This window comes from Nonomuraea polychroma (genome assembly GCF_004011505.1).
In the GTDB taxonomy this organism is placed as follows: domain Bacteria; phylum Actinomycetota; class Actinomycetes; order Streptosporangiales; family Streptosporangiaceae; genus Nonomuraea; species Nonomuraea polychroma.
This window is the reverse complement of sequence record NZ_SAUN01000001.1, coordinates 1,028,725-1,259,410: the sequence shown is the minus strand read 5'-3', so window position 1 is coordinate 1,259,410 and position 230,686 is coordinate 1,028,725. Positions and strand designations below refer to the sequence as shown.

At 70.7% G+C, this 230,686-nt stretch carries 180 protein-coding genes and 1 pseudogene (2 of these 181 running past the window's edge); 89 read left to right on the top strand and 92 right to left on the bottom strand.

Annotated features, from left to right (window positions below; translation table 11 throughout):
• The 4 genes in view from EDD27_RS05520 to EDD27_RS05505 are tightly spaced (at most 45 nt apart) and all read left to right on the top strand, a layout consistent with a single transcriptional unit that may run on beyond the window.
• Positions 1–1,304, top strand: the 3' portion of a protein-coding gene (locus tag EDD27_RS05520) for a class I adenylate-forming enzyme family protein (protein ID WP_127931373.1). Its footprint begins 250 nt before the window's first position; the window shows 1,304 of its 1,554 coding nt (coding positions 251–1,554); its start codon lies off the left edge, out of view; it ends in the stop codon at positions 1,302–1,304.
• Positions 1,294–2,886, top strand: a complete 1,593-nt coding sequence (locus tag EDD27_RS05515) for an amidase (protein ID WP_127931372.1) — start codon at positions 1,294–1,296, stop codon at positions 2,884–2,886. Before EDD27_RS05520 ends, EDD27_RS05515 begins: the two co-directional genes overlap by 11 nt.
• A gap of 45 nt (positions 2,887–2,931) precedes the next feature.
• Positions 2,932–3,729, top strand: coding sequence for an SDR family oxidoreductase (locus EDD27_RS05510; RefSeq protein ID WP_127931371.1), 798 nt, complete (start codon positions 2,932–2,934; stop codon positions 3,727–3,729).
• Positions 3,729–4,442 carry an SRPBCC family protein gene (locus EDD27_RS05505; RefSeq protein WP_127931370.1) on the top strand — a complete coding sequence of 238 codons (714 nt, stop codon included), beginning with the start codon at positions 3,729–3,731 and terminating at the stop codon, positions 4,440–4,442. The genes EDD27_RS05510 and EDD27_RS05505 overlap by 1 nt, the downstream gene beginning before the upstream one ends.
• Here EDD27_RS05505 and EDD27_RS05500 read toward each other — a convergent pair.
• Both EDD27_RS05500 and EDD27_RS05495 read right to left on the bottom strand, forming a co-directional pair.
• Positions 4,411–6,252, bottom strand: a complete 1,842-nt coding sequence (locus EDD27_RS05500; RefSeq protein ID WP_127931369.1) for an alpha/beta fold hydrolase — start codon at positions 6,250–6,252, stop codon at positions 4,411–4,413. The genes EDD27_RS05505 and EDD27_RS05500 overlap by 32 nt on opposite strands.
• Positions 6,249–6,848, bottom strand: coding sequence for a TetR/AcrR family transcriptional regulator (locus EDD27_RS05495; RefSeq protein ID WP_127931368.1), 600 nt, complete (start codon positions 6,846–6,848; stop codon positions 6,249–6,251). The genes EDD27_RS05500 and EDD27_RS05495 overlap by 4 nt, the downstream gene beginning before the upstream one ends.
• A 171-nt stretch (positions 6,849–7,019) precedes the next feature.
• Between EDD27_RS05495 and EDD27_RS57630 the strand changes: the two genes are divergently transcribed.
• Complete coding sequence (locus EDD27_RS57630; protein ID WP_277750693.1) at positions 7,020–7,142, top strand: hypothetical protein; 123 nt, start codon at positions 7,020–7,022, stop codon at positions 7,140–7,142.
• Here EDD27_RS57630 and EDD27_RS05490 read toward each other — a convergent pair.
• The 6 genes from EDD27_RS05490 to EDD27_RS05460 form a co-directional block, all read right to left on the bottom strand.
• Complete coding sequence (locus EDD27_RS05490) at positions 7,132–7,917, bottom strand: ATP-binding cassette domain-containing protein (RefSeq protein WP_127931367.1); 786 nt, start codon at positions 7,915–7,917, stop codon at positions 7,132–7,134. The two genes, EDD27_RS57630 and EDD27_RS05490, sit on opposite strands and share 11 nt — an antisense overlap.
• Positions 7,918–7,948: 31 nt before the next feature.
• Positions 7,949–9,037, bottom strand: coding sequence for an ABC transporter ATP-binding protein (locus tag EDD27_RS05485; protein ID WP_127931366.1), 1,089 nt, complete (start codon positions 9,035–9,037; stop codon positions 7,949–7,951).
• On the bottom strand, positions 9,034–10,767 hold the full coding sequence (locus tag EDD27_RS05480) for an ABC transporter permease subunit (protein WP_241563881.1): 1,734 nt from the start codon (positions 10,765–10,767) through the stop codon (positions 9,034–9,036). Before EDD27_RS05480 ends, EDD27_RS05485 begins: the two co-directional genes overlap by 4 nt.
• A gap of 11 nt (positions 10,768–10,778) precedes the next feature.
• The gene (locus EDD27_RS05475) at positions 10,779–12,149 is read right to left on the bottom strand and encodes an ABC transporter substrate-binding protein (protein WP_241563880.1); all 1,371 of its coding nucleotides are present in this window, start codon (positions 12,147–12,149) and stop codon (positions 10,779–10,781) included.
• 772 nt (positions 12,150–12,921) lie between these two features.
• Complete coding sequence (locus EDD27_RS05465; RefSeq protein WP_127931363.1) at positions 12,922–13,383, bottom strand: Clp protease N-terminal domain-containing protein; 462 nt, start codon at positions 13,381–13,383, stop codon at positions 12,922–12,924.
• A gap of 6 nt (positions 13,384–13,389) precedes the next feature.
• On the bottom strand, positions 13,390–13,566 hold the full coding sequence (locus EDD27_RS05460; protein WP_421914777.1) for a hypothetical protein: 177 nt from the start codon (positions 13,564–13,566) through the stop codon (positions 13,390–13,392).
• A gap of 324 nt (positions 13,567–13,890) precedes the next feature.
• On the opposite strand from EDD27_RS05460, the gene EDD27_RS05455 reads away from it, so the two are divergent.
• Both EDD27_RS05455 and EDD27_RS05450 read left to right on the top strand, forming a co-directional pair.
• Positions 13,891–14,733, top strand: coding sequence for a 2-oxo acid dehydrogenase subunit E2 (locus EDD27_RS05455; protein ID WP_127931361.1), 843 nt, complete (start codon positions 13,891–13,893; stop codon positions 14,731–14,733).
• A complete protein-coding gene (locus tag EDD27_RS05450; RefSeq protein ID WP_206641264.1) occupies positions 14,730–15,806 on the top strand; it encodes an alpha/beta fold hydrolase in 1,077 nt (358 codons plus the stop codon). The genes EDD27_RS05455 and EDD27_RS05450 overlap by 4 nt, the downstream gene beginning before the upstream one ends.
• Before the next feature lie 89 nt (positions 15,807–15,895).
• Here EDD27_RS05450 and ltrA read toward each other — a convergent pair whose 3' ends face one another.
• The 6 genes from ltrA to EDD27_RS05420 all read right to left on the bottom strand — a co-directional run bounded on the left by ltrA (position 15,896) and on the right by EDD27_RS05420 (position 22,632).
• Positions 15,896–17,146 carry a group II intron reverse transcriptase/maturase gene (gene ltrA / locus EDD27_RS05445; RefSeq protein ID WP_277750825.1) on the bottom strand — a complete coding sequence of 417 codons (1,251 nt, stop codon included), beginning with the start codon at positions 17,144–17,146 and terminating at the stop codon, positions 15,896–15,898.
• A gap of 637 nt (positions 17,147–17,783) precedes the next feature.
• A complete protein-coding gene (locus EDD27_RS05440; protein WP_127931360.1) occupies positions 17,784–18,569 on the bottom strand; it encodes an AfsR/SARP family transcriptional regulator in 786 nt (261 codons plus the stop codon).
• Positions 18,570–19,248: 679 nt separating this feature from the next.
• Positions 19,249–19,821: an allene oxide cyclase barrel-like domain-containing protein gene (locus tag EDD27_RS05435; RefSeq protein WP_127931359.1), complete on the bottom strand. Its 573-nt coding sequence runs from the start codon at positions 19,819–19,821 to the stop codon at positions 19,249–19,251.
• Between the two features lie 31 nt (positions 19,822–19,852).
• Positions 19,853–21,070, bottom strand: coding sequence for a class I SAM-dependent methyltransferase (locus tag EDD27_RS05430; RefSeq protein ID WP_127931358.1), 1,218 nt, complete (start codon positions 21,068–21,070; stop codon positions 19,853–19,855).
• A gap of 47 nt (positions 21,071–21,117) precedes the next feature.
• Positions 21,118–21,783, bottom strand: a complete 666-nt coding sequence (locus tag EDD27_RS05425) for a 4'-phosphopantetheinyl transferase family protein (RefSeq protein ID WP_127931357.1) — start codon at positions 21,781–21,783, stop codon at positions 21,118–21,120.
• A 12-nt stretch (positions 21,784–21,795) separates the two neighbouring features.
• Complete coding sequence (locus tag EDD27_RS05420; protein ID WP_127931356.1) at positions 21,796–22,632, bottom strand: metallophosphoesterase family protein; 837 nt, start codon at positions 22,630–22,632, stop codon at positions 21,796–21,798.
• A 123-nt stretch (positions 22,633–22,755) separates the two neighbouring features.
• Here EDD27_RS05420 and EDD27_RS05415 point away from each other — a divergent pair, with 123 nt between their 5' ends.
• Both EDD27_RS05415 and rffA read left to right on the top strand, forming a co-directional pair.
• Positions 22,756–23,976: a nucleotide disphospho-sugar-binding domain-containing protein gene (locus EDD27_RS05415; RefSeq protein WP_127931355.1), complete on the top strand. Its 1,221-nt coding sequence runs from the start codon at positions 22,756–22,758 to the stop codon at positions 23,974–23,976.
• Entirely contained in the window at positions 23,973–25,133 is a 1,161-nt protein-coding gene (rffA, locus tag EDD27_RS05410; RefSeq protein ID WP_127931354.1) for a dTDP-4-amino-4,6-dideoxygalactose transaminase, read from the top strand. The genes EDD27_RS05415 and rffA overlap by 4 nt, the downstream gene beginning before the upstream one ends.
• Here the strand turns inward: rffA and EDD27_RS05405 are convergent.
• Genes EDD27_RS05405 through EDD27_RS05395 form a run of 3 tightly spaced genes read right to left on the bottom strand, consistent with a single transcriptional unit; the run spans position 25,123 to position 28,410 of the window.
• Positions 25,123–25,884 carry a thioesterase II family protein gene (locus EDD27_RS05405; RefSeq protein ID WP_241563877.1) on the bottom strand — a complete coding sequence of 254 codons (762 nt, stop codon included), beginning with the start codon at positions 25,882–25,884 and terminating at the stop codon, positions 25,123–25,125. The genes rffA and EDD27_RS05405 overlap by 11 nt on opposite strands.
• A 14-nt stretch (positions 25,885–25,898) precedes the next feature.
• Complete coding sequence (gene ccrA / locus EDD27_RS05400) at positions 25,899–27,242, bottom strand: crotonyl-CoA carboxylase/reductase (RefSeq protein ID WP_127931352.1); 1,344 nt, start codon at positions 27,240–27,242, stop codon at positions 25,899–25,901.
• A gap of 46 nt (positions 27,243–27,288) precedes the next feature.
• Positions 27,289–28,410 carry a DegT/DnrJ/EryC1/StrS family aminotransferase gene (locus EDD27_RS05395; protein ID WP_127931351.1) on the bottom strand — a complete coding sequence of 374 codons (1,122 nt, stop codon included), beginning with the start codon at positions 28,408–28,410 and terminating at the stop codon, positions 27,289–27,291.
• 308 nt (positions 28,411–28,718) lie between these two features.
• Here EDD27_RS05395 and EDD27_RS05390 point away from each other — a divergent pair, with 308 nt between their 5' ends.
• Positions 28,719–29,951, top strand: coding sequence for a cytochrome P450 family protein (locus EDD27_RS05390; RefSeq protein ID WP_206641261.1), 1,233 nt, complete (start codon positions 28,719–28,721; stop codon positions 29,949–29,951).
• A 95-nt stretch (positions 29,952–30,046) separates the two neighbouring features.
• Here the strand turns inward: EDD27_RS05390 and EDD27_RS05385 are convergent, their stop codons facing one another.
• Both EDD27_RS05385 and EDD27_RS05380 read right to left on the bottom strand, forming a co-directional pair.
• On the bottom strand, positions 30,047–32,920 hold the full coding sequence (locus EDD27_RS05385; RefSeq protein WP_277750824.1) for a helix-turn-helix transcriptional regulator: 2,874 nt from the start codon (positions 32,918–32,920) through the stop codon (positions 30,047–30,049).
• 167 nt (positions 32,921–33,087) lie between these two features.
• Positions 33,088–33,459 (bottom strand): hypothetical protein, encoded by a 372-nt coding sequence (locus EDD27_RS05380; RefSeq protein WP_127931349.1) that lies wholly within the window; start codon positions 33,457–33,459, stop codon positions 33,088–33,090.
• 168 nt (positions 33,460–33,627) lie between these two features.
• Between EDD27_RS05380 and EDD27_RS05375 the strand changes: the two genes are divergently transcribed.
• The 3 genes from EDD27_RS05375 to EDD27_RS05365 all read left to right on the top strand — a co-directional run bounded on the left by EDD27_RS05375 (position 33,628) and on the right by EDD27_RS05365 (position 36,629).
• Positions 33,628–34,602, top strand: coding sequence for an NAD-dependent epimerase/dehydratase family protein (locus EDD27_RS05375; RefSeq protein WP_127931348.1), 975 nt, complete (start codon positions 33,628–33,630; stop codon positions 34,600–34,602).
• Between the two features lie 13 nt (positions 34,603–34,615).
• Positions 34,616–35,338: a class I SAM-dependent methyltransferase gene (locus tag EDD27_RS05370; protein WP_127931347.1), complete on the top strand. Its 723-nt coding sequence runs from the start codon at positions 34,616–34,618 to the stop codon at positions 35,336–35,338.
• Between the two features lie 67 nt (positions 35,339–35,405).
• Positions 35,406–36,629, top strand: a complete 1,224-nt coding sequence (locus EDD27_RS05365; protein ID WP_127931346.1) for a nucleotide disphospho-sugar-binding domain-containing protein — start codon at positions 35,406–35,408, stop codon at positions 36,627–36,629.
• A 99-nt stretch (positions 36,630–36,728) separates the two neighbouring features.
• On the opposite strand, the gene rfbB is transcribed toward EDD27_RS05365, so the two are convergent.
• The 5 genes from rfbB to EDD27_RS05340 all read right to left on the bottom strand — a co-directional run bounded on the left by rfbB (position 36,729) and on the right by EDD27_RS05340 (position 44,661).
• A complete protein-coding gene (gene rfbB / locus EDD27_RS05360; RefSeq protein WP_127931345.1) occupies positions 36,729–37,712 on the bottom strand; it encodes a dTDP-glucose 4,6-dehydratase in 984 nt (327 codons plus the stop codon).
• Positions 37,709–38,776 (bottom strand): glucose-1-phosphate thymidylyltransferase, encoded by a 1,068-nt coding sequence (locus tag EDD27_RS05355; protein WP_127931344.1) that lies wholly within the window; start codon positions 38,774–38,776, stop codon positions 37,709–37,711. Before EDD27_RS05355 ends, rfbB begins: the two co-directional genes overlap by 4 nt.
• 9 nt (positions 38,777–38,785) lie before the next feature.
• The gene (locus tag EDD27_RS05350; RefSeq protein WP_127931343.1) at positions 38,786–40,003 is read right to left on the bottom strand and encodes a nucleotide disphospho-sugar-binding domain-containing protein; all 1,218 of its coding nucleotides are present in this window, start codon (positions 40,001–40,003) and stop codon (positions 38,786–38,788) included.
• A gap of 61 nt (positions 40,004–40,064) precedes the next feature.
• On the bottom strand, positions 40,065–41,480 hold the full coding sequence (locus EDD27_RS05345; RefSeq protein WP_277750692.1) for an NDP-hexose 2,3-dehydratase family protein: 1,416 nt from the start codon (positions 41,478–41,480) through the stop codon (positions 40,065–40,067).
• Between the two features lie 79 nt (positions 41,481–41,559).
• Positions 41,560–44,661 carry a non-ribosomal peptide synthetase gene (locus tag EDD27_RS05340; protein ID WP_127931342.1) on the bottom strand — a complete coding sequence of 1,034 codons (3,102 nt, stop codon included), beginning with the start codon at positions 44,659–44,661 and terminating at the stop codon, positions 41,560–41,562.
• Between the two features lie 188 nt (positions 44,662–44,849).
• Here EDD27_RS05340 and EDD27_RS05335 point away from each other — a divergent pair, with 188 nt between their 5' ends.
• From EDD27_RS05335 to EDD27_RS05225, 10 genes are all read left to right on the top strand, one after another.
• Complete coding sequence (locus EDD27_RS05335; RefSeq protein WP_127931341.1) at positions 44,850–45,650, top strand: hypothetical protein; 801 nt, start codon at positions 44,850–44,852, stop codon at positions 45,648–45,650.
• A gap of 87 nt (positions 45,651–45,737) precedes the next feature.
• A complete protein-coding gene (locus EDD27_RS05330) occupies positions 45,738–46,724 on the top strand; it encodes a Gfo/Idh/MocA family protein (RefSeq protein WP_241563873.1) in 987 nt (328 codons plus the stop codon).
• Between the two features lie 214 nt (positions 46,725–46,938).
• Positions 46,939–60,828: a type I polyketide synthase gene (locus EDD27_RS56320; protein WP_164903489.1), complete on the top strand. Its 13,890-nt coding sequence runs from the start codon at positions 46,939–46,941 to the stop codon at positions 60,826–60,828.
• A 13-nt stretch (positions 60,829–60,841) separates the two neighbouring features.
• Positions 60,842–67,300: a type I polyketide synthase gene (locus tag EDD27_RS05275; protein ID WP_206641260.1), complete on the top strand. Its 6,459-nt coding sequence runs from the start codon at positions 60,842–60,844 to the stop codon at positions 67,298–67,300.
• A 42-nt stretch (positions 67,301–67,342) separates the two neighbouring features.
• Positions 67,343–72,073 (top strand): type I polyketide synthase, encoded by a 4,731-nt coding sequence (locus EDD27_RS58235; protein WP_164903488.1) that lies wholly within the window; start codon positions 67,343–67,345, stop codon positions 72,071–72,073.
• A complete protein-coding gene (locus EDD27_RS05245) occupies positions 72,066–74,405 on the top strand; it encodes a type I polyketide synthase (protein WP_127931340.1) in 2,340 nt (779 codons plus the stop codon). The genes EDD27_RS58235 and EDD27_RS05245 overlap by 8 nt, the downstream gene beginning before the upstream one ends.
• A gap of 802 nt (positions 74,406–75,207) precedes the next feature.
• Complete coding sequence (locus EDD27_RS05240; RefSeq protein ID WP_127931339.1) at positions 75,208–75,861, top strand: acyl carrier protein; 654 nt, start codon at positions 75,208–75,210, stop codon at positions 75,859–75,861.
• 12 nt (positions 75,862–75,873) lie between these two features.
• Positions 75,874–77,427 (top strand): FAD-dependent monooxygenase, encoded by a 1,554-nt coding sequence (locus tag EDD27_RS05235; RefSeq protein WP_127931338.1) that lies wholly within the window; start codon positions 75,874–75,876, stop codon positions 77,425–77,427.
• Positions 77,424–78,836: an acyl-CoA carboxylase subunit beta gene (locus EDD27_RS05230; protein WP_127931337.1), complete on the top strand. Its 1,413-nt coding sequence runs from the start codon at positions 77,424–77,426 to the stop codon at positions 78,834–78,836. Before EDD27_RS05235 ends, EDD27_RS05230 begins: the two co-directional genes overlap by 4 nt.
• A 27-nt stretch (positions 78,837–78,863) precedes the next feature.
• A complete protein-coding gene (locus EDD27_RS05225; RefSeq protein WP_127931336.1) occupies positions 78,864–79,727 on the top strand; it encodes an SAM-dependent methyltransferase in 864 nt (287 codons plus the stop codon).
• 58 nt (positions 79,728–79,785) lie between these two features.
• Here the strand turns inward: EDD27_RS05225 and EDD27_RS05220 are convergent, their stop codons facing one another.
• Genes EDD27_RS05220 through EDD27_RS05210 form a run of 3 tightly spaced genes read right to left on the bottom strand, consistent with a single transcriptional unit; the run spans position 79,786 to position 81,845 of the window.
• The gene (locus EDD27_RS05220; RefSeq protein WP_127931335.1) at positions 79,786–80,019 is read right to left on the bottom strand and encodes a helix-turn-helix transcriptional regulator; all 234 of its coding nucleotides are present in this window, start codon (positions 80,017–80,019) and stop codon (positions 79,786–79,788) included.
• 15 nt (positions 80,020–80,034) lie between these two features.
• Positions 80,035–80,889: an ABC transporter permease gene (locus tag EDD27_RS05215; protein ID WP_127931334.1), complete on the bottom strand. Its 855-nt coding sequence runs from the start codon at positions 80,887–80,889 to the stop codon at positions 80,035–80,037.
• Positions 80,886–81,845, bottom strand: coding sequence for an ABC transporter ATP-binding protein (locus EDD27_RS05210; RefSeq protein ID WP_164903487.1), 960 nt, complete (start codon positions 81,843–81,845; stop codon positions 80,886–80,888). The genes EDD27_RS05215 and EDD27_RS05210 overlap by 4 nt, the downstream gene beginning before the upstream one ends.
• 200 nt (positions 81,846–82,045) lie before the next feature.
• Here EDD27_RS05210 and EDD27_RS05205 point away from each other — a divergent pair, with 200 nt between their 5' ends.
• The 6 genes from EDD27_RS05205 to EDD27_RS05180 are packed head-to-tail and all read left to right on the top strand — an operon-like array spanning position 82,046 to position 90,716.
• Positions 82,046–83,116: a ketoacyl-ACP synthase III family protein gene (locus EDD27_RS05205; RefSeq protein ID WP_127931333.1), complete on the top strand. Its 1,071-nt coding sequence runs from the start codon at positions 82,046–82,048 to the stop codon at positions 83,114–83,116.
• Positions 83,113–85,524 carry a non-ribosomal peptide synthetase gene (locus tag EDD27_RS05200; protein WP_127931332.1) on the top strand — a complete coding sequence of 804 codons (2,412 nt, stop codon included), beginning with the start codon at positions 83,113–83,115 and terminating at the stop codon, positions 85,522–85,524. The genes EDD27_RS05205 and EDD27_RS05200 overlap by 4 nt, the downstream gene beginning before the upstream one ends.
• A 5-nt stretch (positions 85,525–85,529) precedes the next feature.
• Complete coding sequence (locus EDD27_RS05195) at positions 85,530–87,008, top strand: aldehyde dehydrogenase family protein (protein ID WP_206641259.1); 1,479 nt, start codon at positions 85,530–85,532, stop codon at positions 87,006–87,008.
• Complete coding sequence (locus tag EDD27_RS05190; RefSeq protein ID WP_127931330.1) at positions 87,005–88,744, top strand: non-ribosomal peptide synthetase; 1,740 nt, start codon at positions 87,005–87,007, stop codon at positions 88,742–88,744. Before EDD27_RS05195 ends, EDD27_RS05190 begins: the two co-directional genes overlap by 4 nt.
• Positions 88,741–89,511, top strand: coding sequence for a thioesterase II family protein (locus EDD27_RS05185; protein WP_164903486.1), 771 nt, complete (start codon positions 88,741–88,743; stop codon positions 89,509–89,511). The genes EDD27_RS05190 and EDD27_RS05185 overlap by 4 nt, the downstream gene beginning before the upstream one ends.
• Positions 89,511–90,716, top strand: a complete 1,206-nt coding sequence (locus EDD27_RS05180) for a cytochrome P450 (RefSeq protein WP_127931328.1) — start codon at positions 89,511–89,513, stop codon at positions 90,714–90,716. The genes EDD27_RS05185 and EDD27_RS05180 overlap by 1 nt, the downstream gene beginning before the upstream one ends.
• Before the next feature lie 12 nt (positions 90,717–90,728).
• Here EDD27_RS05180 and EDD27_RS05175 read toward each other — a convergent pair whose 3' ends face one another.
• On the bottom strand, positions 90,729–91,889 hold the full coding sequence (locus EDD27_RS05175; RefSeq protein ID WP_127931327.1) for a DUF711 family protein: 1,161 nt from the start codon (positions 91,887–91,889) through the stop codon (positions 90,729–90,731).
• A 214-nt stretch (positions 91,890–92,103) separates the two neighbouring features.
• On the opposite strand from EDD27_RS05175, the gene EDD27_RS05170 reads away from it, so the two are divergent.
• From EDD27_RS05170 to EDD27_RS05160, 3 genes are all read left to right on the top strand, one after another.
• Positions 92,104–93,633: an alpha-N-arabinofuranosidase gene (locus EDD27_RS05170; RefSeq protein ID WP_127931326.1), complete on the top strand. Its 1,530-nt coding sequence runs from the start codon at positions 92,104–92,106 to the stop codon at positions 93,631–93,633.
• Positions 93,634–93,756: 123 nt separating this feature from the next.
• Positions 93,757–94,755: a LacI family DNA-binding transcriptional regulator gene (locus EDD27_RS05165; RefSeq protein WP_206641258.1), complete on the top strand. Its 999-nt coding sequence runs from the start codon at positions 93,757–93,759 to the stop codon at positions 94,753–94,755.
• 107 nt (positions 94,756–94,862) lie between these two features.
• Positions 94,863–95,558, top strand: a complete 696-nt coding sequence (locus tag EDD27_RS05160) for an enoyl-CoA hydratase/isomerase family protein (protein WP_338324634.1) — start codon at positions 94,863–94,865, stop codon at positions 95,556–95,558.
• A gap of 3 nt (positions 95,559–95,561) precedes the next feature.
• Here the strand turns inward: EDD27_RS05160 and EDD27_RS05155 are convergent, their stop codons facing one another.
• The 6 genes from EDD27_RS05155 to boxC are packed head-to-tail and all read right to left on the bottom strand — an operon-like array spanning position 95,562 to position 101,485.
• Positions 95,562–96,089 carry a gamma carbonic anhydrase family protein gene (locus EDD27_RS05155; protein ID WP_127931324.1) on the bottom strand — a complete coding sequence of 176 codons (528 nt, stop codon included), beginning with the start codon at positions 96,087–96,089 and terminating at the stop codon, positions 95,562–95,564.
• 3 nt (positions 96,090–96,092) lie between these two features.
• Positions 96,093–96,929: an amidohydrolase family protein gene (locus tag EDD27_RS05150; protein WP_206641257.1), complete on the bottom strand. Its 837-nt coding sequence runs from the start codon at positions 96,927–96,929 to the stop codon at positions 96,093–96,095.
• Positions 96,930–96,937: 8 nt separating this feature from the next.
• Positions 96,938–97,270 (bottom strand): ferredoxin, encoded by a 333-nt coding sequence (fdxA, locus tag EDD27_RS05145; RefSeq protein WP_127931322.1) that lies wholly within the window; start codon positions 97,268–97,270, stop codon positions 96,938–96,940.
• A 14-nt stretch (positions 97,271–97,284) separates the two neighbouring features.
• Positions 97,285–98,262, bottom strand: coding sequence for an NAD(P)/FAD-dependent oxidoreductase (locus EDD27_RS05140; protein WP_206641256.1), 978 nt, complete (start codon positions 98,260–98,262; stop codon positions 97,285–97,287).
• Positions 98,259–99,800 (bottom strand): benzoate-CoA ligase family protein, encoded by a 1,542-nt coding sequence (locus EDD27_RS05135; RefSeq protein WP_127931321.1) that lies wholly within the window; start codon positions 99,798–99,800, stop codon positions 98,259–98,261. The genes EDD27_RS05140 and EDD27_RS05135 overlap by 4 nt, the downstream gene beginning before the upstream one ends.
• A gap of 2 nt (positions 99,801–99,802) precedes the next feature.
• A complete protein-coding gene (boxC, locus tag EDD27_RS05130; protein ID WP_241563872.1) occupies positions 99,803–101,485 on the bottom strand; it encodes a 2,3-epoxybenzoyl-CoA dihydrolase in 1,683 nt (560 codons plus the stop codon).
• A gap of 159 nt (positions 101,486–101,644) precedes the next feature.
• Here boxC and EDD27_RS05125 point away from each other — a divergent pair, with 159 nt between their 5' ends.
• The gene (locus EDD27_RS05125) at positions 101,645–102,550 is read left to right on the top strand and encodes a PaaX family transcriptional regulator (protein ID WP_127931319.1); all 906 of its coding nucleotides are present in this window, start codon (positions 101,645–101,647) and stop codon (positions 102,548–102,550) included.
• A 79-nt stretch (positions 102,551–102,629) separates the two neighbouring features.
• Here the strand turns inward: EDD27_RS05125 and boxB are convergent, their stop codons facing one another.
• From boxB to EDD27_RS05110, 3 genes are read right to left on the bottom strand one after another with little or no spacing between them, the layout of a single operon-like run.
• The gene (gene boxB / locus EDD27_RS05120; protein ID WP_127931318.1) at positions 102,630–104,108 is read right to left on the bottom strand and encodes a benzoyl-CoA 2,3-epoxidase subunit BoxB; all 1,479 of its coding nucleotides are present in this window, start codon (positions 104,106–104,108) and stop codon (positions 102,630–102,632) included.
• Complete coding sequence (gene paaZ, locus EDD27_RS05115; protein WP_127931317.1) at positions 104,105–105,679, bottom strand: phenylacetic acid degradation bifunctional protein PaaZ; 1,575 nt, start codon at positions 105,677–105,679, stop codon at positions 104,105–104,107. Before paaZ ends, boxB begins: the two co-directional genes overlap by 4 nt.
• Positions 105,676–106,533, bottom strand: a complete 858-nt coding sequence (locus tag EDD27_RS05110; RefSeq protein ID WP_127931316.1) for a 3-hydroxyacyl-CoA dehydrogenase family protein — start codon at positions 106,531–106,533, stop codon at positions 105,676–105,678. The genes paaZ and EDD27_RS05110 overlap by 4 nt, the downstream gene beginning before the upstream one ends.
• Before the next feature lie 294 nt (positions 106,534–106,827).
• Here EDD27_RS05110 and EDD27_RS05105 point away from each other — a divergent pair, with 294 nt between their 5' ends.
• From EDD27_RS05105 to EDD27_RS05070, 8 genes are all read left to right on the top strand, one after another.
• Entirely contained in the window at positions 106,828–108,021 is a 1,194-nt protein-coding gene (locus EDD27_RS05105; RefSeq protein ID WP_127931315.1) for an ABC transporter substrate-binding protein, read from the top strand.
• Entirely contained in the window at positions 108,018–108,890 is an 873-nt protein-coding gene (locus tag EDD27_RS05100) for a branched-chain amino acid ABC transporter permease (RefSeq protein WP_127931314.1), read from the top strand. The genes EDD27_RS05105 and EDD27_RS05100 overlap by 4 nt, the downstream gene beginning before the upstream one ends.
• Before the next feature lie 14 nt (positions 108,891–108,904).
• Complete coding sequence (locus EDD27_RS05095) at positions 108,905–109,879, top strand: branched-chain amino acid ABC transporter permease (protein WP_127931313.1); 975 nt, start codon at positions 108,905–108,907, stop codon at positions 109,877–109,879.
• Positions 109,876–110,649 carry an ABC transporter ATP-binding protein gene (locus EDD27_RS05090; protein WP_127931312.1) on the top strand — a complete coding sequence of 258 codons (774 nt, stop codon included), beginning with the start codon at positions 109,876–109,878 and terminating at the stop codon, positions 110,647–110,649. The genes EDD27_RS05095 and EDD27_RS05090 overlap by 4 nt, the downstream gene beginning before the upstream one ends.
• Positions 110,649–111,353, top strand: coding sequence for an ABC transporter ATP-binding protein (locus EDD27_RS05085; protein WP_206641255.1), 705 nt, complete (start codon positions 110,649–110,651; stop codon positions 111,351–111,353). The genes EDD27_RS05090 and EDD27_RS05085 overlap by 1 nt, the downstream gene beginning before the upstream one ends.
• Before the next feature lie 32 nt (positions 111,354–111,385).
• Positions 111,386–113,038: a sigma-54-dependent Fis family transcriptional regulator gene (locus EDD27_RS05080; protein WP_206641254.1), complete on the top strand. Its 1,653-nt coding sequence runs from the start codon at positions 111,386–111,388 to the stop codon at positions 113,036–113,038.
• Between the two features lie 66 nt (positions 113,039–113,104).
• Positions 113,105–114,211 carry an NAD(P)-dependent alcohol dehydrogenase gene (locus EDD27_RS05075; RefSeq protein ID WP_127931311.1) on the top strand — a complete coding sequence of 369 codons (1,107 nt, stop codon included), beginning with the start codon at positions 113,105–113,107 and terminating at the stop codon, positions 114,209–114,211.
• Entirely contained in the window at positions 114,211–115,656 is a 1,446-nt protein-coding gene (locus EDD27_RS05070; protein WP_127931310.1) for an aldehyde dehydrogenase, read from the top strand. The genes EDD27_RS05075 and EDD27_RS05070 overlap by 1 nt, the downstream gene beginning before the upstream one ends.
• A gap of 421 nt (positions 115,657–116,077) precedes the next feature.
• On the opposite strand, the gene EDD27_RS05065 is transcribed toward EDD27_RS05070, so the two are convergent.
• From EDD27_RS05065 to EDD27_RS05050, 4 genes are read right to left on the bottom strand one after another with little or no spacing between them, the layout of a single operon-like run.
• Positions 116,078–117,298, bottom strand: coding sequence for a type 1 periplasmic-binding domain-containing protein (locus tag EDD27_RS05065; RefSeq protein WP_127931309.1), 1,221 nt, complete (start codon positions 117,296–117,298; stop codon positions 116,078–116,080).
• 5 nt (positions 117,299–117,303) lie between these two features.
• Positions 117,304–118,569, bottom strand: a complete 1,266-nt coding sequence (locus tag EDD27_RS05060) for an ABC transporter substrate-binding protein (RefSeq protein ID WP_127931308.1) — start codon at positions 118,567–118,569, stop codon at positions 117,304–117,306.
• 34 nt (positions 118,570–118,603) lie between these two features.
• The gene (locus EDD27_RS05055) at positions 118,604–119,428 is read right to left on the bottom strand and encodes a carbohydrate ABC transporter permease (protein ID WP_127931307.1); all 825 of its coding nucleotides are present in this window, start codon (positions 119,426–119,428) and stop codon (positions 118,604–118,606) included.
• A complete protein-coding gene (locus tag EDD27_RS05050; protein ID WP_206641253.1) occupies positions 119,428–120,375 on the bottom strand; it encodes a carbohydrate ABC transporter permease in 948 nt (315 codons plus the stop codon). Before EDD27_RS05050 ends, EDD27_RS05055 begins: the two co-directional genes overlap by 1 nt.
• Positions 120,376–120,628: 253 nt before the next feature.
• Between EDD27_RS05050 and EDD27_RS05045 the strand changes: the two genes are divergently transcribed.
• On the top strand, positions 120,629–121,717 hold the full coding sequence (locus EDD27_RS05045; RefSeq protein WP_127931306.1) for a LacI family DNA-binding transcriptional regulator: 1,089 nt from the start codon (positions 120,629–120,631) through the stop codon (positions 121,715–121,717).
• Between the two features lie 119 nt (positions 121,718–121,836).
• The gene (locus tag EDD27_RS05040; RefSeq protein ID WP_127931305.1) at positions 121,837–124,899 is read left to right on the top strand and encodes a prenyltransferase/squalene oxidase repeat-containing protein; all 3,063 of its coding nucleotides are present in this window, start codon (positions 121,837–121,839) and stop codon (positions 124,897–124,899) included.
• Between the two features lie 62 nt (positions 124,900–124,961).
• Here EDD27_RS05040 and EDD27_RS05035 read toward each other — a convergent pair.
• Positions 124,962–125,090: pseudogene (locus EDD27_RS05035) on the bottom strand (SDR family oxidoreductase); the annotation flags it as partial.
• Between the two features lie 65 nt (positions 125,091–125,155).
• Between EDD27_RS05035 and EDD27_RS53945 the strand changes: the two are divergent.
• The 5 genes from EDD27_RS53945 to EDD27_RS05015 all read left to right on the top strand — a co-directional run bounded on the left by EDD27_RS53945 (position 125,156) and on the right by EDD27_RS05015 (position 129,973).
• Complete coding sequence (locus EDD27_RS53945) at positions 125,156–125,293, top strand: hypothetical protein (RefSeq protein ID WP_164903485.1); 138 nt, start codon at positions 125,156–125,158, stop codon at positions 125,291–125,293.
• Between the two features lie 415 nt (positions 125,294–125,708).
• Complete coding sequence (locus tag EDD27_RS05030) at positions 125,709–127,034, top strand: ABC transporter substrate-binding protein (RefSeq protein ID WP_164903484.1); 1,326 nt, start codon at positions 125,709–125,711, stop codon at positions 127,032–127,034.
• A gap of 4 nt (positions 127,035–127,038) precedes the next feature.
• Complete coding sequence (locus tag EDD27_RS05025) at positions 127,039–127,950, top strand: carbohydrate ABC transporter permease (protein ID WP_206641252.1); 912 nt, start codon at positions 127,039–127,041, stop codon at positions 127,948–127,950.
• The gene (locus EDD27_RS05020) at positions 127,947–128,846 is read left to right on the top strand and encodes a carbohydrate ABC transporter permease (RefSeq protein WP_127931302.1); all 900 of its coding nucleotides are present in this window, start codon (positions 127,947–127,949) and stop codon (positions 128,844–128,846) included. The genes EDD27_RS05025 and EDD27_RS05020 overlap by 4 nt, the downstream gene beginning before the upstream one ends.
• A gap of 35 nt (positions 128,847–128,881) precedes the next feature.
• Positions 128,882–129,973, top strand: a complete 1,092-nt coding sequence (locus EDD27_RS05015) for a LacI family DNA-binding transcriptional regulator (RefSeq protein ID WP_127931301.1) — start codon at positions 128,882–128,884, stop codon at positions 129,971–129,973.
• Here the strand turns inward: EDD27_RS05015 and EDD27_RS05010 are convergent.
• Together EDD27_RS05010 and EDD27_RS05005 are read right to left on the bottom strand one after the other, a co-directional pair.
• Positions 129,957–131,606, bottom strand: a complete 1,650-nt coding sequence (locus tag EDD27_RS05010) for an AbfB domain-containing protein (protein WP_164903483.1) — start codon at positions 131,604–131,606, stop codon at positions 129,957–129,959. The two genes, EDD27_RS05015 and EDD27_RS05010, sit on opposite strands and share 17 nt — an antisense overlap.
• Positions 131,607–131,667: 61 nt before the next feature.
• On the bottom strand, positions 131,668–136,140 hold the full coding sequence (locus EDD27_RS05005) for a fibronectin type III domain-containing protein (protein ID WP_127931300.1): 4,473 nt from the start codon (positions 136,138–136,140) through the stop codon (positions 131,668–131,670).
• A 378-nt stretch (positions 136,141–136,518) separates the two neighbouring features.
• Between EDD27_RS05005 and EDD27_RS05000 the strand changes: the two genes are divergently transcribed.
• The 3 genes from EDD27_RS05000 (at position 136,519) to EDD27_RS04990 (ending at position 139,926) form a co-directional block, all read left to right on the top strand.
• On the top strand, positions 136,519–138,105 hold the full coding sequence (locus EDD27_RS05000) for a flavin monoamine oxidase family protein (RefSeq protein WP_421914756.1): 1,587 nt from the start codon (positions 136,519–136,521) through the stop codon (positions 138,103–138,105).
• A gap of 17 nt (positions 138,106–138,122) precedes the next feature.
• The gene (locus EDD27_RS04995; RefSeq protein ID WP_127931299.1) at positions 138,123–138,752 is read left to right on the top strand and encodes a Rid family hydrolase; all 630 of its coding nucleotides are present in this window, start codon (positions 138,123–138,125) and stop codon (positions 138,750–138,752) included.
• 193 nt (positions 138,753–138,945) lie between these two features.
• Complete coding sequence (locus EDD27_RS04990) at positions 138,946–139,926, top strand: C40 family peptidase (RefSeq protein WP_241563870.1); 981 nt, start codon at positions 138,946–138,948, stop codon at positions 139,924–139,926.
• Positions 139,927–139,947: 21 nt separating this feature from the next.
• On the opposite strand, the gene EDD27_RS04985 is transcribed toward EDD27_RS04990, so the two are convergent.
• Complete coding sequence (locus EDD27_RS04985) at positions 139,948–140,799, bottom strand: serine hydrolase (RefSeq protein ID WP_164903482.1); 852 nt, start codon at positions 140,797–140,799, stop codon at positions 139,948–139,950.
• On the opposite strand from EDD27_RS04985, the gene EDD27_RS04980 reads away from it, so the two are divergent.
• Positions 140,786–141,652, top strand: coding sequence for an aldo/keto reductase (locus EDD27_RS04980; RefSeq protein WP_241563869.1), 867 nt, complete (start codon positions 140,786–140,788; stop codon positions 141,650–141,652). The two genes, EDD27_RS04985 and EDD27_RS04980, sit on opposite strands and share 14 nt — an antisense overlap.
• 165 nt (positions 141,653–141,817) lie before the next feature.
• Here EDD27_RS04980 and EDD27_RS04975 read toward each other — a convergent pair whose 3' ends face one another.
• The 4 genes from EDD27_RS04975 to EDD27_RS04960 form a co-directional block, all read right to left on the bottom strand.
• Entirely contained in the window at positions 141,818–143,134 is a 1,317-nt protein-coding gene (locus EDD27_RS04975; protein WP_127931295.1) for an acyltransferase family protein, read from the bottom strand.
• 105 nt (positions 143,135–143,239) lie between these two features.
• Positions 143,240–143,395: a zinc ribbon-containing protein gene (locus EDD27_RS04970; protein ID WP_127931294.1), complete on the bottom strand. Its 156-nt coding sequence runs from the start codon at positions 143,393–143,395 to the stop codon at positions 143,240–143,242.
• Positions 143,396–143,401: 6 nt separating this feature from the next.
• Entirely contained in the window at positions 143,402–144,256 is an 855-nt protein-coding gene (gene htpX / locus EDD27_RS04965) for a zinc metalloprotease HtpX (RefSeq protein ID WP_127931293.1), read from the bottom strand.
• A gap of 99 nt (positions 144,257–144,355) precedes the next feature.
• A complete protein-coding gene (locus tag EDD27_RS04960; RefSeq protein WP_127931292.1) occupies positions 144,356–146,773 on the bottom strand; it encodes a glycoside hydrolase family 95 protein in 2,418 nt (805 codons plus the stop codon).
• Between the two features lie 551 nt (positions 146,774–147,324).
• On the opposite strand from EDD27_RS04960, the gene EDD27_RS04955 reads away from it, so the two are divergent.
• Genes EDD27_RS04955 through EDD27_RS04935 form a run of 5 tightly spaced genes read left to right on the top strand, consistent with a single transcriptional unit; the run spans position 147,325 to position 153,584 of the window.
• On the top strand, positions 147,325–149,058 hold the full coding sequence (locus EDD27_RS04955; RefSeq protein WP_206641251.1) for an ABC transporter ATP-binding protein: 1,734 nt from the start codon (positions 147,325–147,327) through the stop codon (positions 149,056–149,058).
• On the top strand, positions 149,058–150,806 hold the full coding sequence (locus tag EDD27_RS04950; protein ID WP_127931291.1) for an ABC transporter ATP-binding protein: 1,749 nt from the start codon (positions 149,058–149,060) through the stop codon (positions 150,804–150,806). Before EDD27_RS04955 ends, EDD27_RS04950 begins: the two co-directional genes overlap by 1 nt.
• An 11-nt stretch (positions 150,807–150,817) precedes the next feature.
• Positions 150,818–151,429, top strand: coding sequence for an MptD family putative ECF transporter S component (locus tag EDD27_RS04945; RefSeq protein WP_206641250.1), 612 nt, complete (start codon positions 150,818–150,820; stop codon positions 151,427–151,429).
• On the top strand, positions 151,426–152,163 hold the full coding sequence (locus EDD27_RS04940; protein WP_206641249.1) for an energy-coupling factor transporter transmembrane component T family protein: 738 nt from the start codon (positions 151,426–151,428) through the stop codon (positions 152,161–152,163). Before EDD27_RS04945 ends, EDD27_RS04940 begins: the two co-directional genes overlap by 4 nt.
• Positions 152,160–153,584, top strand: coding sequence for an ABC transporter ATP-binding protein (locus EDD27_RS04935; protein ID WP_127931289.1), 1,425 nt, complete (start codon positions 152,160–152,162; stop codon positions 153,582–153,584). The genes EDD27_RS04940 and EDD27_RS04935 overlap by 4 nt, the downstream gene beginning before the upstream one ends.
• Here EDD27_RS04935 and EDD27_RS04930 read toward each other — a convergent pair.
• The 6 genes from EDD27_RS04930 to EDD27_RS04905 all read right to left on the bottom strand — a co-directional run bounded on the left by EDD27_RS04930 (position 153,570) and on the right by EDD27_RS04905 (position 159,230).
• Complete coding sequence (locus EDD27_RS04930) at positions 153,570–154,334, bottom strand: IclR family transcriptional regulator (RefSeq protein ID WP_127931288.1); 765 nt, start codon at positions 154,332–154,334, stop codon at positions 153,570–153,572. The two genes, EDD27_RS04935 and EDD27_RS04930, sit on opposite strands and share 15 nt — an antisense overlap.
• A gap of 13 nt (positions 154,335–154,347) precedes the next feature.
• A complete protein-coding gene (locus EDD27_RS04925; protein ID WP_127931287.1) occupies positions 154,348–155,298 on the bottom strand; it encodes a PDR/VanB family oxidoreductase in 951 nt (316 codons plus the stop codon).
• Positions 155,295–155,510: a hypothetical protein gene (locus tag EDD27_RS04920; protein ID WP_127931286.1), complete on the bottom strand. Its 216-nt coding sequence runs from the start codon at positions 155,508–155,510 to the stop codon at positions 155,295–155,297. The genes EDD27_RS04925 and EDD27_RS04920 overlap by 4 nt, the downstream gene beginning before the upstream one ends.
• A gap of 5 nt (positions 155,511–155,515) precedes the next feature.
• Positions 155,516–156,568 (bottom strand): aromatic ring-hydroxylating oxygenase subunit alpha, encoded by a 1,053-nt coding sequence (locus tag EDD27_RS04915; protein ID WP_127931285.1) that lies wholly within the window; start codon positions 156,566–156,568, stop codon positions 155,516–155,518.
• Between the two features lie 87 nt (positions 156,569–156,655).
• On the bottom strand, positions 156,656–157,762 hold the full coding sequence (locus EDD27_RS04910) for an NAD(P)-dependent alcohol dehydrogenase (RefSeq protein WP_127931284.1): 1,107 nt from the start codon (positions 157,760–157,762) through the stop codon (positions 156,656–156,658).
• Between the two features lie 10 nt (positions 157,763–157,772).
• On the bottom strand, positions 157,773–159,230 hold the full coding sequence (locus tag EDD27_RS04905; RefSeq protein WP_127931283.1) for an aldehyde dehydrogenase family protein: 1,458 nt from the start codon (positions 159,228–159,230) through the stop codon (positions 157,773–157,775).
• A 152-nt stretch (positions 159,231–159,382) separates the two neighbouring features.
• On the opposite strand from EDD27_RS04905, the gene EDD27_RS04900 reads away from it, so the two are divergent.
• Positions 159,383–159,856, top strand: a complete 474-nt coding sequence (locus EDD27_RS04900) for a MarR family winged helix-turn-helix transcriptional regulator (protein WP_241563868.1) — start codon at positions 159,383–159,385, stop codon at positions 159,854–159,856.
• Between the two features lie 4 nt (positions 159,857–159,860).
• Here the strand turns inward: EDD27_RS04900 and EDD27_RS04895 are convergent, their stop codons facing one another.
• From EDD27_RS04895 to EDD27_RS04875, 5 genes are read right to left on the bottom strand one after another with little or no spacing between them, the layout of a single operon-like run.
• Positions 159,861–161,378: an acyl-CoA synthetase gene (locus tag EDD27_RS04895; protein WP_127931281.1), complete on the bottom strand. Its 1,518-nt coding sequence runs from the start codon at positions 161,376–161,378 to the stop codon at positions 159,861–159,863.
• Positions 161,379–161,394: 16 nt separating this feature from the next.
• On the bottom strand, positions 161,395–162,702 hold the full coding sequence (locus tag EDD27_RS04890) for an MFS transporter (protein WP_127931280.1): 1,308 nt from the start codon (positions 162,700–162,702) through the stop codon (positions 161,395–161,397).
• Positions 162,703–162,733: 31 nt separating this feature from the next.
• Positions 162,734–163,192: a MaoC family dehydratase gene (locus EDD27_RS04885; protein WP_127931279.1), complete on the bottom strand. Its 459-nt coding sequence runs from the start codon at positions 163,190–163,192 to the stop codon at positions 162,734–162,736.
• Positions 163,189–164,067, bottom strand: a complete 879-nt coding sequence (locus EDD27_RS04880) for an amidohydrolase family protein (protein WP_127931278.1) — start codon at positions 164,065–164,067, stop codon at positions 163,189–163,191. Before EDD27_RS04880 ends, EDD27_RS04885 begins: the two co-directional genes overlap by 4 nt.
• An 11-nt stretch (positions 164,068–164,078) precedes the next feature.
• Entirely contained in the window at positions 164,079–164,990 is a 912-nt protein-coding gene (locus EDD27_RS04875; protein ID WP_127931277.1) for an SDR family oxidoreductase, read from the bottom strand.
• Between the two features lie 181 nt (positions 164,991–165,171).
• Between EDD27_RS04875 and EDD27_RS04870 the strand changes: the two genes are divergently transcribed.
• The 4 genes from EDD27_RS04870 (at position 165,172) to EDD27_RS04855 (ending at position 168,863) form a co-directional block, all read left to right on the top strand.
• Positions 165,172–166,014, top strand: a complete 843-nt coding sequence (locus tag EDD27_RS04870) for a PaaX family transcriptional regulator (protein ID WP_241563867.1) — start codon at positions 165,172–165,174, stop codon at positions 166,012–166,014.
• A 73-nt stretch (positions 166,015–166,087) separates the two neighbouring features.
• Positions 166,088–166,660: a TetR/AcrR family transcriptional regulator gene (locus tag EDD27_RS04865; protein WP_127931276.1), complete on the top strand. Its 573-nt coding sequence runs from the start codon at positions 166,088–166,090 to the stop codon at positions 166,658–166,660.
• 7 nt (positions 166,661–166,667) lie between these two features.
• Complete coding sequence (locus EDD27_RS04860) at positions 166,668–167,873, top strand: FAD-dependent oxidoreductase (RefSeq protein WP_127931275.1); 1,206 nt, start codon at positions 166,668–166,670, stop codon at positions 167,871–167,873.
• A 15-nt stretch (positions 167,874–167,888) separates the two neighbouring features.
• Positions 167,889–168,863: a phosphotransferase enzyme family protein gene (locus tag EDD27_RS04855; protein ID WP_164903481.1), complete on the top strand. Its 975-nt coding sequence runs from the start codon at positions 167,889–167,891 to the stop codon at positions 168,861–168,863.
• On the opposite strand, the gene EDD27_RS04850 is transcribed toward EDD27_RS04855, so the two are convergent.
• From EDD27_RS04850 to EDD27_RS04825, 6 genes are read right to left on the bottom strand one after another with little or no spacing between them, the layout of a single operon-like run.
• Positions 168,850–169,221, bottom strand: coding sequence for a universal stress protein (locus EDD27_RS04850; protein ID WP_127931273.1), 372 nt, complete (start codon positions 169,219–169,221; stop codon positions 168,850–168,852). The two genes, EDD27_RS04855 and EDD27_RS04850, sit on opposite strands and share 14 nt — an antisense overlap.
• A complete protein-coding gene (locus EDD27_RS04845) occupies positions 169,218–170,738 on the bottom strand; it encodes a tripartite tricarboxylate transporter permease (RefSeq protein WP_338324632.1) in 1,521 nt (506 codons plus the stop codon). Before EDD27_RS04845 ends, EDD27_RS04850 begins: the two co-directional genes overlap by 4 nt.
• Positions 170,735–171,181 (bottom strand): tripartite tricarboxylate transporter TctB family protein, encoded by a 447-nt coding sequence (locus EDD27_RS04840; protein WP_127931272.1) that lies wholly within the window; start codon positions 171,179–171,181, stop codon positions 170,735–170,737. Before EDD27_RS04840 ends, EDD27_RS04845 begins: the two co-directional genes overlap by 4 nt.
• Entirely contained in the window at positions 171,178–172,164 is a 987-nt protein-coding gene (locus EDD27_RS04835; RefSeq protein ID WP_127931271.1) for a Bug family tripartite tricarboxylate transporter substrate binding protein, read from the bottom strand. Before EDD27_RS04835 ends, EDD27_RS04840 begins: the two co-directional genes overlap by 4 nt.
• Before the next feature lie 37 nt (positions 172,165–172,201).
• A complete protein-coding gene (locus EDD27_RS04830) occupies positions 172,202–173,479 on the bottom strand; it encodes an enolase C-terminal domain-like protein (RefSeq protein ID WP_127931270.1) in 1,278 nt (425 codons plus the stop codon).
• Positions 173,480–173,492: 13 nt separating this feature from the next.
• A complete protein-coding gene (locus tag EDD27_RS04825; RefSeq protein WP_277750691.1) occupies positions 173,493–174,434 on the bottom strand; it encodes a 5-dehydro-4-deoxyglucarate dehydratase in 942 nt (313 codons plus the stop codon).
• A 104-nt stretch (positions 174,435–174,538) separates the two neighbouring features.
• Between EDD27_RS04825 and EDD27_RS04820 the strand changes: the two genes are divergently transcribed.
• Both EDD27_RS04820 and EDD27_RS04815 read left to right on the top strand, forming a co-directional pair.
• The gene (locus EDD27_RS04820) at positions 174,539–175,333 is read left to right on the top strand and encodes an IclR family transcriptional regulator (RefSeq protein ID WP_127931268.1); all 795 of its coding nucleotides are present in this window, start codon (positions 174,539–174,541) and stop codon (positions 175,331–175,333) included.
• 3 nt (positions 175,334–175,336) lie between these two features.
• Positions 175,337–176,086, top strand: coding sequence for a sulfite exporter TauE/SafE family protein (locus tag EDD27_RS04815; RefSeq protein ID WP_127931267.1), 750 nt, complete (start codon positions 175,337–175,339; stop codon positions 176,084–176,086).
• Here EDD27_RS04815 and EDD27_RS04810 read toward each other — a convergent pair whose 3' ends face one another.
• The 8 genes from EDD27_RS04810 to EDD27_RS04775 form a co-directional block, all read right to left on the bottom strand.
• Complete coding sequence (locus tag EDD27_RS04810; protein ID WP_206641247.1) at positions 176,087–176,962, bottom strand: carbohydrate ABC transporter permease; 876 nt, start codon at positions 176,960–176,962, stop codon at positions 176,087–176,089. It lies immediately after the preceding gene.
• Complete coding sequence (locus tag EDD27_RS04805) at positions 176,959–177,888, bottom strand: carbohydrate ABC transporter permease (RefSeq protein WP_206641246.1); 930 nt, start codon at positions 177,886–177,888, stop codon at positions 176,959–176,961. The genes EDD27_RS04810 and EDD27_RS04805 overlap by 4 nt, the downstream gene beginning before the upstream one ends.
• Before the next feature lie 60 nt (positions 177,889–177,948).
• A complete protein-coding gene (locus tag EDD27_RS04800) occupies positions 177,949–179,271 on the bottom strand; it encodes an ABC transporter substrate-binding protein (protein ID WP_127931266.1) in 1,323 nt (440 codons plus the stop codon).
• Positions 179,272–179,289: 18 nt separating this feature from the next.
• Positions 179,290–181,389: an alpha-galactosidase gene (locus EDD27_RS04795; protein WP_164903480.1), complete on the bottom strand. Its 2,100-nt coding sequence runs from the start codon at positions 181,387–181,389 to the stop codon at positions 179,290–179,292.
• Positions 181,390–181,510: 121 nt separating this feature from the next.
• Entirely contained in the window at positions 181,511–182,530 is a 1,020-nt protein-coding gene (locus EDD27_RS04790) for a LacI family DNA-binding transcriptional regulator (protein WP_164903479.1), read from the bottom strand.
• A gap of 52 nt (positions 182,531–182,582) precedes the next feature.
• On the bottom strand, positions 182,583–183,404 hold the full coding sequence (locus EDD27_RS04785; RefSeq protein WP_127931264.1) for a carbohydrate ABC transporter permease: 822 nt from the start codon (positions 183,402–183,404) through the stop codon (positions 182,583–182,585).
• Entirely contained in the window at positions 183,401–184,357 is a 957-nt protein-coding gene (locus tag EDD27_RS04780; protein ID WP_127931263.1) for a carbohydrate ABC transporter permease, read from the bottom strand. Before EDD27_RS04780 ends, EDD27_RS04785 begins: the two co-directional genes overlap by 4 nt.
• Positions 184,358–184,364: 7 nt before the next feature.
• Positions 184,365–185,633, bottom strand: coding sequence for an ABC transporter substrate-binding protein (locus tag EDD27_RS04775; RefSeq protein ID WP_127931262.1), 1,269 nt, complete (start codon positions 185,631–185,633; stop codon positions 184,365–184,367).
• A gap of 218 nt (positions 185,634–185,851) precedes the next feature.
• Between EDD27_RS04775 and EDD27_RS04770 the strand changes: the two genes are divergently transcribed.
• Together EDD27_RS04770 and EDD27_RS04765 are read left to right on the top strand one after the other, a co-directional pair.
• On the top strand, positions 185,852–186,895 hold the full coding sequence (locus tag EDD27_RS04770) for a LacI family DNA-binding transcriptional regulator (RefSeq protein ID WP_127931261.1): 1,044 nt from the start codon (positions 185,852–185,854) through the stop codon (positions 186,893–186,895).
• A 341-nt stretch (positions 186,896–187,236) separates the two neighbouring features.
• Positions 187,237–187,848 carry a flavin reductase family protein gene (locus EDD27_RS04765; RefSeq protein WP_127931260.1) on the top strand — a complete coding sequence of 204 codons (612 nt, stop codon included), beginning with the start codon at positions 187,237–187,239 and terminating at the stop codon, positions 187,846–187,848.
• A 4-nt stretch (positions 187,849–187,852) separates the two neighbouring features.
• On the opposite strand, the gene EDD27_RS04760 is transcribed toward EDD27_RS04765, so the two are convergent.
• The gene (locus EDD27_RS04760; protein ID WP_127931259.1) at positions 187,853–188,914 is read right to left on the bottom strand and encodes a trypsin-like serine peptidase; all 1,062 of its coding nucleotides are present in this window, start codon (positions 188,912–188,914) and stop codon (positions 187,853–187,855) included.
• Between the two features lie 129 nt (positions 188,915–189,043).
• On the opposite strand from EDD27_RS04760, the gene EDD27_RS04755 reads away from it, so the two are divergent.
• The gene (locus EDD27_RS04755; RefSeq protein WP_127931258.1) at positions 189,044–189,778 is read left to right on the top strand and encodes a maleylpyruvate isomerase family mycothiol-dependent enzyme; all 735 of its coding nucleotides are present in this window, start codon (positions 189,044–189,046) and stop codon (positions 189,776–189,778) included.
• Between the two features lie 81 nt (positions 189,779–189,859).
• Here EDD27_RS04755 and EDD27_RS04750 read toward each other — a convergent pair whose 3' ends face one another.
• Positions 189,860–190,450 carry a TetR/AcrR family transcriptional regulator gene (locus tag EDD27_RS04750; RefSeq protein ID WP_127931257.1) on the bottom strand — a complete coding sequence of 197 codons (591 nt, stop codon included), beginning with the start codon at positions 190,448–190,450 and terminating at the stop codon, positions 189,860–189,862.
• 79 nt (positions 190,451–190,529) lie between these two features.
• On the opposite strand from EDD27_RS04750, the gene EDD27_RS04745 reads away from it, so the two are divergent.
• The 4 genes from EDD27_RS04745 (at position 190,530) to EDD27_RS04735 (ending at position 194,127) form a co-directional block, all read left to right on the top strand.
• Positions 190,530–191,360, top strand: a complete 831-nt coding sequence (locus EDD27_RS04745) for an alpha/beta hydrolase family protein (protein ID WP_127931256.1) — start codon at positions 190,530–190,532, stop codon at positions 191,358–191,360.
• The gene (locus EDD27_RS53940; protein WP_241564779.1) at positions 191,357–192,544 is read left to right on the top strand and encodes a YbfB/YjiJ family MFS transporter; all 1,188 of its coding nucleotides are present in this window, start codon (positions 191,357–191,359) and stop codon (positions 192,542–192,544) included. The genes EDD27_RS04745 and EDD27_RS53940 overlap by 4 nt, the downstream gene beginning before the upstream one ends.
• Complete coding sequence (locus EDD27_RS53935; RefSeq protein ID WP_164903478.1) at positions 192,541–193,215, top strand: alpha/beta fold hydrolase; 675 nt, start codon at positions 192,541–192,543, stop codon at positions 193,213–193,215. Before EDD27_RS53940 ends, EDD27_RS53935 begins: the two co-directional genes overlap by 4 nt.
• Before the next feature lie 312 nt (positions 193,216–193,527).
• On the top strand, positions 193,528–194,127 hold the full coding sequence (locus EDD27_RS04735) for a hypothetical protein (RefSeq protein ID WP_127931255.1): 600 nt from the start codon (positions 193,528–193,530) through the stop codon (positions 194,125–194,127).
• 256 nt (positions 194,128–194,383) lie between these two features.
• Here EDD27_RS04735 and EDD27_RS04730 read toward each other — a convergent pair whose 3' ends face one another.
• From EDD27_RS04730 to EDD27_RS04720, 3 genes are all read right to left on the bottom strand, one after another.
• Complete coding sequence (locus tag EDD27_RS04730) at positions 194,384–194,803, bottom strand: CoA-binding protein (RefSeq protein WP_127931254.1); 420 nt, start codon at positions 194,801–194,803, stop codon at positions 194,384–194,386.
• A gap of 55 nt (positions 194,804–194,858) precedes the next feature.
• Positions 194,859–195,746 (bottom strand): DNA-3-methyladenine glycosylase family protein, encoded by an 888-nt coding sequence (locus EDD27_RS04725; RefSeq protein ID WP_127931253.1) that lies wholly within the window; start codon positions 195,744–195,746, stop codon positions 194,859–194,861.
• 118 nt (positions 195,747–195,864) lie between these two features.
• A complete protein-coding gene (locus EDD27_RS04720) occupies positions 195,865–197,517 on the bottom strand; it encodes an FAD-binding dehydrogenase (protein ID WP_127931252.1) in 1,653 nt (550 codons plus the stop codon).
• A gap of 85 nt (positions 197,518–197,602) precedes the next feature.
• Between EDD27_RS04720 and EDD27_RS04715 the strand changes: the two genes are divergently transcribed.
• The gene (locus tag EDD27_RS04715; protein ID WP_127931251.1) at positions 197,603–197,839 is read left to right on the top strand and encodes a hypothetical protein; all 237 of its coding nucleotides are present in this window, start codon (positions 197,603–197,605) and stop codon (positions 197,837–197,839) included.
• Position 197,840: 1 nt separating this feature from the next.
• Entirely contained in the window at positions 197,841–198,641 is an 801-nt protein-coding gene (locus tag EDD27_RS04710; RefSeq protein ID WP_127931250.1) for an SDR family oxidoreductase, read from the top strand.
• 5 nt (positions 198,642–198,646) lie between these two features.
• Here the strand turns inward: EDD27_RS04710 and EDD27_RS04705 are convergent, their stop codons facing one another.
• Complete coding sequence (locus EDD27_RS04705; protein WP_127931249.1) at positions 198,647–199,417, bottom strand: SigB/SigF/SigG family RNA polymerase sigma factor; 771 nt, start codon at positions 199,415–199,417, stop codon at positions 198,647–198,649.
• A gap of 282 nt (positions 199,418–199,699) precedes the next feature.
• Here EDD27_RS04705 and EDD27_RS04700 point away from each other — a divergent pair, with 282 nt between their 5' ends.
• Entirely contained in the window at positions 199,700–200,818 is a 1,119-nt protein-coding gene (locus tag EDD27_RS04700) for a uroporphyrinogen decarboxylase/cobalamine-independent methonine synthase family protein (RefSeq protein WP_127931248.1), read from the top strand.
• 128 nt (positions 200,819–200,946) lie between these two features.
• Here EDD27_RS04700 and EDD27_RS04695 read toward each other — a convergent pair whose 3' ends face one another.
• A complete protein-coding gene (locus EDD27_RS04695; RefSeq protein WP_127931247.1) occupies positions 200,947–201,279 on the bottom strand; it encodes a helix-turn-helix transcriptional regulator in 333 nt (110 codons plus the stop codon).
• A 216-nt stretch (positions 201,280–201,495) separates the two neighbouring features.
• On the opposite strand from EDD27_RS04695, the gene EDD27_RS04690 reads away from it, so the two are divergent.
• Positions 201,496–201,774, top strand: coding sequence for a hypothetical protein (locus EDD27_RS04690; protein ID WP_127931246.1), 279 nt, complete (start codon positions 201,496–201,498; stop codon positions 201,772–201,774).
• Between the two features lies 1 nt (position 201,775).
• On the opposite strand, the gene EDD27_RS04685 is transcribed toward EDD27_RS04690, so the two are convergent.
• Positions 201,776–202,147: an STAS domain-containing protein gene (locus EDD27_RS04685; protein ID WP_127931245.1), complete on the bottom strand. Its 372-nt coding sequence runs from the start codon at positions 202,145–202,147 to the stop codon at positions 201,776–201,778.
• Between the two features lie 198 nt (positions 202,148–202,345).
• Between EDD27_RS04685 and EDD27_RS04680 the strand changes: the two genes are divergently transcribed.
• A complete protein-coding gene (locus EDD27_RS04680) occupies positions 202,346–204,247 on the top strand; it encodes a primary-amine oxidase (protein WP_127931244.1) in 1,902 nt (633 codons plus the stop codon).
• Between the two features lie 173 nt (positions 204,248–204,420).
• Here EDD27_RS04680 and EDD27_RS04675 read toward each other — a convergent pair whose 3' ends face one another.
• Complete coding sequence (locus EDD27_RS04675; RefSeq protein WP_127931243.1) at positions 204,421–205,752, bottom strand: MFS transporter; 1,332 nt, start codon at positions 205,750–205,752, stop codon at positions 204,421–204,423.
• A 193-nt stretch (positions 205,753–205,945) separates the two neighbouring features.
• Between EDD27_RS04675 and EDD27_RS04670 the strand changes: the two genes are divergently transcribed.
• From EDD27_RS04670 to EDD27_RS04650, 5 genes are all read left to right on the top strand, one after another.
• Positions 205,946–206,506, top strand: a complete 561-nt coding sequence (locus tag EDD27_RS04670) for a hypothetical protein (protein WP_127931242.1) — start codon at positions 205,946–205,948, stop codon at positions 206,504–206,506.
• Positions 206,507–206,588: 82 nt separating this feature from the next.
• A complete protein-coding gene (locus EDD27_RS04665; protein ID WP_127931241.1) occupies positions 206,589–207,668 on the top strand; it encodes an NAD(P)H-dependent amine dehydrogenase family protein in 1,080 nt (359 codons plus the stop codon).
• Positions 207,665–208,171, top strand: a complete 507-nt coding sequence (locus EDD27_RS04660) for a carboxymuconolactone decarboxylase family protein (protein WP_127931240.1) — start codon at positions 207,665–207,667, stop codon at positions 208,169–208,171. Before EDD27_RS04665 ends, EDD27_RS04660 begins: the two co-directional genes overlap by 4 nt.
• A 16-nt stretch (positions 208,172–208,187) precedes the next feature.
• Entirely contained in the window at positions 208,188–209,780 is a 1,593-nt protein-coding gene (locus EDD27_RS04655; RefSeq protein WP_127931239.1) for a GMC oxidoreductase, read from the top strand.
• A gap of 261 nt (positions 209,781–210,041) precedes the next feature.
• The gene (locus EDD27_RS04650; RefSeq protein WP_127931238.1) at positions 210,042–210,845 is read left to right on the top strand and encodes an IclR family transcriptional regulator domain-containing protein; all 804 of its coding nucleotides are present in this window, start codon (positions 210,042–210,044) and stop codon (positions 210,843–210,845) included.
• 209 nt (positions 210,846–211,054) lie between these two features.
• Here the strand turns inward: EDD27_RS04650 and EDD27_RS04645 are convergent, their stop codons facing one another.
• The 5 genes from EDD27_RS04645 to EDD27_RS04625 are packed head-to-tail and all read right to left on the bottom strand — an operon-like array spanning position 211,055 to position 215,374.
• Positions 211,055–212,020 (bottom strand): quinone oxidoreductase family protein, encoded by a 966-nt coding sequence (locus tag EDD27_RS04645; RefSeq protein WP_127931237.1) that lies wholly within the window; start codon positions 212,018–212,020, stop codon positions 211,055–211,057.
• 25 nt (positions 212,021–212,045) lie between these two features.
• Positions 212,046–212,408, bottom strand: a complete 363-nt coding sequence (locus EDD27_RS04640) for a hypothetical protein (RefSeq protein ID WP_127931236.1) — start codon at positions 212,406–212,408, stop codon at positions 212,046–212,048.
• Positions 212,405–213,271: a DODA-type extradiol aromatic ring-opening family dioxygenase gene (locus tag EDD27_RS04635; RefSeq protein WP_127931235.1), complete on the bottom strand. Its 867-nt coding sequence runs from the start codon at positions 213,269–213,271 to the stop codon at positions 212,405–212,407. Before EDD27_RS04635 ends, EDD27_RS04640 begins: the two co-directional genes overlap by 4 nt.
• Positions 213,264–214,184, bottom strand: coding sequence for a citryl-CoA lyase (locus EDD27_RS04630; RefSeq protein ID WP_241563866.1), 921 nt, complete (start codon positions 214,182–214,184; stop codon positions 213,264–213,266). The genes EDD27_RS04635 and EDD27_RS04630 overlap by 8 nt, the downstream gene beginning before the upstream one ends.
• The gene (locus EDD27_RS04625; protein ID WP_127931234.1) at positions 214,181–215,374 is read right to left on the bottom strand and encodes a CaiB/BaiF CoA transferase family protein; all 1,194 of its coding nucleotides are present in this window, start codon (positions 215,372–215,374) and stop codon (positions 214,181–214,183) included. Before EDD27_RS04625 ends, EDD27_RS04630 begins: the two co-directional genes overlap by 4 nt.
• A gap of 183 nt (positions 215,375–215,557) precedes the next feature.
• Here EDD27_RS04625 and EDD27_RS04620 point away from each other — a divergent pair, with 183 nt between their 5' ends.
• Positions 215,558–217,003: an amidohydrolase family protein gene (locus EDD27_RS04620; protein WP_127931233.1), complete on the top strand. Its 1,446-nt coding sequence runs from the start codon at positions 215,558–215,560 to the stop codon at positions 217,001–217,003.
• A gap of 134 nt (positions 217,004–217,137) precedes the next feature.
• Here EDD27_RS04620 and EDD27_RS04615 read toward each other — a convergent pair whose 3' ends face one another.
• Positions 217,138–218,214, bottom strand: a complete 1,077-nt coding sequence (locus tag EDD27_RS04615) for a LacI family DNA-binding transcriptional regulator (protein WP_127931232.1) — start codon at positions 218,212–218,214, stop codon at positions 217,138–217,140.
• 229 nt (positions 218,215–218,443) lie between these two features.
• Here EDD27_RS04615 and EDD27_RS04610 point away from each other — a divergent pair, with 229 nt between their 5' ends.
• From EDD27_RS04610 to EDD27_RS04585, 6 genes are all read left to right on the top strand, one after another.
• Positions 218,444–219,751, top strand: a complete 1,308-nt coding sequence (locus EDD27_RS04610; RefSeq protein ID WP_206641245.1) for an ABC transporter substrate-binding protein — start codon at positions 218,444–218,446, stop codon at positions 219,749–219,751.
• Positions 219,745–220,677, top strand: coding sequence for a carbohydrate ABC transporter permease (locus EDD27_RS04605; RefSeq protein WP_206641244.1), 933 nt, complete (start codon positions 219,745–219,747; stop codon positions 220,675–220,677). The genes EDD27_RS04610 and EDD27_RS04605 overlap by 7 nt, the downstream gene beginning before the upstream one ends.
• Positions 220,674–221,501 (top strand): carbohydrate ABC transporter permease, encoded by an 828-nt coding sequence (locus EDD27_RS04600; RefSeq protein WP_127931231.1) that lies wholly within the window; start codon positions 220,674–220,676, stop codon positions 221,499–221,501. The genes EDD27_RS04605 and EDD27_RS04600 overlap by 4 nt, the downstream gene beginning before the upstream one ends.
• 1 nt (position 221,502) lies before the next feature.
• A complete protein-coding gene (locus tag EDD27_RS04595) occupies positions 221,503–224,127 on the top strand; it encodes an alpha-L-rhamnosidase (RefSeq protein WP_127931230.1) in 2,625 nt (874 codons plus the stop codon).
• Between the two features lie 23 nt (positions 224,128–224,150).
• On the top strand, positions 224,151–225,140 hold the full coding sequence (locus tag EDD27_RS04590; RefSeq protein ID WP_127931229.1) for an endonuclease/exonuclease/phosphatase family protein: 990 nt from the start codon (positions 224,151–224,153) through the stop codon (positions 225,138–225,140).
• A 101-nt stretch (positions 225,141–225,241) separates the two neighbouring features.
• Entirely contained in the window at positions 225,242–226,606 is a 1,365-nt protein-coding gene (locus EDD27_RS04585) for a glycoside hydrolase family protein (RefSeq protein WP_127931228.1), read from the top strand.
• On the opposite strand, the gene EDD27_RS04580 is transcribed toward EDD27_RS04585, so the two are convergent.
• Genes EDD27_RS04580 through EDD27_RS04570 form a run of 3 tightly spaced genes read right to left on the bottom strand, consistent with a single transcriptional unit; the run spans position 226,587 to position 229,601 of the window.
• A complete protein-coding gene (locus EDD27_RS04580; protein ID WP_127931227.1) occupies positions 226,587–227,693 on the bottom strand; it encodes a LacI family DNA-binding transcriptional regulator in 1,107 nt (368 codons plus the stop codon). The genes EDD27_RS04585 and EDD27_RS04580 overlap by 20 nt on opposite strands.
• A 30-nt stretch (positions 227,694–227,723) precedes the next feature.
• Entirely contained in the window at positions 227,724–228,596 is an 873-nt protein-coding gene (locus EDD27_RS04575) for a PfkB family carbohydrate kinase (protein ID WP_127931226.1), read from the bottom strand.
• A 3-nt stretch (positions 228,597–228,599) separates the two neighbouring features.
• Positions 228,600–229,601 (bottom strand): SIS domain-containing protein, encoded by a 1,002-nt coding sequence (locus EDD27_RS04570; RefSeq protein WP_127931225.1) that lies wholly within the window; start codon positions 229,599–229,601, stop codon positions 228,600–228,602.
• Positions 229,602–229,785: 184 nt separating this feature from the next.
• Here EDD27_RS04570 and EDD27_RS04565 point away from each other — a divergent pair, with 184 nt between their 5' ends.
• Positions 229,786–230,686, top strand: partial view of an ABC transporter substrate-binding protein gene (locus EDD27_RS04565; protein WP_127931224.1) — the 5' portion only. 413 nt of this gene lie beyond the right edge of the window; 901 of the gene's 1,314 nt are visible here — the first part of the coding sequence; the start codon lies at positions 229,786–229,788; its stop codon lies beyond the right edge, outside the window.

The following is a 230,686-nucleotide window of genomic DNA, read 5'->3' as shown; positions in this document are numbered from 1 at the left end:
CCAACGGCGTCGCCCTCGTCACCGCCTACGCCGGCGTCGTGCGGGCCGGATGCGTGGCCGTCCTCGCGAGCCCCGCGCTGACCGAACGGGAGCTGCGCCACCTGGTCGCGGATGCGGGGGCGGAGGCGGCCTTCGCCACCGGGGCGTCCCACGAGGCGCTCGCCCGCATCGGCCCTCCCCTGCGTGTGCTGGTGGCGCTGGACGGCACGGGCTTCCATGACGTCCTCGCCTGCGGGCTCGCGCGGGATCCTGAGCCGATCCCGTCCTCCTCACCCGCGCTGCTCGCCTACACCTCGGGCACCACCGGAACGCCCAAGGGGGTGCCGCTGAGCCATGCCAACCTGCTGTCGTCGATCCGCGCGGCCCTCGCCGCCTGGCGGTGGACCGCTGACGACGTCCTCGTCCACGCGCTGCCGCTGACCCACCAGCACGGGCTCGGCGGGGTGCACGCCGCCCTGCTCACCGGCTCCCGGACGCGGGTGCTCGCGCGCTTCGACGCGCGGCGGCTCGTCGAGACCGTCGCCGAGGAGGGGGCCAGCGTGCTGTTCGCCGTGCCCGCGATGTACGAGCGGCTGGCCGAGTTGCCGGGGGTTACCGATCTTCGGCGGCTGCGGCTGGCGGTGTGCGGGTCGGCGCCGCTCTCGCCGGAGCTGGCCCGCCGGGCGGCCGCCGTGATCGGCCAGGTGCCGCTGGAGCGGTACGGGACCACGGAGAGCGGCCTGAACGTCTCGAATCCGCTCGGCGGGCCGAGGGTGCCCGGCACCGTCGGGCTGCCGTTGCCCGGGGTGGAGCTGCGGATCTGTGATGCCGCGGGCCGGGACGTGGCCGAAGGCGAGATCGTGTTGCGCGGCCCTCAGGTGTTCACGGGCTACTGGAACCGTCCCGAGGCCACCGCCGAGGCGTTCCACCCGGGCGGGTGGTTCCGCACCGGCGACCTCGGCCGCATCGACCCGGCCACCGGCCATCTGATGATCAACGGCAGATCCAAGGAGCTCGTCATCACCGGAGGGCTGAATGTGTACCCGCGCGAGGTGGAGCTGGTGCTGGAGAAACATCCCGGCGTGGCGGAGGCCGCGGTCGCGGGCCTGCCGTCACCGCGATGGGGAGAGGAGGTGACCGCCTGGGTGGTGACGGCCGGCCACTCCCCCGCCGTCACCGGAGACGCGCTCATCGCCTTCGCCCGCACCCGGCTGGCTCCCTACAAGTGCCCCAAGCGGGTGTTCTTCGTCGAGGCGCTGCCCCGCAACGCCATGGGCAAGATCGTCCGCCGCGACCTGCCGGCTCCCTCGGCCCATGACAGCTGACCAGCCGCCGGGCCACGGATCGGCATCGCCGTGGTCCGCAACGCTGGAGCACGCGGTCGCCCGGCTGCGATCGGTACGCCTGCCCGATACCCAACCGGACGCCGGCGACCGGGGGGACCGTGGGATCGGGGTGGAAGGTAGCGCGGGTCGGGAGCCGGTCGGTGGTATCCGGGCGGGAGGCGGCGCAGGTCGATGGCAGGTTCACGGCGACGAGACGGACGGCCCGGCAGGCCTGTGGGGGCCCGGTGGGGTCGACGAGCTGGGGGCGCGGTTGCGCTCGGGTGCGGTGACGGCGGTCGAGCTCGTGGAGGCGGCCCTGGCCGCCGCCGAAGCGGACGCCTCCGGCGCGTTCGTCGCCCTGCTGCCGGACCGGGCGATCGCCGCCGCGCGCCGGGCGGACGCCGAGCGGCGGCGCGGCCTGGTGCGCGGGCCGCTCCACGGCGTGCCGGTCGCGGTCAAGGACAACATCGACGTGGCCGGGGTCGCCACCCGGAACGGCACCGCGGGCCTGGGACACCGCGTCCCCGTACGGGACGCCGCCGTCGTCCGGCTTCTGGAGGAGGCCGGAGCCGTCGTCATCGGCAAGACCCGGATGCACGAGCTCGCCTGGGGCATGATGACGCCCGGCTGCCGCAACCCCCGGGACCTCTCGCGCTCGGCCGGTGGGTCGAGCGGCGGATCGGCGGCGGCGGTGGCGTCGGGCATCGTCGAGATCTCACTGGGCACCGACACCGGCGGCTCGATCCGCAACCCCGCGGCCCTGTGCGGGGTCGCCGGGTTGCGGCCGACCTGGGGAAGCCTTCCGATGACGGGCATCACCCCGCTCGCCCCCACCCAGGACACCGTGGGACCGATCGCCCGGTCCGCGGCCGACTGCGCCGCCGTGTTCGCCGTGCTCACGGGAGCGCTCGCGCACCGGCCGCCTGAGACCGTCACCGCATCGCCCGCGCCAGGGCCGCCCGCCCTTCCCGGCCGCCGGGTCGCGATGCCCGACGGCCTCTGGCGTGGCAGGGTCGGTGAGGGGATCGCCGACCGCATGGCCGCCGCGCGGGGCGCGCTCCTCGACGCCGGCGCCGAGGTCGTCGAGGTGGATCTGCCCGGCGTCATCGCGGCCGCGCCGGCGGTGACGCTGGTGGTGATGCTCGCCGAGTCCGCCGAGCTGTGGGCCGACGCGCCGGGCGCGGCCTCGGCGGAGCTGCGCGCGACCCTGCAGGCCGGAGCCGAGGTCAGGGCGACGGACTATGTACGTGCCCGCCGCGTGGCCGCCCACCTGCGTGACCTCGTCACCGCGAGCCTGCGATCCGCGGGCGCGGACCTGCTGCTCCTGCCCACCGTGCCGGTCACGGCGGCGCCTGCCGGAGCGGACACGGTCGAGGTCTCCGGCCGACTGGAGGCCACGGGCGCAGCCTTCGCGCGGCTCACCGCGCTCGCCTCCGTGACCGGCCTGCCCGCGCTGTCCGTGCCCGCCGGCACCGATGCGACGGGACTTCCCGTCGGTGCGCAGCTCGTCGGCCCGCCCAGGACCGAGATGCTGCTGTGCGCCGCAGGTGCCGTCATCGCGGGTCTAGCGTCGAGCGATTGATAGATGGTATATCAAATATCAAGAGTCGACCTTAAGGAGACGTTCGTGGACCTCAATCTGGAGGGGCAGGTCGCCTTCATCACCGGGGCGAGCAAGGGGATCGGCCGAGCGGTGGCCGAACAGCTCGCCGCAGAAGGATGTGACGTGGTCATCACGGCCCGCACGGCCGACGAACTCGAAAGAACGGCCAAGAAGATCTCCGAGGCCAGCGGGCGCACCGTCCTGCCGCTGGCGGGCGACATGAGCGTGACCGAGGACGTACGACGCTGCGTGGACGAGACCCTGGAGCGGTTCGGCCGGATCGACGTCCTGGTCACCTGCGCGGGCAGCTCGCCCGGCGGCCTGCTCGAGGACCTCACCGAAGAGCAGTGGATGAGCAGCCTCAACCTGAAGTTCATGGGATACGTGCGGACGGTCCGGGCGGTCATCCCCCACATGCGGGAGCGGGGCAGCGGATCCATCGTGCTCGTGGTCGGCAACGACGGTCTCAAGCCCAGCTACTGGGAGATGACGGCAGGCGTCGCCAACGCCGCCGACATCAACTTCGCCTCGTCGGTCGCCGAGCAGTACGGCCGGTACGGCGTGCGCATCAACACCGTCAACCCCGGCCCGGTCAACACCGACCGCTGGGACACGCTGGAGAAGGCGTTCGCCCGCGACAAGGGGTGCACGCAGGAGCGCGCGCACGAGCTGGCGGTCGCGTCGATCCCGCTCGGCCGCATCTGCGAGCCCGAGGAGGTCGCCTCGGTCGTCGCCTTCCTCGCCTCGCCGCGGGCGAGTTTCGTCAACGGCGCCCATCTGCCGCTCGACGGCGCCCAGCGCAAGGGCATCATGGACACCTGATGCGACTACGGCACACCTTCACCCTCGCCGAAGAGCCGGCCCGCGTCTTCGACCTCCTCCTCGACGTCGAACGGATCGCCGCGTGCATGCCGGGCAGTCGCCTGCTCGGCCGCACGGGCGACGCTTACGAGGGAGAGGTGAAGGTCAAGGTGGGCCCGCTCGGCGTCGCGTACCAGGGCAAAGTCCGCTTCCTGGAGGCGGACGAGGCGAGCCGGCGCGTGGTCCTCAGGGCCTCCGGCGCGGAGCGGAACGGCAACGGCAACGCCGACGCCCACGTCGTGGCGGAGCTCGCGCCGGACCCGGCCGGCACCAAGGTCTCCCTCGACACCGACCTGATGATCCGCGGCAGGGTCGCCCAGTTCGGCCGGGGGGTCATCGCGGACGTGTCCCAACGGCTGATCGACGAATTCGCCACGAACCTCGCGACCCTGCTCACCCAACCAGGCCCCGTCCCGGCATCGGCCGACGCCGGGACGCCCGCCCACCCCGCCACGGGCCACCCGGAGAGGCCCGCCGGCCCCGCCGTGGCCTACGCGAGGAGATCCGCCGATCCCGCGGCGGCTCCGCCGGCCGAGCCGGAGGCTCCGGCGCTCGACGGGCTGCGGCTGATCGCCCTGCCGCTCCTGCGGCGTGCTGCCCCGGCGCTCGTGGCATTCACCGCCGGGGTCGTCGTGGGGGTGGTCACCACCCGCCTTCGCCGCCGTCGCCCCTGACAGGCGGCAGGGCGGAGACCGGGGCGTGCTCCCGGATCGACCGGGCCAGCTCCTCACCGTGGGTGAGCTGAGGATGGTGACCGGCCCCGCCGATCGTGGACACGCTCGCCCGCGCGCCGAGCGTGTCCACCAGCGCCCGGCCTTCGTCGGTCAGCGGGTCCTCGGATCCCACGATCACATGGACGCGGCCCGGGTAACGCCCGAGCTTGGCCCGGAGGTCCCGGCGCCATCGTCGGCTGCCCGCGGTGGACAGGAGCTGCGCCACGTGAGCGGCGACCCGCCCTCGCCGCAGGTCCTCTGCGCTGGACTCGAGCTCTCCCGCCTGGGCCGTGTCCCCGGTGAGCAGGCGCGACAGGGCATCGGGACGTACCCGGCGGAGATACAGGCGGGTCAGCGGGGCCAGCCGCGTGGCGAATCCAGCGCGGGCTTGGAGGAAGAAGGGCGACACCAGCGTGAGCCGCTCGACACGATCCGGGCGTGCCAAAGCGGCTTCGAGGGCCGCGGCGGCCCCGATGGAGTGGCCGACCAGGTGCGCAGGGCCGCTCTCCTCGACCAGAGCGGCCAGCCAGGCGGACAGGTCGCGTGGACGGCCCCCGCTGAGCCCGAGGCCGGGAAGGTCCACAACGCGCGCGTGGCCGAGCGTGGCGGCGACCGGAGCCCAGGTGTCGGCGTTGACAGGAAGACCGGGCAGCACCAGGACCGGCGCGCCCGGCTCGCCGATTCCGAACGTCCGCACGCCCGCGTGCCGGGTGAACCGCCGTACCGGTCCCTCGGCCGGTGCGGCCCCGAACCGGTGGGCGGCCAGGTGGTCGGCCCATCGCAGGATCGACTCGACGGTGTCGGGGAGCTCGAGTCCGTGACGTCCGGCGAACTCGCGGGCCGGGCCCGTGGGGTAGCGGTCGGAGGACATGAAGGTCAGCGTCTCCGGGTCCGCCTTGGTCAGCGCGGCCGGCAGCCGCCGCACCACCGGCACGGGGACCTTCAGCCGCGGAACCTTGACCTGATAATGCCGCCCCACGAGCGAGAGAAGATCCGGCAGCGGCGGAGTGTCGTCGTCGAGGATCCAGTACGCGGCGCGCGCGGCGGCCGGGTCCTCCGGGAGCAGCGTCATGAACCGCGCCAGGTAGTCCACGGCGATCACGGGGACGAACGTCCGCGCGTTTCCCGGTAGTGCCGCGATCGAGCCCCGCCAGATCTCCTTCAGGCTCGCGGCGAGACCGAGCTGCTGGTCGGACTCGCCGCTCGTGCTCACCCCGATCACGCTGGCCGGGTTGACGATGGACCAGGGCACGCCGAGCTGGTCGGCGGTGGCCTGCAGGACGGCGTCCGACTCCACCTTGGACCCCTCGTAGGCGCCGACACGCCGGTAGACCCGCCGTACCAGCTCGTCACTCCACGGCATCGTCGCAGGGTCCAGGCCTCCCACGCGGTAGCCCGAGACGTGCACGAGCCGCCGCAGCCGCGGAAGCCGCGCGGCGAAGGACACGATCGCCCTGACGCTGAAGACGTTGGCGCGGCGTGCCTCCTGGACCGTCATCCCGAACCGGTAGGCCCCCGCGCAGTTGTAGATCTCGGTGACGTCCTCCAGACCGACGGCGTCGCCCTCGACCAACGACGGCGCGTCGAAGTCCACGCGCACACCGGCCGGGGCGGCCCGGCACCCGTGCTCGGCGAGCCAGCCGCTCAGCCTGGTGAAGGACGCGCTGTCCCGGGTCGCCGCGGTGACCCGGACACCGGCCTGGTCCAGAGCGAGGATGAGGTGCCGGCCGATGAACCCGGAGGCCCCGAACACGAGCGCGTGCCGGCTCACGAGGTCTCCTCCGCAGCCGGCGGCTGGTCCAGAAGAGCACCGAGAACCAGTGCGGCGTTGCGCAACGCCGCCACGTCGCGCCTGGCTCTGGACATGATCACCGCACCTTCCAGTGTGGAGACGACGGTCATGGCCATGGCGCGTGCCGTCTCTCGCGCGTGGCCCCGGCCGACGAGGTGATCGGTCATCGGGCCGATCCATGACTCGAAGGCGGCCGCGCAGGCGGTGCGCAGGCGTTCGCTGTGCGCGCCCATCTCCAACGTGACCACGGACACCGGGCAGCCGAGCCGGTAGTCGTTGTCGGAGAGGATGCCCGCCAGCACGTCGGCGACGTGCCGGAGAACGTCTCCTGGGCTCGCGGCGTCTGCCGCGAGCTCGGCCACGAGGCTGTGGAAGTGGCCGGCGGCCAGCTCGACGGCCTTCTCGCCCAGCGCCTCCTTGCCCTCGGGGAAGTGGAAGTAGAGCGACCCCTTCGGGGCCCCGGCGTGCTCCACCACCGTGTTGAGGCCCGTGCCGCTGTAGCCGCGGTCCTGGATCAGTTCGAGCATCGACTCCACCAGGCGCGCGGTCGTCCGCGCTCCCTTGTCAGTGACCATGGAGAGCAAAATAGACCGGTCTATATATTTCTGCAACCTGAGCGGGCCCGGTTCCCCGTGGTGCACGTCTCCGGCGTGCACGCGCCTGCCTTCGTCGAAGCGTTGGTTGGACCGATCCAATAGGTGCCGTCGCGGCGCGCGTCACGAACCCTACGACAAGGTGATCCTGTCATGAGGCTCGACGACCAGGGCATCCCGAAGCCCGAGGTCCGCTGCGGAAAGCTCGACGACGCCCCAGAGCCGGACAAGGAATGCGAGGGCTTGCGCGAGTCCTCCACATCGTTCACGCCGTGAGGCGGGCGGCGGCGAGGAGCTCGCGTGTGTAGGGGTGGCCGGGCGCGTCCCAGAGCCGATCGGCCGGGCCGGTCTCGACGATCCGCCCGTGGTGCAGCACCGCGACCTGGTGACGAGCCACATGCCGGACGAGGGCCAGGTCGTGGGCGATGAACAACTGGCTGAGGCCCAGCTCGTCCCGCAGGTCGGCGAGGAGGTTGACGATCCCGGCCCGTACGGAGGGATCGAGCGCGGACACGGGCTCGTCCAGCACCAGGAGCCTGGGGTCACAGGCGAGCGCGCGGGCGATGCCGACGCGCTGGCACTGGCCGCCGGACAGCTCGTGCGGTCTGCGGCGGGCGAGCGAGCCGTCCAGTCGGACGAGGTCGAGCAGCTCCCGGACGCGGGCCGGGCCCGTGAGCGGATCCCAGCGTCCGTGGACGCGCAGCGGTTCGGCGATCGTGTCGTGCACGCGCAGGCGCGGGCTGAGCGAGCCGTACGGGTCCTGGAAGACGGGCTGCAGCGCGGGTCGCAGCCGGCGCAGGGCGCGCTCGTCGAGCCCGGTCAGCTCCTGGCCGTCGAACCGCACCGACCCGCTCTCCGGTCTGCGCAGCATGAGGACGGCCGCGGCGATGCTCGACTTGCCCGACCCCGACCCGCCGACCAGGGCGAGGGTCTCGCCTTGCCGTACGGTGAACGAGACCTGGTCCACCGCGAGGACCGGCGGGGTACGGCGGCCGCGCGCCGGATAGCGGACGGTGAGGTCGCGGACCTCCAGCAGGGGCGGCGAGGTCATGCGGGCTCCCTCCGGCGGCGGACCGCCAGCGTCATACGCGCTCCTTGAACAGGCCGGTCACCGGATCCGGCAGGTCGACGAGCCGATGGCAGGCGACCAACCGCCCGTCACCGGCCTCGCGCGGCTGCGGCTCCCGCACACGGCATTCGTCGGCGGCGGCCGGGCAGCGGGGCGCGAAGGCGCATCCGCTCGGCAGCGCGCCAGGTCGTGGTGGCGAGCCGCCGATCGACGGCAGCCGCCTGCCCGTCGCCAGCTGCCCCGGCAGGGAGGCGACGAGCCCGCCCGTGTAGGGGGCACGGGGACGGCGCAGCACCGGGCCGACCGGGCCGGATTCGACGAACCGCCCCGCGTACATGACGAGCACCCGGTCCGCGTGCGCGGCGGCCACCGCCAGATCGTGCGTGACCAGCAGCATGGCCGGCCGTGTGCCCTCGCGCGGCTCCACCAGCATGCGCAGGATGCGGTCCTGCGTCACCGGATCCAGCGCGGTGGTCGGCTCGTCGGCGACGATGAGGGCGGGATCGTTGACGGTGGCCATGGCGATCACCACTCGCTGGCGCATCCCGCCGGAGAACTCGTGCGGGTAGGCACGCGCGCGCCGGGCCGCGTCGGGGATGCCGGCCCGCTCCAGCGCGGCGACCGCGCGTTCGCCGGCGGCCCTGCGGCTCAGCCGCCGCACGGACCTCGCGGCGAGGGCGAGCTGGTCGCCGACGGTGTGCACCGGGCTGAGCACCGACAGCGCGTCCTGCGGCACGAACGCGACGAGCCGGCCTCGTATCCGGCGGTAGAGGCGCTCGGGGGCGCCGCGGAACTCCTGCCCGTCCATGCGTACGCTGCCGGAGACGCGCAGACCCGGCGGCGTCAATCCGAGCACGGCGCGCGCGGTGAGCGACTTGCCGGCGCCGGACTCGCCGACGACGGCGAGCGTCTCGCCGCGGTCGACCTCGAAGGACAGCCCGCGGACGAGTTCGGTGTCCTGGCCGGCGATGCGCAGGTCGCGCACGCGCAGCAGCGGTTCCGCGCCTGTCACGTCCGCGCCTGTCACGTCCGCGCCTGTCACGTCCGCGCCTGTCACGTCCGCGCCTGTCACGTCCGGGCCTGTCACGTCCGGACCCGTCATGCCGGCCGTCCCCGCGTACCGGGGAGAGTGGACAACGAGACCGCCAGGGCGGACAGGAGCAGCAGCATCCCCGCCGGGACGAGCGCCGCCCACGGCGCGCGTTCGACGTACGGCAGCGACTCGGCCAGCGTCAGCCCCCACTCCGGAGCGGGCGGCTGCGCCCCCAGCCCCAGGAAGCCGAGGGAGGCCACGGCCAGGGCGATGCCGGGCAGGCGCAGCACCGCGTGCCGGGCGAGCGGACCGGCGACCGCGGGGAGGACGTGACGGGTCAGGATCCAGGCGGGTGGCGAGCCGATCGCGCGCTGGGACACCAGGTGAGCGGCGGCACGGGTCTCGGAGACCAGCGCGGCCGCGTGGGCGGCGAGCATGGGCCAGGACACCAGAGCGACCGCGACGGACGCGCCGAGCGTGCTGGGACCCAGCAACGCCGCGACCAGGATTCCGGCGATCGCCGGCGGCACGGCGTTGGCGATGTCGGCGGCCCCGGAGGTGAGGCCGGGCAGGAAGCCGATGGCCAGGGAGACGACATAGGAGGCCGCGCAGACCAGCGCCGCCACCCCGACCGTGGCCGCCGCCCCGTGACCGGCCCTGGCCAGCACGTCCCGGCCGAGCGCGTCCGTGCCGAGCGGATGGTCCCAGCTCGGCCCCGCGAGCCTGGCGGCCAGGTCCACGGCCAGCGGGTCGAGGAGCAGCCCCCAGCCGATGGCGGCCGCAAGCACGGCGGCGCAGGCGGCGGGGACCAGGCGGCGTGCCCGGCCGTCACCGGTCACCGGCGCGGGCAGCGACAGGGCGGCGTCACTCAGCCCGGGGCCGAGCATCCAGCGCCGTGCGGCGTTCGCCAGGATCCCGGCGAGCACGCCGAGCAGGACGAGGGCGAGCACCGCGGCCTGCAGCAGCGGCAGGTCCTGCGATTCCGCCGCGCCCAGGGCGGTACGCCCGATGCCGGGCACCGCGAACACCGTCTCGACGGCCACCGCGCCGCCCGTCAGCCCCACCGCGACCAGCCCGAACTGCGGCACGAGAGCCGGCAGCGCACGCCGCAGCACCGCCCGCGCGAGCACGCCGGGACCGCAGCCGGCCGAACGCCACAAGCCCACCCACGGCTCGGCGAACACCTCAGGCAGCGCGTCGTCCACCAGCCGCCCCAGCGCCCCGCCCGCCGGGATGCCGAGCGCGAGCGCGGGCAACACCATGTCCTGCGGGTTGCGCCAGCCGTAGGGCGGCAGCCAGCCCAGCCACACCGACAGCGTGATCAGCAGCAACGTCGCGACGAGGAACTCGGGCAGCGCGGCGAGCACGGCGGCCGCGGCCCCCGTGCCGCGGCCGCCGCGCAGGGTGCCGCGAGCGCCGCGCACCAGCGTCGGCGCGCACAACACGCAGGCCAGGACCAGCGTCACGACCAGCGCCGCGCCCATCAGCGTGAGCGAGACGCCGAGCCCCGACACCACCGAGGGCAGCACCGGGCCGCCGTTCGCCCAGGAGCGGCCGAAATCGCCGCGCAGCACGCCTGCCAGCCACTCGCCGAGCACCGGCAGGGGACCGCCGTCCAGGCCCAGGTCCCGCCGGATGGCCTCCAGGACCTCCGGCGTCGGCTCCTGCTCGCCCGACCGGGCGCGCAGCAGCGACAGCGCCGCGTCACGGCCGGACAACCAGGGCAGCAGCCCGACCGCGGCGATGATCGCGACGAGGGCGACGGCGCGGGAGACCAGCACGCCGGCGCGCTCACCCATTCCCGCCGCCGTCATTTCAGCCGGGTGTCGGTGGTGATCAGGATGCGCTCGCGCGGGTCCTTCGCCGAGTCCACCACCGTGGTGGCGTCACCCTGGATGACGCGCTCGTGCAACATCGGGATCGCGGCGTCGGTGCGCAGGATCGCCGCCTCGGCCTCCATGATCGCCGCGCGCCTCGCGGCGCCGGCATCCGTCGCCGCGGCCTTCTTCACGGCCCGGTCGACGTCCTCGTCGCACAGCTTGGCCAGGTTGAAGGAGCCGTCGCAGGTGAAGTCGGCCTGCATGTACGCCACCGGGTCGCCCGAGTCGAGCACGGTCGCGCGGGAGAGGATGAACGCGTCGAACTCGCCGGCCAGCGCGTCGTCCTCGATGTGCGCGTACTCGCGGACCACGAGCTTGACGGCGAACCCGGCGGCCTGGAGTTGTTGCTGCAGCACCGAGGCGACCTCCGGCAACTCCGCCCGATCGGAGTAGGTGGCCAGGGTGATCGACACGCCCTTGGCGTCCGTGGCCGCCGGGCGCTCGGCCAGAGGGCGGCGGCCCTCGGCGGCCCACGCCAGAGCGGGTCCCAGGAGGCCGCGCGCGATGTCGGCGCGGCCCTCGTACACGCCGGTGACCAGTTGCGCGGGGTCGATGGCCGTGCGTGCGGCGGCACGTACCGCCGGGTCCTTGAAGGGGCCGGTCTTGGTGTTCAGGTAGAGGGTGTTGGTGCGCGGCATCGGCACCTCGCTGATCGTCTCCTTCTGCAGCAGCGCGGCCTGCGAGACCGGCACCGCCTCGGCGATGTGCGCCTCACCGCTGCGGATGGCGGCGGCGCGCGCGGTGCCGTCCGGCACGAAGGCGACGTCGATGCCGCCGGCCTTGGCCTTCTCGCCCCAGTAGCCGTCGTAACGGTCGAGGGTGGCGGTCGTGGTGCCGTTGACCCGGGTCAGCTTGAAGGGGCCGCTGCCGGCGCCGACCGGGTTCACCGTGCCGTCCGGGCGATAGGCGCTTTCCGCCAGGATCGACAACTGCGGCGAGGACAGGCGCTGCGGTACGAGCGGATCGGGCTCGCCCGTGGTCACCACGACCTTGTCGCCCTCCGCCTTGGCGGTCAGCTCGACGCCGTCGAGGATACGGGGCTTGGGAGTGGCCTGGGTGGCGCGGGTCAGCGTGTTGGCGGCGACCTGGGCGGTCAGCGGGGTGCCGTCATGGAAGGTCACACCAGGGCGCACGGTGAACTCCCAGGTCCGTGCGGAGGTCCGCGCCCACGCGGTGGCGAGCGCCGGTTGCGCGTCGCCGTTCTCGTCCAGGTTGATCAGGGTCTCGGCGGTGGACCAGCGCGACAGCTTGAAGGCGTCGTCGCTGAACGGGGACAGGCCCGTGCGCGGGGGCTGGAGCATCGCCAGCTTGATGCGCCCGCCGGTCGAAACGGGGTCCGTGCTCTGCCCACCCGCCGGGACAGAACAGGCGGCCAGGGAAAGGACACAGACAGCCGCGAGGGCATGCGTAAGGCTGGGATAACGCACGGAATGTCCAGAGTTCAAGGGGATTGGGGCGATCGCGACATTAGCATATGAAAACCGTTTCCATAGTCGCCCGGAACCCACCTTGTAGTCATGAATACCCCCCGAGGGTTTTATCCAGGCATGGAGTTGACTCGAGGGCATGGCGGGTGACGCGCTGACACGGCTGCAAGCTCGCGCACGGCCGGCTGGCCGGGGTGATCTCGGTGATCGCGGCGCGCGCCCGCACGCTGGCCCGCCCTCAGCACGACTCGCTGCGCCGGCCGGCCGCGCTGCCGGCCTGTACCCCACGCACGGCGAGGGCTCGTTCTGCACGGCCACGGGCGTGGGCCGGCACACCTCCAGCATCTGCGGGGAGGCGGCGGACAACCCGTTGCCGGCCATCGGCGACACCGGCGAGTGCGCCGGCCGGCTGCCGGCCTCGCCCATCCCGGCCCACTATCAGCACATCGGCCCGTCCAACACGCTGGCCGCCCATGCCTCCGGTACGGGTGCCCGAACTCGACGCTCCGGCCGCCAGGGCCTGAGGGGCCGCCGGCAGCGCGCGCAAGTCCCCGCGTTCAGCCGCTGTCCCCCTGTGGGCCGCAGCTGCTCCGACGGCGGAGCGGGCCGCGATCGACGATGCGGCCCGCTCCGCCGTCGCGGGGAGTCAGCGCAGGCGGTTGCGCACTGCGGTGCGATCGACCGCGAGCTGGTCCAGCACGGCCGAGGCCAGGTCGGGACGCCTGCTCTCCAGGATGCCGAGCAGGATGTGCTTCGGCTCCAGAGACCGGCCGCGCCTGTGCACCATCTCCTCGGCGGCGTGCTTGATGACCCCGCGAGCGGCGTAGGTCCACGGGATTCCCTTGGTCGCGGGCGGCGGCGTGCCGCCCAGCCGGACCCTGCTGATGTCGATCTGGATGACCGCCAGCGCCGAGCGGTCGATCTCGTCCAGAGTCCTGCGGGCCGTGGCGAGGGAGACCCCCAGGGCACGCGCCCAGGGCGAGACGGGGACGTGCAGCAGGCCGAGGAGCAGGTGTTCGGTGCCGAGGCGTTGATCACCACGCTGCCCCACCTCCACCAGCGCCGAGTCGATCACCGCGCGCGTGTCCTCGGCAAACTCTTCGAACATGGGCGCTCACTTTCCGTGCTTGACACGCGCCGCCTGCCGGGACATCCCCAGCGCGTCGCCAATCTGCTCCCAGGTGAAACCCTGACGGCGGGCCAGGTCGACCGAAATCCATTCCACCCGTTCAGCCAGCCGGTGCAGCGCGCCCACGGCCTGCAATCCGATGAGGGGATCGTTCGATTCCAAGATGTCACAAAGGTCTCTCCCTTTCATTCGGGCAACATAACGTGGCAGCCTGAAGCGCGGCAAAAGTCGCTCTGGAAATGCGGATGGCCACCCTCCGAAAGCGCCGCGCCGAATGGGCGGCATTTCCGGGCCGTGCGCTCCAGGTCAGGGCAAGACGCGCTTTAGCCCAGTCGGTGACGATGACCGCCAGGCTGGCGGATAACCCAGCCGACGTTCGTCTCCGGCCGGAGGTGCGGTCATGAATGCACTTGACAACATTTACAGATTCCGTCACGGAAGCGACCGCCACACCCCCGGCGCCGCCACGCAGCCGGCGGTGGCGTCATGACGGAGCGCGCCTTCAGGCAAGCGCCCATCCCGCGTGAGCGCCGCCACACGCTGATCTTCCTGGACGAGACACGCGCCATCCAGCCGGTCTTCCTCGGCACGGGCGTCGACGTGACCGAGGTGCGGGCGCACCAGGCGGCCGCACGCGCCCACGGCCGCAGGTACTCGATGGTCTCGTACGTCCTGCACACGGCCGCGCGCGTGCTGGCCCTGCACCCGGAGGCGAACGCCGCGGTGCGGGGACGCCGCCGGCCGCGGGTCGCCTGGTACCAGTCGGTCAACGGGAAGCTGACCCTGGACAAGAGCGTGAACGGCCAGCGGGTTGTGGTCTCGACGGTCCTGCGCGACCTGCACAAGGCCGATCTCGACGAGATCCAGCGCCAGGTGGACCATTTCCGCGACGGCGACCCGGCCACCATGCCGGAGTTCGCTCCGATGCGCCTGCTGCAGCGCCTGCCGTGGTCGCTGGCCAGGCTCGCCTACCGGCTCGGCGTGCGCCCGCTGGCCCGGCGCTCCGAGACCATGGGGACGTTCGCGGTCACCTCGCTCGGCCACCGACCAGTGGAGGACTTCTACTCGGTCGGCGGCGCGACGGTCACCCTCGGCCTCGGCGCGGCCCAGGACAGCGCCGTCGTACGCGACGGAGAGGTGGCAGTGGCGCCGATCATGCGGCTCAGCCTGACCTTCGACCATCGCGTCATCGACGGCGCGGAGGCGGCCGACGTGCTCGCCGAGATCAAGGAGGGTCTGGAGACCTGCCGGGCGCTGGAGTCGCCCGTGCCCGCCGGCCACCCGGCCGGCCGTGACGCCGACCGTGACCAAGTGGAGGCAGAGCAGTGAACGACGTGGCGGAGCTCAAGGCGTACATCGGGGTGCACGCCCGGGGTCAGCGGATGCGCGGATTCCAGGAGATCCTCGACCGCATAGAGACCGACGAGGGGTTGGGGGCCGGCTCGTGGGTCGGGGAGTGGTGCCGCGCAGGTGAGGCGCTGGAGCGGCAGGGCCAGGACCTCGAGGCCAGTCGGCATTACGCCATGGCCAGGTTCCCCTACGTGGACGGGCCCGCCCGCCAGGAGGCCCTGGACAGGTGCATCACGGCGCTGGACCGGTGGAGGTCGGCGCACCGGGCGATCGAGCAACTGGAGGTGCAGCTCAAAGGGGGTCGTGTGCGCTGCTGGACCGCCGGGCTGTCCACCGCGGACCGCAAGCCGCTGCTGGTGATGATGGGCGGCAACATGACGGTCAAGGAGCAGTGGGCACCTCTTCTCGTGCACGCGCAACGGCTCGGGATGGCGGTCATCGTCACCGAGATGCCCTCTACCGGGGAGAACACGCTGCCCTACGACCCGGACAGCTGGCAGATGATCTCGGGCCTGCTCGACGACGTCGCCGACCGGGCGGACGTGTCGCGTACGCATCTGACGGCCCTGAGCTTCAGCGGCCACCTGGCGCTGCGCTGCGCGGTGGACGACGCGCGTATCAGGGGCGTGGTCACCGTGGGCGCCCCGGTCAGCGCGTTCTTCACCGACCTCGTCTGGCAAGGCGCGCTACCCAAGATCACCCAGGACACCCTGGCCCACATGACGGCCAGACCGGAGGGCGTCGTCGGGGCGGACGGCTGGGCGCTGACCCCCGCGCAGCTCGCGGCGCTCGACGTCCCCGTCGCCTACACCGCGAGCCTGCGTGACGAGGTGATTCCGTACGACGACGTACGACTGCTGAAGGAGCACGTGCGCAGGCTCGACCTGATCGAACACGACGACGTGCACGCCTCCCCGAACCACGTGCAGGAGACGCAGCTGTGGTCCACGGTCTCGCTCCTGCGCGCCCGCGGCATCCGCAACCTGCAGACGGCGGTCCTGGGGCTGATGCTGCGCCTGACGCGCGTCCGTCAACGCCTCTCGTCGGCGTGATGCAGGCCGGAGGACGAATCGAGTAGGGGACGGGGTTGACCCGTCCCCTCTCACACCACCGGACATGCGGGCCCGCATCCGGCGGTTCGTCAGGCCGTGGTTTTGAGCCTGTGCCAGGTCGGATAGAGACCCTTCAGGCCAAGGTCGGTCCAGTGGATGTTGGGCAGTGCCCGCGCCAGGATGGGTGAGCCCGCGATGCGCCAGTAGCCCTTGCCGCTCGATGCCCATTCCCTGGCCTTGTGGTCAGGGATGCCGAGCTTGCGCAGGTTGCGGCGTCGGGTCTTGGGCTTCTTCCATTCTTTCCAGCGGATCTGCCGCATCCGACGGCGAAACCACTCATCCAGATCCTTGAACACCCTGGGGGTGTCGGCCAGATGGAAGTAGGCCATCCACCCGGTGACATAGGCGTTGAGCTTGCCGATCCTGCAGGGCATCGACACGCTCCACCTGCGACTGGTCAACTCCCGGATGCGGTCCTTCAGGCGGCTGACCGCCTTTGGATCGACCCGGATCTTGACCCCGGACCGAGTGAAGAAGAACCCGAACCCCAGCAACGTCGCCTCGCGAGCGTGCCGGACCGAGGACTTCTCGGTGTTGACCTTGAGTTTCAACCGCTGCTCGATCATCGTGGTCACCGAGTCGAGCACCCGGTGCGCGGCCCGTCTGCTGCGCACGAAGACACGGATGTCATCAGCGAAGCGGACGAACCGGTGACCGCGTTTCCACAACTCCCGGTCCAGATCATCCAGCATGATGTTCGACAAGATCGGCGACAGCGGGGAACCCTGAGGAGTCCCCTCCACCGTGGCCTGGACGATCCCATCGACCATCACTCCGGCCTCCAGATACGCCCGGATGAGTTTGAGGATCTTGCGGTCGTCGACCTTGCGCGCCACCCGTGCCATCAGCACGTCGAACTGGACCCGGTCAAAGAACCGTTCAAGATCGACATCTACCACCCATCGCAGCCCATCCTCCACACATCGCCGCGCGACCCGCACCGCCTGATGGGCGGACTTGCCAGGGCGAAACCCGAAGCTGGAACCGGAAAAGAACGGGTCGAAGATCGGCACGAGCACTTGCGCAATCGCCTGCTGGATCAACCTGTCCAGCACAGTGGGCACTCCCAGCATCCGCTGACCGCCCCCGGGTTTGGGGATCACCACCCGGCGGACCGGCAACGGCCGATACGTGCCCGCATCCAACGCCTCCCGCACGCTCGCCCAGTGCTCGCGGATCCACGGACGAAGTTCTTCCGTGCTCATTCCGTCCACGCCAGGCGCGCCCCGGTTGGCCTCCACACGCCTCAACGCCCGGCCCAGATTCCCCGGCGAAAGCATCTGCTCCCACAACGAGACCCCCAGGCCCGGGATCACGGACTCCGGTAAGGGCGCCGACCTGCCGCTACGCTCCGTCGTGGTACTCACCGGATGCACCGGCCCCTCCCACCACGGGCCCGCACACGCGAGATGGCTGCGATCACCGCGACCGGCACGAGCACCTCACCCTCACCCGCTCTACCTGACGTTCGGTCCTTCCCGGCTGATTGTCCGTTCCCCTCACCGGTACTACGACCTCTGCTGACTTCTGCCCGGTCAGTGCCCACCTCACGATGACCACCGTCGGCGCGGCGACAACGACAGCACAACCGACACCCGGACAGACCTCCCCGGATAAGAACGATCACTTTCCCCCTGCAACCGCCGCGTTTACACACCAGCCGTCTTGGCAGTGACGGGCTTCGCCGTAGCATGCAGGCTCACCCCAGCTGGCATGCCTCATACGCGGTTCGCGTTCCTCGGTGCAGGGTTTCGCCTCGGGCTTCCTCCCCACCTCGCCTCACGACGACGCAGTTGCCTCCGGCTCGGAGTTAGCACTACCTCTTCCTCCAGGGGACTTTCACCCCCAAGCAATCGCCCATGCCGGGCGTACACGCGCGTGGGCCGGACCCTTGAGGGTCCGGCCCATTTTGGTGTGTCACGAAGCGGCGGCGAAGGATGATCCGTGGAGGTGGAGCTGGTCGTCGGCGGCGAGGATCGCCGCCTGCAGGTCCCTGAGCGCCTGGCATGGTTCGAGGCCGAGTTCCTCGTTCAGCGTCCGCCGCGCGGTTTGGTAGACCTCCAGCGCATCGGCCTGACGCTCCGAGCGGTACAACGCCAGCATGAGCTGGCGGTAGAACGCCTCGCACAGGGGGTGCTCCGCGACGAGCGAGTAGAGCCTGCCCACCAGCTCGCGGTGGCGGCCCATCTCCAGCTGCGCGTCGGCCAGCATCTCCAGGCATTCCAGGCGCGACTCCATCATGCGGGTCGCGAAGCCCTCGAGGATCGGCCCACCGCGCGGGTCGCCCAGCGCGGGGCCGCGCCAGAGTCCGATCGCCCGTTCCAGGAGCGCCGAGGCCTCCTCGGGGCGGCGTTGCCGCATCAGCGTGCGCCCCTGCTCGATCAGCTCCAGGAACAACTGGTAGTCGACTTCGTCCGCACCCTGGCGTAGCAGATAGCCGGGCGGCCTTGTGACGATGGGGTTCTCCGTCTGCCACGGACGGTGCAGGAATTTCCTGACCTGAGAAATGTAGACGTGCAGACCCGCCGTGGCCCGGCGCGGTGGATTGTAACCCCAGATTTCTTCCATGAGTTGATCGGGCGTGACGATCTGGCCAGAACGAATCAGCAGAGTGGTGAGAACAATCTCGATTTTCCGTGCGCTGATAAAGGTCTGCCTGCCTTCATCTACTACCCTGAGCGGCCCCAATATCTCATATCTCACGATCGCTGATCCTCACTGTTAACCGGTTTGGCCTGGGACGGCCGCCGGCCGTCATCAAGAAATGCGAGGAGCGTCGAGAATGCGGGTGACCTCGTGTTTCTTCGCCGCCCGGACTGCGCAACACCACGTGAGTACGGGCAGAGTAAGGTCGGCTCGTCATCGGATAGTCCGCTTAGCTGAGCGCCAGCAGGTAACGTCATGATCGTGTCCCTTCCCCCGGTCTAGCGCCGTTAGGATCATTTGGAGATTCGATCCGAGTTCCCTCACGGAGAGTCTAGGAAGAGGCTTGGCGGTCGTATACCCCTACGAACCCCTACCCCCATGAATACGCAGTGCTAAAAGGCCATGACTCTCCAGAGTTAGGCCTGATTGACTCTGCCCCGAACACGCGGAATACGATTTCAGCGCGGCGGGGTTTTCCGCCCGAGTGTCTTATTCATACGGCGGATGGCGAGCGGCGCCGTCCCGGACGGCGCGCGCAGGCCGCGATCACCCCCGGTGCGCCGACTACCTGGTGCTCCAGCGTTTCGAGGTGCCCCTGTGAATAGGGGTCGCCATCCGTCCTTCGGTCATGACCTGTCCTTGCCACGGCTCGCCGGCCGGGTCGGCGGAACCCCCGCCGCAATTGCAGAGCCCGCCACGGCACCAGCCGTGACGGGCTCTTCCCGGGGTCCGCTTGTCAGCAGAGAACGAAGGTGACGGAGAACAGGGGCGGTCGCTTGTGCGGGTCGCTCAGCTCGAACGCCATGAATCCGGTCTTGCCCTCGTACACGCCGCTGGTCCCGACGATGGAGTGAATCTGCGTCATACGACGCATCAACGCCGTGCAGTCCACCAGGCCGACGTGCTCGATGGTCCCGTCGTCGAACTCCGTCGTGCTGCGATGGAACTGCCACATGTGCGGAGCCATGGCCACCACCACAGCATTACCCGTCATCGTGCCCACTCGCTTGCCGTTCTCATCGGAGAAGGCGTCCACGTATTCGACGGTGGTTCCCACGCCTGCCGTGTCGCTGTCGTCGCTGACTGTCAGCTTCTCGACCACCTCGGTCACCGTCCGCACGATGCAGGCGGCCAGGGCGTCTTCTTCGGAGTCGACTCCGGGCTTGTATCGTCCGGCCCGAGTAGCGGCCGCGAGCGCGAGCCCCCGGATGTCGAGCGGCCCCGGATCCACCAATGTTTCCTGGAGCGCCTCGGTGCCGACCTCGATCGCGCGTTCGTCGATTTCCTGCTTTTCTGTCGTCTCGTTCACGCCCAACTCCTGAAATAGGTGCGATGACGGCTCAGAGGACGTGCACGTCCGGAACGTAGAGGATCCATTTGCCTCCGCTGTCGCGGTAGCCCGACTCCTTGGCGAGGATCTCGTCGGCGAAGTTCCACGCGAACAGCAGCGTGTAGTCGGGATACGTAGTGTGGAACTCCTCCATCGGCCGCACTGGGATGTGCATGCCGGGCGTGTACAGGCCCTGCTTCTCGGGGGTGATGTCGTAGACGGCCGAGACCAGATCGGGCCCGATGCCGCAGTAATTGGCGACCGTGGCGCTCTTGGCCGTGGCGCCATAGGCGACCACACGCCGCCCCTTGTCCTTCAGCTCGCGCAACAACGTGACCAGGTCCTGGCAGTTGCGGCGGATGCGCGCGGCAAGATCCTGGAACGTCGCGGGGTCGTGAAGCCGCTGCTCCGCCTCTTCCGCCAGCACCTCCGTCACCATCGCGCTCACTGGCCGGGAGCCGCTGCGGGCGATCGTGTACCGCAGCTCACCGCCGTGGACCGGCAGCCGCTCGACGTCCACCAGTTCCAGGCCGAAGCGGCGCGCCGCCGCCCGCACGGAGTGGGCGCTGAAGAAATAGAAATGCTCGTCGTAGATCTGGTCGAAGGACGCGCGCTTGACGATCTCCCCGAGATACGGGTCCTCGAAGAGGAATACGCCGTCGTCGGCGAGCAGCGCCGACACTCCGGCGAAAATGGAGCCGAGATAGGGAATGTGGCAGATGGTGTTGGCGGCGTAAATCACGTTCGCCGGCCCGTGCTCCGCCGCTATCTCCCGCGCCGTCGACTCCTCGAAGAACGCGGTCCGCACCTGCACGCCCGCCGCGCGGGCCACGTCCGCGACGCCACCGGACGGCTCGACGCCCAAGTGCCGGATGCCGGCCTCCTGGATGCTGCGCAGCATGGCGCCGTCGTTGCAGCCGATCTCCACGATGAACGGATCGGGGCCGGTCAGCTCGGTCTGGAGGAAGGTGTGGGCCACCTTCTCGAAGTGGCCGCGCATGGTCGCCGAACCCGAGGACCGGTACGGGTAGTCCTCGTGGAACATGCGCTCGCGCGGCACTTCCTCCATGAGCTGGACCATCGTGCAGGAGCCGCACACGCCGACGGCCAGCCTGAAGAAGAATTCGTCGCTCGGGGCGGCCTCCTTGCAGAATACGTCGGACAATGGCTGGCGGCCGAAATCGAAGAATTCATCGACTACGCCGCCGCATACCCTGCATTCAGACATGGGAGCAACTTAGGCATTATTCCTAAATCGCCGCTAAAACCGCAGCATTATGCGGGCGAGGCCTGCGCCGCGACCGCGATGGCCGTCATGACCAGCCCGTCGCGCACCAGCCAGCGGCCGTGGAAGCCGGTCAGCTGCGCGCCGTTCACCAGCGGGCCGGGGACCAGCAGGCGTGCCCGGAAGGCGCCGGACGGGTCGAAGTCGAGTTCGGCCTCGTCGAAGTCCAGCATTTTCCCGACGAGCGGATACCACGCCTTGTACACCGACTCCTTCGCGCTGAACAGCAGCCGGTCCCAGCACACGTCCCCGGCCGCGGCCGCCAGCTCGGCGAGCATGCGGCGTTCACTGTCGAGCGAGACGGCCCCGAGCACGCCGTCGGGCAGGGGGGCGTGGGGCTCGGCGTCGAGCCCCACGGTCAGCATGTCGTCGTCCATGGCCACGGCCGCACCGCGGTAGCCCTCGCAGTGGGTCATACTTCCGACGACGCCGTGCGGCCAGCGGGGCGCACCCCGCTCCCCCGGTAACAGCGGCACAGGGGGGCGGCCGAGACGGGCGAGCGCGTGGCGCGCGCAGGCGCGGACGGTGGCGAACTCGCGCCGCCGCTTGTCCACCGCCCGCGCGATCGCCGCCTCCTCCTCGGGGAACAGCTCCTCGTCGAGGTCTCCGAACGACTCCACGGAAACGACCTCACGCGGCAGGATCTCCTCGATCACCGGCTCGACCCCCTACGCCACTGCAGCCGGCTGGGGAAGGATCGTCGTCAGCCCGGGCGCGGACGGGCGAGGTCGCCACTCCCGCGGGTAGCCGAGCGAGACCTCGTAGTGCGGCAGCCCGTCCTGCACGATCAGCCGGGGGATGTGCAGGTGCCCGTAGACGGTGGCGACCACGTGGTAGCGCCGCAGCCACGCGGCCGTGGCCTCCGTGCCGCACCACAGGGCGAACTCCGGATATCTCAGGATCTCCGTGGGCCGCCGGACGAGCGGGAAGTGATTGACCAGGATGATCGGCAGGTCGCCGGGCAGCTCGGCCAGCCGCCTCTCGGTGATCTCCAGCCGGGCCCGGCACCACGCCTCCCGGCTCGGGTACGGGTCAGGATGCAGGAGGAACTCGTCCGTGCACACCACTCCCGACTCGTAAGCCGCCTCCAGCGCGGCCTCCTTGGTGGCGTGCCCGGCTCTGAAGGTGTAGTCGTACAACACGAACAACGGCGCGATGGCCAGGGGGCCGCCCTCCCCGTCCCAGATCGGGTAGGGGTCCTCAGGAGTCACGACCCCGTACCGGCGGCATGTCTCCACCAGGAGCCGGTACCGCTCCTCGCCGCGCAGCTGTACCGGATCTCCCGGGTGGGTCCACAGCTCGTGGTTCCCCGGTGCCCACACCACCGTCGAGAATCTCTCGCTGAGCAGATTCAACGCCCACTCGACGTCGGAGATCATCTCGCCGATGTCGCCGGGAAGGAGCAGCCAGTCGCCGTCCGACTCCGGTCTCAACGCCTCGACGACGCGCTTGTTGTCCTCGTAGTGAACGTGCAGATCGCTGATGGCCAGCAACTTCCCCGTCATAGACCATCGAGTCTCGCAACCGGCCCGATGCCCGGCAACCCCTAAAATCGCCGGTTTAGACGCGCTTCGTCCCCCTTTTAGGGCTCCCTGCTGCGATGGCACGACACACTAGACGGAGGGGCGATGCGCGTACTCTTCATTCCGGCCGCCGTGCCCAGTCACTTCTACCCGATGGCGCCGCTGGCCTGGGCGTTCCAGAGCGCCGGCCATGAGGTGTACGTGGCCGGCCAGCCGCCAGTCGTCGACTCCATCGTGGCCGCCGGCCTGCAAGCCGTGCCCGTCGGCGGCGCGTACGATCTGATGGCGAACATCACCGCGGCCGGGGAAATCGTGCGGCGGGAGACCGGGGAGGGCCCGAGCGCGTCAGGCGACGTCTCGTCGATGTCCCCCGAGGCGTTTCGCCGCTATGCCGAGCTGCGGATACTCCCGCACGTCCGAACGGCGGCGGCAATGCTCGACGAGCTCGCGCCGTTCGCCCGGGCGTGGCGCCCCGATCTGGTCGTCTCAGACCCGATCACGCTGGTGGCTCCCCTGATCGCCGCGGCCGCCGGGGCGCCGCTCGTCCATCACCTGTGGGGGCCGCTGCCCGAGCGGGGGACGCTGACCGAGTTCCCCGGCTACAGCGCCGACCCCGGGAAGTGGCCGGCCGAGCTGCGCGACCTGTACGACCTGTGCGGGGTCGAGCCCGCAGCGTACCCGGCCGTGGCGAGCATCGAGCCGGGGCCTCCCAGCCTGCAGGCCGCGGCCATCCCAAAGCGGCTGCCGGCCCGCTACGTCCCGTTCAACGGGTCGGGAGCGCTCCCCGCCTGGCTGCGTGAGTCGGCCGACCGGCCGCGGGTCTGCGTGTCCTGGCTGACGTCGAACACCACGCCCGGCGCCGGGGAGTCGGCGCATCCGCTCGCCACACTGGTCAGCGCGCTCGCCGCCGAGGACGTGGAGACCCTGGTGGCCGTGCGGGCCTGGAACCAGACAGGCCTGGAGGAACTGCCTGGCGGGGTGCGGGTCGTGGTGGACCTGCCGCTGAACATCGTCCTGCCGACCTGCGCGGTGTCGGTGAACCACGGCGGCGTGGGCACCACGATGACCGCGCTCCACCACGGCGTCCCGCAGGTGGTGGTGCCGTACAACCCCGGCGCGGTCTACGAGGTGCAGTGCCTGATCGACGCCGGCGCCGCGGTCGCGGTGGACGCGGACCCGATCGACGCCGGCGAGGTGGCCTCCGCGGCCGTCGCGCTGGCCGGCGACTGCGCCCAGCGCAAGGCCGCCGCCGTCCTGCGGGAGGAGAACCTCGCGCAGCCCGCCCCGGCCCAGGTGGTCGGCAACCTCGAGGAGCTCCTGGGATGAACAGGATTCCCTTCAACCGGCCGTACCTGACGGGTGCGGAGTCCGGATACATGGCCACGGCGATGTCCGGCGGGACGCTGGAAGGCGACGGGCCGTTCACGGCCCGGGCCTCGGCCCTGCTCAAGGAGATGATCGGGACCGGCGCCGCGCTGCTGACCACGTCCTGCTCGCACGCGCTGGACATGACGGGACTGCTGCTGCGGCTGAGCCCGGGCGACGAGGTCATCATGCCCTCGTTCACGTTCCCCTCCACCGCGAACGCCTACGCCGTCCGCGGCGCGGTCCCTGTCTTCGTGGACAGCCGTCCCGACACGCTCAACCTCGACGAACGGCTCATCGAGGAGGAGATCACCGAGCGCACCAAGGCCGTCGTCGTCGTCCACTACGCCGGCGTGGCCTGCGACATGGACGCCATCATGAAGCTGGCCGGACGCTACGGGCTGGCCGTGGTCGAGGACAACGCCCACGGGCTGGGCGGGACCTACTACGGCCGGCCGCTCGGCTCGATCGGCGCGCTGGCCACGCAGAGCTTCCACTCGACGAAGAACGTGCACTGCGGCGAGGGCGGCGCGCTGGTGGTGAACCAGGAGGACCTGGTCGAGCCCGCCGAGATCATCCGCGAGAAGGGTACCAACCGGACGCAGTACTACCGGGGCACGATCGACAAGTACCACTGGGTCGACCTCGGCTCCAGCTACCTGCCGTCCGAGCTGCTCGCCGCCTTCCTGACCGCTCAGCTCGAGCGCTTCGGCGAGATCCAGGAGCGCCGCCTGCAGGTGTGGGACGCCTACCACGAGCGGCTGGCCGACTGGGCGGCCGAGTCCGGAGTCGTCCAGCCGACCGTACCCGACGGGTGCCGGCAGCCGGCGCACATCTACTACCTGCTGCTCCCCGACGCCGAGAACCGCGAGGCCTTCCGCGCCCACCTCGCCGAGCGCGGAGTCCAGGCGACGCCGCACTACCAGCCTCTGCACAGCGCCCCGGCGGGGTTGCGCTACGGCCGCACCGCGGTCGGCGGCTGCCCCGTGACCGAGCGCGCCGCCGACCAGGTGGTACGGCTGCCGCTCTACACGGGGCTGACCGAGGCCGACGTGGACGAGGTCGTCGAGGCGATCACCTCGTACCGCGTCCAGCCGGCAGAGGTCGTCACGGTCTAGCGCCCGCCGCCACGCCCTTGAGCGTGGCGGCGATCGTGTCCACCAGCTCCGCCCGGTGCTGCTCCAGATAGAAGTGGCCGCCCGGGTAGACGCGCAGGTCGAACGCGCGGGAGGTGTGCTCCCGCCAGGACTCCGACTCGGCGACGGTCGTGTACGGGTCGGCCTGCGCGACCAGCGCGGTGATGGGGCAGTCGAGCCGGACCCCGTACGTGCGCGGATGCGTCTCGATCGCCGTGTAGTCGCCGCGCAACGGCGGCATGATGGTGGCGAGCAGGCCCTCGTCCTTCAGCCAGGCCGGGTCGATGCCGCCCACCGCGGTCAGCTCGGCCACGATGCCGGCGTCGTCGCGCAGGTGCACGTCTCCCCCGCGCAGCCGCGAGGGAGCCGGGTAGCCGGAGGCGAACAACCAGGCCGGCGGCCCGCCTCCACGCTCTTGGAATCTCCGTGCCACCTCGAAGGCCACGATAGAGCCCATGCTGTGGCCGAAGAACGCCAGCGGTCGATCATCCCAGCCGCGCAGCGCGTCGAATGCCCGGTCGGCCAGCGTGCCGAGGTCGTCGATGCAGCCTTCGGCGAAGCGGTCCTGGCGCCCCGGGTACTGCAGCACCACCGTCTCCACACCCGGCGCCAGCCCCTGCGACATCGCGAAGTAGTAGCTCGCCGAACCGCCGGCGTGCGGGAAGACGACCAGCCGCACGCCGCTGCCGTCCGCCGCGTGGAAACGGCGGACCCATTCTCCGTTGGTGCTCACCAAGCCCCCTGCTCTCAGTGCCGGTCCGTGCGATAGCGGTTGATGGCGTCGATGTGCTTGGACCGCGACTCCTCGTCGCGGACGCCAAGGCCTTCGCGCGGCGCGAGCGCCAGCACGCCGACCTTGCCCTTGTGCAGATTACGGTGCACGTCGTGGGCGGCCTGGCCGGCCTGCTCCAGCGGGTACACGGTGGAGAGCGTCGGATGGATCTTCCCCTTGACGATCAGGCGGTTGGCCTCCCACGCCTCGCGGTAGTTGGCGAAGTGCGAGCCGATGATCCGCTTGAGCGACATCCACAGGTAGCGGTTGTCGAACTCGTGCATGTAGCCGGAGGTGGAGGCGCAGGTGACGATCGTGCCGCCCTTGCGGGCCACGTACACGCTCGCGCCGAAGGTCTCGCGCCCCGGGTGCTCGAAGACGATGTCGACGTCCTCGCCGCCGGTCAGCTCGCGGATTCGCTTGCCGAAGCGCCGCCACTCCTTCGGGTCCTGGGTACGCTCGTCGCTCCAGAACCGGTAGTCCTCGGCCTGGCGATCGATGATCGCCTCGGCGCCCATGGCGCGGCAGATGCCGGCCTTCTCCTCGCTGGAGACCACGCAGATCGGGTTCGCGCCGCCGACGAGCGCCAGCTGGGTGGCATACGAGCCGAGCCCGCCGCTGGCGCCCCAGATCAGCACGTTGTCGCCCTGCTTCATGCCGGCGCCGTTCCTGGACACCAGCTGCCGGTACGCGGTCGAGTTGACCAGCCCGGAGCTCGCGGCCTCCTCCCACGTCAGGTGCGGGGGTTTGGGCATGAGCTGGTTGGCCTTGACGAGCGCGATCTCGGCGAGGCCGCCGAAGTTGGTCTCGAAGCCCCAGACGCGCTGCTCGGAGTCGAGCATTGTGTCGCCGTGGCCGTCGGGCGACTCCAGCTCGACGGACAGGCAGTGGGCGACGACCTCGTCGCCCGGCTTCCACGCGTTCACGCCCGCCCCGGTACGCAGGACCACCCCGGCCATGTCTGAGCCGATGACGTGATACGGCAGATCGTGCCGTCTGGCCAGCTCGTTGCGCCGGCCGTAGCGCTCCAGGAAGCCGAACGTCGGCACCGGCTCGAAGATCGAGGACCAGACGGTGTTGTAGTTGACGGAGCTGGCCATGACCGCGACCAACGCCTCGCCCAGCCCGAGCTCGGGGGTCGGCACGTCCCGCAGGTGCACCGACTTGCGGGGGTCCTTGTCCGCGGAGGGCACTCCGTCGAAGATGCCGATGTCCTCCTTGAGCAGGACGTTGCCCCGGTAGGCCTCCGGGATCGCCAGGTTCGCGAAGTCCTTTGATACGGCCTCGCCGGAAAGGATGGTGTCGATGATCTCTTGCACGTTGCCCCGCTCCTCGGGAGTGACGTGGATCGATTTACTGGTGCCGTCAGAGCCGGGACAGCACGTCCCGGAGCGACGTGATGATCAGCTCCTGGGTGTCCTCGGACAGCGCCGGATACATGGGCAGCGAGAAGACCTCGTCCGCGAGCCGTTCGGTGACGGGTAGCGACCCCTTGGCGTAGCCGAGGTGCTCGAATCCGGTCATCGTGTGGACAGGCCACGGATAGCTAATGTTCAGCTCGATGTCATACTTTTTCATCTCTTCGATGATCTTGTCCCGCTCCGGGTGCCTGACCACGTACACGTAGTAGACGTGCTCGTTGCCTGGCGCCACGGACGGCAGGATGAGCCCGCCTGGCCCGGCGACGTCGGCCAGGCCCTCCGCATAGCGCCGCGCCACGGCCCGGCGCCCCTCGATGTAGGCGTCGAGCCGACGCAGCTTCCGCAGCAGGATCTCGGCCTGGACCTCGTCCAGCCGGGAGTTGTGCCCCGGCGTGCGCACGACGTAGTACACGGTCTCCATGCCGTAGTACCGCAACTGGCGCATGTTGTGGTCCACCTCGGGGTCGGAGGTCACGACGGCGCCGCCGTCACCGTAAGCCCCCAGGACCTTGGTGGGGTAGAAGGAGAACGCAGCCGCATCGCCCATGGAGCCGGCGACCTCGCCGTGGTGGCGTGCCCCGTGCGCCTGCGCGCAATCCTCGATGATCTTCAGCCCGTGCTCGTCGGCCAGCCGGCGCAGCGGCGCCATGTCGGCGCACTGGCCGTACAGGTGCACAGGCAGCAGCGCCTTGGTCCGCGGGGTGATCGCGTCCTTCACCTGGCTGACGTCCATGAGGAAGTCCTCCTCGCGGACGTCCACGAAGACCGGGGTCGCCCGGGCGCCGTCGATGGCGACCACGGTGGGCGCCGCGGTGTTCGAGACGGTGATGACCTCGTCGCCGGGGCCGACGCCGAGGGCCTCGAGGCCTAGCTTGATGGCGTTGGTCCCGTTGTCCACGGTCGTGCAATAGCCGGCGCCGTGGTATTCGGCGAATTCGCGCTCGAAGCCCTCGACGCTCTTTCCCAGGATGAGCCAGCCCGAGTTGAACACGGTTTCCACCGCGTCGAGAATGTCGGCCCGCTCATTCTCGTACTCCTGACGGTAGTCCCACACGCGAATTGCCACGAGCGCCCCTCAGATCTTTGTCCCGGAATGGTCCAGCGCCACCATATCGTTTAAGCAGACGTACGTGCCAGACGCAGATATGTCAAGACTCGCACGATGCGGCGGCCGCCGTACAGCCCTGCACACCATCGTCTTCCACCTCTCAAGAAGTCGCCTCTGACCAGGGAAAACACCGGCGATCTCAGGAGACAGCTTTTCATCCCCCCGCTTTATCAAGCCTTTAGTGGCCCTTAGGCGGGAACGACTAATCTGACGCGGAACCCTTCTCTCCGAGGGTCGTGAATATCTTTCCCCGAGGAGGCACTCCCATGACCGCACAGGACGCGCGGAATGTAAACATCTCAGACGTGAACGGCGGCGGAGAAGACCCATATTCGTTCTACGCCCAGCTGCGGAAAGAGTGCCCCGTCGCCAAAGTCCGGCAGGGCAACGGGATGGACGTCTACCTCGTCACGCGGTTCGAGGACGCCAAGGAGGCGTTGTGCGACGCCCGCCTGGCCAAGGACCCGCGGCACGGCGCGGCGATGCTGGCCGCCAGCGGCGTCCCGCTGCCCAAGGAGGGCGGCGCCAAGCTCGCGGGGCAGATGCTGGCCAGCGATCCGCCAGAGCACACCCGGCTACGCCGGCTGGTGTCCAAGGAGTTCACCGTGCGCCGCGTGGAACGCATGCGCGAGCACATCCAGGCGCTGGCCGACCAGCTGGCGGACGACCTCGCCGGCCGGCTGGAGAACGGGCGCGGCGTGGTCGATCTCGTGGCCGACTACGCGTTCCCGCTGCCGATGGCCGTGATCGCCGAGCTGCTCGGCATTCCACTGGCCGACAAGGACAAGTTCCGCGCCTGGTCGCAGGCCGTGCTGTTGCCGCTGGGCGCGCCGGGCAAGGCCGAAGGGGCACGCGAGTTCAGCGGTTACCTGGCCACGCTGATGGAGGCCAAGAAGGCCGACCCAGGCGACGACCTGTTCAGCGCACTGGCTGTGGCCGCGGAGGACGACAGGCTCTCCCCCGACGAGCTCATCGGCACCGCCATCCTGATGATCATCGCCGGGCACGACACCACGGTCAACCTCATCGCCAACGGCATGCTCGCCCTGGTGCGCCACCCCGACCAGCTCAAGCTGCTGCGCGACTCGCCAGCCATGCTCCCGGACGCGATCGACGAGTTCCTGCGCTACGACGCTCCCTTGGAGCGGGCCAGCGCCCGATGGGCGGTCGAGGACATGGAGATCGCCGGCACGTTCATCCCGAAGGGCAGCTTCGTCAGTGTGGTCCTCGGCTCGGCCAACCGGGACGAGAACGTCTTCGGCGACGGGGACCGGCTCGATCTGACGCGGCAGGAGAATCACCGGCACCTCGCCTTCGGCCGCGGCATCCACCACTGCATCGGCGCACCCCTGGCGAAGCTGGAGGGCGAGCTGGCCATCGGCACGCTCCTGCGCCGCTTCGGCTCGTTCGAGCTGGCCGTCGATCCCGGAGAGCTGCGGTGGCGGCAGAGCATCGTGATGCGCAGCCTGGAGTCGCTCCCGGTGCGCGTCTCGGTGTAAACAAACGAGTACAGTCCCCGGCGCCGGACGGGGCGCGAGCGGTGCGCCCCGCCCGGTGCCGGGGACCTTCCACCGGCGCCGGTGTCCTAGATCCTTCAGCCGGTTTCGCGCCTGCGTGCCGTACCACGCAGCCACATCCCCGGATGGACGCGCTGCAGCTCGCCGGACAGCTCCGCACGGCGCCTGACGTTGAGCTTCCTGTAGACGCTGGTCAGATGCTGCTCGACCGTGCTGATGGTGATGAACAGCTTGGCCGCGATCTGGCGATTCTTGTGCCCCTGCGCGGCGAGCACGGCCACCCGCAACTCTGCCTCGGTCAGCGGGGAGCCGCGCTTGGCGTCGGCCGGCGCCGCGAGCACCGGGCCCGGCGTGCCGGCGACACCCTTCTTCCTGAGCTCGGCGCGCGTGGTCGGGGCGGTCGGCGCCGGTTCGGCGGGCTCGAGCCCCGCCGCCCGCTCCAGCCCGAGGGCCCGATGGGTGAGCTCTCGCACCCGCTCCTGCTCACCCCGTGCCTCGTGCGCCTGGCCGAGCGCCGACACGGCCAAGGCCAGCTCGTAGGCGTCACCGGCCGCCTCCAGGCACGCGACCGCCTCCCGCAGGAGCGCCATGGCCTCGTCGGGTTCGGCGACCGAGGCGAGGATGCGCAGGCTGACGCCTCTGACCCTGCTGTCTTCGGCCTCCAGCCCGGCCAGCTGCTCGTCCATCAGGTCACGGACCTGGTTAGGGTTTCCCAGCGCGGCCCACGCCTGCGCGGCGTGGGTCCGCCAGTCGACGAAATTGGGCAGGTCGATGTCCCATTTGATCATCAGGTCGCCGCACGTCTCGAAGTCTGCCAGGGCGGCCTGCGGGCAGTTGATCGCAAGGTGGTAGCGGCCGCGGGCATGGAGGTAGTGCAGCCCGCCCACGGTCTCGAGCGTGGCCTCGGGCACCGGGATGCCGAGGAACGCCGCGGCATCGTCCAGCCGTCCCGCGGCGGTGCTGGCCAGCACCACGTTCGCGATCGGCACCCCGATGGCCACGCCCCAGCTCTTCGGGGAGATCAGGTTGAGCGCGTCCCGCGCGAACCGCTCGGCGGTGGCCATCCGGCCGCGCCGGATGTCGATGAATGCCCGCAGGTCGGCGAACAGCGCCTGCCACATCGGCACGCGCCGCTGCTCGGCCTCCTCCAGGAGCGCGTCACCCCAGTGCGCCGCGACGTCCGGCCGGTTCATGCAGGCCAACGACACCAGCGCGGAGGTGAACTTGGGCAGGGTGTCGTCATCGAGCGGCGCCCCCTGCAGCACCTTGGTCGCAGCACGCAGCGTCTCCTCGTCCGCGCCCTGGACCAGCAGGGTGTTCAGGTACGTCAGCGCTCCCGTGAACGGCGCGGGCAACAACGGCTGGTAGTCAAGGGAGGAGTTGAGCGGATCGGCGGACCAGTGGCCCAGCAACCCGAGGTTGGGCAGCCCCGGCTCGCTCCGCCGGGAGTTGGACGGGCTCTTGAACGGTGCCCCCCGCTGCCGCTCCACGGCGGTCATGACCTCGAATGCCTGCTCCTTCTGCCCGAACCAGAGCAGCTGCCCGACGAGGGCACTCGTGTCGCGCAGCCCCAGGCGGCGCTCGATCGCCGCCGCGCTGAGGTCCGGCAGGTACGGCAGCGCGGTGATGGGACACCTGCGCCAGATCGCGCGTACCAGCGACGCCTTGATGGCCGCTTGCTCACGCTCGTCCGTGGACGCCCGGCCTGCCATCCGCAGCCAGGCCATGGCCGACTCGATGTCGTTGCCGGCCAGTGCCTGCTCGCTGGCCTCCCGCAGGATGGGGACCGTCCAGGCGCCGTCCGCGCGGCCGGCGTTCACGAAGTGGCCGGCGACGACGGTCGCCGGTGTGCCATGGTCGTGCAGCACGCGGGCGGCCTGGTAGTGCAGGGCAGACCGCTCCGTGCCATCCAGCTCCCAGAGCACCGCCTCCCGGGAGGCGGTGTGGCGAAACATGCCCGAATGCAGCAGCCCGAGCCCGTGCAGGGCCTCGACGGCCCAGACCACGGAGTCGGGGTCGGCACCCAGGACGTCGGCCAGCACCGGCGGCGTGGCGTGCGGCCCCAGCACCGCCATCGCCCTGGCGGCCTCCATGGTCAAGGGAGCGCCCCGGTGCAGGCAGGCGGACACGGCCCGGGCGAACGCCTCACCGGGGGCGAACTCGGCCGGCTGCGCGGACTCGGCATGCCGGTAGTCCTCCAGCAGGGCGTGCACCAGCAGCGGGTTCCCACCACTCATCGCGTGGCAGGCGGGCGTCAGCCGGCCCACCGCCTGCGTGCCCAGTTTGTCACTGATCACCTTGGCCACGCCGTTCCTGGACAGCAGTTCCAGCCTCAGGGCCTCTACATGCTGATGGGACAGGACCTCCGCGTTGAACTTCGGGTGGTTGAACTCCGGATCGGCGCCCCACGTCAGGATGAAGAGAAAGGGCACCGGGCGCAGACTCACCCGCCTGATGAGGTACAGCAGCACCTCGAGCGAGGACACGTCGGCGTAGTGCACGTCATCGACCCCGATGACCACCGGCCCGCGTTCGCCGAGCCGGAACAGCGCGTTGCTGAGCGCGGCCAGCGACCGCACGTCGCGGATGCCGACGCCGTCCGTCGCGCGATCCAGCTCGGAGGCGGCGTCGGGGCTCTCCGGCAGGGACAGACCATGCGCTGCCGTGTCCAGCAGGCGACGCGCGCTCTCGTCGCCCTCGGCGAACGGCACCGCGCTGGAGATCAACTGTCCGATCACACCGAGCTCCAGCGCGCGCTCGGTGCGGGACGCCGTCACGGTCAGGAAGACGCCCCCATCGCCGGCGATGCTCTCGGCGAAGGTGTGCAGCAGCGCGGTCTTGCCGCTGCCCACAGCGCCCGTGATGGCCGCGACCTGGCTCTTGCCTTTCGTAGAGTCGGCGAACAAGCGCCGAAGCCTATCCAACTTGCTATCTCGCTCCACTAACTTCATGAGCATCCCCGTGGCTCTTTGGGCAGGTGGGACATGTGGCTTGCCGGGCGCTGCTGGTCTTCGTCGACGTGCCGGAAACACCACGGCCCGCCGTGCTGGCGACTCCCCCATCGCCACGTTCGGTGGTAACGACGGCCCTTTCGGGCCGGCACGGCAGAGCCTTCAGATCATGCAGAAACCGGCTCCTCCTCGGCCGGGCCGACCCTCCTTCCCTCGAAGGGACGGTTGCCGAACATTCCCATCTTGAACTCTCCAGTGATCTCATCACCCTCGACTGTCGCCCGCGCGGTGAACTTCAGAACTCGAGGCTTCTTCATGGTGGATGTCCACGTCAGCTCGTTACCGTCGATGCGTCCCTCGTCCAAGGTCATCTTGTCCTCGACGATGTCAAGGGTGCCCGTGAACGACTCACCTGTTGTCACGATCGAGATGAACCAGTCAAAGTCGCCTCTCGGAGTGTGAGTCGTGATCTTCCAGTCGCCGTCTGCACTCATCTCTCTCCCTACCTCATCGAGGAGTGATCCACGTGTCACGACCACCGGTCGGTGATCTTCAAGATCAGCCTAGGAAGAGCTCATTGTCTCCCGCTAAAGTGAACAGCTCCAGTCGATCTTGAAAATGGCGATCATCTTGTGACGACAGAGGCGCCGCTTTAGGGCCATGGGGTTCACTGCCGTGAGCGATTCCGACGGCATGCGGGAGACTTCATGACGAAACAGCTCATCACCGTGCTCGGCGCCTCCGGCCTCCTGGGGAGGGCCGTCGCACGCGAGCTGGCGGCCAGGCCCGTACGGCTGCGGCTGGTCGCGCGCAGGCCGAGCCCCGCCCCCGCGCGAGCGCGGGCGGAGGTCGAAGTGCGCACGGTCGACCTGGCGGAAGGGGGATCGGTGGCCGCGGCCGTCGCGGCCGCCGACGTGGTGATTCACCTGGTCGCGCCCTCGTCCGGCGCCGGCACCTGGCGGGCTGCCGCCACCGGCCCTGCGGCCGGGCTGGTCGGCGCGGGCCTGGCCACCGATCTCATCGACGCACTGCGCGGCCGGGCACGCCCGCCGATCGTGTTGTTCGCCGGATCCATGTCCCAGGTAGGCGGCGGCGCCCGGGTACGCCTCGACGGAAACGAACCCGACGACCCGCTGACCGTCTACGACCAGCAGAAGCTGGCCGTCGAGCAGGCGATCGAGGCGGCCACCGCCGAAGGCGTCGTACGCGGGTGCTCGCTGCGGCTGGCCACCCTCTACAGCCGGGGACCCGACCATGACGCTGATCGCGGGGTGCTGGCCGCGATGGCGCGGCGGGCCCTCGCCGACCGGCCGCTCACCATGTGGCACGACGGCACGATCGCCCGCGACCTCCTGTGCGCCGACGACTGCGCCCGCGCCTTCACCGCCGCGCTGGACGAGATCGACGCCGTCGCAGGCCGCCACTGGCTGGTCGGCACCGGCCAGGCCACCACGATCGGCGCCGCCTTCACGATGATCGCGCAGGCGGCCGCCGAGCATACCGGCCGCGAGCCCGTCCCCGTCGTGCAGGTGCCGCCCGCGGAGACCCTGATGCCCACCGATCTGCTGGACCTCGTGCTCGACCCCTCGGCCTTCCAGAAGGCCACCGGCTGGGCCCCGCACGTGCCGTTGCGCGACGGGGTCGAGAGCCTCGTGGCCGCCGTCGCCCGCGACGCGAACTGACGGGAGCGGGAAGATGTACGGGACTGAACTCTCCGAGATCTACGAGCTGATCTTCCGCTCGCGCGGGAAGAACTGGGTGGCCGAGGCCAAGGGCGTCGCCGAGCTCATCCGCGCGCACTCCCCCGCCGCAGACTCGCTGCTGGACGTGGCCTGCGGGACCGGCGCCCACCTGCGCACGCTGCGCAAGTTCTTCAGCTACGTCGAAGGGCTGGAGATCTCCCCGCCCATGCGCCAGAAGGCGCTGGAGGCCCTGCCAGGCGTGGCCGTGCACGAGGGCGACATGCGAGAGTTCTCCCTCGGCCGCCGGTTCGAGGCGGTCACCTGCCTGTTCAACGCCATCGGGTACGTGTCCACACCGGAGGAGATGCGCCGGGCGGTACGTGCGATGGCCGACCACTTGGAGCCCGGCGGGGTGCTGGTCGTCGAGCCGTGGTGGTTCCCCGAGAAGTTCATCGAGGGATACGTGGCCGGTGACGTGGTGCGGGAGGAGGGCCGGGTGATCGCCCGGGTGTCGCACTCGACGCGCCAGGGCCGGGCCACCCGGATGGAGGCCCATTTCACGGTCGCGGACCGCGACGGCATCCGCAGCTTCGTCGAGATCGACCTGCTCGCGCTGTTCACGCTGGAGGAGTACCTGGAGGCGTTCGCGGCGGCCGGGTGCCCCGCCACATACTTGCCGGGCGGCCTGACGGGCTGCGGGCTCTTCGTCGGCACACGTGATTCAGGCCCGTCTTAGCTGGTCTTAAGGGCCGCGGGAGAGGGTGTCCGGTGGAGCGCACGACGCCTACCGAAAGTAGTGATCCATGAGGATTCTCTTCGTACCGTGGTCACAACCGACGCACTACATGCCCATGGTGCCGCTGGCCTGGGCACTGCGGGCGGCCGGGCACGACGTCAGGGTGGCGGGCCAGCCCCACGTGGCGGAAGCGGTCAAGCGGTCGGGCCTGACCATCGCCACCGTGGGGCGGGACTACGATTTCGAACCGGAATACCAGAAGATCAACGACGAGATGGCCCGCTACCAGCGCGAGCACCCGGACGACGGTGTCAATGTCGCCGGCCCGCGCGACGTGCCCTTCGAGGTGCTGAAGCCGGCGCTGGAGGCGAAGTTCGCCCCGTTCGTCAAGACCGCGACCGCCATGGCCGACGACCTCGTGCCCCTGGCCCGGGTCTGGCGCCCCGACCTCGTCGTCGGCAACCCCCTGGCCTTGGCGGCGCCGCTGGTGGCCGAGGTCGCCGGGGTGCCATTCGTCACGCACCTGACCGGGCCCGCCGTGGAGCGGCAGCTCGGACTCTTCCCCGGCAGCGGCGCCCCGCCGGAGATATGGGCCGACGGCATCAGATCCCTGTACGAGCGGTACGGGGTGGAGGTGCGCGCGGAGTACGCGGCGGCGATCGTCGACCCCTGCCCGGCGTCCATGCAGTTCGACGGCATCCCCAACAGGATGCCGATCCGGTTCGTCCCCTACAACGGCTCAGGCGACATGCCCGACTGGCTGCTCGAGCCCACGCCGCGCCGGCGGATCTGCCTGACGTGGGGCACCACCACGACACAGTTGACCGGGACGGAGGGCTTCCTCGTCCCGCAGATACTCAAGAGCCTGTCCGCGCTGGACGTGGAGATCGTCACCACCGTCACGGGCGCGGAGCTCGAGATGCTGGGGGAGGCGCCGGACAACGTACGGGTGGTCGAGCGGCTGCCGCTGCACCTGCTGCTGCCGACGTGCGCCGCGATCGTGCACCAGAGCGGGAGCGGCACGACGCTCACGGCCGCCGCACTGGGCCTGCCCCAGGTCCTGGTGGCGGGCACCCTGGAGCAGCTGGACACCGCCGCGCACTTCGCCGAGACCGGCGCCGGCGTGGCGCTCAACGGCAACACGACGGCGACCGAGGAGATCATCGCGGCGGTCTCGTCAATCCTGGCCGGGAACGAGGTGACGGCCGCCGCCGCGCGCCTCCGGGCCGAGATCGACGCCCAGCCGTCCCCTCTCGACGTCGCCCGTTCCCTGGAGGAACTGGCCTCCTGACAGCGAGGCGGGCCGGATGCTCGTGGCACCCGGCCCGCCTCACACCGCGGCAGGCCGGATGCTCGTGGCATCCGGCCTGCCGTGTGTTCCTGCGCACCGTCATCTGGCGCCGGTCAGGCCGACGCGGTGCTTGCGCAGCGGCTCCCACCAGGCACGGTTGTCCCGGTACCAGGCGACCACCCCGGCCAGTCCCTCGTCGAAGGGCACCTGCGCGGTGAAGCCGAGCTCCTCCTGGATCTTGGTGGTGTCTACCGAGTAGCGCTGGTCGTGCGCCTTGCGGTCGGTGACGTGCCGGACCCGGTCCCAGCCCGCGCCGCACAGCTCCAGCAGCCGGCTGACCAGCTCGCGGTTGGTGAGCTCGACCCCGGCGCTGATGTTGTAGATCTCTCCCGCCCGCCCCTGGTGCAGGACCAGGTCGAGCGCGCGGCAGTGGTCGGTGACGTGCAGCCATTCGCGCACCTGGTAGCCGTCCCCGTACAAGGGGACCTCCAGGCCGTCGAGCAGGTTCGTGACGAACAGCGGGATGGCCTTCTCGACCAGTTGGTACGGCCCGTAGTTGTTGGAGCAGCGGGTGATCGAGATGTTCAGGTCGTGGCTGCGCCAGTACGCCCGCGCGATCAGGTCGCTGGCGGCCTTGGATGCGGCATAGGGCGAGTTGGGCAGCAGCAGGGCGTCCTCCGCCCGCGAACCTTGGCTCACCGACCCGTAGACCTCGTCGGTCGACACGTGCACGATCCGCTCGACGCCGGTCTGGCGGCACGCCTCCAGCAGGGTCTGGGTGCCGAGCACGTTCGTGGTCACGAACGGCGTGCCGCTCATCAGCGAGCGATCCACGTGGGACTCGGCGGCGAAGTGCACGACCGCGTCGTGCCCGGGCAAGATCTCCAGCAGCAGTTGCCCGTCGCAGACGTCCCCGCGGAGGACGGTCAGCCGCGGATGGGCGTCCGGCAGGTTCGCCGCGTTGCCCGCGTAGGTCATCTTGTCCAGGACGGTGACGGACACGTCGAGTGCGTCGCCGTCGAGCAGGCCGCGCACGTAGTGCGAGCCGATGAACCCGGCACCGCCGGTGACGAAGATCCTCATGCGGGCACCTCCACTCTGCTGTCGTCGCCGATCAGCAGCCGGTGGCTCGCGGCTCCGCTGCCGCCCTGCGAGACCTTCCCGGCTCTGCCGATGATGGAGCCCTTCTGCAAGCGCACGCCGTGCACCGAGGCGTCGTCCATGAGGATCGAGTGCTCCACGCCGGCGGCGGTGAGGGTACACCGCGTGCCGAGCGAGGTGAACGGGCCGACGTGGCTGTCGACGATGGCGCAGCCCGCTCCAATGATCGCCGGGCCGGTGATCGTGGATCCCTCGATGGTCGTCCCCGCCTCGATCACGACGGGGCCGGAGATGCGGCTGCGGGAGTCGACCGTTCCGTGCACGGCACCGGTGATGCCTTCCAGCAGGACCCGGTTGCACTCCAGCAGGTCGGCCAGCGTGCCGGTGTCCGCCCAGTAGCCGGAGAGCAGCTCGGCCCGCACCGGCCGGTCCTGGTCGACGAGCCAGCGCACCGCATCGGTGATCTCGAACTCATTGCGCCAGCTCGGCTCGATGCGGCCGACCGCCTCGTGGATCTCCGGCGTGAAGCAGTACAGGCCGGTCACGGCCAGGTCGGTACGCGGGTGTGCGGGTTTCTCCTCCAGGGCGGTGACCCGGCCGGTGGCGTCCAGCTCGGCCACGCCATACTGCGACGGGTCCATGACCTTGGTGACCACCAGCTGGGCCGCGGCACGGTCGCGCACGAACGCACCGACGGGTCCCGCGATGCCCTCGGCGAAGATGTTGTCGCCCAGGTACATGACGAAGTCGTCGTCGGCCAGGAAGTCACGCGCGATCATCACGCAGTGCGCGAGGCCGCGCGGCCGGTCCTGGGGCAGATACGTGACCGTCATGTCGAAGCGGGACCCGTCCCCGACCGAGGCGCGGATCGCGGCGTCGGTGCCGCTGACGATGATGCCCGCCTCCGTGATCCCGGTCGCCCTGAGCGCGTCCAGCGCGTGGAAGAGCACGGGCTTGCCGGCGATGGGGACGAGTTGCTTGGGCATGCTGTGACTGAAGGGTCGCAAACGGGTGCCTGCACCGCCGGCGAGTACGAGTGCTTTCACTGTTGTCTCTCAGACCAGTTCCTCGAGCGTGGAGATGATCTCGGATGGCGGCGGCTGCGAGAGCATCTCGCGCTGGAGGCGCCGGGCCGCTTCGCGCGGCTTGTCGTCGTGCAGGACGGCGTCGGCCGCCTGTCTGATGGCCTCGACGCTGGACTCGTCCTGTTTGAGCCCGATTCCGGCGCCGACGGCGGTCAGCTGGTCGTAGATGATGCCCTCTCCGCCGACGTGCGGCAGGACGAGCTGCGGCAGGCCGTACATCGCCGAGGTGAGCGCGGCGCCGCCGCTGGACCCGTGCACGATCGCGTGGCACGTCGGCAGGAACAGGTTGAGCGGGACGTTCTCCACGACGCGGACCCAGTCGTAGTCGTCGGGGACGCGCGAGCGGTCCTCCGGCCGGACGGCGACGACGGCCTCGACGTCGAAGGGCGACAGCGCCTCCAGGATCTGCGGCACCATGAACACGTCCTCGCCCAGCAGCTGCCCGGTCGAGGAGCCCCAGGTGACGCAGACGCGCGGCCGGTCGGCGGGTTCGAGGACCCACGGCGGCGCCACCATGGAGCCGTTGTAGGAGACGTACCGCATCGCCACACGGTTCGGCACGCCGGCCAACTGCAGGCTGTCCGGGCAGTTGTCCAGGGTGAGCACGGCGAAGTCCGGTTGGGGCTTGGCACCGTAGCGGCTGTAGAGCTCGACCATCTCCTCGGGCCAGACGGCCCGCGGGTCCTCTTCCTCGCTGAGCCCGCTGCCCGGCAGGCCGATGTGCCTCGCCAGGTCGGGCCCCCACAGGTGACGTACGACAGGCGCGCCCACGGCGGCCGCCGCCAGGGGCGCCGCGTAGACGAGCGGATCGGTGATCACCACGTCGGGCCGCCACGCGCGGGCGAAGGCCACGAGGTCCTCGGCGGCGTCCTGCGCCAGCCTGATGTGCGGGATCATCCTGATCTTGAGCAGCCGGGCCTTGTCCTCGGGGGTGAACACCCCCTCGCCGATCATGTTCGGCTGCTGGTCCACCTTCTGGCGTTCCTGCACCATCTCGGCGACGCCTGTCATGATGTCGTAGCCGCCGCCGGCGGCCACCGCGGTGATCCCGGTGCCGGTCACCGCGTCGAACAGGGCCGGCTGCCCGGCCACCCGCACCTCGTGGCCCGCGGCCACCAGCGCCCACACGACACCCACCATCTGGTAGTAGTGGCTCGGCCACGGCATGGGCGTTATCAGCACTCTCATGCGTCCTCCTTGGTCAAGCTGGCTCGGACCGTGCTCTCGTCTCTCCTCGTGACCATGGCGCTCACCACAGGGAATGCACGCACGCGAGAAGGGTGCGCGCCTCGATGTTCAGGTAGTGGCTGTGGTCCAGCAGCCCCATGAGCTGGTGCGCGGTCATCCAGCAGTACTCGTCCGGCACCTCGACGGGGAACTCCTCGCCCACCTCGATGATCTGGTAGCGCGTCTGGCCGTGGTGGAAGCGGCCCCCCTCCTCCGACAGCAGCGCGTCGAAGCGCACCCGCCGCGGGTCCGCCGCGGCGGCCTCCATCGCGTACGCCACTGCGCCCTGGTCGCAGACCGCGCCCGCGACGGCGGGGAGCTGGACGGTCGGCGCCATCTCGACGACATTGATCAGCCCGGGTTCCTTCCTGGCCTGGACCAGGAAGTGCACGACGCCGCCGATGGACTTGGCGAGGAACACGGCTAGGCCGTGCCCAAGGGGCTCGAGCAGCGGCTGCGACCAGTTGGTGACCTCACGGTTGTGCGCGTTCACGCGAACCCCGATGATCCGGAAGGGCGCTTCGTCGCCGCCCGCGAGGTCGTCATCGCTCCACGACCAGCCGGTCACCTCGGACAGCGGGATGCGCTGCACGCTCCACTCGCAACGCGTCTGACTCTCGGTGAACCAGCTGAGGATCTCCGTCCGCGTGTGCAGGCCGAGCTCCTCGTCGTAGGAGTTCAGCAGCGCCCAGGCGAAGGGGTCGTCGGGCGAGCAGTCGGCCGTGCTGGGGCGGGCCAGCGGCATGCACGCCAGCACCGTGCGGGCGTCCATGTTGACAAGGTTGTCGGTTTTGAGCAGCTGGTGGATCTGGTCGAGCGGCAACCAGTGGAAGTCCTCGTGCTCGGGCACGTCCTCGGTGAGGTGGACGATCATGTTGCGGTTGCGCTTGCGCCAGAACCAGACGCCCTGCTCCGACTGAAGCACGTCGACCAGCACCTGCCCCCGGTCGGGGCCGCGGAAGTATTCCAGGTAGGGCGGCATGTTGCCCTGGTGCACGCGCGTGTAGTTGCTGCGCGTGGCCTGGACGGTCGGCGACAGCTGCAGGGTGTTGACGTTGCCCGGCTCCATCTTCGCCTGCATCAGGCAGTGCAATACCCCGTCGAACTCCTTCACCAGGATGCCGAGGATGCCGATCTCGGGCTGGTTGATGATCGGCTGCGACTGCTCACCGGGCCCGTCGCCGCGGTAGCGCAGCCCCTCGACCGAGAAGAAGCGGCCGCTGCGGTGGACGAGGTTCTCGCTGTCGCCAGCCAGATGCCACCCGTCGAGCTCGCGGAACGGGACCCGGGTCACCGAGAAACGCTCGATCGTTGCGCGCTCGGCCCACCAGCGGTGGAACTCCGTGATTGGCGACCGGGCCCGCTCTCCGGCGGTCGCCGACAGTGTGAATCGTGCTATTGCATCTGCAGGGCCGACGCGCCCAGCCGCGAGTGCCACGGGATCCTCCTTCGGTTATCGCCTGCGCCTAGGGCATCAGCGGCCGCTGAAGCGTCGGCAATGCAGGCGCAAAGCGTGGTCATCCGGCCGAGGGCAGGCCGGCTCGGATGTGCTCGGCAAGGGCCTCGGGGGTCGGGGCGGAGAACAGGTCGGCGAGCTTCACGGTGACGCCCAGGCTCTGCTCGATCTCCTGCAGGAGCCGGGCGCCGAGCAGCGAGTGGCCGCCGTGGGTGAAAAAGTTGGTCTCCGCCGTGATGTCGTCCCGCTCGAGCAGTTTTCTCCAGTGCTCCAAGAGCGCCCGCAGCAGGTCGTCGTCCGGGCCGGGCCCGCCGCCCTCCGCCTGCGCGGCGGGCCGCGACGAGGCGGCCATGGCCTCGAGCGCGGGGTAGTCGACCTTCTCGTTGGCGCTGGTCGGCAGCGCATCGACGATGATGAAGTCCTGTGGGATCGCCGAGCGGGGCAGCTCGGCGCGGGCGTGGCTCCACAGGTCGTCGGCGATGCCGCCGCCGGCGGTCGACTCGACGAACACGACGAGCCGCCCGTCGGCGCTGCGGTCGCCCACCACGACGGCGGCGGCGGCCCGCACCTTCGGGTGGCCGAGCAGCGTGGCCTCGATCTCGCCGAGCTCGATCCGGTTGCCGCGCAGCTTGACCTGACGGTCGGCGCGGCCGAACAGCTCCAGTGTCCCGTCGGCGCGCCACTGGCCCATGTCGCCCGAGCGGTAGTACCGGCCGTGAACGGGGTGCTCCCCGAACCGATCCGCGTTCAGCTCCGGCAGGCCGTGGTAGCCGAGGGCCACTCCCGCGCCGGCGATGCAAACCTCGCCGCGGACGCCGATCGGGAGCTCGCGGCCGTCCGGCGCGAGCACCATGACCTGCGTGTTCCAGATCGGCTCGCCGACGTCGAGACGGTCGCCGAGTCCGGGTCCGAACGTGCCCCAGGTGCACCACGTGGTGGTCTCCGTCGGGCCGTAGGCGTGGTGCGGCTCGCAGCCGGTCTCCACCAGGCGCCTGGCCAGCGTCACCGGGACCGGCTCGGCCCCGACGACCACGCGGCGGCCGCGCAGGTGGCCGGCGATCTCGTCCAGCACCAGCCGAAGCGTGGTGGGGGTCGCCTGGATGATGCCCGGGTCGTGGCGCTCGATCAGCTCGCGCAGCAGCCTGCCGTCGGTCCTTGCCTGGTCGGGCGCGATCACGATCCGGCCACCCGAGTAGAGCGGGACGTAGTGCTCCAGATTGGCCATGTCGAAGGCGAACGTCGTCATCCACAGGGTCGCGTCGGCCGGGGTGGCGCCCAGCCGGACCGTGTAGTCGGCGGCGATGTTGGAGATGGCGCGGTGCGGGATGAGCGTCCCCTTGGGGCGGCCGGTCGAGCCCGAGGTGTAGATCAGGTACGCGCACGACTCCGGGTCCAGGTCGAGGCCGGGCATGTCTTCGGGCCGCCCATCGGCGGCGTCGGCGACGGACGGCAGCGGGAGCGTCACCGCGTCAGGTGCGAGACCGGGCCGGTCCGTGAAGACGGCCTTCGCGCCGGAGTCCGCGAGCAGGTAGGCCACCCGCTGGGCGGGATGCTCGGGGTCCACCGGCAGGTAGGCGGCGCCGGCCAGCCACACGCCGAGGACGGCGGCGGTCAGCTCCGGGCTGCGGGAGGCGGCGATCGCGACGATGTCCCCCTTTCCGACGCCCGACTCCACCAGCAGGTCCCTTGCCGCGACGGCGGCGTGCCACAGCCGTCCGTAGCCGACGAAGCGGTCGCCATCCTGCATCGCGACGGCGTCCGGCACGCGACGGGCGTGCCCGTGCACGGCCTCCAGCACGTTCGCCGGCTCGAACCGCTTGGCGGTGGCGTTGGCCGCCCCGATGACGGACTGGTCCTCTTCGCTCCAGACCGGCACGTCCGCGTTGGGCCGGTCCGGATCCTCGCCCAGCGACACCAGCAGCGCCTCGTACCTGCGCAGCAGCATCTCCGCGTCGGCCCTGGCCAGCTTCTCCGTCGAGTAACGGGCGGTGATCTGCACGGCCTGCGCGGAGGAGGCCACGAAGAACTCCAGGTCGAACTTGCTGTAGCCGCTCTCCACCACCACCGGCCTGACCCGGCGGCCCGCCATCGTGTACTCCTTCAGCTCCAGCTGCGGGTAGTAGTTGAACAGGTGGCGGCACAGCCTGTTGCGCCAGGACGAGCCGGCCCGCGGGACCAGCTCGGAGATGCTGTCCACGGCCACGCCCGCGTGCGCCAGCGCGTTGAAGTAGGTGTCGCGGGCGCGCCGTACCAGCGCGCGGAAGCTCTCGGCCGGGTCGACGAGAACCCTGAGCGGCAGCACGTTGGTGTGGTGGCCGACGATGCCGGGCGTCTCCCTGGGCCGGACGCTCACCGGGGAGCCGACGGTGATGTCGGGTCCCGCGCCGTGCGCGGCGAGGAGCAGGTCGAAAGCGGCGAGCAGGACGACGGACTCCGGCGCGCGCAGCTCCAGCGGCAGCCGCTTGGCCGCGGCCGTGGCCTCCGGGGACAGGACGTGCGCAATGTGGTCGCCGCGCAGCGTCGTGGCCGGGGTGTCCGGTGTTCCGCATCGCAGGTCGAGCGTCCCCGGGTCGAAGTCCGCCAGCTGCTCACGCCAGTAAGCGAGATCCGGCTCGGCCGGCTCGGGCTCGTGATAGGCGGCGACCGGGACGAGCAGCTCGGGAGGTGCGGGGCGGCCCGCCGCGACGGCCTCGTAGGCGGCCATCAGCTCCTCGAACAGGGTCGTTCCCGAGATGATGTCGTAGACCAAGTGGTGGAAGGCCAGGCACACGACATCGCCGTCCGGGTGGCGGAACAACCCCGCGCGCAAGAGAGGCCGCCCGTCCAGGACGAACCGGCGCGTGGCGAACGGCCGCAGCGCCAGGTCGAGATCCCCGGGCGCGAGGTCGCCGGCCTCGGAGACCTCGACGCGGAAATCGGCGGCGGGCGTCACGCCCTTCACCAGCTCGGCGCCCGCCGCGAAATACACCGTGCGCAGCGCCTCGTGGCGGCGCAACAGGATCAGCAACGCCTCGGTCAGGTCCGAGGCGTCCAAGGTGCCCTCGAACTGGAACGCCAGCGCCAGGTTGTTGGCCGCGCTCTCCGGCACGAGCCGTTCGAGCAACCACAGGGCCTCTTCTTTACGAGTGGCAACAGAAAGATCAAGATCGGCCGCGGCTTCCAAGAGAGTCCCTCCTTTTTCAGCCGCCTTTTACGGCGATGGTAAAAGGGTCCGCCGAATTACCGGTACCCCTAGACGGGGTTCTCCGGGCGTGTCACGGGGTCCATATAGGGGTGTGGAGGGGTATCGCCGGCGCGGCATCCCATCTACAGTTGGCCTGACTCCGTCTGTCCGCGTGCGAGGAGCGAATGATGGCCTGGAAGACATTGACGGATCGCGGAAATTCCGACTCGGTGGTGCTGGCCGTCGATTTTGATATAACCGGGCGGCCGGAAGCACGTTTTTCCGACCTGGTGGCCAATCTGGAGCCGGCCCTGAGGGTGTGGGAGACCGTGCCGCCCCCACTGGAGGTGAGCTCCGGCGACGGCTACGTGGAGCACTGGGCACAGCGGCTGGAGCAGGAACGCCCGCAGGTACGCGCGGTGCTGGGGTTCTGCGCCGGCTCCGTCTACGCCGCCGCGCTCGCCGAGCGGATCAGCTCCTGGCAGGGCGACGAGCCGCTGCTGGTGCTGTTCGACCCGGAGCTGTCCACCGCACAGACACTGCTGTGGCAGTTCCACAAGATCACTGGATTCATGGCGTCCATGCTCCCCCCGGGGGAGATCGACGAGGCGCGGCGGATCGGGCAGCGCGCGTACGAGGAGACGCCGGACGTCGGCGCGCTCAAGGACGCCCTGATCAAGCTGGTCGGCGACTTCGGCCACCGGGCGCTGGCGAAGATAGGCCTCGACGAGCGGCGGCGCGATGAGCTGTTCGAGGTGTTCAGCACGTTCCTGACCTATCTCGCCGCGGCCGGCGACATCGACCCGCGCGAGCGGTGGCGCTCGGCGGTCGCCTTCAATTCCAGCACTCCGCTGAGCGGGCTCGACGCCATGCGGACGGCCGGGGTAGAGGTGCTGGTCGCCCGCGAGATCAACTGCGATGTCGACCACGGGACCATGTTGGCCGACAAGGACCTTGCGGCCCGGCTCTCCGGCCTGCTGACCGCGTGACCCGCGCTTGCCGCATACGGGACAGCGCGGGTATTTTCCGAACTTGATCGGTCCTTTTCGCGTATGGCAACGGGAAACGAGGCGGGCATGGGTCTTGGCGCCATGGCCCCCGTCCGCGTCGGCGTCATGGGCTGCGCGTCCATAGCGCGCCGCCGCATCCTGCCCGCCCTCGTGGCCGTGCCCGACGCGGAGGTCGTCGCCATCGCGAGCAGAGACCCCGGCAAGGCCAGGTGGTTCACCGAACACTTCGGCGGACGTCCCGTGCACGGCTACGGCGCGCTGCTCGAACTCGACGACGTCGAGGCGGTCTACGTGCCGCTGCCCGCCGCCCTGCACGCCCCCTGGGTGGAGGCGGCGCTGCTGGCCGGCAAGCACGTGCTGGCCGAGAAGCCGCTGACGACCAACGCCGCCAGCACCAGGGAGCTGATCGACCTTGCCCGCGCCCGCGGGCTGGTGCTGCGCGAGAACGTGATGTTCGTCCACCACCATCAGCACGCCGAGGTACAGCGGCTGCTGCGCGAGGGCGCCATCGGCGAGGTGCAGTCCTTCCACGCCGCCTTCGCCATCCCGGAGCTGCCGCCTGACGACATCCGTTACCAGCCCGACATCGGCGGGGGCGCCTTGCTGGACGTGGGCCTGTACCCGGTGCGCGGCGCGTTGCACTTCCTCAGCGGCGAGCTGAAGGTCGCCGAGGCCGTCCTGACGACCAGCGCCAGGCATCCCGTGGAGACCGGCGGCAGCGCCCAGCTGCGGACCGACACCGGCGTCATTGCCGAGCTGGAGTTCGGCCTGGTGCACGCCTACCGGTCGCGTTATGAGCTGGTCGGCGGCGACGGGCGCATCATCGTGGACCAGGCGTTCACCCCGCCCGCCGACCACCGCCCCGTGCTGCGGCTGGAGCGGCGCGGCGGCGTGGAGGAGATCACGCTGCCCTCCGACGACCAGGTGACCAACGCCGTCGTCTCCTTCGCCACCGCCGTCCGCATGGGGGCCGAGCTCGACGACGCCAGCGTGCGGCAGGCGGTCCTGCTCGACGACATCCGCGGCAACGCCTCGCTCCTGCCCCCCTCCTGACGCCCTTTTCAGGCGCGGGACTAGGAGTGCTTTAGCCGTGCCTCAGCCCTGGCTCGTACGCTGACATGACTTTGACTCAGCAGCATTGGGTCTTTTCTTCGCTACATTCCTTGGCGCCAGTGGAAAAGCCTTATCGGCTTGGTCGGAGAAGGGCAGGGAATAGATGTCCGACGGGCGCGTCTTTGATATATCCGGTACGGATCAGGCGTTCCCGGTGGCGATTGTGGGAATCGCCTGCCGTCTGCCGGGGGCGGAAGGCCCCGAAGCGTTCTGGCAATTATTGCGTGACGGCCGGAGCGCCATTTCAGAGTTGCTCCCGGACCGCGTCGGCGCCGTCGGCGGCGTCCGCCATGCCGGGCTGCTCGACGACGTCGGCGCGTTCGACGCGGGCTTCTTCGGCATCTCGCCGCGTGAGGCGGTGGAGATGGACCCGCAGCAGCGGCTCATGCTGGAGCTGGCATGGGAGGCGCTGGAGGACGCGGCGATCGTGCCCGGCGCCCTCGTGGGCACCGGGACCGGGGTGTTCGTCGGCACCATGGGCGACGACTACGCGGCCCTGTTGACGCGGCGGGGCGGCGCGGCGGTGACCTCCCACACGATGGCGGGCACCGTGCGCGGCATCATCGCCAACCGGGTGTCGTACACGCTGGGGCTGCGCGGGCCGAGCGTGACGATCGACGCGGCGCAGGCGTCCTCGCTGGTCGCCGTTCACCTGGCCTGCCAGAGCCTGCGGGAGGGCGAGTCGAGCCTGGCCCTGGCCGGCGGCGTGAACCTCATCGTCGGGCCGGAGAGCACGGCGAGGGCGGCCGGGTTCGGCGCGTTGTCGCCCGACGGGCGTTGTTACACGTTCGACGCGCGGGCCAACGGGTTCGTGCGGGGCGAGGGCGGAGCATTCGTCGTGCTCAAGCCGCTGGCTGCGGCGCTCGCCGACGGCGACCCCGTCTACGGCGTGATCCTCGGCAGCGCCGTCAACAACGACGGCGGCACCGAGGCGCTCACCGTGCCGAGCCGGGAGGCCCAGGAGGAGGTCATCAGGCTCGCCTGCCGGCGCGCTTCCGTAGACCCCGCCGAGGTGCAGGTCGTCGAGTTGCACGGGACCGGGACCAAGGTGGGCGACCCAATCGAGGCGGCCGCGCTGGGCGCGGTGTTCGGGCCTGGGCGCGAGCGCTTGCTGGTGGTGGGGTCGGCCAAGACCAACGTCGGGCACCTGGAGGGGGCCGCCGGGGTCGTCGGGCTGATCAAGATGGCGCTGGCCGTCCGCCATGGCGAGGTGCCGCCGAGTCTCAACTTCGAGACCCCGAACCCGCGCATCGACCTCGATGCGCTCGGGCTACGCGTCGCGACCGCCCTGGGACCGTGGCCCGGTGCGGCGCCGCTGGCGGGCGTGAGCTCCTTCGGGATGGGCGGCACGAACTGCCACGTCGTGCTCGGGGCCGTGGAGCGGGCCGGCACCCAGGCGGCATCCGCCGGCGAGGACCCCGCCGATGCTGTGGCCGGCGTGGAGCGTACGCCGGTCGTTCCGTGGGTTCTGTCCGCGCGCGACCCCGGGGGGCTGGCCGCGCAGGCGGAGCGGTTGCGTGCCCACCTGGAGGAGCGTCCTGGCCTCGACCCCGGGGACGTGGGCTGGTCGCTGGCGGCCACCAGGACGTCCTTCGAGCACCGTGCCGTCGTACTCGGCCGCGACCGCGACGCCCTGCTCGCCGGCCTGGACGCGCTGGCCACCGGGAGGGGCGGCGTGGTACGCGGCCGCGCCGCGCCGGGCGGGCTCGCCGTGCTCTTCACCGGCCAGGGCAGCCAGTATCCGGGCATGGGCCGCGACCTGTACGCGTCGTACCCCATGTTCGCGGCGGCCTTCGACGAGGTGTGCCGGCGGCTGGACCCCGCGCTGGACCATCCGCTCCGCGAGGTGGTCTTCGGCGCGGACCGGGCCGGGCTGCTGGACCAGACCATGTACACGCAGACGGCGATCTTCGCCGTGGAGGTGGCCCTGTTCCGGCTGGCCGAGCATTGGGGGCTGCGTCCTGACCACCTCATCGGGCACTCGATCGGCGAGTTGTCGGCCGCGCACGTGGCCGGGGTGCTCTCGCTCGACGACGCCTGCACGCTGGTCGCGGCCCGCGCCCGGCTCATGCAGGACCTCCCGCCCGGTGGAGCGATGGTCTCCGTCGAGGCGTCAGAGCCGGAAGTGCTCGACGCGCTGGCGGGCTCGGCACGGGTCGCCGTCGCCGCCGTCAACAGCCCCGGGTCGGTGGTCGTCTCGGGTGACGAGGACGCGGTGGCCGAGCTGGCCGCCCGGTGGGAGTCCGCGGGACGCAAGGTGAAACGGCTACGTGTCAGCCACGCGTTCCACTCGCCCCGCATGGACCCGATGCTGACGGAGCTGGAGGAGGTCGCGGCGGGGCTGACGTACCACGCGCCGTCCATACCGATCGTCTCGAACGTCACCGGGCGGATCGCCGAGGACCTGGACACGCCGGCCTACTGGGCCCGCCACGTCCGCCAGGCCGTCAGGTTCCGCGACGGCATCGAGACGCTCCGGGCCTGCGGCACCCACGTGTACCTGGAGCTGGGCCCTGGCGGGGTGCTCACGGGGCTCGCCGAGCGGTGCCTGGCCTCCGACGGCGCGCCGCCGGTCCTCGTGCCCACGCTCAGCTCCCGGCGCCCCGAGCCCGAGGCGTTCCTCACGGGCTTGGCACGCGCCCACGTGAACGGCGTGCCGGTGCGGTGGACGGCGGAGTGCGGCCGTAGGGTGCCGCTCCCGACGTACGCCTTCCAACGCAGGCGCTACTGGCCGGAGCTCGCCGCGGACGATGAGCCGCGGCCTGCCGCGGCCCTGGAGTCGCCTCCGGGCCCAGCGCCGCAGGCGGACACGGGCGCGCCCGGCGGCGATGTGGCAGCGGCGGAGTCCTGGGCCGGCCGGGCGGCGGGCCTGCCGGACAAGGAGCAGGAGCACTTGCTGCTCGGCGTCGTCCGCGCGGGCGCCGCAGCCGTCCTGGGCCACAGCGAGCCCGAGGCGGTGGACCCCGACAGGACGTTCAAGGACCTCGGCTTCGACTCGCTGTCGGCGGTGGAGCTACGAGACCGGCTCACCGAGGCGACCGGCCTGACGCTGCCCGCCGGGCTGACCTTCAGCCATCCCACGCCTGCCGCGCTGGTCAAGCACCTGCGCTCCCGGCTGGCCGACCTCGATGATTCCGGAACGGCGTCGCGGCCGGTCGCCACGCCGGTCGACGAGCCGATCGCCATCGTGGCCATGGCCTGCCGCTACCCCGGTGGCGCCCGCTCGCCGGACGAGCTGTGGGACCTGGTCGCCGAGGAGCGGGACGCGATCGGCGCATTCCCCGACAACCGCGGCTGGGACCTGGACGCCCTGTACGACCCCCGCCCCGGGACGTACGGCACCTCGTACGTGAAAGAGGGCGGGTTCTTGTATGACGCCGACCTCTTCGACGCGAGTTTCTTCGGCATCAGCCCGCGCGAGGCGCTGGCCATGGACCCCCAACAGCGGCTGCTGCTCGAAACGTCGTGGGAGGCGCTCGAGCGGACGGGCGCTCCTCCGACGTCCTGGCGCGGCGCGCCGGTCGGGGTGTTCGTGGGCGCGATGTCGCAGGACTACGGCCCACGCCTGCACGAGGCGCCCGAGGGCCTGGACGGCTACCTCCTCACCGGGGCCACCACGAGCGTGGCCTCGGGCCGGATCGCCTACACGCTCGGGCTGACCGGGCCCGCCGTCACCGTGGACACGGCCTGCTCGTCGTCGCTGGTCGCCATCCACCTGGCCGCGCAGGCTCTGCGGCGCGGGGAGTGCTCGCTGGCGCTGGCCGGCGGTGTGGCGGTCATGGCGTCGCCCGGCATGTTCGTGGAGTTCAGCCGCCAGCGCGGGCTGGCCCCCGACGGGCGTTCCAAGGCGTTCTCCGCCGGCGCGGACGGCACCTCGTGGTCGGAGGGCGTCGGCCTCGTCGTCATGGAAAGGCTGTCGGACGCGCAGCGCAACGGCCATCGGGTCCTCGCCGTGCTGCGTGGCTCGGCGATCAACCAGGACGGGGCCAGCAACGGTCTCACCGCGCCCAGCGGAACCGCACAGCAGGACGTGATCAGGCAGGCCCTGGCGGACGCCCGGCTGTCCCCCTGTGAGGTGGACGCCGTGGAGGCGCACGGCACGGGAACCGTGCTCGGCGACCCGATCGAGGCCGAGGCGCTCATCGCCGCCTACGGCCGGGACCGGGCCCGTCCCCTTTACCTGGGGTCGCTCAAGTCCAACATCGGCCACACCCAGGCCGCCGCCGGCGTGGGTGGTGTCATCAAGATGGTTCAGGCGATGCGGCACGGGCGGCTGCCGCGCACGCTGCACGCCGACCAGCCGTCGCCGCACGTCGACTGGTCGGGCGGCGTCGAGCTGCTCAGCAAGGCCGTAGCCTGGCCCGAGACCGGGCAGCCGCGCCGCGCGGGCGTGTCGTCGTTCGGCATCAGCGGCACCAACGCGCATGTGATCCTGGAGCAGGCGCCGGGCAGCACCGCCCACGTCCTCCTGGAGCAGGCGCCGGGCAGCACCGGCCACGCCCTCGCGGAGCAGGCGACGGGCAGCACCGGCCATGCCGCTCCGGTGCCGCTGCTCGTCACCGGTCACTCCGCGGCCGGGCTGCGTAGCCAGGCGCAGCGGCTGCTCGACCACCTCCAGAACGCCGAGCCGGGCATCGGCAACGCCGCGCTCGGGGCCGCGCTGGCCACCACCCGGTCGGTGCTGGAGCACCGGGCGGTGATCGTCGCCGCCGACCGGGAGGAGGCCCTGCGCGGGCTAGGTGCCGTGGCCCACGGCGCGGATGCGCCCAACGTCATCTCGGGCAGCGTCTCCGGCGCCCCCGGCAGGACCGTGTTCGTCTTCCCCGGCCAGGGCTCCCAGTGGGCCGGGATGGCGCTGGACCTGCTCGACAGCTCGCCGGTGTTCCGCGAGCGGATGCGGGAATGCGAGCGAGCCATGTCCGGCCTGATCGACTGGTCGCTGGAGGACGCGCTCCGCAACGCCGACCTCCTCGAGCGGGTGGATGTGGTGCAGCCCGCGCTGTTCGCCGTGATGGTGTCGCTGGCCGAGCTCTGGCGCTCGTACGGGGTCGTCCCGGACGCCGTCGTCGGCCACTCCCAGGGAGAGATCAGCGCGGCCTGCGTTGCGGGCGCGCTGTCCCTGGAGGATGCCGCCCGCGTCGTGGTCCTGCGCAGCCAGGCACTGGTCGACCTCGCGGGCAGCGGCGGCCTGGTGTCCGTCCCGCTGCCGCATGGCCGTGTCTCCGGCGACCTGGATCGATTCGGCGGCCGGCTGAACATCGCCACCCGCAACGGCCCTTCCTCCACCGTGGTCGCCGGGGACTCCGCGGCGCTCGACGAGCTGCTGACCGCCTATCAGGCCGACGGCGTGCGGGCCCGCCGTATCCCCGTGGACTACGCGTCCCACTCGCCGCACGTGGAGCCGCTCCGCGAGCGGCTGCTGGAGGACTTGCGGGACATCGAGCCGAGGGCTTGCGAGACCGCCTTCTACTCGACGGTCACGGGCGGCCCCCTCGACACCGCCACTCTCGACGCCGGTTACTGGTACCGGAACATCAGACAGACCGTGGAGTTCGAGCAGGCCATCAGAGCGCTGTCCGACGACGGCTACCGCGTGTTCATCGAAGCCAGCCCGCACCCGGTGCTCACCGCCGGCATCCGCGAGACGCTGGAGGACGCCTCGTCCGGCCCCAGCGGGGTGGTCGGGTCGCTGCGGCGCGACGACGGCGGGCTGCGCCGCTTCACGGCCGGCCTGGCCGAGGCGTTCGTGCACGGGGCCCCCGTGGACTGGTCGGGGGCGTTCGAGGTGTCGGAGCTCGACCCCGTCCAGCTGCCTACCTATGCCTTCCAGCGCACGCGTTACTGGCTGCGGGCGCCCGCAGCTGGTGTGCCAGGGATCGCCACGGCCGACCACCCGCTGCTGGGTGCGACGATCGAGGTGTCCGAGGGCGAGCAGCTCATCCTGACCGGCGCGCTGTCGCGGCAGACGCATCCGTGGCTCGCCGACCACGCGATCGCCGGTACCGCCCTCCTGCCCGGCGCCGCCCTGGTCGAGCTCGCCCTGCACGCGGCGCGCGACACCGAATGCGACGTGCTGGAGGAGCTGAACCTGGAGTCGCCGCTCCTGATCCCCGAGTCCGGCCAGATCCGGCTCCAGGTGATCGTCGGCGTGGCCGACGACGATGGCCGCCGCGCGGTCGGCATCCACTCGCGTCCCGACGCGGGCGGCTCGTGGACCTGCCACGGGCGCGGCATGCTCGCCGCCCGCCCGGCCGGCGAGCGGCACCCCTCGCTCGCTGCCTGGCCGCCGCCCGGTGCCGAGCCGGTCGCCGTCGCCGAGTTGTACGCGGACCTCGCCGACCAGGGGTACGAATACGGCCCCGCCTTCCAAGGGCTGCAGGCCCTGTGGCGGGGAAAGGACGGGCTGTACGGCGAGGTGCGGCTGGCCGAGCCCGAGCACGCCGACGCCCTGCGCTTCGGCATCCACCCCGCCCTGCTGGACGCCGCACTGCACGCCCTCCAACCGGCCGGCCTCCTGGGTGCCGACGATCAGGGCCAGATCCTGCTGCCGTTCTCGTGGACCGGCGTGGCACTGCACGCGACCGGGGCGACGGCGGCCCGAGTGCACTGGTCGCTCACCGAGCCGGACGGGGCCGCGCTGACCATCGCCGGCACGGACGGGTTGCCGATCCTCACGGCCCGGTCGCTCATCACACGTCCCGCTCCTCTTGAACAGCTGGCCGCGTCGGCGGCGGACCCGCTGTACCGGCTCGACTGGCTGCGCGCCACGGTCTCCGGCGAGCCTTCGCCGGGAACGTGGGCGACACTCGGCTCTTTAGGCGGTCTGGCCGCGCCCCGCTACGAGAACCTCGCGGCGCTGAAGGCGGCCATCGCCGCCGGCGCCCCGGTCCCGGACGCCGTCTTCACCACCGCCCCCCTGCCGGCAGCCTTGACCACCGGCTCTGTGCCCGCCGCCTCGGCCCAGCCGGCCGAAGCGGCCTCCACCGGCTCAACGGCCCAAGCCGGCACCCCCGCGATCCCATCGGGCGAAATCATCTCCACCAGGACTCCATCGTCCGGAGACAAGGCCGCTGCGGGAGCTGTTCCTGATGCCGCTCGTCAGGCGATGCACGCCTCGCTGGTGCTCCTGCAGGAGTGGCTCGCCGATCCCGACTTCGCCGGCTCCCGGCTGGTCATGGTCACCAACCGCGCCGTCACCGTCGCCGAGGGAGAGACGCCCGAACTGGTCACCGCTCCTCTGTGGGGGTTGGTCCGCGCGGCCCAGACCGAGAACCCGGGCCGGTTCCTCCTCCTCGACCTGGGCGACGCGCTGGTCCAGAAGGACCCGGGCGACCTCCCGGACCCTCGAGACCTCGCCGCCGACCAGTCCATGAGCCGCACGCTGGCCGCGGCGCTGGCCTTGGACGAGCCACAGATCGCGGTACGGGAGGGCGGGCTGTTCCTGCCCAGGCTGGCCCGCATGCCCCAGCCGTCGAGAACCGGCCCCGCCGCGACGGAAACCGACCCCGCGCTGACGGAGTCCGGCCCGCTGTCGGCCGGAACGGTGCTGGTAACCGGTGCTACCGGTACCGTCGGAAGGCTCCTGACCCGCCATCTGGTCTCGGGGCACGGCGCCCGCAGGCTCCTGCTGACCAGCCGTCGGGGCCGTAGCGCCGAGGGCGCCGAGGAGTTCGCGGCCGAGCTCGCGGCGCTCGGCGCCGACGTGACGATCGCCGCCTGCGATCTCGCCGACCGGGACGCCGTGGCCGAGTTGCTCGGCTCCATTCCCGCCGGGCACCCGTTGACGGCTGTCGTGCACGCGGCGGGCGTCCTCGACGACGGCGTCATCGAGAACCTCACTCCCGACCGGCTGGACACCGTGCTGCGTCCCAAGGTCGACGGCGCGTGGCACCTGCACCAACTCACCCGTCACATGAACCTGTCGGCGTTCATCCTGCTCTCGTCCGTCACGGGACTCATCGGCAGCGCCGGGCAGGCGGCGTACTGCGCCGCCAACACCTTCCTCGACGCGCTGGCCGAGCACCGCCGGGCCGCGGGACTGCCCGCCTCCTCCCATGCCTGGGGCCTGTGGGCGGACGCCAGCGGAATGACCGGCAACCTCTCGCAGGCGGACCTGGCCAGGCTGAGTCGCGGCGGGCTGGTGCCGATCGCCGCCGCCGACGGGCTGTCGCTCTTCGAAGCCGCCCTCGCGGCGGAACAGGCCGTGGTGGTCCCGGCCAAGTTCGACCTGGCCGGGCTGCGCCGGGCCGGCGAGGAGATCTCGCCTGTCCTGCGCGGTCTGGTTCGCGCACCGATCCGCCGGGCCGCCGCGGTGGGAGGCGACGGGTCCATGTCGTGGCGAGAGCAACTGGCCGCCCTGCCGGATGGCGAGCAACTGGAAGCGGCGCTGGAACTGCTGCGCACCCAGGTGGCCGTCGTGCTCGGCCACGGCTCGCCCGGGGAGATCGATGCGGAGCGGGCGTTCAAGGAGCTCGGGTTCGACTCTCTCATGGCGCTGGACCTGCGTAACCGGCTGGCAGTGAGCACCGGCATGCGGCTCAGCCCCACCCTGATCTTCGACCACCCAAGTATCCGGGCTCTCGCCAGGCATCTGCAGGCGGAGGCGACCGGCCATCGGCCCGCCGCCCCGGCCGTGGCGCCGGCGGCCGACGCTTCCTCGGACGATCCGATCGCCATCGTCGGGATCGGCTGCCGCTTCCCTGGCGGCGTGCATTCCGCGGAGGACCTGTGGCGGGTCCTCGCCGACGGTCGCAGCGTCATCGGCGACTTCCCGTCCGACCGGGGCTGGAACGTCGAGACGCTCTACGATCCCGACCCGGACGCGCCAGGCAAGAGCTACGCACGGCATGGCAGTTTCCTTGAGGACGCCGCCGGCTTCGACGCCGACTTCTTCGGGATCAGCCCGCGTGAGGCACTGGCCATGGATCCGCAGCAGCGGCTGCTGCTGGAGACGGCGTGGGAGACGCTCGAACGGGCCGGCCTCGACCCGACGGCGCTGCGCGGCAGCGCGACCGGGGTTTTCACGGGCGTCATGTACGGGGATTACGGCGATCAGGTGCGGCATGCGCCGGAGGAGCTCGAAGGATTCCTGCGCAAGGGCAGCTACGCGAGCGTCGCCTCTGGGCGGATCTCCTACACGTTCGGATTCGAAGGCCCGGCGGTCAGCATCGACACGGCATGCTCGTCGTCACTGGTGGCCATCCACCTCGCCGCGCAGTCCCTGCGCTCCGGGGAGTGCGATCTGGCGCTTGCCGGTGGGGTGACGGTAATGGCCACGCCCGCCACCTTCATCGAGTTCAGCCGTCAGCGGGGGCTGGCGCCTGACGGCCGGTGTAAGCCGTTCGCGGCCGCCGCCGACGGCACGGCGTTCGGTGAGGGCGTCGGTCTGCTGCTGCTGGAACGGTTGTCGGCAGCCGAGCGTCAGGGGCATCGGGTACTGGCCGTGATCCGGGGCAGCGCGGTCAACCAAGACGGCGCCAGCAACGGCCTGACCGCCCCCAACGGGCCCTCCCAGCAGCGGGTCATCCACGCCGCGCTCGCCAACGCCCGGCTAAGAACCGACCAGATCGACGCCGTCGAAGCCCACGGCACCGGCACCACCCTCGGCGACCCCATCGAAGCCCAAGCCCTGCTCGCCACCTACGGCCACAACCGGCCCCACCCCCTATACCTGGGATCGGTCAAATCCAACATCGGCCACACCCAAGCCGCCGCCGGCGTCGCCGGCATCATCAAAATGGTCCAAGCCATCCACCACGGCCTGCTCCCAGCCAGCCTCCACATCGACCAACCCACCCCCCACGTCGACTGGAGCACCGGCAACATCACCCTGCTCACCCACGCCACCCCCTGGCCACAAACCAACCAGCCACGCCGCGCCGGCATCTCCTCCTTCGGCATCAGCGGCACCAACGCCCACCTCATCCTCGAAGCCGCCCCCACCAAGCAAGACGCCACACCAGACAGGCAGCCGCCACACGGGCAGGCACACAACGAGCAAGCGCACAACGAGCAGGCGCAGAACGGGCAGGCGCACAACGGGCAGGCACACAACGGGCAGGCACACAACGGGCAGGCACACAACGGGCAGGCGCACAACGAGCAGGCCGATGAGTTCGGCCCGCAGCCCGCCCTGCCCTGGCTGCTGTCGGCCCGCTCCGAACAAGCCCTACGCGCCTACGCCACCCACATCCTGCACTACCGCCAAGCCAACCCCCACCTACCCGCCAACGACATCGCCCACGCCCTCGGCCCCCGCACCCGCCACCCCCACCGCGCCGCCATCCTCACCCACGACGAAACCCAACTCCGCGACGCCCTCCACGCCCTAGCCCACGGCCAAAGCCACCCCGCCCTCATCACCCACCACTACACCCCACCCCCACCCGGCACCACCGCCTTCCTCTTCTCCGGCCAAGGCACCCAACGCCACCAAATGGGCCGCGACCTCTACCACACCCACCCCACCTTCGCCCACCACCTCGACCACATCGCCGCCCAATTCCCCCTCAACCCCCCACTCAAAACCGTCATGTTCGCCCCCGAACACCACCCCCACGCCCACCTCCTGCACACCACCCAATACACCCAACCCGCCCTCTTCACCTACCACACCGCCCTCGCCCACCTCCTCAAACACCACCACATCACCCCCGACTACCTCACCGGCCACTCCATCGGCCTCTACGCCGCCGCCCACCACGCCGGCATCCTCACCCTCCCCGACGCCACCACCCTCATCACCACCCGCGCCACCCTCATGGCCACCATGCCCCCCGGCGCCATGACCGCCATCCACGCCACCGAAGAAGAAATCACCCCCACCCTCCTCCCCGACACCGCCATCGCCGCCACCAACACCCCCACCACCACCATCATCAGCGGCAACCCCCACAACATCGCCACCATCACCCACCACTGGCACACCCAAGGCCGCAAAACCACCCCACTCAACGTCAACCACGCCTACCACTCCCCCCACACCGACCCCATCCTCAAACCCTTCCACCACACCGCCCAAACCATCACCTACCACCCCCCCACCACCCCCATCCTCTGCAACCTCACCGGCCAACTCGCCGACCCCCACCACATCACCACCCCCCACTACTGGACCACCCACATCCGCCAACCCGTCCGCCACACCCAAACCCTCACCACCCTCCACCAACTCGGCGCCACCACCCACCACCACCTCACCCCACACCCCCACACCCTCGCCACCCTCCACACCCACACCAACCTCCCCTGGCCCCCACACCCCCACCACGCCCAACCCCCCACCTACCCCTTCCAACACCACCACTACTGGCTCAACCCACCACCCACCACCACAGACCCCACCCAAGGATTCAACGCGACCCACCACCCGCTCCTCACCAACACCACCCAGCTCCCCGACGGGGCACGTCTGTTCACCGGCAGCGTCTCCCGCACCACTCACCCGTGGGTCGCCGATCATCAGATCCACGCGACCACGCTGCTTCCCGGCACCGCACTGGTTGAGGCCGTTCTCCAGCTCGGCATCCCGTGCCTCCAGGAGCTCGTGTTGCACACGCCCCTCGACCTCACCGACGAGTCCGGCCGTCACGTCCAGGTCCTGATCACCCCGCCCGCCGAGGACGGCGCCACGTCGATCACCATCCGGTCCCGCCGTCCGTCAGACGAGGAGTGGCAGGTCAACGCCACGGGCACGCTCACCGACGAGCCGCCGCCCCCTGCCCCCGAAGCACCAAGAGCTTGGCCGCCCGCCGGCGCGCAGGCCTTGGACGTCAGCGACTTCTACGAGCGCCTGAGCCGCGCCGGACTCGACTACGGGCCCGCGTTCCAGGGCATGCGGGCCGCCTGGCGGCTGGGCGAGGAGGTCTTCGCCGAGATCGAACTCGCCGAGGACCTGGACGGCGGACGGTTCGCGGTGCATCCCGCCCTGCTGGACGCCGCGCTGCATCCGATCCTGCTCGCGAACGACCCGGCAGCGGGGATCATGCTGCCGTACTCGTGGAGTTCGGTGCGGCTGCACGCGTCGGCCGGCGAGGGGCGGTATCGGGTCCGGGTGACCCCGGCCGCGGACGACGGCGTACGGGTGGAGCTGGCCGACGGGGCCGGCCGGCCCGTCGCGTCGATCGGGGCGCTCACGCTGCGGCGGCTCACGGCCCAGCAGCTGCGCAAGGACTCAGGGCTGCTGTTCGAGGTCGACTGGGTGCCGGCGCGAGTCCCGTCCGACGTGCCGCCGCTGGCGGGGCCGCGTACCGTGCTCGGAGAGGCGGAGGCGGGCAACGGAGACGGCCGGACGCGCCGTCACCGGGATCTCGCAGCGCTGCGTGCGGCCATGGACGGCGGCGCGCCGCGGCCGGGTGTGGTGGTCGCGCGGTTCGCGGGCGGGCCGGACGGTGACCCGCACGTCGTCGCCGGCGAGGCGCTCGCCTTGGTGCAGGGCTGGCTGTCGGATGACAGGTTCGGCGACACGCCGCTGGTCGTGGTGACGCGACGCGCGGTGGCGGCCGGCGCGGGGGAGGACGTACACGATCTGGCGGCGGCCCCGGTGTGGGGGCTGGTCCGCGCGGCCCAGTCGGAGAACCCCGGCCGCTTCGTGCTCGTCGACACCGACGGCGATCTGCACGGGGACGAGCTGCCGGCGGCGCTGGCGAGCGGTGAGCCGCAGTTGGCGCTGCGCCAGGGCGTCTGGCTCGCCCCCAGGCTGGCGCGCGCTTCGGCGTCCGGGTACGGCGACGGCGCCAAGCTGGATCCGGAGGGGACGGTGCTGATCACGGGCGGGACGGGCACCCTGGGCGGCCTCCTCGCGCGCCACCTGGCCACCCATCACGGCATCCGCCACCTCCTGCTGCTCAGCCGCCAGGGCCCCGACGCCCCCGGCGCGGCAGACCTCCAGCAGGAACTGACCGCCCTCGGCGCCGAAACCACCATCGCCGCCTGCGACACCGCCGACCCTGACGCGCTACGAGCCGTCCTGGGCGCCATCCCACAGGACCGGCCGCTCCGCGCGGTCGTCCACGCGGCCGGCACGGTTGACGACGCCACCATCCCCCAGCTCACCGGCGAACACATGGACACCGTCCTCCGCCCCAAGGCCGACGCCGCCTGGAATCTCCACCAGCTCACCGCATCGGCAGACCTGTCAGCCTTCGTCCTCTTCTCATCCGTCGCCGGAGTCCTGGGCAGCCCGGGGCAGGGCAACTACGCCGCCGCCAACACCTACCTGGACGCCCTCGCACACCACCGCCACGCCCACGGCCGGCCGGCCATCTCACTCGCCTGGGGCCTGTGGGAGACCACCAGCACGCTCACGGCGAGGCTCGACGCCGCCGATCGCGGCAGGCTGGGCAGGACCGGTGTCGCACCCCTCACGGACGAGGAAGCGCTGACGCTGTTCGACGCCGCGCTGGAGCGAGGGCGGCCGTTCGTGGTCCCGGCGCGGATCGACACGGCGGGGCTGGAGCGGCAGGCCGCATCCGGGTTGCTGCCGCAGCTGCTCCGCGGCCTGGTACGCGTACCGCAGCGCGGGCCTGCCGCGCCGCAGGCGCTCGCGGATCGCCTGGCCGGTCTGGCGAAGGAGGAGCAGCAGGCGATGCTGCTGGAGTTCGTACGCTCGCACGTGGCCGCCGTGCTCGGCCACGACTCACCGGCACGGGTCGATGCGGACCGCGGGTTCCTCGACATGGGTTTCAGCTCGCTCACGGCGGTGGAGCTGCGCAACCGGCTGAACGGCGCCGCGGGCCTGCGCCTGCCCACGACGGTCGTCTTCGACCACGCCACCCCCCGCTCGCTCGCGGACTACCTGCGCGGCGAGTTCGTCCCGAACGGCGCGGCCGCGACCGACTCCGTCCTGACTGGGCTCGACCTGCTGGAGGCGGACCTGGTGTCGATCGGCCCGGATGACCGGCTGGCGCTGTCCACCCGGCTCCGGAGCTTCCTGCTGAGGCTCACGGAGACCCAGGGCTCCAACGGCAGCGTCCTGGACGCGATCGACGCGGCCACCGACGACGAGGTTTTCCAGCTGATCGACAACGAGCTCGGGCTTTCCTGAAGGTTCCAGATAGATGAGCGAGGGTGACCGCCAGATGTCCAATGAGAACAGGCTCCGTGAGTACCTCAAGCGCGTGACCGCCGAGCTCCACCAGACCCGGCAGCGTCTCCTTGAAGCCGAGTCGGTGGTGCAGGAGCCGATCGCGATCGTGGGCATGGCCTGCCGCTATCCCGGTGGCGCGGGCTCGCCCGACGAGCTGTGGGAGCTGGTCGCCGAGGGCAGGGACGCGATCTCGGACTTCCCTTCGAACCGGGGCTGGGACCTGGAGGGGCTGTTCGACGCGGATCCCGACAGGGCCGGCAAGTCGTACGTCCGCAACGGCGGGTTCCTGTACGACGCGGACCAGTTCGACGCGGAGTTCTTCGGGATCAGCCCGCGCGAGGCGCTGGCCATCGACCCCCAGCAGCGCATTCTGCTGGAGACGGCGTGGGAGGCCATCGAACGGGCGGGCCTCGATCCCACAGCGTTGCGCGGGAGCTCGACCGGCGTCTTCACCGGCATCATGTACGGCGACTACGGCGGCCGTCTCATGCACCAAGTGCCGGAGGAGGTCGAGGCGTACCTGAACACGGGCAGCTCGTACGCCGTGGCCTCCGGGCGCATATCGCACACCTTCGGCTTCGAGGGCCCGGCGGTCAGCGTGGACACCGCGTGCTCGTCCTCCCTGGTGGCCGTCCACCTGGCGGCCCAGGCGCTGCGGAGCGGCGAGTGTGAGCTGGCCCTGGCCGGCGGGGTCACGGTGATGAGCTCGCCGGGCGTTTTCGTCGAGTTCAGCCGCCAGCGTGGGCTGGCCCCCGACGGCCGGTGCAAGCCGTTCGCCGCCGCGGCCGACGGGACCGCCTTCAGCGAGGGCGCGGGGCTCGTGGTGCTGGAGCGGTTGTCGGTGGCCGAGCGCAACGGGCACCCGATCCTGGCCGTCATCCGGGGTAGCGCGGTCAACCAGGATGGCGCCAGCAGCCAGCTCTCGGCCCCCAACGGGCCCTCGCAGCGGCGGGTCATCCACGCCGCGCTGGCCGGCGCCGGTCTGACGCCCGATGAGGTGGACGCGGTCGAGGCGCACGGCACCGGCACCACGCTCGGCGACCCCATCGAGGCCCAGGCCCTCATGGAGACGTACGGGCACAACCGGCCCCGTCCGCTCTATCTCGGGTCGATCAAGTCCAACATCGGCCACACGCAGGCGGCCGCGGGCGTGGCGGGCATCATCAAGATGGTCCAGGCGATGCGCCACGGCGTGTTGCCCAAGAGCCTGCACATTGACGAGCCGACCCCGCACGTGGACTGGAGCACGGGCAACATCAGCCTGCTCGGCGAGGCCACGCTCTGGCCCGAGGCGGACCGGCCGCGTCGCGCGGCGGTGTCGTCGTTCGGCATCAGCGGCACCAACGCCCACCTCATCCTCGAGGTGGCCCCGGCGGCCGAGCAGGCGCCGGTGACCGGAGATCACTTGCCCTGGCTCGTCTCCGCCCGTTCCGAGCAGGCTCTGCGGGCTCAGGCCTCCCGGCTGCACGACTTCGCGGACGGTGCCCGGCACGAGGCGGGCGACGTCGCCAAGGCGCTGGCCGCCCGTACGCATCACGTGCACCGTGCCGCCGTCATCACGGACGACCCCGAGGAGCGGCGGCAGGCGCTGCACGCGCTCTCGCTCGGCGACACCCATCCCGCGCTGGTGCAGGGGCAGGTGAGCGGCAAGGGCAAGGTGGCGTTCGTCTTCCCTGGGCAGGGCTCGCAGTGGCCCGCGATGGCGGCGGGCCTGCTGGAGTGCTCACCGGCGTTCCGTGAGAGTGTCGAGGCGTGCGAGGCGGCCTTCCGCGCGTACCTGGACTGGTCGGTGGGAGCCGTGCTGCGCCAGGAGGCCGGCGCGGCCTCGCTCGACCGGGTGGACGTGGTGCAGCCGGTGTTGTTCACCATGATGGTGTCCCTGGCGGCGGCGTGGCGCGACCTCGGCGTGCGGCCGTCGGCCGTGGTCGGGCACTCGCAGGGCGAGATCGCCGCCGCGTACGTGGCGGGCGGGCTGTCGCTCGACGACGCGGCCAGGGTCGTGGCGCTGCGGAGCCAGGCGTGGTTGAAGCTGGCCGGGCAGGGCGGCATGGCAGCGGTCTCGCTCGACCACGAGAGCCTGCGGCAACGGATGGCGCGCTGGGGCGAGCGGTTGTCCGTCGCCGCGGTCAACAGCCCGGGCACCACGGCCGTCACGGGATACCCGGACGCCCTGGCCGAGCTCGTCGCCGAACTGAAGGAAGACGGCATCGAGGCCCGCATGGTGCCCGGCGTGGACACTGCCGGACACTCGGCCCAGGTGGACGTGTTCTACGACCACCTGCTGGACGTCCTCGCGCCGGTGTCGCCGGCGACCGGCGAGGTCCCCTTCTACTCGACCGTGACCGGCGGGCACCTGGACACCGCCAAGCTGGACGCCGCGTACTGGTACCGCAACATGCGCGAGCCGGTGCGCTTCGAAGACGCCTCACGCGCCCTGATCGCCGCGGGACACGACGTGTTCATCGAGGTGAGCCCGCACCCGCTGCTGAGCGGCTCACTCCAGGAGACCGTCGCCGACGCGGGCGCGGAGGCCAAGGTCCTGCACACCCTGCGCCGCAAGCACGGCGGTCACCGGCGGCTCATGGCGGCGGCCGCCCACGCGCACGCCGAAGGCGTCGCCGTCGCTTGGGACACCGTCTTTCCCGCGGGCGGGCGCCAAGTCGACCTGCCCACGTACGCCTTCCAGCGCAGGCCGTACTGGCTGGAGGCGCCGCCCGTGGCGGACGTGGCCGCGGCCGGGCTGACCGACGCGGGGCATCCGCTGCTCAGTGCCGCGATCGAGCTGCCGGAGCCGGAGGGCGTCATGTTCACCAGCAGGCTTTCGCTGCGCAGCCACCCCTGGCTGGCCGGGCACGCCGTCCGCGATCAGGCCCTCCTTCCCGGCACCGCGTACCTGGACCTTCTCTTGCACGCGGCAGCCCAGGTGGGCTGCGCGCGGATCGAGGACCTCCTGCTGCGCTCGCCGCTCGTGTTGCCCGCCGCGGGCGCGGTGCAGCTTCAGGTCACCGTGGGGGCGGCGAACGAGGAGGGGCACCGGCCGTGCGCGGTCTACTCCCGGTCTGACAGCGCGGAGCCGGGCCGGCCGTGGACGTGCCACGGCACCGGCACCCTCGCCCCGCACGTCGTGGCGGAGCCCACCGCGCCCGCCGCGTGGCCGCCGGCGGGAGCCGTGCCGATCGACGTCGAGGACTTCTACGAGCGGCTCGCCGGCATGGGTCTGACCTACGGCGCCCCCTTCCGCGGCCTCACCTCCGCCTGGCGTGCGGGGGACAGCGTGTACGCCGAGGTGGGGCTGCCCGAGGACGCCGACACGGCCGGTTTCGGGGTGCATCCGGCCCTGCTCGACGCCGCACTGCACGCGATCGCGCTGATCGACCCCGACGTCACCCAGGTACGGCTGCCCTTCTCCTGGACGGGTGTCGGCCTGCACGCCGAAGGCGCAACCCGGCTGCGCGTCCAGGTCACGCCCACCGGCCAGGACGCGGTGACGCTGGCGGTCTTCGACCCCGCGGGGGGGCCGGTCGCCACGGTGAACGACCTCACCCTGCGTGCGCTCGAGGGTGGCGAGCTCGCCGCGGACCGCGCCGACCTGCACAACTCGCTGTTCCACCTCGACTGGACGGCGGTGCCTGAGCCCGTCCCCGGCGCAGCGGGGAGGCTGGCGGTCGTCGGCGAGGACCCGGGGCTGGCGGACGCGGTGGCGTATCCGACGTTCGCGGAGCTGGCGGCGGCCGTCGGCTCCGGCGCCGCGCCACCCGACACGCTGCTCGTCCTGTGCCCGCGCGGGTCGGATCCGCACACCGTCGCCGGCGGGCTGCTGGAGGTGATCCAGCCGTGGCTGGCCGACGAACGTTTCGCCGTGTCGCGCATGCTGGTGGCGACGCGCGACGCGGTGGCCACGCATGAGGGCGAGGACGTACCCGACCTGGGCGCCGCCGCGGCGCACGGCTTCGTCCGTGTGGCCCAGTCGGAGAACCCTGACCGCATCACGCTCGCCGACCTCGGCCGCGCCGACCTCACCGCCGAGCTGGTGGCGGCGCTCCTGGGTGCGGGGGAGCCGGAGCTCGCGCTCAGGCACGGAGGGCTGTACGCGCCGCGCCTGGTCCGCGCGGACGCCGCCCCGGCGCTGCGGATCCCGGCAGGCCGCGACGACTGGCGGCTGGAGGCCGACGGGACTGGCTCGCTGGAGACCCTCGCCGTCATCGACAACCCCGCCGCACACCGTCCCCTGGCCGAGGGCGAGGTACGGGTGGCGGTACGGGCGGCCGGGGTGAACTTCCGCGACATCCTCGTCACCCTCGAGATGGTTCCCGGTCAGGAGATCATCGGCGGCGAGGCGTGCGGCGTGGTCACCGACGTGGGGCCGGGGGTCTCCGGGATCGCGGTCGGCGACCGGGTCATGGGTCTGTTCAAGGGCGGCTCCCTAGCGCCCGTCGCGGTCACCGACCAGCGGCTGGTCATTCCCGCTCCCGCCGGGTGGACCGACCTGCAGGCGGCCTCGGCGGTGGTCGCGTACCTGACCGCGTACTACGGGCTGAAGGAGCTGGCCGGTCTGGGCGCCGGGCAGAGCGTGCTCGTGCACACCGCCACCGGCGGGGTCGGCCTCGCCGCCATCGAGCTGGCCCGGCACTGGGGCGCGGAGGTGTTCACGACGGCCAGTCCCGGCAAGCAGCACGTGCTGCGGGCCCTGGGGTTCGACGACGACCACATCGCGAACTCCCGCACGCTCGACTTCGAGAAGCAGTTCGACGCGGTCACCCGAGGGCGAGGCATCGATGTGGTGCTGAACTCCCTGGCGAACGAGGCCACCGACGCCTCGCTGCGGCTGGTGGCCGAGGGCGGCTACTTCCTGGAGATGGGCAAGACGGACATCCGTGACGCCGCCGAGGTCTACCGCGACCATCCGGGGATCACGTACCAGGCCTACAACTTGGACCAGGACGGGCCGGACAGCGTACGCGCGATGTTCGCCGAGCTGCGGGAGCTGTTCGAATGCGGGGAGCTGGCGCCGCTGCCGACAACGGCCTGGGACATCCGGCACGCGCACGAGGCGTTCCGCTTCATGAGCCAAGGGCGGCACGTCGGCAAGCTGGCGCTGACGCTGCCGAGGGAGTTCGATCCCGAGGGAACGGTGCTGATCACGGGCGGGACGGGCACCCTGGGCGGCCTGCTCGCCCGCCACCTGGCCGGCCGCCACGGCGTCCGCCGCCTCCTGCTGCTCAGCCGCCAGGGCCCCGACGCCCCCGGCGCCGACCGGCTCCAAGCCGACCTCGGCCCGCAGGCACGCATCCTGGCCTGCGACACCACCGACCCCGAGGCGCTGCGGCAGGCCATTGCGGCCATCCCGGCCGGGCACCCCCTCACGGCCGTCATCCACACCGCCGCCGTGCTGGACGACGCCACCATCCCCAACCTCACCCGTGACCACCTCGCCACCGTCCTCACCCCCAAGATCACCACCGCGCAGCATCTGCATCACCTCACCCAAGATCACGATCTGGCTCACTTCATCGTCTTCTCCTCGATCTCCGGTACCACCGGGAACCCGGGCCAGGCTAACTATGCCGCCGCCAACACCTACCTCGACGCCCTCGCACACCACCGCCGCACCCACGGCCGGCCGGCAACCTCGCTCGCGTGGGGGCTGTGGGAGACCACCAGCACGCGTACCGCGCAGCTCGACACCACTGACCGGGCGCGCATCTCGCGGGCGAGCGTGCGGGCGATGCCGGACGAGCACGGACTGGCGCTGTTCGACGCCGCTGTTGCGGGCGGGCGCGCCGCGACCGTCCCCGCGCTGCTGGACCCCGCCGCCCTGCACCGGCTGGCGCGGTCCGGCACGCTGCCGCCGTTGCTGTCGGGCCTGGTCCGCGGGTCGGTACGGCGGACGGCCAGCGCGGGCGAAGGCGACACGTCGGCGACCGCGCAGTGGACGGCGCGGCTGGCGGGCCGTCCGGCGGCCGAGCAGCTGGAGATCATGGTGGAGCTGGTGCGCACGCACGCCGCCGTCATCCTCGGGCACAGCGTGCCGACGGCGCTGGCCGGGGACATGGCGTTCAAGGAGGCGGGCTTCGACTCGCTCACGGCGGTCGAGCTGCGGAACCGGCTCGGCGCCGCCGTCGGCCTGCGGCTGCCGGCCACGGTGGTCTTCGACCATCCGAACCCGCTCGCCCTGGCCGAGTTCCTCCGTGCCGAGCTGGCGCCGTCCGAGGTGTCCGTCCAGGAGGCTCTGCTCGCCGAATTCGACCGGCTGGAGGCGGCCGTCCTTGCCGGCACGGCCGGCGACGGCGTGCGGCGCCGCGTCGCGACGCGGCTGCGCGACTTCCTGTTCAGGATCGACGACGCCGGCGAGGACCGCACTGACATCAGCGGGAAGATCGGCGACGCCACGGATGAGGAGATCTTCTCATTCATCGACAACGAACTCTGAGCCGTTTGGGAACGTCCGGGAGCCTGGAAAGGTCGATGTCGCATGGCCAATGAAGAGAAACTGCGCGACTATCTCAAGCGCGTCACCGCCGACCTGCACCAGGCTCGCCGGCAGCTCAAGGAGGCCGAGTCCAGAACGCAGGAGCCCATCGCGATCGTGGGCATGGCGTGCCGTTTCCCCGGTGGCGTGTGCTCTCCCGAAGACCTGTGGGAGCTGGTCGCCGAAGGCCGGGACGCCATCTCGGACTTCCCGTCCGACCGCGGCTGGGACATCGAACGCCTGTACGATCCGGACCCTGACGTCCCGGGCAAGAGCTACACGCGGCAGGGCGGGTTCCTGTACGACGCGGCCGGGTTCGACGCGGAGTTCTTCGGGATCAGTCCGCGTGAGGCACTGGCCATGGATCCGCAGCAGCGGCTGCTGCTGGAGACGGCGTGGGAGGCCATCGAGCGGGCCGGCATCGACGCCGAAGCCTTGCGCGGGACCGCGACGGGCGTGTTCGCGGGCGTCATCGCGCGGGAGTACGCCTTGCTCCGATCGCCGGGGACGGCCGGGGCCGACGGCCATTTGCTGACCGGCCTGACGCCCAGCGTCGCCTCGGGGCGGATCTCCTACACGTTCGGGTTCGAAGGCCCGGCGGTCAGCATCGACACGGCATGCTCGTCCTCCCTCGTGGCCATCCACCTGGCCGCGCAGTCCCTGCGCTCCGGGGAGTGCGATCTGGCGCTTGCCGGGGGCGTGGCGGTCATTCCCGACCCCGGCATGTTCTTTGAGTTCAGCCGTCAGCGGGGGCTGGCCCCCGATGGCCGGTGCAAGCCGTTCGCGGCCGCTGCCGACGGGGTCGGCTGGGGCGAGGGCGTCGGTCTGCTGCTGCTGGAACGGTTGTCGGCAGCCGAGCGTCAGGGGCATCGGGTACTGGCCGTGATCCGGGGCAGCGCGGTCAACCAAGACGGCGCCAGCAACGGCCTGACCGCCCCCAACGGGCCCTCCCAGCAGCGGGTCATCCACGCCGCGCTCGCCAACGCCCGGCTAAGAACCGACCAGATCGACGTCGTCGAAGCCCACGGCACCGGCACCACCCTCGGCGACCCCATCGAAGCCCAAGCCCTGCTCGCCACCTACGGCCACAACCGGCCCCACCCCCTATACCTGGGATCGGTCAAATCCAACATCGGCCACACCCAAGCCGCCGCCGGCGTCGCCGGCATCATCAAAATGGTCCAAGCCATCCACCACGGCCTGCTCCCAGCCAGCCTCCACATCGACCAGCCCACCCCCCACGTCGACTGGAGCACCGGCAACATCACCCTGCTCACCCACGCCACCCCCTGGCCACAAACCAACCAGCCACGCCGCGCCGGCATCTCCTCCTTCGGCATCAGCGGCACCAACGCCCACCTCATCCTCGAAGCCGCCCCCACCAAACAGGACGCCACACCAGACAGGCAGCCGCCAGACAGGCAGGCACACAACGAGCAGGCGCAGAACGGGCAAGCACACAACGAGCAGGCGCACAACGAGCAGGCCGATGAGTTCGGGCCCCAGCCCGCCCTGCCCTGGCTGATCTCCGCCCGCTCCGAACAAGCCCTACGCGCCTACGCCACCCACATCCTGCACTACCGCCAAGCCAACCCCCACCTACCCGCCAACGACATCGCCCACGCCCTCGGCCCCCGCACCCGCCACCCCCACCGCGCCGCCATCCTCACCCACGACGAAACCCAACTCCGCGACGCCCTCCACGCCCTAGCCCACGGCCAAAGCCACCCCGCCCTCATCACCCACCACTACACCCCACCCCCACCCGGCACCACCGCCTTCCTCTTCTCCGGCCAAGGCACCCAACGCCACCAAATGGGCCGCGACCTCTACCACACCCACCCCACCTTCGCCCACCACCTCGACCACATCGCCGCCCAATTCCCCCTCAACCCCCCACTCAAAACCGTCATGTTCGCCCCCGAACACCACCCCCACGCCCACCTCCTGCACACCACCCAATACACCCAACCCGCCCTCTTCACCTACCACACCGCCCTCGCCCACCTCCTCAAACACCACCACATCACCCCCGACTACCTCACCGGCCACTCCATCGGCCTCTACGCCGCCGCCCACCACGCCGGCATCCTCACCCTCCCCGACGCCACCACCCTCATCACCACCCGCGCCACCCTCATGGCCACCATGCCCCCCGGCGCCATGACCGCCATCCACGCCACCGAAGAAGAAATCACCCCCACCCTCCTCCCCGACACCGCCATCGCCGCCACCAACACCCCCACCACCACCATCATCAGCGGCAACCCCCACAACATCGCCACCATCACCCACCACTGGCACACCCAAGGCCGCAAAACCACCCCACTCAACGTCAACCACGCCTACCACTCCCCCCACACCGACCCCATCCTCAAACCCTTCCACCACACCGCCCAAACCATCACCTACCACCCCCCCACCACCCCCATCCTCTGCAACCTCACCGGCCAACTCGCCGACCCCCACCACATCACCACCCCCCACTACTGGACCACCCACATCCGCCAACCCGTCCGCCACACCCAAACCCTCACCACCCTCCACCAACTCGGCGCCACCACCCACCACCACCTCACCCCACACCCCCACACCCTCGCCACCCTCCACACCCACACCAACCTCCCCTGGCCCCCACACCCCCACCACGCCCAACCCCCCACCTACCCCTTCCAACACCACCACTACTGGCTCAACCCACCACCCCTCCCGACGGAGCAACAGCGCGAGTGGTCGGTGCAGGACCGGTGGCGGTACCGCGTGGCATGGCGCCCTGTAGAGGCGCGCCCGCACGCGCCCCTGCCGTCCAGGTGGCTGCTGGTGTTCTCCGAGACGGTGGCCGACGACGTGCCCCGGCTGGTGGAGCAGGCGCTGGGCGAGCGCGGGGCCCAGGTTGAACGCCTGCTGGTGGATCCGGCAGAGGCGAGCCGGGAGTGGTTCGCCGAGCGCCTGCGGGCGTACGACGGCGGCGACGTACTGTCCCTGCTCGCCTTCGACGAGGGGCAGCACCCCGATCGTCCGGGGCTTCCTCATGGTGTGGCCGCCACCATGGCGCTTGCGCAGGCAGTGAGCGACGTCCCGCTGAACGGCCGGCTCTGGGCCGTGACCAGGGGCGCGGTGAGCACCGGGAACGGGGATCCGTCACTCAGCCCGGGCCAGGCGCAGGTATGGGGTCTCGGCCGGTCGATCGCGCTCGAGCAGCCCGAGCAGTGGGGTGGGCTCGTGGATCTGCCGGACCTGATGACCGACGCCGCCTCCAGAGACCTGGTCAAGGCGCTGACCGGTGACGAGGATCAGGTGGCCCTGCGTTCGTCCGGCATGCTGGCGCGCAGGCTCGTACGCGCTCCTCTCCTCGAAGGCACCGTGGAGGACGGTCGGTGGCGCCCGGCCGGAACAGTGCTGATCACAGGCGGAACCGGCGGGATCGGGGCGCAGGTCGCGAGATGGTTCGCGGGCAACGGCGCCGAGCATCTGCTGCTGGCCAGTCGTCGCGGCCCGGACGCCCCGGGGGCGGCCGAGTTGGAGGCCGAACTCACCGCGCTGGGTTCCAAGGTGTCCATCGTGGCCTGCGATCTCGCCTCGCGCGCCGAGGTGGAACGCATGCTGGCGTGCGTTCCACAGGACACCCCGCTGACCGCCGTCGTGCACGCCGCCGGGGCCGCGCAGCGGCTCGCGCCCGTGTCCGCGCTGACACGTGACGAATTCGCTGAGGTGATCTCCGGCAAGGTGGCAGGAGCCGTGCATCTGGACGAGCTGCTGGGTGACGCGCCGCTGGACGCGTTCGTGTTGTTCTCGTCCAGCGCCGGCGTCTGGGGCAGTGGTGGCAACGGCGTCTACGCCGCGGGAAACGCCTTCCTCGACCTGTTCGCCGAGCAGCGGCGCGCGCGGAGGCGGACGGCCACCTCGATCGCCTGGGGAGTGTGGGACGGCGCCGGGATGCGCGGCGTCGAGGACGCCGGCGACTACATGGACCGGCGCGGAGTCGTGGCGATGGCTCCCGAACAGGCGATCACGGCCATGATGTGCGCGATCGAGCGCGACGAGACCTGCCTCACCGTCGCCGACATCGACTGGTCCCGCTTCGCCCCGTCCTTTACTTCCGGTCGTCCGAGCCCGTTGCTCGCCGAGCTGCCCGAGGTACGGGAGACGGTTGGCGAACCCGCCGCGGCCGCGTCCGTCGCGGTGCCCGACCTGAGCACCATGACGGCGCAGGAGCAGCTCGCCTTCCTCGTCGACCTGGTCACGAACGAGGTGACGACCGTGCTGCGCCGCGAGCCCGGTGACGAGGTGGCCGCCGACCGGGCGTTCAAGGAGCTCGGGTTCGACTCCCTGACCTCCGTGGAGTTGCGCAACCGGCTCGCCACGGCCACCAACCTGCAGTTGGGCGCCGGCTTGGTGTTCGACCATCCGACGCCGCTGGCTCTGGCCAAATACCTGCAGAACGAGCTCGTACCGGACCAGGTGAGCCTGCTGCAGCGGGAGCTGGACGCACTGGAGAGGTCCCTGTCCACACTCGCGGCAGATCCCACCGTGACCGCGAGGTTCGCCCAACGGCTGGAAGCCATGGCCCGGATGGTCAGGGACAACGACGCGGGCCAGCTGCCCAGCACCGATCTCGCGGACGACATGGACACGGCATCGGCCACGGAGATTTTCGACCTCATCGATCGCGAGCTGGGCTACTCGCCGGAGGACTGGTCTTCCACGACCGAAGGGAACGACGGTAATGGCTGACAACGAAGAGAAGCTTCTCGCGTACCTCAAGCGCGTCATGGCCGACCTGCGCCAAACGCAGCAACGCCTGCGCGAGGCCGAGACCGCTCAGACGGAGCCGATCGCCATCATCGGCATGGCCTGCCGCTATCCGGGCGGCGCCAGCACCCCGGAAGGGCTGTGGGAACTGGCCGCCGAGGGCAGGGACGCCATCTCGGGCCTACCCACGAACCGGGGCTGGGACGTCGAGGACATCTACGACCCGGATCCGGACGCGCAGGGCAAGACCTACGCCCGGCAGGGCGGGTGGCTGCACGACGCGGGCAACTTCGACGCGGAGTTCTTCGGGATCAGCCCGCGTGAGGCGCTGGCCATCGACCCGCAGCAGCGCCTGCTGCTGGAGACGGCGTGGGAGGCCATCGAGCGGGCGGGCATTGACGCCGACTCACTGCAGGGCAGCAACACGGGCGTGTTCACCGGCATATCGGGCCAGGAGTACGTGTCGCTGCGCGCCCCGCGGGCCGAGGAGGCCACCGGTTACGTCATGGCGAACGCCACAATGAGCATCGCCTCGGGCCGCGTCTCCTACACGTTCGGGTTCGAGGGGCCGGCGGTCAGCATCGACACGGCGTGCTCGTCGTCGCTGGTGGCGGTGCACTTGGCCGCACACTCGCTACGTTCCGGCGAATGCGATCTGGCGTTGGCGGGTGGGGTGACGGTGATGGCCACCCCGGCGACGCTCATCGAGTTCAGCCGTCAGCGGGGGCTGGCGCCCGACGGCCGGTGTAAGCCGTTCGCGGCCGCCGCCGACGGCACGGCCGTAGCCGAGGGCGTCGGTCTGCTGCTGCTGGAACGGTTGTCGGCAGCCGAGCAGAACGGTCACCCGATCCTCGCGGTCATCCGGGGCAGCGCGGTCAACCAAGACGGCGCCAGCAACGGCCTGACCGCCCCCAACGGGCCCTCCCAGCAGCGGGTCATCCACGCCGCGCTCGCCAACGCCCGGCTAAGAACCGACCAGATCGACGCCGTCGAAGCCCACGGCACCGGCACCACCCTCGGCGACCCCATCGAAGCCCAAGCCCTGCTCGCCACCTACGGCCACAACCGGCCCCACCCCCTATACCTGGGATCGGTCAAATCCAACATCGGCCACACCCAAGCCGCCGCCGGCGTCGCCGGCATCATCAAAATGGTCCAAGCCATCCACCACGGCCTGCTCCCAGCCAGCCTCCACATCGACCAACCCACCCCCCACGTCGACTGGAGCACCGGCAACATCACCCTGCTCACCCACGCCACCCCCTGGCCACAAACCAACCAGCCACGCCGCGCCGGCATCTCCTCCTTCGGCATCAGCGGCACCAACGCCCACCTCATCCTCGAAGCCGCCCCCACCAAACAGGACGCCACGCCAGACAGGCAGCCGCCAGACAGGCAGCCGCAAGACGGCCAGGCTACGGCCGCCGCCCCCACACCCGAACCCGAACCGGGCACACGGCCGGGGCAGGCACACAACCAGCAGGCACACAACCAGCAGGCACACAACCAGCAGGCACACAACCAGCAGGCACACAACCAGCAGGCACACAACCAGCAGGCACACAACCAGCAGGCACACAACCAGCAGGCACACAACCAGCAGGCACACAACCAGCAGGCACACAACGAGCAGGCCGATGAGTTCGGCCCGCAGCCCGCCCTGCCCTGGCTGCTGTCGGCCCGCTCCGAACAAGCCCTACGCGCCTACGCCACCCACATCCTGCACTACCGCCAAGCCAACCCCCACCTACCCGCCAACGACATCGCCCACGCCCTCGGCCCCCGCACCCGCCACCCCCACCGCGCCGCCATCCTCACCCACGACGAAACCCAACTCCGCGACGCCCTCCACGCCCTAGCCCACGGCCAAAGCCACCCCGCCCTCATCACCCACCACTACACCCCACCCCCACCCGGCACCACCGCCTTCCTCTTCTCCGGCCAAGGCACCCAACGCCACCAAATGGGCCGCGACCTCTACCACACCCACCCCACCTTCGCCCACCACCTCGACCACATCGCCGCCCAATTCCCCCTCAACCCCCCACTCAAAACCGTCATGTTCGCCCCCGAACACCACCCCCACGCCCACCTCCTGCACACCACCCAATACACCCAACCCGCCCTCTTCACCTACCACACCGCCCTCGCCCACCTCCTCAAACACCACCACATCACCCCCGACTACCTCACCGGCCACTCCATCGGCCTCTACGCCGCCGCCCACCACGCCGGCATCCTCACCCTCCCCGACGCCACCACCCTCATCACCACCCGCGCCACCCTCATGGCCACCATGCCCCCGGCGCCATGACCGCCATCCACGCCACCGAAGAAGAAATCACCCCCACCCTCCTCCCCGACACCGCCATCGCCGCCACCAACACCCCCCACACCACCATCATCAGCGGCAACCCCCACAACATCGCCACCATCACCCACCACTGGCACACCCAAGGCCGCAAAACCACCCCACTCAACGTCAACCACGCCTACCACTCCCCCCACACCGACCCCATCCTCAAACCCTTCCACCACACCGCCCAAACCATCACCTACCACCCCCCACCACCCCCATCCTCTGCAACCTCACCGGCCAACTCGCCGACCCCCACCACATCACCACCCCCCACTACTGGACCACCCACATCCGCCAACCCGTCCGCCACACCCAAACCCTCACCACCCTCCACCAACTCGGCGCCACCACCCACCACCACCTCACCCCACACCCCCACACCCTCGCCACCCTCCACACCCACACCAACCTCCCCTGGCCCCCCCACCCCCACCACGCCCAACCCCCCACCTACCCCTTCCAACACCACCACTACTGGCTCAACCCACCACCCCTCCCAACGGAGGACGGCCTCTACCGCCTCGCGTGGCAACCGATCGACGACCCGGAAGGCGCAAGCACCTCCAAGACCTGGCTGCTGCCGCATCCCCAAGACTCCTCCTTCGCACGCTTCGCCGACTTCCTCGCCACCGCTCTCAAGGCCCGCGGCGACCAGGTCATCCGTACCGACGCGACCGCCGGAGACGCCCGCGACCTCGCGGCCCTGATCCCTGACGGCCAGCCGCTCGACGGCATCGTGGCCCTAGCCGACCCCCTGGTGAACGCCCTTGACGACCTGGACGTGAAGCCCCCCGTCTGGCTCCTCACGTGCGGCGCCCAGCCGGTGACGCCAGATGACCCGCCGCAGGACCCCGCGCAGGCCACGCTCTGGGAGCACACCACCGACCGGCAGCACTGCCTGATCGATCTCCCGCCGGAGCCCGACGACGCGATCGCGAAGCGGCTCGCCCGGCTGCTCGCCGCGGAAGACGGGCTCCGGGCCGCGGCGCAGCCGGCCCCCGGCGCTCCACAGGTGGCGCTGCGTTCCTCCGGCATCTTCGTACGGCGTCTCGTCCCCGTCACCCCTCAAGAAGAGGCCACCGCCGTGGCGGAGCCCCCGCCTCCGCCCGCCGTGACGCGGGTGGAGGACGTCCCCGAGGCGGAGCGGCTCCGCTTCCTGATGGAGCTGGTCCGGTCGCAGACCGCCGCCGTGCTGGGCCACGCGGCGCCCGACGCGATCGACGCCGATCTCGACTTCATGAGCCTGGGCCTGTCGTCGCTGACCGCGATGGAGCTGAGCACCCGGCTGAAGGAGGCGGGCGTGGAGCTGAGCCCCGCCGACCTGTACGACCACTCGACCCCTGCGGACCTCGCCCGTCACCTGCATGCCCAGTTCGGCGAGCCGACGCCCGTGGAACATCCGATTCCTTGAAGGAGTGCTCCCTTGAGCGATCCCGTCATCATTTCCGGAGGTGGCCCGGTCGGCCTGATGCTCGCCTGCGAGCTCGGACTCGCGGGCGTGGCGACCGTTGTCCTGGAACGCCTCCACGAGCCGGCCGAGCCGTCTCGCGGCGGAGCGATCAACGCCACCGTGGTGGAGCTCCTCACCCAGCGCGGCATCATGGACGCGCTGCGCGAGGACGGTTTCGAATTCCGGATGGCGCACTTCGCGCACATCCCGCTCGACCCGCAGCGCCTCGCAGGACACCATGCCTTCTCCTTCGCCGTACCGCACGCACAGCTGGAGCGCCGTCTGGAACGGCGCGCCGTGGATCTGGGAGTGGAGGTACGGCGCGGCACCGAGGTCATCGGTCTCGACCAGGACGCGAATGGCGTCGAGGTGACCGTCCGCCGCGGCGATGACGTCTCCACACTCCGGGGCGTCTACCTGGTCGGCTGCGACGGCGCAGGCAGCACGGTCCGCGACCTCGCCGGGATCGGGTTCCCCGGCGTCGACCCCGAGTTCTACGGCCTGATCGGAGATCTGAAGATCCAGCCGGGCGACCCGCTCCTGGAACGGATCGGCCCGCGCCAGTACGACGAGGGCCTCTGCATGGTCGCTCCGACGGGCCCCGACACGTTGCGGGTGATCACCGGCGAGTTCGGCGCCTCGCCGGAGAACCAGGCGGCCCCGGTGACGTTCGACGAGCTGAGCACCGCCGTGAAGCGGATCACCGGGGTCGATCTGGAAGGCTCGCCGGGCTGGCTGAGCAGGTGGGACGCCAGCACCCGGCAGGCCGAACGCTACCGCGCGGGCCGCGTCTTCCTGGCCGGAGACGCCGCGCACGTTGTCTTCCCGCTGGGTGGGCAGGCGTTGAGCACCGGCATCGAGGACGCGGTCAACCTCGGCTGGAAGCTCGCGGCCGACGTGCGGGGCTGGGCACCGCCGCACCTGCTGGACAGCTATCACGACGAGCGGCATCCGGCGGGCGCCCGCACGTGCCTGACCACGCGCGCGCAGACCACGCTCATGCGTCGCCTGTCAGAGGTGGCGCCGCTCAGAGAGGTTCTGGCGGAGCTGACGGCGTTCGACGACGTCAACACGTACCTGGTGAAGATGGTCGGCGGGCTCGACATCCGTTACCCGGTGGGCGGGGAGTCGCCGCTGACGGGGACCAGGCTTGCTGACATCCCGCTGGTCCTGGCCGGGGGCGGGGACACGTCGCCGGCCGGGCTGCTCGCCTCCGGGCGCGGCCTGCTGCTCGACCTGTCGGACGGCGGCGGCTCCGGGCTACGGGAGGCCGTGGCGGGCTGGGCGGATCGGATCGGGTACGAGGCCGCGCGGGCCACGGAGGAGATCGACGCGGCGGCCCTGCTGCTGCGCCCCGACGGCCGCGTGGCTTGGGCGGCGACCGGGCGGCCGGGCGGCGCCGATGTAGCCGGGCTGCGGGCGGCCCTCACGACCTGGTTCGGCACACCAGCCGAAGGCACGTCGGCCGAAGGCGTACCACCCGAAGGCGTGCCGGCCGGGGGCGGCGAGTGGGAGGCGCGCAGATGACCGTGCTCGACACCAGGGTGAGCGGCCGGGCGGCCGCCGACCCCCGCGACCCCCTCGCCCGCGTGGGCGCCCTCCTTGACGATGGCTCGCTGCACCCGATCACCCCGCCCGGCGACCGCAGCGGCGTGCTGGCCTCGACCGGCCGGGTGAACGGCGTTCAGGTGGTCGCCTTCAGTAGCGACGCCCGCATCCAGGGCGGCGCCATGGGCCGCGAAGGCTGCGGCCACATCCTGCGTGCGTACGACGTCGCTATGAGCCGGCGTATCCCGATCATAGGGATCTGGCACTCAGGCGGTGCCAGGCTGGCGGAAGGGGTCTCGTCGCTGCACGGCGTCGGCCTCGTGTTCGCCGCGATGACCAGGGCGTCCGGCGTGGTGCCGCAACTGTCTGTGGTGGTCGGCCCGGCCGCGGGCGGCGCCGCGTACGGACCGGCGCTCACCGACCTGGTGATCCTGGCCGACGACGGACGGATCCTCGTGACCGGCCCGGACGTGATCCGCAGCGTGACCGGCGAGCAGACCGACATGGCGGCGCTCGGCGGACCGGTGCCGCACAGCACCCAGAGCGGGGTCGTCCACGTCGTGACCGCCTCGGAGCGTGAGGCGCTGGAGCGTGCCCGTGAGCTGGCCTGTCTGCTGGGCCGCCAGGAACGCTTCCCCGGCCCGGTCGCCGAGGCGGACTTCTCCGGCGTGCTGCCCGATGAGCCGCGCCGCGCGTACGACGTCAGGCCACTGGTGACGCGCTTGCTGGACGGGCCGGGTGTGGAGCTGCATCCGAAGTGGGCGCCGAACGTGGTCACCACGCTCGGCCGGCTGGGTGGCCGCACGATCGGCGTGGTCGCCAACAATCCGCTGCGCCTGGCCGGCTGCCTGAACTCGGCCGCGGCGGAGAAGGCCGCCAGGTTCGTACGGATGTGCGACGCCTTCGGCGTGCCGCTCGCGGTCCTGGTGGACGTGCCCGGTTACCTGCCGAGCGTCGAGCAGGAGCACAGCGGCATCGTCCGGCGCGGCGCGAAGCTGCTGCATGCCTTCGCCGAGGCGTCGGTGCCGAGGGTCACGCTCATGACCAGGAAGGCCTATGGCGGGGCGTACATCGCGATGAATTCCCGCTCGCTCGGCGCGACCCGGGTGTTCGCCTGGCCGAGCGCCGAGGTGGCGGTGATGGGCGCGACCCACGCCGTACGGATACTCAAGCGGCGCGAGCTGGCGGCGGCGCCGGAGGAGGAGCGCGCGGCTCTGGAGGCCCGGTTGGCCGACGAGCACGCGAAAGAGGCCGGCGGCTTGGACCGCGCGGTCGAGCTGGGCGTGGTGGACGAGGTGATCGAGCCGCGCCGTACGCGCGGCGCGATCGCCGCCGCCATCGCGCGGGCAGCCCCGGCCCGCGGCAGACACGCCAACATCCCGCTGTGACGGAAAGCAGGACCGATGGAGGGCCCGATGAGCGTAGAGAGCGGAAGCATCAGCCCAGGGCTGTCGAAGGAGGAGGTGGCGGGGTTCTACGACAGGAACAACCGTGCGCTCACCGTGATCTTCGGCGGCAACATGCACTACGGCTACTGGACCGGCCCGGACGACCCGAGCGGGCTCGAGGAGGCCGGTGCGCGGCTGACGGACGTGGTGATCGGCAAGCTTGGCGTCAAACCGGGCGAGAAGGTGCTGGACCTGGGGTGCGGCACCGGGGGGCCGGGCGTCCGACTGGCCCGCGCGACCGGCGCGGAGGTGGTCGGCGTCTCGATCAGCACCGAGGACGTCGCCCAGGCCAGTGCCCTGGCGCAGGCCGAGGGGATGGCGGAACAGGCGAGGTTCCAGTTCGGGGATGCCCTCGCCCTGCCTTTCGAGGACGGCTCGTTCGACGCGGTGTTCGCCATCGAGACGCTGGTGCACGTGCCCGACCGGGTGCTGGTGCTGAAGGAGATCGCCCGGGTGCTGCGGCCCGGCGGCAGGATGGCTGTCACGGACTACATCAAGCGTGGCCCCGACGTGGATGACGAGGACGCCTGGCTGGCACTGAACGAGGCGCTCCTGGAGTGGCGGGCAGCGCCCATGGTGCGGGCCGAGGACTACGAGGGCTTCGGCCGGGAGGCCGGGATCGTCATCGAGGAGATCGACGACATCACCGAGCACACGAAGTACACCTTCGGCAAGCTCTACGCGGCGATGCGCGCGTACCAGAGCGAGCACGGGGAGCTGCCGGCGGACCTCGTCCAGATCCTCGACTCGGGTGCCGGCGTCGACTGGTCGATGGTCGAGGAAGAGGAGCAGAACGAGGGCGTCATCATCGTCGTGGGCCGCCGTCCCTGATCTGTTGTCACCAGGCACGAAGAAGCCGGGCCCGCTGGCGGGCCCGGCTTCTTCGTCATCACGCGGTCTGCGCGCCGATCCGCGGGAAAGGCGTGGTGGAGAAGATCACTTCTACTGGCACCTCGAAGAACTCGGAGATCCGCAGTGCCAAATACAGGCTTGGGCTGTATTCCCCACGCTCCAGGTAGCCGATGGTCTGGTAGTGGACTCCCAGAGCATCGGCCAGCTGCCGCCGGGTCAGACGCCGCTCGGTCCTGAGCATCGCGATGCGGTTGAAGACAATCTCGCTCATGATGGATCCATCGTCTCAGTTGATCCGCTTCATCGCCTGCTCACGTCGTGCCTGCACGACCGAACCCGACTCCTTGCGCGCCATGCGGCGCAGGATCGGAGGCGCCAGCAGGAAGCCGATCACCGCCCACGCGCCGAGCACCCCGAAGGTCTCCAGAGACCGCCAGGACTCGGTGAGCTCCGCCGCCGCGGCGGCATCGGGCAGCAGTGCCGAACGCATGCCCAGCCCCAGCCAGTAGACCGGGAAGATCTGGGCGATGAGCTGCGCCCACTCCGGCATGGACTGGATCGGGTAGAAAACGCCGGAGATGGCGGTGATCGCGCCGATCGGCAGGAACGTGAGCATCCCGGCCATGCCGGGGTTGCTCACCAGCGAACCGATGATCATGCCCCAAGGGAGCGTGGCGGCCAGGCCGAGGGCCAGGACCCAGATCATGGTCAGCCAGCCCATGGCGTCCGTCTCGAGGAGCTGCGGCACCAGGAACAGTCCTGCGATCAGCATGATCAGCAGCGAGATGACGCCGCTCAGCGACACCGACACCAGCCTGCCCGTCAGGTAGCCGATGGTGCCATGCGGCACCGCCTTGGCACGCAGCAGCGTGCCGTCCTCGCGGTCGGCCGCCAGCGAGCCGGAGGTGCCGACGATGCCGTTCATGACGATGGTCAGCCCCATGGCACTGGGCAGCGTGGCCATGGCCAGGGTGAGTGCGGTGCCTTCGAGCGTCGTGTCCCTCTGGAAGAACAAGACGACCACGAACACGAGCGCGAAGAAGACGTACGTGCCCATGTCCTGGGGGCTGACCAGGGCCTGCCTGAACTCGATCCAGCCGCGCGACAGCCCCAGCCGGACGGCGTGCGAGGTTGCGTTCATTGCTGCTGCGCCTTTCCGAACCGGGCGATCGCCGACTCATGATCCGGGCTCTTGTCGCCGTGGACGATGGCCATGTAGGTGTCCTCCAGGGATGCCAGCCTGACCTCCAGGTCGGCGATCTCCTCACCGTGCTCGGCGAACAACTGCCGGACGAAGCCGGTGGCGTCCTCCGTCGCGTGCACGAAGCTCTCCCCGCCGCGGCTCCAGCGCACCTGGGCGTCCCGCGAGACCTGGCGGGCGAGCTGGTCGGCGCTGCCGTCGGCCACAATGCGCCCGCCGGCCAGGATCAGGATGCGGTCGGCCAGCTTCTCCGCCTCGTCCAGGTCGTGGGTGGTGAGCAGGATCGTGGTCTCGTCGAGGTCGGACAGCCGGTGCACGAGATCGTGGAACTCACGCCGGGCGTGCGGGTCCAGACCCGCCGTGGGCTCGTCTAGGAACAGCAGCTCAGGGCGGCCCACGACGCCGATGGCGACGTCGAGCCTGCGGCGCTGACCGCCGGACAGAGAAGAGATCTTCTTCTCCGCGTGCTCGGTCAGCCCGACCGCGTCGATCAGCTCCTGAGTGTCGTAGGGCCGCCGGTACGGCTCGGCGTAGCGGCCCAGATGAGCGAGGAGCTCGCGCACCCGCCACTTGCCGTGGTCACGCCAGGACTGCAACACGATGCCGAGCTGCGCCCGCCATGCTTCGTCACCTTGCGCCGGGTCGGTGCCGAGCACGTTGACGTGCCCGCCCGACCTCATGCGGAAGCCTTCGAGGATCTCGATGGTGGTGGTCTTGCCGGCTCCGTTCGGCCCGAGAAGGCAGATCACCTCTCCACGCTGAATGTCGAAATCGACGCCTTTCAGCACGTCTACGCTGCCGTAACGCATCTGCAGATCCCGAACGGAGATGACTGGGCCGGTGTCGGGGACCGGGATCGCTGCACTCACCGGATCTCCCTGCCTCACGCCGGTCATCGCATATAACTCCCTATCGTGTTGGTATTAGAGCTGCTGCAATCGTAGCAGGTGTATTGCATCTTGACATGGGTGTGCGAACCCTGATCCGCAGGATCGCTGTAGGCGAAAGGCGAGCCTTAGCCCGCCTTAAGGGGGTCCGCAGAGACTGAGCGGACTTGTCGGATCGTGGTGTGCCCTGGTTTCGAGGAGGCACGGCTTTGCGCATTCCCGATATCTATGTCAGCGGACTCGGCATCTACTTGCCGGAGACGGTGAGTGTCCAAGACGCCATCGACCAGGGCCTGTACCGCCCCGATGACCCTGAGGACGTCGAGCGTCAGGGGTGGACCGGCACCGCGGTCGCCGGTGACATCTCCGCCCCCGACATGGCCCTTCGCGCTTCTCAGGAAGCGTTGAAGCAGTGGGGCAGGGAGGCCGACGCCCTCGACCTGCTTGTTTACACCGACGTCTGGCATCAGGGGCCCGACGGCTGGCAGCCGCAGCTCTACCTGCAGAACCACCTCAACGTCGGCGACCTGCTCGCCATCGAGTTGCGACACGGCTGTAACGGCGTGTTCAGCTCGCTCGAGATGGCTGCCAGCTACCTGATGTCGGATCAGAGCCGGCAGGCGGCCCTGATCGTGGCCAGCGACAACTTCGGCACTCCGCTGATCGATCGCTGGCACTCCGGCCCCGACTTCATCGCCGGCGACGGGGCGGCCGCCGCCGTCATCACCAGGGAGCCCGGCTACGCGCAACTGCTCTCGGTGACTTCGACCGCCATTCCACAGGCCGAGGAGATGCACCGGTGCGGCGAGGCGATGTTCCCGCCCGGCGCGACGCTCGGCAACCACGTCAGCTTCAAGCAGCGGCTCGAGGCCTACAGGAACAAGGTGTTCACCGAGGGCGTCGGCATGGACTTCGGCATCACGCTGTACGAGAAGTCGAAGGAGTGCGTCGACCGGGCCCTGGCCGAGGCCGGCATCGGGCTCGGCGACGTCGATCGGGTCATCATGACCAACTGCTCCAGGGAGGAGTCCGAGGCGCAGTTCCTCGGCGTGCTGGAGCTGCCACTGTCCATGACGACGTGGGAGTTCACCCGCACGATCGGCCACCTGGGCGCGGGCGACCATCTCATCTCGCTCGACCACCTGTTCAAGACGCAGCAGCTGGCCCCCGGCGACCGGGTGCTCGTGGTCGGGCTCGCGCCGGGCGTCACTTACTCGTGCGCGGTCTTCAAGGTCCTCGACACGCCGTACGGCTCCCGCGCCACGGAGGTGTCCGCATGATCGTCACATCGGTGGAGGAGATCGTCGTCGACCTGCCGGTGGACAGGTGGGACAGAAGCGCCGGGGCACGGCGCGACGTCGCGGTCGAGGTGGTCTCCGGCACGGACCGGCCCTCCCACTGGTGGGTCGCGCTCTTCCTGGCGTTCCTGCACCGGCACACCGCCTCCGAGCACATCCACCTAGTCGGCGCGTCTGCCGGCGAGGGAGCCGTCGAGCTGCGCGGCTTTCCCCTCGCCGGCACCGACACCCTGACCACCGTGGCGGAGCGGGTCGTGTCGGCCCCGAAGTCCGCGCCGGTCCAGCTCATCGAGCGGGCCGCGCAGGCCGGCGGCTGGTGGGCGCGCGTGCTCGCCGGTCTGCCCGGCAGCGCAGCCACGTCCGACATCCGCCTGGAGATCGCGGACGGACGGGTGACCCTGCACGCCAACGAGGCCCTGTGGACACGGCAGAGCGTGGAGCGCATGGCCGACCAGCTCGTGATCATGAGCGGTCCGGCGGCGATCGGCGGCTCGGGTGCCCCTGAGCCGCCGATCGCCGAACTCCCCATGCTCGCCCCGGAGGAGCGGGCAAGGATCCTGCTGGGCTGGAACGACACCGCGCAGCGGTGGCCGGACACAAGCTACCCCGACCTCGTCGAGGAGCACGTCCGTGCCAAGCCCGGCGAACCCGCCATCGTCCACGCGGGCCGCACCATCACCTACGGTGAGCTGGGCTCGCTCACCAACCGGCTGGCCCGCAAACTGATCGAGCTCGGCGCTGAGCCGGGCAGGCGGGTGGGGCTGCTGCTGCCGCGCAGCGCGGACTTCATCGTCGCAACCCTCGGTGTGTTCAAGACCGGCGCCGCGGTGGTGCCGCTCGACCCGGTCAACCCCGACACCCGCATCGGCTACATGATCGGCGACTCCGAGCCGCTCGTCGTGATCGCCGGCAAGGCGCAGCGCCACCGGGTGCCCAAGACGGTGCCGTGCCTGGTCATCGGCGGCGACGACCTGGACGGAGTCCCGGACGACCCGGTCTCCGCGCCGGTGACGGACGACACCATCAGTCACCTCATCTACACCTCCGGCTCGACGGGCGATCCCAAGGCGGTGCTCGAACGGCACCGCGCCCTGGTCAACCTGGTGCACTGGACCAAGCGTGCCTACGACGTCAGGCCGGGCGACCGCGCGTCCTGGTTGTCGACGCCCGGTTTCGCCGTGCAGGTCATGGAGTGGATGCCGTACATCGCGCTCGGCGTGCCCGTGCACATCGGCGACCCTGTCGACCGTACCCCTGAGCAGCTGCGCGACTGGCTGCTGCAGGAGGGCATCACGCACGCGATGCTGGTCGCCGCGCTGGCCGAGCGGGCCTGGGCGGTCACGTGGCCGGCCGACACCCGCTTGCGGATCATGGTCACCACGGGCGAGCGGGTGCACACCTGGCCGCCTGCCGACAAACCCTTCACGGTGGTGATGACGTACGGGTCGACGGAGACCACGCATGTGCTGACCTGCCTGGACATCGGCGCGGGCATCGACTTCACCTCCGCGGCGACGCCCGAGGAGGTGCGGGCGGTGCGGCCCGTGCCCGTCGGCAGGCCCATCTCCAACCTGCGGGTCTACCTGCTCGACCCGGCCGGCGCGCCCGTTCCGGTGGGTGCCGTGGGGCGTGTGCACGTGGCCGGCGCCGGCATGTCCGCCGGGTACCACGAGCGGCCCGAGCTCACCGACAGCAAGTTCCTTGCCAACCCGCTGCCCGAGGAGCCGGAGCCGATCCTGTACGACACCGGCGACCTGGCCCGCTTCCGCGCCGACGGGGCGATCGAGCTGCTCGGCCGCTCCGACTCCCAGGTCAAGATCCGCGGCTTCAGGGTCGAGCTCGGCGAGGTCGAGAGCGTGGTCTGCGCGGCGCCCGGCGTGGAGGAGGGGGTGGTGGTCACGTACGAACCCACCCCGGGGGACGTGCGGCTCGCCGCCTACGTCGCCGGAGCCCGCCTCCCCACGCCGCAGGAGGTGCGCACATACGTCTCCAACCGGCTGCCCCACTACATGGTGCCGAGCGTCGTGGTACCGCTCGGCAAGCTGCCCAGGCTGGCCAACAGCAAGCTGGACCTGCGCTCGCTCCCGGCGCCGGAGGAGACCATCCGCGACGGGCTCAGCACGGAGTTCGCCGAGCCGCGGGGTCCGCTCCAGAAGGAAGTGGCGCGCATCTGGTCGGAGGTGCTGCGCGTGGACCGCGTCGGCGCGCACGACAACTTCTTCGAGCTCGGCGGCCACTCCGTGCTGGCGGTGCGGATGGCGAGTGCGGTCGGGGCCGCCTTCGATGTGAAGATCAAGATCCCCGATCTGTGCAAGCACGCGACGGTCGCCGCGTTCGCCGAGTACATCGATGCCATCAGAGGATCCGACCCGGAAGGGCGCGAGAAATGACCGGCATGAAGAGAATCCTTGAGAACCAGTGGATCGGCGGCGCCTGGACGCCGTCCGACGCCCAGGCCGGGATCGACGTCATCGACCCGAGCGACGAGAGCACGATCGCCACGGTCCCCGCGGGCACGGCCGCGGACGCCAGGCGCGCGGTGGCCGCGGCTCAGGCGGCGGCGGAGGATTGGGCGAAGACGCCGGTCAAGGACCGGCTGCGGTTCCTGGAGCGCTTCGTCGCGCGGCTGGAGGCGCGCGCGGGCGAGTTCGCCGACACGATCACCGCGGAGGTCGGGGCGCCCATCCAGGTCGCCCAGCGGGTCCAGGTCGGCCTCGCGCTCGGCATCGCCAAGTCGTTCGTGGAGATCACCAAGAACTTCGCGTTCGAGCGTACGGTGGGCAACTCCCTGGTGCTCCGCGAACCGGCCGGCGTGGTGGCGGCCATCACGCCGTGGAACGTCCCCCTGATCATGATCATCCAGAAGCTGGTGCCCGCCCTGATGGCCGGCTGCGCGGTGGTGCACAAACCGAGTGAGCTCACCCCGTTGCACGCGTACCTGCTGGCGGAGGTCACGGCCGAGTGCGACCTGCCGCCCGGCGTGTTCAACGTGGTGGTCGGCGAGGGCCCGGTCGTGGGCGCGGCGCTGACGGCCGACCCGGGCGTAGACCTGATCTCGTTCACCGGCTCGGTGCGCGCCGGACGTCAGGTGGGCGCCATCGCCGCCGAGCACATCAAGCCGGTCCACCTGGAGCTGGGCGGCAAGAACGCGAGCGTCGTCCTGCCGGACGCCGACCTCGACCTGGCCGTGAAGGCGACCGTGAACCAGGCGTGCTTCAACACCGGTCAGGCGTGCCTGCAGTGGAGCCGCCTGCTGGTGCCCGCCGACCGGCACGACGAGGCGGTGGCGCTGGCCGGCGAGCTGGCCGCGACCTACCGGGTCGGCTCGCCGCGCGACCCGTCGACCGACGTCGGGCCGTTGGTGTCCGCGGCGGCTCTGGAGCGGGTGCGCGGCTACATCGAGACCGGGCTCGACGAGGGTGCCGACCTGGTGACCGGCGGTCCGGAGCCGCTGCCCGACCTGCCCGCGGGCTACTACGTGCAGCCGACGGTGTTCGGCAAGGTCGGCGAGTCGATGAGGATCGCCCAGGAGGAGATCTTCGGACCGGTTCTGTCGATCATGCCGTACGACGGCGAGGAGGAAGCGATCAGGATCGCGAATGGCACCCCGTACGGGTTGCACGGCTCGGTCTGGTCGCAGAGCCTCGACCACGCCACCCACGTGGCCAAGCGGATCCGCACCGGCCAGGTCGACATCAACGGCGGCCCCTTTAACGTGCTGGCCCCCTTCGGCGGGATGAAGCAGTCGGGCATCGGCAGGGAGTGCGGCGTGGAGGGCCTCGACGCCTTCTGCGAGATCAAGGCTATGCAGCTGCCCGACGAGGGCGCGGAGGCGATGGGCCCGTCGGCGCGTGGACAGGCGGCCTCGGCATGACCGAAGCATCGACGACAGCGCAGCCACCGCTCAGCCGCCTGTTCGGCGCGATACGGAACTGGGCGGAGGATCATCCGTCGGGCACCGCGGTGGCGGCGCCCGACGGTGTGATGACCTTCGCCGAGCTGCTGGAGCAGACCAGGTCCATCGCCGGCCGGCTGGCGGCGGCGGGCGTGAGCACCCGGACCCCGGTGGGGTTGTTCACGGGCCGTTCGCGCTTCGCGATGCCGAGCCTGCTCGCGGTGTGGTGGCTCGGCGCCACGGCCGTGTTGGTCGACGAGCGCCACCCGGCCGACCGGCTCTACTCGGTCCTCCTCGACGCCGACGCCAAGGTCCTGGTGGCCGGGCAGGTGCCGACGGGGGCCGCACCGCCCAAGACTCGCGCCGTCGACCCCCAGGCCGCCGAGCACGGTGTGACCCCGGTCGAGACGCCCGCCGTGCCCGCTCGCGGTGACTGCGCGTACCTCATCTACACCTCCGGTACCACGGGGTGGCCGAAGGGCGTCGAGGTCACCTACGCCAACCTGGCGGTGTTCCTGGATGCCATCGCCACGCTGGACCTCCCCACGGGAGGGATGGGGATCAACGCGGTGTCGCCGGCCTTCGACGGCTGGCTGTGGTGCTCGCTGCTCCCCCTGCTGCACGGCCAGGGGGTGGCGCTCCTCGACGTGGCCGCGAAGGACAACACCTCCGGCCTGTCTGAGCTGGTGGAGGCCCACGCGCCGCGCACGGTGTGCCTGACCCCGACGCTGCTGTCCGCGCTGGATCGGATCCCGCCGGCCGAGGTCTTCGTGGTCGCCGGCGAACCGTGCCCGCCCGCCCTGCTCGCCGGGCTCGCCGGCGCGCCGCGCGTGCTCAACGTGTACGGCCCGACCGAGGCGACCATAGCCGCGACCTGGGCCGACAGCGCGCGCGGCGACGACACGGCGACGATCGGCAGACCGATTCCTGGTTACCGCGTGTACGTACTGGACGACGCGGGCGCGCCCGCGGCCGAAGGCGAGCTGTACATCGCCGGACCGGGCGTCGCGCGCGGCTACCGCAATCGGCCCGAGCTGACCGCCGAGCGTTTCCTGGACGACCCGTTCGCGCCCGGTCAGGAGCGCATGTACCGCACAGGCGACCGCGTGCGGCTCAGACCGGACGGGCTGCTGGAGTTCAGGGGCCGGGTCGACGAGCAGGTCAAGATACGCGGCTTCCGCGTGGAGCTGGGCGAGATCGAGCAGATCGCGGCCGGCGTCGACGCGGTACGCTCGGTCGCCGCGTTCCCGTCCGCCGCCGGTGACACCATAGGCCTGGCGGTGACCGTCGTGCCTGGCGCCGACGCCGCCACGTGCGTCAAGCTCATCAAGGAACGCTGCGCGGCCCGCCTGCCCGACGCCATGGTGCCGACCACGATCAAGGTGGTCACGAGACTGCCCGCGCTGCCGACCGGCAAGGTGGACCGGGCGGCGCTCGCGGCCATGGCGCCGGCCGTCACCACCGGCCGGTCGCCGAGCAGCGACCGCGAGCGGCTGGTCTGCGAGACATGGAGCAAGGTGCTCAGCCGCGAGGTGGACGACGTCGACGCGAACTTCTTCGAGCTGGGCGGCCACTCCCTGCTTGCCGCGCGCGCCATCGGGGCGCTGCGCCGCAGCACGGGGCTGTCGCTGTCGGTGCGGCACCTGCTGGCCGCGCCGACCGCGGCATCGCTGGCCGTCGAGATGGACCTGATGGCCGCGGGAGAGAGCTCGTGACCGGCTCCTGGCTGGCGTCCTGGCACCCGGAGCCGGACGGGCGGCCCGTCCTGCTCTGCCTGCCACCTGCTGGAGCGGGCTGCGGGCAGTTCCGGGAATGGCAACGCGTGCTGGGCGACGACATCGCGGTGATCGGCGTGCAACTGCCCGGCAGGGAGGCACGCTGGGCGGACCCGGACCCCGCTTCGGTGGACGAGGTGGTCGGCGGCGTCGCCGCCGACCTGTCCACCCTGATCCCCGCCGAGCACCCGCTCGTCGTGTACGGGCACAGCTTCGGCGGGCTGCTCGGCTACGAGATCACCCGCTCGCTGCGCAAGGAGCGCGACCAGCGGGTACGTGCACTGGTCGTGGCCGCCTGCCGGCCGCCGCACCACTGGACCGGCCCGGGGCGCGGGCTGGCCGAGAACGACCGGGCGCTGGCCGGACTCCTGGACGACCGCGGCCTCAGCGCCGACGACCTGGACGAGGACTCCAGGGAGCTGATGCTCGACGTACTGCGCAGGGACGCCAGGCTGTCCCTCACCTACACCGGCGTCGACCTGACCGCCGTCGACTGCGCCATGGAGGCGTGGGGCGGCGAGATGGACCGCACCGTCCTGCCCGAGCACGTGCGCGGCTGGCGCGACTACGCCGCCGGCGATTTCCGCTCGCGGATGTTCCCCGGCGGGCACTACTTCGGCCTCGACACCCCGGCCGAGACGCCGGCGCTGCTGCACGACCTTGCCACCGGCCCATCCACAAGCCCATCCACCGGGGGGAGAGCCTGATGACGCAGGCACGGGTGATCGACCTGACCGACGTCGGCATGTTCGCCCGCAACGAGTTCTGGGACGCCCTGGCCTGGCTGCGCGCCAACGACCCGATCCACTGGCACGAGGAGGACGACGGCCCGGGCTTCTGGGCGCTCACCCGCTACGACGACATCTGCGTGGCCTACGCCGACCAGACGTCGTTCAGCTCCCGGTACGGCATGAACCTCGGCGGCAACGCCGAAGCCGTCTCCGCGGTCTCGCAGCGGATGCTGATCGTCTCAGACCCGCCGGACCACACCGCGCTCAAGCGGGTGTTGTCGAAGTCGTTCGCCCCGTCCGAGACGCCGAAGCTGGAGCGGATCGCGCGGCAGGTCTCGCACGACATCCTGGCCGACGCCGTCGGGACCGGCCGGATCGACTTCATCGAGGTGGCCAAGCTGCTGCCCAACCACGTCGTGTGCGCGCTGATGGACCTGCCGCGGACGGACTGGGCCTGGGTGGGGCAGACGACCACCGAAGCCTTCGAGGGCGAGAACGAGGAGCAGCGCCGCGCCGCGCATGGCGAGATCTTCCTCTATTTCGAGGAACTCGTACGCGAGCGGCGGGGCTCGGACGCCGACGACTTCATCAGCCGGGTCGCGCGCGACCGCCGGACCACCTCCGTGCCCGGCGAGGAGCGGCTGTTGACCGACGAGGAGATCGTGTTCAACCTCAACGGCGTCATCGCGGGCGCCAACGAGACGACCCGCTACTCGACGGCCGGCGGCGTGCTGGCCCTGATCGACAACCCCGCGCAGTGGCAACGGTTGCGGGAGTCCGCCGCGGACCTGCTCCCGCTCGCCGTCGAGGAGATCCTGCGCTGGACGGTGCCCGGCGTGCACACGCTGCGGACCGCGACCAGGCCGACGGTCATCGGCGGCAGGGAGATCGCCGCCGGCGATCGCGTCACACTCTGGAACGTCTCGGCCAACCGTGACGAGACGGTGTTCGCGGACGCGGACCGATTCCTGGTGGACCGCTCCCCCAACCGGCACATCTCGTTCGGGGCCGGGCGGCACCTCTGCCTCGGCGCCCGCCTGGCCAGGCTCGAGATCAGCGCGTTCCTGACCGAGCTGATCGACCAGGTGGAGAAGGTGGAGCTCGCGGGCGAGCCGGCGTACAACGCCTCGAACTTCACCTGGGGCCTGAACCATCTCCCCGTACGCCTCATCCCGCGCTGACGGGCGGGCGGCTCACCGCGGCAACGTCAGGTCCACCAAGTACGGGGAGCCGAAAGCGGTCCGGTCGCCCGGCCCCGCGCCGGGCACCGGGAACAACCGGGCCGACAGCGGCTTGTCCAGCCGCACGGCCAGAGCCGCCACGTCCAGCAGGAGGCCGGCCACGTGGGCCTCGGAGACGTCGCCGGGCAGCGGCACGGTGTCCAGGCCCGTGCCGCAGACCGCCGAGTACGCCAGCAGCTGATGAACGGTGATCCCACCCGACTCCCACGCCCGGGCCAGGACCGTGTCCTCCATGACCGGCAACATCAGCCCGCAGTAACCGCACCGCGGGAGCTCGATGGACCGCAGGGCCCGGGTGAGCGCGGAGGCGGCGGCGAGCGTGCCCGGCCCTCCGAAGGGCCCGCCGATTGCGTGCTCGATCGCGGCGCCGATGCTGACGTCCCCGTGCGGCGCCGGGGACAGGTCGATGCCGTGGAAACCGAGCCCGATGTCGGCGGCCAGCCGCTCGGCCAGCCGGGCCACCGGCTCGGCCGCCGCAGCGAGCGCCGCGCGGACGCGCTCCGTGATCGCCTCGGGATCCAGGCCGGACGGCGCGTCGCTCAGCGCGTCCGTCACCACTCCAGCGGACTGGAGGCCGACGGCGAACCCGTCCGGGCCCTCCTGGTAGGCGGCGGGGAAGAACGGGTGCCCGGGCCCGACGTTGGCGAGGGCGGCGAACCGGAAGTTGCCGATGCCCTGTGGCGTGCCGGCGGCCAGCCGTGTCACGATGCGCGCCGCGGGCAACGCCGCCGCGGCCCGCAGGCCGTGCTGGGCCGTGCCCAGCTGCACGGTGCAGTTGAGTGCCGTGCACTCGGCGAGCAGCTCCTCGATGCCCGCCAGCCTCTCGAGCGGGAACTCGGGCCTCGCGGCCTGCGCCGGCCCGAGCGACAGGTGGCCGATCCCGGTGTCATTCAGGACGCGCTGCACACTGCGGGCGTACGGCAGGAGGTCGCCGGTCATGTCGTCGAAAACCGGGCGCGTGGACAACCGTATGGTCTGAACCTCGTACCCCGCGTCGCTGAAGCCGGATTCCAGCCAATGCGCCGCTGCCGCCGCCTTCTCCAGGACGGCGCCCGCGACCGGATGCGCCTCGGAGATGCCTACCGTGATCGTACGTATCACGGACTGTGCCACGAATGCCCCCTCTAGGCGTAGGAGAAGCATGGGTAACCTAGCCCCGGCCGCGGCCGGCGGCAAGTGGCCCTGTCGACGGCCGGGCCGACCGGCCGGAGCCCCAGGGAGAGCGGGCACGGCACCCTTGACAGTCCTGGCTGTATCGATAAAGTTGCCTCGCTTTACCGATCCATTTATCGATAAAGTCCCCCCTCTTGATCGCAAGGGATTCATCGTGAGCAATGCCGTCGTGCCTGCCATCATCAATGTCGACGTCGAGGGTCCGGTGATCAGCCGGCATCTCTACGGCCATTTCGCCGAGCACCTGGGCCGCTGCATCTACGGCGGCTTCTACGTGGGCGAGGACAGCGACCTCCCGAACGCCGGCGGCATCCGCCTGGACGTCGTCGACGCGCTGCGTGCCCTGAACATCCCGAACCTGCGCTGGCCGGGCGGCTGCTTCGCCGACGAGTACCACTGGATGGACGGCATCGGGCCCAAGGACCAGCGCCCCTCGATGGTCAACACCCACTGGGGCAACGTCGAGGAGAACAACCACTTCGGCACCCACGAGTTCATGGCCCTGTGCGAGCTGCTCGGCGCCGAGCCGTACATCAGCGGCAACGTCGGCTCGGGCACGGTCAAGGAGATGAGCGACTGGGTCGAATACCTCACCCGCGAGGGCGACTCGCCGATGGTGCGCCTGCGCAAGGCCAACGGCCGCGACAAGCCCTGGCGGGTGCGCTTCTGGGGGCTCGGCAACGAGACCTGGGGCTGCGGCGGCAACATGACCGCCCAGCACTACGCCGACGAGGCCCGCCGCTACGGCACCTACTGCCGCGACCACGGCGACAACAAGCTGTACCGCATCGCGGCCGGCGCGAACACCGACGACTACGCCTGGACCGAGACGCTCATGAAGACGCTGGGCAGCCTGGGCTGCGCCTACCGGCCCCAGCCGTTCTACCAGGCGCTGTCCCTGCACTACTACACGGTCCCGGGCACCTGGCAGGACAAGGGCGACGCCACCGTGTTCGACACCGGCGACTACTACGCCACGATGGTCCAGGCGGCGCGGATCGACGAGCTGCTCACCGGCCACTCCAACGTCATGGACTGCTACGACCCGGGCAAGAAGGTGGGCCTGGTGCTGGACGAGTGGGGCACCTGGTGGAACGTCGAGCCGGGCACCAACCCGGGCTTCCTCTACCAGCAGAACACCCTCCGCGACGCGCTGGTGGCCGGCCTGCACTTCGACGTCTTCCACCGCCACGCCGACCGGCTGGTGATGGCCAACATCGCCCAGACCGTCAACGTGCTCCAGGCCATGATCCTCACCGACCCCGACTGCGGCGCGCTCGTGCTCACCCCCACCTACCACGTGTTCGAGATGAACAAGGGCCACCAGGACGCGGCCTCCCTGCGGGTCGACGTCCCCTCCGGCGTACCGGCCCGCGAGGTCGGGCCGGCGAGGCTGGAGACGGTCTCGGTCTCGGCGAGCCGCAAGGACGGGCGGGTGCTCGTGTCGATGTCCAACCTGGACGCGGCCGAGGCCGTCGACGTCGAGCTGGACCTGCGCGGCGGTACCGTGGCCGACGTCCGCTCCCGCATCCTCACCGCGGAGAAGCTGCAGGCCCACAACACGCCCGAGACGCCGGGCGCGGTCGCCCCGAGGCCTCACGAGCAGGTCACGGCCACCGCTACCGGGCTGCGGGTGCACCTGCCCGCCCACTCCTTCGTCACCGTGGAGGCCCGCCTCGCATGACGGGCACCAGGGCCGCCCTGCGCACCGCGATAGGCTCGGCGCGATGACAGTGGCGGCCCGCCAGAGCCCGCCGGAGCTCGCGGAGACCGGGACCCGGCCCGCAGGACAGAACGTGGGGCACGCATGGTGACCATGAACGACGTCGCCCGGCTCGCCGGGGTGTCGAAGATGACGGTCTCCAACGTGGTCAACAACCGCGCCGGGGTCAGCGACCCCGTCCGCCGCCGGGTGCTGGAGGCCATCCGGCAGTCGGGCTACCGCGTGAACCTCTCCGCCCGGACGCTCAAGTCCGGGCGGACCGGCATCATCGGCCTCGCCGTGCCGGAGATCCGCAGCCCCTACTTCGGCCACCTCGCCGCCCATGTGATCGACGAGGCCGCGCAGCGGGGCTTCCACGTCGCGATCGAGCAGACCGGGGCGGCCGCCGCCGGAGAGATCGAGGCGATCGCCCATTCACACACGCTGCACTTCGACGGCCTGATCCTCAGCGCGGTCGAGCTCGATCGCGCCGATCCGCGGCTGGCCGGCACCGGTTACCCCATCGTGATGCTCGGCGAGCAGGACTTCGGCGGCCGTTTCGACCACGTCGCCATGCCCAACGAGGAAGGAACGAAAGCGGCGACCGCGCACCTGATCGACCAAGGCTGCCGCAGGATCGCGATCGTCACCGGTAGTGCCCTCAAGGGGGTCAACGTGGTGACCCGCCGCTACCAGGGCTACCTCGCCGCCCTCGCCGAACGCGGGCTGGAGCCGGATCCCGCGCTGCTCTTCACCATTGACAAGCTGACCATGGAGGCGGGCCGCGCCGCGGCCCACCGCCTGGCCGGCCCCGGCCGGGAGGTCGACGGCGTGGTCGCGGTCACCGACACCGTCGCGCAGGGAGTGCTCCGCGGCCTCGCCGACCGCGGCCTCCGGGTCCCCGGCGACATCCGTGTCGTCGGCTTCGACGACATCCCCGAGGCGGAGTTCATGGTGCCCTCGCTGTCCACGGTGGCGCCGGATCACCGGTGGATGGCCGAGAAGGCCGTCGAGCTGCTGACCGGCCGCATGAGTGCCCCCGGACGCGAGACCGGCGAGTACACCGCTCCCTTCGAGCTCAGGATCCGCGAATCCAGCACCTGACCATCGCTCTACGTTAGAGTGTCGTATCATCAAGGATCTGTAGCACGTTCTGGACAGAGGAGCGTCCGCTGAGCGACACACTGAGGATCGAGGACGGTCAGGATCGGGTGCTGGTCCGGCTGGACCGCCCGCACGTGCGCAACGCGATCGACGCGGCGATGGTGGCCGATCTGCACGAGGTGTGCGCCGAGCTGGAGCGCCGCCCCCGGATCCTGGTGATCACCGGGTCGGGCGGCGTGTTCGCGGCCGGCGCCGACATCCGGGAGCTGCGCGAGCGCCGCCGCGAGGACGCCCTCGCCGGCATCAACAGCGGCCTGTTCGACCGCATCGCCCGGCTGCCGATGCCCACGATCGCCGCCATCGACGGGCCCGCGCTCGGCGGCGGCGCGGAGCTGGCCTACGCCTGCGACTTCCGCATCGCGACCCCGCGGGCCCGGTTCGGCAATCCCGAGGCGGGGCTCGGCATCATGGCCGCCGCGGGCGCGTGCTGGCGGCTGCGCGAGCTGGTCGGCGAGCCGCTCGCCAAGGAGATCCTGCTCGCGGGCAGGGTGGTGTCCGCCGAGGAGGCGCTGGCCGTCAGGCTGGTGAACGAGCTGGTCCCCGAGGAGGAGCTGGCGGCCGCGGCGGACCGGCTGGCCGCCCGCATCGCCAAGAACGCGCCGCTCGCGCTGCGCCTGACCAAGCTCGCCCTTGCCGCGCCTCCTGGCGCCCATCCGCGCTTCGACGACGTGGCGCAGGCCGTGTTGTTCGAGACCGAGGACAAGCACGCGCGCATGACGGCGTTCCTGGAGAAGCGCCGCTGACGGTCAGCTGTCGACCCTGCGCAGCTCGTTCCGGTAGCGCTTGGCGTTGCCGCGGTATTCGTCCACGCCGTAGTCGATCCACTCGCTCTGCGCGGTGCCGTCCATCGGCCTGGGGCGGGCCGGCACGCCGAGCGCCATGTGGCCGGCCGGGACCTCCAGCCCTTCCGGTACGAGCGCCTGCGCGCCGACCACCGACCCGGCACGCACCACGGCGCGGTTCAGCACCACGGCACCCGAGCCGATGAGGCAGCGGTCCTCGACCGTGCATCCTTCGAGATGGGCGTTGTGCCCGACGACGCAGTCGCTGCCGATCACGGTGGGCCACTGCTCGGTGGTGTGCACGACGGTGCCGTCCTGGACGGAGGTACGCTCGCCGATCTCGGTGCGGCCGAAGTCGCCCCGCAGCACGGCGGCCGGCCACACTGACGACTCCGCGCCGATGGTGACGCTGCCGATGACGACGGCGTCGGGGTGCACGTACGCGTCCGGATGGATGCGGGGCACCTGGTCGCCGAGAGCGTAAACGGGCATCGGTCATACCCCCGCGTACACGCGCATCGCGTTGCCCGCGAGCACGGCCGCGGCCACGCCGGCCGGGAGCAGCCCGGCGACGGCACGCGCGTTGGCGGCGATGCCGGGCACGCCGGGCCAGTCGGTGCCGAAGATGCATTTCCGCGCCAGGCGGGTGAGGTCGTAACGCGCGTAGTACTCGGGCAGCCGCTTGGGCGGCAGGCCGGACAACTCCAGCCACACGGTGTCGTTCGACAGCGCCAGGAAGGCCGCGGCGTCGTACCACCAGCCGCGCCCGCCGTGCGCGAGCACGACGTTGAGGCCGGGGAAGTCGCGCACGACCGGGATGAGGAAGCGCGGGTCGGCGTTCTCGTTCATCGAGCCGGGGAAGGAGCTGGTGCCGCAGTGCACGACGAGCGGGACGCCCCGCTCCTCGAGCACCTGGTACGCCGGGTAGAGAGCCGCGTCGTCGCAGCGGAACCCGCCGTGCACCGGGTGCAGCTTCAGCGCGGCGGCGCCGAGGTCGAGCTGCCGCCGCACCTCCTCGGCGAGCGGGAAGTGCAGGTGCGGGTTGACGTTGGCGACCGGGCGGAACCTGGCCGGGTTGTGCTCGACGATCGGCAGCAGGTCCTCGAAGGACTGCATGCCGGTCGCCTTGGGGCTGTACTCGCAGAACAGCAACGCCACGTCCACGCCCTGAGCGGCGAAGATCTCATCCAGGCGGGCCGGGCGCGGCCTGCCGTCCCCGTCCCAGGCGTCCTCCATGAGGCCGTGCTCGCCGAAGTCGCGGGCCCACGTCAGCCAGGCCGGCTTGAGGGTGCCCAGCACGGGGATGTGCACGTGCGCGTCGATGAGTCGCATGCCATCGATCATGACCGGTCCGCCACCATGGGCGTGTCGACACCGATGCGGCCCGTCTTGCTCGAACCGCCGGGCGCGCCGATCGGCGCGTCGCGCCCCGGCAGCACCTCGGCGAAGAAGCGGCGGTTGTCCTCGACGAAGCCGGCGTGCTCGGGGTCGACCCGCCGGTCCTGGCTGATCGCCTCGACGGGGCACACGGGCTCGCACGCGCCGCAGTCGATGCACTCCTTGGGGTTGATGTAGAGCTTGCGGTCCCCCTCGTAGATGCAGTCGACCGGGCACTCCTCGACGCAGGACTTGTCCATGACGTCGATGCAGGGTGCGGCGATGACGTACGGCATGTGAGAACTCCTGACTAGACCGGGGCGGGGTTGTCGGTCGAGTGCCCCGGGAAGAGCTGGGCGGCGGGGTCGATGTGCACCGCGGCGTTGTTGACGGCCGTCGCCACCTCGCCGAACCCGACCGCGATCAGCCGCACCTTGCCGTCGTAGTCGGCGATGTCGCCGGCGGCGAAGATGCCGGGCACGTTGGTGCGCATCGCCGAGTCGACGACCAGGTGGCGGTTGTCGTGCAGGTCGAGCCCCCATTCGCGGAGCGGCCCCAGGTTGGCGGTGAAGCCGAGGGCCGCGACGAGCCGCTCGCACGGCAGGGTCTCCCCCGTGCTCAGCTCGACGCGTTCCAGCCGGTCGCCGCCGTGGGCGGCGGTGACCTGGGCGTTGGTGACGATCTCCACGGGCGAGGCCTTGAGCCGCTCGACCGAGCCGTGGTGGGCGCGGAACGCGGCACGGCGGTGCACGAGCGTGACGCTCCGCGCGATGGGGTGGAGCATGAGCGCCCAGTCCACGGCGCTGTCGCCGCCGCCGACGACGACCACGTCCTTGCCCGCGTAGTCCGCGCCGTCGGGCACGAAGTACGCAAGGCCCCTGCCGAGGAACTCCTCGCCGGCCGGGAGCGGGCGCGGCGTGAAGGTGCCGATGCCGCCCGTCACGACGACCGCCCGGGCGGTGATCTCTGTTCCGCCGCTGGTCTTCACCACCAGCAGGCCACCGGGCGCGTGCTCGAGCCGCTGGGCCTCCTCGCCGAGCACGTACGCCGGCTGGTACGGCGCCGCCTGCTCCACCAGATTGGCGATGAGCTGCCGGCCGGAGACGGCGGGGAACCCGGCGATGTCGTAGATCTGCTTCTCCGGGTACATGGCGCTGACCTGCCCGCCGACCTGGCTGAGCGAGTCGGCGACCGCGGTGCGCAGCCCGCGCACGCCGGCGTAGTAGGCGCCGAACAGGCCGACCGGGCCCGCCCCGACGATCAGCACGTCGACGTCGATCACGCTCATCCCGCCACCTCCTGGTGGGCGAGGAGCTCGCGGACCTTGAACCGCTGGATCTTGCCGGTCGCCGTCTTGGGCAGCTGCTCGAGGAAGACCACCTGCCGGGGGCGTTTGAACGAGGCCAGCCCGTCGCGGCACCACTGGACGAGCTCCTCGGCGGTGACCTCTCCCCGGGTGACGACGCACGCGACCGGCTTGTCGAGCCCGTGCTCGTCCGCCACGCCCACCACGGCCGCCTCCTCGACCTGCGGGTGCTCGAGCAGGCGGCTCTCGACCTCGGCCGGGGAGACCCAGATGCCGCCCGCCTTGAGCAGGTCGTTGCTGCGGCCCAGGCAGGTGTAGTAACCGTCGGGCGCCCGCACGTAGGTGTCGCCGGTGTTGAGCCACTCGCCCGCGAACACGGCGCGGCTGGCCTCGGTGCGCCGCCAGTAGCCCAGGGCGATGGACTCCCCGCGTACGTGCAGCGCCCCCGGCACGCCGTCGGGCACTCGCGTGCCTTCGGCGTCGCGCAACTCGATGTCGTAGCCGGGCACCGGCACGCCCGTCGTGCCGGGGCGCACCTCGCCGGGCCGGTTCGACAGGAAGATGTGCAGCGCCTCGGTGGAGCCGATGCCGTCGATGATCTCGACGCCGAAGCGCCCGGTGAACCTCTCCTGCAGCGGCGCGGGCAGGGCCTCCCCCGCCGAGGCGGCCAGGCGTACCGAGGTGAAGGTGTCCTCCGGCAGGTCGGCGGCGAGCAGCGCGGCGTAGAAGGTGGGAACGGCGAAGAACAACGTCGGCCGGTCCGCGGCCATGCGCGAGGCCGTCACGGCGGGGGTGGGGCGGCGCGGCTCCAGCACCGTCGTGGCCCCGGCGGAGAGCGGGAAGAACATCGAGTTGCCGATGCCGTAGGCGAAGAAGAGCTTGGCGATGGAGAAGCAGACGTCACCGGGACCGATGCCGAGCACCTGGTCGCCGTAGGTCTGGCAGACGTGCCGGATGTTGGCGTGGCGGTGCATGGCGCCCTTGGGCACGCCGGTGGTGCCGGAGGTGTAGAGCCACAGGGCCCAGGAGTCCTCCAGGGTGACGGCGGGCTCGCGCGACCGGCCTTCGCCCGCTTTGAGCAGCTCCGCCCACGTCAGGGACGGGCTGTCCGGCGGCGCGTCGCCGTCCCACACCAGATGGCGCACCTCGGGCGCCGCGGTGAGGGCCTCCCGGACCTGGGGGGCGTAGTCGGCGCTCGCCACGACCACGGCGGCGCCGGAGTCGGCGATGATCGCGCCGAGCTCCTTCGCCCCCAGCATGGTGGAGACCGGCACGGCCACGAACCCGCCGCAGAAGGCGGCGAGGATCCCGGCGAACATGGGCACGTCGTCGTTGGTGACGAACACGACGCGGTCGTCGCGCCGCAGGCCGAGAGAGCGCAGCCCGGCGGTGACGGTCCCGACGAGCTCCGAGAGCTCGGCGTAGGTGAGCGTGGCGGCGCCGCGCACGGCCACCCGGCCGCCGTGGCCCTCCCGCACGTGGCGGTGGACGAGCCACCTTCCCGCGTTGAACTCGGTCATGGTCAGACCCGCCCGAGGTCGTAGTCGCCCTTGCGGCCGGTGCCGTAGCGGCGCAGGGCGCCGTCGGGGCCGGAGGCGTTCGGCCGGATGAAGATCCAGTTCTGCCAGGCGGTGAGCCGCCCGAAGATCTTCGTCTCCAGCGTCTCGGGGCCGACGAAGCGGTGGTTGGCCTCCATGCCGGTCAGCGCGTCAGGCGACAACGAGGCGCGTTCCTCCAGAACGATCCGCAACTCCTCTTCGAAGTCGATGTCGTCCAGGGCCAGCGTGACCAGGCCGAGCTCCACCGCGGCGGCCGCGTCGAGCGGCTCACCGAGCCTGGCGCGCACGGCCTGCAGGTCGTCGTCGTGTCCCCAGAAGCGCGATTGCAGGCGGGACAGGCCGTTGCCCATCGGATAGTCGCCGTCGTTGGACAGGGTGAGCACGATGGTGGCGGGGACAGGGGGCGGTGGGGCGTAGCCATGGAGGGGAAGCGCTGCATCGTCGTCGCGGTCTTCGTAGACGCCCTCCAGCATGTACTGCCGGTCGGCGGCCAGGGCCAGCTCGGCCAGCAGCCCGGCGAAGGCCGTCCCCGGCTCGATGACGGCGATGAGGCTGCGGCTGGTGACGTCGAGGCGCTTGAGCGTGCGCTTGTAGTAGTGGCGCACCTCGTTGACGAACCAGTCGCCGGCCATCTCGCGCAGCTGGGCGTCGTAGGCCAGCACCCGCTCGTGGTCGCCTGCCGCACGCAGCACCCAGATGCCCAGGTCCAGCTCGTTGGTCCGCAGGTGCAGGATGAGGTCGTCCAGCGCCCGCGTCACGGCGAGCGGCCAGTAGTCGGCGCCCTGGGCCGCGGGGTCGGCCGGCGGGGCGTCGTGGGGGCCGGTCACGGTGATCTCGACAAGGCGGCCGGCCCGGTCGATCCGCGCCGACAGGTACGGGTAGGTGATCGTGTCACCCTCGTCCTTGCGGTCGAGCGGCGTCAGCGCCACGCCCTTCGCCCCCGAGGGCCGCCGGGACGTCGCCGCGGCTGCCGCGGCGCGCCTGGCGACCTCCTCGTCCAGGGCGTTACGCGGGACGGACGCGTCCACCAGGCCCCACTCCACAGCCGTGCGGCCGCGGAACCCCTCGGACTTGGTGGCGAAGAGGTCGGCGCGGTCCTTGCGCACGTGGCGCTTGTCCACGACGCGGGTCAGGCCGCCGGTGCCGGGCAGCACGCCGAGCAGGGGAACCTCGGGCAGGGACACAGCGGATGATCCGTCGTCGACGAGGACGATCTGGTCGCAGGCCAGCGCCAGCTCGTAGCCGCCGCCCGCGGCGGTGCCGTTGAGCGCGGCGATCCACGTCTGGCCGGAGTGCTCGGTCGCGTCCTCGATGCCGTTGCGGGTCTCGTTGGTGAACTTGCAGAAGTTGACCTTCCAGGCGTGCGTGGACTGGGCCAGCATCCTGATGTTCGCCCCGGCGCAGAACATCCGCTCCAGGCCGCCGGTCACCACGACCGCCTTGACCTCCGGGTGCTCGAAGCGCAGCCGCTGGACGAGGTCGTAGAGCTCGATGTCGACGCCGAGGTCGTAGGAGTTCATCTTGAGCTCGTAGCCGGGGACCAGGCCGCCGTGCTCGTCCACGCGCAGCGTGACGGTGGCCACCGCCCCGTCCACCTCGAGCTTCCAGTGACGGTAGCGGTCCGGGGAGGTCGCGAAGCGGACCACCGGCGGAGCCGAATGCGTTGTTTCACTCAATGCGCGCTCCAGGAGGCGAAGGGGGCTTGCGTCTTCAATGTTCGACGTTTCGCAGATGTATCGTCAAGTGTTTGTAGCATTTTGGGAGACTGGGCTCGCCCTACGCGCAGGGTTGCCTAACCTGGCAGAATGCGCGTCACCAGCGAGTCGAAGCACAGGAGGGCAGACGTGGCCCCGCGCGAAGCGCGCACGGAGAACGGCCGGGCGGCCGATCGGCGCCCGACCGGCGCCAGCGCCCGCTCGCTCCTGCTGACGGTCCTCGGCGAGTTCGTGCTGCCGCGCAGCGGCGAGGTCTGGACGGGCACCCTCGTCACCGCGCTCGGTGCCCTCGGCATCGAGGAGAAGTCCGCGCGCCAGGCCCTGTCCCGCACCGCGGCCGAAGGCCTGCTCACGTCGGTGCGACACGGCCGCAAGGTGCGCTGGAACCTGACCGAGGCCGGCGACCGGCTGCTGCGCGAGGGCACCGAACGCATCTACGGCTTCATGCGCGGGCCGCACGCCTGGGACGGCCGCTGGCTCGTCCTCACGGCCGGGGTGCCGGAGACCCAGCGCCAGCTGCGCCACCGCCTGCGCACCAAGCTCACCTGGCTCGGGCTCGGCTCGCCCTCCCCCACGCTCTGGATCGTCCCCGACGTCTCCAAGGAGGCCGCGGTCAGGGACGTCATCCACGAGCTCGACCTCACCGACCGCGCCTACGCCTGGACCGGTCCGTCGGCGAGCATCGGCGACGCCGCCAAGCTGATCAACGCGGCGTGGGACCTCGACGACGTGGAGAAGCGCTACCTGGCCTTCATCGAACGGTTCGAGGGCCTCGCCGCCGAGTCCGACCGCGACGCGTTCGTCCACCAGGTGCTGCTCATCCAGGAGTGGCGGCGCTTCCCGTTCCTCGACCCCGACCTGCCGGCCGAGCTGCTCGAGCACGACTGGCCCGGGCCACGGGCGGCGGCCGTCTTCCACGACCGGCACAACCGGTGGCACCGGCGTGCCCAGGCCGAGTGGGACCGCATGGACGAGGGCGCCGCCGCCCGTTCCTGACCGCCGCCCGTTCCTGACCGCCGCCGGTTCCTGACCGCCGCCCATCCTGACCGCCGCCCGCTCCTGGACGAGGCCGTTCCTAGAGGAGCCCCTCGTCGGCCAGGTGCACGTAGTCGAACTCGACCGGCTGGTCGTTGATGCCGGTCTTCGGCGGGGCGATCCAGCCGGCGAACTTGCCGTACTCGTACTCGGGGACCATCAGGCTGGCCACCTTCTCGCGGTCTTCGGGCGTGGGCAGCCACTCGTCGGCGCGGGCCTGCCAGGAGGCCTCGTCGACGACCTCGCCCTGCGGGGTGAGGTGGTGTCCGGCGTACACGCCGACCTTGCGGTTGAAGCCCTCGTGCGGCAGGTAGAGCCGTTCGCTGAGGCCGGCGTCCTCCAGCGCCTGGTTCCAGCGGCGTATGCCGTTGGCGCAGTCGGCGACGTACTCGTCGCGCAGGTCGAGGTTGAGCGCGCTGAGCATCGGCACCGTCTTCGTCTTGATCTGGCCGTCCTCGACGTAACGCAGCTCGCGGGTGGCGTCCAGCAGCACGTGGTCGTCCTTGCGCCGGGTCTCCATCCACCTGCCCTTCAGGCCGGAGCTGTAGTAGTTGCCGGCATTGGTGGACTGCTCCGAGCCGAACAGGTCCATCGACACCGAGAACTGGAAGTTCAGGTACTTCTGGATGATGTCCAGGGGGATGCCGCCGTGCGGGTGGATGTCGGCCGTCTCGTGCTCCTTCATGAGCTCGGCGGTGCGCTCCAGGACCCGCTGCACGCCGGTGGTGCCCACGAACATGTGGTGGGCCTCCTCCTTCAGCATGAACTCGCAGGTACGCGCGAGCGGGTCGAACGCCGACTCCTTCAACGTGCCGAGCTGATACTTGCCGTCCCGGTCGGTGAAGTAGGTGAACATGAAGAACTGCAGCCAGTCCGTGGTCTCCTCGTTGAACGCGCCGAGGATGCGCGGCGCGTCGAGGTCGCCCGAGTTGCGCTTGAGCAGCTGCTCGGCCTCCTCGCGCCCCTCCCTGCCGAAGTAGGCGTGCAGGAGGTAGACCATCGCCCACAGGTGGCGGCCCTCCTCCACGTTGACCTGGAAGAGGTTGCGCAGGTCGTAGATGCTGGGCGCGGTGTGGCCGAGGACGCGTTGCTGCTCGACGGAGGCGGGCTCGGTGTCGCCCTGCACGACGATCAGGCGCATCAGGTCGGCCCTGTGCTCGCCGGGCACCTCCTGCCAGGCCGGCTCGCCCTTGTGCTTGCCGAAGTTGACCTTGCGGTCGGGGTCCCGCTCGGCCAGGAAGATGCCCCAGCGGTATTCGTCCATGGGGACGTGGTCGAAGTGCGCCCACCCGTCGCGGCCCACCGCCACGGCGGTGCGCAGGTAGACGTCCTTGGTCGGCAGGGCCGGGCCGAGCTGCTTCCACCAGTCGAGGAACTTCGGCTGCCAGCCTTCGAGCGCGCGCTGCAGGCGGCGGTCACCGGCCAGGTTGACGTTGTTGGGGATGCGCTCGCTGTAGTCGACCCGGCTGAGGGGGCCGCTGGGCGAGGGGGCGGCGCCGGTGCGGGAGTCGGTGCTCATCGCTGCTCTCCTGTCTGCATGTCTCTGTTGACGATCGCGTCGAGAATCTCTGGGCCGCCCTGGAGTGCGGTGCGCTGGAGGTGGGCGTGCACGGCACGCAGCCCGCCCTCCTCCTCGCCGCCGCCGGCGCGGCCCGGCCCGCCGTGGACGAGCTGCGGCATGGGCGTGCCGTGCCCGGTGGACTCCCCCGCGCTGTCGCGGTCGAGCACCAGGAGGCGGCCGTGGTGGGCGGCCGCGCCGAGCACGACCTGCCGCACGAAGTCGGTGTCGTGGGAGACCACCGAGCCGGCCAGGGACCCCTCGCCGCGGGCGATCAGCTCGTGCAACTCGGGGATGCCGCGGTAGGGCATGAGCGTGCTCACCGGTCCGAACGCCTCCACCTCGTGCGGCTCGGGACGGTCCACGTCGTCGGCGCGTAGCAGCAGCGGCGACAGGAACGCGCCGCGTTCGGCGTCGGCGCCGACGACCTCGACCTTGTGCGGGTCGCCGTACACGATGGATCCGGCCTCGCGAGCTCCGGTGAGCCGGGCGACGGCGGCGCGTACGTCGTCGCGCTGCGCGAGGCCGACGAGAGCGCCCATCGTCACGCCTTCGGCGCCGGGCGCGCCCACGACGACCCGCGCCAGCCTGGCCTCGACCGCCTCGGACACCGCGTCCATGAGGTGGGCGGGCACGAACGCGCGCCGGATGGCGGTGCACTTCTGCCCGGCCTTGACCGTCATCTCGGTGACAAGGGCATCGGCGAACAGGTCGAACTCCGGCTCCCCCGGCACGGCGTCCGGGCCGAGGACCGAGCAGTTGAGCGAATCGGCCTCGGCGTTGAAGCGTGCCGAGCGGCGCGTGACGGCCGGGTCGGCCCGCAGCCTGGCAGCCGTGGCCGCCGACCCGGTGAACCCGATGTGGTCCTGACCGCCGAGCAGGTCGAGCAGGCCGGGGACGCCTCCCGCGACGAGCTGGATCGCGCCGGGCGGCAACGTGCCGGCGATGATGCGCACGGCCTGGGCGGCGATGTACGCGGTCGGGGTGGCCGGCTTGACGATCGTCGGCAGCCCGGCGAGCAGCGCGGGGGCGAGCTTCTCCAGCATGCCCCACACCGGGAAGTTGAAGGCGTTGATCTGCAGGGAGATCCCGCGTGGCGTGGTGAGGACGTGCCGGCCCGCGAACGTGCCGCCCTTGCCGAGCGGGATCGGGTCGTCCTCGACGATCAGCGTGTGATCGGGCAGGCCCTTGCGGGCGAGGCTCGCGTAGACCAGGGCCGTGCCGATGCCGCCGTCCACGTCGACCGCGGCGTCCCGTCGGGTGGCGCCGGCTCGCGCCGACAGGTCGTACAGCTCCTGCTTGCGTTCCTGCAGCGCCAGCGCGGCGGCCTTGAGGGCGGCGGCCCGCTGCGGGAAGGTCAGCTCGCCGAGCGATGCCAGGCCGGTGCGCCGTGCGTACGCCACCGCGGCGGCCAGGTCGAGCCCTTCGCTGGTGACCCGGGTGACGATCTCGCCGGTGACCGCGTCGGCGACCGGCGTGCCTTTGCCGGCGCCGGTGCGCCAGGAGCCTTCGAGATAACTCGGCAACGTCATGCGTCACTCCAGTCGTAGAAGCCCTTGCCGGTCTTGCGTCCGAGACGGCCCTGCTCGACGAGCCGGACGAGCAGGTCCGGCGGGGCGAAGCGGGGGCCCAGCTCACGTTCGAGGTAGCGGGCGATGCCCAGCCGGACGTCCAGGCCGACGAGGTCGGTGAGGCGCAGTGGTCCGATCGGGTGGCCGTAGCCGAGCGTCATCGCGGCGTCGATGTCCTCGGCCGTGGCGACGCCGGACTCGACCATGCGGATCGCCTCCAGGCCGAGGATGACGCCCAGCCTGCTGCTGGCGAAGCCGGGCGAGTCGCGGACGACCACGGCGGTCTTGCCGATCTCCTCCACCCACGCCACGGCGCGGTCCCGCAGGGCCGGTTCGGTGGCGGAGGCGATCACCACCTCGACGAGCCTGCTCGCCGGGACGGGGTTGAAGAAGTGCAGCCCGAGGAAACGTCCGGGCCGGGCGAGCGCCTCGGCGAGGGTGCCGAGCGAGATGCTGCTGGTGTTGGAGGCGATGACCGCCTCCGGCTCGACCGCGTCCTCGACGGCGCGGAGTGTGACGAGCTTGAGATCGAGGTCCTCGGGCACCGCCTCGATCACCAGCCCGCATCCGGCCAGGCCGGCGGGGCCGGTGACCGGGTGCAGGCGGGTCATCGGCTCGTCGGCGTCCTCGATCAGGCCACGCTCGGCGCTGGCCCGGACGGCGCGGGCCACCCGGTCGCGGGCGGCGGTCGCGGCCTTCTCGTCGCGCTCCACCAGTGTGATCTCACAACCGGCCAGCAGGAGGGCGTGGGCGATGCCGGCGCCCATGCGCCCGCCGCCTACCACGCCGCACCGGTCCGGCAACGTCCGGGTCATCGCAATCCTCCGCTCACATCCCAAACTTGCCACACTTTCATCGCGTTGCGAAAGACATATGTAGCAGATTGTGTTGACGCAACGCCGGGCCACACCAGCGTGACCTGCATCGACACGCTAAGCCAGATTCAACTGGGAGCCGAGAGGAACCACCGGGACGATCCACACATGACGTCTCGCAGCTCAACGAGGTATCGATTTGTTACAGACTCTTGACGCCACAACACCCATCTGTGGATTCTGTGCCCACCGTGTCAGCGCACTGACGCCGACGTCATCCCCCGGGAGCCGCACATGGGTGTTCTCTCCACTGTTTTCCATACGCTACGACCCGGCACCGCCGTCGTCCTGCTCGCGCTGTCGGGTTGTGCGGGTTCGAGCCTGACCCAGTCCGGCGGCGAGTCGACCGCGGGACCCGTGAAGATAGGTTTGCTGGTTCCGCTGTCGGGGGTCTACGCCCCGCTCGGCGAGGACATGCGCAATGGATTCCAGTTCTACCTTGACCAGCACAGCGGCAAGCTGGGCGGGCGCACCGTCGAGGTCGTGGCCGCCGACGAGGGCGAAGGGCCGCAGACCGGCGTGCCCGCCGCGCAGAAGCTGGTGACCCAGGATCAGGCCACCGCGGTCGTCGGGGTGGTCAACTCCGCCACCGCGCTCGGCCTGCGGGACTTCTTCCACGAGTCCAAGAAGCTGCTGCTGATCGCCAACGCCGGCGCCAACGACATCACCGGCGCGAGCAAGTCCGACTACGTCTGGCGTACGAGCTTCTCCAACGGCAAGGTCGCGGCCGCGCTCGGCCCCGAGGTGGCCAAGGAGGCCGACGGCGGCGTGTACCTCATCGCCGCCGACTACGCCGCGGGCAAGGAGATGATCGCCGGGTTCCGCAAGACGTTCGAGGCGGCCGGCGGCAAGGTCGCCGGCGAGAAGTACACACCGTTCGGCAAGACCCAGGACTTCCAGCCGTTCCTGTCGGCGATCCGCGGCTCCGGCGCCAAGGCCGTCTACAGCTTCTACGCGGGTGCCGAGGCGGTCAACTTCGTCAAGCAGTACCGGCAGTTCGGGCTGGCCGACAAGACGCCCCTGTACGCCACGGGCTTCCTCACCGAGGGCGGCGTGCTCGACGCGCAGGGCGAGGCAGCGGTCGGCGTGAAGACCTCCCTGCACTACTCCACCGAGCTGGACACCCCGCGCAACAAGGAGTTCGTGGCCGCCTACCGCAAGGCCTACAACGAAGCGCCCACGGTGTACGCGGTGCAGGCCTACGACGCCGCGGCCGTGCTCGACAAGGCCCTCGCGAACGCGCCCACCGGGAGCGGCGACGAGCTGGTCAAGGCGCTGGGCTCGGTCGGCCCCGTCGACAGCCCCCGTGGCCAGTGGAGCTTCGACGCCAACCACGACCCCCAGCAGACGTACTACCTGCGCGAGGTCAAATCCAGCGGCGGCGCCGTCGTCAACGCGGTCGCCGGACCGCTCAGCGGGGCCCCATGACCGGGCACCTGGTCAGCGTGCTCAACGGGCTGGCGATGGGCTCGCTGCTGTTCGCGATCGCGCTCGGGTTGTCCCTGGTGTTCGGCATGATGGACGTGCTCAACCTGGCGCACGGCGCGGTCTACCTGGTCGGCGCCTACGTCGCGGTGGCGCTGGTCGCCGACGGCGCCGGCCTGGGGGCCTTCGTCCTGGCGGTGCTGCTCGCCGCCGGGTTGGGGGCCCTGCTGGGCGGCGTGCTCGCGGGCCTGACCAGGGCCACGCCGCACCATCTCGACCAGGCCCTGCTCACGCTCGGCGTCTCCCTCGTGGTCGCCGAGCTGTTGTCGATCTTCTTCGGCAACGACGTGCACTCCATCGCCGCGCCCGCCCCCGTCGCGGGGAGCGTCGTCGTGTTCGGCGAGACCTACCCGGTCTACCGGCTGCTGGTGATCGGGTTCGGGGTGGTGCTGGCGGTCGCCGTCTACGTCCTGGTCGAGCGGAGCGTCCTCGGCTCGGTGATCCGCGCGACGGTCGCCGACCGCAGCATGGTGTCGGCGCTCGGCATCAACACCGGACGGGTATTGGTGGGGGTGTTCGCGGCAGGGGCCGCCCTGGCGGCGGTCGGCGGGGTGCTGGCCGGGCCGATCCTGGGCGCCCAGCCGGGGCTGGACGAGAAGGTGTTGCTGCTGGCGCTGGTCGTGGTGGTCATCGGCGGCCTCGGCTCGGTCCGCGGTGCGTTGCTCGGCGCCGTCCTCATCGGGCAGGTGCAGGCACTCGGCACCTCGTTGCTGCCGGAGTACGCCTCCTTCCTGATCTTCGCCGCGATGGGTCTGGTGCTCCTGCTGCGCCCGGCCGGTCTGCTGCCCACCGGCGGGGCGGTGCGCGCGTGAAGGTCACTACCACCATGGAACCGACGGAGACCGTGGCCCCCGAGGTGACCCGCTCCTCGCCGCGCAAGGCGGCGCTCGTCATCGCCGTCCTCGCGGTGCTGGTGGCGGCGCCGATGGTGCTCGGGGCCTACCCGGTGACCACGATGACGCGGATGCTGGCCTTCGCGGTGCTGGTGCTCAGCGTCGACCTGCTGACCGGGGTCGCGGGCCTGCCCACGCTCGGTCAGGCCGCCTACTTCGGCGTCGGCGCCTACACGGCCGTGCTCATCGGCCTCCACGTCACCTCGGACGCGATGGTGCAGGTGGTCGCCGGGCTCGCGGCCGGATTGATCGCCGCGGCCGCCACCGGGTGGGTCGCCGTACGGGCCCGGGGCATCGTCTTCCTCATGCTGACGCTGGCCATCGGCGAGTCGGTGCATCAGGTGGCCGACACCTGGTCGGCCGTGGGCGGCAGCAACGGCCTGGCGGGGATGCCGCCGATCAGCCTGTTCGGCGCTCCGCTGCTCGCCAGCGGGTTCGTCTACTGGTGGGTGCTGGCGGTGGCTGTCGTCCTCTTCGCGGGGGTGGCGCTGGTCGTCCGGTCCCCGTACGGCAGGACGCTGCGCGGCGTGCGCGACAACGAGGCCCGGATGCGGGCGCTCGGCTACCGTCCGGCGCTCGCCAGGTACGGCGTGTTCTGCCTGGCAGGAGCCGTCGCGGGAGCGGGCGGCGCGTTGTGGGTGGCGCAGGCGCGGTTCGTCTCACCCGGGGACCTGGGCTTCGAGGTCGCGGCGCTCGCCCTGCTCAGCGTCGTCATGGGCGGGGCCGGCAGCCTGTGGGGGCCGTGCCTGGGCGCGGCCATCGTGCTGCTGGTACGCGACAACCTGTCGGCCTCCATCGACGGGCACGGCCCGCTGGTGCTGGGCCTGCTGTTCGCCGCCGTCGTCTTCATCATGCCGCGCGGGCTGGCCGGCGCCGGAAAGGGCCGCAGAAAGGAGCGCCCGTCGTGACGCCTCTCCTGGAGCTGCGGGGCCTCACCCGCGCCTACGGCTCGCTCACCGCCGTGGATCAGGTGGACCTGGCGGTGTCGCCGGGCGAGCGGCACGCCCTCATCGGGCCGAACGGCGCAGGCAAGTCGACGTTGTTCGCGACCGTGGCGGGCACGTTGCCGGCCACCGGCGGGAGCGTGCTGTTCGACGGCCAGGACGTCACGGCCCTGCCCGAGTCCGAGCGGGCCCGGCGCGGGCTGCTGCGCACCTACCAGCATTCCAGCCTCTTCCTGGACTGCTCGGTGCTGGACAACGTCGCACTCGCCGTCCAGCGCGTCCACCGGGTGGCGCACCGCTTCGACCGGGCGGCGCGGCGCTTCCGGCGCACCGAGGCCGAGGCACGCCACCACCTGGAATCGGTCGGGCTGGCCGGGCGGGCCGGCGACCGGGCCTCCGCCCTGTCCCACGGCGAACGCCGTCAGCTCGAAGTGGCGATGGTGCTCGCCGCGCAGCCGTCTCTCGTCATGTTCGACGAGCCGACCGCGGGCATGTCCGCGGCCGAGACCGAACGCTTCGCGGCGCTGGTGGAGCGGCTGCCGGACGACCTGACCCTGCTCATCGTCGAGCACGACCTCGACGTGGTGTTCCGCCTCGCCGACCGGGTCACCGTCCTGCATCTCGGGCGGGTCCTGGCCACCGGCACCCCGCGGGAGATCCAGTCCGACGACGAGGTGCGGCGCGCCTATCTCGGCTCGGCCAGAGCCGACGAGCTTTTCACGGGAGGTCTCTGATGACGGACGTGCTGACCGTGCGCGACCTGCGGGCAGGCTATGCGGGCAGCACGGTGCTCGACGGCGTGGACTTCACCGTGCCCGCCGGCGGCGTCGTGGCGCTGCTGGGCCGCAACGGCGCCGGCAAGAGCACCTTCGTGCACACCGTCATGGGCATGCTCAAGCCGTACTCCGGCAGCATCCGCCTCGGCGACCGGGAGCTCGCCGGGGCGCCCGCGCACGTTGTCGCCCGCAGCGGCGTGGCGATCGTCCCCCAGGGCCGCCGCGTGTTCGCGCCGCTCACCGTGGCGGAGAACCTGCGCATCGCGTCCGTGCGCGGACGGGACGGCTGGACGCCGGAGCGGGTCTACGAGCTGATGCCGCGGCTCGCCGAGCGCCGCGGCAACCGCGGCGACCAGTTGTCCGGCGGCGAGCAGCAAATGCTGGCTATCGGCCGCGCGCTGCTGCGCAACCCCCGTCTGCTGCTGCTCGACGAGCCGTCCGACGGCCTCGCGCCCGCGGTCGTCGACCAGGTCGCCGAGTTGCTGGAGCAGCTGCGCGGCGAGGGCATCGCGGCCGTGCTCGTGGAGCAGGACCTGCACCTGGCCTTCCGCCTGGCGGACGAGGTGGCGGTCATGCAGAAGGGGCGCATCGTGCACCGGAGCCCGACCGCCGATTTCCGGGCGGACCGCGCCCGCGCCCATGCCCTCCTCGGCGTCGGCTGACCGACGTCCATCTGGCTTCACCGGAGGTCGCCGTGAGGATCAGTCCAAGCCTGCGTCCTGAGATCGCGCTGTCGTGGCGGCGCTGCGAGATGAGCGGTCTCGGACCGGGGGCGCCCGACCTCCGCATCGAGCCGGACGAGGTCGACCCGCGCAGCCGGCTCGTCGCCGCCGCCCAGCCGGTGCTGGAGCACCTGGCCGAACAGCTCGGCGACGCGGACTACTGCGTCATCCTCGCAGACCGGGAGTCCCGGCTGGTGGACGTGCCCATCGGAGCACGTACGCTCCGCGGCCGGCTGGAGGCGCTGGGCGTGGTGACCGGCGGGGTCTTCATGGAGGAGACCACCGGGACGAACTCGATCGCCACGGTGTACGAGCTACGCCACGGCCTCGCGGTGCACGGTGAGGAGCACTACCTGGAGCCGTTCAAACGGTTCAGCTGCTACGGCCATCCGATCAGGCATCCGGCGACCCGCAGGCTGGAAGGCGTGCTGGACATCACCTGCCTGGCCGAGAACGACTCCCCGCTGCTGGGCCCGTTCCTCGCCCGGGCGGCCAGCGACATCGAGGAGCGGCTGCTGCTCAGCGCGCGCCGGGCCCAGCAGCACATGCTCGCCGCCTTCCAGGCGGCCGCGGCCGGACGCACCCGCCCGGTGCTGGTGCTCGGCGAGGGCGTGGTGCTGGCGAACCCCGCGGCCGCGGAGCTCCTCGACCCGATCGACCACCTGCGGCTGCGCGAGCTGGCGGCCGACCTCGGGCGCCGGCACAGAAGCGAGGAGCGCGGGATCGAACTGTCGTCGGGACGTCACCTGCACGTACGGCTCCAGGCCATCGCCTCCACGGACGGAACCCTGTTCGAGTTCACCGATCCCGGCCACGCCCGGCCGGTCCTCGTCTCGCGGCCGCAGGCACCGGCGAGCACCTCGGTCTACATCGGCGGGGAGCCGGGGACGGGGCGGACGACCACGGCACGGTCGCTGGCCGGGGAGACCGCGATCCCCGGGTATACGAGCACGGCACGCCCGCCGGCCGGGACCGGGATCGCCACGTTCGACGCCTCGGAGGCCGCCGTCCGGGGCGAGGCCGCCTGGCTGGCCGACCTGGAGCGGAGCACCGGCCTTCTGCTCGTGGAAGACGCCCATGTGCTGCCCGATGCCTGCGCGGTCCGGCTGCGACGGCTCATCGAGCGAGCCGGGCGGCGGATCGTGCTGACCGGGGCGCCGTTCGCCGAGCTCGCCGGGGGCGCGGCCGCGCTCGCGGCCGAGTGCGCGTCCCGGGTCGAGCTGGCTGCACTGCGGGACCGTACCGGAGAATTGCCGGGGCTGGTGCGGGCCATGCTCGACGACCTCGGGGTGGGTGACCGGGTACGCTTCACGCCGGCCGCGCTGGCGGCCCTGGCCGCGCACCCGTGGCCGGGCAACCTGCGCGAGCTGCGCACGGTGCTCCGCGCGGTCGTGGCGCACCGCTCGGCCGGTGACGTGACACCGCGCGACCTGCCCGAGAGGTACCAGGTCAGCCCCCGGCTGCGGCGGATGACGCCGTTGGAGCGGGCCGAGCACGACGCCATCGCCGCCGCGCTGCGTGAGCACGACGGCAACAAGCTGCGTACCGCGCAGCAGCTCGGCATCAGCCGGACGACGCTCTACAACCGCATGCGCGCCCTGAAGATCACCGTGTCCAATAGTTGAACACCGCACCCGGCGCACGCCGTCTTATTTTTCCGGTGAGAAACCCACCGGCAAAGGAGTCGTAACGTGCGCATCACCGCGGCACTGACCGAGACCAAAGGCGCTCCCTTCGCCCTCACCCCACTCGAACTGGACGACCCGCGGCCGGGCGAGGTGGTCGTCCGGATGGTGAGTTCCGGCGTCTGCCACACCGACCTGATCGTCCGCGACCAGTGGTACCCGGTGCCCCTGCCCGCGGTGCTCGGCCACGAGGGCGCGGGCGTCGTGGAGGCCGTCGGCGACGGCGTCACCTACGTCGCTCCCGGCGACCACGTTGTGCTCACGTTCAACTCCTGTGGCGCGTGCCGCATGTGCGACCAGGGCCGTCCGGCGTACTGCGACCAGTTCTTCGCCTGCAACTTCGCGGGCTCACGCGCCGACGGCAGCACCCCGCTGCACCGGGAATCCGGCGGTGTGCACGGCGTCTTCTTCGGCCAGTCGGCGTTCGCGACCTACGCCCTGGCCACCGAGCGCAACGTCGTCAAGGTGGACCAGGACGCGCCGCTGGAGCTGCTCGGCCCGCTGGGGTGCGGCATCCAGACCGGCGCGGGCGGCGTGCTCAATTCGCTCAAGCCGCCGGCGGGCAGCAGCATCGCGGTCTTCGGCGCGGGCTCGGTCGGCATCAGCGCCGTCATGGCCGCCGTCGTCGCCGGCTGCACCACCATCGTCGCCATCGACCTGAACGACCAGCGACTGGAGCTGGCCGAGCAACTGGGCGCCACCCACGTGATCAACGCCGCCGCGGGCGACACGGTGCAGCGGCTGCGCGACCTCACCGGCGGCCTCGGCCTGGACTACACCGTGGAGACCACCGCGGTGCCCGCCGTGCTCCGGCAGGCCGCCGATGCGCTCAACCAGGGCGGCACCTGCGGCCTGATCGGCGCCGCGGCGCTCGGCACGGAGGTCTCGCTCGACATGTCCTCACTGCTGTTCGGCCGCAGCGTACGCGGCATCGTCGAGGGCGACAGCGTGCCGCGCCTGTTCATCCCCAAGCTCGTCGACCTGCACCGGCAGGGCCGGTTCCCGTTCGACAAGCTGATCAAGACGTACGCCTTCGAGGACATCAACCAGGCGGTGGAGGACTCCGAGAAGGGCACCACCCTCAAGCCCGTCCTGACCTTTGGAGCGCGCTGATGAACCTTCGCTACGACACCTTCTTCATCGGCGGCACCTGGGTCCGCCCCGCCACGGACCGCGTGATCATCCCGGTCAACGCCAGCACCGAAGAGCAGCTCGGCCAGGTGCCCGAGGGCGCCGAGGCCGACATCGACGCGGCGGTCGCCGCCGCCCGCCAGGCCTTCGACGACCCGTCCGGGTGGTCGAGCTGGGAGCCGGCCCGGCGCGCCGACGTCATGGACCGTCTGGCCGACGCCATCGACCGGCGGGCCGACGGCTTCGTCGAACGGGTCAGCGCCCAGAACGGCATGCCGGTCGCGGTCGCCCGCCAGCTGGAGACCGGCTACCCCAGCGCCGTGCTGCGGTACTACGCCGGACTGGCCCGCGCGGCCGAGTTCACCGAGACCAGGGCCGGGCTGTTCGGCGGCTCGATCCAGGTGCGGCGGGTGCCGGTCGGGGTGGTGGCGGCGATCGTGCCGTGGAACTTCCCGCAGGCCTTGTCCATGTTCAAGATCGCCCCCGCGATGGCGACCGGGTGCACCCTCGTCATCAAGCCCTCGCCGGAGACCGTGCTCGACGCCTACCTGCTGGCCGAGGCCATGGAGGAGGCCGGCGTGCCCGCCGGGGTCGTCAACATCGTGCCGGGCGGACGCGAGGTCGGGGCGTATCTGGTCGCCCACCCGCAAGTGGACAAGGTGGCCTTCACCGGCTCCACCGCGGCCGGGCGCACCATCGCGGAGACGTGCGGGCGGCTGCTGCGGCCGGTCACCCTGGAGCTCGGCGGCAAGTCAGCGGCGATCGTGCTCGACGACGCCGACCTGGACCTGGCGAAGATCGGCGAAGGGCTGTTCGGGTCCACGCTGCTCAACAACGGTCAGACGTGCTTCCTCGGGACGCGGGTCCTGGCGCCGCGCAGCCGGTACGCCGAGGTCGTCGACGCCTTCACGGCCCTGGCCGGCTCGCTGACCGTGGGCGACGCCGGTGATGCCACGACCCAGATCGGGCCGATGGCCACCGCCCGGCAGCGCGACCGGGTCGAGTCGTACATCGCCAAGGGGCGCGGCGAGGGGGCCCGGATCACGGTGGGCGGCGGGCGTCCCGCCGGGCTGGAACGGGGCTGGTTCGTGCAGCCGACCGTCTTCGCCGACGTCGACAACGGCTCCGTCATCGCCCAGGAGGAGATCTTCGGGCCCGTCCTGTCCCTCATCCCGTACGACGACGTCGACCACGCCGTCCGCATCGCCAACGACTCCGACTTCGGCCTCGGCGGCACGGTGTGGACCAGCGACCCCGAACGCGGCGCCGCCGTCGCCCACCGGGTCCGTACCGGCACCATCGGGGTCAACCGCTACATCCCCGACCCCGCCGCCCCCTTCGGGGGTGTCAAGGCCAGCGGCCTCGGCCGCGAGCTGGGACCGGAGGGGCTGGCCGGCTACCAGCAGACGCAGACCGTCTACGTGTGACGGCCCGCGCGGCCGCCCGCCTGCTCGCCGGCGGGCGGCCTCGAGCCACCCGCCGGCACGGCCGGCCATGGCACGCGGACCTGCCAGGCGGGCGTACGACGGACGGGCCATCAACCCGCGCCGAGCCCACGCTGCACACCTGCCGGGCACGCTGGAACCGGCGCCGATGAGCGACCGTTGTGACCCCCGGCGCGACGCTCGCGGGCTCATCGCCGGAAGCTTGCGGGTGCGGAGGCGCGAAGGGTCGCGAGGGCCCATGTCGCGACCGGGGCCGGACGCGCCGCGCGGCACGGCGGGCGGCCCCCGCCGCGCGGAGCAGCGGCCCGACGCGACCCTAAGCGCGCGGCACGGCGGGCGGACGTGGCCGGAGGCGCGCGGCGCTGCGACCCGCATGCCCAAAGCCGGGACGTAGGCATGCGGGTCAGCCGTACTCGGCCTTTCTCACCATCTCCAGGGTGAAGGACAGCTCGGGTTCCGGCACGAAGTGGCCGAAGGTGTCGTTGGCGAAGAAGGAGACGCCTGCCACGGAGGCGGCGTGCGCGGCCAGCACCTCCCGCTGGTAGAGGTAGGTGCGCCGGTCGTCGAGATAGGTCCGGTACCAGTACCAGGGGTCGACGAAGTCCAGCCCGAGCAGCGTCCGCGGCCCGCCGAGCGCGGCCTTGCTCAGCAGGTTGGGCACGATCTCGGTACGTTCCACCAGCACGGCGAACGTGCTGACCAGGATCGCGTCGAGCGACCGGTAGGCGGCGTCGGTCATCCCCCAGGCCGACCGCTCCACCTCGGCCCGCCAATAGGTGTCCATCCAATACACCAGGCCCTCCCCCATGGCCTCGCGCAGCCGCAGGAAGAACCGTTCGATCCCGGCCGACCGCTCCGGGGTGAGCGGCGGCGCGTTGTCCGGATGCCAGAACCCGATCAGGCCGAACTGGTTGCCGAGCATGACCCCGTCCAGCCCGAAGTCGGCGACGAACGCGGCCGTCTGGGCGGCGACGAAATCCCCCGCCGGCAACCCGCCCGGGATGCCGCCGGGGAAGGCGGCGTACGGCCGGGCGTCGGCCGAGAGCGCCGCCGTGACGTCGATCACGCCCGGGACCAGGTGACCACCGGCGTCGGCGGTGCCGGCGGCCACCTCCGGGTGCCGTGCCGTCTTCCACTCGCTCCGGCAGAACTCCGGCCCAGGCTCCAGATACTCCAGCAGGTTCACCCGGAGCCCGCGCCGCGAGGCCTCCGCGCGTATGGCCGCGTAGATCCCGGCCAGCGTGCGGTAGTCCATCGGCTGCTCGGAGAGGATGAACATCGGCCCGGCGGAGTACGGGTTGGCCGAGCGCTCGCCGCCGTCGCGGACCCGGGCCAGCCAGTCCCGGTTGTGCGCCCTGGCACTGGCGGCGGGCCCGCCGGGAGCCAGGGCGAAGCAGTTGTAGCGGGCCCAGTCGAAGCGGTCGTCCCAGGACGCGGGGCCCGCGTAGTTCAGCACGTGGTCGCCGTTGCCCGCGCAGAAGACCACCGTGACCGGCCGGTCCGCCAGCCACTCGGCGTGGTGGTCGAAGAACGCCTCCACGCCGGGCGCGGGGTCACGCAGGTCGTCGAAGATCTTGGGCGTGATCCACAGGCACGCCTCCACCGGGCCCCCCGAATGACGCATGCCGGTCACTTGCCCTCGCCGAACGCCTTGTCCATGCGGCCGAGCAACGTCGGCACGTCGACCGTTCCGTTGAACAGCTCCTGGATCGAGGTCAGGTGCTCCTGCTGGACCTTCGGGTTGGGCCAGCCCTGGTCCGGGTAGAGCGTGGACTTCCCGGCCTTGACCGCGTCGAGCACCGGCTGCTGCAGCGCGTCGGCCTTGAAGGAGGGGCTGGAGAGGGCGGGGCTGCTGCCCGACTCGGTCGCGTACAGCGCCTGTCCTTCCGGCGAGGCGAGGAACTCCATGAACTTCTTGGCCAGGGCCGGGTTCTTGGCCTTGGCGTTGACGCCGTACACGATGCCGACCGACACCGGCAGGTACGTTCCGTCGGCGCTGTCGGTGGCGGGGAACGGGCTCATCGAGAACGTGGTGCCCTGCGGCGCGGAGTTGAGCGCGGACTGCACGGCGGACACCACGTGCACGGCACCCAGCGCCTTGCCCTGGCCGAGCAGTTGCATCTGCTCGTCGTAGCCGACGCCGTTGGGGCTGTCGTTGAAGCAGCCGGCGTCGCGCATCTCCAGGTATTTGTTCATGGCCTGCTTCCACTCCGAGTTCGCGAAGGTGGCCTTGCCGTCCTTCTGCTGCTGGGTGAAGCCGGGGTTGGGGCCGTAGACGAGGGAGGCGGTCAGCGCGTACGGCACCAGCTGGGTCACCCACGCGGACTTGAGCCCGAGCGCGAACGGCACGACGTCCTTGCCCTTGGCCGCCTTGCAGAAGGCCAGCACCTCCGGCCACGTCGCCGGCTTGCTGAGCCCGCTCTTGGCCAGCGCCTGGTCGTTCCAGATCGCGCCGATGGCGCCGATCGTCACGGGCACGGCCGTGACCTTGCCCGCCGGGTCGCTGGTGACCGCCTTGAGGTCGGCGCTGAGCCCGCCCGCCCAGCTCTCGCCGGACAGGTCCATCAGCATGCCGTCGGCGCCGAGGTCGCGTACGGCCATGGTGTTGCCGCCGCCCGGCCACATGCGGAACACGTCGGGTGCCGTCCCCGAGGCCAGCTGGGTCCGCAGCTGCTGCTGGTAGGAGGCGTCGTCCTCGGTGAACGTCGTCTTCACCGTGACTCCGGGATTGGCCTTCTCGAACGCCTTCACCGCCGCCTCCGCAGGGCCCTGGCCCGCGGCGGCCAGCGTGAGCACCTGACCGGACGAGGGAGGGGCGCCGCCTCCCGAGGTGGAGCAGGCCGTGGCCGCGACGGCCAGGCAGCATGCTGACGCCAACGTTTTGACCGATTTCATGAGAGTCCTCCGAACTAAGGGGGGTGAAGGGGGCCTAGCCTTTGAGGCCGCCGGCGAAGCCCTTGATGATGTGCTTCTGCAGCGCGAAGTAGACGACGAGGATCGGGATCACACTGATCACCAGGCCGGCGAAGATGAGCGGCCACTGGGAGACGTACTGGCTGACGAAGCCGTAGATCGCCACCGGGGCGGTGGTGTTGTCGCTGCCGCCGAGGTACAGCAGCGGGGTGAAGAACTCGTTCCAGATGCCGACCGCGTTGAGGATCACCACCGTGCCGGTGACCGGGCGCAGCAGCGGGAACACCACGGTCACGAACGAGCGCAGCGGCCCGCAGCCGTCGAGCAGCGCGGCCTCCTCGTAGTCGAGCGGCAGCTCGCGCAGGAACATCGTGTAGAGGAACACGGAGAACGGCATCTGCTGCCCGACGTTGATCAGGATCACCGACCAGAGCGAGCCGAGCAGGTCCAGGTCGCGCATGGTGGCGTACAACGGGAGCAGCGCGAGCTGGCCGGGGATGAGCAGGCCGCCGATGACGAAAAAGAACGTGTACCGCGACCAGCCGCGGGTCACGCGGGCGAGCGGGTAGGCGGCCATCGCCGCCAAGGCGATGATCAGGACGACGCTGACGATCGTGATGAGGAAGCTGTTGGCCAGCGCCGCGCCCAGAGCGGCCTGGTTCCAGGCCGCGCCGTAGTTGTCGAAGGTGGGTGGGAACGCGAAGGCGAGGGCGCCGGTCTGGCTGTCCTGCGGCTTCAGTGACACGTTGAGCAGGCCGACCAGCGGCACGAGGAACACCAGCGCGAGCAGGATCAGGCTCGCTTCGCGCAGCAGCGTCCGCCAGGTGTATCGCGCGTGCATCAGGAGACCTTCCTCTGCGTCAGGCGGAACTGGACGGCGGCCAGGACCGCGATGACCACGGTCATGACGACGGCCAGCGCGATCGAGAACGGGAAGTCGCCGAGCGAGAAGGCGCTCTTGTAGATCGCCGTCGAGATCGTCTCGGTGGCGGTGCCGGGTCCGCCGCCGGTCATGGCCATGACCTGGTCGAACTGCTTGAGCCCGCCGATCAGGCAGAGCATCACGTTGATCACGACCGCGCCGTTGAGCAGCGGCAGCACGACCCTGCGGAACTTGCTCCACGGACCGGCCCCGTCGATCGTCGCCGCCTCCAGCACCTCGGCCGGGATCGCCTGCAGCCCCGCCAGGTAGATGACCATGGAGTAGCCGGCGAACTGCCAGACGATTTCCAGGACGATCGCGTACAGCGCGGTGTCCGGATCGCCGAGCCAGTCGTGCGCCAGCCCGCCCAGCCCCACGGCATGCAGTGCCTCGTTGATCGCGCCGTTGGGCGAGAGCAGGAAGCTCCACACGTACCCGGCGACCAGGGGCGTCAGCACCACCGGGGCGAAGAAGATCACCCGGAGCACGTAGCGGCTCTTGACCATGCTGTTCACGCCCAGGGCCAGCAGCAGGCCGACGACGTTCTGCACCACCATGGCCACCGCCGCCAGGACCAGGGTGTTGACCAGCGCGTCCCGTGCGGTGCGGTCGGAGAAGACGGAGGCGTAGTTGTCCAGGCCGACGAACGACCAGTCGGGGCGCAGGCCGTTCCAGTCGGTGAAGGAGAACAGCGCGCCGCGGGCGCTGGGCACGACGACGACGAAGAGGTAGATCGAGATCGCCGGTACGACGAACCACCACGGCGCGCGTACCCCGACCTTGTGACGGGCCCGCGTGCCCCGAGGGGGCTGGAAGGCGGGTTCGCGCACGTCAGGCGGTGTCGTCGTGGCATGCGGCAAAGCCACGTGAGACTCCTCTCGCAGATGCCGTGATCGCGTCCGTGCGCAGAGGTGTTCTGCGGGACGTGAGGAGGCGGGGGGATCGCGGCCGCCATTCGGCCGCTGCTTCAAGATCGTGAATCGATTCACGGCGTTTCGGGCAGGTTACGCGTGCCGTCGAAGGCGTGTCAATGGCGTCACGGGCCGGAAAGGGTATTTCGTGAATCCATTCACGCATGCGCTAGGCTGACTGGCGCTGACGTACGCACTGAGGAGCCCGATGACCTCTGGACCCGCGCCGAAGAAGGCCGACGGTTCCGCCGCCACGGTCGGCGATGTCGCGTCCGCCGCCACGGTCGGCGATGTCGCGGCGCGCGCCGGAGTCTCGCGGGCCACCGTCTCCTACACCTTCACCCAGCCGAACCGGGTCTCCCCCGACCTGCGCCGCCGCGTCCTCGAGGCGGCGGACGAGCTCGGCTACGTCGGCAACGACGCGGCACGGCGCCTGCGGGTCGGCCACAGCCTCGCGCTCGGCCTGCTGGTCTCCAACATGAGCAACCCCGTCTACGCGGAGCTCGCGGCGGGCGCGGAGGCGGAGGCCGCCGCGCACGGCCGCTTCATCCTAGTCGCCAACAGCGACGAGAGCCCCGCCCGCGAGCGCGCCTACCTCAACTTCTTCGAGTCCCAGCAGGTGAGCGGCATCCTCGCCGCTCCGGTCGGCGACGTCCCCGCGGAGCTGCTCGGGTTGCGGGAGCGCGGCACGCCGTTCGTCCTCGTCGGCGTCGCGCCCGGACCGCACAGCTATCCGGCGATCTCCGGCGACAACGAGCGGGGCGGCTATCTCGCGGCCTCGCACCTGCTCGCCCAGGGCCGGCGGCGCCTGGTCTTCATCGGCGGCGCGCATCCCCACGTCGACCTGCGGCTGGCCGGGGCCGAGCGGGCGGTCGCCGAGTTTCCGGAGCCGGCCGCGCTGGAGATCATCCGGATTCAGGTCCAGACCGCGAAGGTCGGCGAGGCGGTCGCGCGTACGCTGCTCCGGCGCTCGGCGACCGGCTTCCCCGACGGGATCGTCGCCGGCAACGACCTGCTCGCGCTGGGTCTGCTGCACGGGCTGATCGTGGGCGGGATCCGGGTGCCCGAGGATCTCTCGCTGGTCGGCTACGACGACATAGAGTTCGCCGACTTCGCGATCGTGCCGCTCACGACCATCCGCCACCCCTCCGCGGCCCTCGGGGCGAGCGCCGTCCGGATCCTGCTGGGCATGGAGAGCGAGCAGGACACGAAGGGGCGATTCGAGCCCGAGCTCGTGGTCCGCGCGACGTCCCTTCCGGTCGCGGGCGACGACGATCACCCGGGAGCCCTTTCGTAACAGGCCGTTGACACGGCCGCAACGCCGTCACTACGCTCCGCCCTGTCGAGTAGACGTGAATCGATTCACGATCATGAACTGGACAATGGCGGTCCGCAGCGCATCCTGGAGGCACGATCATGAGATCGAAACGTTCCCACGCTCATGGCGGCCGCCGGATCGCGTCGGTGGCCGTCACCGCTGCCCTGGCGCTGACCCCGGCCGCCCCCGCCACCGCGGCCACGGTCGGATCCGGGCCGTTGCCCGAGGTCGCCGCCCTCGACCCGAGCACCATCGACCTCGCCGACTTCACCGGCCTGGAACAGCAGATCGCGCCCTATCTCGCCAACCTGGCCCGGCTGGCCAACAGCGTCAACGACGACAGCGCCACGAACTACGGCTACATCACCTGCAACTGCTGGCGGACGGGGCAGGGCCCCAGCGACGCGCGGGTCATGGAGAACGTCCTCACGCTCGCCTACTTCTACACCGCCGACCGCCCCGGGAACCCGTACCACCGGGACGCGGCCCTGCGCCTGCGCCTGGAGGCGGCGCTGCGGTTCCTGCTCGGCACCCAGAACGCCGACGGATCGTTCCCGCAGGGCGGCGGCGACGTGCATTCGCGGGCCGCGACGGGCTTCGCGCTCGAACTGTACGCGATCATGCTGGAGCTCCTCGACGCCGACGGCACGCTGGATCCGGCGCTCGTGTCCGACCTGACCGGGGCCATGCGGAGGGCGAGCACGTGGTTCCTGGAGGACCCGGAGGTCTGGGGGCCGCGCGGTTCCCAGTTCGCCAACCAGGTCGCCGGCGGGCTGGTGGGCATCTCCCGGCTCCTGCGCCGCTTCGACGACGCGGCGTTACGCGCGAGGTTCGAGCAGCGCCTCGCCGACCACGAGCGGATCTCGCAGGGCGAGCCCGGTTTCTTCCGCGACGGCACGGTCGCCCACCGCTACAGCCTCGAGGTCGAGGCGGAGGACCTCGCCGGCTGGGCCGACCCGGCGACGCGGGCGACGATCGACCGGATGCAGACGCGTTACATGGACTGGGCCCAGTACAACCTGCTCTACGACCAGCGGCTCGACGGCTATTTCATCAACACGGCCATCGACTCCCGGCACCGCGGCTGGAACTACGCGAGCGAGCTGCCGATCGGGTCCAACAACCTCTGGGGCGGGGTGATCCCGCAGGCACGTGCTTACTCGGCCACCCGGGAGGAGATGGAGGAGCGCCGGACCGCGTTCGCCGCGGCGGGGTGGCAGACGTCGGTCGCGCCGCTCGTCGCCCCGACGTGGGCCTACCTCGATCCTTCGATCATCCGCGACGTCGCGTTGCGGGAGGAGTACTACCCGGCCGCGGCCGAGCGCCGGGCCGCCATCGGCACGCTCCGCCCGTACGGGGGCGCCCCGTACACCGAGCACCGCGCGGACGCGGCCACCGGCCAGCAGTTCGTCTTCGCCAAGCGTCCCGGCTACGTCGTCGGCATGGGCTTCGGCAAGCACGTCAACACCCAGTACGGGTTCTGGGACAACCAGCGCTTCGGGCTCAACTACCTCTACGACCCGAAGCTCGGCGTCGTCGTCCAGGGCCAGAACGCCCCGCAGATCGGCGCTCCGCGGACCCGTCCGGTGGACGCGGAGCTGTCGTGGGGCACCGGCTGGACCGCGGCGGACGGTGTGCATGTCGACGCCTATGACCAGCCCGTCCCCACGTTCTTCCGTGACGGCTCCCCCGTCGATCCCGCGACGGTGGGCGACCTCGACCCGCTGGAGATCCGTTACGCCGCGGCAGGCAGCCCCGTGTCCAAGTCCGTCACCCTCGGGGACCGGCTCCAGGTGCGGGTCGAGGCCGGTTCCGGCCAGTTCTTCGAGCGCATCCCGCTGGTGCTGGAGAAGGGCGACACGCTTCTATGGCTCGGCGACTCCCCGGCCACGGCCCAGGTCGGCGCTCGGGCCACGGCGGAGAGCGCCACCGGGCTCGTCGTCAACCGGGACGGCCGGAGCGTGGAGATCCGGTGGACCGGTGCCGCTGCGGCGACGCTGTGGCCGTCGGCCTTCCCGGTCGCGGACGGGAACCGTACCCTGCAGGTCCTCGATCTCAAGGCCACGGGGCGGCTCACCTACGACGTCCGGATCGTCGACGACGCCTGCCCCGGGTCGGATGAGCGGGCGCAGGTCTTCATCGGCGACCGGGACACCGGTGTCGCCAACCCGGACGACGGCACCGGCTGCACGGTGGCCGACCTGCTGCGGGCCGGCGAGCAATGGGAGAGCCACGCCGCCTTCGTGTCCCACGCCACGAAGACCGCCGCGACGCTCGCCCGCAAAGGTGTGCTGAGCCGGCGCGACGCCGCGCGCCTGGTGGCTGCGGCCGCCCGCTCCGACGTGGGCCGCGACCTCGTCACCGCCACACCGAGCCAGGCGAGCGTCGTGGCCGGGCAAGAGTTCACGGTACGGATCTCGGGACGGAGCATCGCCGAGGTGACGGTCTCGGGGCCGTGCCTCGCGGGCGACGCCACCGCCTCGGGCCCTGGCGAGGTGAAGGTCACCATTCGAGAGACGACGCTTCCCGGATCGTGCCGGGTCACCGCGGAGACGCTGCGTGACACGGGGACGACCGAGATCGACACCTTTGAGGTGGAGATCGTGCCGGACGCCCAGGGCGTGGTGTTCCGCGACAGTTTCTCCTCCGCGGAGGCGACGTCCCAGGCGTGGAGTGCCATCGACGGCGTCTGGACCGTGACCGGCGGCGTGTACCGCCAGCAGGACACGACCCGCACGGGGTGGAAGTCCGCCGTCGACGACCTGAAGATCGCCGATGGCTCTGTCGAGGTCGGCGTCGACTTCCGGACGCTCGCCACGTCGTCCGCCTTCGGCGGCATCCAGGTGCGGACGGCGAAGCCCGGCGACGCCTACCCGCAGTCCGGATACATGGTGTATCTCCGCCCGAACGGCTCGGTCGACATCTTCCGGGCCGGCACGGGCGTCATCGCGACGGGGGCGGGGACGGCGGTCACCGGACCGACGACGCTCCGGGTGGAGCTACGCGGGGCCGAGATCCGCGCCTTCGTCGGCACGGACCCGGCGCCCCGCGTCACCGTCACCGACCCGAACCCGATCAACGGGCCCGGGTATGTGCAGCTCGTCACGGGCCGCGCGGCCGTCGACTTCGACAACGTCCGCGTGGCCGCCCCGCTCCCGTAACCCCGACCGCCGAGCCGTCAGCGGGTGGTCACTCGAACGTCTCGTACACAGGTGAATGATGGTCAGGCGAAGCTCTGGCCGCCGTCAACCGTGATGACCTGGCCGGTGACGTAGGTGTTGGCCATGAGGAAGAGCGCCGTCGCAGCGGCCTGCGCGGCCGTGCCCAAGCGGCCGAGCGGGGTGCTCGCGCCGGCCTTTGCGACGGCGGCGGGCGGTCACCGTGTACATGCGGCCCGGGCTGCTCGGGAAGACCCGGATGACGTTCTCGAACGTCTGCAGGAACATCGAGTTGACCGTCTCCAGCGATCCCGAGGTCTCCTGGCCGCCGCCGCCCTGCGCCGATCTTCGGCGAACACCGCACCTGTGGATGGGCGTGAAGACCGTATGGGCGTGAGGCTGGAGACTGTGCCACCACCGGCATCTAGGCTGCGCCGGTAGAAGCTTTGCCGCCCGTCATGGACACCAGCAGCACGCTGCGGTGGTTGAGCACGAGGGAATCGGCAGCAGACCGGTCCGTTCGAACAGCTCGGTGGTGGTGGACGCGGCGGCGTCCGGCAGCCGACTCTGTCAAGCCCCTTTCTCACCGCTTGACTACGCCGGTGTGAACCGCCTGGGAGCTTGGAAAACGTTGTCTGGGCCGGCGGCCTGCCCGAGGCCGGCAAAGTCTGCGAAACACCAGATTTATGCGGATGACATCTTGCATCGGGCGCCTGCCAGGTTCTAACTTCCGTAGAGACCGTTTTCTATCCGCCTACTCCCCGTTCCCGCCGACCCGTGCGGTGCGTTCCCCCTTACGGAGAGGTGTCCTCATGACCCGTAAGCAGCTGAAAGCCGCAGCTGTGACCATCCTCGCGACGTCCGTCACCCTGGCCGGCTGCGGCGGCGAGCAACCCGCCGCACCCCAGAGCAAGGGACCGGTCACCATCACCTGGTGGTCCTGGGACGAGCACAAATTCCTCGACCCGGTCGTCGAGAAGTTCAACGCCACCCACAACCACATCAAGCTCAAGGTGGTCAAGCAGGCCGACCTCCCGGGCACCGCGGCGAACCTGCGCAACGCCGTGGCCGCGAAGCAGGACGTGCCCTGCCTGGTCAAGAACTTCGGCGAGGTGCCAGGACTGGCCGGTGAAGGGCTGCTGGAGGACGTGACGGAGGAGTTCGCGCCGTACACCAAGAAGGGCCTGTACAACGAGGCGGCCTACGCCGGCGCCCAAGCCGGCGGCCGCTACTACGGCGTCCCGTCAGGGTTCGGCCCGTCGTTCATGATCATCAACCGTGCCGTCTACGACAAGTACGGCATCGCGCCGCCCAAGACCTGGGACGAGCTGATCGCGGCGGGCAAAGAGCTGAAGAAGCACGGCGTCTACGTGATGAACCTCGCCGGCGAGGACCCCTCCACGCTGGTCAACCTGACCCAGCAGGCCGGCGGCACCTGGTACAAGGTCGAGGGCAACACGTGGAAGGTGGACTTCCTGTCGCCCGAGTCGCTCAAGGCCGGTGAGATCATCCAGCAGCTGGTGGACAACGAGCTGGTGGCGAACCAGACCTACCAGGACCGGCCGGCGCTCATCGCCTACTTCGACTCGGGCAAGATGGTGTCCCTGCCCACCTCCACCTGGCAGCTGGGCAACTACGAGCTCAACTACAAGAAGTCGCTGGGCGACTGGCAGCCCATCGACCTTCCGCAGTTCGCCGACGCCCCCGCGTTCGTCACGAACGCGCACGGCAGCGCGATCCTGGTGCCGAAGGGCTGCCAGAACGTGAAGGAGGCGGTCGAGGCGGCCGTCTGGATGACGACGAGCAAGGAAGCCGTCGACGCCAGCTACCAGGAGGACACCAAGCAGTACGCCTGGCCGGGCGCCATCCCCGACCCGAGCCCCTGGGTCGACTCGGCGGTGCCGGCGAAGTTGTTCGGCGAGCGCCGCGCCGAGGCCAAGGACGTCATCCTCAAGGCGGTCAAGGCCGCCCGTGACCCCTGGGTGGTCGGCCCCAACTACACCGGCGTGTTCACCGAGCTCCAGGACCAGTGGGCGCAGATCGTCACCAAGAAGATCACGGTGCGCGAGGCACTCGAGCACATGCAGAAGTTCACGGTCGACGACCTGAAGGCCAAGAACATCAATGTTCAGGGCTGACAGCATGTCCGCGCCCGCCGCCATGACCTGGCGGCGGGTCGCGGCGCTCAAGGGAGCCTCGTTCACCGTCCCGTTCTTCCTCGGGTTCGTGCTGTTCACGGCGGTGCCGATCGTCCTTGCCCTGCGGGAGAGCATGTACACGACCAAGAGCTCCGGGCTCGGGTTCGGCGAGAAGACCATCGAGTTCGTCGGGCTCGGCAATCTGCTGAAGGGCATGGGCGACGAGCGGTTCTGGGCCGGCATGGGGCGGGTGGCGCTGTTCGCGGCGATCAGCATCCCGCTCATCCAGGTCGCGAGCGTCACCTTGGCACTGCTGCTCGACGCCGCCACGCGGCGGGTGGCCGCCCGGTTCCGGCTGGCGCTGCTGATCCCGTACATGATCCCGGGAATCGTGGCGACGCTCATCTGGATCTATCTTTACAGCCCCGATGTCGGGCCGCTGACGCCGTTCTTCGCGTTGTTCGGGGTGGACGCCGACTTCTACAGCGGCGAGCTCATCTGGGTGTCGATCGGCAATCTGATGGCGTGGGGCGGCATCGGGTTCAACATGCTCATCGTGTACGCCGCGTTGCAGGCCGTGCCTCGGGAGATCTTCGAGGGCGCCCGCGTGGACGGGGCTTCGGAGCTGCGGATCGCCTGGTCGATCAAGGTGCCGCTGATCCGGCGGTCGCTGGTGCTGACGACCGTGCTCAGCATCATCGGCACGCTGCAGATCTTCAGCGACCCGATGCTCTTCCGGTCGATGACGCCGGAGACCGTCACCCGCGACTTCACGCCGATCATGGGCATTTACGACTGGGCCTTCGCGCAGGGCGACTTCAACTACGCCGCCGCCCTGTCCATCATCCTGGCCCTCGTCGTCGGCCTGGCGTCGGCGATCTTCTACCGGTTCACGAACAAGGCGCCGACCTCATGACCACGACACTCGACCGCCGTACCGTCACCGGCTCCGCGCCGCGGCGGCCGGTGGCGCCGCACAGCAAACGTACGAAGGCCACGGTGTTGTTCGGGCTGATCGCCTTCACTGTTTACTCCGTGGCGCCCGTGTGGTGGCTGATCGTGGCCGCGACGAAGGGGCAGAGCGACCTCTACACGACCAGCGGCCTGTGGTTCGCCGAGTTCCGGCTGCTGGACAACTTCAGGGAGCTGTTCACCTACCAGGACGGCATCTTCCTGACGTGGATGTGGAACACCGTGGTCTACAGCCTCGCCGGGACCGCGGGCATGACGCTGATCTGCGTCGCCTGCGGCTACGGCCTGGCGATGTACCGCTTCCGCGGCCGCGGCGTGATGATGGGCTGCATCATCGGCTCCTTCCTGGTGCCGCACGCGCTGCTCACCATCCCGTCCTTCCTGCTCTACACGGACCTCCGGATGATCGACACGCCGTGGGCCATCATCGTGCCGAGCTTCTTCAGCGCCTTCTCGGTGTACCTGGCCAAGGTCTACGCCGAGGGCGCCATCCCGCACGAGTTGCTGGAAGCGGCCAGGATCGACGGGGCGGGCGAATACCGCATCTTCTTCGTCATCGGGGCGCGGCTGATGTCCACGGGCGCGGCGACGATCTTCCTGCTCGGCTTCGTGGGATCGTGGAACTCCTTCTTCGGCCCCCTGGTCTACCTGCGCAGCCAGGACAAGTGGACGGTCATGCTGGGCCTCTACTCGTGGCTCAAGGTCAAGGTGGACAACTCCACGGACCTGACCGGGCTCGTGGTGGTCGGCTCGATCGTCTCCCTGATCCCCATGGTGGTCCTGATGGTGTCCATGCAGCGCTACTGGCGCTCCGGCGTCACCTTGGGCAGCCTCAAATAGAGGCTGTTAGAAAACGTTGTCTAGACTGCGAGATCATGACCAGGAGAGACGAGCACCGCCAGAACACGATCCGGGACGTCGCGGCGCGGGCCGGCGTGTCCGTCTCCACCGTGTCCAGGGTGATGGCCGGCGACTACCCGGTGGCCCAGGCCACCAAGCAGCGGGTGCAACGGGCCATCAAGGAGCTCAACTACGTCGCCAACACCCACGCCCGCGCGCTGGTGGCGGGCAGCACCCAGACGGTGGCGTTCATCGTCAACGACGTGCGCGGGCCCGCCTTCGCCGCCGCCGTGCACGGTGCCGAGCAGGAGGCCGCCCGCCGCGGACGGCTGTGCCTGGTGTGCACGACCGAGGGCGATCCCGAGCGGGAACTGGCCGCCATCCACCTCATGCGCGAGCAGCGGGCGTCGGCGGTGATCCTCATCGGCGGGGCGGTCGACGAGCCCGCCTACCGCGCGCGCATGGCCGAGATCGCGCGCTCGCTGGACGCGGCGGGATCGCGGCTGGTCCTGTGCGGCCGGCCGCCGATCGGCGCCGACATGCCGGTCACGGTCGTGGAGTACGACAACGAGGCCGGCGCCTACGCGGCGACCGCTCACCTGCTGTCCCGCGGGCACCGGCGGATCCTCTTCCTCGGCGGCGGGCCGCCGTCGTTCACCACGACCCTGGGCCGGCTGACGGGCTACCAGCGGGCGCTGGAGGACAACGGCGTGCCCGCCGACCCCGAGCTGATCGAGACGAAAGTGCAGTTCAGCCGGGCGTCCGGCTATGAGCACACGCGACGGTGGCTGAGCTCCGGGCCGCCGTTCACCGCGATCTTCGCCGAGACGGACGTCGTCGCGGGCGGCGCGATGGCCGCGATCTTCGAGTCGGGTCTGAGCGTGCCCGAGGACATCTCGCTCGTGGGCTACGACGACATACCGCTGGCGACGGACCTGCGGCCGCAGCTGACGACCGTGCGCGTGCCGTACGAGGAGCTCGGCCGCAGCGCCGTGCGCCTGGCGTTGGAGCTGAAGGAGGGGCGGGCGCGCAGCGGCTCGGAGCAGCACGCCGTGTTCGGCACCCACGTCGTGGTGCGCCAGTCCGTGGCGCCACCCGCCCGTGAAGGAGTCAGGCCCAGGCGGTGACGGCCGTGAAGGAGCTGTCGTCGCGGAATCCGCTCGTGCCGTCGTAGGGGTCCACCCAGAGCTCGTAGTTGCGGTGCCGCAGGTAGCGGCCGGGGAAGTTGCTCGATTCGAGGCGCACCGAGCCGCTCGCGACGCCGGGGACGGCGTAGAAGGTGGCGTCGCTCTTGAAGGTGGCCGTCCCGTCGTCGGCGGCCAGGCGCACCCGGAAGTCGTAATGGCGCAGGTATTGCCCGTTGGCGGCGCGCAGCGAGTAGCCGTTCGGCGCGGCCAGGCCGGGCACGATGGTGAAGGTGGCGTCCTGCCGGGTCTGCGCATCGCTGGAGGCGCTCACCTCATGCAGGTAGCCGAGGTAGTTCTGGTGCCTGATGAAGCGGGCCGGGTAGTTGGCCGACCGTAAGGATCGGGTCGTCCCCGCCGGGAGGGTGGCGGTGGCGGCGACCCTGGCGTGCGTGAGCGTGCCGAACCCGAGCTGGTCGAAGCCGCCGCTGGTGGTCCCGTAGTCGCCGCCGCCGCCTTCGGGCCGCAGCTGGGCGACGAACGCGGCCGCGTACGGCATGGGCAGGCCGCGCCTGACCGCGTAGTGGTGATAGACCGTCTCCCAGACGGGGCGCACGTGCCCGCGGCCCGCCGAGGAGATCACGGTGTGCGTCTGCTGGGCGCAGTTCTGACCGGTGCCCCAGGTGTAGGGGGTGAACGGGACGTCCTGGCCCAGGTTGTATTTCGCGATGTACTCGCACGCCTTCATGAACCGGTTGTCTGCGTAGCCGTACAGGTCGATGCCCTGGTTCCAGGCCATCTCGCAGAAGGCGCCCATCTGGCCGACGCCCATCACGGTGTGGCCCTGGTCGCGCCCGCTCTCCTGCCACTGCGCGAGCCCGCCGCTGTGCAGGAACGGGATGGCGTGCATGATCGAGCCGTTGCCCGCGCCGGTCCTGAAGTAGGTGACGGCCCGGTCGATGAGATCCTGCCGGTCGCAGAGCACGCCGATGGCCAGGATCGAGTTCATATTGCAGAGATCCCAGTTGGCCCAGTAGTTGGTGATGCAGGCGTCGTTGTGGTTGGTGAGGAACTGCTCGTTGAGCGGGTGGAAGACGTTGAGCATCATGCGCTGGAAGCGGGCCAGGTCGAAGCCGCTGTAGCCGCGCATGATCTCACCGACGTTGGCGAACTGGTAGCCGTAGATGCCGGCGGCCAGGAACCTGTCGGCGTTGCCGGTGACCGTCGTAAGCGTGCCGGACCAGGCGTTGAGGATGTCACGGGCCTTGTTGCCGTGGGCGGTGCTGCCGCTGATCTTCCAGCGCAGCGCGTTCTGGTAGGCGGCGTGGATGTCGTTGTAGAGCTGCGGATAGTTCTGTCCGTCGCCGCCCCGGATGATCGTCGCGGTGGGGCGGGGCGTCCAGGTGCTCTGGGAGTGGGCGTTGGCCACGAGCCGGTCCCAGCCCGCCTTCCACGGCTGGGCGCCGGCGTTGACCTGGGCCCGCATGCGGTCGAAGTCGGCCTGGGTGTGCAGCAGGCCGGGGTGCGTCGCCGCGGCGGCGGGCTCGGCGCGGGTGAGCAGGGCCGCGCCGACACCGGCGGCGAGCCCCGTCTTGAGCGCGGTACGGCGGCTGATGGCGGGGTTGCGTGCGGACATGACCTCTCCTTAGGGGGTGGGAGTGGCGGTAAGGCCCGCGGCGCGGGCCTTACCGCCGGGGTCACAGGTTCGCGAGCGCGACGCGCAGCCGCTCGGCCGCCGCGTCGATCTGGTCCTGGCCGGCCAGATCGGAGCGGGCGTGTTCCAGCGCGGCGGTCAGCTCGGCGGTGCGCCGGCTCGGGTCGACGGCCTCGGCCTCCTTGATGAGCAGGTCGAGCAGGGTACGGTCGTCGGTCATGGACAGGAACTCGATCTCGGCCACGTTCGTGTTCCCGGTCGGGAAGGCGAGGCGTAGCCACGGGTAGGCGGCGGTCCGCTGGAGCGGCACCGTGTACCACTGCGCGGCGGCGACCCCGCTCACCGTGTGCAGGTCGGTCCAGGTGGCGCCGCCGTCCGCGGATCCCCTGAACACGGCCCCGTTCAGCCTGGTGACGTGCGTGACCCGCGGGTGGTAGCGGATGGCGTCCAGGGCCGCCGCCTTCGGCAGGCGCACGTCGATCCAGCCCGACGCCGTGGTCGTGTCGGTGGCGGTGGCCAGGTTGCCGTCGAAGGCGCGCCAGCCGTTCTCGGCCTTGGTGCCGCCGCCGCCCCACGCCTCGGTGGACGCCTCCACCATGGACGGCTCGACGCTCACCTTCTGCAGCAGCGTGCCGACCGGCACGAGTTGCTCGACGGCGGCGTAGATCCGGTCGATCAGCTCGTCCTCGTCGCCGCCTGCCTTCGCCTCGGCGATCGCCTTGGTCAGCAGGTAGTAGCTGCCCTTGGTGTAGTCGGCCGCGGGCAGCTTCTCCGCCTCGGCGATGACCGCGGCGAGCGGCTCGGCCGTGGCCATGAGCAGGCCCGTGCCCGGCCGCTCGACGCCGTCCGCGCCGATCGTCGTGATCCGGTAGAAGCGGGTGCCGTGCCGCAGCGGCTCGTCGGTGAAGGAGAAGGTCAGCGCGTCGGACAGGACCGGACGCCAGGCCGCCGCCGCGCCGTCCTTGCGGTAGACCATGAACCGGGTGGCGGTGTCCGGCTTGCTCCAGTGCAGCGTCACCTGGTCCCTGACCCGCTCCATCCGGGCGTACAGGGTCTCGTCGCGGTCGGGCGAGACCGTGACGTCGGTGAACGTGGCCGCCGTGGCCGCCACGACCCCGGCGTACACGCCTTCGGGGAAGGGGGTGAACAGCTCGGCCACGAACGACCACGACCGGCCGTCCTTGCTCGCCCACGCCCGCACGATGTGGCCGTCGGCGTCCCGCACCAGCTTGACGAACGGGTACTCGGCCGCGGTGTAGCCCTGGACGTTCGCGTTGATCGGGCTGCGCCGGTCGTCCTGCCAGTCGTGGCGGGAGTCGCGGGTGCGGTTCTGCAGGACGAGCCGGCCCTCGGCGTCGGCGCCGAAGTAGATGTAGCGGGCGTCGGCCCGGAGCATGACCCCGCTCGCCGGGCCCTGCGCCTGCTCGATCCTCGCGCTGACCGATCCACTGCCGGTGAGCACCTCGTTGGAGAACAGCAGGCTGTCCTGGATGTCGCGCTTGTCCAGGTAGTAGTCGTCGCCTTCGCCGAGCCCCTTGCCGTTGCCGCCGGTGAGCTCGACACGTTGCCTGCTCGCCTTGACGCGGCCGGTGATCTCGCCGATGCGGTCGACCGGCTCGGCGGGCGGCTCGACGGCCTGCGACGCCCACCCTTCGCCGTGCCGGTTGACCCCGGTCACGCTGTAGGCGCCCTGCTGGTCGGCCGTGAACGTCGTGCCGCGGACGCCGGTGGCGATCACCTTGCCGTCCCGCCTGATCGTGTAGGACTCGGCGCCGGCGGCGGGCTTCCAGGTGAGGGTGACGCCGTCGCGGTCGCGCAGCGCCTGCACGAAGTCCACGTGGTGCGGCCTGGGCCGCTCCGTCACGTCCAGCTTCAGCACCATCGCCGTCTCGGGTGGCACGCTCACCGTGCCCTGGGCCACCTGCTTGCCCGAGACCAGGTCCACGGCGTCGCCGGGCACGTCCAGGGAGAACGACCGCTCGTTCCCGTAGACGTCCCTGGTGGTGTTGAACGCGAACAGGTAGCTCCCGTAGCGCGCGGTCAGGAAGTCGGCGTAGCCCGAGTAGGGGGTGTCGAACTCGTAGTTCTCCCGCCGCACGGTGCCGACTCCCGGCTGGTGGGCGGCGGGCAGGATCTCGCCGGCCAGGGCCTGGGGCAGGCCGCCGTCGCCCTTCTGCTGGTCCTCCATGAAGTCGACGTCGATGTTGTCCATCCGCAGGTTGTAGTCGCGGAAGGTGAACTGCGTGTCCGTGGCGACCTGCACGATGGCGTGGTGGTCGTTGTTCAGGACGTGCAGCCGGCCGTTCCCGGCGACGCCGCGCTGCCGTTCGAACAGCGAGCCGAAGATCCTGGTGTCGCCGTCGCGGAGGGAGACGAACATGTTGTCCACGTCCGCGAACACGAACCGCTCGTAGCGGGCCGGATCGACGCCCAGCGCGGCGAGTTGCTCAGGCGTGTACGCGGCGAAGTCCGTCTGCGGGAGCACGGCCCCGGCCGCCGGCCGGACGCGCAGGTAGGCGTAGGTCTCGGGCAGCCACAGGTCGTACTTCCGCTTGGCCTCCACGGAGGAGAACGTGTTGAAGTACTGGTTGTCGGCGAGCTGCTGCTGGACGAACCCGACGGCCTCGTTCGCGTAGCGCCGGTACGGCTCCCATTCCGCGCCCGCGTAACGCTCGGCGTGCTCGGCCATGTGCTGCTCGAGCGCGACGTACTCCATCGTCCGGCCCTCGGTGTTACGCAGGGCGTAGGCCGGCCAGCCCGGGTAGGAGGCGTTGCGCTCGTCGACGACCATCTCCGCCAGCGCGACGCGCTTGCCGCCCCCGTCGACACCGGTGTAGCGGGTGTAGCCGCGGGCGTGCAGGTTCTTCAGCGCCAGCTTGAGTATCTCGTCGTTGAGCTTCTCGTCGCCCTTGTGCCCCCAGGTGCGGAAGAACCACTCGGGCAGGTAGTTGGTGGCCTCGCCGTAGTTGGCGACGAAGGTGTTCTCCCTGGTCAAGCCCGCTTTGGTCATGCCGGTGTAGTGCTCGCCGTACGGCAGGCGGCGCACCACCTTCCCGTCCGCGTCCAGCTTCGACCTGGCCAGGCCCTTCGCGACGATCTGCGCGAAGTCGTCGGTGAAGCGGGCGGTCTGGTCGTGGTAGAAGAGCGAGTGGTAGAGGTCCAGGTCCTTGCCGTCGGGCCCCACCAGCACCTCTTCACCGAGGAAGGGCTCGGCGCCCCACGACTCCAGCAGGATCCGGTGGCTCCTGGCCTTGCCCTCGTAGAAGCGCGACCCGATCACCCGCAGGCCCTCGTGCGCCTCCCACGCGCCCTCGTAGGTGTACATGACCTGGTTGAAGATGTAGGACAGGCGGGCCCGGGCGAAGTCGAAGTTGGCCTTCAGCACCCGCTCGTACGCCTCGCGCCGGGACAGCTCCCCGCCGTCCCAGTCCACGCCCTTGAGCGAGGACGGCCCGTCCTGGGTGCCGGTGACGAAGGGCTCGTCCAGGAACGCCTCGAACGCCTCCGCGCCGTAGACCTCCGGGATCAGGTTCTCCACGATGTAGAGGGCCTCACCGAGCGCTCCGTAGTAGCCGCCCCAGTCGCCCTGGTGGCCGCCCCTCAGCAGCAGCCGGGTGTTGGCGTAGTAGTCCTTGACGTGGTTGTCGATGGCCTTGAACAGCCGCCCCAGCGCCGCCTTCTTGAGCTCGGGCGTGTTCGCCGGCACCCACGGCTCCACCAGTGCCGAGGCGTAGAAGCGCAGGTCTTCCTGGTAGCGGACGACCGACAACTTGGCGCCGGGAGAGGCGTCGAGCTGCGCGCTGTACTGGTTGAACAGGTCGATCTGGCTCTTGCGGTAACGATCGACCATCGCCTGCTTCTCGGCGTCGGTCGGGCCGGGCGCGGGCGTGGTGTCCGGAGCGGCCGTGCCCTGCTTCTCCCCGGAGACGTCGAGGTGAGCGGTGGTGTGCGTGTAGGCCTTGTAGTAACCGCGGGAGTCGGTGGTCACCGGCTGGCTGAAGCCGCCGTCGTAGGTCCTGACGGTCATCTCCGCCACCCGCCGGCCCCGCGTGTGCTCCAGCGGCAACATGATCGTGTTGTAGTAGAACAGGCCCGGCAGCGGCCTGGCGGCCCCGATGTTGATCGCTTCGTAGTCGCCGGAGCGGCGGTAGCCGATCTGCTCGCCGTTGACGTAGGCGATCGTCTTGTACGGAGAGGCGTCGCTCCCCCAGAACTTCAGCGTGAAGTAGTTCTGCGCGACCGGGTCGACGGCCACCCTGAACCGCAGCTCGCCTCCCTTGACGCTCGGCGGGTCGGTCGGCTTGGCGACCCTGGCCGGCTCGCCCAGCGCCCCGTCCACCACCGCGGTGGACGCCGCCTGCAGCGCGTGCGCGCTCTCGGAAGCCGGGTCGCCGAACGTGACCACGTCCACGTGTCCAGGGGGCAGGGAGGCGGCGACCGCCGCCGGGGTTGTGGTGAGAAAGGGCAGCAACAAGATCGCGGCGAGAGGACCGCGTAACGGGTGCCGTATGCGCATGGGGGATGCCTTCGGGGCTCGATAGAAAACGTTCTCCTGGGAGAGTAGGCGCGTGTTAGCTGACCGACAAGAAGCCGTTACCTAGGCGTTACATTGCATACTTGCCCTTTCAACAGCATTTCGGCTGCTAGAAGCCGAAATGCAGGACGGCGAGTCGGGATCGAATATGTCCGCCCCCTTGCCGTCCGGGTCGCTCCCACTTAATCTGAGAGCAGAGTGATAGAGACCGATAACTACGTCTGCGGGAGCGTTGGGCGGGCGGCTCACTTCTCCCGGCGACCCTGATGATCGTCCCGAAACCTACTTAGAACATCCGTCCGAGTCGCCCGCAACAAGACTTGTCCAGACTTGCCTCCACAAAGATCGTGGAGGTAAGTGTTGGGATACAGCAGACGCGACTTCCTGTCCGCCGTCGGGGTTTCCGGCGGGGCGGGTGCGCTCTTCGCGACCATGGGGGCGCTCGGGCTCGCGCCGACCGCCGAGGCGTCCGCGAAGGCCGCCTTCGACCCGCCGCAGCCGTCCGACTTCGCGCTCACCGGGCGGTCGGCGAAGAAGGTGGTGATCCTCGGCGCGGGCATGGCCGGCCTCGCCACGGCGTACGAGCTGGGCAAGGCGGGTTACGACTGCATGATCCTGGAGGCCCTCGACCGGGTCGGCGGGCGGAACTGGACCATCCGCGGCGGCGACCACGTCACCGAGTTGGACGGCTCCACGCAGGTCGCGCGCTTCCGTGACGGCGCCTACCTCAACGCGGGCCCGGCGCGGCTGGCGCAGTGGATGGTCACCATGGACTACTGCCGCGAGTTAGGCGTGGACCTGGAGGTGTTCACGAACTCCAACGCGCAGGCGTACATCTATCACCAGGGCATGCCGGCCCCCGTCCGCTGGCGCACGGCCAAGGCCGACGTCTACGGGTACGTGTCGGAGCTGCTGTCGCGGGCCACCGACGCGGGCGCGCTGGACGGGGCGCTGACCGCGCAGGACAAGGAACGGCTGATCGCCTTCCTGTCGGGCTTCGGGGCGGTGGGCGACAAGGCGAGCGGGTTCAAGTACACCGGGAGCCCGCGCCGCGGCTACAGCCTGAACCCGGGCGCGGCCGAGCAGCCGGGCACGGCGCTCGGCCCGGTGCCGTCGTTGTCGGAGGTGTTGTCGAGCGGCATCGGGCAGCGTTTCGCGTTCGAGTTCGGCTACGACCAGGCGATGCTGATGTTCCAGCCGGTCGGCGGCATGGACCAGATCCCGCGGGCGTTCGCCGACAAGATCGGGCGGCACCGGATCAAGCTGCGGTCCGCCGTCACCAAGATCACCGACCTGCCGGACGGCGTGGAGGTGGAGTACAAGGACCGGCACGGCCGTACGCAGAAGATCAAGGCTGACATGTGCGTCGCGGCGATGCCGCCGCACCTGCTCGCCAAGACCCCGCACAATCTGGGCGCGGAGGTGCAGGCCGCGCTCGCCACGCCGACCGTGGCGAGCTCGGGCAAGATCGGGCTGGAGTACCGCCGCCGCTGGTGGGAGACCGACGAGGACATCTACGGCGGCATCACCAGCACCGACCTCGACCTCGCCACGATCTGGTACCCCTCCTACGGGTACGGCTCGTCCCGCGGCCTCGTCGTCGGCTACTACAACTTCGGCGCGCAGGCCGACGCGTACGCCGCGATGAAGCACGCCGACCGCGAACGCCGCGCGGTCGAGCAGGGCATGCTCATCCACGGCGCGAAGTACCGCGACGAGCTGGCGTCGTCGGTGTCCGTCGCCTGGAAGCTGCAGCCGTACATCGAAGGCGCGTGGGTGGGCTGGCCGTCCAGGCAGGGCGCGTACCAGCTGCTCAACAAGCCCGCAGGCCACGTCTACTTCGCGGGCGACTGGCTCAGCTACATGATCGCCTGGCAGTCGGGGGCTCTGGAGTCCGCGCGCAAGGTCGTCACCGAGCTGCACCAGCGCGTCCTGAGCACCTCCTGAGAGGACACCCTTCCCTGATGAAGATCCGCACCGCCGCCCTCGCCGCGGCCGCCGTCCTCGTCCTGACCTCGGGTACGGCCGCCGCCGCCACGTGGTGGTCGCCCCAGCCCACCGAGGTCAAGCCCTTCCTCCCGGCGGGCACCACCAACCCGGCGATCGCCGACGGCGTGGCGCTCGGGAAGCTCGTCGCCACGTACACCGCCAGCGGGCTGGGCCCGGCGGCAGCCAACCCCGCGGCCCCGGCCGACTCCCCCGAGCGCTACGTCGACTTCCCCGGGGGCTCGCTGCCGCCAGGCGTCACGATCACCGAGGCGCAGGCGCTCAACGTGCTCAAGCGCATCAAGGCCAACCTCGCCGCGGCCGGGCTGGGCCTCGGCGACGTGGTCTCCATGCGTGCCTACCTGGAGAAGCCGCCCGGCGCGGCGGAGGCCGACTTCGCCGGCTGGAACCGCGCCTACCGCCAGTTCTTCGCCAACGTCGACCTGGCCACCGGCAAGCCCGTCCCCGTCCCTCTGGGCACGGCGCCGCCCGCGCCGCCGATGGAGGTCAACGCCGCCCGCCCGGCGCGCGTGACGCTCGAGATCGCGAACCTCCCGGTCGCCGGGTGGCTCGTCGAGGTGGAGGTCGTCGCCGCTTACCAACGCTGACCCCACGTCCTGGGACCCCGGCCCTGTCCCAGCGGGACCGGGACCCGCGCCTCATGTGCTCCTGATCGTCACCCTGGTGAAGTGCTCTGCGTCGGCGTCGGCTACGGCACCGCCTGGGTGAACATTCGGCGGGCGGCCCGCGTATCTCCCCATGGATCGGCACCACAGTCCACTGGGACGAGGAGGCATGGTCGTGGCCGCGGCGACATGGCGTGGGCGAACAGCAGCCGCATTAGCGCTGGCCTCGGTCGCGCTGGCCACGACCCCCGGGACCGCCCTGGCCGATCCCTCGCCCGCCCAGGCCAGGGCCAAGCTGGTGAAGCTGAACGAACAGGCCGACCAGCTGGTCGAGAAGTACAACCGGGCCACTGAGACCTACAAGACGGCCAAGAAGAAGTACGACGTGCTCAAGGCCGAGCTCGCGGGCAAGGACGCCCGAGCCGACGCCTTGCGCCGGGACCTCGTCACCGTGGCCGTGAACGACTACAAGTTCGGCCCGTTCGGGACCTGGGCGCCGATGGCCGCCCCGAGCGACCCCGGGGCGATGCTGGGCACGATGGCCTCACTCGATGAGATGGCGCGGGCGCGGGCGGCGAAGGTCCGCGCCTACGAGGCGACCATCGAGGAGCTCCGCGACCGGCACGACCGGGCCGAGACCGTCCTGGCGCAGGCCGAGTCCGCGCGCGCCAAGGTCCGCGCCGAGCAGGCCAAGGTCGACAAGATGGTCACCGAGCAGACCAAGCTCATGCGGCGGCTGGGCGTCTTCCGGACCGGAAACCCGGACAGCCCCGGCATCCAGTACACCGGTCCGGCCTCCGGCAACGCCCGCGAAGCACTCGAGTTCGCCTTCGCCCAGGTGGGCAAGCCGTACCGGTACGGCGGCACCGGACCAGGCTCCTTCGACTGCTCCGGCCTCGTCCAGGCCGCCTGGCGCAGCGCGGGCGTGTCCCTGCCGCGCACGACCTATGACCAATGGAGCTGGGGCGCCGGCCGTCGTGTCCCGCTGGACAAGGCGGAGCCCGGGGATCTGCTCTTCAGCAGAGGGCTCGGGCACATGGGCATGTACGCCGGCAACGGGAAGATGGTCCACGCGCCCCAGACCGGGGACGTCGTCAAGATCGTCGACCTCGACGACTACTGGAGGACACGCCTGCTCGGCGCCGTGCGCCCCTGACGCCCGGTGCGTGAACGGCGCTCAGTCCTCACCGACCACGGTCAGGTCGTCGCCAAGCGCGGCGGCGATCTCCGCGGCCCGGGAGTGATCGTCCAGTCGTCGTGTCAGGTAGGCGCAACCATGGTGGTGCTTGCGCGACCACCAGGCGGCCGAGCCGCCGATCCCGCCCTTGGCGATCTTGCCCTGGTCGCGGACGAAGCCCAGTGTCCAGGTGATCCTGGTGCCGAAGACGTCGTCGAAGTCCGTGACCTGCGGGGCGAGCAGTTCGGCGTGCGACTGGGGACCGAGCAACGCGCGCACGGGACCGAGCAACGCGCGCACGGGACCGTCCTCGCTGGTCAAATGGGAAAGAAGGCCGCCATGGCGGTCGCCGTCGTGTGCAGGTTGACCGCGCCGAACACCGCCTGCCGCCAGGCCCTGGAGTTGGTCCGGCCGGTGACCAAGGCCCCGGCCGGGGATCTGCAGCCACGGCGCCGCGTGCAGCAGGCGCGGCCACTCGGGGTCGGCGTACTCCAGGTCGGCGACGCGGTCCAGCGCCTGATCCGGCACCGCGAACCAGGCGTCCAGGCTCAGCGCGGGGCGTACCACGTCGTTGAACATCTCCCCCAGCGTCGTGCCGGCGCTCGCGCGCAGGATGCCGTCGACCAGATGGCCGTAGGTCAGCGCGTGCTCGCCGAGCGACGTTCCTGGAACGTACTCAGGCGCCGCCCGCGCCAGGCTTTCCCGCAGCCCGGCCGTCGTCCACCAGCTTCTCGAAGACCTGGCGCACCGCTCACCATACCCCCGCAGGGTATTGCCGACAATGGCGCCAGCGGACCGGCTTGACCTGGAGTGCGCTCCAGCAGACAGGGTGGACCCCATGCGCAACGCCATGAGAACTCGTGCCATCGGAAGCCGCAACGTCGGCGTCATCGGACTCGGGGCCATGCCCATGTCGGTGGCCGGGCACATGCCGGACGAGGCCCAGTCGATCCGTACCATTCTCGCGGCCCTGGACGCCGGCATCACCTTGATCGACACGGCTGACGCCTACACGCCGTCGCACACCGACGTCGGCCACAACGAGCGTCTGGTCGCCCGCGCCCTGTCCCAGTGGGGCGGTGACGCCGGCACCGTGCTGGTCGCGACCAAGGGCGGGCACACCCGCGTGCCGGACGGCTGGGACGTCGACGGCCGCCCGTCGTACCTCAAGGAGGCCTGCGACCGCTCGCTCAAGGCGCTCGGCGTCGACAGCATCGGCCTCTACCAGCACCACCGGCCCGACCCGCGGGTGCCGTACGAAGAGACGATCGGCGCGCTGAAGGACCTGCACGACGCCGGCAAGATCCAGATGGCGGGCATCTCGAACGCCAACCCGGAGCAGATCCGGCTCGCCCACGAGATCCTCGGTGACCGCCTGGTGAGCGTCCAGAACGAGTACTCGCCGCGGTTCCGCTCCAGCGAGCCCGAGATCGACCTGTGCGCCGAGCTCGGCCTGGCCTTCCTGCCGTGGTCGCCGCTGGGCGGCATCAGCCGTACCGGGGAGCTGGGCCGGCACAACTCCGCCTTCAACGAGATCGCCGCGGAGCGCGGCGTGTCTCCGCAGCAGGTCTGCCTCGCCTGGGAGCTGGCCCGCAGCCCGGTGGTCATCCCCATCCCCGGCGCCAGCCGCCCGGAGACCATCCTCGACTCCGCCCGCGCCGCCACGCTCGACCTCAGCAAGGAGGAACTTTCCCGCCTTGGCTGAGTAAAGCTTCATATTTTACGCGCTGCCGTGGCTCTCCACCCGCCGCACTTCGGCTCAGGGCCCTCCAGGAAACGGCCTCTGACCCTTCAGTGGTGGCCCGCCGTTACGCGAGCCCAGCTTGGCCGGGTCCGTGGTTCGCCCTGCACCCAGGCGCGCGCCTGACGTTCATGATCCTGCCGATCGCCACCGGGCGAAGCGCAGGATCCCGGCGCCGGTGAAGTAGGCGATCAAGGTTGTGGCGGGCCAACCGTGTGCGTCCGGGCCCGTCAGCGCGACCCCGAGGAGGCCCGCGAGCACCCCGCCCAGGCCGAGGACCGCGAGCACGCCCGCCACCGCGCCGGCCGCGGCTCCCGGTGCGGGGCGGGGGCCGGCGCGCCGCTCGACGGGCCCGAACACCAGCACCAGCACGCCGAGGATCAGCGTCAGCACGGCCAGCCAGGGCAGCCGCATGAGCAGCCATGCGGGCGACGCGGGCGGATTCACCAAAACGCCCGTCCGGTGCAATGCCAGCGCGCCGAGCACGGCAGCCGTCATGTGCCACAGGAACAGCGTCATGATGACCGAGTTGACCGCCACGACCACCGTCCAGGGCCGGGGCCGCCGCAACCACCGGGCGGCCGGACCGCGGAGCGACAGGGCGAGCCCGGTCTGCGTCGCCGCCAGCGCGAGCAGCGCGAGCGTGGGAGGCGAGGTGTTCTGGATCTCCTCCCCCGCGAGCCCCACCATGCTGATCGGATAGGGCCCTGCCACGGTCAGCAGCACCAGCACGACCAGCCCGGCGAACGCCATCGGCACTCCGACGCCCGGCCGTGCCGGCAGCCGCCCGTCCTGCCAGGCGAAGCCCAGCTGATGAATGGCCAGCCAGGCCAAAACGAAGTTTCCCTCAGCCGCGACGGGCGTCTCCAGCCCCAGCCGGGCGGCGTCCCCGACGCCGACCAGAACCGTCAGCACGATCGGCACGGCCAGGCCGTACCGGCGGTGGAGGGCGTGTGTCAGCGGGGTGAGGACGACCACGGCCAGGTAGGCCACCAGGAACCACAGCGGGATCCCGGCCGCCCACACCGCGGTGCCGACCAGTCCGGGATCGGCCCCCAGTGCCCGCGCCGCCAGGGCCGAGCCCGTCAGCACGGCCAGCACGACGGTGGTGGGCCGCACGAGCCGGTCGGTACGGCGCAACACCCAGCCGGCCGCGTCGCCGCCGCGGTCGCGGTGAGCGGTCAGTGAGAGGGCGTTGGCGTACCCGCCGACCAGGAAGAAGACAGGCATGACCTGGAACAGCCAGGTCAGAGGACGTGTCCACGGCACGATCTCCAGCACGTTGCCGGCCTGGACGCCCCCCCAGGGGACCGCCTGCACGTGCACCGCCAGCCAGTGCCCGACGACGACGGCCGTGATGGCGATCGCGCGGAGCAGATCGACATGCCGCTCTCGCTCCGGCGGCGTCCGCTCCGCCAGCCGCCGCATTTCCTGAAGCACCCGCATCGACCTCATAGCCCCGGCAACTCAACAACACCCCGACCCGTGCACGCTCACCGGACAGCGCCACAGATCGGCACGGACCCGACGGAGCGCGGCGCGGCGGTGGCGTCAGCGGCCCGGTTCGTTGGTTCGGCGGTCGAAGGTGGTGTGCCCGTTCGGGCACTTGGGGATCTTCGCCCCCTTCTTCACCTCGACCTTCTCGCTGCACTTGGCGCAGTGGAAAACGCCGCTCTCCTCTGCCTTCTCCCCAGCGTGCGCGACCATGTCAGCTCACCCCCGAATCCCGGCCATGGACTCCAGCCGCCGAATCCGATCGGCGATGGGCGGGTGCGTGGCGAACAGCCGCCCGAGACCGCCACCGCGGAACGGGTTGGCGATCATGAGGTGGGAGGTCGACTCCAGCCGCGCGTTCTGAGGGAGCGGGACCTGCCGCGTACCGGCATCGATCTTCCGCAGTGCGGCGGCCAGTCCCAGCGGGTCCTGCGTCAACTGGGCGCCCGATTCGTCCGCCTGGTACTCCCGCGCCCTCGAGATGGCCAACTGGATCATCGCGGCGGCCATCGGCCCCAGGATCATCAGCACCAACGCCCCGAACACGCCCGGCCCCTCGTTGTTGCGGCCGCCACCGCCGAAGAACCCCACCATGTACGCCAGGTAGGTGATCATCGTGGCCAGCGCCCCCGCGACCGAAGAGATCAGGATGTCGCGGTTGTACACGTGGGACAACTCGTGCCCGATGACGGCGCGCAGCTCACGCTCGTTCAGCATCTGGGTGATCCCGTAGGTCACGCAGACCGCGGCGTGCTCCGGGTTGCGGCCGGTGGCGAACGCGTTGGGCTGCAGGATCGGCGACATGTACAACCGGGGCATGGGCTGTCCGGCCCGGTCCGACAGCTCCCGGACCATCCTGTGCAGTTCGGGCCAGTCGGACGGGCCGACCGGCTTCGCGCGCATCGACGACAGCGCGATCTTGTCCGAGAAGAAGTAGGCGACGGCGTTGCTCACGAGTGCGACCAGGACGGCGATCTGCACCCCGCGCCCGCCGCCGAGCCACCACCCCACCAGAATGATCAAGGCGGACAGAGCACCGATCAGGACCGCGGTACGCAGGCCGTTGTGGTGCATGACAGCCTCCTTTCCCCTGCTCACCCCCTACCCCCTAGGGGCCCGCGGATGCCGGGCGCAGGCCCGAGACCGCCTCCGGCGGCTCGGGCCCGTGTCCGTCTACCGGCCGGCCGGGACGATCCGGTAGTCCCCGCCGGGCCGGGTCCGGAAGGTCACGGTGTCGCCGTCGGCGGTGTGCGCGATCGGCCGCCCGCGGTCCGTCGTGACCCGGACCCCGCCGCGGAAGGCGTCACTTCGCACGGTGACCGTGCCGCCCTCGCCGGCCGTGAGGCGCGCCTCGGACAGCCGCCCCGAGTTCCACGTCAGGCCCACGGTGTGGGCGCCGCGGGCCCGCAGCCCGCTCACGCTGCCGTCCGCCCAGGCGGCGGGCAGCGCCGGCAGCAGGTCGATCACCTCGAGGTGGCTCTGCAGCAACATCTCCGTCATGCCGGAGGTGGCGCCGAAGTTGCCGTCGATCTGGAACGGCGGGTGCGTGTCCCACAGGTTGGCCAGCGTGCTGCTCTGCAGCTGGTCGCCCAGCAGCTTGTGCGCGCGGTCGCCGTCGAGCAGCCGCGCCCAGAAGTTGATCTTCCAGGCCTTGCTCCAGCCGGTGCCCGCGTCGGTGCGGGCATTGAGCGAGACCTTGGCCGCCTCGGCGAGCTCCGGCGTCGTCCGCGGCGAGACCTGCCGCCCCGGGTGCACCGAGAACAGGTGGGAGACGTGCCGGTGGGTCTCCGCCGGGTCGTCGATGTCCTCCTTCCACTCCTGCAGTTGCCCCCACCGGCCGATCCGCAGGCCAGGGTCGAGCTTGGCCAGCACGTCGCCGGCCACGGCCGCCTCCTTCCCGTCGCCCACCAGTTCGGCGGCCTCACGCAGGTCGGTGAACAGGTGCCAGAGGATCTGCTGCGACATCGCGGCCCCCGCCGTGGTGGGGCCGATCTCGGGAGATCGGCTCGGGATGGCGACGAGCTTGCCGTCCCTGGGGTCGGTCTGCAGGAAGTCGTGCCAGAACGCCGCCGTCTCCTTCATGATCGGGTACGCGGTCCGCTTCAGGAACTGCTTGTCCAGCGTGAACCGGTAGTGGTCGTAGAGCTGCAGCACCAGCCAGGCGCCCGACTCGGGGAAGAAGTAGGCGGGATGGTCCCAGGCGCCGGTGTGGCCGAAGATGTTCGAGGCGTGGTGGGCGACCCAGCCGTCTGCCCCGAACATCTGCTTGGCGGTGACCCGGCCCGGTTCGCGCAGCCCGTCCACGTAGGCGTGCAGGGGTTCGGCCAGCTCGGCCAGGTTGGTCATCTCGGCCGGCCAGTAGTTCATCTGCAGGTTGATGTTGAGGTGGTAGTCCGACTGCCACGGCGGCGCTTCGAGGACGTTCCACACGCCTTGGAGGTTCGCCGGCAACGATCCCGGGCGGGACGAGGCGATGAGCAGGTAGCGGCCGTACTGGTAGTAGAGCTGCTCCAGCGCCCGGTCGGCGGCCGGGTCGGTGCCGTACCGGGCGAGCAGGTCGTCGGTCGGCACGGCGGGCAGGCTGCCGCCCAGGTCCAGCCGTACCCGGTCGAACAGGGCGGCGTGATCGGCCCGGTGCGCGGACAGCAGCCTGGCGTAGCCGCGGGCCGCGGCGGCGTCGACCCGCGCGGTGAGCTTGGCGTGCGGGTCCTCGCCCTTGTACGTCGGGTAGTCGGGGGCGTAGTCGGTGCCCGTGCCGATGATGAGCACCACGGAGTCCGCCCCGGTCACGGTGACGGTCCCGTCGGGGTTGTCGGTCCTGCTCCCGCCCTGGTTGAGGACCTGCAGCTGGGCCTCGTACGCCATCGCGTTGCTGGTCAGCGCCCCCTTGACGGTGATCCGGCCGGCGGCGGCCGTGGCGGTCGCCGAGCGGTTGGCGGGCACGGCGATCCTGGCGGTGAACGTCACTCCGCCGGGGCGGTCGGCGGCGAGCCTGGCCGCGATCACTCCGGCGGGCGCGGAGGCGAAGTACTCGCGGGTGTGACGCACGCCGCCGGCCGTGAACGACACACCGGCCACGCCGCGCGAGATGTCGAGCTCCCTGCGGTAGTCCGCCACCTGCGCCGGCAGGTCGGGGAAGGCCAGACGCACGTCGCCGAAGCTCTGGTACGCGCCGAACCTGCGATGGCGCGGCGTGTCCGACTTGTGCCCGAGCGCGGCCAGCACGTCGTTCGGCGAGATGCCGCCTTCCTTCCAGATCCGCTCCCTGATGGCCTCCAGCGCGCCGGGCCGCGGCGTGTCCCAGTTGCCGAAGGTGTAGTCGGAGACGCCGGGGCCGCCGGTCCACAGGGTCTTGTCGTTGAACTGCAGCCGCTCGGCCTGCACACCGCCGAACACTGTGGCGCCCATGGCGCCGTTGCCGATGGGCAGCGACCGCGTCTCCCAGCCTTGGTTCGTGTCGGGGGCCGGCTCGTCGTACCAGAGCGTGTACGGCTGCGCCGCGTGCCCGGCCTGCGCCTGCGTGGCCGGAACCACGGTCAGCGCCGCGCCGAGAGCCAGCGCGATCGGCCCTGCCAATAACCGTTTCTTCATGTGGGTACACCTATACATCGGATGTGTGATGCGAGCTGAGATCGGAGGTCTATTGGTTACACCTCGTGATCCGGGCGTGCACGCCGCTGCGCCGGGCCAGCACCACATGGTCGGCCGGGCGGCCGGACAGCCATGACCCGGGTGGCGCCGCGGTCCGCGGCCAGGGTGAGTGTGCCCGCCTCCGGGTCGAGCGCGAGCTCCGCCGTCGGGCCGCCGGGGAGACCGGAGATCCTCCAGCTCTGTTCGGCGGCCCGGGCGGGAGAGGCGGAGAGGAGGCAGAGGGACAGGAGAAGTGCGGCACACAGACGTAACGGCGTGGCGGTCGGCATAAGGGCTCCCGCTTCCCGGACACATCGGACCTATTTCCGGATCGTAAACCTTCTATTTCGTTATGGCCAGCAGGGAGATCCGATCTCTTGACCAAAGGAAGCCGCAGGCTAGCAAACGACAATCATTTTCATTACGATGACGGCGGCTAGGCAACCTGGACCGAGCCAGGAAAGTATGGTTAGCCTAACCTAACTTGATCATTCCGTGGCGAAGGGTGCCGCATGTCCTCGTCCAGTTCGGTGTTGGCTCCTGCCCGTGCCACCCTCATCGGGTGCGGCATCCTGACCGGCGTCAGCGCGCTGGCCGGGATGGCGCCGTTGATCGCCGTGGTGGAGATCAGCCGGCGGCTGTTACACGGGGACACGGATGTGGGCCCGATCATCGTCGTCGCGCTCGTCGCCCTGGCCGTCAAACAACTGGGCACCGCAGGCGCGACAGTGCTGACGCATCTGGCGGACATCCGGGTGTCGTTCCGCATCCGCCGGGAACTCCTCGGCAAGCTGCGCAGGCTGCCCCTCGGCTGGTTCACCGACCGCAACTCCGGCACCGTGAAGAAGACGGTCGAGGACGACGTCGCCGCGCTCCACCAGCTCATCGCCCACTCCGTCGTCGAGGTCACCGCCGCGGCGATCCCGCCGGTGGTGGCGATCGTGTATCTCTTCACCGTCGACTGGCGGATGGCGCTGATCAGCCTGCTTCCGATGGTGGTCGGGCTCGTCGTGTACCAGCGGGCGATGGCCGGGGCGGGGACGAAATATCCGGAGTTCATGGCGTGGCTGACCCGGCTGAGCGGCGCCGCGGTGGAGTTCGTCAACGGCATCGCGGTCGTCAAGGCGTTCGGGACCCCGGGGCTGGCCAGCCGCAGGTTCCAGGAGGTGTCGCGGAGCTTCGCGCGGTTCTTCCTGGACTGGGCGAGGGCGACGAGCGTCGCCAGTGTCATCGCGGAGATCCTCATCTCGCCGCCGAGCGTCCTGGTCGTCGTGGCGACCGCGGGCGGCGTGCTCACGGCCGCGGGGCAGCTGCCGTTGACGAGCTTCATCGCCTTCCTCGTGTTCGGGACCGTCACCACCGCCGGTCTCATGACCGTCATGATGTCGGTGCATCCGCTGGTGACGGCGCTGGCCGTGGCTCGCGGCATCCGGGAGGTCCTCTCCGCGCCGGAGCTGCCCGTTCCGGCCGATCCTGTCGTGCCCGACCCGGACACCCCGGGCCCGGTGGTGCGCATGCGCGGCGTCCGGTACGCCTACGGCGACGTGGTCGCGCTGGACGGCGTCGATCTCGACCTGGAGCGCGGCACGGTCACGGCCCTCGTCGGCCCCTCCGGCTCCGGCAAGTCCACCCTGGCGAAACTGTTGCCCCGGTTCGACGACCCGGAGCAGGGCTCGGTGCGGCTGCACGGCGTCGACCTGAGGGACATCGATCCCGCCGAGCTGTACCGCCACGTGGCTTTCGTGTTCCAGGACTCCGCGCTGCTGCGCATGAGCATCCGGGACAACATCCGCCTCGCGCACCCGGACGCCGACGACGCCGCCGTCCGCGCGGCGGCCGGCAAGGCGCAGATCCTGGACCGGCTCGACGAGCTCCCGCGCGGGCTGGACTCCGTGGTCGGCGAGGACGCCGAATTGTCAGGAGGCGAGCGGCAGCGGGTGTGCATCGCCCGGGCGATCCTGGCCGACCGGCCGGTGCTCGTGCTCGACGAGGCGACCGCGAGCGCCGACCCGGAGAACGAGGCACGCGTGCAGGACGCGCTCAGCGAGGTCGCGCGAGACCGTACGGTCCTGGTCATCGCGCACCGGTTGAGCACCGTCCGGGGCGCGGACCGCATCATCGTGCTCGACGAAGGCCGCGTGGCCGAGCAGGGACGGCACGAGGAGTTGCTCGCCCGCGACGGGCTCTACGCGCGGTTGTGGGAGCACGACCGGCGTGCCCGCGAGGACGCCGTGGAGGCCCGCTGATGACCACCATGATCCGTTACCTTTTCGAGCTGCTCGACGAGCGCGGCCGCCGGCATCTGCGCATCATGCTGGTTGCCCAGGCGGGGCAGGGGGTTCTGCAGGGCGTGGGGTTCCTGCTGGTGGTCCCGCTGGTCGCGACCCTCACCACCCCACCCGTCGGCTGGGGCGCTCTCGGGCTGTGGCTCGGGGCCGTCGTCGCCGCGGTCGCCGCTCATCACGTGCTGCTGGCCTGGAGCACGTCGCTGGGGTACGTCGTCGGCACGGACGTGCTCACGAGCTTCCACGAGCGGATCGGCAACCACCTCGCCACGTTGCCGATCGGCTGGTTCGGCGGCGACCGCACCGGGCCGATCGGGCGCATGCTCGGCAAGGGCACCATGGACGTCGCCAACATCCCCGCGCACCTGCTGCGGCACGTCGTCGTCGGGCTGACCGCCCCGGCGACCATGATCGTCGGCAGTTTCCTGCTCGACTGGAGGATCGGGCTCGCCTTCGCCGCCGGGGCGGCGCTGTGCGCGCTGGCGCTGCGGCTGCTCATGGTGATCGTGCGCCGCAACGACGACGACTACGAGCGCGACATCGGCGTGACGGCGTCCCGGATCGTCGAGTACGCCCGGCAGCAGCCGACGTTACGTGCCTACGGCGTGCTCGACCGGCCGGAGATGGGAACCCTCGAAGAGTCCCTGGTCCGCCAGGAGGGATCCCAGTCACGGCTCACCATCCGCGGGGCGTGGGGCATGATCGCCTTCTTCGGCACCCTGCAGCTGGTCGTCACCGCCGTCATCGCGCTCACGGTCGCCCTGACGCTGGACGGCACGATCGCGGTCGCCGTCATGATCGGCGTGCTGATCGTCACGCTGCGCATGCTGGACCCGATCTCGCAGCTCGGCGAGCTGGCCGGGCTCGTCCAGGTCAACGCCGACGCCATCGGCCGGGTGCGGAAGCTGCTCGCGGTGCCGCCGCTGCCGGAGCCCGCCGAGCCGAACCGTGCCGAACCGGCCGGCGCCGGCATCGAGCTGCGCGGCGTGCGCTTCGGCTACGACGGCGGCCCCACCGTCATCGACGGGGTCGACGTGGAGATCCCGGCCGGCAGCTTCACCGCCGTCGTCGGGCCGTCAGGCTCCGGCAAGAGCACGCTGCTGAAGCTGATCAGCCGGTTCTTCGACGTCGACGAGGGCTCGGTGCGCATCGGCGGGCATGACGTCCGGGAGCTCGGCAGCGCCGGGGTCTCGCGGCTGACCGCGCAGGTGTTCCAGGACGTCTACCTGTTCGAGGGCACGATCGCCGACAACCTGCGGATGGCCGCCCCGGACGCGACCGACGCCGACCTCGACCGGGTGGCCCGCATCGCCCGGCTCGACGAGGTCGTGGAACGCCTGCCGGACGGCTGGCACACCCGCGTCGGCGAAGCCGGGTCCACCCTGTCCGGCGGGGAGAAGCAGCGGGTCTCGATCGCCCGCGCCCTGCTCAAGGACGCTCCTGTCGTGCTGTTCGACGAGGCCACCGCCGCGCTCGACCCGGCGAACGAGGCCGCCGTCGCCGCCGCGGTCCACGAGCTCGCGCGGGACCGCACCGTCATCGTCGTGGCCCACCGCCTGTCCACCGTCGTCGCCGCCGACCGCATCCTCGTCCTCGACCGCGGCCGGATCACCGAGCAGGGCGACCACGAGGGCCTGCTCACGGCCGGCGGCACGTACGCACGCTTCTGGAACGAGCGGGTCCGCGCCCGCGGCTGGCAACTGCGATGAAGGGAACCCCCATGACCACGACCGCCGAACGCCGCATCGACCTGCGCATGAGCCCCAAGGACCTGATCAGCGTCGGCGTCTTCGGCGCTCTCTACCTCGTCATCGTGTTCGGGATCAACATGCTCGGGTTCATCAACCCGGCCGTCATGCTCATCGCCCTCGCGGCGAGCATCGTCGCCGGCGGAATCCCGTTCATCCTGTTCCTCACCCGGGTCCGCCACGCGGGCATGGTGACGGTCTTCGCGATCGTCACCGCCGGGATCCTCATGCTCAGCGGACATCCGCCGATCAGCTTCGCGATCAGCGTCGTGTGCGCGCTGCTCGCGGAGGCGATCATCTGGGCGGGGAACTACCGCTCCCGCCGCCTGAGCGTGCTCGCCTACGCGGTCTACTCCGCCTGGTACGTCGGCCCGATGATGCCGATCTTCTACGCCCGCGACGACTACTTCGCCGGCCCGTCGATGCAGATGATGGGGCCCGAGTACGTCAGCCAGATGCAGGCGCTGCTCTCCCCCGGAGTGCTGGTCTTGTTCGATCTGTCCACGGTCGTCTTCGGCCTCCTCGGCGGGCTGCTCGGCCTGCGCCTGATGCGTAAGCACTTCGAGAAGGCGGGACTCGCGTGACCACGGCTCCGGAGCGGACCGCCCTGGCCCTCCTGGCGAGCGGCGCGACCCCCGCGCTCAGGCTCGACCCCAGGACGAAAGCGCTGCTCGTGCTGGGGGCGAGCCTGTCCGTGATGGCGCCGGGCGGCGAGCCGTTCATCCCCGCCGCCCTCGTGCTCGGGATGCTGCTGGCGCTCGGCGAAGGAGCGTGGGCACGCGTGCTCGTCCTGCCGCTCACCGCCGCCGCCATCGCGGTCGTCGCCTATCTGCTGCCGATGGCGTTGCCGTACCCGGCCGTCGGCGTCGTCGCCGCGGTGGCCGCGTACCTGCTGCGCTTCGTCGCCGTCGGCGGCATCGCCCTGCACCTGGCACGGACCACCCCGCCGACCGAGTTCACCGCGGCGCTGCGCGCCGCGCACGTCCCCCGGGCGGTCACGGTGTCCGCGGCCGTGCTGCTCAGGTTCCTTCCCACGATCATCGCCGAGGCCCGCGCGGTGCGCGACGCCATGCGGCTGCGCGGGATCGGCGGCTGGGGCGGCATGCTCCGCCACCCGGTGCTCAGCATCGAGCGTTTCACGGTCCCGCTCATCGCTTCGAGCCTGCGCGTGGCGGAGGACCTGTCCGCCGCGGCCCTGCTGCGCGGGCTCGGCTCGGCCGCCCGCCCCACCGCCATGCGCCCGCCCCGCCTGGGCGCCGCCGACCTCGCCGCCGTGCTCGTCGCAGCGGCGCTGGCCGCGATCACGGTGATGTGGTGATCAGCGTCAAGGGCGTGCGCTGGACGTACGCGGGCGCGACCACTCCCACACTCGACGACCTCACCCTGGAGGTGCGGCACGGGGAGACGGTCGTGTTGTGCGGGCCCAGCGGATCCGGCAAGAGCACCGCGCTCCGGCTCATGAACGGCCTCATCCCCCACTTCCACGACGGCGAGCTCGACGGCGCCGTGCACCTCGACGGGCAGCCGGTCGCGGACCTGCCGCTCGATCAGGTCGGCCGCCGCACCGGCACCGTGCTCCAGCATCCCCGCCGGCAGTTCTTCACCGACAGGGCCGAGAGCGAGCTCGCCTTCGCGCTGGAGAACTTCGGCGAACCCCCCGAACTCATCCGGGAACGTGTCACCACCACCATCGCCGAACACGACCTGGACGGCCTCACCGGCCTGCCGCTGCAGGAGCTGTCCGGCGGCCGGCAGCAACAGGTCGCCTGCGCCGCCGCGACGGCCCACCGCCCGGCCCTGCTGCTGTTCGACGAGCCCACGTCCAACCTCTCCGCCGCCGCGATCGAACGGTTCACCGGCACACTCGCCCGGCTGCGTGCTGCCGGGGAGACCATCGTCATCGCCGAGCACAGGCTGCACTTCCTGCGCGGCCTCGCCGACCGGGTCATCGCCATGCGCGACGGCCGGATCGACGCCGAATGGACGGGCGAGGAGTTCGCCGCCCTCGGCGACGACATCCTCCGTGCCGAAGGACTCCGCAGCCTCGCCCGACCGCGGCGCCCCAGCCTCCCGCGGACCCACGCGCGCGGGCCGAGCATCGACCTCGGCGCCGAGTCGTCCGCCATCCCGTCCGGGAGCGGGCTGGCCTTGCGTGACATCCGCTGCGCCTTCCGGGGCCGACGCGTGCTCGACATCGAGGAGGCGTACCTGCCTGCCGGAGCCATCACCGCGATCACCGGCCCGAACGGTGCGGGCAAGACCACCCTGGCCCGCATCCTGACCGGTCTGCAACGCCACGAGGGCGAGGTGCTGCTCGACGGCCGCCGGCTCGACCGGACCCGGCGGCAGCGCGCGAGCGCGATCGTCATGCAGGACGTGCAGCGGCAGCTCTTCACCGACAGCGTCGACGCAGAGCTCCGGCTGGACGCGTCGCCGCCGGAGGAGCGCTCCCGTGCGCTCCTGCGCGACCTCGACCTGGAGCACCTCAAGGACCGCCACCCGCTGTCCCTGTCCGGTGGCCAGCAGCAACGCCTCGTGGTGGCCGCGGCCCGGCTCAGCGGCCGCCGGGTCGTGGTGTTCGACGAGCCCAGCTCCGGCGTCGACCGCCGCCACCTGCACTCCATCACCCAGGTCATGCGCGAGCTCGCCGACGACGGCGCCGTCGTGCTCGTCATCAGCCACGACGACGACCTCCTCGCGATCGCCGCCGACCAGGAGCTGCCGCTACGGCCCTGTTGAGGGCGTCAGCGCTCGGGAGATGGCGCGGGCGCTGGTGCGCACCAGGTGGGCGAGCGCCTGAGTCGAGGCGCTGCCGTGGTGGACGACGAGGGAGACGGCGGCGACGACCTCGCCGTGGGAGTCGTGGATCGGGGCCGCGACGGACAGCGCGTCCATGGTGACCTGGCGATCGCTGATCGCATAGCCGCGGGCGCGGGTGTCGGCGAGCGCGACACGCAGCTGGTGCGGGGTCGTCATGGTGCGTTCCGTGTAGCGCTTGATCGGGCAGGACAGGACCAGCTCCTGCACGTCGGCGGGGGCGTGGGCGAGCAGGACCAGGCCGACGCCGGTGGCCGTGAGCGCGAAGCGGCCGCCCACCCTCGTGAGCACCGGCACCGCGCCGCTGCCCGCGATCCGCTCGACGAACACGACCTCGGTGCCTTCGCGTACCGCCAGCTGCACGTTCTCGCGGGTCACCTGCGACAGGTCCTCCAGGTACGGCAGCGCCGCCTCGCGCAGGCCGAGACCGCGCGGGGCCAGCGAGCCGATCTCCCACAGCCGCAGTCCGATGTGGTAGCAGCCGGCCGGGTCCCGTTCCAGCGCGCCCCAGGCCACGAGCTCCGCCACCAGCCGGTGCACGGTGGAGACCGGCAGCCCCGAGTGCCGGGACAGGTCGCTGAGCGTCAGCGAGCGCCGGTCGGGGGTGAACGCGCCGAGGATCTGCAGGGCGCGCGCCACGACCGGCCCGGTCCGGGCGACGGCTGACGGCATCGGCGGCTCCATGTCAGAGGTCGAGGACCAGCTTGGGGCAGGCGGCGCGGGAGACGCAGATGAACATGACGTCGTTCGCCGCCTCCTCTTCAGGGGTGAGGAGCGAGTCGCGGTGGTCCACGACGCCGGCCAGCACGGGGGTCTCGCAGGTGCCGCAGGTTCCCTCCCGGCACGAGGTCAGGACCTGTACGCCCGCCTCCTCCACGACCTCCAGGATCGACCGGTCCGGCGGCACCGTCAGGGTGAGACCGGTGGCGGCCAGCTCGACCTCGAACGTCCCGGTCAGGATCGGGTCGCCCGCGTCCTTGGGGGTGAAGCGCTCCACGTGCAGCGGCCGGTTCGCGCAGCGTTCCTCGACGGCCTGCAGGAGCGGGGCGGGGCCGCAGCAGTAGACGAGGGCGTCCATGGGCTCCTCCGCCAGGAGCGCGTCGAGGTCGAGCAGGCCGTGCTCGTCCTGCGGCCGCAGGAGCACCCGGTCGCCGTGGGCGGCGCGCAGCTCGCTCGCGAAGGCCATCGACGCGGCCGTGCGGCCGCCATAGGCCAGCCGCCACTGCGCGTCCCCGGCGGCGGTGAGCATGGGGACGATGGGGGTGATCCCGATTCCACCGGCGATGAACAGGTAGCGGGGGGCGGGGTGGAGCGGGAAGTTGTTGCGCGGGCCGCGCGCCAGGATGGTCGTCCCCGGGTGGAGCTCGTCGTGCACGTGGGCCGACCCGCCCCGGCCGTCCGGCTCGCGGAGGACCGCGATCCGCCACGTCGTGCGGTCGGCCGGGTCGCCGCACAGGGAGTACTGGCGGACGAGGTCGCCGGCGAGGACCACGTCGACGTGCGCGCCCGGCGCCCACGCGGGCAGCTCGCCGCCGGCGGGATCGCGCAGGTCCAGCGCGATCACCCCCTCGGCCACCTGCTCGCGAGCGTGCACGACCAGCTTCCGCTCGGCTCCCGTCTCGGGGACGCCGGTCATCGGGACGCTCCCGCGCCTGAGAGGGCCGCCGGGTCGGGGGCGGGCTCCATGGTGTGGCCGATCGGGTGGGCGAGCAGCCACTCCCACACCTCGATCGGGCCCTCCGCGAGGTGCGTGGCACCGCAGTGGCAGGTGCCCTGCAGCAGGTCGCTGCCGGGCAGCCACACCACGCGGAGCACCTCGCGGCCGGGAAGCATGCGGGTCGGTTCCATGCCCGTCACACCCGGCTGCCCGCGCTCTGCCCGGCCACCAGCTTGGCCAGCATGCGCCGCGCCGCCAGCCCGCCGGTGTCGATGTTGATCGACAGCTCCTGATAGCCCTCCGGCTCGGTGGCGATCACCTGCTCCAGCACGTCCAGCGCGGCGACGTCCTGCAGCACCACGGTCCGGTTGTTCTCGGCGAGGAAGTCCGACACGCCCTGGTCGTCGAGGGCGAAGTCGCGGGCCACGGCCCAGAAGTCGTGCGTGCTGTGCTCGGTCTCGGGCGTGATGGCGTACACGACCTCGACGTGGAAGGCGTCCGGGTCGGTCCCGTCGGCGTTCGGCAGCACCCCGAGCGGCGCGATGCGCGAGTGCAGCTTGTACAGGCACGGCGGGGTGTACTCGATGTCCTGCCAGCGCATGATCCGCCCGGTGAGCCCGGTGGACTTGGCGTAGAACGGCGGGCACTCGGCGTCGTCCATGTGCCGGCTGACGTAGACGATCCCGGCCTCCTCGTCCACCTCGGTGGTGATCGGGGTGGCGGCCACCTCCGGGGTGCCGATGTACCCGCCGTGCAGGTACGTCTCGTGCGACAGGTCCAGCAGGTTGTCCACCAGCAGCCCGAACCGTGCCTTGAGCGGCTCCATCCCCGACACCGTGGTGTAGTCCGGCGAGACCAGCCAGGGCGCGCGCGGGATGCGGGTGGGGTCGGCCTTGGCCGGGTCGCCGATCCAGACCCACACGAACGAGTCCTGCTCGACGACCGGGTAACTCTTCAGCCGGGCGGTCCGCGGCACCCGGGTCTGGCCGGGCACGGCCACGCAGCCGCCGTCGGCGCCGTAGGTGAACCCGTGGTAGCCGCACACCACCTGGTCGTCGACCAGCCGGCTCGGCGGCTCGGACAGCGGGAACCGGCGGTGCACGCAGCGGTCCGACATGGCGGTGACGGTTCCGGCACGGGTCCGCCAGAACAGGATCGACTCGCCGCAAATGGTGCGGCTGAACAGCTCGTGGGCGATCTCGCGCCCGTACGCGGCGACGTACCACTGGTCGCGGGGGATGCTTGACATGGGCGACTCCTTCACAGTGGAACGATGGTGACCTGGGTCACCGGGACCGCGGAACGGCGCTTCCCGGATGCCGGAAAACGAATGTGGTCAGAACCGCAGCACCGGCTTGATCGTCGCACCGGAGACGATGTCGCCGACCGCGCTCTCGATCTCCTCGAACTTGTAGTGCCTGATCAGCCGGTCGATCGGCAGCCGCCCGGCGGCCACCAGCTCGGCCAGCACCGGGATCAGCGACTCCGTCTCGCTGTCGCCCAGCGTCAGGCCCACCACCTTGCGGCCCGGCAACATGAAGTTGACGTCCACGGGGATCGACGAGCCGAAGGGCGGGGCGCCGACCAGCACCGCGGTGCCCCGGGCGGCGAGCACGCCGACGGCGGCGCCGGCGACCCCCACGTTGCCCGTCGTCTCGACCACGCCGTCGGCGCCCTGGCCGCCGGTGATCTCGCCGATCGCCTCGGCCAGGTCGGCCGTGGTGGTGTCGACGGTGTGGGTGGCGCCGAGCTCGCGGGCCAGCTCGAGCCGGGCCGGCACCCGGTCGACCGCGATGATGCGGGTGGCCGGGGTGAGCCGGGCCGCCATGACCGCGGACAGGCCCACCGCGCCCGCGCCGGTCACGACGAGGGAGGCGCCGGGGCGCGGCTGGAGCACGTTCCAGACGGCGCCCGCGCCGGTCTGCACGCCGCAGCCGAGCGGCGCCAGCAGGTCGAGCGGCGCGTCGGCGGGCAGCTTGACCAGGCTGCGCTCGTCGGCCAGGGCGTGCCTGGCGAAGGAGGACTGGCCGAAGAAGTGCCCGCCGAGTGCCGCGCCGTCCCTGGTCACGGTGGGTGAGCCGTCCGCGCGGGCGCCGCCGAGCAGGTTCAGCGGCAGCCAGGCCGCGCAGTAGGCGGGGTGCCCGTCACGGCAGTTGGCGCACCTGCCGCACGAGGTGAAGGAGAGCAGCACGTGGTCGCCGGGGCTGACCCGGGTCACGGCGGAGCCGACCGCCTCCACGACGCCCGCGCCCTCGTGGCCGAGGACCCCGGGCAGGGGGAACGGCAGGCCGCCGGCGGCGACGCCCAGGTCGGTGTGGCAGATGCCGGCGGCGACCATCCGGACCAGCACCTCGTCCGGGCGCGGGTCGGCCAGCTCGACCTCGCTCAGGTGGAAGCCGGCGCCTGCGGACTCGACGACGGCTGCTGACGTGGTGGTGGTCATGGCGTACCTCTCACAGGGCGATGACGACGGACTTGACCTTGGTGTACGACTCCAGCACCTCGGGCCCGTACTCTCGCCCGTAGCCGGATTGCTTGACCCCGCCGAACGGGATCGCCGGGTCGAGCATCGCCCAGTCGTTCACCCAGACGATGCCGGCCTCCAGCCGCGCCGCCACCCGGTGCGCGCGGGCCAGGTCGGTGGTCTGCAGACCGGCCGCGAGCCCGTACGGGGTGCCGTTGGCCATGGCCACGGCCTCCTCCTCGGTGTCGAACGGCTGGACGGTCAGGACCGGGCCGAAGATCTCCTCCTGCACGACGGGCGAATCGTCGCTCAGGCCGGCGATGACGGTCGGCTGGTAGTAGTAGCCGCCGCCGAGGTCCAGCCGCTCCCCTCCGGTGACGATCCGGCCGCCCTGCTCCTTGGCGATCCGCACGTACTCCTCGACCTTGGCGAGATGCCGCTCGGCGGCCATGGGGCCCACGACGGTGGCCGGGTCGAAGGGGTCGCCGACCGGCACGCCGGCGACGGCTCCGGCCAGGATCTCCAGGACGGTGTCGTACAGGGGGCGGTGGACCAGCAGGCGCGGTCCGCCCATGCAGAACTGGCCGGTGTTGAAGACGAAGGCCTTGATGGCCGAGCCGATCGCCTTGTCCAGGTCGGCGTCCTCGAACACGATCTGCGCGGCGTTGCCGCCCAGCTCCATCGTGACGGGCTTGAGCCCTTCGCCGGCCGTGGCGGCCGCGTACCGGCCGATCTTGGTGGAGCCGGTGAAGGCGATCTTGTCGATGCCGGGGTGGCGCAGCAGCGCCTCGCCGGCCACCGCGCCATCACCGGTGACCACGTTGAGCACGCCGTCCGGCACCCCCGCCTCGGCCAGGATCTCGGCCATCAGCAGGGCGCTGAGCGGAGTGTCCTCGGCGGGCTTGTGCACCATGACGTTGCCCGCGGCGAGCGCCGGCGCGATCTTCGAGCTGCTGAGGATCAGCGGGAAGTTGAACGGGGTGATCGCGCCGACCACGCCGAGCGGCTCGCGCCGGGTGTAGGCGTGCGAGGGGATCGGGATGTGCCGGGTGGCCCCTTGGATGGTCTGCGCGAGCCCGGAGTAGTACTCGTAGATCTCGGCGGCCGTGGCCACGTCGACGGCGCGGCACAGGCTGACCGGCTTGCCGACGTCGACGCTCTCCACCGCGACGAGCTCGTCCTCACGCCGCCGGATGACGTCGGCGACGCGGTGCAGGATGCGTGCCCGCTCGCGGCCGGACGTCTGCGACCACGTGCCGAACGCCTTGCGCCCGGCGGCGACGGCCGCGTCCACGTCGGCGGCGTCCGCCTCGGCCACCGTGGTGATCACCTGTCCCGTGGACGGGTCGGTGATGTCCCTCCTGCCCTTGGCGAACGCCTCGGCCCACTCGCCGCCGATGAACAACTTGCCCGGCTCGATGTGCGGCCGGCTCACGGAATCCGTCATGACCCGCTCTTCCCGGTGCGATCGCACGCCGCACCGTCCTGGTCCCGACCTGTTCAACCAACAGGTTTCCTGATAATTACGCTCATATGGCGGAGAATGCAAGAGGGCTGAGATACTCAGGAAACCTGACTGTCCACAGCAAAGGAACGCACGTGACACGCACCCCCGGCAGCGACCGGGCCGTGGAGTCCGCCGCCTCGCGCCCGTCGCTGCTGTACGTCGTGAAGCAGGTCGAGCTCGCCGCGCGGGCCCAGATGGACGAGCTGCTCAAACCGGCCGGCATCACCGCGCTGCAGTACACCGCGCTCACCGTGCTGCGCCGCCGGGACGGGCTCAGCTCCGCACAGCTCGCCCGCAACTCCTTCGTCACCGCCCAGTCCATGGCCGACATGATCACCGCGCTGGAGCGGCGCGGCCTCATCGCGCGCCGCCGCGACCCCGGCAACCGCCGGGCCCTGCTGATCAGCCTCACCGACGCGGGCCACGAGCTGCTCGCGGCCCACGACGAGGCGATGGACGCCCTGGAGGAGCGCATGCTCACCGGACTCACCGCCCGGCAGCGCCGTGACCTGGAGGTCTATCTCAACCGCTGCCGGACGGCCCTGTCGGATCTGCCTCCGCACTGACGGGTCATGAAGGCGACGGAACGGGCAGGTCCCGGAGCTTGAGCTTCTGGATCTTGCCCGAGCCGGTCTTCGGCAGGTCCTCCACGAACGTGACATACCTGGGGATCTTGTACTTGGCCAGCCTCGTCAGCAGGAACGCACGCAGCTCCTCCCCCGTGACTTCGTGGCCGGGACGGACGACCACGAACGCGCGGCCGGTCTCCCCCCACGTCGCGTCCGCCACGCCGACCACCGCCGCCTCGGCCACCGCCGGATGCTCGAAGAGCACCGCCTCCACCTCCGCCGGGTAGACGTTCTCGCCGCCGGAGATGTACATGTCCTTGACCCGGTCCACGATGTACAGGTGGCCCTCCTCGTCGCGATAGGCGACGTCGCCGGAGCGGAACCAGCCGCCCTCGGCGAAGGCCGCGGCCGTGGCCCCGGCGTCGTCCCAGTAGCCGGGGGTGACGTTCGGGCCCTGGATGAGGACCTCGCCGGGCTCGCCGGGCGGGGCGTCGCTGAGGTCGGGCCGGACGACGCGGACGTCGGCGAAGAAGACGGGCACGCCCGCTGAGCCGACCTTGCGCACACTCTGACTGGCCTCCAGGAACGTCGCGCCCGGCGCGGTCTCCGTCATCCCATACCCCTGGCAGAACACCAGCCCCCGCTCCTGGTAGGTGCGGATCAGGGCGGGCGGGATGGCCGCTCCCCCGGACATCAGCGTGCGCAGCGACGACAGGTCCGCACCGGCCCAGCGCGGCGAGCCCGCGAACGCGGCGAACATCGTGGTGACCCCGAACATCCACGTGACACCGTGCTTCTCGATCAGGTCGTAACACGCGTCCACGTCCCACGACGGCATGATCACCGAACGGCCGCCCTTGAGGAAGGTCGGCAGCAGCGTCTGGTTCAGCGCCGCGACGTGGAACAGCGGGGCGCTGACCAGCGTCGTCTCGTCGCCGGCCACGTCCACCCCGATGAGCATGTTGCAGGTGTTCCAGATCAGGTTGGCGTGGCTGAGCGTGGCGCCCTTGGGCCGCCCGGTGGTGCCCGACGTGTAGAGGATGAGCGCGATGTCGTCCTGCGCCACCGGCACGTCGATCGGCGCGAGCTCCGTGCGATCGCCCTGCGCGAGCCAGCTCTCACAGGTCTCGAGCGGGATGATCTGCTCCAGGGCCGGCGTGCCGGTCAGCGCCTCCACCACGCCGGCGCACTGCGGCGCGTGGATCAGCACCTTCGCGCCGGAGTGCCCCAGCATGTAGTCGATCTCGGGCGCCGCGAGCCGGAAGTTCAGCGGAACGAAGATCCCGCCGAGCATGTGCGTGGCGAACATGGTCTCGGCGAACGCGACGTGGTTCGGGCCGAGGTAGACGACCCGGTCCCCGGCCCGCACGCCGCTGTCGCGCAGCCGATGCGCCAGCCTCGTCACCCGCTCGTGGACCTCTGCGTAGGTCAGCGAGCGGTCCTCGTAGACGAAGGCCGTGCGGTCCGGCGTCATCATGGCCCGCCGCGCCGGCCAGCCGCCGATCCCGGAGTTGTGCATGAGCGTGTCTTTCCTGTCAGGAGGCGATGGTCTTGGAGGCGCTGGTGGGGATCGGCTCCTCGGCCAGGTCGCCGCGGCTGGTCTCCTTGAGCGCCAGCGTGCAGGCCACGGCCAGCAGGCACGCGGCGGCGATGACGATGGACACCACGAGGGTCCCGCCGCCGCCAGCCTGGATCTGGGCGAACACCACCGGCGCCAGCCCGGCCCCGAGCCCGGCCAGCTGGTATCCGAGGGACGCGCCGGTGTAGCGGGTGCGGGTGCTGAACAGCTCGGTGTAGAGCGCGGCCAGCGGGCCGTACATCATCGGGTGCACGACGGCCTGGCCGAAGACGAGTGCGGCGGTGAGCAGGGCGACGCTGCCGGTGTTCACCAGCGGGAACAGGGCGAACGCGAACACCGCCATGATCAGCGCGCCGGTGATGACGACCGGCCGCCGCCCGACCCGGTCCGACAGGGCCGACCAGCCGAGGATGCCGAGTACGGCCAGCGCCGAGGAGAGCGTCAGCCCGTTCAGCACGGCCTGCCGCTCGAAACCGACACCGACGCCGTACGCGATGAGGAAGGTGGTGAGCGTGCCCTGCGCCACGAACGCCGCCAGCCCCACGCCGACGCCGAGCAGCAGCGTCCTGGGCTGGCCGCGCAGCACGTCCAGCAGCGGGACCCTGGAGGCGCTCTCCTTGACGGCGGCGCTGAACACCGGGGTCTCCTCCACCCGCATCCGGACGAACAGGCCGACCGCGAGCAGGACGATGCTGATCAGGAACGGGACCCGCCACCCCCACGCCAGGAAGGCCTCGTTGCCCACCACGGCGGCGGTGCCGGTCAGCGCACCCGTCGACAACACCATGCCGAACGGCGCTCCGGCGTTGGTGAAGCTCGCCCACAGGCCGCGGCGGGCGGTGGCGTGTTCTGCCGACATCAGCACCGCGCCGCCCCACTCGCCGCCGACCGCGATTCCCTGCACGACCCTCAGCAGGACGAGCGCGATCGGCGCGAGCACCCCGGCCTGCGCGTAGGTGGGCAGCAGCCCGATCAGGAAGCTGGCCACGCCCATCAGCACCATGGTGAGCACGAGCATGCGCTTGCGGCCCAGCCGGTCGCCGAAGTGGCCGAACACGACGCCGCCGATCGGCCTGGCCAGATAGCCGGTCGCGAACGTGCCCAGGCTGGCCACCGTGGCGACCAGCGGGTCGAGGTTGGAGAAGAAGACCTTGTTGAACACGACGGCCGAGGCCGTGGCGTACAGGAGGAAGTCGTAGTACTCGATGACGCTGCCGAGGAAGCTGGAGGCCACTGCGCGGCGCAGCTGCACGGGGTTCGACATGAGCGGGGGGCTCCTCACATCTCCGAAGGGGTCAGGCGTAGTGCCGGTAGACGGCACGGGCGACGCACGCGGGCTTGGCCGCGCCGTCGATCTCCACGGTGAAGTCGAGCAACATCTGGACACCGTCGCCGGGGACGTCCTCGACCTCGGCGACCTTGCCGGCCAGGCGGATCTTGCTGCCCACCTTGACCGGGCTGGGGAAGCGGACCTTGTCCAGGCCGTAGTTGATGCTCATCTTCATGCCCTGGATGTCGAGCAGCTCGTTGAACAGCGGGATGAGCAGGGCCAGGGTCAGGTAGCCGTGCGCGATCGTGCCGCCGAACGGCCCGTCCTTCGCCTTGTCCGGGTCCACGTGGATCCACTGGTGGTCGTTGGTGGCGTCGGCGAAGGTGTTCACCCGCTCCTGGGTGATCTCCAGCCAGCCGCTGTGGCCGAGGTCCTGGCCGGCCAGCGCCTTCAGCTCGGCGAGGCCGTTAGCGACGATGGTCATGGCTGCGTCTCCTTGGAGGTGAGGCCGAGCAGGCGCGCGGCGTTGTCTTTGAGGATCTTGGGGCGGACCTCGGGCTTGATGTCGAGCTTGGCGAAGTCCGCCAGCCACCGGTCCGGGGTGATCACCGGGTAGTCGGAGCCGAACAGCACCTTGTCCTTCAGCAGCGTGTTGGCGTACCGGACGAGCTGCGGCGGGAAGTATTTCGGCGCCCAGCCGGACAGGTCGATGTGCACGGACGGCTTGTGCGTGGCCACGGCCAGGGCCTCGTCCTGCCAAGGGAACGACGGGTGCGCCAGGATGATCTTCAGGTGCGGGAAGTCCACGGCGACGTCGTCGACCAGCATCGGGTTGGAGTATTTGAGCCGGATTCCACCGCCGCCCGGGACGCCCGCGCCGATGCCGGTCTGGCCGGTGTGGAACAGGGCGATCGCGCCCAGCTCCTCGATCACCTCGTACAGCGGGTAGGCCAGCGGGTCGTTCGGGGCGAAGCCCTGGATGCTGGGGTGGAACTTGAAGCCGCGAACCCCGTGGTCGGTGACCAGGCGGCGGGCCTCGCGGGCGCCCGCCCGGCCCTTCCACGGGTCGACGCTGGCGAACGGGATGAGCACGTCGGGGTGCTCGGCGCAGCTTTCGGCGATCTCCTCGTTGGAGATGCGGGGGTGGCCGGTGGCGTGCTCGGCGTCCACCGTGAACACGACCGCGGCCATCTGCCGCTCCCGGTAGTAGGCGGCCATCTGCGGGATGGTCGGCCGCTCGTGCGCGCCGAAGTACTCCTCCGACGCCCCGAACAACGCCGGGCTGAGCGAGCCGTGCCCGTCCTTGGAGACCTCGGCGTGGGTGTGGACGTCGATCGCCACCAGCTCGTCTGCGTTCATTTCCTTTGGGTTCATGAGGTGGGCGCCTTCGGCGCGGGGATCCCGTACGTCTCGGGCTCGGCCCCGACACCCGCCTCCCACGAGGCGGCGATGGCGTCGGCGGACCAGCCGCCGTCGGCGTAGGCGACGGCCTTCTCCTTGGGGTGCGACCAGAGGGCCAGCTTGTCGCCGCCGATGCCGATGGCCTGCCCGGTGACGCCGGCGGAGGCGTCCGAGGCGAGGTAGACGACGAGCCCGGCCACGTCGTCGACCGTGCCGAGACCTTCGTCCTTGCGCAGCCAGTCCGGCAGCGGGGCGCCGGTGCGCTCGGCCTCCTCCAGGATCGGCGCGAAGACCGGGATGGTCTTGGTCATCTCGGTGGCCGCGACCGGGACGACGGCGTTGACCGTGATGTTGGACCGGCCCAGCTCCATAGCCCAGGTGCGGGCCATCGCCACGATGCCCGCCTTGGCGGCGGCGTAGTTGGTCTGGCCGAAGTTGCCGCGTTGCCCCGCCGGTGAGGAGATCAGGATCAGGCGGCCGCCCTCGCCCTGCTCGCGCATGCGTAGGGCGGCCGCGCGGGCGCAGCTGAACGTGCCGCGCAGGTGCACCTCGACGACCGCGTCGAAGTCCTCGTCGGACATCTTCCACAGGACGCGGTCCCGCAGGATGCCGGCGTTGGTCACCATGACGTCGAGCCGGCCGAACTCCTTGACCGCGGTGTCCACCAGCCGCTGCGCGACCTCGCTCCCGCCGACCGCGCCCACCTCGGCCACGGCCCTGCCGCCCGCGGCCACGACGGCCTCGACCACGTGGGCGGCCGCCTCGGCGTCCACGTCGTTGACGACGACCGCCGCCCCGGCAGCGCCGAGCGCCTCCGCGTACGCCCGGCCGAGACCGCGACCGGCCCCGGTGACCACGGCCACCTTGCCCGACAAATCCATCTATTCCACCCCAAACAACGCAGGAGTCCGTCGATGCCGGTCAATGTAGGGCACTTTTCTAACTCAGGTCAAAGTTCTGCCCAACATCGACCTCACCAACCCGATGTCCTCTACGTTGGGCATATTTTCAACCGTCGTCAAGAGTTTGCCCGACATCGCTGCTCCGTCTACGCTCATGCCTGTGAAGCGCGAGGATGAGCAGGACCAGCCGCAACTGCCGGCGGCGCGCCCGCAGTCGCTGATGTTCAGCTTTCTCGGCATCTACGTGCTGGGGCGCGACACCGCGGTCTACTCGGGCAGCGTCATCGACGTCTTCGCCCGGCTGGGCGTCTCGGAGGAGGCGGTGCGCTCCACGCTCACCCGCATGGCCAAGCGCAACCTGCTGACCAGGCACCGCCAGGGCAAGAAGGTCTACTTCGGGCTCACCCCGCACGCCACGGAGGTGCTCGACGACGGGCGCAGGCACGTCTGGGAGACCGGCGCGGTCAACCGCGACTGGGACGGCACCTGGACACTGGTCGGCTTCTCACTGCCGGGCAGCGAGCGCAGCACCCGCCACGACCTGCGCTCCCAGCTCATCTGGGCCGGATTCGGGCTGCTGCAGGGCGGGCTCTGGATCGCTCCCGGCGTGAAGGACGTAGAGTCGATGCTCGCCCCCCTCGACCTCGGCGACAACATCACCGTGCTGCAGGCGCGGGCGTTCAAGCCGACCGAGTCGGCCGACCTGGTCCGCAAGGCGTTCGACACCGACGAGATCGCCGAACGCTACCGGGCCTTCCTCGACCGCTGGGACACCCCGCACCCGCTGCCGTCCGCCACCGACGACCTGGCCAGGCAGTTGCTGCTGCACACCGACTGGCTGCAACTCGTCCGCCAGGACCCACGTCTCCCGGCCGAGCACCTGCCCGCCGACTGGCCGGCCATCCGCGCGGAGAAGCTGTTCCACACGCTGGCCCACCGCTACGAGCCCAGCGCCGCACAGCTCGCCGCCACCCTGCTCGACGAGCTGCCGCTGCGGCCGTAGCCGGCGCCGGTTCTCGATCTCCGTTGCTTCTGCGGCGTCGTGGCGCTACATTCATTGAGTAAACGTTTATTCAATGAAGGACTGGGTCGCCATGGTCAGAACGCGGCGGGAACAGGCCGAATGGCGTCGCGAGCAGCTGCTCGACGCGGCGCTGAAGGTCTTCGCGGACAAGGGTGTGGACGGCGCGTCGGTCAAGGACCTTGCCGAAGCGGCAGGAGTGACGCCAGGTCTGCTCTATCGCTACTTCGACAGCAAGGAGGCCCTCGTCCAGGCTCTGCTGGCCGAGCGGGGCTTCCTGCCGCGCCTGCGCGAGCTGCTGACCGCCGACCACGGCTCCCGGACCGCCCGGCAGGTGCTGGCCGAGTTGCTGGCCGCCTTCGACGGCCTGCTCGCCGACAACGCCGACCTCATGGCCGTGTTCTTCAGCACCACCCGGGCGCGCCCCGCGCTGGCCGAGCTGATGGCGGAAGGGCAACGGCTGGTGGGTGACTTCCTGGCCACGCGCGTCGCGGCCGGCGAGCTCCGCCCGCACGACGTCGCGACGGCGGCCAAGACGCTGCTCGCCACCGTGGCCGTGAACCGCCGGATGGGCGCCCCCGTCGACATCGACCGGCTGGTCGAGCTGCTGTTCCCCGAGGAAGGGTGAAACGTCAATGCGTACCGAGAGCACCAGATGTTGCGTGGTCGGCGGCGGCCCGGCTGGGATGATGGCCGGACTGCTGCTGGCCCGTCAGGGCGTCGAGGTGATCGTCCTGGAGAAGCACGCCGACTTCCTCAGGGACTTCAGGGGCGACACCGTCCACCCGTCCACGCTGGAGTTGATCGCCGAGCTGGGCTGGATCGAGGAGTTCCTGAGGCTGCCGCACAGCAGGATGTCCGACGTCACCGTGAGCATCGGCGGCCGGGCGGTCACGTTCGCCGACTTCAGCCGCCTGCCCCTGCGCTGTCCGTACATCGCGTTCATGCCTCAGTGGGACGTGCTGGACTTCCTGGCCGGCAAGGCGTCCGCATACCCCTCCTTCCGCCTCCTGCGCAGCACCAGGGCGACGGAGCTGATCGTGGAGGACGGGCGGGTCGCCGGGGTCCGTGCGGATACCGCGGACGGTCCGATCGACGTACGGGCCGACCTGGTGATCGCGGCCGACGGCCGGCACTCGACGCTGCGGGACCAGGCCGGTCTGGAGGCCACGGCGAGTTCGCCGCCCATGGACGTGCTGTGGTTCCGCCTGCCTCGCCGCGACGGCGACCGGGTGCCCTTCTTCCAGGGAGGAAAGGGCGCGCTGGTCGCCATCGACCGGGGGGATTACTGGCAGCTCGCCTACACGATCCCGCCGGGGGCGTTCGCGGAGCTCAAGACGACGGGGTTGACCGCGTTCCATGATCGGGTGGCGGGGCTGGCGCCGGCTCTGCGCGATCGCGTCGGGCTGATCGACGACTGGGACCAGGTCCACCAGCTGACCGTCAGGGTTGACCGGCTGCCGCGGTGGCACCGCGCCGGGTTGTTGTGCATCGGTGACGCCGCCCACGCCATGTCACCCGCCGGCGGCGTCGGCATCAATCTGGCCGTGCAGGACGCGGTCGCCGCCGCCAACCTGCTCGGTCCCGTCCTTCGTCAGGCGGGCGTCCCCGATGCGGCCGACCTCGCCAGGGTGCAGGCACGCAGGGAACGGGCCGTCAGAGTGACCCAGGCCTTCCAGGTCCGCATCCTCCGCGACCTGTACCCCAAGGAAACGGGGGACGACACGGCCGAGCACGTGCCGCCGATCTTCACCGCTTTCAAGGCTCTGCCGCCGCTGCGGCATCTGATGGGGCGCTTCATCGGGATGGGCGTGCGACCAGAGCACATCGAGCAGCCCTGACCCATACTGGGTCGTGTGGATCTCGTGGCGTACGTGCGCGAAGCCTTCGGGTGGGACGAGGACGTGGTGGCGTTCCAGGGGCCGCGCGGCGCGCTGGGGCAGATCTGGCGGCTGGAGGCCGGGCCGGCGCGCTACGCGCTGAAGGAGATCTTCGCCGAGCCGCCGTCGGAGGGTTTGATAGCGGCGGAGCTGGCGTTCGCACGGCAGGCCGCCGCGGCCGGGGTGCGGCTGCCGGCCAGCCACGCCGACCGCGACGGACGCTATCTGCTCACCACGCCCGACGGGACCTGGCTGCGCCTGTACGACTGGGCCGACCTGCGGCCGGTCGAGCTGACGGCGCAGGCCACGCCGGCGGAGCTGGGGGCGCTGCTGGCACGCTTGCACCGGTGCGCCCCCGCCATGGCTTCGGAGCCGGACGGCCGCCCGCCTGACCCCTGGTACGACCGGGTCCCCGCCACCCACGCGTGGGCGAAGGTGTCGGCCTCGGGCGCGTCGTGGGCGGCGCGGCTGGCCGACCGGCTGGCCATCCTGCCCGAATTGTGTGCCGCGGTCGCGCCGGCCGATCCCGCCGGCCTGATCGTCTGCCACCGCGACCTCCACCCCGAGAACGTCCTGGCAGATCCCGCCGGCGGGCTGGTGGTCGTCGACTGGGACAACCTCGGGCCGGCCGCGCCGGGCCGGGAGCTGGCCCGGGCGCTGTTCGACTGGTTCTGCGACAACTCGGTCGCCGACCTCGACGCCATGCGCGGCATGTACGAGGCCTACGTACGCGCGGACGGCCCCGGGCGCATCTCCGAGCCGGCGGACTTCTCGATGCTGGTCGCCTCCCGGGTCAACTTCCTGCTGGTCCAGTCGCGCGTCGCCATCGACCCGGAGGCCGAGCCGCGCCACCGCGAGTGGGCGGAACGCGAGATCGACGAGGCGCTGCGCATCCTGCCCACTCCGCGGCAGCTGGCCGACGTGCTGGAAATGACCCTCAAGACTCCTTGACCGCCAGCACGGGGCAGGGCGAGTCCAGCAGGATGCGCTGGGCCGTGCTGCCCATGATGAGCTTGCCGACCGGGGAGCGGCGCGGCACCCCGATCACGACGAGGCTCGCCGACTCCTGCTGCGCCACGTCGAGCACGGCGGCGGCCGGGTCGGTGTCCTGCACCTGCCGCACCTCGTGCCCGTCGCCCACCCGCTGTTCGAGGTCGGCCACGTCCGCGGTGTCGGGATCGACGTACGAGCCGGGGCGGGAGACGTTCACCACCACGAGCCGGGCCTTCCTGAGCTCGGCCTCGGCCAGCGCCTCGGCGAGGACGGCCTGCCCGAGCGGCGTGGGGACGTATCCGGCGACGACGGTCATGCTTCCACCTTCTCTCGGGACGGGTCCTTGCGCTTGGTCAGGCGCAGGACGGGGGGCACGACGATGATCAGGACGATCACGGCGAGCAGGGTGGCGGTGATGGGCTGGGTGAGGAACCCGGTCACGTCGCCGCCGAAGATGCGCATCGACCGGCGGAACGACGACTCCAGCAGGCTGCCGAGCACGAACGCCAGCACGAGCGGCCCCGGCTCGTAGCCGGCCTTCTTCATCAGGTAGCCGAGCACCCCGAGACCGACCATGAGGAACATGTCGAAGACGCTCATCCTGACCGTGTACACGCCGATCATGGTGACGAGGATCGTCAGCGGGGCCAGGATCGCCTGCCGCACCCGCAGGATGCGTACGAACAGGCCGATCAGCGGCATGCTCATGACCAGCAGCAGCAGGTTGCCGACGTACATGGAGTTGACCACGCCCCAGAACAGGTCGGGCTTCTCCTCCACCAGCATCGGGCCGGGCGTGATGCCCTGGATGAGCAGCGCCCCGAACATGATGGCCATGGTGGCGTTCGCCGGGATGCCCAGTGTCAGCAGCGGGATGAACGACGAGGTCGCGGCGGCGTTGTTGGCGGTCTCCGGCCCGGCCACGCCCTGGATGGCGCCCTTGCCGAACTTCTCCGGCTCCTTGCTCGCCCGCTTCTCCACGGCGTAGGCGACCATGGACGACATCGTCGCGCCGCCGCCCGGCAGGATGCCGAGCAGGAAGCCGAGGAACGAGCCGCGGGTGATCGCGCCCTTGGACTGGCCGAGCTCCGCGCGGGAGGGGTAGACCGAGCCGACGGCGGCGGCCGGCTCCGCGGGCCGGCGCAGCGACTCCAGGTTGTAGAGGATCTCGCCGACGCCGAACAGGCCCATGGCGACGATGACGAAGTCGATCCCGTCGAGCAGCTGGTCCACGCCGAGGGTCAGGCGCGAGACGCCTTCCAGCGGGTCCTGCCCGACGGTCGCCAGCAACAGCCCGACCGTGGCCATGAGGATGCTCTTGAGCGGCGAACCGGTGCCCAGCGTGGTGATCAGCAGGATGCCGAGCAGCGCCAGCGCGGTGTACTCCGACGGGCCGAAGTCCAGGGCGAAGCCGGCCACCAGCGGCGCCACGAACGTCAGGCCGATGATCGCGACCGTGCCGCCGATGAAGGAGCCGATGGCGGCGATGCCGAGTGCCGAGCCGGCCCGGCCCTGCCGGGCCAGCGCGTGCCCGTCGATGGCGGTGACCACGCTGGACGCCTCGCCGGGCAGCCGCAACAACACCGAGGTGATGGTGCCGCCGTACTGGGCGCCGTAGAAGATGCCCGCGAGCATGATGATGGCCGCGGTCGGCTCGATGTTGTACGTGATCGGCAGCAGCACCGCGATGGTGGCCGCCGGCCCGAGGCCGGGCAGAACCCCGATCAGCATGCCGAGGGTGACCCCGAGCAGGCAGTAGAAGAGGTTCTCCGGCTGGAAGACCACGCCGAAGCCGTCGATCACCGGGGAGAGGAAGTCCATGTCCAGTCTCACAGTTGGATGATGTGGGGCAAGGACACCCCGAGCCCTGTGATGAACAGCAGGTAGAGCGCCGCCGTCGCGACGACCGAGACCACCGCGGTCATCCGCCAGCTCTCCCGGCCGAGCCCCTTGAGCCACAGCACGAGCAGCGCGATGGTGGGCACCTCGAAGCCGACGAGCTCGAACAGGAACGCGTACCCGATCAGCGAGGCGGCCGCGATGGCGACCGTCACGACATCCTTGGTGAAACGTTCCTCGTCACCGCGCGGCCGCGACTGAAGCACCAGCACCGCGGCGACGATCACCATGGCGACGCTGACCACCAGCGGCCACATGCCGGGCCCGGGGGCCGACAGGCTGCCGACCCCCAGACTCCACGACATGATCGCGGCCACCACGCCGATGACCAGCGGCACCAGGGCGGCGACGACGTTCAGCCGACGCTCGTAACTCACTGCTGCTGCGCCTTGAGGTCGATGCCGAGGTCCTTGGCCAGCTTGTCGAACCGCTGCAGGCTCTCGTTCAGCTGGGTGCCGACCTGCTCGCCGTTGGCGTCCCAGCGGCCGATGTAGTTGGCCTTCAGGATCTCGTTGTACTCGGGCGAGGCGATGGCCTTGTCGATGGCCGCGGCCAGCTTGTCGCGCACCTCGGCGGGCAGCCCGGCCGGTCCGGCCACGAACCTGCGCTGGTCCACCACGACGTCGTAGCCGGACTCCTTGGCGGTCGGCACCTCGGGCATGGCCTCGAGACGCTTGTCGGAGAAGACCGCCAGCGCCCGCATCTTGCCGGCCTGGACCTGCTTGAAGCCCTCGGCGATCTGCACGGACGCGGCGTCGACCTTCCCGCCGAGCACCGCGGTCACGGTCGGCGCGCCGCCGTCGAAGGGCACGGGGGCGGCGTTCGTCTTGGCCAGGCCGAACAGCAGGGTCTGCGACAGCTGGCTGCCGGTGCCGGGGCCGGTGGTGCCGTACTTGACGCTGGGGGCCTCGACCAGGTCCTTGAGCGTCTTGTACGTGGAGTCGGCGGGCACCACCAGGACGTAGTCCTCGACCGCCAGGCCCTTGATGAAGGTCATGTCGGTGAGCTTGACCGGGTCGGCGTCGTTGAGCATGAGCGGCCCGATGGCGAAGAGCGACTGCGGCATCACCGCGACGCGGTAACCGTCCGGCTTGCTGCCGAACACGTCCTTACCAGCGATCTTGCCGTTGGCGCCCGGCTTGTTCACGACCACGGCCTTGGCGCCGAGCGGCTGCTCGATGCTCTTGGCGAGGGCGCGGGTGAGCAGGTCGGTGCTGCCGCCGGGGTCCGTCGGCACGGTGAACTCGACGGGCTTGTTGGGGTAGCCGGACGCGGCGGCGCTCTTGTCAGCGCTGCCGCCCTGCACGGAGCAGGCGGAGGCGGCCAGCGCGACGGCGGCCAGAAGTACGCCGATTCTCATAGGAAATTCTCCGTTTTACCAGGGGGAGGAGGGGTTTTCACCAGCGAGGAAGTGAGGGCTGGACCCAGTCGGGGTGGACTTTGCGCATGGCGGCGACGTCGTCGCGGTCACGCATGTCGGGGCGGGTCAGCCAGCGTTCGTGCAGCGCGGCCAGCGCGTCCCTGTCGAGCTCGACGCCGAGGCCGGGCGCGTCGCTCACCTCGAGCGCACCGCCGACGAAGCGGTGCGGCTCGGTGATGACGTCCTCGGTCTGCCAGGGCCGGTGGCTGTCGCAGGCGTAGCTCAGGTGGGGGATGACGCTGGCGACGTGGGTCATCGCCGCCAGGCTGATCCCGAGGTGGGTGTTGGAGTGCATGGACAGGCCCACGCCGTACGTGCGGCACAGCGCCGCCAGCTCACGGGTGGCCTGCAGGCCGCCCCAGTAGTGGTGGTCCGACAGCACGACCTGGACGGCGTCCTTGGCGAACGCCTCCGGCACCTCGGCGAACGTGGTGACGCACATGTTGGTGGCCAGCACCGCGCCGGTGCGCTTGCGCACTTCGGCCATGCCGTCCACGCCCGCGGTCGGGTCCTCCATGTACTCCAGCAGGTCGCCGACCTCCTCGGCCACCCGCACGCTTGCCTCGACCGACCAGCCGCCGTTGGGGTCCAGCCGCAGCGGGTAGCCGGGGAACGCCTTGGCCAGCGCCTTGATGGCGGCGATCTCCTGCTCGGGCTCGAACACGCCGCCCTTGAGCTTGAAGGAGGTGAAGCCGTAGTCGTCGGCGAAGCGCTGGGCCTGCCGGACGACGCCGTCGGGGTCGAGGGCGGCGCCCCAGTCGTCGGGGGCCTCGCCGTCGGGGTGCTCGGCCCAGCGGTAGAACAGGTAGCCGCTGTAGTCGACGCGGTCGCGTACCTTGCCGCCGAGCAGGCAGTGCACCGGCAGACCGGTCGTCTTGCCGAGCGCGTCGAGGCTCGCCACCTCGAAGGCGGAGACGACGCTGCGGATCAGCTTCTCGTTGTTGCGGGTGCCGCGCAGACCGGCCGGGTCGAACTCCTTGACCTTGTCCGTGGCTCCGCTCAGCGTGGCGGACGCCAGGGCGTACAGGCCGTTCATGGCGGTCAGGTCGCGGCCGGGGAGGGCGTCGGCGAGCTTGCGGGCGACGTCCAGGTAGTCGGTGTCGCCGTAGGTCTCGCCGATGCCGGTGACGCCGTCGTCGGTCTCGATCTCGACGATCGTGCGCGGGGTGTACGGCTGGTGCACGCCGAGCACGTTGAGCAGCGGCGGGTCGCTGATCAGGATGGGCGTGACGGTCGCCCGGATGATTCGTGACATGTGGGGATTCCTTCTAGGCGGCGGCGAGGGCGAGTCCGGTGCTCAGCAGGCCTTCGAGGGTCCGCAGGTGCTCGGGGGTGGGGTCGGTCAGCGGGGCGCGTACGGAGCCGACGTTCGCACCGCGTAGCCGGGCCCCGGCCTTGACCAGGGAGACCGCGTAACCACTGCCCTGGTCGCGCAGCTCTACCAGCGGAACGTAGAACTCCTTGAGCAGCCGGTCGACGCGCGCGTCGTCACCGGCGTGCAGCGCGCGGAAGAAGGCGCCGGCGATCTCCGGGGCGAAGGCGTGCACCGCCGAGGAGTAGGCCGGCACGCCGATGCCGCAGTAGGCCCGCGCCTGCATCTCGGCGGTGGCCGCGCCGTTGAAGAACAGCCAGTCGCCGGGGGCGGCGAGCTTGATGCGCTGCAGCCGGTCGAGGTCGGAGTGGCCGTCCTTGACGCCTATCACGTTCGGGATCTCGGCGAGGGCCGGCACGGTGGCGACGTCGATCCTGACCTGGGCACGCTGGTAGATGATGATCGGCAGCGCGGTGCTCGCGGCGACGCGGCGCACGTGCTCGACCAGTCCCCGCTGCGGGGTCTCGGCCAGGTACGGCGGCAGCAGGAGCAGGGCGTCGGCCCCGGCCCGCTCGGCGGCGGCGGCGAACCTGGCGGCCTGGGCCCAGCCGTAGCCCGCGCCCGCGACCACCGGCACCGCGCCGTCCGCCTCCTCGACCGCAGCCTTGATCAAACTGGCGTACTCGTCCTCGGCGAGCGAGAAGAACTCACCGGTCCCGCAGCACGGGAACACCGCGCCGGGACCCGCCGCGACCTGCCCCCGCACATGCGCCCTGAATCCGTCCAGATCGACGCACCCGTCGGAGTCAAAGGCAGTCAGCGGGAACGACAGCACGCCCGTGTCCATCCCCCGGCGCAGCCGTTCGGATATCTCCTCGGTCGTATACGTGGCAGGCAAGCTGTCTCCATATGTAGATTGCTGAGCATGTGGCTGGCAGTTAAGCTCCATTTTGGTAATGTGTCAACACTTTGACCCAGGCGTGCAGACTCTTGTGAGGTGCAATGACCCATCCCGAGAGCGGGGTGCGCAGCGTCAAGTCCGCAGCGCGGACCATCGAGCTCCTCGAACTTCTGGCCTCCCGCCAGAACCGCCCCGCCCGCCTGCGTGAGCTGAGCGAGGCCCTGGGCGCCCCCCGCAGCAGCCTGTACGCGCTGATCCGCACCCTCGTGGAGCACGGCTGGGTGCGCACCGACGAGACCGGCAGCCTCTACAGCATCGGCATCCGCGCCCTGCTGGCCGGCACCACCTACCTCGACACCGACCCGTACCTGCGCATCGCCCAGCCGCACATCAACGACCTCAGTGCCAAGCTGGACGAGACCATTCACTTCGGCCGCCTGGACCGCACCTACATCGTCTACCTGGCCACCAAGGAGTCGAGCCGCTACGTGCGACCGTTCAGCCGCGTGGGCCGCCGGCTGCCCGCCTTCAGCACCGCCATGGGCAAGTCGCTGCTGGCCGAGCGGCTCGGCACCCCGGACGAGGTGCCGATCCCGCAGCCGATCGTGCCGCTGACCCCCAACACCCTCGTGGACAAGGACGAGCTGCGGCGCGATCTGGAGCTGACCCGCGAGCGCGGCTACGCCATCGACAACGAGGAGAACTACGCCGGCCTGAAATGCTTCGGCTTCGCGCTGCGCTACAGCTCCCCCGCGACGGACGCGATCAGCTGCTCGGTGCCCATCGCCAGCATGACCGACGAGCGGGAGCGGGAGATCGTCGAGGCGATGGAGAAGGTCAGGCTGGCCATCGAGCGGATGGCGCCGATCGATCTGTCCGCACCCGGGTGGGTCTGACGGTTGGATCTGCTCTCCGTGGCCCTGCTGATCGCCGCCGGACTGGGCTCCGGCCTGGCCGGCTCCATCGGCGGGCTCGCCTCGCTGGTCAGCTATCCGGCGCTGCTCGCCTTCGGCCTGCCGCCTGTCGTCGCCAACGTCACCAACACCGTGGCGATGTTCTCCACCACCGTCGGCACCGCCGCGGGCTCCCGGCAGGAGCTGCGCGGCCACGGCCGGCGCGTCGCCAAGCTGGTCGCCGTGGCCGCGGTGGGCGGCACGGCCGGGGCCTGGCTGCTGCTGGCCACCCCGGCCAAGGCGTTCGAGTTCGCCGCGCCGTTGCTCATCGCGTTCGGCTCGGCGCTGCTGCTGGCCAGGGACCCGCTGCGGCGCCTGGCCGACGCGCGGGCGCCCAAGACCGCGTCCTTCCTGCCGGTGGCCGTGGCGGTGGCCCTGGTCGGCGTGTACGGCGGCTACTTCGGCGCGGCCTCCGGCGTCATCATGCTCGCCGTGCTCTGCGCCAGCGTCACCGAGCCCCTGCCGGTCACCAACGCGGTCAAGAACATGGCGACCGGCGCGGCCAACATCACGGCCGCCGTCGCGTACGCGTTCCTGGCCCCGGTTCACTGGCTGGCCGCCGGCGCGCTGTCGTGCGGGTGCCTGGTGGGCAGCTGGCTCGGGCCGAAGGTCGTCCGGCGGCTGCCGGAGCGCCCGCTGCGCTTCGCGATCGCCCTGGCCGGCTTCGGCCTGGCCGTCAGCCTGTGGATGGCGTGACTACTTCACCGCCCCGCCCGTGATCCCGGAGATGATCTTCCGCTGCGCGACCGCGAAGACCACCAGCAGCGGCAGGCTCATCAGGATGATGTACGCGAAGATCAGGTGCCAGTTGTTGAGGTAGAGCCCGGCGTTGGCGACCTGGAACAGGTTCAGCGGCAGCGTGTCGAGCCGGCCGCCGACGACGAAGAAGGCGTAGAAGACGTCGTTCCACACGTACAGGCAGATGAGGATGGTCGCGGTGGCCAGCACCGGCCGCAGCAGCGGCAGGATGACCGACACGAACACCCGCACGGGCCCCGCGCCGTCCATGCGGGCGGCCTCCTCCAGCGACAGCGGCACGGTGCGGACGAAACCGGTGACGAAGAAGATCACGGTGGACATGTAGATGCCGGCGTAGACGCCGATCATGCCGACCGCGCTGCCGGCCAGGCCGAGCTGGCGCAGCAGGAGAACGATGGTGACGACGGCGGGCGGCAGCACGATGCCGCTGATCGCCAGCGCGTACAGCACGGCGTTGAGCCTGGTGGTGCGGCGGGCGAGGACCCAGGAGGCCATCGAGCCGAGCGTCAGCACCAGCGCCACGGACGGCGCGACGACGAGCAGGCTGCCGAAGAACGCGGCGGGGACCTCGCCCTGCTGCCAGACCTGGGCGAGGTTGTCCCACAGCTGCCAGCGCGACGGCAGGGACAGGTCCGGCGACAGGGCCTCGCCCTGCGACTTGCCGGCGGTGACGACGACCAGCCACAACGGCACGCCCATCACGAGGGCGACGAGTACGACGACGGCGAAGGGACGCAGCCGGGCGGCGATCCCGCGCGAGCCCGGCGCGGGCACGCGGCGGCGCACCTTGCTGCCAAAGGCCTGAACTGTCACAGGATCTCCTCCCTCTTACGCAGGATCCGGATGACGGGGAACGCCAGCAGGGCGACCATGAGGAACAGCACCAGGCTCATGGTCGTGGCCTGGGCGAACAGTCCCTGGCCGAACGTGCGGTAGATGAAGATGTTCAGGATCTCGGTGCTGCGCGCGGGCCCGCCGCCGGTGAGCGCCTGGACGATGTCGAAGCCGTTCATGGAGCCGAGCAGCGAGGTGGCGACGTTGAAGGTGACGGCCGGGGCCAGCAGCGGGAAGCGGACCGACCAGAACGCCTGCCAGCCGGAGGCGCCGTCGATGCGGGCGGCCTCGGTGACGTCCTCGGGGATGGTCTTGAGACCGGCCAGGTAGATGAGCATGGACAGGCCCATCCACTTCCAGGCGTGGATGACCGCGGCCAGCACGAGGGTCCAGGTGGTGCTGCCCAGCCAGGCGATGCTCACCTGCTGACCGGTCAGCGCCGACAGCAGGTCGTTGAGGCTGCCGTCCGGCTTGAGCAGGGCCTGGAAGACGTACCCGACGGCCAGGGCGGACATCAGCACGGGGATGACGAAGATCAGGCGCGCGGCGCGGTTGAGCCAGGTGTCCTTCTCCAGCAGCACGGCCAGGCCGAACCCGAACAGGTTCTGGAAGAGGGCGACGAGGGCGGCGTAGATGACGGTGATGCGCAGCGCGCTGAACATCGTGCCGTCCGACAGCAGATAGCTGAAGTTGTCGAAGCCGACGGGCCGGATGTCGCTCTTGAAGCTGGACCAGTCGGTGAAGGCGTAGATGAAGTTGAAGACGGTCGGCAGGAAGAAGAAGACGAAAAGGATCGCGAACGCCGGGATGAGGAACCACATCGGGTGGTTCTGACGCCTGGCGGCCGCCGCGGGGGTGCGGCGGCGGGCGACGGGGAGCGTGAGCGTCTCCTGACCGGTGGGCACGAGGCGCCTCCTAGAAGGGAGGGCGGGAGGCCGATCGGCCTCCCGCCGGGCGTACGTGGGTCAGAAGCCGGAGGCCCCGGCCGCCTTGGCGAGCTGCGCGAACTGCTTCTGGGTGGCGGCGGCCACCTGCTCGGGCGTCAGGCTACCGGTGATCATGTCGGCCAGGTTCAGGTACAGGTCGGGGTTGGCCACGGCCAGCGCCTGCATCGACCCGACCGAGGTGCCGACCGAATTGTGCACGTCCAGCAGCGCCTGCGGCACCCCGGCTGGGGTGGGCACGTCGCTGCGCAGCGACACGGTCTTCCTGTCCGCGACGAAGCCCTGGTAGCCGGGGCCCATCCAGTACGCGAGCAGCTGCCGCGCGGCGGCCTCCCGCTTGGCGTCGCCGGTGCGGAAGGCGACCAGCGCGTTCGACTGGTCGGGGATGAACGTGCCCACGTTGCCGGACGGCGAGATCGGGAAGAAGCCGATCTTCTTGTCCAGCTCGGCCGTGTCGGCCTTGGCCTGCAGCTGACCGAAGAACGAGTTGACCTGCATGGCCATGGCGGCCTTGCCGGACAGCAGCGCCTCGCCCTGGTCCTCGAACTTCGCGGTCTTGATGTCGGAGTTGAACAGCCCCTCGTCGATCAGCGCCTTGTACTTCTTGATCGCGTCCAGGATCGTCTTGTCCTCGAACGTCTCCTTGCCGGTGTTGACCCGGTCCCACAGGCCGCTCTTGGCGGCGTCGGCGAGCTGCACCTGCACCCACCATTGCGTGGCCCACTTGTCGCCGGCCATCTCGAAGAACGGGGTGACGCCCTTGCCCTTGAGCTTGCGCCCGACCTCGACCAGCTCGTCGAAGCTCTTCGGCGTCTCGGTGATGCCGTTGGCCGCGAAGACCTCCTTGTTGTAGTAGACGCCTTCGACGGCCGGGCTGGTGATCAGCGCCGCGTAGCGGGTCTTGTCCAGCAGGCCCGTGATGTCACGCAGCTCCGGCGCCATGGTCGGCACCCACGGCGCGCCGTCGAGCGGCTGGAGGTTGGTGCGGGCGTTGAGCGCGGTCAGCATGGAGGCGGTGGGCTGCCAGAAGGCCAGGTCCGGCTTGTCGCCGGTGGCCACCTTGGTCTGCACGCCCTGCTCGTACGGGTCCGGGATGGTGACGACCTCGACCTTGGCCCCGGTGGCCTGGGTGAAGGCGTCGGTCACGGCCTTGGGCACGGTGTTGCTGTTCTGGGCGGCCCAGATGGTGAGCGTGACGCCGTCCAGGCGGGCGGTGGGGGACGGCCAGGCCGCCGGGGCGGCCCCTGCGTCGGCGGACGTCGCCGGGCCGGCAGCGGGATCGCTGCAGGCGGTGAGGGCCAGGGCGGCCGCGGCCGCGACCGCGGTGATGGCTGCGAGTCTCACGGTGAGCTCCTTTGCGGGTCAGAGAGGGCGGAGCCGGAGGATTCGGGCGGTGGGGGCGGGGCACGTGGCGGTGACGGTGAGCTCGGCGGTCCGCGGGTTCCACGTGTGCGTCCAGCCGTTCGCCGCCGCGGGGTAGGCGACCTCCACGCTCAGGTCCCGGCCCGACAGGTGGGGCAGGGAGAGCACGGTGGTGTCTATGGCGCCGGGCCGGCGCCAGATCCCCAGGTGGGTGCTGTCCTCGGCACGCAGGCCGAGGGCGAGCCAGGGGTCGTTCCAGCCGGGCAGGCCGAGCGGCCAGCACGGCGTGGCTCGGATCAGGTCCGGGCGGAGGCTCTGGTGGAGCCGGACACCCTCCTTGACCAGCGCGAACTGCTGCGGGGTCATCCTATGCAGGTTGCCGGACAGGTAGAGACGGCCCAGAATGCCCGTGACCAGGGTGAAGGCGATCTCCTCGTCCGCCATCTCGGGCTGGGGGTAGGCCCAGTTGGCGGCCTGCTCGGGCAGCAGCGACAGCGGCGCGGCCACCGCGATCGGCGGGTAGCGCAGGAAGTCCTGCTGGTCGCTGGTGGACTGCAGCTGCATGCGGGTCAGCAGCGCGTAGTCCATGCGCATCGCGCCGGAGCCGCAGTTCTCCAGCACCAGGTGCGGGTGCCGGCCCAGGACTCCCTCCAGCCAGGCCAGGTGGGCCCGGTTGTGGGCGAGCAGCCCCGCGCCGACGCTGGTGGCGTCCCGGTCGGTGCCGGCGCCGGGGTTGATGTTGTAGTCCAGCTTGAAGTAGCCGACGCCCAGCTCTTCCACCAGCCGGTCCACCACCTGGTCCAGGTGCGCGACGGCGGCGGGGTGGCGCAGGTCCAGGTGGTAGCGGCCGTGCTCGGCGACGCGCTCGCCGCCGCGCTGCAGGAACGCCTCGGCGGGCAGCTTGTCGGCCATCGGGCTGCGTACGCCGATCACCTCGGGCTCCAGCCACAGGCCGGGGGTCAGGCCGCGACCGGCGATGTGGGCCAGCACTTCTTGCAGGCCGTTGGGGAAGCGGGTCTGGGAGGGCTGCCACTCGCCGACGCTGTCCCACCAGTCGCCGCCGTCGTCGTACCAGCCCGCGTCGACGCAGAAGACCTCCGCACCGGCCGCCGCGGCGGCGTCGATCAGCGGCAGCAACTTGTCCGTCGTGGGGTCGCCCATCAGCGTGTTCATGTAGTCGTTGAACACCACCGGCAGCGTGGCCCGGTCGGGATGCGGGCGCAGCAGCGCTCGCCGGTGCGCGGTCAGGGCCGCCGCCGCGCCCTCCACGCCGTCGTCCGAGACGGCGACCGAGACGGGCACGGTGGTGAACGACTCGCCGGGCGCGAGCAGCTCGCTCCACTGGTGGTCCACGTCGGTCGGCCCGGACAGGGCGACGTACACGCCGTCCATCCGTTCGCCGGTCTCCCACCGCCACGGGCCGTTGTGCTCGATCTGCCACAACCAGGTCTGGCCGGTGCGGCGGTCGGTCAGCCCGCCCATCGGCACGTGCTCCCCGCTGGACCAGGTTCCGGTGCTGGTCAGGGTGAACACGCCGCGTCCGTGCTGGCCGTGCCCGGCCAGGCCGAGGTCGGGGACGTGCTCGCTCAACCGGCGCCGGGACCAGCGGCTCTCCCCCAGCCATTCGCTGCTGGCCCGCAACACGTCGAGCTCGCTCACCGGCCGCCCGAGGAAGCCGGCCGCGAACGACGTGACGGCCAGCAGCAACACCGGCTTGTCCCCGTGGTTGGTCACCTTGACCCGGGTCTGGACCGCGGCCACGCCCTCCAGCGAGCGCATCGTCAGCTCGGCGCCGAGGCCCGACGTCTCGTCCCGCAACCGCACACGCAGCTCGCGCCATGCGCCGTCGCTCGACTGGTCGGAGCCCGCGTACCGCAGCCGGGAGCCCACCGCCGTCTCCGACAGCCGCTGCGAGGCGCGGGCCCGGCCCTCACCCGGCACCAGCACCTCCACCAGCGGCTGCGACACCTGCACTGGCGCGCCGGCCGGGCCGGCCGACAACGCGCGCAGCGCCACCGGGCGATCCGGGTGGATCTCCACGACGGCGTCGAGGCCGGCATGGCCCCAGCGCAGGGTCTGGGCAACGTCAGCAGGCTTCAAGATCTCTCCTCAGGTACTGCGGCAACGCTAGTTGTGACCGGTCACATCACTCGTAGGCGTTAGTGTGAGCGGTCACATCACCAGAAGAGAAGCCTGTTTGCGGGATTGTTACGCGCCGATTTCAGGAACGGGGCGGCGGCGCGGTCGACTCGCGCACCACGAGCGCCGGCGGCACGAGGACGGGCACGGGCTGCGCCTGGCCGGTCAGCTCGGCCACGGCCGCGTGGAAGCAGGCCCGGCCCAGGCCGGCGAAGTCCATCCGCACCGTGGTCAGGGCGGGGGTCGAGTACGCCGAGCCCGGGATGTCGTCGAACCCGACGATGCTCACGTCACCGGGCACGTCCTTGCCCGCGTCGTACAGAGCGCGCCGAACCCCCTGGGCGATGTCGTCGTTGCCGCACAGGATCGCGGTGACCTCCGGCTCGGCGGCCAGCCGCCGCCCCGCCGCGTAGGCGGACTCGATGTCCCACCCGCAGCCCAGCACCTCGGGAACCTCCGCCCCCGCCTGCACGAGCGCGTCCTGCCAGCCCGCGAGCCGGCCGCCCGGTCCGCCCTCGGACGGGATCGCCACGTGGTGGACGGTGCGATGGCCGAGCTCCAGGAGGTGCCGGGTGGCGTCGGCGGCGGCCCGGCGCTCGTCCAGCGCGATCGCGACCCGGCCCCGGTCGGGGGCGGCCGGCTCGGCCACGGCGACGGCGGGGACGTCCTTCGGCAGCGCCTCCAGCACCGCGATGCCCATCGGGTCCCACGCGATCACCACCACGCCGCCCGCACTGGCGTCGCTGACGTAGTCCACGGTCTGCTTCACCTCGGCGGACGCGGCCGACTCCACGACCCTGATGCCCATGGCCAGGCCCTCAGTGCGGGCGGCCTCCTCGAGTCCCCGCAAGGTGGTGGCGTAGCCGTACAGCACGGTGTTGGACGTGACGACGGTGATGCCGAGGGCGCGGCCGAGGCTCAGGGCGCGAGCCGCCCGGCTGGGCCGGAAGCCGAGCCGCTCGATGGCCGCCAGGACGGCGGTGCGTGTTTCCGGCCGCACCCGTGGGGAGTCGTTGAGCACGCGGGAGACGGTCTGGTAGGAGACCCCCGCGGCGGCGGCGACGTCCCGGATGCTGGGCGCGGATCGAGGGCTTGGGCTCACGGTCACATGGTAGGGCGGGTCACGAGCCCGAGCCGCGACCCGCCTTTAGTTGTCATCCCTTGAAGGCGCCGTCCATGATCCCGGCCACCATCCGCCGGCCGACGAAGACGAACAGCACGAGCAGCGGCAGCGTGGCCAGGAACGAGCCGGACATGGCCAGGCCGAGGTCGATGTCGAAGCTGTTCTGCAGGGCCTTGATGGCGATCTGCGTGGTGTACATCTCCGGTGACTTCAGCACGATGAACGGCCACAGGAAGTCGTTCCACGCGGTGACGAAGCCGAGCAGGCCGAGCACGAACGCGGCCGGCCGGACCAGCGGGAACGCGATCCGCCAGAAGATCTGCCAGGTGGTGGCCCCGTCGATGCGGGCGGCCTGGAGGATCTCGTCGCTGATCGTGGCGCCGATGTGCTGGCGCATCCAGAAGATGCCGAACGCGCTGGCCAGGCCGGGCACGATGAGCGCCTGCAGGGTGTCCACCCAGTTCAGACTGGAGATGATCATGTACTGCGGGATGACCCCGAGCTGCGTCGGCACGGTCATGGTCAGCACGACGATCAGGAACAGCACGTTCCGGCCGGGGAAGCGCAGTTTGGCGAAGGCGAAGCCGGCCAGCGAGCACAGCACCGCATGGCCGATGCCGATCGTTCCCGCGACGATCAGGCTGTTGACGATCGAACGCAGGAACGGCACCGTCGCGAACACCAGCCCGGCCAGGTGGAAGAAGTTCCCGCCGGGCAGGATCTCGGGCGGCATCTGCCTGGCGGTCGCCGAGTCGGTCGAGGCCACCACGAACATCCAGTACAGCGGGAACAGGCAGGCGAAGACCGCCAGCCCCAGCAGGAGGTAGGTCCACCAGCGGATCCGATGGTTCATGATCGCTCCGAGCGGGTGCGGGTGGACAGGACGTAGTTGATCGTGGCCATCACGATGATCAGCAGGAACAGGGCCACGCCGATGGCGGCGCCGTAGCCGAACTGGAACTGGCCGAAGCCCTGCTCGTACAGGAAGAGTGTGAGCGTCTGGCACTGGCGGACCGGCCCGCAGGTCACCGCCGAGACCCGCGAGATGAGCAGCGGCTCGGTGAAGATCTGCAGCCCGCCGATCGTGGAGGTCACGATCGTGAACACGATGACCGGCCGCAGGGACGGGATGGAGATGTGGCGGAACTGCTTCCAGCCGCCCGCGCCGTCGACCGCGGCGGCCTCGTACAGCGAGCGCGGGATCGCCTGCAGCGAGGCCAGATACAGCAGGGTCGTGTAGCCGAACCAGCGCCAGGTGACCATCGCCGCGATGAGCAGGTGGCTGCCCCACACCGACTGCTTGAAGTCGATCGGCTCCACCCCCACAAGCCCGAGCATCCAGTTGAGCAGGCCGTAGTCGCGGTCGAACATCTGGGCGAAGACGATGGCGGTGGCCGCGACCGAGGTGATGTACGGCACCAGCATCGACATCCGGAAGAACACCGCGAGCCGCAGCCGGGCCTGGTTGAGCAGGTGCGCCAGGCCCAGCGCCAGCAGCAGCTGCGGCACGGTCGACAGCAGCCAGATGCTGATGGTGTTCCAGGCGGCGTTCCAGAACCGGGCGTCGTCGAGCAGGCGGGTGAAGTTGTCCAGGCCGATGAAGACGCGCTCGCCGATCGGGTTCCAGTCGAACAGCGCCACGTAGAACGTGAACAGCAGCGGCACCAGGCCGAACACCGCGAAGATCAGGAAGAACGGCGCGACGTAGGCGTACGGGGCGACGCGCTCGCGGATGCTCTGCCGGACCCGGGTGGGGACCGCGGGCGGCGTACTGGCCGCCCGCGACGTGCTGAGAGTCGTCGTCACGCCGGTCCTACTTACCGATGGCGGTCTTGATGTTGGCCAGCGCCGCGTCCCATGCCTTGGCGGCGTCGCCCTTGCCCTGCTCCACGTTCTCGAGCGCGTTCAGGAACTCCTGACCGATGGCGGCGCTGTCCGTGCCGACGTGGAACGGCTTGAGCCCGAGCAGCGAGTTGGTGTAGATCGTCCCGGTCGGCGCGTCGGAGAAGAACGAGTCCTTGTGCCCGGTCAGCTTCGGGTCCTTGTAGACCGACGGGGTGGTGGGCAGCGATCCGGAGTCGACGAAGTGCTCCAGCTGACTCTGCGGCGACTGTGTCTTGGTGATGTAGTCCCAGGCAGCCTTGGGGTTCTTGGCGCCCTTGGGGATGGCCAGGTAGCTGCCGCCCCAGTTGCCGGCCCCGCCGGGAATGGCGGCGATGTCCCACTTGCCCTTGGTGTCGGGGGCGTTCCGCTCGATCTGTCCCAGCAGCCACGCCGGCGCGGAGACCACCGCGAACTGGCCCTTGCCCAGGCCCGCGCTCCAGCCGTCGGAGAACGAGCTCTGCTTGGCCGTGATCCCGGCCTGCGCCGCCTTGATCGCCAGGTCGAAGGCGGTCTTGACCTGGGGGCTTGTGCTGTAGACGACGTTGCCCGAGGGGTCGTAGTACTTCATCGGCCCCTGGTTGACCGCCTGGTAGAACACGCTGGTGGCGGCGTTGTCGACGAACGCCTTCCCGGTGGCCGCGGTGTACTTCCTGCCCGTCTCGATGAAGGCGTCCCACGTCGGCCAGAGCTTGCCCACCTCCTCCCGGTCCGTCGGCAGCCCGGCCTCCTTGAACAGGTCCGTGCGGTACGCCACCGCCATGCCGCCCACGTCAGTCGGAATGCCGATGATCTCGCCGCCCTTGGCGGTGCTCTGGCTGATCACCCAGTCCAGGTAGTCGCCCTTGATCTTGTCGGCGCCGAACTGCCGCAGGTCGTGGAAGTTCTGCGGCTGCTGCACGAACTTCGGCAGGTCGTCACCCTGGATGAGGACGAGGTCCGGCACCTTGCCACCGGCCAGCGCCGTGGTCAGGGCCTGTGCCGTCTCCGTGGAGCCCCCCACCTCGGTCAGCTTGACCTGCACACCCGGGTTCTCCTTCTGGTACCTGTCGACCGACTTCTTCTGGTCGATCCCGGTGAACGACCAGAACTCGAACGACTTGCCGTCACCCGACGGCTGGGCCGAGGTGCCACCGCCGCCTCCACAGGCGGCCGTGGTCAAGGCGATGGCGACGAGCGGTGCTGCGATACGAAGCTTCACTGCGATCTCTTTTGCTCAGGGGGTGGAACGGACTGTCGGCGCGCGGAGGCGTCATGCAACGTCGAGCTTGGCGGACGATTTCCAGAAACTTTCGGAAGATGCTCCGATCGTTAAATCGGGACTCTAGGTGCGCTTCTCGAAACCCGTCAAGAATCGTCACGCAAGATCGTCGAAACGGTCGGGTCAAACTGCCGAAACCTTGTCGTTAGACTGCCGCCATGACCGCGACCCAGGAGCCGACGGCATCCGACGGCCCCCCTGCCCAGCCGCTGACCATCGCGCAGCTGGCCGAGCTTGCCGGGGTGTCGACGGCGACGGTCTCCAAAGTGGTCAACGGCCGGTCGGAGGTGGCGCCGGAGACCCGCGCCGCCATCGAGCGCCTCATCCGCGAGCACGGCTACCGCAGGCAGCGGCGGCGCGTCAGCCCGGCCCCCCTGATCGAGCTGGTCTTCCACGCGCTGGAGGGCGACTACCCGATAGAGATCATCAAGGGCGTCGAGCAGGTGGCGCGCGAGCACCACCTGGCCGTGGTGGTGTCGGAGCTGCAACACCGCCACGTTCCCGGCCGCGGCTGGATCCAAGACGTGCTGGGCCGCCGCCCGACCGGGGTGATCGCCGTGTTCTCCAGCCTGACCGACGAGCAGCGCGACCAGCTCGCCACCCGGGGCATCCCCCTCGTGATGCTCGACCCCAGCGGGGACCCGGGCCAGCGCGTGCCGTCGGTGGGCGCGAGCAACTGGAGCGGCGGGCTCTGGGCCACCCGCCACCTGCTGGAGCTCGGGCACCGCCGCATCGGGATCATCACCGGCCCCGACTACGCCTTGTCCAGCCGGGCCAGGCTGGACGGCTACCGGGCCGCGCTGGACACCGCCGGCGTGCCCGTCGACCCGGACCTGATCTGCCCGGGCGACTACCTCGTCGAGGGCGGCCTGGCGCAGGCCCACCGGCTGCTGCGCCTGCCCGACCCGCCGACCGCCATCTTCACCTGCAACGACGGCGAGGCCATGGGGGTCTACCGGGCGGCCTATGACCTGGGGCTGCGCATCCCCGACGAGCTGAGCGTGATCGGCTTCGACGACCTGCCTCCGATGCGGTGGACCATCCCTCCGCTGACCACCATCCGCCAGCCACTCACCGAGATGGCCGCCGCGGCCGCCACCATGCTGATGACCCTCGCCCGAGGAGAGCCGCTGGCGCAGAGCCGGGTCGAGCTCGGCACCGAACTGGTCGTCCGGGGCAGCACCGCACCTCCCGCCCGCTGACCGAAACCTTCGCGCTTGTTTGGCGAAGTTTTCGGTCCGTCGATCTTGTGTCGACTTTCCGTCCAACCCCCTTGACGGCCTCCCGGTCCCGACTCCGCGCCATTGACACATCGCAGGGCAACTCGGCGCGGCCCAACGGGTGCGCGGCGAAGACAGGTCAAACGAAGAAGCCGGTTACCCTGCGGATGCGGTTTCCGGCGAACTCCACGACGTCGTACCCGGTGGCCACGGGAGCCTCCGGAGCGCCGACATGATCGCCCTGATCGCCTCACTCGGCCTCACTCCGCCGGCGCGCGACCCTTCGACCGCCGTTTGAACGTCCGCTTCCTAGGCTCCGGTCCATGAACGCAGCTCATGTGGCCATCGAGCCCGCCATCCTGTACTTCGGCACCCCGGTCGTGCTGCTGTCGACCGAGAACGACGACGGATCGGCCAATCTCGCCCCGATCTCCTCGGCGTGGGCGCTCGGCCAGGTGATCGTGCTCGGGCTGGGCGCGGAGGGCCAGACCGCGTTCAACCTCGCGCGCCGCCCCGAGCTGGTGATCAACCTGCCCGCGCCGCACCAGTGGGCGGCGGTCGAGCGGCTGGCGCCCCTCACCGGCCGCCATCCCGTGCCCGCGACCAAGCCGCACGGCTGCCGCTTCGAGCCGGACAAGTTCGGCGCGGCCGGGTTGCGCGCCGAGCCGTCCGACACCGTACGGCCGCCGCGGGTCGCCGAGTGCCCCCTCCAACTGGAGGCCCGCGCCGAACGGGTACGGCCGGGCGTCGCGGGCGGGTTCGTCATCGCCGAGGCCGTCGTCGGCAAGGTCCACGCGGACCCGCGCATCGTCGTGCCCGGCACCCACCACGTGGACCCGGCCGCCTGGAGCCCGCTCATCTACAACTTCCGCCACTACTTCGGGCTCGGCCCGGAACTCGGCCACTCCTACCGCAGCCAGACGCCCCGGGGATGACGGCTCACAGCGCGTTGGTGTTCTGCGCGGCCTGATAGACGGCCATGGCCTCGTTCCCGAAGAAGGGGCCGAACATGAAGTTCGGCGCGAAGTTGTACTTGAAGCTGTTGACCGAGTTCAGCCAGCCCTGACCGGTGGACTCGTCGAAGCCCTGGAACCAGGGTCCGCCGCTGGACCCGCCGGTCATGTTGCAGCGCAACCCCAGGTCGCTGGTCATGACGGTGTCGTCGATCGCGCGCCCGCTGCAGTAGATCAGCCGTGAGCCGTCGAACGGCGCCGCCGCCGGGTAGCCGAAGGAGTACATCTGCCGCCGCCTGGGCTGGTTGAACGCCACACCCTGCCCGCCCACGACGTCAGTCAGCGTCCGCCCCTGCAGCGGCGCCACCACGACCGCGGCGACGTCGAAGTTGATGTCCTCTCGGGCGTTCCACTGCTGGGTGGTCAGCAGTCGGGTGGCGACCCAGGTGCCGAACGGGCGCCGGCCGTTGTCGAAGCCCGGGACGAACACCCAGTTGCGGTGCGCGGCGCCGTTCAGCTTCACGCAGTGCCCCGCCGTGATCACCACGCTCTCGTTGGCGCTGGTCACGGCCGTGCCGGAGCATGCGGAGTTTCGGCCTTCCGCCGTGGTGAAGAACACCCGGCCGACGGTGCGCACGACCGCGTCCCCGTCGGTCCACCGCAGCCCGGGGCTGTTGGGCACCAGGGTCTGCTGCTGGGCCGCGACGCCACGGACCGACCAGGCGGCGCCCTGGGTGGTCCACGGGGTGCGCCGGGTCGTCGTCGACGCGGCGCCGCGGGTGGCCCACGGGGTGCCCTGGGACGGGTCGTCCCACTGGCTGGTGCGTCGCGGGACGGGCGCACCCAGAGCCTCCGCCGCCAGCATGCGTTGCGGCGTCCAGTACGACAGGACGGTCCTGCGTTCTGACCAGGAGTCGGCGCCGGACCATCCGACGGGCCGCCTGGGGTCGAGGCCGGTCGAGGCACTGGCCTGGGCGGCGCTCGCGGGGACCAGGGCGCCTGCCAGGGTGAGCGCGAGGGCGGAGAGCAGGGCGACTCTGCGGTGCATGACGTACCTCCCGAAACCGGATAGTTGCGCTCAGAGGTACGTACCGGGAGGTCGATCCGACTCAAGGTATGCGTATCTGGATATGGCATTGCCTGGAACGTGCAGAACAAAGTTCTGTACGATGGGTTGATGACGGACATCTTCGATGATCTGGCTGCGGAATACCGCCAGCTGGACGCGGTATTGGAGTCCTTGACCCTGGATCAGTGGGCTCACCCCTCCGCGGCCGCGGGCTGGACCGTCTCCGACGTCGTCCTGCACCTCGCCCAGACCGAAGAAGCGGTCACCGGCCCGTCCATCACGGACGCGACAGCCCTTCTGCCCTCTGCGGAAACCACCGTGGACGGCCTGGCCGACGAGATGGTCGCCGCCGAACGCGGGATGCCGCCGGCCGACCTGCTGGCCCGCTGGCGCAAGAGCGCCTTCGCCACTCCTGACGCGCTGCGGGCCCATCCACCGGGCACCCGTCTCTCCTGGGTCAGGACTCCGCTGTCCCCCCGCACCCTGGCCACGACCAGGATCGCCGAGCACTGGGCGCACGCCCTGGACATCACGGTCCCGCTGGGCATCGTGTACCCCGACACGGCCCGGCTGCGCCATGTGGCCTGGCTGGCCCACCGTACGCTGCCGTACGCCTTCGCCGTCGCCGGGCTCCCCGACGCCCCGGTGTTCTGCGATCTCACCGCACCGGACGGAACCCGCTGGACCTTCGGCGACCCGGACGCCCCGAACCGGATCACCGGCCTGGCCTCGGAGTTCTGCCGGGTCGGCGCTCGCCGGCTCACGCCCGAGCAGACCGGCCTCACCGCCGAGGGGCCGCGCGCCGCTGACGCCCTGCGCGCCGTCCGCAACTACGCCGCCTGATCCCTTGCGATCCTGCTTGCCTGGATCGCTCAGGAGCCGATGGCGTCACGGGCTCTCGCGCGGCGGCGTGTGCCTGCGGCGTCAGGACGGGGCGGAGGCGGCGGTCAGCAGGGTGAGGGCGGCGTCGCGGGCCTGCCGGGCCGTGTCGGCCGTGCGGTGGTGTACGGCGACGACGGTCGCGCCCTCGACCAGCATGAGCAGCTGGCGGCCCAGGGCATCGGGCTCGGTGGCTCCGGCGCGGGCGGCGATGCCGGTGAGAAGATCGAGGTAGCGATCCAGGTGCCGTGCGGTGAGGGCGCGCACGGTCTCGTCGTGGTGCTGGGCGGACGCGTTCACCATGGCGCAGCCGCGGAAGGCGGGCCTGCCGTACCACTGCTGGAGGGCGTCGAAGACGGCGGCCAGCTGGTCGTGGGGGTCGTCTCCGGCCGCCGCGACGGCCTCGGCCAGCCAGCCGGTCAGCCGCTCGCTGCGCGCCTCCAGCACGGCCTGGACGAGGCCGTCCTTGGTGCCGAAGTGCCGGTAGAGCGTTTCCTTGGACACTCCGAGACGGGCGCACAGCTCGGCGACGCCGATGCCGTCGAGTCCGCGTTCGTACAGCACCGGGGTGGCCGCTTCGAGAATGGCGGCGCGGGTGCGCGCCGGGTCGATCGTCGAGCCTTTGGCGACTGGCATGCAATAGATGGTACCGATCGGTTCGATGGACTGCTAGCGTCATGGATCGTACCGATCGGTTCGATCTATGGAGCCTTCGATGACCGACCCGCTTGCCACCGACCCTCCGCGCGACCCCCGCCATCCAGCCGTCACACCCGCGCTCACCTTCGACAGCGGCGGCGCGAGCCTGCCGGGTGTCCTGCACGTCCCGGCAGGCAAAGGACCGCACCCGGTCGTCGTGCTGCTGCACGGCTTCCCCGGCAACGAACGCAACTTCGATCTCGCACAGGTTCTGCGCCGTGCGGGCTATGCGTCCTTGGTGTTCCACTATCGCGGCTCGTGGGGTGCCGGGGGTTCGTGGTCGTGGAGCCACGTGCTCCAGGACACGGCGGCGGTCGTGGCCGGCCTGCGTGACGAGGACCTCGCGGCCGCGCACCGCCTCGATCCCCGGCGGGTGATGTTGATCGGCCACAGTCTGGGCGGCTTCGCCGCGCTCATGACCGCGGCGGCGCAGCCGTCCGTCGCTGCGGTCGCCTCGGTGGCCGGGTTCGACTTCGGTACGGTGGCGGCGCTCTGCCGGGCTGACCCGAGCCTGCGGAAGGGCTATGTCGAGGCGTTCGCCGGGGAGCTCGGCCCGCTTCGGGGCACCAGCGGGGAGGCGCTGGTCGCCGAGGTGGAGGCGGCCGGCGACTCGTGGCGGCTGGCCGGGCTCGCGCCGCTGCTGGCGGACCGCCCGGTGCTGCTCATCGGCACCAGCCTCGACACCGTCACCCCGCACGAGGTGCATCACGAACCGCTCGTCGCGGCGTACCAGGCACAGCCCATCAAGCGGCTCGAGCACCATGTCTTCGCGACGGACCATGCCTTGTCGGACCACCGCGTGACGCTGGCCCGTACGATCTTGAGCTTCCTGTCGCGGTGCCCATGACCCCGGCCCGCAGGACGACGGCGCTGTGGCAGGCGCTGCGCCTGGCTCTCGGCACCGCGTCGGCGCTCGGGCTCGCGCGCTTCGCGTACGGACTGCTCGTCCCGGCCATGCGGGACGACCTGCACTGGAGCCTGGCCGAAGCCGGGGTGATGAGCGCCGCCAACGGGCTCGGCTACCTCCTCGGCGCGCTGGTGACTCCGGTCGTCCAGCGCCGGCTGGGCACCGCGGGCGCCTTCCGCTGGGGGATGGTCCTCACCGCGCTGGCACTCGGCGCCACAGCGGCCGGCGGTGACCACCTGGCGCTGCTGATCGCGCGGGCCGTCGCCGGGGCGGCGGGGGCGTTGGTGTTCATCGCCGGAGGTGTGATCGCGGCGCGCATCGCGACCGAGATCTCCTCCGGCCTGCCCATCACCGTCTACTTCGCCGGCACCGGGCTGGGCATCGTCGTCAGCAGCGCGACCATCCCGGCGCTGGGGGCGCGCTGGCAGCTCGCCTGGCTCGGCCTCAGTGCCGCCGCCGCGCTGGCGACGCTGGTCAGTTGGTCCGCGGCAGACACCTGCGAGGGCAAGGAGGCGAAGGCCGCCACCGCCGGCCGGGCACAGATACGCCCGGTCTGGCGGACCGCACTGGCCTATCTGCTGTTCGCCGCCGGCTACATCACCTACATCACGTACCTGTCCGCCTATCTGGCGGACCGGCACGTGCCGGTCGCGCAGGTGACGCTGACCTGGGCGGTCCTGGGGCTGGCCGTCGTGGCGGCGCCGTGGCTGTGGAGCCGTCCCATCACCCTCTGGCCCGGCGACAGAACCCTTGCCGCGCTGCTCGCCGTCCTCGCCGGTGGAGCGGCGCTGGCCCTGGCATCCTCGGCGCTGCCGGTCATCCTCGCCTCCGCGGCCGTGTACGGGGCGACGTTCATGGCCGTTCCCGCCGCCGTGACCGCGCTCATCAAGAACGGCACGTCGCCCGCCGACTGGACGGCCACACTGGCGGCCTTCACCACCTTGTTCGCCGCCGGCCAGACCGCCGGGCCCTGGATCGCCGGCATCCTCGCCGATCACACCTCGGCCGACGCCGCCCTCGCCTGGACGGCGGCCCTGTGCGCGCTGGCGGCCGCGATCGCCGCCACCTCAGGCCGTGCGGCTCCCTTCCCCGGCCCGGTTACGAGAGAAAGAGAACGGCAGTGACCACCTTTGTTCTGATTCCCGGCATGTGTCATGGCGGCTGGTGCTTCGAGCCGCTCACCGAACAACTGCGCCGCCACGGGCACCGCGTCCACCCGCTGACCTTGACCGGGCTCAGCGAGCGCAGCCACCTGCTGCACGGCGGACTGAACCTGGAGACCCACATCCAGGACGTCACCGGCGTGCTGGCGGCCGAGAACATCGAGAACGCGGTGCTGGCCGGCCACAGCTACGGCGGGATGGTGATCAGCGGGGTCGCCGGCCGCATGCCGGACCGGGTGGACTCGCTGGTCTACCTGGACGCCGTCGTGCCGCAGCCCGGCGATTCCATGTGGAGCCTGGTCTCCGACCGGGAGCGGCAGTGGTACCTGGACGTGGTGGAGACCGGCGAGGCCGTGCGTCCCCTGCCCTTCTTCGACCCGCGGGCCACGCCCCACCCGCTCGCCTCACTCCTCCAACCGCTCGCGATCACCGCGGACACGACGCGGGTGCGGCGCAACGTCTACGTGTACGCGGCAGGCTGGGCGGAGCAATCGCCGTTCACCGGCACGTACCAGCGGCTGCGCGAGGATCCCTCATGGACCACGTACGCGCTGGGCAGCGGGCACAACCTCATGCGGGACGCCCCGCAGGACCTGCTGAAGATCCTGCTGGAGGTCAGTGAATCCGGCTGACCGTCAGGGCCTGGTCCGCGGCGATCGGGGGCTTCCGAGGACCGGGCGAGCCGGGATGAACCGGCGGCGAGAAATGCGAATTGACGATTCTTCGCCAATTCTTTTTCGATGCGGGAGATTCAGCTACGGTGTGGCGCTGCAGCGTGAATCACGTCAACTGTAAGCATCGTGCTGATCTGATCGCTCACTTGCGGCTGGTCGCATTCCGCCCGGCGGCTGTGCTCGCATTTTCGAAAGGAACGGCACATGTTCACGCCCCTTCCCGACCGACAGAAGCCTCGTCACTCGGTGAGGAGGGCGACGAGGCTGGCCATGAGCGGCGCGCTCTCTGTCGCGTTGGTCGCCTCCTTGACGACCAGCGCGAGCGCCGATGATGATCAGGAGCAAGTGCAGAAACAGAAGCACGAACATCACGTTTCTCACGGTGACGGATGGTGCGAACCGCGCATCTTCTTCAAACGTCACTGGCTGTCGCCCAGGAACTTCTTCGTTCCCCGCACCCGCTTCATCGACGGCCCTGGCGGGACCATGACGGTGTCCGTCACGCGGGAACACGAAGTCCTTGCGTTCCTGGAGACCGAGAAGGAGAAGAGACACTCCGTCACGCGTACGTTCGATACTGTTGAGGTCGTCGACGAAATGCGGAAGATGGGCCTTCCCCACCTCGAAGAGCGGCACATGATCTTCACTGGGCACGAATACACCCAGGAGATCAGCGATGGAATGTACGGCAACATGTGGTATCGGGTGCTCGGCTACCGCATCGGCTGGTCCGCGTGGTCGGTGCTACGCACGTGCCGCCACGTCAAGATCGACTCTGGCATCGCCAACGTGCCTGCCAGGGTCGAAGGCTGGCGCTACTGGGAGACCAAGCACCCGATGTTCAAGGGCCGCATCATATCCAAGAAGTGATCAGGTCACCGGCGACGACGCCGCCTGCGTGCACGGTCGGAGCTGTCACCCGGATCCGGGATCGGTATACGGAACATGGACAGGCGGCTTCGAGTGGCTGTCAGGGTGCGGCGGACAGTCATGGCTTCGCTCCTCATGAGATATGTGGAGCAACCGAGAAAGCGGGGAGACGCATCCCCGGCGCGAAATCGGATATAACCCCCAACCTAGTCCAACCGTCCCGGCGGAGGGGAACCTCGATCCGAGCATTTTGACCTTACAAAGGCCGGCGCAAGGCCCATTCGACACCTGGGCAACGATTCATGACGACGTCGAGACCGGCCTCCCGAGCACGCCGGGCCGCGGCCACGTCGATCACGTCAAGGGGCAGCCAAACCGCCCCGGCGCCCACGGCGATCGCCTCGTCCACGGACTCGCCCGCGTACTCGGAACGCCGGTACACGGCGACGACGTCCACTTTCTCCGGCACCTCGGACAGCGAGGCGTATCCCGGCTCGCCCAGCACGGTCTCGGCGGCGGGGTGGACGGGGATGATCCGCCTGCCTCGCGACTGGAGCAGGCGCGCCTGCTCGTACGCCGTACGCCGCGGGTGGTTGCCGAGGCCCACGAAGGCCCACGTCTGTGCCTGGCCGAGCAGGTGCTGGATGACCTTCTGGTCCGCGTAACGACTGTCCATGTTCAGGGCAACAAGACCGGGCCTGCGTAACTTCCTGTCCCGCTCGGCGCGCCCGTCAGTCGCGGTCGTCCATGACGCCGTACGCCGACGCCCGGAACAGGAAAGAAGCCCAGGAACGGTAAGGCCGCCACGTGTCGGCCAGCCTCCGGTAGGCGGCCGGCGGCGCGTCCTCCGGCAAGCCGTACGCCTCGCGCAGGATCGCGAACAGGCGCGGCTCGTCGCCGGGGAACGCGTCGGGCGCGCCGGCGCCGCGGATCAGGATCAGGCCCGCGGAGAACGGGCCCACGCCAGGCAGCTCACGCAGCTCGGCCAGCGCCTCCTCCGGGGCGAGCGAGCGCAGGTGCTCCGCGGTCAGCAGGCCGTCGAGCGCGGCACGGGCCAGGCCGCGCACCCACTCCTCCTTCTGCGCGGGCAGACCCAGGCCGTCCGCCTCCAGCAGCGTCACAGGCGGAGGGAAAGCCGCGTAGGTGTGCCCGTCCACGGTCACCCGGGCGCCGTACCGCTCGGCGATGCGCTGCTTGAGGCGGGAGGCGATGAGCATCGACGAACGTTGCACGATCACCGCCCAGCACGCCGCCTCCCACGGGCTCCAGAAGCACACGGGCCGCAGGCCGGGACGGCGTCGCTGCAGGTCGCCGAGCACCGGATCCACCTCTCCCAGCTTGGCGAAGCCGGCGCCGTCGACGTCCAGGGAGAGGATCCGCGCCACCTCGCCCCGGATCCCGGGGCCCGCGGCCCGCGTCGTGGCCACGGCGACCCCGCCCGGCACGCCCGTGACGGTCACGCCGATCGGCAGCCAGTCGGTCTCCGCGCAGTAGGCGAAGCGCAGGGCCTGCCCGTCTGAGGGCAGCACGCTGGTGGCCGGCCAGTCCTCGACGAACCGCAGGGAGGCGTCGAAGTCGAACGGGCCTGCGGTGGTGAGCGTGAATCCGTGCGTGGTCATGCGCGTATGTTAGGAGGCCCGGCGGACAGTCGGACCCGTGTCGGGCTGCCTGCGACGGCGCGTCCGCGCGATGGCGCCGACCGGCCTGACGTCCTGGGCCCGCGCTACACGCTCCGGCTCAACCGGCGGCGGCGCGGCCGGCCTGGCGGCCGGAGAACAGGCAGCCCCCGAGGAACGTGCCTTCCAGCGCGTTGTACCCGTGTACCCCGCCGCCGCCGAACCCGGCCACCTCCCCCGCCGCGAACAACCCCTCGACCGGCCGCCCGTCCCGGCCCAGCGCCCGGGAGTCCAGGTCCGTCTGGATGCCGCCGAGCGTCTTGCGCGTGAGCACGTGCAGCATGACGCCGATCAGCGGACCGGCGGCCGGGTCGAGGATCCGGTGCGGCGTGGCGACGCGGCCCAGCCGGTCGCCGACGTAGCGGCGGGCGTTGCGGATGCCCTGGATCTGGGCGTCCTTGCTGTACGGGTTCGCCAGTTGCAGGTCGCGTGCCACGATCTGGCGGCGTACGAGGACGGGGTCCAGCAACGGCTCCTTGGTCAGCTCGTTCATCGCGGCCACCAGCTCCTCCACGGTGGAGGCGACGACGAAGTCCGCGCCGTGCCGCTTGAAGGCCTCCACCGGGGCGGGCGCGCCCTTGCCGACCAGCCGCTCCTTGAGGAAGGCCCGCCGGTCCTTCCGGGTGATGTCGGGGTTCTGCTCCGAACCCGACAACGCGAACTCCTTCTCGATGATCTTCTGGGTGAGCACGAACCACGAGTGGTCGTGCCCGGTGCTCCGCAGGTGCCGCAGCGTGCTCGTCGTGTCGTAGCCAGGCAGGCACGGGTCGGGCAGCCGCCGGCCCCGGGCGTCCAGCCACAGGGAGGAGGGGCCGGGCAGGATCCGGATGCCGTGCCCGGGCCAGATCGGATCCCAGTTGCGGACGCCCTCGGTGTAGTGCCACATGCGGTCGCGGTTGACCAGCCGCGCCCCGGCGTGGGCGGTGATCTCCAGCATGCGCCCGTCGACGTGGGCGGGGACGCCCGTGAGCATGCTCTCCGGCGCGGGGCCGAGCCGCTCGGGCCAGTGGCGGCGTACCAGGTCGTGGTCGCCGCCGATCCCGCCGCTCGTGACGATCACGGCGGGGGCGGTGAGCTCGAACTCGCCGACCGGCTCGCGGCTGGACGGGACACCGCGCGGCGAGTCGTCAGCGGCCAGCAGAGTGCCGCGCACACCCTGGACGGCGCCGCCGGACACGACGAGCTCGTCGACGCGGTGGCGGTGGCGGAAGGTGACCAGCCCCTCCGCGGCGGCCTGCCGGACCCGGCGCACGAACGGCTCCAGCACGCCCGGCCCGGTCCCCCACGCGACATGGAAACGCGGCACGGAGTTGCCGTGACCGTCCGCGCGCAGGCCCCCGCGTTCGGCCCATCCGACGGTGGGCAGCAGCCTGACGCCGAGGCGGTCGAGCCAGGCCCGCTTCTCCCCGGAGGCGAACTCCACATACGCCCGCGCCCACTGGACCGCCCAGCAGTCCTCGTCCTCGAGCCGGTCGAACCCGGCGCTGCCCTGCCAGTCGCTCCAGGCCAGCTCGAAGGAGTCGCGTACGCCGAGCCGCCGCTGCTCCGGCGAGTTCACCAGGAACAGGCCGCCGAAGGACCAGTGGGCCTGGCCGCCGAGGTTGGCCGCGTTCTCCTGGTCGAGCAGGAGGACCTTCTTGCCTCTCTCGGCAAGCTCGCAGGTGGCCACCAGCCCGGCCAGGCCCGCTCCGACGACGATGACGTCAGCGTTCATGGACGTGGAGACTACCGGGCGGCATCCAGCGTGTGACGGGGGACGTGTCGGGTAGCGGGGCCGGGAGAGGAAGGAGTGATCAGACATGCCCCGACCTGGTAGCCACGGCTACGACGCCAAGCGGGCCCGTACCCGCAAGGACATGGAACACAAGGGGTTGAGCGAGCAGGAGCTGGACAAGAACGTCAAGAAGAAGCTGCAGTCAGAGCCCGGCATGCGGCCGCGCAAGGTCGGCGGCGACCGGGCCGAAGGCCCTCAGTCCGAACGGCCCGCCAAGGGCGAGCGCCCCAGAGGTGAGCGGTCCGGCGGGGACCAAGGCTGACATGAGCGACGCCTACGATCGGGTGGCGATCATCACCGGAGCCGATTCGGGCATCGGCAAGGCCACTGCCGTGGCGCTGGCCGAGCAGGGCTTCGACGTCGGCATCACCTACCACAGCGATCGCGCGGGCGCGGAGGAGACGGCCGGGCTGGTACGCGGGCTCGGCAGGGCCCCGGCCGTGCGCCGGCATGATCTGACCGATCCCGAACGGGCCGCGGCGGTCGTCGACGAGCTGGCCGAAGAGCTGGGCGGGGTCGGCGTACTGGTCAACAACGCGGGCACCGGCACCGCCGAGCCGCTGCTGGAGACGAGCTATGAGCGCTGGCGGTCGGTCCTGGCGGTGGATCTCGACGGCGCCTTCCTCTGCGCGCAGCGGGCCGCGAGGCGCATGGTCGCCTCCGGCCGGGGCGGCCGCATCGTCAACGTCACCAGCGTTCACGAGGAGTATCCGCGGGTGGGCGCGGGCCCGTACTGCGCGGCCAAAGGCGGGCTACGCCTGTTCAGCCGCGTCCTGGCCCTGGAGCTGGCCGAGTACGGCATCACCGTGAACACCGTGGCGCCCGGCGAGATCGCCACCCCGATGACCGGGCAGGAGGACGTGCCGCCGCAACCGGGCAGCCGGCCGGGGTACCCGATCTCCCGGCCGGGCGACGCCCGGGAGGTCGCCGCGGTCATCGCCTTCCTCGCCGGTACCGCCGCCTCGTACGTCACGGGCGCGACCGTCTACGTCGACGGCGGCCTGGGGCTGATGGGCCCGCAGGCCGCCGGGGCGCTCGGCTCGGGCGACTGGCGTACCGGATAGGCCGCTCAGTCCTGCAGTTGCTCCCGCAGCTTGGCGAGCACGGCGCGCAGGATGCGGGACACGTGCATCTGCGAGATGCCGAACTCGGCGGCGATCTCGGACTGGGTCATGTTGCCGTAGAAACGCATGAGGAGGATGTTCCGCTCCCTGTCCGGCAGCGCGTCGATGAGCGGCTTGATCGCGTGCGCCCCCAGCATGTCGTCCAGCGTGTCGTCCTGCGCGGGCAGGAAGTCACCCAGGTCGGCCGCGTCCTCCTCGCCGCCGACCGGCGCGTCCAGCGACAGCGTGTTGTACGCGGCCGACGCGTCAAGGGTGAGCAGCACGTCCTCCTCCGAGATGCCCAGCTTGGCGGCCAGCTCGGCGACGGTCGGCGCGTGGCCGAGCGTCTGCGTGAGCTCGGCGGTGGCCTTGTTGAGCTCCAGCCGGCGCTCCTGGTAGACACGCGGCACCCTGATGGCCCAGGTCCGGTCGCGGAAGTGCCGCTTGACCTCGCCCACCATCGTGATCATCGCGTAGCCGCGGAACTCGTGCCCGAGCTCCGGGTCGAAGCCGTTGATGGCCTTCATCAGGCCGACGTACGCGGCTTGGCGCAGGTCTTCCATGGGTTCGCCACGGTGGTAGTAGCGGCGCGTGACATCGTTGACCAGACCCGCGTACATGTCCACGAGACGTTCGCGGATTCGGATCTTCTGCAGGTCAGAGGTGTCCGGCCGGTTCATCTCCGCCAGCAGCTGCTCGGCGGTCATCTCTTCGAGTGCGATATCCAGGACTGCCATCCGATACTCCAAGAGTAAGCCTCAGGCGCCCCTGCGCATGAAAAAAGTCCAGGCAGAGGCACACCACGTTTGGTCGCGTGAACTGAAGCCCTCTGCTGGACTTCGAAATCAGTGATTCCCAATGAATCCTGATCTACCACCATATTAGGTCACGAAAAGATCACGCCGCAATCAAGGGTGGACGACCCTCCCCCTGTGGCGGAGAGTGGCGGGTGGACTCTCACCTCATGGCCGGCGCGGGGCGCCACCGGTCTCCCGCGTCCCTGACACGGAGGAGGAAGCATGCCCGCGATCCACCACGCCGAGCACGTCGGGAGCCTGTTGCGGCCACCCGAGTTGCTGCAGGCCCGGGAGGCGCGCACAAAGGGCGAGCTGAGCGACGGCGAACTGGCGAAGCTGGAGGACGACGCGGTGCTGGCCGCGATCCGGCTGCAGCGTGAGGCCGGGATCGAGATCTTCACCGACGGCGAGATGCGGCGGGCCACCTGGATGGCCGGCCTGCTGGAGTCGCTGGGCGGGGTGGTGCCGGTCGAGGCGCCCACGTCGGCGTGGTTCAGGGACGACGGCATGCCACCGCCCGAGGAGACCGCGTTCCAGATGGTGGCCGCGAACGCCAAGCTCGCTCAGAAGGCGTATCTCACCGCCGTCGAGGCCGACTTCATGGCCCGGCACGCGCCCGGCCAGTTCAAGATCACCATGATGAGCTCCTCCATGGGGAACCTCCTGTGGCGGCCGGACCTCAGCCGGGCCGTCTACCCCACGCCCGGCGACATGATGCGCGACCTCGTCGCCCTGCGGATCAAGGAGATCGAGGACCTGCTGGGCCGCGGGGTGAACTGGATCCAGCTGGACTCCCTGAGCTACAACATGGTGTTCGACGCGGACTTCCGCGCGCGCCTCATGGGACCCGACGCCCCCGCCCCTGAGGCGATACTCGACGCGACGGTCGCGGTGGACGCCGAGCTGGTGCGCGCGGCCAAGGCCATGGACCCCGACGTCACGGTCGGGATGCACATCTGCAGGGGCAACAACCGCAGCGCCTGGATGTCCAGCGGCGGCTACGAGCCGATCGCCGAGCGGCTGTTCGGCGAGGTCCCGGTGGACCGGTTCCTGCTCGAGTACGACACCGAGCGGGCGGGCGGGTTCGAGCCGCTCCGCTTCATGCCCCAGGGCACCACCGTCGTCCTCGGGCTGGTCTCCTCCAAGGTCCCGAGGCTGGAATCGCAGGACGAGCTGCGCCGCCGGATCGACGAGGCCGCCAAGTACGTGCCGCTGGAGAACCTCGCCATCAGTCCCCAGTGCGGCTTCGCCTCCACGGCCAGGGGCAACCTGCTGACCGTGGACGACGAGCGGCGCAAGCTGGAGCTGGTCGTGGACACCGCCCAGAAGGTGTGGGGCTGAGCGCCGTCAGGTGACCGCCTTGAGGTTGAGCACCCAGAGGGTGTCGCCTGCGCTCCATGCCACCAACGTCCGGCCGCCGCCGGGGGAAGAGTCGCCCTCGACGGCGGCCGGTTCGTGGGATCAGCCCGTCAATGCGGCTCGAGCGGCTGATCCTTTGTGAAGTCGTGCTGCGTGAACATGTCGATGAGGAGGCGGACGGGCAGGTTGGCCTCGGTGGGGTAGCGGAAGGACTGATCCAGGTTGAGGCTGTAGTGGTTACGCCGCCCCACCCGCTCGCGCGTCAGGTAGCCCGCGTCGTGCAGGTCGGTCACGATGCCTTGCACGGCGCGTTCGGTGATGCCGATGCTGGCGGCGATGTCGCGCAGCCGGACCTCGGGATCGCGGGCGATCTCCAGCAGGACCCGGGCATGGTGGGTCAGGAAGGTCCAGGAGGAAGAGGAACGATCGTGGTAATTGCTCACCGAATCTCACGCTCCTGGCGTCGGGCAGGACCCCAGCCCTTCCACCGAGACATGTGGCTCATTTCCGGAAGATCCTATAGCGAACTTGTCTTCTGCCGTCTGCTTAGCAGACTAGTACGCCCTGCAGCCACGTCGACATCGCAGATGTTTCGGTGGCCAAAGCCGGGTATGACCTTGTTCCGGGTGACGATCGTATCGGGCGGAAAGGAGCCCCATATGGAACAGCCGGGTATCGACAGCCGGCAGAGCGGCGCGCCCACTGGGCACGTGTCCTGCACTCCGGCTCCGGCCGCCCAGCTTTTCGAGATCACTGTGCTCGACTCCACAGCCGAGGACGGGCTGGGCCGCTGGCACACGATCGGCTGGGGAGTCGACCGGGTGCACGCCGACAGCATCGCCGAATCGTTCGTCAACCGGCCGGTGTGCCCGTACGACGCGGCGCAGATCCGGCACAACGGCCATCTGGTCGGCGAGCACCGCCGCTCGGCCGAATAGGTCACGACCATCGGCTCTCCGGCTCGACGAAAGGGCTCAGCCCCATGAGCCGCATCAGGCGGCTCATCTGGTGCGGGGCGTTGCGGATGTGAGCGTCACCCCGCTCGGCGAAGGCCACCAGCGCCCGGACTCCCGTGACGTCGGCGAAGTCGACCCCGCCGACGTCGACCACGAGCCGGTCGTCGATCCGCCGGGCCTGCTCCAGCGTGCGCAGCACCTCGGTGCTGTTGGTCCTGTCGATCTCGCCGACGACCCGGATCAGCGTCGGGCCCGGCATCACGGTGCAGGTGACACGCACAAGATGATCGACGTACAGCAGTTGGTCAGTCGTCGTCATGGGCTTGCCGTCCGCCTCGGCCTTGGGTCTGCTCACGGTAACTTACGATAAATGATACCGGAATAATTCTTCTGTTGAAATCTTTGCACATGGCCGCGGGGAGCCGGACCAAGGGGATGCGCCTGGACCCGGTGGCGCACCTGGGTGGAACGGCGAGGGCCCCGGCAGCGAAGAAAAGGGTGATCCATGCTGACCCGACGACCCCCCGTAGACGGCGGCAAAGGAGCCCACGACATGAGCGCCCATCCCCTCGACAGGCTCACCGCCGACGAGATCCGGCACAACCGCTCGATCCTGGCGCAGGCCGGTCTGGTGGGGCCGGACACCCGCTTCCCGCTCGTCCAGCTGCGTGAGCCGGCCAAGAGCGAGGTCCTCGCGTTCACCGGCGCGGCCCCGCCGGACCGTCAGGTGATAAGCGTCCTGCTCGACACGGGGACCGGCGCCTGTGCGGAGACCGTGGTCTCGCTCACCCAGGACAAGCTGGTGAGGAGGCGTGACATCGACCCGGCCGCCGAGGGCCAGCCGCCCATCATGATCGAGGAGTACGCGCTCGTCGACGACATCGTCAAGGCGGATCCCGGGTGGCGAGCGGCGATGGCCCGCCGCGGCATCACGGACCTGAGGCTGGCCTGCCCCTGCCCCTGCCCGCTGTCGGCCGGGAGTTTCGACCTGCCGGGCGAGCGGGGCAGGCGGCTGCTGCGGGTCCTCACCTTCGTCAAGCACCGCCCCGAGGACCACCCGTGGGCCCACCCCGTGGACGGCCTCGTCGCCTACGTCGACCTGATCGAGCGGCGGGTCATCGAGCTGCACGATCATCGGCTCGCGCCCGTGCCGGCGGAGGAGGGCAACTTCGACGACGAGAGCGTCGTCGGCCCGCCGCGTGCCTCGCTCAAGCCCATCGAGATCACCCAGCCCGAGGGGCCGAGCCACACGGTCGAGGGCAACGTGATCGAGTGGGCGAACTGGCGGTTGCGGATCGGCTTCGACGCGCGCGAGGGCCTGGTGCTGCACCAGCTGACGTTCCGCGACGGCGAGCGCGAGCGCCCCGTGCTGTACCGGGCCTCGATCGCCGAAATGGTGGTCCCGTACGCGGACCCGAGCCCGGGCCGGTTCTGGCAGAACTACTTCGACGCCGGCGAGTACTGCCTCGGCAAGATGGCCAACTCGCTGGTCCTGGGCTGCGACTGCCTGGGCGAGATCACCTACTTCGACGCCGTCCTGGCCGACGACCACGGCGAGCCGTACACGATCGCGAACGCCGTCTGCGTGCACGAGGAAGACCAGGGCGTGTTGTGGAAGCACAGCGACCTGTTCACGGGTTCGGCCGAGACCCGGCGTTCCCGGCGCCTCGTGCTGTCCTATTTCGCCACGGTCGGCAACTATGACTACGGCTTCTACTGGTACCTGTACCTGGACGGCTCCGTGCAGTTCGAGTGCAAGTCCACCGGCGTGTTGTTCACCTCCTCCTACGAGGACGGCCGGTACGCCAGCGAGGTCGCGCCCGGCCTCGGCGCCCCCTACCACCAGCATCTGTTCTGCGCCCGCCTCGACATGACGGTCGACGGGGTGGCCAACGCCGTGGACGAGGTCGAGATCACGCCGGTCGAGGCCGGCGCGGGCAACCCGTACGGCAACGCGTTCACGACGACGGCGACGCGGCTGCGTACCGAGGCGCAGGCCGCCCGCCTGGCCGCGCCGGGCTCGGGACGGACCTGGCACATCAGCAACCCGGCGGTGCTCAACCGGCTGGGCCGGCCCGTGGCGTACGCGTTGTCACCCCAGGGCCGGCCGACACTGCTGGCGGCCGAGACCTCGTCGATCGCGCGCCGCGCCGCGTTCGCCACCAAACACCTCTGGGTGACCAGGTACGACAGCGCGGAGCGCTACCCCGCCGGCGACTACGTCAACCAGAGCCACGGGCAGGACGGGCTGCCCGCGTGGGTGGCGCGGGACCGCGACATCGACGGCGCGGACATCGTGGTGTGGCACACGTTCGGGCTCACCCACGTGCCGCGCGTGGAGGACTGGCCGGTCATGCCCGCCGACACGTGCGGCTTCACCCTGAAACCCGTCGGCTTCTTCGACCGGAACCCGGCGCTGGACCTGCCGAGACCGGCAGGCGACCACTGCCAGTAGCGGTCCATCAGGGCCCGCACGAACGGCTCGGGCATCCCGATCCCGATCAGGTGACGGGAGAGGTCCTCCGGCGGGGCCTCCTCGAAGCGCAGCGGCCGGCCGATGGCCTCGGCGATGGCGGCCACCATCTCCGCGTGCGACAGCGACTGCGGGCCGGTGACCAGCGCCGGGCCTCAGCCCTTCGAAGCTTGCGGCTCGTCGTACTCGACCGCGTAGTCGTACTGCGAACGATCCTTCAGCGCGAACGCCGCCGCCACGCTGATCAACGCGCAGACCGCCATGTAGATCGCGATGGCCATCGAGCTCTGGTACGTCGCGTACAGCCAGACGGCGATCAGCGGCGCCGGTCCGCCCGCCGTGACCGAGGCCAGCTGGTAGCCGAGCGAGGCCCCGCTGTAGCGCAGCCGGCCGGTGAAGCTCTCGGCGATGAACGTGGCCTGCGGGCCGTACTGGATGTCGTGGATCGGCGCGGCCAGCACGATGGCCAGGAAGACCAGCGACGGGACGCGGGTGTCCAGCAGCGGCCAGTAGATGAAGGACCAGACGACCATGGCGGCGGCACCGATGATGTACAGGCGCCTGCGGCCCACGATGTCCGAGATGTAGCCCCAGAACGGCACGGTGAAGAGCGACACGACGCCCGCGACGATCACGTACGTGTAGACGTCGCTCGCCTCGAACCCGAGCGTCTTGGTGGCGTACGTCAGGATGAAGACGGTGAAGACGTAGAACGGCGCCTGCTGCCCGGTCCGCAGGAGCGCGCTCAGCACGATCTCCCGCCAGTTCCTGACGATGACCTCGCGCACGGGGACCCGTTCGACCTTGTTCTCCGCGAGGACCTTGGCGAAGACCGGGGTCTCCAGGATGCCGAGCCTGATGTAGAGCCCGACCGCGGCCATCACGATGCTGAGCAGGAACGGGATGCGCCAGCCCCAGTAAGGGTCGATCGGCTGGAAGATCTGCAGCGCCAGGTAACCGAGCACGAGTCCGACGGGGACGCCGAACTGCGGCCAGCTGCCGAGGAACCCGCGCCGGCCGCCGCGCGACTTGCCCCACTCGGTGGCGAGCAGGACGGAGCCGCCCCATTCGCCGCCGACGCTGATGCCCTGCAGCAGGCGCAGAAGCGTCAGCAGGATGCCGCCCCAGATGCCGATCTGCTCGTAGGTCGGCACCAGGCCCACGAGCGCGGTGGCGACGCCCATGGTCAGCAGCGTGATGATCAGCGTGGCTTTGCGGCCGATGCGGTCACCGTAGTGGCCGAAGATCGCCGCGCCGATCGGGCGGGCGGCGAAGCCGCCGAAGTAGGTGCCGAGCGCGAGCAGCAGGCCCGTGGTCGGATCGCTCGTCGGGAAGAACAGCTGCGCGAAGATGGTGCTGGCCGCGAAGCCGTACAGGAAGAAGTCATACCATTCGATCGAGGTGCCCACGGCCGAGGCGATCACCGCCCGGACCAGCTGTCGTCTCTTTTCCTGGCCTGTGGCGTCGAGCGCCCGCTCCTCAACCATCTACCGCTCCTCGGTAGGGTCCCGCTTTCCCGTGACGTTACCTGAAGTGGTGGTGATGGTCACGAGGCAGATTTCCCGGGAAATGGAATGTCCGGCTCGGCCGGTGGCGCCGGGGCTTCCGTCCGGGCTGGGTTCAGGGCGGAGTTGACGGGTAGCGGAGCGGCAACCAGGGGTGCGAGAGGGGGGTCGTGCGATGCGTCCCATCGCTTCTGCCGTGATCGTCGCGGCCTTGGCGGCCGCCGCCGGTTGCCAGGGCCACGCGGGATTCGACTACAGCTCGACGAACATCCCCCAGAACCAGGGGGCCAACGTCGATGTGGGGAAGACCCTGCATCTGCGTAACGTCTTCCTGCTGGGTGGCGCCGACCCGGCCTCGCCCGCCCCGCAGCAGGCCCTGTACGCGGTGCTGATCAACGACAGCAACCGGCCGGCCAAGCTCGAACGCATCACCATCGAGGGAGGCGGGTCGGCACAGCTCCCTGGGCCCGTCACCGTGCCTCCCAACCAGCCTGTCGGCACCGGCGAGAAGCCACTCTGCACGGTCACCGGAGTGCGTCCGCGCGGCACCACGGTGCCGATGACGTTCTTCTTCAGCGGCGCCGAGCCCGTACGCGTGAACGTGCCGATCAAGGAGCAGACCGGCGTCTATACCGAGCTGACACCCACGCCGACCGGCTCGCCCACCCCCACGGCCCCGGCCACCGCCCCGCCGACGGGCACCGCGTCACCCTCCCCCACACCGACGCCGTCCTGACCGGGGCACCCCTCACCGAAGCCCGATCGCGACGGTGAGACCGCGTCTATACACCGAACCAAGCGCTTGCTACGCTCCGGCCATGGTGACCACGGTGGTCTGGGGTACCGGCAACATGGGGCGCGCGGCCATTCGCGCCGTCGAAGCGCATCCCGGGCTGACACTCACGGGCGTGCTCGTCAGCGACCCCGCCAAAGCCGGCCGCGACGCCGGCGATCTGGCAGCACTCGGCCACGAGGTCGGCGTGGCGGCGACCACGGACGTCGACGCCGTCCTGTCCACGTCCCCCGGCGCCGTCGTCTACACCGCCTCCGGCGATCTGCGCCCGGACGAGGCCCTCACCGACGTCATCACCGCGCTCCGCACGGGAGCCGTGGTCGTCACCCCGTCCCTCTACGCGCTCTACGACCAGCGCAACGCCCCACCCGAGCTACGCGCCCAGGTGCTGGCCGCAGTTTCCGAGGGCGGCGGCTCGTTGTTCGTCTCGGGCGTCGACCCCGGCTGGGGCAACGACGTGCTGCCGCTGCTGATCAGCGGGCTGGGGTCCGTCATCGACGCCGTCCGCTGCCAGGAGATCTTCGACTATTCCACGTACGACCAGCCCGACTCGGTCCGCTATCTGGTCGGCATGGGCCAGCCGATGGACTACGAGCCGCCGATGCTGGCCCCGACCGTCCCCTCCATGGTGTGGGGCGGCCAGGTACGGCTGATGGCCCGCGCCCTCGGCGTGGAGCTGGACGAGATCCGCGAAAGCGTGGAGCGGCGCCCGCTGGAGGCCACCGTGACCACGCCGCAGATGGGCGAGTTCGCGGCGGGCACGCAGGGGGCGGCGCGGTTCGAGGTGCAGGGCATCGTCGAGGGCGAGCCGCGCATCGTCGTCGAGCACGTCACCCGCATCCACCCGTCCTGTGCGCCCGACTGGCCGTCACCTCCGAGCGGCGACGGGGCACACCGGGTGATCATCGAGGGCCGCCCGCGTATCGAGGTGACGGTCGAGGCCACCGACGAGGACGGCAACCGCTCCGCGGGCGGCAACGCCACCGCCGCCGGCCGGCTGGTGAACGCCATCGATTGGCTCGTAACCGCCGAACCAGGACTGTACGACGCGCTCGACGTGCCGCTGCGCCCCCCGACCAGCAGACTCGGAAGGAAGCACCCGTGATCATCGACGTCCCCCAGGGCAAGGACCCGATCGCGTACGTGTGGGGCGAGATGGTCCCCGGCATCGGCGCCGCCGCCTCCCGTTTCTCGTTGTCGGTCTACGCCGACACGACGCTCGGCCTGCGCGAGTTCGAGGCGGCGCGGCTGCGGATCGCGCAGCTCAACGGATGTGTGTTCTGCCTGGACTGGCGGACGGAACGGGACGGCCAGAAGGTCGAGGAGGGCTTCGCCGACGCGGTGGCCGAGTGGCGCTCCACCACCGCCTTCGACGAGCGCACCCGCCTGGCCGCCGAGTACGCCGAGCGGTACGCCACCGACCACCACGGCCTCGACGAGGAGTTCTGGGCCCGGATGACGGCGTGCTACAGCCAGGTGGAGATCGTGGAGCTGAGCATGTGCATCGGCTCCTGGTGGGCGTTCGGCCGGCTCAACCGCGTGCTGGGCCTGGACACCGCCTGCGTGTTACCCGGCGGACCGTCGCCCGCCGGCGAGCACTCTCGATGAGAGCGAGGAACCCCCCATGAGCCACATCTCTCGCCGCGGCTTCATCACCGGCGCCGGCTCCGTCCTCGGAACCGCCGTCTTCGCCGCCCCCGCCCGGGCGGCCGCCGGCCCGATCGCTTCGGGGGCGCACGTGCCCGCCCTGGTGATCGGCACCGGCTACGGGGGCGCCGTCGCGGCGCTGCGCCTGGCCCAGGCGGGCGTGGACGTCCACATGATCGAGATGGGCATGGCCTGGGACACCCCCGGCTCGGACGGCAAGATCTTCTGCAACACGCGAGAGCCGGACTACCGGTCGTACTGGCTGCGCACCAGGACCAAGGCGCCGCTCAACTACTTCCTCGGCTTCCCGATCGACCGGGACATCCCGCGCCACACGGGCGTGCTGGACGCCGAGGAGTTCGGCGGGATCACGGTCTACCAGGGCCGCGGCGTCGGCGGCGGGTCGCTGGTCAACGGCGGCATGGCGGTCACGCCCCGGCGCGAGAACTTCGCTTTCGTGCTCCCGTCGGTGAACGCCGACGAGATGTACAACGTCTACTACCCGCGCGCCAACGCCGGGCTGGGGGTCGCCACCATCGACCCGGCCTGGTTCGACACGACCCCCTACTACCAGTACGGCCGCGTCGGCCGTAAGCACGCCCAGCGCTCCGGCTTCCCGTTCGTCTTCGTGCCCGATGTGTACGACTGGGACTACATGAAGCAGGAGGAGGCCGGCACCGTCCCGAAGTCGGCCTTGGACGGCGAGATCCTCTACGGCAACAACCACGGCAAGAAGACACTGCAGAAGACATACCTCGCCAGGGCCAAGGCCACCGGCAGGGTGGCGATCTCGCCCCTGCACAAGGTCACCTCGGTCGCCCCCGCGTCCGGTGGCGGCTACACGGTGGCCATCGAGCAGATCGACACCACGGGGAACGTCACGGCCACCAAGTCCGTGACCGCGGACCGGGTGTTCTTCGCCGCCGGCAGCGTCGGCACGAGCAAGCTGCTGGTCAGGCTGAAGGCGACCGGCGTCTTGCCGAACCTGAACGGCGAGGTCGGCAAGGGCTGGGGCGACAACGGCAACGTCATGTGCGGCCGTGCCAACCACATGTGGGACCCGACCGGCAGCCGCCAGTCGGCGATCCCGTGCTGCGGCATCGACAACTGGGCCGCCGGAGGCGCGTTCGCCGAGGTCGCGCCGCTGCCCACGGGCATCGAGACCTACGCCTCGTTCTACCTGTCGATCACCAGGAATCCGAACCGGGCCCAGTTCTCCTGGAACGCCGCGGCGGGCAGGGTGGAGCTGAACTGGCAGGCCGCGTGGAAGCAGCCGTCGATCGACATGGCCAAGACGATCTTCGACAAGATCAACGCCAAGGAGGGGACGATCTATCGGACTGATCTGTTCGGGATCTACAAGATCTGGGGCGACCACCTGACGTACCACCCGCTCGGGGGCGCCGTGCTGAACAAGGCCACCGACAACTACGGCCGCCTGCACGGCCATCCGGGCCTATACGTCATCGACGGGTCGCTGATCCCCGGCAACACCACCGTCAACCCGTTCGTCACCATCACGGCGCTGGCCGAGCGCAACATCGAGAAGATCATTGCAACCGACTTGTGAAGCCTAGATCCGGCCCCATCCGTCCTCCACAATGAGCGGGCCGGATCAGCTTCAGGGTCAGCCGCTATCTGCCCGATGAGCGTCTCCTTCGTCGGACAGCCGTCCGCTTCACGACCAAACGGAAACGCCACCGTAACACCACCGCCTTACCAGGCTTCGTATCCGCGGCTGAGGCGGGCAGCGCTATGCTCGCTCCAGCCGCCGCTGTGCGGACACACGGCCACGACGGTCTAGAGTCGGATCCGAGCAGGGAGGCGTTTCATGGCACGTGCTGACACCGGCCCCGATTTCATCGAGGCTCTGGCCCGCGGCCTCGATGTGATCAGGGTGTTCCAGCCGGGCCGGCCTGTCATGTCCCTGACCGAGGTGGCCACCGCCACGGGCCTGGCCCGGCCCACGGCCCGCCGGATCCTGCTCACCCTGCAGGAGCTGGGGTACGCCAGGAGCGAGCCTGGTGGATACGCGCTCACGCCCCGGGTGCTGGAGCTGGGGGTGTCGTACGTGCGCTCGATGGGGTTGTGGGAGGTGGCCAGGCCGCACATGGAGCGGCTGGTGGCGCAGACCCACGAGTCGTCGTCCATCGCGCAGCTCGACGGGTCCGACATCGTGTACGTCGCCCGCGTGGCCGTGCCGAAGATCGTCACCCTGTCGGTGCAGATCGGGACCCGCTTCCCCGCGCTGCAGACGTCGCTGGGGAAAGTGCTGCTGGCGGCGCTGCCGCCGGACGAGGTGGACCGGGTGCTCGCGGAGCCCAGCCGCTCGGGGGTGCAGCCGCGCTGGCGGCCGGACGTGGCCGAGCGGGACGCGGCGCTGCGCGAGGTGCGGGCGAAGGGGTGGGCGCTGACGGATGAGGAGCTCGCCCTGGGGATCCGCAGCGTGGCCGCGCCGCTCAGGGACGGCCTGGGCAACGTCATCGCGGCGATCAACGTCAACGCGCACGCGGCGGAGACGTCGGTGGAGCGGCTGGCCGAGGTGCACCTGCCGCTGCTGTTGAAGACGGCCGGCGCCATCAGCGCCGACTGGGCCCTGTACGAGACGGTCCCCCAGGTCACGATGACCTCCTGATCCACCGCCCCGGCCATCCCCGCCACCCGCCCCTGCCCTGGACCCACGTCCTCCCGGCAGGTCCGCCGCGCCCCGGCCCCACCACGGCACTTCGCCTCACACCGCCCGCACGCCCGGTGAGCACGGCCGGCACCGGCGGTGTCGGCGCGGGCGATGCGAGCTCGGTCATTGGGGCGGGCGGGTGTGGGGCACGGGGTCGGTGGGGTTTGTCAGGACGGTTGGAGCGTCAGGACGAGGCGGCCGGATGTGGCGCCGTGGGATTGGCGGCGCCAGGCGACCTCGATCTCGTCCAGCGGCACAACCTCATGGGCCACTTCCAACCGCCCCAGCGTGGCCAGCTCCGCGATCCGCCCGATGGCGATGGCGCGTTGCTCCCTGGTCAGCTCATTGTTCGTGTAGCCGAGCACCCGGAGCGACCGGCTCCGCAGGGTCGCCGAGTCCAGCGGGCACGTCTCCCCCGCCGAGCTGCCCAGATTCACCAGCCGCCCGTACGGCCGCAAGGTGCGGGCGGCCGCGGCGGCCGGCACCCCGAAGAGCGGGTCCAGCACCAGGTCCAGCGGCCCGTCGCAGGCCACCGCGAAGCGCGCGGCCAGTTCCTTCACGTCGTCCGTGTCGAGCGCGACCACGGCGTCCGCGCCCGCCTGCTCGGCCCGTTCGCGCGCGGCCGCGGAGCGAGCCGCCGCGACGACCCGTCGCGCGCCCGCGACCCTGGCCAGCTGCACCGCGGCCTGTCCGACCACGCCTCCGGCCCCCAGCACCAGCACCTGCTCACCGGCGGCGAGCTCGCCACGCCAGGTCAGCGCCATGTGGGCGGCGACCGCCGACAGCCCCAGCGCGGCCACGGCGACCGGGTCGGTCCCGGCGGGCAGCTCCACGAGGTCGTCCGCGGGCACGGAGGACAGCTCGGCCATGCTGCCGTCACCGGGCGCCATCCCCGCGGCCGTCGGGAACCACACCAGCGTGCCGTCCCCGACCGTCCCGACGCCCTGGACGCCGGGCACGTACGGGGTGGCCGGGACGCCGAAGTAGGAGGCACCGCCGGCGCACAGCAGGTCGAGCGGGGTGATGGGCGCCGCGAGCACCCCCACCAGCCGTTCTCCGCGCCCCGGCTCCGGCGCCGGCCGCTCGGTCACCCGGGGCGGCAGCCCGCAGGTCTCGATCTGCGCGGCACGCATCAGCGACTCCTCCTCACGGTCGCGTTCAGGTGGCGATGTCCGGGTACGGCAGGTCGTGGTGGGACAGGCGCCGGGCGTACTCCAGCTGGAACCCGAGCGGCTCGGCGTAGTCCCGCTCGAACATCGCGATGAACAGCGTAAGCGTCAGGAACGGATGCGCACCAAGCTCGAACAGTTTGGGATGGTCGTGCGTGGCGAGCGCTTCCCGCTCGGTGTCGTCGAACCGCAGCCACGTGGACGACTCGCCGGTGTGGCAGCCGAGGATGCGGTTGCCGTACTCGGCCTCCCACCACTCGACGGTCGCCCGCGGCTGCTCGCGGTAACGTTCGACCAGCTCGGGATCGCGGTCGACGGTGAACAGGAATTTGTTGAGCAGATACTTGCTCACGGCCGGCCGCCTCCGTTCGGGTACCAGGTGAAGTACGCCTCCATGGTGTGGAACAGGTCGTAGGTGTCGACGTAGTCGGCCTTCCTGCCTTCGCCCGCGACGCCCATCATCAGCATGAAATCCATGAAGCCGTGGGTGGCGTTGCCGGGTGCGTGCAGGCTGTCGAGCGTCACCTCGGCCAGGCAGCCCTCGATGTCCCCTGAGGAGATCCATTCGACGGCGCGCCGGTCGAACTCCGGGTCGGGCCCGTGCGGGCCGAACTGGCGGGGGCCGCCGAGCTCGAGCGACAGATGCCCGGTCCCGATGACCGCGACCCGCCGCTCGGACGGCCACGACTCGATCAGCTGCCGGATCGTCCGCCCGAGCTGCACGAACCGCTTCGGCTGCGGCAGCGGCGGGGCGAAGATGTTGGTGTAGATCGGCACGATCGGCAGGTCGTTCTGCGGGCGCAGGGTGATGATCGGGCAGGTGATCGAGTGGTCGATCCGCAGCTCGTTGGAGAAGGCCAGGTCGAAGCCGGCGTCCAGGCCCTCGCGCAGGATGTAGGCCGACAGGTCCTCCTGGCCGGTGAAGAACATCCTGGGCAGGCCGAACTCGCGTTCCTCGTTGGAGAAGTTGGCGTCGTAGAAGGGGGCCTTGCCGACGAGGAACTGCGGCATGTTGTCCAGCCAGAGCTGGTGGAAGTGGTCGGAGCCGACCATGACCAGCACGTCGGGCCTGGCCTTGGTCAGGGTCTCGCGGAACGCCTCGACCTTGCGCACCCACTCGTCGGCGAACGGCGGCCGGTCCTCGCCGGTGCTGGTGGAGGCGCGGTAGTAGAAGGGATGGTGGGTGGACGCGATGACCGCGACGAGTTCAGCCATGCAAACCTCCGTCGGCGTACGGCTCGGGCGGGATGGAGCGGTTGTTGAGGTCCACGGACAGGAAGATGTCGTTGGCGACGGGACGGCGCAGCTCTTCGGCGAGCTGGCCGATCAGACCGGCGGTCCTGGCGAGCAGCGCGAAGGCCCGCAGCAGTTCCAGGGGCAGGCCGAGGTCGGCCAGCGCCGCCCCGCACACCCCGGCCCCGTTGAGCGGCAGAGTGCGGCCCAGGACCTGCGGGTGGACGCGGCCGATGGCGGCGAAGAGCGACAGGTGCGGCCCGAACAGGCCCTCTTCGGCGGCGATCTGGAAGAGCCGCGGTGTGCGCGGGTCGCCGTCCTTGTGCACGTGGTGGCCGAGGCCGGGGATGAGCTTGCGCTCCGCGCGCCGGGCCCGGACGGTCTCCAGCGCGAGGGCGTCCCAGCCGGCGTCGTCGTCCGGGATGGGGTGGTCGCGCAGGACCTCGTTGAGGAAGCGGCCGCAGTCCTCGGTGACGCCGAGGAAGCGGGAGCCGCCGCCGAGCAGCCCGGCCGCGAGCGCGCCCTGCACGGAGTCCGGCGCGGACAGGTACGTCAGCCGGGTCACGATGGCGGTCGGCGTGAACCCGTGGTCGGCGAGGGCGGCCAGGACCGCCTCGAAGACGCGGATCTCGCCGGGCGTCGGGCGGCGCTGTGTGGCCAGCCAGAACGCCAGCTCGCCGAAACCCACCTGGCCCATGACGTCCTCGGCCAGGTCCTCCCCGAGCAGCGTGATCGTCTTCAGCGACGACGCCCCGAGCGCCGTCGGGTACTCGCGCGCCGTGCCGGACCCGGGCACATGGGACTGCGTGCCGGACCCGGGCACATGGGACTGCGTGCCGGACCCGGGCACATGGGACTGCGTGCCGGACCCGGGCACATTCGGCTCCGTCGTCACGCCTGATCTCCTTCCGCCCGTCGGGCGGGCCCCGCAAGCCACTTGCGCAGCTCCGCGCCGTGCTCGTCGAGCTCCGGTGGCGGCAGCGTATAGCTGACCGGCGTCTCTGAGAACCGGATCGGATGCCGCGTGGTCGGCACCGCCCGCTCCCCTTCCCCCACCTCGACGACGGGCTCCAGACCGAACCGCTCGGCCATGGCGAACCCGCCGTCGATCGTGTTGATCGGCCCGCTCGGCACCCCGGCCTCGACGAGCAGCTCGAACCACTCGACGGCACCCCGGGTGGCGAGCCGCTCGACCAGGATCGGGCGCAGCTCGTCCCGGCGTGCGGTGCGGTCGGCGTTGCGGGCGAAGCGCGGGTCGTCGGCGATCTCGGGGATCCCGAGCACTTCGCACAACTTGCGGAACTGGCCGTCGTTGGCGGCGGTGACGATGAGGTCGTTGTCGGCGGTCGGCAGCGGCTCGTACGGGAACACGCTCGGGTGCGCATTCCCCATCCGGTACGGCACGACGCCGCCCGCGACGTACGCGGAGCTGTGGTTGACCAGCCCGGTGAGCGCCGACGACAGCAGGTTGACCTCGACGTGCTGTCCCTGCCCTGTGGCCTCGCGGTGGCGGAGCGCGGCGAGGATGCCGATGACGGCGTGGTTGCCGGCCATCACGTCGAACACGGAGATCCCGGCCCGGTACGGCGGCCCGTCCGGGTCGCCGGTGAGGCTCATCAGCCCCGACATGGCCTGGACCATGAGGTCATAGCCCGGCACCCGGGCCCCGGCTCCCGACCCGAACCCGCTGATGGAGGCGTACACGATGCCGGGGTTCGCGGCCCGGACGGCGGCGTGGTCGAGGCCGTATTTGGCCAGCCCGCCGGGCCGGAAGTTCTCGATGAGCACGTCCGCGCGCCGGGCGAGCTCCCTGGCGGTCTCGGCGTCGGCCTCGTCCCGCAGGTCGAGCGCGATCGACCGTTTCCCCCGGTTGACGCCGAGATAGTACGTCGACACCTCGCCTCGTACCGGCGGCGTCCAGGACCGTGTGTCGTCCCCTGCGGGCCCCTCGACCTTGACCACGTCGGCGCCCAGGTCGGCGAGCAACATCGTGGCGTACGGCCCGGCCAGGATCCGGGAGAAGTCGGCCACCAGCACGCCCGACAGCGGTCCGCCCCCGACCGGCGTGTTCGGCTCGTCTGTCATCCGGCTCCCTTCCACGCATGTGTTCGCTACACGGACGATTGTCCGTAATCGCGATTCTGGCACACACCCGCATTCCGACCCAAGTGCAGCGGAGGCTCTTGACACCGTTCCCGGCAATCGTAGAGTTACGGCCAACAACATGACCGTGTGGCGGACAACCGTTCGGAAGATCGGAGTTCAGCGATGAGCGAGCGGACCGAGTTCGAGGCCGGACGGCCTGTGGTGCTGCGCGGCGGCACGGTGCTGCCGATGGACGGCGGGCGCACGGTGCTCGAACGCACCGACGTCCTGGTGACCGGCGACCGGATCGCCGCGGTCGGTCCCGATCTCGAGGCGCCCGAGCACGCCGTCACGATCGACGCGTCGGACGGCATCGTCATGCCCGGCATGATCGACACCCACCGGCACATGTGGCAGACCGCGCTCCGCGGCTACGGCGCCGACTGGACGCTCACGCAGTACTTCGTCTGGTTCTACCTGGAGCACGGCACATTGTTCCGGCCCGAGGACGTGCACGCGGGCAACACCCTCGCCGCGATCGAGGCGCTCGACGCCGGCGTCACGACGGTCGTCGACTGGTCGCACGGCCTGCAGACCGTGGACCACGCCGACGCCGCCGTCGACGCGCTGCAAGCGGTCCCGGGCCGGTACGTGCTCGCGTACGGCAACATCCAGCAACCACCGGCCGAGTGGACGGCCGCGCCAGAGTTCCGCGACTTCGTGGCCCGCCGGATCACCGGCGACGACATGCTCGGCTTCCAGCTCGCCTTCGACGTGCTGGGGGATCCGGCCTTCCCGGAGAAGCCCGCGTTCGAGGTGGCGCGGGAGCTGGACGCGCCGGTCACCACGCACGCCGGCGTGTGGGGCGCGACCAGCGACGACGGCATCCGGCTCATGTACGAGCACGGCTTCATGACCCCGCGGAACATCTACGTGCACGCCGCGTCGTTGTCGGCCGACTCCTATCACCGCATCGCCGCCACCGGCGGCTCCATCTCGGTCTCCACGGAGAGCGAGCAGAGCGCCGGCCAGGGTTACCCGCCCACCTGGGCGGTACGCGCCCACGGCATCCCGGTGTCGCTGTCCATGGACACCAGCGTGTGGTGGAGCGGCGACCTGTTCTCCGCCATGCGCACCACGCTCGGCGCCGACCGCTCCCGCGAGCACCTGGAGGCGCACGCCAAGGGCGACACCGTCACGCACTGCGGACTGCGGGCCGACCAGGTCGTCGACTGGGCCACCCGGGGCGGCGCCGACGCGCTCGGCCGCGACGATCTGGGCGTGATCGCGGCAGGCAAGAAGGCCGACCTGGTGCTCATCAAGAACGACCGTTCGCCGGTGTCGTTCCCGTTGCTCCACCCGTACGGACACGTCGCCTTCCAGGCGCAGCGCGGCGACGTGCACACGGTCCTGGTCAACGGGCGCGTGGTCAAGCACGAGCACGAGTTGCTCGGCGTCGACCTCGCGGCGGCGCGCCGCCAGGTGGAGCGCACGGTCGACTATCTTCGCTCGGAAATGGGGGAGGATGCCTGGGCCAAGGGCATGAACCCAGACATCCCCGCGACGAAGATCCTCGACAATCCATACACGTACACCGACTACCGCAGCAACGCGACACACCGCCTCTGAGCGCCCGGCCGCCGCGCCTATCCGCGCGATCGCCGCGTCCGACGCCAGGCTCTCGGTGCGGGTGCACAGGAGCTCGCGCAGCGTCATCCGGCAACATCACGTCGAGCGGGAACGGGTTCGCTCATGCCACGGTTCTACTCACCTTGAGTGGGAGAAACCTGTGAACCCCGGCCGCGTGTCCCGGCGGCACGAGCCGTCGACCGGCGCGGCACGAGGGCCGGCGTGACGCAGAACTGCACGGCCGTCGTGCGTCCCTCGATGCGTTCGAGCAGGAGTCGACCGGCCGTCCTGCCCATGATGGCGCCGTCCTGGTCGACGCTCGTCAGCGAGATGTGCGCCAGTCCGGCCGCGCGGGTGTTGTCGTAGCCGGCCAGCGAGATGTCGGCGGGCACGGCCAGGCCCGCCTCGTGGATGGCGGCAAGCGCGCCGAAAGCGGCCAGGTCCGCCCCGGCGAAGATGGCGGTGGGGCGCGGTACCCGGGCCAGTAGCTCACGGGCGCCCGTATAGCCCCCTGCCTCGGTGTAAGAGGTGGTCGCGACCGAGATCTCGCCGGCCAGGCCGTGCTCGGCCATGACACGCCGATAGGTCTGCTCCCGGATGGTGTGCAGCAGCGTGGCGGGGCGGCCCTGGTTGCGGTCCTTCTGGGCGATGTGGGCGATGCGACGGTGCCCGAGTGCGATCAGGTGCTCCACGGCCAGCTCGGCGCCCGCCTCGTCGTCGTTGTTGACGCAGTCGTAGACGGCCGACCGCTCGTGCGGGCCCAGCACGACGGTGGGGGTGCCGGTGGCGACCTCCTCCAGGCCGCTCTTGGAGCTGAGCGGGGCGACCATCAGAATGCCGTCCACCTGCCGGTCCACCAGCGCGTCGATCGCCCGGCTCTCCCCCTGCGGGTCCCTGCCGCCCTGGACGAGGATGGCCTGGTAGTCGGTGCCGCCGAGCTGCGCCATGAGGCCGTCGAGGATCTCGGCGAAGAACGGGTTGTTGATGTGCGGCAGGAGCACGCCGATGGTGAACGTGCGCCCGCGCATCGCCCGCGCCGCGTTACGCGGGCGGTAGCCGAGCTCGTCGATGGCGGCCCGGACGCGCTCGCGCATGGCCGCGCTGACGCCGTAGGCGTTACGCAGCACTTTCGACACCGCGGTGGTGGAGACCTGAGCGCGGCTGGCCACGTCGGCGATCGTGACCCGGCGCCCTCGACCGGCCCCGTCCATACGCCCGCCTTCCCGTAGGAACCCCTTCGGACAGTACGGTTCAAGCATCGGAAAGCCGTGGGTAACGTTACCCATTCTATTGATCCCGAATTCCTGTTTGAGAGCTATCGTGGCGGGTCACGATTGGGGATCGTTCCCCAAATTCGCCCTTGACGGCCCCGTCGTGTGACGCCTACGTTAACTGGCATCGGGGGCGTTTAAAACGTTTCAACGGACCCGGAGGGGCGTTGTGAAGACCTCGCACCGCGCACTGGGAGCGGCACTGACCGTTCTCGTGATGGCGGCCCTGACCTCCTGCGGCTCAAGCTCAGGCTCCGAGCCCGCCGCCGGCGGCACCACCACCCTGACGTTCCTGGTGGACAACAGCCAGGCGACTGTCGACACGGCCAAGGCGCTCACGGACGCCTTCATGCAGGCCAACCCCACCATCAAGATCGAGACCGAGACGCGGCCGGGCGGCAGCGAGGGCGACAACATCATCAAGACCAGGCTCTCGACCGGCGACATGTCGGACGTGTTCTGGTACAACTCCGGCTCGCTGCTCCAGGCACTCAACCCCGCCCAGACCCTCGTCGACCTCACCGGCGACCCGGTGCTGCAGAACGTGCAGAAGGACTTCCTGCCCGTGGTGACCCAGGCGGGCAAGGTCTACGGCGTGCCGGGCGGCACCGCGATGGGCGGCGGCATCCTCTACAACCGCAAGGTCTACGACAAGCTCGGCCTGAAGGTGCCCACGACGTGGGCGGAGTTCATGGCCAACAACGACAAGATCAAGGCCGCCGGGATCACGCCGCTGATCTCGACGTTCAAGGACACCTGGACCTCGCAGCTGTTCGTGCTGGGCGACTTCTACAACGTTCAGGCCGCGGTGCCGAGCTTCGCGCAGGACTACACGGCCAACAAGGCCAAGTTCGCCGCCACGCCGGCCGCCCAGGCCGGTTTCGACCACCTGGCCGAGGTGCACGCCAAGGGCTACCTCAACGAGGGGTTCGGCTCGGCCACCGCCGATCAGGGCATGAAGATGCTGATCGAGGGCAAGGGCGCGCACTATCCGATGCTGAGCGCCCAGTTGCCGCCGCTGGTGGCCACCATGCCGCAAGCGGCCACCGACGTCGGTTTCTTCGGCATCCCGGGCACCGACCCGGCCAAGAACGGCGCCACCCTCTGGGAGCCCGCGGGCCTCTACATCCCCAAGACCACCGAGAAGCTGGAGGCGGCCAAGAAGTTCCTGGCCTTCGTCGCCTCGCCGCCCGCCGCCGACGCGGTCAGCAAGGTCGTCCAGCCGGCCGGGCCGTACCGGATCCAGGGCGCCAAGCTGCCCGACGACGCCATCCAGGTGGCCAAGGACCTGCAGGCGTACGTCGACAAGGGCGCCACCGCGCCCGCCCTGGAGTTCGTCTCCCCGGTGAAGGGCCCGTCCCTGGAGCAGATCACCGTCGCGGTGGGCTCCGGGCTGACGCCGCCCGCGGAGGGCGCCGCACAGTACGACAAGGACGTGGAGAAGCAGGCCAAGCAGTTGGGGCTCGCCGGGTGGTGACGAAGCAGGCCACCGGGTCCCGTACGGGGCCCGGCCCGGCCCCCGGGCAAAGGCACGTCCGCGCCTCGAAGCAGCGCGCGGCGTACCCGTACACGCTGTACCTGCCTGCCGCCGTCGTCTACCTGGTGATCTTCCTGGTGCCGACGGTCATGGCCTTCTACTTCGCGCTGACCCGCTGGACGTTGTTCGACAGCACATTCGTCGGGCTGGACAACTTCCGCGACTTCTTCGCCGAGCAGAATCTGCGCATCGGCTTCGCCAACACCCTGTTCTACGCCGTCCTCACCAGCGGGCTGAAGGTGGTGCTCGGGCTGCTGCTGGGCGTGTTGCTCACCTCGAAGTTGCGGCTGCGGGGCTTCCTGCGCTCGGTGGTGTTCTTCCCGGTACTGGTGAGCACCGTCGCCGTCGGCATCACCTTCAGCGCGCTGCTGCGGCCCGACACCGGCCTGGTCAACAAGGCCCTCGCGCTGGCCGGGATCGACGGGCCGGACTGGCTCGGGGACGCCGGCACCGCGCTGTTGTCGGTGGCGCTGGTGGACGTGTGGAAGGGCGTGGGCATCGCCACCGTCATCTACATCGCCGGGATCATGTCGATCCCCCGGGACTACTACCAGGCCGTCGCCGTGGACGGCGGCAACGCCTGGCATCGCTTCCGCCACGTCACGCTGCCGCTGAGCTGGCCGGCGACGTACTCGGTGATCATCCTGTCGTTCATCGGCGGGCTGCGGTCGTTCGACCTGATCTGGACGATGACGCGCGGCGGGCCCGGCTTCACCAGCGACACCATCGCCTCGATCATCTACAAGCAGTACCAGGCTGGCTTCTTCGGCCTGTCCACCGCGGGCAACGTCATCCTCTTCGTCGTCGTCACCGCCATCGTCGTCCCGCTCAACTACTTCCTGGGCAAGAGGCAGGCCACGCTATGAGAGCGCTCAAGAGGTTCGGTGTGGAGGGCATCGCGCTGCTGCTGGCCACCGCGATCTTCCTGGTGCCGTTCTCGTTCATGCTGCTGACCGCCGTCAAGGACGAGGTGCAGTCCAGCGACCTGGACTTCGCCTGGCCCACCAGCTGGCCGATCGTCCAGAACTTCGTCGAGGTGATCGAGGCACGCGACTACGTGCTGCTGCGGGCCTATCTCAACAGCACGATCCTCACGGTCGCGTCGGTCGCGCTGATCGTCGTCTTCGCCGCGATGGCCGCGTTCGTGCTGCAGCGCCGCGCGGGCAAGATCGGCTCACTGGCGAATTTCCTGGTGCTGTCCGGGCTGATCATCCCGCCCGCGATCGTGCCCACGATCTGGCTGCTGCAGGCGCTCGGCCTGTTCAAGTCCCTGCCCGGGCTGATCCTCGTCGAGGTGGCCTTCGGCCTGTCGTACGCGGTGCTGCTCTTCCGGGCGTTCGTCGCGGCCATCCCGCGCGAGCTGGACGAGGCCGCCATGATCGACGGCTGCACCGGGCTCACGCTCTTCTTCCGCGTGGTCTTCCCGCTGCTCAAGCCGGTCACCATCACGGTGATCCTGACCACTTCGGTGGCCGTCTTCAACGACTTCGTCAACCCGCTGTACTTCCTGCCCGGCGACGACAACGCGACCGTGCAGGTCACCCTCTACAACTTCCAGAGCCAGTACAACACGCAGTGGAACCTGCTGTTCATGGACATCGTCCTGATCACGATCCCGCCGCTGCTGCTCTTCGTTTTCTTCAACCGCAAGATCGTCGACGGAATGACCGCCGGCGCCATCAAGGGATGACATGACCTCTCTGCACCTCCACGCTCCTACGTTCGAGCATCATCAGCAGCCGTTCGGCATCGGAGAACCGGCGCCTCGCCTGTCCTGGACTGTCACCTCCGACGTCCCCGGCTGGCGGCAGCAGGCGTACGAGATCGAGCTGAGCGACGGCACGGCGACCGGCCGCGTCGAGTCCGGCGAGTCGCTGCTCGTGCCCTGGCCGGGCACCGGGCTGCGCTCGCGCGAGCGGCGCGGCGCGCGGGTGCGCGTGTACGGCGCCGACGGCTCGGCCAGCGACTGGAGCCCTTGGTCGTGGGCCGAGGCCGGGCTGCTGGACCCGGCCGAGTGGCGGGCGGGGGCGGCCGGGCCGCCGCTGGACCTGCTGGGTGTGCCGGACGGGCCCGCGCTGCTGCTGCGCCGCGAGTTCGTCCTGCGCGGCCGCGTGGAGCGGGCCCGCCTGTACGTCACCGCGCACGGCACGTACGAGGTCGAGCTCAACGGCCGGGTCGTCGGCGACGACGTGCTCGCCCCCGGCTGGAGCAGCTACGGCCACCGCCTGCGATACCGCACCCACGACGTCACGGACCTGCTGCGCGAGGGCGGCAACGCCATCGGCGCCACCCTGGCCGACGGCTGGTACCGGGGCCGGATCGGCTTCATGGGCGGCAAGACCGACATCTACGGCGACCGCACCGCGCTCATCGCCCAGCTGGAGATCACCTACGCCGACGGCACGATCGACACCGTCGTGACGGACGGCGCATGGCGCTGCGCCACCGGCCCCGTCACAGGCGCGAGCCTGTACGACGGCGAGAAGCACGACGCCCGCCTCCTCCGGCGCGGCTGGTCGGAGCCCGGCTTCGACGACACCGCCTGGCTGCCCGCCGACCTGCTGCGCCACGACCCGGCCCGGCTGGTGGCGCCGACGGGCCCGCCCGTGCGCCGGGTGGAGACGCTGAGCCCCGTCGAGGTGCTGACCGGCCCGTCCGGGGAGACCATCGTCGACTTCGGCCAGAACATCTCCGGCCGCCTGCGCATCCGCGTCCAGGGCCCGGCCGGGCACACCGTCACGCTCCGGCACGCCGAGGTCCTGGAGGGCGGCGCCCTGGCGGTGCGGCCGCTGCGCGACGCGGCTGCACTCGACCAGTACACGCTGCGCGGCGACGCCGGGCCGGAGGAGTGGGAGCCGCGCTTCACCATGCACGGCTTCCGCTACGCGCAGGTGGACGACTGGCCGGGCGAGCTCGACCCGGCCGACGTCCAGGCCGTCGTCTGCCACACCGACATGCGGCCCGTCGGCGCGTTCGACTGCTCCGACCCGCTGCTGAACCGCCTGCACGACAACGTCGCGTGGAGCATGCGCGGCAACTTCGTCGACCTGCCCACCGACTGCCCTCAGCGTGACGAGCGGCTGGGCTGGACCGGCGACATCCAGGTCTTCGCCCCCACCGCCGCCTTCCTCTACGACTGCACGGGACCGCTGGCGTCCTGGCTCGCCGACCTGGCGGCCGAGCAGGCCGAGCTCGGCACGGTCCCGCCGTACGTGCCGTGGGTGTCGCTGCTGTTCCCGCCCGCTCCGGCCGCCGCCTGGGGTGATGCCGCGGTGATCGTCCCGTGGGTGCTCTACCAGCGCTCCGGCGACCTCGGGCTGCTGCGCGCCCAGTACCCCAGCATGGCGGCGTGGGTGGACCAGGTGGCCGGGCTGACCGGCGGGAACCACCTGTGGGACGAGGGTTTCCAGTTCGGCGACTGGCTCGACCCCGCCGCTCCCCCGGACGATCCGGGCAAGGCGCGGACCGACCACGCGCTCGTCGCCACCGCCTACCACGCCTGGACCGCCCGCATCGTGGCCGACACCGCGGCGCTGCTCGGCCGCTCCTCCGACGCCGAGCACTACACCGCGCTGGCGACGGAGGTGCGGGAGGCCTTCCGCCGCGAGTTCGTCACCCCGTCGGGGCGGCTGGCCTGCGACACCCAGACCGCCTACGCCCTCGCCGTGTGCCTGGACCTGCTGGACGGGCCGGAGCAGCGGGAACGGGCGGGCCGCCGGCTGGTCCAGCTCGTGGCCGCCGACGACCACCGCATCGGCACGGGCTTCGTCGGCACCCCGCTGGTCTGCGACGCCCTGTGCTCCGTGGGCGCGTACGACACCGCCTACGCGCTGCTCATGCAGCGCAACTGCCCTTCCTGGTTGTATCCCGTGACGATGGGCGCCACCACGATCTGGGAACGCTGGGACAGCATGTTGCCCGACGGCACGGTCAACCCCGGCGAGATGACCTCCTTCAACCACTACGCGCTCGGCGCGGTGGCCGACTTCCTGCACCGCACGGTCGCCGGCTTGGCGCCGGCCGCCCCCGGCTACCGCGAGCTGCTGGTACGCCCGTGGCCCGGAGGGGGCCTGACCCGCGCGAGCGCCGCGCTGGAGACGCCCTTCGGCCGGGCCGAGGCAGGCTGGGAACGCGCCGGCGGGCGGCTGGAGCTGCGCGTGGTCGTCCCGCCGAACACCACGGCCACGGTCCACCTGCCGTCGGCCCCCTCCCGGCCGATCGCCGTAGGATCCGGGGAACACGTCTTCACGTGCGCGTTCCGGGACCCGGCGGACGATCCAGGACCGGCTGACCGGGCCGCCATCATGGAAATTTAATGATGACCGCTTAAGTTCGTGGCGTGCTTTTACAGGAGGCCGCCGCGAACGAGGCGGTGCCGGGCCGGCCCCGGCGCAAGTGGGCGGCGCGGCTCACCGTGGGGGTCGCGGTGGTGTTCGCCGTGGGGACGGCCGTGCGGCTCGGCGGGCTGGAGTCGGGGGTCCTGCTCGTGCCGCTGGTCTCCTTCACGCCGTACTTCGCGGTCGCGGCCCTGGTCGTGCTGGCGGTGGCGGTCGTCACGCGCAGCCGGGCCGCGATGGCGGTCATGCTGGCCGTGTGCGCCTGCCTGGCCTGGTGCGTCGTGCCACGGGCGATCGCGACGTCGAGCTCGGCCGAGGGGCGGCCGCTGCGCGTGCTGACCGCCAACCTCAACGGCGGGCGCGGTGACACGCAGGTGATCGTCGACCTGGTACGCAGGCTGAACGTGGACGTGCTCAGCCTGCAGGAGCTGACCTGGTCGGCCCGTGACCGGCTGGCGGCGGCCGGACTCGAGGGGCTGCTGCCGTACCAGGTGAGCAAACCGGAGACGTGGGGCCCGGTCGGCAGCGGCGTGTACGCGCGGTACCCGCTGCGGGAACGTTCCGGGGTGTTCCAGCCGGTCGGGCACCACATGCCGGTGGCGGAGGTGGCGCTGCCCGGCGGATCGGCCGTGGAGGTCGTGGTCGTGCACCCGGTGGCGCCCGTGCCGAGGACGGTGCCGGAGTGGGAGGCCGGCGTGAGCACGCTGCCGCCCGCCCCGTCGTCGGGCCCGCCACGGATCCTCGCGGGCGACTTCAACGCCACGCTCGACCACGCCGTCTTCCGGCGGCTGCTGGACACCGGCTACACCGACGCGGCGGCGGCCACCGGCCAGGGGCTGGTGCCGACCTGGCCGATGCGCAGGCTCCCGCCGTTGGTGGCCATCGACCACGTGCTCACCGACAGCCGGGCCGGCGCGGTCGCCGTGCAGATCCACGACGTGCCGGGCTCCGACCACCGCGCGCTCTTCGCCGACCTGCGGGTGCGGCCATGAAGCGCGGCCGGCGGTAACGCTTCACTGGCAATCACGTTCCCGGCCACCGCTCAAGCGTCCGTCCGTGCGATGCTCAGCCAAACGAATCATGAGGAGCCCAGGTGTCTTCGGATAGCGGGAAATCGATGTGGGGGCGGCCGATCCCGGGGATCGCCGCCGCCGCGCTGGCACTGGTCTTAGCGAGTTGCGGCACCGTCGCCTCCCCTGGCCCGGATCCCGCCACCTCCGCGCCACAGCAGTCGGCGACGCAGTCGCCCCCCGAGGCGCAGAAGCCGCCGGCCGTGGAGCCCGACTGGCCGCGCTGGGGATTCACCCACACGGGGACCAGCGCCAACAACGTCACCCCGCAGTTCGAGCAGACCGTGGCCCAGTCGCTGTCCCGCGTCCCGATGTTGCAGAACCAGCACATCATGGGCTTCGGGGCGCTCAACCCGCAGCCGCGGCGACAGGAGTACTTCTGGGAGGACCTCGACAGCCGCACCACCTTCATGAAGCAGTCCCGCGGCACGCCCATCATCACGCTGTGCTGCGCGCCCGACTGGATGAAGGGCGGCCCCGAGGGCCCGACGTCGCAGGAGGGCTGGGCCGAGCATCTGGAGGACGCCCCGTACCCGCAGCACTTCGACGACTTCGCCAAGCTGGCGGCGACCGTGGCCGAGCGGTACGAGGACGTCGACTACTTCCTGGTCTGGAACGAGTTCAAGGGCTTCTGGAAGGACCACTCCAAGCCCGCGGACTACAAGGGCTACACGGAGCTGTACAACAAGGTCTACGACGCGGTGAAGGCGGTCCGTCCCGACGCCAAGATCGGCGGTCCGTACATCGGATTCGACAGCAACAGGACCGGCGACTCCGAGCTGCGCGGCGACTGGGGCGTCGTCAATCAGAACGTCCTGGACGCCTTCAACTACTGGTACGAGAACAAGAAGGGCGCCGACTTCATCGTCGTCGACGGCGCCTCCCCGACCGACGCCCACGAGTTGCTGCCCGACGAGTTCGGCGCGCTGAGCAAGTTCAGCGCGGTCACCCAGTGGCTGCGCAAGAAGACCGACGACATGCCGATCTGGTGGTCGGAGTGGTATTTCGAGCCCGAGGACGGCACCACCTGGCGCGAGAACAAGCGGCTCGCCGTCCAGGCCGCCTCCATGATCGAGTTCGCCAAGAGCGGTGCCGCCACGGCGCTCTACTGGAACCCGCAGGCCAAGGATGGTCCCTGCCGGGCCTGCCTGTGGCACCCGAAGAGCGGCGCGCTGCTTCCGACCGGGCAGTTGGTGAGCAACTTCGTCAAGTGGTTCCCGGCCGGGGCCGAGCTTGAGGAGGTCACCTCCTCCGACCCCAGGGTCCGGGTGCTGGCCCAGCCGGACCAGCTGCTGCTGGTGAACACCACGGACGCGCAGGTCAGCACGACGGTGGACGGCAAGGAGCAGGCGCTGAAGCCGTATGAGATCAAGTGGAGTGACCGCTAGGCTCCCGCGGCGGCGCCACCGAGGCCCGCTGGATCAGGCGGGAGCGCAGCGTGTGCATCTCGCGGGCCGGCTCGGCGCCCGCGAGGATGCCGAGCAGCACCTCCGCCGCCTTGGCCCCCAGCTCGTGCACCGGCTGCTCGATCATCGTGAGCGGCGGCTCCATGACCGCCGCCCACGCGTTGTCGTCGAACCCGATCAGCGACACGTCGTCCGGGTAGGACAGCCCGGCCGCCCGCAGGGCCCGCAGCGTGCCGGTCATGCCGTCCGTCTCAGTGCAGAACACGGCCGTGACGCGATCGGGCAGCGCCAGCATGCGGCCGACCTCGAGCACCACCCGTGCCTCCGTCTTCGGCCCCACCATCACCAGCTCCGGGTCGAAGGGGATGTGCGCGTCGTCGAGCGCGTCGAGATAGCCGCGCAACCGCTCGCCGTCGGTCCACAGGTTGCGTGAGGCCGCCGCCACCAGCTCGCGCCTGGTGGACGGCGGCTCGGCCACCGGCGGTCCCCACACGAACCCGATCCGGCGGTGCCCGGCCGCGACGAGCCCTTCGACCGCCTCCCGCGCCGCGTCGCGGTTGTCGATCACGACCGCGTCGAGGTCGAGCGCGGCGACGGCCCGGTCCACGAGCACGACGGGGATGCCCCGGTCCATGGCCGACTTGATGTGCGCGACCTGGTTGCGCTGGAGGGCGGCCGAGGCCACGATGACGCCGTCGACGCGCTTGTCGATCAGCACGTTCGTGGCCGCGATCTCCTCCTGGAGGTCCTCGTACGTGCTCAGCACGATGACGTCGAACCCCCGGGCCCGCGAGGTGTCGGAGATGCCCCGCAGCAGCCCCGCGAAGAACGGGTTGCCGATGTCGGCCACGATCACGCCCAGCGTGTGGGTCACGCCGGTGGACATGCTCCTGGCCAGCGCGTTGGCGCGGTAGCCGAGCTTCTCGGCGGCCGCGAGCACCCGCGCGCGCAGCTCCGGGCTGACGTATCCGTAGCCGCCGAGCGTGCGGGCCGCCGTGGCGCGGCCCACGCCCGCCTCGGCCGCCACCTCGGAGATCGTCGGCCCGGCCTGGCCGCGCTCAGCTGGCATGGATCCCGTCCCTCGCTCCCGATCGGCCCATCACATGCTAGTCACGGACGTCGGGCGGCCGTGACCGAAGGCGCCCTCGACGAAACACTGCTCGTACGCCGCCCGGGCGCCCCCGAGCAGCGCCCGCTCCAGCATGCCGCGATCCGGCCGGGCGGCCACCGTCCAGCCGTCACGCAGCAGCGAGACCGCGAACCCGGCGAGGAAGGCGTCGCCGCACCCCATCGTGTCCACGATCGGCCCGTCCACGAGCAGCGCCGAGCCCGCGACCGTGACGTGGCCGTCGTGGGCGATGGCCCCCTCCACGCCGCGGGTGCCGAGCGCGAGCCGGGCGCCGCGCCGTACCGTCTCGGCGAGCAGCTCGGCGGTGGCGGGCTCGGAGAGGTCCGAGCAGGACAGCAGCACGAGGTCGGCGTGCGGGCAGACCTGGTCGAGATAGGCGGCGGCGCGGTGCTCCTCCTCGCTGGACAGGTCGAAGCTGACCAAGGTGCCGAGCGCGGCCAGCTTCGGCAGCTCGGCCTCGCTGCGCGAGTAGACGCTCGAATGCACGAGGTCGAAGCCGCCCGCGTAACCGAGCAGGTCCTCGTCGAGCACGAGCGGCTCCCGCACGGTGACGCCGCCGCCGTTCCAGCCGAGGAAGACCCGCTCGCCGTCGTCGACCCGCAGGTGGGAGACGCCGCTCTCACCCGTACGGACGACGCAGTGGTCGACGGCCACCCCTTCGGCGGCGATCGACTCGCCGAGGAAGCGGCCGAGGTCGTCGTCGCCGAAGACCCCCAGGTAGGCCGCCTCGACGCCGAGGCGGCGGGCATAGACGGCGACGTTGACGCTGTTGCCGCCGGGGTAGTCGACGCCCCGGTCGACGAACCGGTCGACGATGTTGTCGCCGAAGCCGAGCACCCTCATCGGTCAGTAGTCCATGACGCGGTAATAGCGACGCAGGTCGAGTGAGTGGTCGCGGACCCGCTCCAGGTGCTTGCTGACCCTGCTCATGACGGTGTCGAGCACGAGCGGCGCGAGCAGGCCGCGGAACTCCGGGCTGATGCCGGTGAGCGGGTAGTCGCGGGTGTCGAAGACGGTGACGTCCTTGGAGACGCGCCGGGCGAACGCCTCCGCGCGGTCGGTCAGCGGGCGCGTCTCGTCCTCACCCTGGAAGATGATGACGCTGGTGTCCTCTTCGAGCAGCTCCAGCGAGCCGTGGAAGAACTCGGCGCTGTGCACGCGGGTGGTGCGCAGCCACTGCATCTCCTCGAGGATGCACATCGAGTACAGGTACGTGAATCCCCAGAGGTTCCCGCCGCCGATGAGGAAGTGGTAGCCGGTGTCCTTGTGCGCCTCGGCGAAGGCGGCGGCCTTGGACTCGGCCTGCCGGGCCACCTCGACGAGGATCTCCGGGATGCCGGCCAGCTCGCCGGCGAGCTGGTCGTAGCCGTCGAACTCGCCCCTGCGGGCCAGCAGGCGGCCCATGAACAGCAGCATCTGCATGTCGAAGGGCCAGGTCTTGGGCTGGGAGACGAACGCCTGGTCCACCTTCGTGGCGACGGGCGAGTCGGGGTAGCCGGTGAAGGAGATCGTGTAGGCGCCCTTGGACTTGCAGTACTCGATGGCGCGGATGCTGTCGTCGGTGGTCCCGGAGACGGAGGTGAAAACCGCCACCGTGCGCTCGCCGAGGCGGGCGTCACCGGAGACGACCAGCTCGGCGGCGATGGCGGCCCGCACGTCGAGCGTGGAGTGGCGCCGGGCGAGGTGCTCGTACGGCCACATCTGGGCGTACGTGCCGCCGGCCCCGACGAGGAGCAGGCTGTCGAACCCCTCGTCCACGAGCCGGTCGACCACCTCCTCGATCTGAGGCCGCAGGCCCACCGCGCTCGCCACCTGGGCGAGGAATTCCGGCTCATTGAACCCGAGCATCGCCGCGTCCCTTCCTTCGTGTGATACCGGTATCAGGCGGAGGCCAACGCTGACACAGCCCCCTGCATTCCGTCAACGTCACAGCGCATTAACGAAAGAAAGATCTTGGCGTAAGGGGGTGGTACCGGTATCAGACGCGCTGTATGGTCGGCCCACACCACGGCGGACCGAAGAAAGGAAGCCCATGCGCCCTCGCGTACTGCCGACGTTCGCGGCACTCCTCGGGACACTCACGCTGGCCGCCTGCTCCGGAGGCGGACCCGCGCAAGCCCCGGCGGCCGACGCGGCCGCGACGCCGGAGTTCTCCGGAACGCTGAGCATCCTCACCAAGTTCGCGGGTGACCCGACCGACGCGTATTTCGAGAACCTCGCGGCCGAGTACCAGAAGAAGCACCCGCAGGTGAAGGTCGAGCTGATCCAGGAGACCGACCAGAGCGTCAAGGACAAGCTCAAGACGCTCACGGCGTCCGACGCCCTCCCGGACATCTACTTCACCTGGACCGGCAACTGGGCGGACAACTACATCCGGGGCGGACGCGCCGCCGACCTCACCAAGGTGATCGGTCCGGACACCGAGTGGGGCAAGACGTTCAGCCCCGGCTCGCTGGCCGCCTTCGCCCGCGACGGCAAGAACTACGGCATCCCGCTGTACGGCAACGGCAAGTTCATGGGCTACAACAAGCAGGCGTTCGAGAAGGCCGGCGTGACGGTGCCGGCCGCGTTCGAGGACCTCATCGCCGCCTGCGGGCCGCTGCGCAAGGCCGGGTACGAGCCCATCGCGTTCGGCAACAAGGACGGCTGGCCCGCGCTGCACTACCTGCAGCAGCTGTTCGCCTACAACGTGCCGCAGGCCACCCTCGAGGCGGACTTCGTCCCTGAGACGGCCAAGCTCGCCGACCCTGGCTACGTGACCTCGCTCAACCAGTTCAAGACACTGGTCGACCAGTGCACCGACACCAAGAGCGGCACCAACGGCGTGCTCTACACCTCCGCCCAGGAGGCCTTCGCGGGCGGCAAGGCGGCCATGTACTACCAGGAGATCCTGGAGTTCGACAACGCCACGTCCGGCAAGGTCAAGCCGGACG

Coding starts and splice junctions, on each gene's coding strand:
- EDD27_RS05110 (WP_127931316.1), bottom strand. CDS start 106,533: ATGACCCGGACGTTGCCGGACCGGTGCGGCGTGGTAGGCGGCGGGCGC.
- EDD27_RS04865 (WP_127931276.1), top strand. CDS start 166,088: ATGAAGGACTGGGTCGCCATGGTCAGAACGCGGCGGGAACAGGCCGAA.
- EDD27_RS04970 (WP_127931294.1), bottom strand. CDS start 143,395: ATGGTCGCGCACGCTGGGGAGAAGGCAGAGGAGAGCGGCGTTTTCCAC.
- EDD27_RS05370 (WP_127931347.1), top strand. CDS start 34,616: ATGTACGGGACTGAACTCTCCGAGATCTACGAGCTGATCTTCCGCTCG.
- EDD27_RS05195 (WP_206641259.1), top strand. CDS start 85,530: ATGAAGAGAATCCTTGAGAACCAGTGGATCGGCGGCGCCTGGACGCCG.
- EDD27_RS05220 (WP_127931335.1), bottom strand. CDS start 80,019: ATGAGCGAGATTGTCTTCAACCGCATCGCGATGCTCAGGACCGAGCGG.
- EDD27_RS05015 (WP_127931301.1), top strand. CDS start 128,882: ATGACCAGGAGAGACGAGCACCGCCAGAACACGATCCGGGACGTCGCG.
- EDD27_RS04645 (WP_127931237.1), bottom strand. CDS start 212,020: ATGCGTGCCGCGCAGATCGAGACCTGCGGGCTGCCGCCCCGGGTGACC.
- EDD27_RS05465 (WP_127931363.1), bottom strand. CDS start 13,383: ATGTTCGAAGAGTTTGCCGAGGACACGCGCGCGGTGATCGACTCGGCG.
- EDD27_RS53940 (WP_241564779.1), top strand. CDS start 191,357: ATGACCCCGGCCCGCAGGACGACGGCGCTGTGGCAGGCGCTGCGCCTG.
- EDD27_RS05385 (WP_277750824.1), bottom strand. CDS start 32,920: ATGAAGTTAGTGGAGCGAGATAGCAAGTTGGATAGGCTTCGGCGCTTG.
- rfbB (WP_127931345.1), bottom strand. CDS start 37,712: ATGAGGATCTTCGTCACCGGCGGTGCCGGGTTCATCGGCTCGCACTAC.
- EDD27_RS05165 (WP_206641258.1), top strand. CDS start 93,757: ATGGTGACCATGAACGACGTCGCCCGGCTCGCCGGGGTGTCGAAGATG.
- EDD27_RS04765 (WP_127931260.1), top strand. CDS start 187,237: ATGAACGCAGCTCATGTGGCCATCGAGCCCGCCATCCTGTACTTCGGC.
- EDD27_RS04880 (WP_127931278.1), bottom strand. CDS start 164,067: ATGAACGCAGACGAGCTGGTGGCGATCGACGTCCACACCCACGCCGAG.
- EDD27_RS04830 (WP_127931270.1), bottom strand. CDS start 173,479: ATGTCACGAATCATCCGGGCGACCGTCACGCCCATCCTGATCAGCGAC.
- EDD27_RS05150 (WP_206641257.1), bottom strand. CDS start 96,929: ATGCGACTCATCGACGCGCACGTGCACATCCCCGTGCTGGGCACCCTC.
- EDD27_RS04770 (WP_127931261.1), top strand. CDS start 185,852: ATGACCGCGACCCAGGAGCCGACGGCATCCGACGGCCCCCCTGCCCAG.
- EDD27_RS04895 (WP_127931281.1), bottom strand. CDS start 161,378: ATGCACAACTCCGGGATCGGCGGCTGGCCGGCGCGGCGGGCCATGATG.
- EDD27_RS04620 (WP_127931233.1), top strand. CDS start 215,558: ATGAGCGAGCGGACCGAGTTCGAGGCCGGACGGCCTGTGGTGCTGCGC.
- EDD27_RS58235 (WP_164903488.1), top strand. CDS start 67,343: ATGGCCAATGAAGAGAAACTGCGCGACTATCTCAAGCGCGTCACCGCC.
- ltrA (WP_277750825.1), bottom strand. CDS start 17,146: ATGCTTTCGCCGGGGAATCTGGGCCGGGCGTTGAGGCGTGTGGAGGCC.
- EDD27_RS04905 (WP_127931283.1), bottom strand. CDS start 159,230: ATGACGGATTCCGTGAGCCGGCCGCACATCGAGCCGGGCAAGTTGTTC.
- EDD27_RS05125 (WP_127931319.1), top strand. CDS start 101,645: ATGCGCGTCACCAGCGAGTCGAAGCACAGGAGGGCAGACGTGGCCCCG.
- EDD27_RS04655 (WP_127931239.1), top strand. CDS start 208,188: ATGAGCCACATCTCTCGCCGCGGCTTCATCACCGGCGCCGGCTCCGTC.
- rffA (WP_127931354.1), top strand. CDS start 23,973: ATGAACAGGATTCCCTTCAACCGGCCGTACCTGACGGGTGCGGAGTCC.
- EDD27_RS57630 (WP_277750693.1), top strand. CDS start 7,020: ATGAGGCTCGACGACCAGGGCATCCCGAAGCCCGAGGTCCGCTGCGGA.
- EDD27_RS53945 (WP_164903485.1), top strand. CDS start 125,156: ATGACGTTCTCGAACGTCTGCAGGAACATCGAGTTGACCGTCTCCAGC.
- EDD27_RS05515 (WP_127931372.1), top strand. CDS start 1,294: ATGACAGCTGACCAGCCGCCGGGCCACGGATCGGCATCGCCGTGGTCC.
- EDD27_RS05350 (WP_127931343.1), bottom strand. CDS start 40,003: ATGAGAGTGCTGATAACGCCCATGCCGTGGCCGAGCCACTACTACCAG.
- EDD27_RS04700 (WP_127931248.1), top strand. CDS start 199,700: ATGCCCGCGATCCACCACGCCGAGCACGTCGGGAGCCTGTTGCGGCCA.
- EDD27_RS04760 (WP_127931259.1), bottom strand. CDS start 188,914: ATGCACCGCAGAGTCGCCCTGCTCTCCGCCCTCGCGCTCACCCTGGCA.
- EDD27_RS05335 (WP_127931341.1), top strand. CDS start 44,850: ATGGCCTGGAAGACATTGACGGATCGCGGAAATTCCGACTCGGTGGTG.
- EDD27_RS04930 (WP_127931288.1), bottom strand. CDS start 154,334: ATGCCGTCAGCCGTCGCCCGGACCGGGCCGGTCGTGGCGCGCGCCCTG.
- EDD27_RS04755 (WP_127931258.1), top strand. CDS start 189,044: ATGACGGACATCTTCGATGATCTGGCTGCGGAATACCGCCAGCTGGAC.
- EDD27_RS05225 (WP_127931336.1), top strand. CDS start 78,864: ATGAGCGTAGAGAGCGGAAGCATCAGCCCAGGGCTGTCGAAGGAGGAG.
- EDD27_RS05505 (WP_127931370.1), top strand. CDS start 3,729: ATGCGACTACGGCACACCTTCACCCTCGCCGAAGAGCCGGCCCGCGTC.
- EDD27_RS04690 (WP_127931246.1), top strand. CDS start 201,496: ATGGAACAGCCGGGTATCGACAGCCGGCAGAGCGGCGCGCCCACTGGG.
- EDD27_RS05190 (WP_127931330.1), top strand. CDS start 87,005: ATGACCGAAGCATCGACGACAGCGCAGCCACCGCTCAGCCGCCTGTTC.
- EDD27_RS04980 (WP_241563869.1), top strand. CDS start 140,786: ATGCGCAACGCCATGAGAACTCGTGCCATCGGAAGCCGCAACGTCGGC.
- EDD27_RS04925 (WP_127931287.1), bottom strand. CDS start 155,298: ATGACCGGCGTCCCCGAGACGGGAGCCGAGCGGAAGCTGGTCGTGCAC.
- EDD27_RS04875 (WP_127931277.1), bottom strand. CDS start 164,990: ATGGATTTGTCGGGCAAGGTGGCCGTGGTCACCGGGGCCGGTCGCGGT.
- EDD27_RS04955 (WP_206641251.1), top strand. CDS start 147,325: ATGTCCTCGTCCAGTTCGGTGTTGGCTCCTGCCCGTGCCACCCTCATC.
- EDD27_RS04960 (WP_127931292.1), bottom strand. CDS start 146,773: ATGAAGAAACGGTTATTGGCAGGGCCGATCGCGCTGGCTCTCGGCGCG.
- EDD27_RS05495 (WP_127931368.1), bottom strand. CDS start 6,848: ATGGTCACTGACAAGGGAGCGCGGACGACCGCGCGCCTGGTGGAGTCG.
- EDD27_RS05490 (WP_127931367.1), bottom strand. CDS start 7,917: ATGACCTCGCCGCCCCTGCTGGAGGTCCGCGACCTCACCGTCCGCTAT.
- EDD27_RS04985 (WP_164903482.1), bottom strand. CDS start 140,799: ATGGCGTTGCGCATGGGGTCCACCCTGTCTGCTGGAGCGCACTCCAGG.
- EDD27_RS05275 (WP_206641260.1), top strand. CDS start 60,842: ATGAGCGAGGGTGACCGCCAGATGTCCAATGAGAACAGGCTCCGTGAG.
- EDD27_RS04710 (WP_127931250.1), top strand. CDS start 197,841: ATGAGCGACGCCTACGATCGGGTGGCGATCATCACCGGAGCCGATTCG.
- EDD27_RS05060 (WP_127931308.1), bottom strand. CDS start 118,569: ATGAAATCGGTCAAAACGTTGGCGTCAGCATGCTGCCTGGCCGTCGCG.
- EDD27_RS05480 (WP_241563881.1), bottom strand. CDS start 10,767: ATGGGTGAGCGCGCCGGCGTGCTGGTCTCCCGCGCCGTCGCCCTCGTC.
- EDD27_RS04820 (WP_127931268.1), top strand. CDS start 174,539: ATGACCCATCCCGAGAGCGGGGTGCGCAGCGTCAAGTCCGCAGCGCGG.
- EDD27_RS04665 (WP_127931241.1), top strand. CDS start 206,589: ATGGTGACCACGGTGGTCTGGGGTACCGGCAACATGGGGCGCGCGGCC.
- EDD27_RS04625 (WP_127931234.1), bottom strand. CDS start 215,374: ATGACAGACGAGCCGAACACGCCGGTCGGGGGCGGACCGCTGTCGGGC.
- EDD27_RS04860 (WP_127931275.1), top strand. CDS start 166,668: ATGCGTACCGAGAGCACCAGATGTTGCGTGGTCGGCGGCGGCCCGGCT.
- EDD27_RS05070 (WP_127931310.1), top strand. CDS start 114,211: ATGAACCTTCGCTACGACACCTTCTTCATCGGCGGCACCTGGGTCCGC.
- EDD27_RS05485 (WP_127931366.1), bottom strand. CDS start 9,037: ATGACGGGTCCGGACGTGACAGGCCCGGACGTGACAGGCGCGGACGTG.
- EDD27_RS04995 (WP_127931299.1), top strand. CDS start 138,123: ATGAAGATCCGCACCGCCGCCCTCGCCGCGGCCGCCGTCCTCGTCCTG.
- EDD27_RS04670 (WP_127931242.1), top strand. CDS start 205,946: ATGCGTCCCATCGCTTCTGCCGTGATCGTCGCGGCCTTGGCGGCCGCC.
- EDD27_RS05215 (WP_127931334.1), bottom strand. CDS start 80,889: ATGAACGCAACCTCGCACGCCGTCCGGCTGGGGCTGTCGCGCGGCTGG.
- EDD27_RS05415 (WP_127931355.1), top strand. CDS start 22,756: ATGCGCGTACTCTTCATTCCGGCCGCCGTGCCCAGTCACTTCTACCCG.
- EDD27_RS04730 (WP_127931254.1), bottom strand. CDS start 194,803: ATGGACAGTCGTTACGCGGACCAGAAGGTCATCCAGCACCTGCTCGGC.
- EDD27_RS05025 (WP_206641252.1), top strand. CDS start 127,039: ATGTCCGCGCCCGCCGCCATGACCTGGCGGCGGGTCGCGGCGCTCAAG.
- EDD27_RS04750 (WP_127931257.1), bottom strand. CDS start 190,450: ATGCCAGTCGCCAAAGGCTCGACGATCGACCCGGCGCGCACCCGCGCC.
- EDD27_RS04615 (WP_127931232.1), bottom strand. CDS start 218,214: ATGGACGGGGCCGGTCGAGGGCGCCGGGTCACGATCGCCGACGTGGCC.
- boxB (WP_127931318.1), bottom strand. CDS start 104,108: ATGAGCACCGACTCCCGCACCGGCGCCGCCCCCTCGCCCAGCGGCCCC.
- EDD27_RS05390 (WP_206641261.1), top strand. CDS start 28,719: ATGACCGCACAGGACGCGCGGAATGTAAACATCTCAGACGTGAACGGC.
- EDD27_RS04945 (WP_206641250.1), top strand. CDS start 150,818: ATGACCACGACCGCCGAACGCCGCATCGACCTGCGCATGAGCCCCAAG.
- EDD27_RS05420 (WP_127931356.1), bottom strand. CDS start 22,632: ATGACGGGGAAGTTGCTGGCCATCAGCGATCTGCACGTTCACTACGAG.
- EDD27_RS05180 (WP_127931328.1), top strand. CDS start 89,511: ATGACGCAGGCACGGGTGATCGACCTGACCGACGTCGGCATGTTCGCC.
- EDD27_RS04720 (WP_127931252.1), bottom strand. CDS start 197,517: ATGAACGCTGACGTCATCGTCGTCGGAGCGGGCCTGGCCGGGCTGGTG.
- fdxA (WP_127931322.1), bottom strand. CDS start 97,270: ATGCCGTACGTCATCGCCGCACCCTGCATCGACGTCATGGACAAGTCC.
- EDD27_RS04570 (WP_127931225.1), bottom strand. CDS start 229,601: ATGCTCGGGTTCAATGAGCCGGAATTCCTCGCCCAGGTGGCGAGCGCG.
- EDD27_RS04915 (WP_127931285.1), bottom strand. CDS start 156,568: ATGTCAAGCATCCCCCGCGACCAGTGGTACGTCGCCGCGTACGGGCGC.
- EDD27_RS04850 (WP_127931273.1), bottom strand. CDS start 169,221: ATGACCGTCGTCGCCGGATACGTCCCCACGCCGCTCGGGCAGGCCGTC.
- EDD27_RS04575 (WP_127931226.1), bottom strand. CDS start 228,596: ATGAGGGTGCTCGGCTTCGGCGACAACATCGTCGACCGGTTCGTCGAC.
- EDD27_RS04785 (WP_127931264.1), bottom strand. CDS start 183,404: ATGAACCATCGGATCCGCTGGTGGACCTACCTCCTGCTGGGGCTGGCG.
- EDD27_RS05155 (WP_127931324.1), bottom strand. CDS start 96,089: ATGCCCGTTTACGCTCTCGGCGACCAGGTGCCCCGCATCCATCCGGAC.
- EDD27_RS05055 (WP_127931307.1), bottom strand. CDS start 119,428: ATGCACGCGCGATACACCTGGCGGACGCTGCTGCGCGAAGCGAGCCTG.
- EDD27_RS05230 (WP_127931337.1), top strand. CDS start 77,424: ATGACCGTGCTCGACACCAGGGTGAGCGGCCGGGCGGCCGCCGACCCC.
- EDD27_RS05135 (WP_127931321.1), bottom strand. CDS start 99,800: ATGACCGAGTTCAACGCGGGAAGGTGGCTCGTCCACCGCCACGTGCGG.
- EDD27_RS05140 (WP_206641256.1), bottom strand. CDS start 98,262: ATGAGCGTGATCGACGTCGACGTGCTGATCGTCGGGGCGGGCCCGGTC.
- EDD27_RS05005 (WP_127931300.1), bottom strand. CDS start 136,140: ATGCGCATACGGCACCCGTTACGCGGTCCTCTCGCCGCGATCTTGTTG.
- EDD27_RS04650 (WP_127931238.1), top strand. CDS start 210,042: ATGGCACGTGCTGACACCGGCCCCGATTTCATCGAGGCTCTGGCCCGC.
- EDD27_RS04680 (WP_127931244.1), top strand. CDS start 202,346: ATGAGCGCCCATCCCCTCGACAGGCTCACCGCCGACGAGATCCGGCAC.
- EDD27_RS04635 (WP_127931235.1), bottom strand. CDS start 213,271: ATGGCTGAACTCGTCGCGGTCATCGCGTCCACCCACCATCCCTTCTAC.
- EDD27_RS04975 (WP_127931295.1), bottom strand. CDS start 143,134: ATGCGGGTGCTTCAGGAAATGCGGCGGCTGGCGGAGCGGACGCCGCCG.
- EDD27_RS05085 (WP_206641255.1), top strand. CDS start 110,649: ATGACGGACGTGCTGACCGTGCGCGACCTGCGGGCAGGCTATGCGGGC.
- EDD27_RS04890 (WP_127931280.1), bottom strand. CDS start 162,702: ATGTCGAACCCCGTGCAGCTGCGCCGCGCAGTGGCCTCCAGCTTCCTC.
- EDD27_RS04715 (WP_127931251.1), top strand. CDS start 197,603: ATGCCCCGACCTGGTAGCCACGGCTACGACGCCAAGCGGGCCCGTACC.
- EDD27_RS05430 (WP_127931358.1), bottom strand. CDS start 21,070: ATGTCTGAATGCAGGGTATGCGGCGGCGTAGTCGATGAATTCTTCGAT.
- EDD27_RS05030 (WP_164903484.1), top strand. CDS start 125,709: ATGACCCGTAAGCAGCTGAAAGCCGCAGCTGTGACCATCCTCGCGACG.
- EDD27_RS05100 (WP_127931314.1), top strand. CDS start 108,018: ATGACCGGGCACCTGGTCAGCGTGCTCAACGGGCTGGCGATGGGCTCG.
- paaZ (WP_127931317.1), bottom strand. CDS start 105,679: ATGACGTTGCCGAGTTATCTCGAAGGCTCCTGGCGCACCGGCGCCGGC.
- EDD27_RS04920 (WP_127931286.1), bottom strand. CDS start 155,510: ATGGAACCGACCCGCATGCTTCCCGGCCGCGAGGTGCTCCGCGTGGTG.
- EDD27_RS05475 (WP_241563880.1), bottom strand. CDS start 12,149: ATGCTCCAGCCCCCGCGCACGGGCCTGTCCCCGTTCAGCGACGACGCC.
- EDD27_RS04885 (WP_127931279.1), bottom strand. CDS start 163,192: ATGACCATCGTCGCTAACGGCCTCGCCGAGCTGAAGGCGCTGGCCGGC.
- EDD27_RS04910 (WP_127931284.1), bottom strand. CDS start 157,762: ATGACCACCACCACGTCAGCAGCCGTCGTCGAGTCCGCAGGCGCCGGC.
- EDD27_RS04835 (WP_127931271.1), bottom strand. CDS start 172,164: ATGAGAATCGGCGTACTTCTGGCCGCCGTCGCGCTGGCCGCCTCCGCC.
- EDD27_RS04950 (WP_127931291.1), top strand. CDS start 149,058: ATGACCACCATGATCCGTTACCTTTTCGAGCTGCTCGACGAGCGCGGC.
- EDD27_RS05200 (WP_127931332.1), top strand. CDS start 83,113: ATGATCGTCACATCGGTGGAGGAGATCGTCGTCGACCTGCCGGTGGAC.
- EDD27_RS05010 (WP_164903483.1), bottom strand. CDS start 131,606: ATGTCCGCACGCAACCCCGCCATCAGCCGCCGTACCGCGCTCAAGACG.
- EDD27_RS05330 (WP_241563873.1), top strand. CDS start 45,738: ATGGGTCTTGGCGCCATGGCCCCCGTCCGCGTCGGCGTCATGGGCTGC.
- EDD27_RS05375 (WP_127931348.1), top strand. CDS start 33,628: ATGACGAAACAGCTCATCACCGTGCTCGGCGCCTCCGGCCTCCTGGGG.
- EDD27_RS04600 (WP_127931231.1), top strand. CDS start 220,674: ATGAGAGCGCTCAAGAGGTTCGGTGTGGAGGGCATCGCGCTGCTGCTG.
- EDD27_RS04745 (WP_127931256.1), top strand. CDS start 190,530: ATGACCGACCCGCTTGCCACCGACCCTCCGCGCGACCCCCGCCATCCA.
- EDD27_RS05105 (WP_127931315.1), top strand. CDS start 106,828: ATGGGTGTTCTCTCCACTGTTTTCCATACGCTACGACCCGGCACCGCC.
- EDD27_RS05045 (WP_127931306.1), top strand. CDS start 120,629: ATGACCTCTGGACCCGCGCCGAAGAAGGCCGACGGTTCCGCCGCCACG.
- htpX (WP_127931293.1), bottom strand. CDS start 144,256: ATGCACCACAACGGCCTGCGTACCGCGGTCCTGATCGGTGCTCTGTCC.
- EDD27_RS04725 (WP_127931253.1), bottom strand. CDS start 195,746: ATGACCACGCACGGATTCACGCTCACCACCGCAGGCCCGTTCGACTTC.
- EDD27_RS05245 (WP_127931340.1), top strand. CDS start 72,066: ATGGCTGACAACGAAGAGAAGCTTCTCGCGTACCTCAAGCGCGTCATG.
- EDD27_RS04580 (WP_127931227.1), bottom strand. CDS start 227,693: ATGCCAGCTGAGCGCGGCCAGGCCGGGCCGACGATCTCCGAGGTGGCG.
- EDD27_RS04595 (WP_127931230.1), top strand. CDS start 221,503: ATGACCTCTCTGCACCTCCACGCTCCTACGTTCGAGCATCATCAGCAG.
- EDD27_RS05095 (WP_127931313.1), top strand. CDS start 108,905: ATGGAACCGACGGAGACCGTGGCCCCCGAGGTGACCCGCTCCTCGCCG.
- EDD27_RS05065 (WP_127931309.1), bottom strand. CDS start 117,298: ATGCGTCATTCGGGGGGCCCGGTGGAGGCGTGCCTGTGGATCACGCCC.
- EDD27_RS05040 (WP_127931305.1), top strand. CDS start 121,837: ATGAGATCGAAACGTTCCCACGCTCATGGCGGCCGCCGGATCGCGTCG.
- EDD27_RS04735 (WP_127931255.1), top strand. CDS start 193,528: ATGAGCGGCGCGCTCTCTGTCGCGTTGGTCGCCTCCTTGACGACCAGC.
- EDD27_RS05365 (WP_127931346.1), top strand. CDS start 35,406: ATGAGGATTCTCTTCGTACCGTGGTCACAACCGACGCACTACATGCCC.
- EDD27_RS05210 (WP_164903487.1), bottom strand. CDS start 81,845: ATGACCGGCGTGAGGCAGGGAGATCCGGTGAGTGCAGCGATCCCGGTC.
- EDD27_RS05020 (WP_127931302.1), top strand. CDS start 127,947: ATGACCACGACACTCGACCGCCGTACCGTCACCGGCTCCGCGCCGCGG.
- EDD27_RS05455 (WP_127931361.1), top strand. CDS start 13,891: ATGACGGAGCGCGCCTTCAGGCAAGCGCCCATCCCGCGTGAGCGCCGC.
- EDD27_RS04705 (WP_127931249.1), bottom strand. CDS start 199,417: ATGGCAGTCCTGGATATCGCACTCGAAGAGATGACCGCCGAGCAGCTG.
- EDD27_RS04675 (WP_127931243.1), bottom strand. CDS start 205,752: ATGGTTGAGGAGCGGGCGCTCGACGCCACAGGCCAGGAAAAGAGACGA.